Source organism: Mycetocola zhadangensis, from assembly GCF_003668565.1.
Lineage (GTDB): Bacteria > Actinomycetota > Actinomycetes > Actinomycetales > Microbacteriaceae > Mycetocola_A > Mycetocola_A zhadangensis.
This window is the reverse complement of the sequence record NZ_RCWJ01000001.1, coordinates 171,187-400,225: the sequence shown is the minus strand read 5'-3', so window position 1 is coordinate 400,225 and position 229,039 is coordinate 171,187. Positions and strand designations below refer to the sequence as shown.

216 protein-coding genes, 6 tRNA genes, 4 pseudogenes and 1 riboswitch (2 of these 227 running past the window's edge) are annotated in these 229,039 nt (G+C 63.2%); of the genes and pseudogenes, 92 read left to right on the top strand and 134 right to left on the bottom strand.

The features are described from left to right. Both D9V28_RS01930 and D9V28_RS01925 read right to left on the bottom strand, forming a co-directional pair. A protein-coding gene (locus D9V28_RS01930) for an aminotransferase class V-fold PLP-dependent enzyme (RefSeq protein WP_121658022.1) crosses the window boundary here: on the bottom strand, positions 1–1,032 show its 5' portion. It extends 90 nt beyond the left edge of the window; the window shows 1,032 of its 1,122 coding nt (coding positions 1–1,032); it begins with the start codon at positions 1,030–1,032; its stop codon lies off the left edge, out of view. 4 nt (positions 1,033–1,036) lie between these two features. Beyond that, the gene (locus D9V28_RS01925) at positions 1,037–1,822 is read right to left on the bottom strand and encodes an isoprenyl transferase (RefSeq protein ID WP_121658021.1); all 786 of its coding nucleotides are present in this window, start codon (positions 1,820–1,822) and stop codon (positions 1,037–1,039) included. 61 nt (positions 1,823–1,883) lie between these two features. Between D9V28_RS01925 and trhA the strand changes: the two genes are divergently transcribed. Continuing rightward, on the top strand, positions 1,884–2,690 hold the full coding sequence (gene trhA, locus D9V28_RS01920; protein ID WP_121658020.1) for a PAQR family membrane homeostasis protein TrhA: 807 nt from the start codon (positions 1,884–1,886) through the stop codon (positions 2,688–2,690). A gap of 17 nt (positions 2,691–2,707) precedes the next feature. On the opposite strand, the gene D9V28_RS01915 is transcribed toward trhA, so the two are convergent. Then, positions 2,708–3,160, bottom strand: a complete 453-nt coding sequence (locus D9V28_RS01915; protein WP_121658847.1) for a nitroreductase family deazaflavin-dependent oxidoreductase — start codon at positions 3,158–3,160, stop codon at positions 2,708–2,710. A 120-nt stretch (positions 3,161–3,280) separates the two neighbouring features. On the opposite strand from D9V28_RS01915, the gene D9V28_RS01910 reads away from it, so the two are divergent. Beyond that, positions 3,281–4,936 carry an FAD-dependent monooxygenase gene (locus D9V28_RS01910; protein WP_220700439.1) on the top strand — a complete coding sequence of 552 codons (1,656 nt, stop codon included), beginning with the start codon at positions 3,281–3,283 and terminating at the stop codon, positions 4,934–4,936. A gap of 211 nt (positions 4,937–5,147) precedes the next feature. On the opposite strand, the gene mca is transcribed toward D9V28_RS01910, so the two are convergent. Beyond that, the gene (mca, locus tag D9V28_RS01900; protein WP_183086398.1) at positions 5,148–6,014 is read right to left on the bottom strand and encodes a mycothiol conjugate amidase Mca; all 867 of its coding nucleotides are present in this window, start codon (positions 6,012–6,014) and stop codon (positions 5,148–5,150) included. A 110-nt stretch (positions 6,015–6,124) separates the two neighbouring features. Between mca and D9V28_RS01895 the strand changes: the two genes are divergently transcribed. Both D9V28_RS01895 and greA read left to right on the top strand, forming a co-directional pair. After that, complete coding sequence (locus D9V28_RS01895; protein ID WP_121658019.1) at positions 6,125–6,541, top strand: DUF4307 domain-containing protein; 417 nt, start codon at positions 6,125–6,127, stop codon at positions 6,539–6,541. An 81-nt stretch (positions 6,542–6,622) separates the two neighbouring features. Continuing rightward, on the top strand, positions 6,623–7,114 hold the full coding sequence (gene greA / locus D9V28_RS01890) for a transcription elongation factor GreA (RefSeq protein ID WP_121658018.1): 492 nt from the start codon (positions 6,623–6,625) through the stop codon (positions 7,112–7,114). A gap of 56 nt (positions 7,115–7,170) precedes the next feature. Here the strand turns inward: greA and ilvA are convergent, their stop codons facing one another. After that, complete coding sequence (gene ilvA / locus D9V28_RS01885; protein ID WP_121658017.1) at positions 7,171–8,412, bottom strand: threonine ammonia-lyase; 1,242 nt, start codon at positions 8,410–8,412, stop codon at positions 7,171–7,173. Further along, positions 8,405–9,688 (bottom strand): AI-2E family transporter, encoded by a 1,284-nt coding sequence (locus tag D9V28_RS01880; RefSeq protein ID WP_121658016.1) that lies wholly within the window; start codon positions 9,686–9,688, stop codon positions 8,405–8,407. The genes ilvA and D9V28_RS01880 overlap by 8 nt, the downstream gene beginning before the upstream one ends. Positions 9,689–9,763: 75 nt before the next feature. Between D9V28_RS01880 and D9V28_RS01875 the strand changes: the two genes are divergently transcribed. Then, positions 9,764–10,990: a winged helix-turn-helix domain-containing protein gene (locus tag D9V28_RS01875; RefSeq protein ID WP_121658015.1), complete on the top strand. Its 1,227-nt coding sequence runs from the start codon at positions 9,764–9,766 to the stop codon at positions 10,988–10,990. Positions 10,991–11,094: 104 nt separating this feature from the next. Next, entirely contained in the window at positions 11,095–12,573 is a 1,479-nt protein-coding gene (locus D9V28_RS01870; protein ID WP_121658014.1) for a zinc ribbon domain-containing protein, read from the top strand. Positions 12,574–12,636: 63 nt separating this feature from the next. Here D9V28_RS01870 and D9V28_RS01865 read toward each other — a convergent pair whose 3' ends face one another. The 4 genes from D9V28_RS01865 to D9V28_RS01850 all read right to left on the bottom strand — a co-directional run bounded on the left by D9V28_RS01865 (position 12,637) and on the right by D9V28_RS01850 (position 16,849). Continuing rightward, positions 12,637–13,521: a M48 family metallopeptidase gene (locus tag D9V28_RS01865; protein ID WP_121658013.1), complete on the bottom strand. Its 885-nt coding sequence runs from the start codon at positions 13,519–13,521 to the stop codon at positions 12,637–12,639. Positions 13,522–13,608: 87 nt separating this feature from the next. Continuing rightward, complete coding sequence (locus D9V28_RS01860; protein WP_121658012.1) at positions 13,609–14,175, bottom strand: LemA family protein; 567 nt, start codon at positions 14,173–14,175, stop codon at positions 13,609–13,611. A 116-nt stretch (positions 14,176–14,291) separates the two neighbouring features. Further along, on the bottom strand, positions 14,292–15,605 hold the full coding sequence (locus tag D9V28_RS01855) for a D-arabinono-1,4-lactone oxidase (RefSeq protein WP_121658011.1): 1,314 nt from the start codon (positions 15,603–15,605) through the stop codon (positions 14,292–14,294). Beyond that, the gene (locus D9V28_RS01850) at positions 15,602–16,849 is read right to left on the bottom strand and encodes an alanine racemase (protein ID WP_121658010.1); all 1,248 of its coding nucleotides are present in this window, start codon (positions 16,847–16,849) and stop codon (positions 15,602–15,604) included. The genes D9V28_RS01855 and D9V28_RS01850 overlap by 4 nt, the downstream gene beginning before the upstream one ends. Before the next feature lie 96 nt (positions 16,850–16,945). Between D9V28_RS01850 and D9V28_RS01845 the strand changes: the two genes are divergently transcribed. Together D9V28_RS01845 and D9V28_RS01840 are read left to right on the top strand one after the other, a co-directional pair. Next, positions 16,946–19,111, top strand: a complete 2,166-nt coding sequence (locus D9V28_RS01845) for a hypothetical protein (RefSeq protein WP_121658009.1) — start codon at positions 16,946–16,948, stop codon at positions 19,109–19,111. Positions 19,112–19,177: 66 nt separating this feature from the next. Beyond that, positions 19,178–20,878 carry a bifunctional 3'-5' exonuclease/DNA polymerase gene (locus D9V28_RS01840; RefSeq protein WP_121658008.1) on the top strand — a complete coding sequence of 567 codons (1,701 nt, stop codon included), beginning with the start codon at positions 19,178–19,180 and terminating at the stop codon, positions 20,876–20,878. Between the two features lie 6 nt (positions 20,879–20,884). Here the strand turns inward: D9V28_RS01840 and D9V28_RS01835 are convergent, their stop codons facing one another. After that, positions 20,885–21,724: a class I SAM-dependent methyltransferase gene (locus D9V28_RS01835; protein ID WP_121658007.1), complete on the bottom strand. Its 840-nt coding sequence runs from the start codon at positions 21,722–21,724 to the stop codon at positions 20,885–20,887. 286 nt (positions 21,725–22,010) lie between these two features. On the opposite strand from D9V28_RS01835, the gene D9V28_RS01830 reads away from it, so the two are divergent. Beyond that, positions 22,011–22,568 (top strand): dihydrofolate reductase family protein, encoded by a 558-nt coding sequence (locus tag D9V28_RS01830; protein ID WP_121658006.1) that lies wholly within the window; start codon positions 22,011–22,013, stop codon positions 22,566–22,568. Between the two features lie 46 nt (positions 22,569–22,614). Here the strand turns inward: D9V28_RS01830 and D9V28_RS16025 are convergent, their stop codons facing one another. Both D9V28_RS16025 and D9V28_RS01825 read right to left on the bottom strand, forming a co-directional pair. Continuing rightward, the gene (locus D9V28_RS16025; RefSeq protein WP_183086397.1) at positions 22,615–22,758 is read right to left on the bottom strand and encodes a hypothetical protein; all 144 of its coding nucleotides are present in this window, start codon (positions 22,756–22,758) and stop codon (positions 22,615–22,617) included. Between the two features lie 43 nt (positions 22,759–22,801). Beyond that, the gene (locus D9V28_RS01825) at positions 22,802–23,461 is read right to left on the bottom strand and encodes a hypothetical protein (RefSeq protein ID WP_121658005.1); all 660 of its coding nucleotides are present in this window, start codon (positions 23,459–23,461) and stop codon (positions 22,802–22,804) included. Positions 23,462–23,619: 158 nt separating this feature from the next. Between D9V28_RS01825 and D9V28_RS01820 the strand changes: the two genes are divergently transcribed. The 4 genes and pseudogenes from D9V28_RS01820 to D9V28_RS01810 all read left to right on the top strand — a co-directional run bounded on the left by D9V28_RS01820 (position 23,620) and on the right by D9V28_RS01810 (position 25,185). Continuing rightward, positions 23,620–24,264, top strand: coding sequence for an NUDIX hydrolase (locus D9V28_RS01820; protein WP_121658004.1), 645 nt, complete (start codon positions 23,620–23,622; stop codon positions 24,262–24,264). 424 nt (positions 24,265–24,688) lie between these two features. Further along, positions 24,689–24,787: pseudogene (locus tag D9V28_RS16495) on the top strand (hypothetical protein); the annotation flags it as partial. Next, positions 24,778–24,933: pseudogene (locus D9V28_RS16490) on the top strand (hypothetical protein); the annotation flags it as partial. The pseudogenes D9V28_RS16495 and D9V28_RS16490, both read left to right, overlap by 10 nt. A gap of 60 nt (positions 24,934–24,993) precedes the next feature. After that, positions 24,994–25,185, top strand: a complete 192-nt coding sequence (locus tag D9V28_RS01810) for an RCC1-like domain-containing protein (protein WP_121658002.1) — start codon at positions 24,994–24,996, stop codon at positions 25,183–25,185. Here D9V28_RS01810 and D9V28_RS01805 read toward each other — a convergent pair. From D9V28_RS01805 to uxaC, 19 genes are all read right to left on the bottom strand, one after another. Then, a tRNA-Leu gene (locus D9V28_RS01805) sits at positions 25,186–25,258 on the bottom strand. 99 nt (positions 25,259–25,357) lie between these two features. Beyond that, on the bottom strand, positions 25,358–26,785 hold the full coding sequence (locus tag D9V28_RS01800) for an NAD(P)/FAD-dependent oxidoreductase (RefSeq protein WP_121658001.1): 1,428 nt from the start codon (positions 26,783–26,785) through the stop codon (positions 25,358–25,360). A gap of 45 nt (positions 26,786–26,830) precedes the next feature. Then, a complete protein-coding gene (locus tag D9V28_RS01795) occupies positions 26,831–28,093 on the bottom strand; it encodes a S8 family serine peptidase (protein WP_121658000.1) in 1,263 nt (420 codons plus the stop codon). Between the two features lie 4 nt (positions 28,094–28,097). Further along, positions 28,098–28,628, bottom strand: a complete 531-nt coding sequence (locus D9V28_RS01790) for a DUF501 domain-containing protein (protein ID WP_121657999.1) — start codon at positions 28,626–28,628, stop codon at positions 28,098–28,100. A gap of 7 nt (positions 28,629–28,635) precedes the next feature. Beyond that, entirely contained in the window at positions 28,636–29,151 is a 516-nt protein-coding gene (locus tag D9V28_RS01785; protein ID WP_183086396.1) for an FtsB family cell division protein, read from the bottom strand. 92 nt (positions 29,152–29,243) lie between these two features. Then, positions 29,244–30,524: a phosphopyruvate hydratase gene (eno, locus tag D9V28_RS01780; RefSeq protein ID WP_121657997.1), complete on the bottom strand. Its 1,281-nt coding sequence runs from the start codon at positions 30,522–30,524 to the stop codon at positions 29,244–29,246. 137 nt (positions 30,525–30,661) lie between these two features. Next, positions 30,662–31,978 (bottom strand): histidine--tRNA ligase, encoded by a 1,317-nt coding sequence (gene hisS, locus D9V28_RS01775; protein WP_121657996.1) that lies wholly within the window; start codon positions 31,976–31,978, stop codon positions 30,662–30,664. 42 nt (positions 31,979–32,020) lie between these two features. Further along, positions 32,021–32,689: a nucleoside triphosphate pyrophosphohydrolase gene (locus D9V28_RS01770; protein WP_121657995.1), complete on the bottom strand. Its 669-nt coding sequence runs from the start codon at positions 32,687–32,689 to the stop codon at positions 32,021–32,023. Between the two features lie 17 nt (positions 32,690–32,706). Next, complete coding sequence (locus tag D9V28_RS01765) at positions 32,707–34,137, bottom strand: aldehyde dehydrogenase family protein (protein WP_308472393.1); 1,431 nt, start codon at positions 34,135–34,137, stop codon at positions 32,707–32,709. After that, positions 34,134–35,012, bottom strand: a complete 879-nt coding sequence (locus D9V28_RS01760) for an SDR family NAD(P)-dependent oxidoreductase (protein WP_121657994.1) — start codon at positions 35,010–35,012, stop codon at positions 34,134–34,136. Before D9V28_RS01760 ends, D9V28_RS01765 begins: the two co-directional genes overlap by 4 nt. Positions 35,013–35,087: 75 nt before the next feature. After that, positions 35,088–38,726, bottom strand: a complete 3,639-nt coding sequence (mfd, locus tag D9V28_RS01755; protein WP_121657993.1) for a transcription-repair coupling factor — start codon at positions 38,724–38,726, stop codon at positions 35,088–35,090. A gap of 48 nt (positions 38,727–38,774) precedes the next feature. Next, positions 38,775–39,389, bottom strand: coding sequence for an aminoacyl-tRNA hydrolase (gene pth / locus D9V28_RS01750; RefSeq protein ID WP_121657992.1), 615 nt, complete (start codon positions 39,387–39,389; stop codon positions 38,775–38,777). 88 nt (positions 39,390–39,477) lie between these two features. Further along, entirely contained in the window at positions 39,478–40,068 is a 591-nt protein-coding gene (locus tag D9V28_RS01745; protein WP_121657991.1) for a 50S ribosomal protein L25/general stress protein Ctc, read from the bottom strand. Between the two features lie 259 nt (positions 40,069–40,327). Then, complete coding sequence (locus D9V28_RS01740; protein ID WP_121657990.1) at positions 40,328–40,873, bottom strand: gluconokinase; 546 nt, start codon at positions 40,871–40,873, stop codon at positions 40,328–40,330. A 17-nt stretch (positions 40,874–40,890) separates the two neighbouring features. Beyond that, the gene (manD, locus tag D9V28_RS01735) at positions 40,891–42,129 is read right to left on the bottom strand and encodes a D-mannonate dehydratase ManD (RefSeq protein WP_121657989.1); all 1,239 of its coding nucleotides are present in this window, start codon (positions 42,127–42,129) and stop codon (positions 40,891–40,893) included. A gap of 58 nt (positions 42,130–42,187) precedes the next feature. Further along, on the bottom strand, positions 42,188–43,645 hold the full coding sequence (gene uidB, locus D9V28_RS01730; RefSeq protein ID WP_308472392.1) for a glucuronide transporter: 1,458 nt from the start codon (positions 43,643–43,645) through the stop codon (positions 42,188–42,190). 33 nt (positions 43,646–43,678) lie between these two features. After that, positions 43,679–43,882: a hypothetical protein gene (locus tag D9V28_RS01725; RefSeq protein ID WP_121657988.1), complete on the bottom strand. Its 204-nt coding sequence runs from the start codon at positions 43,880–43,882 to the stop codon at positions 43,679–43,681. Positions 43,883–44,051: 169 nt separating this feature from the next. Further along, positions 44,052–45,473 carry a mannitol dehydrogenase family protein gene (locus D9V28_RS01720; protein WP_229727680.1) on the bottom strand — a complete coding sequence of 474 codons (1,422 nt, stop codon included), beginning with the start codon at positions 45,471–45,473 and terminating at the stop codon, positions 44,052–44,054. Further along, positions 45,470–46,882, bottom strand: a complete 1,413-nt coding sequence (gene uxaC, locus D9V28_RS01715) for a glucuronate isomerase (protein WP_121657986.1) — start codon at positions 46,880–46,882, stop codon at positions 45,470–45,472. The genes D9V28_RS01720 and uxaC overlap by 4 nt, the downstream gene beginning before the upstream one ends. 172 nt (positions 46,883–47,054) lie before the next feature. Here uxaC and D9V28_RS01710 point away from each other — a divergent pair, with 172 nt between their 5' ends. Further along, on the top strand, positions 47,055–47,915 hold the full coding sequence (locus D9V28_RS01710) for a sugar phosphate isomerase/epimerase family protein (protein WP_229727679.1): 861 nt from the start codon (positions 47,055–47,057) through the stop codon (positions 47,913–47,915). Positions 47,916–48,039: 124 nt separating this feature from the next. Here D9V28_RS01710 and D9V28_RS01705 read toward each other — a convergent pair whose 3' ends face one another. The 5 genes from D9V28_RS01705 to D9V28_RS01685 all read right to left on the bottom strand — a co-directional run bounded on the left by D9V28_RS01705 (position 48,040) and on the right by D9V28_RS01685 (position 54,424). Then, positions 48,040–49,119, bottom strand: a complete 1,080-nt coding sequence (locus tag D9V28_RS01705) for a LacI family DNA-binding transcriptional regulator (RefSeq protein ID WP_229727678.1) — start codon at positions 49,117–49,119, stop codon at positions 48,040–48,042. An 81-nt stretch (positions 49,120–49,200) separates the two neighbouring features. Next, on the bottom strand, positions 49,201–50,076 hold the full coding sequence (locus D9V28_RS01700; protein WP_121657985.1) for an ATP-binding cassette domain-containing protein: 876 nt from the start codon (positions 50,074–50,076) through the stop codon (positions 49,201–49,203). Next, a complete protein-coding gene (locus tag D9V28_RS01695; protein ID WP_121657984.1) occupies positions 50,073–51,881 on the bottom strand; it encodes a dipeptide/oligopeptide/nickel ABC transporter permease/ATP-binding protein in 1,809 nt (602 codons plus the stop codon). Before D9V28_RS01695 ends, D9V28_RS01700 begins: the two co-directional genes overlap by 4 nt. Next, on the bottom strand, positions 51,878–52,819 hold the full coding sequence (locus tag D9V28_RS01690) for an ABC transporter permease (RefSeq protein WP_121657983.1): 942 nt from the start codon (positions 52,817–52,819) through the stop codon (positions 51,878–51,880). The genes D9V28_RS01695 and D9V28_RS01690 overlap by 4 nt, the downstream gene beginning before the upstream one ends. A 78-nt stretch (positions 52,820–52,897) precedes the next feature. Next, positions 52,898–54,424, bottom strand: a complete 1,527-nt coding sequence (locus tag D9V28_RS01685; protein WP_121657982.1) for an ABC transporter substrate-binding protein — start codon at positions 54,422–54,424, stop codon at positions 52,898–52,900. A 360-nt stretch (positions 54,425–54,784) separates the two neighbouring features. Between D9V28_RS01685 and D9V28_RS01680 the strand changes: the two genes are divergently transcribed. The 4 genes from D9V28_RS01680 to D9V28_RS01665 are packed head-to-tail and all read left to right on the top strand — an operon-like array spanning position 54,785 to position 57,122. Further along, positions 54,785–55,135, top strand: a complete 351-nt coding sequence (locus D9V28_RS01680; RefSeq protein WP_121657981.1) for a PadR family transcriptional regulator — start codon at positions 54,785–54,787, stop codon at positions 55,133–55,135. 2 nt (positions 55,136–55,137) lie between these two features. Next, positions 55,138–55,506: a DUF1048 domain-containing protein gene (locus D9V28_RS01675; RefSeq protein ID WP_121657980.1), complete on the top strand. Its 369-nt coding sequence runs from the start codon at positions 55,138–55,140 to the stop codon at positions 55,504–55,506. Positions 55,507–55,527: 21 nt separating this feature from the next. Next, positions 55,528–56,358 carry an ABC transporter ATP-binding protein gene (locus tag D9V28_RS01670; RefSeq protein WP_121657979.1) on the top strand — a complete coding sequence of 277 codons (831 nt, stop codon included), beginning with the start codon at positions 55,528–55,530 and terminating at the stop codon, positions 56,356–56,358. Beyond that, positions 56,358–57,122 carry an ABC transporter permease gene (locus tag D9V28_RS01665; protein WP_121657978.1) on the top strand — a complete coding sequence of 255 codons (765 nt, stop codon included), beginning with the start codon at positions 56,358–56,360 and terminating at the stop codon, positions 57,120–57,122. The genes D9V28_RS01670 and D9V28_RS01665 overlap by 1 nt, the downstream gene beginning before the upstream one ends. A gap of 89 nt (positions 57,123–57,211) precedes the next feature. Here D9V28_RS01665 and D9V28_RS01660 read toward each other — a convergent pair whose 3' ends face one another. The 3 genes from D9V28_RS01660 to D9V28_RS01650 are packed head-to-tail and all read right to left on the bottom strand — an operon-like array spanning position 57,212 to position 60,269. After that, entirely contained in the window at positions 57,212–58,378 is a 1,167-nt protein-coding gene (locus D9V28_RS01660) for a Gfo/Idh/MocA family protein (protein WP_121657977.1), read from the bottom strand. Continuing rightward, positions 58,375–59,418: a Gfo/Idh/MocA family protein gene (locus D9V28_RS01655; RefSeq protein ID WP_121657976.1), complete on the bottom strand. Its 1,044-nt coding sequence runs from the start codon at positions 59,416–59,418 to the stop codon at positions 58,375–58,377. Before D9V28_RS01655 ends, D9V28_RS01660 begins: the two co-directional genes overlap by 4 nt. Next, on the bottom strand, positions 59,415–60,269 hold the full coding sequence (locus D9V28_RS01650) for a sugar phosphate isomerase/epimerase family protein (protein WP_121657975.1): 855 nt from the start codon (positions 60,267–60,269) through the stop codon (positions 59,415–59,417). The genes D9V28_RS01655 and D9V28_RS01650 overlap by 4 nt, the downstream gene beginning before the upstream one ends. 191 nt (positions 60,270–60,460) lie before the next feature. Here D9V28_RS01650 and D9V28_RS01645 point away from each other — a divergent pair, with 191 nt between their 5' ends. Next, a complete protein-coding gene (locus D9V28_RS01645) occupies positions 60,461–62,197 on the top strand; it encodes a glycoside hydrolase family 3 protein (protein WP_121657974.1) in 1,737 nt (578 codons plus the stop codon). Between the two features lie 160 nt (positions 62,198–62,357). Further along, on the top strand, positions 62,358–63,806 hold the full coding sequence (gndA, locus tag D9V28_RS01640; RefSeq protein ID WP_121657973.1) for an NADP-dependent phosphogluconate dehydrogenase: 1,449 nt from the start codon (positions 62,358–62,360) through the stop codon (positions 63,804–63,806). On the opposite strand, the gene D9V28_RS16015 is transcribed toward gndA, so the two are convergent. Next, on the bottom strand, positions 63,803–63,970 hold the full coding sequence (locus D9V28_RS16015; protein ID WP_183086394.1) for a hypothetical protein: 168 nt from the start codon (positions 63,968–63,970) through the stop codon (positions 63,803–63,805). The two genes, gndA and D9V28_RS16015, sit on opposite strands and share 4 nt — an antisense overlap. On the opposite strand from D9V28_RS16015, the gene D9V28_RS01635 reads away from it, so the two are divergent. Next, positions 63,969–64,796, top strand: coding sequence for a CPBP family glutamic-type intramembrane protease (locus D9V28_RS01635; RefSeq protein WP_121657972.1), 828 nt, complete (start codon positions 63,969–63,971; stop codon positions 64,794–64,796). The genes D9V28_RS16015 and D9V28_RS01635 overlap by 2 nt on opposite strands. A 66-nt stretch (positions 64,797–64,862) precedes the next feature. After that, on the top strand, positions 64,863–65,117 hold the full coding sequence (locus tag D9V28_RS01630; protein WP_121657971.1) for a hypothetical protein: 255 nt from the start codon (positions 64,863–64,865) through the stop codon (positions 65,115–65,117). A 190-nt stretch (positions 65,118–65,307) separates the two neighbouring features. Here the strand turns inward: D9V28_RS01630 and D9V28_RS01625 are convergent, their stop codons facing one another. The 3 genes from D9V28_RS01625 to D9V28_RS01615 form a co-directional block, all read right to left on the bottom strand. Further along, positions 65,308–66,285: a ribose-phosphate diphosphokinase gene (locus tag D9V28_RS01625; protein ID WP_121657970.1), complete on the bottom strand. Its 978-nt coding sequence runs from the start codon at positions 66,283–66,285 to the stop codon at positions 65,308–65,310. 39 nt (positions 66,286–66,324) lie between these two features. Continuing rightward, positions 66,325–67,770, bottom strand: a complete 1,446-nt coding sequence (gene glmU / locus D9V28_RS01620) for a bifunctional UDP-N-acetylglucosamine diphosphorylase/glucosamine-1-phosphate N-acetyltransferase GlmU (RefSeq protein ID WP_121657969.1) — start codon at positions 67,768–67,770, stop codon at positions 66,325–66,327. A gap of 76 nt (positions 67,771–67,846) precedes the next feature. Next, positions 67,847–67,918, bottom strand: a tRNA-Gln gene (locus D9V28_RS01615). 85 nt (positions 67,919–68,003) lie between these two features. Here D9V28_RS01615 and D9V28_RS01610 point away from each other — a divergent pair. Next, positions 68,004–68,519 carry a MarR family winged helix-turn-helix transcriptional regulator gene (locus tag D9V28_RS01610; RefSeq protein ID WP_121657968.1) on the top strand — a complete coding sequence of 172 codons (516 nt, stop codon included), beginning with the start codon at positions 68,004–68,006 and terminating at the stop codon, positions 68,517–68,519. Here the strand turns inward: D9V28_RS01610 and D9V28_RS01605 are convergent. The 4 genes from D9V28_RS01605 to D9V28_RS01590 all read right to left on the bottom strand — a co-directional run bounded on the left by D9V28_RS01605 (position 68,516) and on the right by D9V28_RS01590 (position 72,678). Beyond that, a complete protein-coding gene (locus tag D9V28_RS01605) occupies positions 68,516–69,175 on the bottom strand; it encodes a methionine ABC transporter permease (protein ID WP_121657967.1) in 660 nt (219 codons plus the stop codon). The genes D9V28_RS01610 and D9V28_RS01605 overlap by 4 nt on opposite strands. A gap of 2 nt (positions 69,176–69,177) precedes the next feature. Next, positions 69,178–70,206, bottom strand: coding sequence for a methionine ABC transporter ATP-binding protein (locus D9V28_RS01600; RefSeq protein WP_183086393.1), 1,029 nt, complete (start codon positions 70,204–70,206; stop codon positions 69,178–69,180). An 83-nt stretch (positions 70,207–70,289) separates the two neighbouring features. Continuing rightward, positions 70,290–71,186 carry a MetQ/NlpA family ABC transporter substrate-binding protein gene (locus tag D9V28_RS01595; RefSeq protein WP_229727677.1) on the bottom strand — a complete coding sequence of 299 codons (897 nt, stop codon included), beginning with the start codon at positions 71,184–71,186 and terminating at the stop codon, positions 70,290–70,292. 397 nt (positions 71,187–71,583) lie between these two features. Further along, the gene (locus D9V28_RS01590; protein WP_121657966.1) at positions 71,584–72,678 is read right to left on the bottom strand and encodes a fatty acid desaturase family protein; all 1,095 of its coding nucleotides are present in this window, start codon (positions 72,676–72,678) and stop codon (positions 71,584–71,586) included. A 328-nt stretch (positions 72,679–73,006) separates the two neighbouring features. Here D9V28_RS01590 and D9V28_RS01585 point away from each other — a divergent pair, with 328 nt between their 5' ends. After that, positions 73,007–73,210 carry a cold-shock protein gene (locus D9V28_RS01585; protein WP_090712708.1) on the top strand — a complete coding sequence of 68 codons (204 nt, stop codon included), beginning with the start codon at positions 73,007–73,009 and terminating at the stop codon, positions 73,208–73,210. 222 nt (positions 73,211–73,432) lie between these two features. Here D9V28_RS01585 and D9V28_RS01580 read toward each other — a convergent pair whose 3' ends face one another. The 6 genes from D9V28_RS01580 to rsmI all read right to left on the bottom strand — a co-directional run bounded on the left by D9V28_RS01580 (position 73,433) and on the right by rsmI (position 80,617). Beyond that, positions 73,433–75,247 (bottom strand): ABC-F family ATP-binding cassette domain-containing protein, encoded by a 1,815-nt coding sequence (locus D9V28_RS01580; RefSeq protein WP_121657965.1) that lies wholly within the window; start codon positions 75,245–75,247, stop codon positions 73,433–73,435. 32 nt (positions 75,248–75,279) lie between these two features. Then, positions 75,280–76,218, bottom strand: a complete 939-nt coding sequence (locus tag D9V28_RS01575) for a 4-(cytidine 5'-diphospho)-2-C-methyl-D-erythritol kinase (protein WP_121657964.1) — start codon at positions 76,216–76,218, stop codon at positions 75,280–75,282. Between the two features lie 101 nt (positions 76,219–76,319). Further along, entirely contained in the window at positions 76,320–77,186 is an 867-nt protein-coding gene (gene rsmA, locus D9V28_RS01570; RefSeq protein ID WP_121657963.1) for a 16S rRNA (adenine(1518)-N(6)/adenine(1519)-N(6))-dimethyltransferase RsmA, read from the bottom strand. Then, entirely contained in the window at positions 77,183–78,109 is a 927-nt protein-coding gene (locus tag D9V28_RS01565; protein WP_121657962.1) for a TatD family hydrolase, read from the bottom strand. Before D9V28_RS01565 ends, rsmA begins: the two co-directional genes overlap by 4 nt. A 45-nt stretch (positions 78,110–78,154) precedes the next feature. Next, positions 78,155–79,735: a methionine--tRNA ligase gene (metG, locus tag D9V28_RS01560; RefSeq protein ID WP_121657961.1), complete on the bottom strand. Its 1,581-nt coding sequence runs from the start codon at positions 79,733–79,735 to the stop codon at positions 78,155–78,157. Between the two features lie 63 nt (positions 79,736–79,798). After that, complete coding sequence (gene rsmI / locus D9V28_RS01555; protein ID WP_121657960.1) at positions 79,799–80,617, bottom strand: 16S rRNA (cytidine(1402)-2'-O)-methyltransferase; 819 nt, start codon at positions 80,615–80,617, stop codon at positions 79,799–79,801. Positions 80,618–80,703: 86 nt separating this feature from the next. On the opposite strand from rsmI, the gene D9V28_RS01550 reads away from it, so the two are divergent. The 5 genes from D9V28_RS01550 (at position 80,704) to D9V28_RS01530 (ending at position 86,779) form a co-directional block, all read left to right on the top strand. Next, complete coding sequence (locus D9V28_RS01550) at positions 80,704–82,347, top strand: dolichyl-phosphate-mannose--protein mannosyltransferase (RefSeq protein WP_308472391.1); 1,644 nt, start codon at positions 80,704–80,706, stop codon at positions 82,345–82,347. After that, positions 82,338–83,342, top strand: coding sequence for a YeiH family protein (locus D9V28_RS01545; RefSeq protein WP_121657959.1), 1,005 nt, complete (start codon positions 82,338–82,340; stop codon positions 83,340–83,342). Before D9V28_RS01550 ends, D9V28_RS01545 begins: the two co-directional genes overlap by 10 nt. 71 nt (positions 83,343–83,413) lie before the next feature. After that, positions 83,414–84,703, top strand: a complete 1,290-nt coding sequence (locus tag D9V28_RS01540; RefSeq protein ID WP_121657958.1) for an O-acetylhomoserine aminocarboxypropyltransferase/cysteine synthase family protein — start codon at positions 83,414–83,416, stop codon at positions 84,701–84,703. Positions 84,704–84,706: 3 nt separating this feature from the next. Further along, positions 84,707–85,273: a CoA-binding protein gene (locus tag D9V28_RS01535; RefSeq protein ID WP_121657957.1), complete on the top strand. Its 567-nt coding sequence runs from the start codon at positions 84,707–84,709 to the stop codon at positions 85,271–85,273. Positions 85,274–85,408: 135 nt separating this feature from the next. Next, entirely contained in the window at positions 85,409–86,779 is a 1,371-nt protein-coding gene (locus D9V28_RS01530; RefSeq protein ID WP_121657956.1) for an L-serine ammonia-lyase, read from the top strand. A gap of 19 nt (positions 86,780–86,798) precedes the next feature. On the opposite strand, the gene D9V28_RS01525 is transcribed toward D9V28_RS01530, so the two are convergent. The 4 genes from D9V28_RS01525 to D9V28_RS01510 form a co-directional block, all read right to left on the bottom strand. After that, positions 86,799–88,625: a thioredoxin domain-containing protein gene (locus D9V28_RS01525; RefSeq protein WP_121657955.1), complete on the bottom strand. Its 1,827-nt coding sequence runs from the start codon at positions 88,623–88,625 to the stop codon at positions 86,799–86,801. Between the two features lie 28 nt (positions 88,626–88,653). After that, the gene (gene msuE, locus D9V28_RS01520) at positions 88,654–89,250 is read right to left on the bottom strand and encodes an FMN reductase (protein WP_121657954.1); all 597 of its coding nucleotides are present in this window, start codon (positions 89,248–89,250) and stop codon (positions 88,654–88,656) included. A gap of 68 nt (positions 89,251–89,318) precedes the next feature. Next, a complete protein-coding gene (locus D9V28_RS01515; RefSeq protein WP_183086392.1) occupies positions 89,319–90,131 on the bottom strand; it encodes a DUF1684 domain-containing protein in 813 nt (270 codons plus the stop codon). 15 nt (positions 90,132–90,146) lie between these two features. Next, positions 90,147–90,986, bottom strand: a complete 840-nt coding sequence (locus D9V28_RS01510; protein ID WP_121657952.1) for an aldo/keto reductase — start codon at positions 90,984–90,986, stop codon at positions 90,147–90,149. Positions 90,987–91,080: 94 nt separating this feature from the next. On the opposite strand from D9V28_RS01510, the gene hrpA reads away from it, so the two are divergent. Further along, the gene (gene hrpA, locus D9V28_RS01505; RefSeq protein ID WP_371869991.1) at positions 91,081–94,959 is read left to right on the top strand and encodes an ATP-dependent RNA helicase HrpA; all 3,879 of its coding nucleotides are present in this window, start codon (positions 91,081–91,083) and stop codon (positions 94,957–94,959) included. 35 nt (positions 94,960–94,994) lie between these two features. Here the strand turns inward: hrpA and D9V28_RS01500 are convergent, their stop codons facing one another. The 3 genes from D9V28_RS01500 to D9V28_RS01490 are packed head-to-tail and all read right to left on the bottom strand — an operon-like array spanning position 94,995 to position 97,605. Continuing rightward, entirely contained in the window at positions 94,995–95,762 is a 768-nt protein-coding gene (locus D9V28_RS01500; RefSeq protein WP_121657950.1) for an amino acid ABC transporter ATP-binding protein, read from the bottom strand. After that, positions 95,759–96,718, bottom strand: a complete 960-nt coding sequence (locus D9V28_RS01495; RefSeq protein WP_121657949.1) for an amino acid ABC transporter permease — start codon at positions 96,716–96,718, stop codon at positions 95,759–95,761. Before D9V28_RS01495 ends, D9V28_RS01500 begins: the two co-directional genes overlap by 4 nt. Before the next feature lie 5 nt (positions 96,719–96,723). Further along, positions 96,724–97,605: an ABC transporter substrate-binding protein gene (locus D9V28_RS01490; protein WP_121657948.1), complete on the bottom strand. Its 882-nt coding sequence runs from the start codon at positions 97,603–97,605 to the stop codon at positions 96,724–96,726. Between the two features lie 198 nt (positions 97,606–97,803). On the opposite strand from D9V28_RS01490, the gene D9V28_RS01485 reads away from it, so the two are divergent. The 7 genes from D9V28_RS01485 to D9V28_RS01455 all read left to right on the top strand — a co-directional run bounded on the left by D9V28_RS01485 (position 97,804) and on the right by D9V28_RS01455 (position 104,585). Further along, complete coding sequence (locus D9V28_RS01485; protein WP_121657947.1) at positions 97,804–98,184, top strand: DUF2255 family protein; 381 nt, start codon at positions 97,804–97,806, stop codon at positions 98,182–98,184. A 130-nt stretch (positions 98,185–98,314) separates the two neighbouring features. Further along, positions 98,315–100,132, top strand: a complete 1,818-nt coding sequence (locus D9V28_RS01480) for a GAF domain-containing protein (protein ID WP_183086391.1) — start codon at positions 98,315–98,317, stop codon at positions 100,130–100,132. 92 nt (positions 100,133–100,224) lie between these two features. After that, positions 100,225–101,085, top strand: a complete 861-nt coding sequence (locus tag D9V28_RS01475) for a class II fructose-bisphosphate aldolase (protein ID WP_121657945.1) — start codon at positions 100,225–100,227, stop codon at positions 101,083–101,085. A gap of 2 nt (positions 101,086–101,087) precedes the next feature. After that, positions 101,088–101,882: an HAD-IA family hydrolase gene (locus D9V28_RS01470; RefSeq protein ID WP_121657944.1), complete on the top strand. Its 795-nt coding sequence runs from the start codon at positions 101,088–101,090 to the stop codon at positions 101,880–101,882. Beyond that, a complete protein-coding gene (gene dhaL / locus D9V28_RS01465; RefSeq protein WP_121657943.1) occupies positions 101,879–102,523 on the top strand; it encodes a dihydroxyacetone kinase subunit DhaL in 645 nt (214 codons plus the stop codon). Before D9V28_RS01470 ends, dhaL begins: the two co-directional genes overlap by 4 nt. A gap of 34 nt (positions 102,524–102,557) precedes the next feature. Further along, positions 102,558–103,553, top strand: a complete 996-nt coding sequence (gene dhaK / locus D9V28_RS01460) for a dihydroxyacetone kinase subunit DhaK (protein WP_121657942.1) — start codon at positions 102,558–102,560, stop codon at positions 103,551–103,553. Positions 103,554–103,664: 111 nt separating this feature from the next. Further along, the gene (locus tag D9V28_RS01455) at positions 103,665–104,585 is read left to right on the top strand and encodes an HAD family hydrolase (RefSeq protein ID WP_121657941.1); all 921 of its coding nucleotides are present in this window, start codon (positions 103,665–103,667) and stop codon (positions 104,583–104,585) included. Between the two features lie 56 nt (positions 104,586–104,641). Here D9V28_RS01455 and D9V28_RS01450 read toward each other — a convergent pair whose 3' ends face one another. The 5 genes from D9V28_RS01450 to nrdH all read right to left on the bottom strand — a co-directional run bounded on the left by D9V28_RS01450 (position 104,642) and on the right by nrdH (position 109,838). Then, positions 104,642–105,487, bottom strand: a complete 846-nt coding sequence (locus tag D9V28_RS01450; protein WP_121657940.1) for a M23 family metallopeptidase — start codon at positions 105,485–105,487, stop codon at positions 104,642–104,644. A 526-nt stretch (positions 105,488–106,013) separates the two neighbouring features. Further along, the gene (gene nrdF / locus D9V28_RS01445; RefSeq protein ID WP_121657939.1) at positions 106,014–106,988 is read right to left on the bottom strand and encodes a class 1b ribonucleoside-diphosphate reductase subunit beta; all 975 of its coding nucleotides are present in this window, start codon (positions 106,986–106,988) and stop codon (positions 106,014–106,016) included. Positions 106,989–107,018: 30 nt separating this feature from the next. After that, on the bottom strand, positions 107,019–109,124 hold the full coding sequence (nrdE, locus tag D9V28_RS01440) for a class 1b ribonucleoside-diphosphate reductase subunit alpha (RefSeq protein WP_220700459.1): 2,106 nt from the start codon (positions 109,122–109,124) through the stop codon (positions 107,019–107,021). A 26-nt stretch (positions 109,125–109,150) separates the two neighbouring features. Then, a complete protein-coding gene (gene nrdI / locus D9V28_RS01435) occupies positions 109,151–109,552 on the bottom strand; it encodes a class Ib ribonucleoside-diphosphate reductase assembly flavoprotein NrdI (protein WP_121657938.1) in 402 nt (133 codons plus the stop codon). Positions 109,553–109,604: 52 nt separating this feature from the next. Then, positions 109,605–109,838: a glutaredoxin-like protein NrdH gene (gene nrdH, locus D9V28_RS01430; protein WP_121657937.1), complete on the bottom strand. Its 234-nt coding sequence runs from the start codon at positions 109,836–109,838 to the stop codon at positions 109,605–109,607. A gap of 389 nt (positions 109,839–110,227) precedes the next feature. Here nrdH and D9V28_RS01425 point away from each other — a divergent pair, with 389 nt between their 5' ends. Next, a complete protein-coding gene (locus tag D9V28_RS01425; protein WP_121657936.1) occupies positions 110,228–111,436 on the top strand; it encodes an MFS transporter in 1,209 nt (402 codons plus the stop codon). A gap of 13 nt (positions 111,437–111,449) precedes the next feature. Here D9V28_RS01425 and D9V28_RS01420 read toward each other — a convergent pair whose 3' ends face one another. Further along, complete coding sequence (locus D9V28_RS01420; RefSeq protein WP_121657935.1) at positions 111,450–112,067, bottom strand: NADPH-dependent FMN reductase; 618 nt, start codon at positions 112,065–112,067, stop codon at positions 111,450–111,452. Positions 112,068–112,382: 315 nt separating this feature from the next. Here D9V28_RS01420 and D9V28_RS01415 point away from each other — a divergent pair, with 315 nt between their 5' ends. The 3 genes from D9V28_RS01415 (at position 112,383) to D9V28_RS01405 (ending at position 115,194) form a co-directional block, all read left to right on the top strand. Continuing rightward, on the top strand, positions 112,383–113,402 hold the full coding sequence (locus D9V28_RS01415; protein WP_121657934.1) for a DUF4349 domain-containing protein: 1,020 nt from the start codon (positions 112,383–112,385) through the stop codon (positions 113,400–113,402). A 36-nt stretch (positions 113,403–113,438) separates the two neighbouring features. Beyond that, positions 113,439–114,704, top strand: coding sequence for a DUF445 domain-containing protein (locus D9V28_RS01410; RefSeq protein ID WP_121657933.1), 1,266 nt, complete (start codon positions 113,439–113,441; stop codon positions 114,702–114,704). Positions 114,705–114,768: 64 nt separating this feature from the next. Further along, positions 114,769–115,194, top strand: a complete 426-nt coding sequence (locus D9V28_RS01405; protein WP_121657932.1) for a DUF1801 domain-containing protein — start codon at positions 114,769–114,771, stop codon at positions 115,192–115,194. Between the two features lie 155 nt (positions 115,195–115,349). Here the strand turns inward: D9V28_RS01405 and D9V28_RS01400 are convergent, their stop codons facing one another. The 5 genes from D9V28_RS01400 to galU all read right to left on the bottom strand — a co-directional run bounded on the left by D9V28_RS01400 (position 115,350) and on the right by galU (position 118,586). Then, complete coding sequence (locus D9V28_RS01400) at positions 115,350–115,787, bottom strand: hypothetical protein (protein WP_121657931.1); 438 nt, start codon at positions 115,785–115,787, stop codon at positions 115,350–115,352. A gap of 57 nt (positions 115,788–115,844) precedes the next feature. Beyond that, positions 115,845–115,917, bottom strand: a tRNA-Ala gene (locus tag D9V28_RS01395). 41 nt (positions 115,918–115,958) lie between these two features. Further along, positions 115,959–116,918: a hypothetical protein gene (locus tag D9V28_RS01390; RefSeq protein ID WP_121657930.1), complete on the bottom strand. Its 960-nt coding sequence runs from the start codon at positions 116,916–116,918 to the stop codon at positions 115,959–115,961. A gap of 77 nt (positions 116,919–116,995) precedes the next feature. Then, positions 116,996–117,649: a GNAT family N-acetyltransferase gene (locus D9V28_RS01385; protein ID WP_121657929.1), complete on the bottom strand. Its 654-nt coding sequence runs from the start codon at positions 117,647–117,649 to the stop codon at positions 116,996–116,998. A 43-nt stretch (positions 117,650–117,692) separates the two neighbouring features. Then, positions 117,693–118,586 carry a UTP--glucose-1-phosphate uridylyltransferase GalU gene (galU, locus tag D9V28_RS01380; RefSeq protein WP_121658836.1) on the bottom strand — a complete coding sequence of 298 codons (894 nt, stop codon included), beginning with the start codon at positions 118,584–118,586 and terminating at the stop codon, positions 117,693–117,695. Between the two features lie 116 nt (positions 118,587–118,702). Between galU and D9V28_RS01375 the strand changes: the two genes are divergently transcribed. Then, entirely contained in the window at positions 118,703–119,281 is a 579-nt protein-coding gene (locus tag D9V28_RS01375) for a 5-formyltetrahydrofolate cyclo-ligase (protein ID WP_121657928.1), read from the top strand. 54 nt (positions 119,282–119,335) lie between these two features. Further along, positions 119,336–119,428, top strand: a pseudogene (locus tag D9V28_RS16465) (FmdB family zinc ribbon protein); the annotation flags it as partial. A gap of 62 nt (positions 119,429–119,490) precedes the next feature. On the opposite strand, the gene D9V28_RS16460 reads toward D9V28_RS16465, so the two are convergent. After that, positions 119,491–119,694, bottom strand: a complete 204-nt coding sequence (locus tag D9V28_RS16460) for a hypothetical protein (protein ID WP_308472444.1) — start codon at positions 119,692–119,694, stop codon at positions 119,491–119,493. Between D9V28_RS16460 and mscL the strand changes: the two genes are divergently transcribed. Next, positions 119,687–120,091 carry a large conductance mechanosensitive channel protein MscL gene (mscL, locus tag D9V28_RS01365; RefSeq protein ID WP_121657926.1) on the top strand — a complete coding sequence of 135 codons (405 nt, stop codon included), beginning with the start codon at positions 119,687–119,689 and terminating at the stop codon, positions 120,089–120,091. The genes D9V28_RS16460 and mscL overlap by 8 nt on opposite strands. A 66-nt stretch (positions 120,092–120,157) precedes the next feature. Here mscL and D9V28_RS01360 read toward each other — a convergent pair whose 3' ends face one another. Then, positions 120,158–120,433, bottom strand: coding sequence for a hypothetical protein (locus D9V28_RS01360; RefSeq protein ID WP_229727675.1), 276 nt, complete (start codon positions 120,431–120,433; stop codon positions 120,158–120,160). Positions 120,434–120,442: 9 nt separating this feature from the next. Next, the gene (locus D9V28_RS01355; RefSeq protein WP_229727674.1) at positions 120,443–124,237 is read right to left on the bottom strand and encodes an AAA family ATPase; all 3,795 of its coding nucleotides are present in this window, start codon (positions 124,235–124,237) and stop codon (positions 120,443–120,445) included. A gap of 574 nt (positions 124,238–124,811) precedes the next feature. On the opposite strand from D9V28_RS01355, the gene D9V28_RS15910 reads away from it, so the two are divergent. Then, a complete protein-coding gene (locus tag D9V28_RS15910; RefSeq protein WP_147440891.1) occupies positions 124,812–125,075 on the top strand; it encodes a hypothetical protein in 264 nt (87 codons plus the stop codon). Positions 125,076–125,232: 157 nt separating this feature from the next. Here the strand turns inward: D9V28_RS15910 and D9V28_RS01350 are convergent. Then, positions 125,233–125,304 (bottom strand) — tRNA-Arg (locus tag D9V28_RS01350). A 200-nt stretch (positions 125,305–125,504) separates the two neighbouring features. Here D9V28_RS01350 and D9V28_RS01345 point away from each other — a divergent pair. Then, complete coding sequence (locus tag D9V28_RS01345) at positions 125,505–125,885, top strand: VOC family protein (RefSeq protein ID WP_121657925.1); 381 nt, start codon at positions 125,505–125,507, stop codon at positions 125,883–125,885. 4 nt (positions 125,886–125,889) lie between these two features. On the opposite strand, the gene D9V28_RS01340 is transcribed toward D9V28_RS01345, so the two are convergent. The 3 genes from D9V28_RS01340 to D9V28_RS01325 form a co-directional block, all read right to left on the bottom strand. Beyond that, complete coding sequence (locus D9V28_RS01340; protein ID WP_121657924.1) at positions 125,890–126,390, bottom strand: HNH endonuclease; 501 nt, start codon at positions 126,388–126,390, stop codon at positions 125,890–125,892. A 342-nt stretch (positions 126,391–126,732) separates the two neighbouring features. Then, positions 126,733–127,602, bottom strand: coding sequence for a C40 family peptidase (locus D9V28_RS01335; RefSeq protein ID WP_220700436.1), 870 nt, complete (start codon positions 127,600–127,602; stop codon positions 126,733–126,735). A gap of 274 nt (positions 127,603–127,876) precedes the next feature. Further along, complete coding sequence (locus D9V28_RS01325; protein WP_121657921.1) at positions 127,877–128,572, bottom strand: iron-dependent transcriptional repressor DtxR; 696 nt, start codon at positions 128,570–128,572, stop codon at positions 127,877–127,879. A 117-nt stretch (positions 128,573–128,689) separates the two neighbouring features. Between D9V28_RS01325 and serC the strand changes: the two genes are divergently transcribed. After that, a complete protein-coding gene (gene serC, locus D9V28_RS01320; RefSeq protein ID WP_121657920.1) occupies positions 128,690–129,802 on the top strand; it encodes a phosphoserine transaminase in 1,113 nt (370 codons plus the stop codon). A 79-nt stretch (positions 129,803–129,881) separates the two neighbouring features. Here serC and D9V28_RS01315 read toward each other — a convergent pair whose 3' ends face one another. Together D9V28_RS01315 and D9V28_RS01310 are read right to left on the bottom strand one after the other, a co-directional pair. Beyond that, positions 129,882–130,904: a DUF3027 domain-containing protein gene (locus D9V28_RS01315; protein WP_229727673.1), complete on the bottom strand. Its 1,023-nt coding sequence runs from the start codon at positions 130,902–130,904 to the stop codon at positions 129,882–129,884. A gap of 47 nt (positions 130,905–130,951) precedes the next feature. Further along, on the bottom strand, positions 130,952–131,335 hold the full coding sequence (locus D9V28_RS01310; RefSeq protein ID WP_121657919.1) for a cold-shock protein: 384 nt from the start codon (positions 131,333–131,335) through the stop codon (positions 130,952–130,954). Positions 131,336–131,502: 167 nt separating this feature from the next. Between D9V28_RS01310 and D9V28_RS01305 the strand changes: the two genes are divergently transcribed. From D9V28_RS01305 to D9V28_RS01295, 3 genes are read left to right on the top strand one after another with little or no spacing between them, the layout of a single operon-like run. Next, the gene (locus D9V28_RS01305; RefSeq protein WP_121657918.1) at positions 131,503–131,781 is read left to right on the top strand and encodes a multidrug ABC transporter ATPase; all 279 of its coding nucleotides are present in this window, start codon (positions 131,503–131,505) and stop codon (positions 131,779–131,781) included. 14 nt (positions 131,782–131,795) lie between these two features. Beyond that, positions 131,796–133,649: a helicase-associated domain-containing protein gene (locus D9V28_RS01300; protein WP_121657917.1), complete on the top strand. Its 1,854-nt coding sequence runs from the start codon at positions 131,796–131,798 to the stop codon at positions 133,647–133,649. A 44-nt stretch (positions 133,650–133,693) separates the two neighbouring features. Beyond that, positions 133,694–135,334, top strand: coding sequence for a DNA repair helicase XPB (locus D9V28_RS01295; protein WP_121657916.1), 1,641 nt, complete (start codon positions 133,694–133,696; stop codon positions 135,332–135,334). Positions 135,335–135,342: 8 nt separating this feature from the next. Here D9V28_RS01295 and D9V28_RS01290 read toward each other — a convergent pair whose 3' ends face one another. Both D9V28_RS01290 and folP read right to left on the bottom strand, forming a co-directional pair. Beyond that, a complete protein-coding gene (locus D9V28_RS01290; RefSeq protein ID WP_121657915.1) occupies positions 135,343–136,107 on the bottom strand; it encodes a pyrimidine reductase family protein in 765 nt (254 codons plus the stop codon). Further along, entirely contained in the window at positions 136,100–137,023 is a 924-nt protein-coding gene (folP, locus tag D9V28_RS01285; protein WP_183086390.1) for a dihydropteroate synthase, read from the bottom strand. Before folP ends, D9V28_RS01290 begins: the two co-directional genes overlap by 8 nt. A gap of 220 nt (positions 137,024–137,243) precedes the next feature. On the opposite strand from folP, the gene D9V28_RS01280 reads away from it, so the two are divergent. The 3 genes from D9V28_RS01280 (at position 137,244) to D9V28_RS01270 (ending at position 140,134) form a co-directional block, all read left to right on the top strand. After that, positions 137,244–137,933 carry a response regulator transcription factor gene (locus tag D9V28_RS01280; RefSeq protein WP_108391630.1) on the top strand — a complete coding sequence of 230 codons (690 nt, stop codon included), beginning with the start codon at positions 137,244–137,246 and terminating at the stop codon, positions 137,931–137,933. 12 nt (positions 137,934–137,945) lie between these two features. After that, a complete protein-coding gene (locus D9V28_RS01275) occupies positions 137,946–139,697 on the top strand; it encodes a sensor histidine kinase (protein ID WP_121657913.1) in 1,752 nt (583 codons plus the stop codon). A gap of 143 nt (positions 139,698–139,840) precedes the next feature. Continuing rightward, positions 139,841–140,134, top strand: coding sequence for a WXG100 family type VII secretion target (locus D9V28_RS01270; protein WP_121657912.1), 294 nt, complete (start codon positions 139,841–139,843; stop codon positions 140,132–140,134). A 78-nt stretch (positions 140,135–140,212) separates the two neighbouring features. Here the strand turns inward: D9V28_RS01270 and groL are convergent, their stop codons facing one another. The 4 genes from groL to D9V28_RS01250 form a co-directional block, all read right to left on the bottom strand. Continuing rightward, complete coding sequence (groL, locus tag D9V28_RS01265; RefSeq protein ID WP_121657911.1) at positions 140,213–141,832, bottom strand: chaperonin GroEL; 1,620 nt, start codon at positions 141,830–141,832, stop codon at positions 140,213–140,215. 175 nt (positions 141,833–142,007) lie between these two features. After that, positions 142,008–142,211, bottom strand: a complete 204-nt coding sequence (locus D9V28_RS01260; protein WP_121657910.1) for a cold-shock protein — start codon at positions 142,209–142,211, stop codon at positions 142,008–142,010. 249 nt (positions 142,212–142,460) lie between these two features. Next, a complete protein-coding gene (locus tag D9V28_RS01255; RefSeq protein ID WP_121657909.1) occupies positions 142,461–143,036 on the bottom strand; it encodes a LytR C-terminal domain-containing protein in 576 nt (191 codons plus the stop codon). Between the two features lie 66 nt (positions 143,037–143,102). Continuing rightward, positions 143,103–143,411 (bottom strand): DUF3263 domain-containing protein, encoded by a 309-nt coding sequence (locus D9V28_RS01250; protein WP_121657908.1) that lies wholly within the window; start codon positions 143,409–143,411, stop codon positions 143,103–143,105. 197 nt (positions 143,412–143,608) lie between these two features. Between D9V28_RS01250 and msrB the strand changes: the two genes are divergently transcribed. Together msrB and D9V28_RS01240 are read left to right on the top strand one after the other, a co-directional pair. Further along, positions 143,609–144,010 (top strand): peptide-methionine (R)-S-oxide reductase MsrB, encoded by a 402-nt coding sequence (gene msrB / locus D9V28_RS01245; RefSeq protein WP_121657907.1) that lies wholly within the window; start codon positions 143,609–143,611, stop codon positions 144,008–144,010. Positions 144,011–144,012: 2 nt separating this feature from the next. After that, positions 144,013–144,549 (top strand): nitroreductase family protein, encoded by a 537-nt coding sequence (locus D9V28_RS01240; RefSeq protein WP_121657906.1) that lies wholly within the window; start codon positions 144,013–144,015, stop codon positions 144,547–144,549. Here the strand turns inward: D9V28_RS01240 and D9V28_RS01235 are convergent. Together D9V28_RS01235 and D9V28_RS01230 are read right to left on the bottom strand one after the other, a co-directional pair. Then, positions 144,546–145,499 carry a DMT family transporter gene (locus D9V28_RS01235; protein WP_229727672.1) on the bottom strand — a complete coding sequence of 318 codons (954 nt, stop codon included), beginning with the start codon at positions 145,497–145,499 and terminating at the stop codon, positions 144,546–144,548. The genes D9V28_RS01240 and D9V28_RS01235 overlap by 4 nt on opposite strands. Before the next feature lie 63 nt (positions 145,500–145,562). Beyond that, positions 145,563–145,636, bottom strand: a tRNA-Thr gene (locus D9V28_RS01230). 99 nt (positions 145,637–145,735) lie between these two features. On the opposite strand from D9V28_RS01230, the gene D9V28_RS01225 reads away from it, so the two are divergent. Beyond that, on the top strand, positions 145,736–147,076 hold the full coding sequence (locus D9V28_RS01225; protein ID WP_121657905.1) for a threonine/serine exporter family protein: 1,341 nt from the start codon (positions 145,736–145,738) through the stop codon (positions 147,074–147,076). Here the strand turns inward: D9V28_RS01225 and D9V28_RS01220 are convergent. Continuing rightward, positions 147,073–148,011, bottom strand: a complete 939-nt coding sequence (locus tag D9V28_RS01220) for a DsbA family protein (RefSeq protein ID WP_121657904.1) — start codon at positions 148,009–148,011, stop codon at positions 147,073–147,075. The genes D9V28_RS01225 and D9V28_RS01220 overlap by 4 nt on opposite strands. Positions 148,012–148,296: 285 nt before the next feature. Between D9V28_RS01220 and D9V28_RS01215 the strand changes: the two genes are divergently transcribed. Both D9V28_RS01215 and D9V28_RS01210 read left to right on the top strand, forming a co-directional pair. Continuing rightward, positions 148,297–149,400 (top strand): ABC transporter ATP-binding protein, encoded by a 1,104-nt coding sequence (locus D9V28_RS01215; RefSeq protein WP_121657903.1) that lies wholly within the window; start codon positions 148,297–148,299, stop codon positions 149,398–149,400. 60 nt (positions 149,401–149,460) lie between these two features. Beyond that, positions 149,461–150,753: a DUF4032 domain-containing protein gene (locus D9V28_RS01210; RefSeq protein WP_121657902.1), complete on the top strand. Its 1,293-nt coding sequence runs from the start codon at positions 149,461–149,463 to the stop codon at positions 150,751–150,753. A gap of 35 nt (positions 150,754–150,788) precedes the next feature. Here the strand turns inward: D9V28_RS01210 and rlmB are convergent, their stop codons facing one another. From rlmB to D9V28_RS01190, 4 genes are read right to left on the bottom strand one after another with little or no spacing between them, the layout of a single operon-like run. Further along, a complete protein-coding gene (rlmB, locus tag D9V28_RS01205; protein ID WP_121657901.1) occupies positions 150,789–151,814 on the bottom strand; it encodes a 23S rRNA (guanosine(2251)-2'-O)-methyltransferase RlmB in 1,026 nt (341 codons plus the stop codon). Beyond that, positions 151,801–153,222: a cysteine--tRNA ligase gene (gene cysS / locus D9V28_RS01200; protein WP_121657900.1), complete on the bottom strand. Its 1,422-nt coding sequence runs from the start codon at positions 153,220–153,222 to the stop codon at positions 151,801–151,803. Before cysS ends, rlmB begins: the two co-directional genes overlap by 14 nt. A gap of 3 nt (positions 153,223–153,225) precedes the next feature. Beyond that, complete coding sequence (gene ispD / locus D9V28_RS01195) at positions 153,226–154,455, bottom strand: 2-C-methyl-D-erythritol 4-phosphate cytidylyltransferase (RefSeq protein WP_121657899.1); 1,230 nt, start codon at positions 154,453–154,455, stop codon at positions 153,226–153,228. Positions 154,456–154,513: 58 nt separating this feature from the next. After that, on the bottom strand, positions 154,514–154,996 hold the full coding sequence (locus D9V28_RS01190) for a CarD family transcriptional regulator (RefSeq protein WP_121658832.1): 483 nt from the start codon (positions 154,994–154,996) through the stop codon (positions 154,514–154,516). 164 nt (positions 154,997–155,160) lie between these two features. On the opposite strand from D9V28_RS01190, the gene D9V28_RS01185 reads away from it, so the two are divergent. Further along, a complete protein-coding gene (locus tag D9V28_RS01185) occupies positions 155,161–155,637 on the top strand; it encodes a hypothetical protein (RefSeq protein WP_121657898.1) in 477 nt (158 codons plus the stop codon). Positions 155,638–155,770: 133 nt separating this feature from the next. On the opposite strand, the gene D9V28_RS01180 is transcribed toward D9V28_RS01185, so the two are convergent. Both D9V28_RS01180 and D9V28_RS01175 read right to left on the bottom strand, forming a co-directional pair. After that, the gene (locus tag D9V28_RS01180; protein WP_121657897.1) at positions 155,771–156,454 is read right to left on the bottom strand and encodes a response regulator transcription factor; all 684 of its coding nucleotides are present in this window, start codon (positions 156,452–156,454) and stop codon (positions 155,771–155,773) included. Beyond that, the gene (locus D9V28_RS01175) at positions 156,432–157,652 is read right to left on the bottom strand and encodes a sensor histidine kinase (RefSeq protein ID WP_121657896.1); all 1,221 of its coding nucleotides are present in this window, start codon (positions 157,650–157,652) and stop codon (positions 156,432–156,434) included. The genes D9V28_RS01180 and D9V28_RS01175 overlap by 23 nt, the downstream gene beginning before the upstream one ends. 181 nt (positions 157,653–157,833) lie before the next feature. Here D9V28_RS01175 and phoU point away from each other — a divergent pair, with 181 nt between their 5' ends. Then, complete coding sequence (gene phoU / locus D9V28_RS01170) at positions 157,834–158,493, top strand: phosphate signaling complex protein PhoU (RefSeq protein WP_121657895.1); 660 nt, start codon at positions 157,834–157,836, stop codon at positions 158,491–158,493. Positions 158,494–158,571: 78 nt separating this feature from the next. Here phoU and D9V28_RS01165 read toward each other — a convergent pair whose 3' ends face one another. Then, positions 158,572–159,321, bottom strand: a complete 750-nt coding sequence (locus tag D9V28_RS01165; RefSeq protein WP_121657894.1) for a phosphoglyceromutase — start codon at positions 159,319–159,321, stop codon at positions 158,572–158,574. Between the two features lie 69 nt (positions 159,322–159,390). On the opposite strand from D9V28_RS01165, the gene D9V28_RS01160 reads away from it, so the two are divergent. Next, positions 159,391–160,200, top strand: a complete 810-nt coding sequence (locus D9V28_RS01160) for a class I SAM-dependent methyltransferase (protein WP_121657893.1) — start codon at positions 159,391–159,393, stop codon at positions 160,198–160,200. Positions 160,201–160,220: 20 nt separating this feature from the next. On the opposite strand, the gene ygfZ is transcribed toward D9V28_RS01160, so the two are convergent. The 3 genes from ygfZ to D9V28_RS01145 all read right to left on the bottom strand — a co-directional run bounded on the left by ygfZ (position 160,221) and on the right by D9V28_RS01145 (position 162,364). Further along, positions 160,221–161,339: a CAF17-like 4Fe-4S cluster assembly/insertion protein YgfZ gene (ygfZ, locus tag D9V28_RS01155; RefSeq protein ID WP_121657892.1), complete on the bottom strand. Its 1,119-nt coding sequence runs from the start codon at positions 161,337–161,339 to the stop codon at positions 160,221–160,223. Beyond that, positions 161,339–161,935: a nitrobindin family protein gene (locus tag D9V28_RS01150; protein WP_121657891.1), complete on the bottom strand. Its 597-nt coding sequence runs from the start codon at positions 161,933–161,935 to the stop codon at positions 161,339–161,341. Before D9V28_RS01150 ends, ygfZ begins: the two co-directional genes overlap by 1 nt. A gap of 138 nt (positions 161,936–162,073) precedes the next feature. Further along, positions 162,074–162,364, bottom strand: a complete 291-nt coding sequence (locus tag D9V28_RS01145) for a hypothetical protein (protein WP_147440890.1) — start codon at positions 162,362–162,364, stop codon at positions 162,074–162,076. A gap of 109 nt (positions 162,365–162,473) precedes the next feature. Here D9V28_RS01145 and D9V28_RS01140 point away from each other — a divergent pair, with 109 nt between their 5' ends. From D9V28_RS01140 to pstB, 8 genes are all read left to right on the top strand, one after another. Then, the gene (locus D9V28_RS01140; protein WP_121657889.1) at positions 162,474–163,163 is read left to right on the top strand and encodes a winged helix-turn-helix domain-containing protein; all 690 of its coding nucleotides are present in this window, start codon (positions 162,474–162,476) and stop codon (positions 163,161–163,163) included. Continuing rightward, positions 163,135–164,001, top strand: a complete 867-nt coding sequence (gene mshD, locus D9V28_RS01135) for a mycothiol synthase (RefSeq protein ID WP_183086389.1) — start codon at positions 163,135–163,137, stop codon at positions 163,999–164,001. The genes D9V28_RS01140 and mshD overlap by 29 nt, the downstream gene beginning before the upstream one ends. Before the next feature lie 98 nt (positions 164,002–164,099). Next, positions 164,100–166,274 carry an RNA degradosome polyphosphate kinase gene (locus tag D9V28_RS01130; RefSeq protein WP_121657887.1) on the top strand — a complete coding sequence of 725 codons (2,175 nt, stop codon included), beginning with the start codon at positions 164,100–164,102 and terminating at the stop codon, positions 166,272–166,274. Continuing rightward, positions 166,271–167,206, top strand: coding sequence for an NUDIX hydrolase (locus D9V28_RS01125; protein ID WP_121657886.1), 936 nt, complete (start codon positions 166,271–166,273; stop codon positions 167,204–167,206). Before D9V28_RS01130 ends, D9V28_RS01125 begins: the two co-directional genes overlap by 4 nt. A 131-nt stretch (positions 167,207–167,337) precedes the next feature. Further along, on the top strand, positions 167,338–168,426 hold the full coding sequence (pstS, locus tag D9V28_RS01120) for a phosphate ABC transporter substrate-binding protein PstS (RefSeq protein ID WP_121658831.1): 1,089 nt from the start codon (positions 167,338–167,340) through the stop codon (positions 168,424–168,426). Between the two features lie 101 nt (positions 168,427–168,527). Then, positions 168,528–169,523 (top strand): phosphate ABC transporter permease subunit PstC, encoded by a 996-nt coding sequence (gene pstC, locus D9V28_RS01115; RefSeq protein WP_121657885.1) that lies wholly within the window; start codon positions 168,528–168,530, stop codon positions 169,521–169,523. Further along, positions 169,523–170,581, top strand: a complete 1,059-nt coding sequence (gene pstA / locus D9V28_RS01110) for a phosphate ABC transporter permease PstA (RefSeq protein WP_121657884.1) — start codon at positions 169,523–169,525, stop codon at positions 170,579–170,581. The genes pstC and pstA overlap by 1 nt, the downstream gene beginning before the upstream one ends. Before the next feature lie 23 nt (positions 170,582–170,604). After that, positions 170,605–171,384: a phosphate ABC transporter ATP-binding protein PstB gene (gene pstB, locus D9V28_RS01105; protein ID WP_121657883.1), complete on the top strand. Its 780-nt coding sequence runs from the start codon at positions 170,605–170,607 to the stop codon at positions 171,382–171,384. A gap of 69 nt (positions 171,385–171,453) precedes the next feature. Here the strand turns inward: pstB and D9V28_RS01100 are convergent, their stop codons facing one another. The 3 genes from D9V28_RS01100 to D9V28_RS01090 form a co-directional block, all read right to left on the bottom strand. Further along, positions 171,454–172,374 carry an anti-sigma factor gene (locus D9V28_RS01100; protein WP_121657882.1) on the bottom strand — a complete coding sequence of 307 codons (921 nt, stop codon included), beginning with the start codon at positions 172,372–172,374 and terminating at the stop codon, positions 171,454–171,456. Next, the gene (gene sigK, locus D9V28_RS01095; RefSeq protein WP_121657881.1) at positions 172,371–172,988 is read right to left on the bottom strand and encodes an ECF RNA polymerase sigma factor SigK; all 618 of its coding nucleotides are present in this window, start codon (positions 172,986–172,988) and stop codon (positions 172,371–172,373) included. Before sigK ends, D9V28_RS01100 begins: the two co-directional genes overlap by 4 nt. Positions 172,989–173,088: 100 nt before the next feature. Further along, positions 173,089–174,813 carry a cytochrome c biogenesis protein DipZ gene (locus D9V28_RS01090; protein ID WP_121657880.1) on the bottom strand — a complete coding sequence of 575 codons (1,725 nt, stop codon included), beginning with the start codon at positions 174,811–174,813 and terminating at the stop codon, positions 173,089–173,091. A gap of 197 nt (positions 174,814–175,010) precedes the next feature. Between D9V28_RS01090 and D9V28_RS01085 the strand changes: the two genes are divergently transcribed. After that, the gene (locus D9V28_RS01085) at positions 175,011–175,670 is read left to right on the top strand and encodes a fasciclin domain-containing protein (RefSeq protein WP_121657879.1); all 660 of its coding nucleotides are present in this window, start codon (positions 175,011–175,013) and stop codon (positions 175,668–175,670) included. Between the two features lie 130 nt (positions 175,671–175,800). On the opposite strand, the gene D9V28_RS01080 is transcribed toward D9V28_RS01085, so the two are convergent. Next, positions 175,801–176,430: a DNA-directed RNA polymerase subunit beta gene (locus D9V28_RS01080; protein WP_121657878.1), complete on the bottom strand. Its 630-nt coding sequence runs from the start codon at positions 176,428–176,430 to the stop codon at positions 175,801–175,803. Positions 176,431–176,530: 100 nt separating this feature from the next. Here D9V28_RS01080 and D9V28_RS01075 point away from each other — a divergent pair. Next, positions 176,531–176,603: transfer RNA gene (locus D9V28_RS01075), tRNA-Lys, on the top strand. A 129-nt stretch (positions 176,604–176,732) separates the two neighbouring features. Here D9V28_RS01075 and D9V28_RS01070 read toward each other — a convergent pair. The 5 genes from D9V28_RS01070 to D9V28_RS01055 form a co-directional block, all read right to left on the bottom strand. After that, positions 176,733–176,942 carry a helix-turn-helix transcriptional regulator gene (locus tag D9V28_RS01070; RefSeq protein ID WP_121658830.1) on the bottom strand — a complete coding sequence of 70 codons (210 nt, stop codon included), beginning with the start codon at positions 176,940–176,942 and terminating at the stop codon, positions 176,733–176,735. A gap of 49 nt (positions 176,943–176,991) precedes the next feature. Then, the gene (locus D9V28_RS01065) at positions 176,992–177,846 is read right to left on the bottom strand and encodes an ABC transporter permease (RefSeq protein ID WP_121657877.1); all 855 of its coding nucleotides are present in this window, start codon (positions 177,844–177,846) and stop codon (positions 176,992–176,994) included. Further along, positions 177,843–178,733 (bottom strand): ABC transporter ATP-binding protein, encoded by an 891-nt coding sequence (locus D9V28_RS01060; protein WP_121657876.1) that lies wholly within the window; start codon positions 178,731–178,733, stop codon positions 177,843–177,845. Before D9V28_RS01060 ends, D9V28_RS01065 begins: the two co-directional genes overlap by 4 nt. Before the next feature lie 559 nt (positions 178,734–179,292). Continuing rightward, complete coding sequence (locus tag D9V28_RS16010; RefSeq protein ID WP_183086387.1) at positions 179,293–179,451, bottom strand: hypothetical protein; 159 nt, start codon at positions 179,449–179,451, stop codon at positions 179,293–179,295. A 9-nt stretch (positions 179,452–179,460) separates the two neighbouring features. Further along, entirely contained in the window at positions 179,461–180,405 is a 945-nt protein-coding gene (locus tag D9V28_RS01055; RefSeq protein ID WP_121657875.1) for a LysR family transcriptional regulator, read from the bottom strand. Positions 180,406–180,478: 73 nt separating this feature from the next. On the opposite strand from D9V28_RS01055, the gene D9V28_RS01050 reads away from it, so the two are divergent. Beyond that, a complete protein-coding gene (locus D9V28_RS01050; RefSeq protein ID WP_183086386.1) occupies positions 180,479–181,429 on the top strand; it encodes an EamA family transporter in 951 nt (316 codons plus the stop codon). On the opposite strand, the gene D9V28_RS01045 is transcribed toward D9V28_RS01050, so the two are convergent. Genes D9V28_RS01045 through D9V28_RS01035 form a run of 3 tightly spaced genes read right to left on the bottom strand, consistent with a single transcriptional unit; the run spans position 181,343 to position 187,100 of the window. Continuing rightward, positions 181,343–184,756, bottom strand: coding sequence for an error-prone DNA polymerase (locus D9V28_RS01045; protein ID WP_121657873.1), 3,414 nt, complete (start codon positions 184,754–184,756; stop codon positions 181,343–181,345). The two genes, D9V28_RS01050 and D9V28_RS01045, sit on opposite strands and share 87 nt — an antisense overlap. Before the next feature lie 38 nt (positions 184,757–184,794). Continuing rightward, positions 184,795–186,363, bottom strand: a complete 1,569-nt coding sequence (locus D9V28_RS01040; RefSeq protein WP_121657872.1) for a DNA polymerase Y family protein — start codon at positions 186,361–186,363, stop codon at positions 184,795–184,797. After that, positions 186,360–187,100 (bottom strand): hypothetical protein, encoded by a 741-nt coding sequence (locus D9V28_RS01035; protein WP_229727671.1) that lies wholly within the window; start codon positions 187,098–187,100, stop codon positions 186,360–186,362. Before D9V28_RS01035 ends, D9V28_RS01040 begins: the two co-directional genes overlap by 4 nt. 184 nt (positions 187,101–187,284) lie before the next feature. On the opposite strand from D9V28_RS01035, the gene D9V28_RS01030 reads away from it, so the two are divergent. Next, positions 187,285–187,884 (top strand): uridine kinase family protein, encoded by a 600-nt coding sequence (locus D9V28_RS01030; RefSeq protein ID WP_229727670.1) that lies wholly within the window; start codon positions 187,285–187,287, stop codon positions 187,882–187,884. A 41-nt stretch (positions 187,885–187,925) separates the two neighbouring features. Next, positions 187,926–189,089, top strand: a complete 1,164-nt coding sequence (locus D9V28_RS01025) for a methyltransferase (protein WP_121657871.1) — start codon at positions 187,926–187,928, stop codon at positions 189,087–189,089. Between the two features lie 214 nt (positions 189,090–189,303). Here D9V28_RS01025 and D9V28_RS01020 read toward each other — a convergent pair whose 3' ends face one another. Both D9V28_RS01020 and D9V28_RS01015 read right to left on the bottom strand, forming a co-directional pair. Then, positions 189,304–190,236 (bottom strand): aldose 1-epimerase family protein, encoded by a 933-nt coding sequence (locus D9V28_RS01020; RefSeq protein ID WP_121657870.1) that lies wholly within the window; start codon positions 190,234–190,236, stop codon positions 189,304–189,306. A gap of 58 nt (positions 190,237–190,294) precedes the next feature. Continuing rightward, positions 190,295–191,110 (bottom strand): DeoR/GlpR family DNA-binding transcription regulator, encoded by an 816-nt coding sequence (locus tag D9V28_RS01015; protein ID WP_121657869.1) that lies wholly within the window; start codon positions 191,108–191,110, stop codon positions 190,295–190,297. Positions 191,111–191,208: 98 nt separating this feature from the next. Between D9V28_RS01015 and galT the strand changes: the two genes are divergently transcribed. Together galT and galK are read left to right on the top strand one after the other, a co-directional pair. Further along, positions 191,209–192,330 (top strand): galactose-1-phosphate uridylyltransferase, encoded by a 1,122-nt coding sequence (galT, locus tag D9V28_RS01010; protein WP_121657868.1) that lies wholly within the window; start codon positions 191,209–191,211, stop codon positions 192,328–192,330. A gap of 5 nt (positions 192,331–192,335) precedes the next feature. Then, positions 192,336–193,499 (top strand): galactokinase, encoded by a 1,164-nt coding sequence (galK, locus tag D9V28_RS01005; protein WP_229727746.1) that lies wholly within the window; start codon positions 192,336–192,338, stop codon positions 193,497–193,499. A gap of 63 nt (positions 193,500–193,562) precedes the next feature. On the opposite strand, the gene D9V28_RS01000 is transcribed toward galK, so the two are convergent. The 3 genes from D9V28_RS01000 to glyA form a co-directional block, all read right to left on the bottom strand. Beyond that, complete coding sequence (locus tag D9V28_RS01000) at positions 193,563–194,054, bottom strand: YbaK/EbsC family protein (protein ID WP_121658827.1); 492 nt, start codon at positions 194,052–194,054, stop codon at positions 193,563–193,565. 280 nt (positions 194,055–194,334) lie between these two features. Further along, positions 194,335–195,216 carry a bifunctional methylenetetrahydrofolate dehydrogenase/methenyltetrahydrofolate cyclohydrolase gene (locus D9V28_RS00995; RefSeq protein WP_121657866.1) on the bottom strand — a complete coding sequence of 294 codons (882 nt, stop codon included), beginning with the start codon at positions 195,214–195,216 and terminating at the stop codon, positions 194,335–194,337. Then, positions 195,216–196,487: a serine hydroxymethyltransferase gene (gene glyA / locus D9V28_RS00990; RefSeq protein WP_121657865.1), complete on the bottom strand. Its 1,272-nt coding sequence runs from the start codon at positions 196,485–196,487 to the stop codon at positions 195,216–195,218. The genes D9V28_RS00995 and glyA overlap by 1 nt, the downstream gene beginning before the upstream one ends. 39 nt (positions 196,488–196,526) lie before the next feature. Further along, positions 196,527–196,661: riboswitch (ZMP/ZTP riboswitch) on the bottom strand. A 170-nt stretch (positions 196,662–196,831) separates the two neighbouring features. Here glyA and D9V28_RS00985 point away from each other — a divergent pair. The 8 genes from D9V28_RS00985 (at position 196,832) to D9V28_RS16190 (ending at position 204,627) form a co-directional block, all read left to right on the top strand. Then, entirely contained in the window at positions 196,832–198,370 is a 1,539-nt protein-coding gene (locus D9V28_RS00985) for a family 20 glycosylhydrolase (protein WP_121657864.1), read from the top strand. Between the two features lie 110 nt (positions 198,371–198,480). After that, a complete protein-coding gene (locus D9V28_RS00980) occupies positions 198,481–199,377 on the top strand; it encodes an SIS domain-containing protein (RefSeq protein WP_229727669.1) in 897 nt (298 codons plus the stop codon). After that, a complete protein-coding gene (locus tag D9V28_RS00975; RefSeq protein WP_121657863.1) occupies positions 199,374–200,366 on the top strand; it encodes an ROK family protein in 993 nt (330 codons plus the stop codon). Before D9V28_RS00980 ends, D9V28_RS00975 begins: the two co-directional genes overlap by 4 nt. Next, positions 200,363–201,517 carry a 1-phosphofructokinase family hexose kinase gene (locus D9V28_RS00970; RefSeq protein WP_121657862.1) on the top strand — a complete coding sequence of 385 codons (1,155 nt, stop codon included), beginning with the start codon at positions 200,363–200,365 and terminating at the stop codon, positions 201,515–201,517. Before D9V28_RS00975 ends, D9V28_RS00970 begins: the two co-directional genes overlap by 4 nt. Then, positions 201,514–202,371 (top strand): class II fructose-bisphosphate aldolase, encoded by an 858-nt coding sequence (locus D9V28_RS00965; RefSeq protein ID WP_121657861.1) that lies wholly within the window; start codon positions 201,514–201,516, stop codon positions 202,369–202,371. The genes D9V28_RS00970 and D9V28_RS00965 overlap by 4 nt, the downstream gene beginning before the upstream one ends. Beyond that, positions 202,361–203,149 carry a DeoR/GlpR family DNA-binding transcription regulator gene (locus tag D9V28_RS00960; protein WP_121657860.1) on the top strand — a complete coding sequence of 263 codons (789 nt, stop codon included), beginning with the start codon at positions 202,361–202,363 and terminating at the stop codon, positions 203,147–203,149. The genes D9V28_RS00965 and D9V28_RS00960 overlap by 11 nt, the downstream gene beginning before the upstream one ends. Continuing rightward, a complete protein-coding gene (nagA, locus tag D9V28_RS00955; RefSeq protein WP_229727668.1) occupies positions 203,146–204,321 on the top strand; it encodes an N-acetylglucosamine-6-phosphate deacetylase in 1,176 nt (391 codons plus the stop codon). Before D9V28_RS00960 ends, nagA begins: the two co-directional genes overlap by 4 nt. A gap of 30 nt (positions 204,322–204,351) precedes the next feature. After that, complete coding sequence (locus D9V28_RS16190) at positions 204,352–204,627, top strand: hypothetical protein (RefSeq protein ID WP_229727770.1); 276 nt, start codon at positions 204,352–204,354, stop codon at positions 204,625–204,627. Between the two features lie 131 nt (positions 204,628–204,758). Here the strand turns inward: D9V28_RS16190 and D9V28_RS16485 are convergent. Then, positions 204,759–205,094: pseudogene (locus D9V28_RS16485) on the bottom strand (DUF222 domain-containing protein); the annotation flags it as partial. Next, positions 205,009–206,085: a DUF222 domain-containing protein gene (locus D9V28_RS00945; RefSeq protein WP_121657858.1), complete on the bottom strand. Its 1,077-nt coding sequence runs from the start codon at positions 206,083–206,085 to the stop codon at positions 205,009–205,011. The pseudogene D9V28_RS16485 and the gene D9V28_RS00945, both read right to left, overlap by 86 nt. Before the next feature lie 126 nt (positions 206,086–206,211). On the opposite strand from D9V28_RS00945, the gene D9V28_RS00940 reads away from it, so the two are divergent. Continuing rightward, on the top strand, positions 206,212–206,811 hold the full coding sequence (locus D9V28_RS00940) for a DinB family protein (protein WP_121657857.1): 600 nt from the start codon (positions 206,212–206,214) through the stop codon (positions 206,809–206,811). On the opposite strand, the gene D9V28_RS00935 is transcribed toward D9V28_RS00940, so the two are convergent. Next, entirely contained in the window at positions 206,808–207,053 is a 246-nt protein-coding gene (locus D9V28_RS00935; protein ID WP_121657856.1) for a hypothetical protein, read from the bottom strand. The two genes, D9V28_RS00940 and D9V28_RS00935, sit on opposite strands and share 4 nt — an antisense overlap. 150 nt (positions 207,054–207,203) lie before the next feature. On the opposite strand from D9V28_RS00935, the gene D9V28_RS00930 reads away from it, so the two are divergent. Further along, complete coding sequence (locus D9V28_RS00930) at positions 207,204–207,923, top strand: hypothetical protein (protein WP_147440889.1); 720 nt, start codon at positions 207,204–207,206, stop codon at positions 207,921–207,923. Between the two features lie 22 nt (positions 207,924–207,945). Here D9V28_RS00930 and mnhG read toward each other — a convergent pair whose 3' ends face one another. The 7 genes from mnhG to D9V28_RS00895 are packed head-to-tail and all read right to left on the bottom strand — an operon-like array spanning position 207,946 to position 215,413. Then, positions 207,946–208,332, bottom strand: coding sequence for a monovalent cation/H(+) antiporter subunit G (mnhG, locus tag D9V28_RS00925; protein ID WP_121657854.1), 387 nt, complete (start codon positions 208,330–208,332; stop codon positions 207,946–207,948). Further along, on the bottom strand, positions 208,329–208,592 hold the full coding sequence (locus D9V28_RS00920) for an MrpF/PhaF family protein (protein WP_121657853.1): 264 nt from the start codon (positions 208,590–208,592) through the stop codon (positions 208,329–208,331). Before D9V28_RS00920 ends, mnhG begins: the two co-directional genes overlap by 4 nt. Beyond that, complete coding sequence (locus D9V28_RS00915; protein WP_183086384.1) at positions 208,592–209,173, bottom strand: Na+/H+ antiporter subunit E; 582 nt, start codon at positions 209,171–209,173, stop codon at positions 208,592–208,594. The genes D9V28_RS00920 and D9V28_RS00915 overlap by 1 nt, the downstream gene beginning before the upstream one ends. Further along, positions 209,170–210,732, bottom strand: coding sequence for a Na+/H+ antiporter subunit D (locus tag D9V28_RS00910; RefSeq protein WP_121657851.1), 1,563 nt, complete (start codon positions 210,730–210,732; stop codon positions 209,170–209,172). Before D9V28_RS00910 ends, D9V28_RS00915 begins: the two co-directional genes overlap by 4 nt. Then, positions 210,729–211,199 carry an NADH-quinone oxidoreductase subunit K gene (locus D9V28_RS00905; protein ID WP_121657850.1) on the bottom strand — a complete coding sequence of 157 codons (471 nt, stop codon included), beginning with the start codon at positions 211,197–211,199 and terminating at the stop codon, positions 210,729–210,731. Before D9V28_RS00905 ends, D9V28_RS00910 begins: the two co-directional genes overlap by 4 nt. Then, positions 211,196–214,114 (bottom strand): Na+/H+ antiporter subunit A, encoded by a 2,919-nt coding sequence (locus D9V28_RS00900; RefSeq protein ID WP_121657849.1) that lies wholly within the window; start codon positions 214,112–214,114, stop codon positions 211,196–211,198. Before D9V28_RS00900 ends, D9V28_RS00905 begins: the two co-directional genes overlap by 4 nt. Before the next feature lie 57 nt (positions 214,115–214,171). Continuing rightward, the gene (locus D9V28_RS00895; protein WP_121657848.1) at positions 214,172–215,413 is read right to left on the bottom strand and encodes an MFS transporter; all 1,242 of its coding nucleotides are present in this window, start codon (positions 215,411–215,413) and stop codon (positions 214,172–214,174) included. A gap of 208 nt (positions 215,414–215,621) precedes the next feature. On the opposite strand from D9V28_RS00895, the gene purU reads away from it, so the two are divergent. From purU to D9V28_RS00880, 3 genes are all read left to right on the top strand, one after another. Then, positions 215,622–216,497 carry a formyltetrahydrofolate deformylase gene (gene purU / locus D9V28_RS00890; protein ID WP_121657847.1) on the top strand — a complete coding sequence of 292 codons (876 nt, stop codon included), beginning with the start codon at positions 215,622–215,624 and terminating at the stop codon, positions 216,495–216,497. A gap of 84 nt (positions 216,498–216,581) precedes the next feature. Then, positions 216,582–216,935: a YrdB family protein gene (locus D9V28_RS00885; RefSeq protein WP_121657846.1), complete on the top strand. Its 354-nt coding sequence runs from the start codon at positions 216,582–216,584 to the stop codon at positions 216,933–216,935. Beyond that, positions 216,932–218,284 (top strand): FAD-binding oxidoreductase, encoded by a 1,353-nt coding sequence (locus D9V28_RS00880; RefSeq protein ID WP_121657845.1) that lies wholly within the window; start codon positions 216,932–216,934, stop codon positions 218,282–218,284. The genes D9V28_RS00885 and D9V28_RS00880 overlap by 4 nt, the downstream gene beginning before the upstream one ends. Here the strand turns inward: D9V28_RS00880 and nagB are convergent. Beyond that, positions 218,281–219,060, bottom strand: coding sequence for a glucosamine-6-phosphate deaminase (gene nagB / locus D9V28_RS00875; protein WP_121657844.1), 780 nt, complete (start codon positions 219,058–219,060; stop codon positions 218,281–218,283). The two genes, D9V28_RS00880 and nagB, sit on opposite strands and share 4 nt — an antisense overlap. Before the next feature lie 175 nt (positions 219,061–219,235). On the opposite strand from nagB, the gene D9V28_RS00870 reads away from it, so the two are divergent. Next, positions 219,236–219,655, top strand: a complete 420-nt coding sequence (locus D9V28_RS00870; RefSeq protein ID WP_121657843.1) for a hypothetical protein — start codon at positions 219,236–219,238, stop codon at positions 219,653–219,655. An 83-nt stretch (positions 219,656–219,738) separates the two neighbouring features. On the opposite strand, the gene D9V28_RS00865 is transcribed toward D9V28_RS00870, so the two are convergent. Continuing rightward, the gene (locus tag D9V28_RS00865) at positions 219,739–220,953 is read right to left on the bottom strand and encodes an NADP-dependent isocitrate dehydrogenase (protein ID WP_121657842.1); all 1,215 of its coding nucleotides are present in this window, start codon (positions 220,951–220,953) and stop codon (positions 219,739–219,741) included. A 97-nt stretch (positions 220,954–221,050) separates the two neighbouring features. Next, complete coding sequence (locus D9V28_RS00860; protein ID WP_121657841.1) at positions 221,051–222,229, bottom strand: PucR family transcriptional regulator; 1,179 nt, start codon at positions 222,227–222,229, stop codon at positions 221,051–221,053. 115 nt (positions 222,230–222,344) lie between these two features. Between D9V28_RS00860 and D9V28_RS00855 the strand changes: the two genes are divergently transcribed. Together D9V28_RS00855 and D9V28_RS00850 are read left to right on the top strand one after the other, a co-directional pair. Continuing rightward, the gene (locus D9V28_RS00855; protein WP_121657840.1) at positions 222,345–222,794 is read left to right on the top strand and encodes a GNAT family N-acetyltransferase; all 450 of its coding nucleotides are present in this window, start codon (positions 222,345–222,347) and stop codon (positions 222,792–222,794) included. A gap of 8 nt (positions 222,795–222,802) precedes the next feature. After that, positions 222,803–223,123, top strand: a complete 321-nt coding sequence (locus D9V28_RS00850; RefSeq protein WP_121657839.1) for an MGMT family protein — start codon at positions 222,803–222,805, stop codon at positions 223,121–223,123. 77 nt (positions 223,124–223,200) lie between these two features. Here D9V28_RS00850 and D9V28_RS00845 read toward each other — a convergent pair whose 3' ends face one another. The 4 genes from D9V28_RS00845 to purH all read right to left on the bottom strand — a co-directional run. Continuing rightward, on the bottom strand, positions 223,201–225,018 hold the full coding sequence (locus D9V28_RS00845) for an ABC transporter ATP-binding protein (protein ID WP_121657838.1): 1,818 nt from the start codon (positions 225,016–225,018) through the stop codon (positions 223,201–223,203). Next, the gene (locus D9V28_RS00840) at positions 225,015–226,895 is read right to left on the bottom strand and encodes an ABC transporter ATP-binding protein (RefSeq protein ID WP_121657837.1); all 1,881 of its coding nucleotides are present in this window, start codon (positions 226,893–226,895) and stop codon (positions 225,015–225,017) included. The genes D9V28_RS00845 and D9V28_RS00840 overlap by 4 nt, the downstream gene beginning before the upstream one ends. Positions 226,896–227,185: 290 nt before the next feature. Next, positions 227,186–228,397, bottom strand: a complete 1,212-nt coding sequence (ddaH, locus tag D9V28_RS00835) for a dimethylargininase (protein ID WP_121657836.1) — start codon at positions 228,395–228,397, stop codon at positions 227,186–227,188. A 183-nt stretch (positions 228,398–228,580) separates the two neighbouring features. Beyond that, on the bottom strand, positions 228,581–229,039 hold the 3' end of the coding sequence (purH, locus tag D9V28_RS00830; protein WP_121657835.1) for a bifunctional phosphoribosylaminoimidazolecarboxamide formyltransferase/IMP cyclohydrolase. 1,134 nt of this gene lie beyond the right edge of the window; the window shows 459 of its 1,593 coding nt (coding positions 1,135–1,593); its start codon lies beyond the right edge, outside the window; the stop codon is at positions 228,581–228,583.

The following is a 229,039-nucleotide window of genomic DNA, read 5'->3' as shown; positions in this document are numbered from 1 at the left end:
AATCCTGTCCTGGCGGGCCGTCGCAGTGACGCCGTGGTTGTGCAGAGCGGCCACCAGAAGACTCGCCTGACCATCCGGTGGGTCGAGTACGACGATGCCGGCACGCTCGTTCTCCGCGCGCGACGATGCGAGAGCCACACCGAACTCGTCAACAAGCTCGATCACCTCGCCGACTCTCGAGTCCACCCGCTCCGATATCGCAGATACACCGACGGATGCCACGTGCTCGAGCGATGCGGCAAACCTCGCCTGCGCGGTCGGATCCGGGTTGGTGATCGAATAGGCCGCAGCACCGGAGGTTGGCGGTGGTACCGAATCCCACGGCAGGTCTTCGTCGGTGCCTGTATACCCGCTCATCACGGGCACGAGGTGCTCCAGCGCGCTGTCACTGAGCGCCATAAAGCCGGTTCCCCATCCGGAACGGGCCCATTTCTGACCGCCGGACACAACAACATCCGCAAGCTCGAATGGCGCGTCGACGACGGTGAAACCCTGAATCGCGTCGACGATCAGGAGACGATCACCGATCACCTGCCGAATGCCCTCGATGTCTGCGACATAACCGGTGCGCGAGTCGACCAGGCTCACCGCAACAGCGGTGATGCTCGGGGTCAGCTGTGCCTTGACCGAATGCGGGGTCACCCGGCCGCCATCGGTGTCAAGCCAGGTCGGGGTGAGGACGTGCATCGACTCCGCTGCGCGCACGGCCGCGAAGGTGACGCTCGGAAAGTCGGCCGGCGAAACGAGAACAGCGCCGGTCATTCCGAACATGGCGTGCATGAGGCCCATGCTGGTGTTCGGTTGCGAAACGATGTGCGACGGGTCGAATCCGGTCAGGGCGGCCACCGCGTTCCGCAGTCGTTCGTCCTGGGCGCGGAACGTATCGAGTACGCCGAACCTGGCCCGTCCAAGCAGCTCGAGCGACACCCGTTGTTCCGCCTGGGCAGCAACAGACAACGGGCCGACGCGTGCGTAGTCGAGGTAGCCCGGCTCGGAGTCGAAGTCAGCAAGAAACTCTGTGATGTCGACCATGGGGCTATCCGCCGAAGCGGCGTTGGCGTCGTGAATAATCGCGCACAGCGCGCAGGAAGTCCACCTCACGCAGGTCTGGCCCGAGAGCTTCCACGAAATAGAACTCGCTGTGTGCGCTCTGCCACAGCATGAAGTCGCTGAGCCGCTGTTCTCCTGACGTGCGGATCACGAGATCGGGGTCCGGCTGCCCGCCCGTGTAGAGGTGCTGCCCGATCAGGTCGGGAGTGAGCAACTCGGCGAGGGTCTCCAGGCTGCCGCCCTTGAGCGAGTGCGCCTCGACGATGCTGCGCATGGCGTCGACGATCTCCGTGCGACCGCCATAGCCGACAGCGAGGTTGATGTGAAGGCCGCTCTTGGAGGCCGTCCGCGACTCCGCAGCAGACAGAGTGGCAACGAGAGGCTCAGGGAGCCCCTCAGATGACCCCACGTGCTTGACACGCCAATCGCGGTAGTGGGACAGTTCCTCCGCGAGGTCCGCGATGATCTCAACCAGGTCGTGGAGCTCATCGGTGGACCGCGAGGTGAGGTTGTCGCTTGACAGCAGGTAGAGGGTGACAACCTGCACACCGAGGTCGTCGCACCACTCCAGGAACTCGCGCATCTTCGCGGCCCCAGCACGGTGCCCGTGTGCTGCTGTCTCGTAGCCAAGCTGTTTGGCCCAGCGACGGTTGCCGTCGATGATCATCGCCACGTGATGCGGCAGCGCTGCTCCGCTCAGTCCGCGGCGAATTTGCTTCTGGTACAGGTTGTAAAGAAAGCCGGAACCAGGCTTCGTCCCACTCTTCGTCACACAGTTACGTTAGTGCACTTTTCACACGGGACCCGTGTCGCCGACTTGTATCCTGAGTTCCATGTCCGAAAACCAGGCGACAGGTCAGAACCGTATCTCCGACACCGCGGACGAACTCCGGCATCCGCACACGGCAGCGGACGCCGCGGTGAGCGCCGATGATGCGCGGGGACCCGACCTCCCCCACATTCCGATCATCGACGCCTCGCTTTCCCACCCGGAAGAGATCAAACCGACCTGGCGCGGCTGGATTCACGCCGCAACAACACCCGTGGCGCTCCTGGCCGGGATCGTGCTCGTCGTCTCGGCACAGGGCACGCCAGCCAAGGTCAGCACAGCCGTGTTTGCCCTGACCTCTCTCCTGCTCTTCGGTATCAGCGCTCTCTACCACCGCTTCACCTGGTCACCGCGAGCACGGATCCTGCTCAAGCGCATGGACCACGCCAACATCTTCCTGCTCATCGCCGGCAGCTACACGCCGATCGCGACCCTGGCGCTTCCGCCGGAGAAGGGCACGCTCCTGCTCACCCTGGTCTGGGCGGGTGCGATCCTCGGGATCGGGTTCCGCGTGTTCTGGATTCACGCACCGCGCTGGCTTTACGTCCTGCTCTACATCGCGCTCGGGTGGGCCGCCGTCATGTACCTGGTCGATATCTTCCAGGCGAACCCGGTCACCATGACCCTGATCATCGTCGGCGGCCTGCTGTACACCGGAGGTGCCGTGGTCTACGCGTTGAAGAAGCCCAACCCGGTGCCAGGACACTTCGGGTTCCACGAGATCTTCCACGTCTGCACGGTCCTCGCGTTCCTGTGCCACTGGACCGGAATCTACCTGCTCGCCATTTCCCCCGTGTACAACGTCGGCTAGCCCTACAGGGGTTGCGGCTAGGAATCCGCGCCGTCAGGCATCCGTTTGAGAACAAAAACCGGGATCTCCCGGTCCGTTTTCTTCTGGTAATCCGCATACGGCGGGTACGCCGCGACGGCCCGTTCCCACCACTGCGCCTTTTCGCTCCCGGTGACTTCCCGCGCGAGGTAATCGTGTTTCTCCGGTCCGTCCTGCAGCTCGACGTGCGGGTGTTTGAGGAGGTTGAAGTACCAGACCGGGTGCTTCGGAGCTCCACCAAGCGAGGCAACTACCGCGTATGCGCCATCGTGTTCGACCCGCATGAGCGCCGTCTTGCGGAGTTTTCCCGACTTCGACCCAACGCTGGTCAGGACGATGACCGGCATTCCGCGAAGCGTGGTTCCCTCGGTGCCGCCTGAGCTTTCGTACAGTTCGACCTGCTTGCGAGCCCAGCCTGCTGTCGACGGTGCATATTCTCCGGTGAGCGGCACGATTCTTCCCATCGGTCTGTGCGCCAGCCCGCTGGCAGCGCTCTTCTCAGACTAGTAGCCGTCGCTCCAGTAGCAATCGCTCGAGTAGTCGCCGCGGGGGCAAATGCCTAGCATGGTGCTGTGGATGCGTTGTCGGACCCGGAGCAGGTCGACGTCCTCATCGTGGGCGCCGGTCCGACCGGTCTGATGCTCGCGAACTGGCTGCAACGGTGTGGCGTGCGGGCGATCACCGTGGATTCGAAGAGCGGTGCGACTCGAGAATCCCGCGCGCTCGTTGCGCAGGCGCGAACCATGGAGATTTACGACCAACTCGGCATCGCCGACCTCATCAGGGCCGAGTCGTTCCCCGCGGTTCGAGTGTCGCCCGGCTTCGAAGCTGAGTCATTCGGCTCCCTTCCCGTCGGGCAACTGGGCACAGGACTCACACCCTTTCCCGGGCTCTACGTTCTCGAGCAGTCCAAAACCGAGCGCATCCTGGGTGATCACCTCACCAACCTCGGCGGGGCAGTCCGCTGGCAGACGACTCTCGAGAACCTCGTCGAGAACCCGACAGGCGGCTGTGTCGCGACGGTATTGGGGCCGGATGGCCCCGCATGGATCCGCGCCAGGTTCGTCGTCGGGGCCGACGGCGGGTCGTCAGCTGTTCGCCGACTCCGCGGCGTTCCGTTCGAAGGCGTGACGAACGAGCACACCTTTTATGTCGCCGACGCCTCTCAGGTCTCGGGCCTCGAGGAGGGCGCCGTTGCTATCCGTTTCGGGGCGGATGCCTTCCTCATCGCTTTTCCGATGGCATCCGATGGGCATTTTCGGTTGTTGGGCACCGTGCGACTCTCGAATCGCTCGACCGAGGTGAGCGAGGAGAGCGCTCGCGCGAAGATGCGGGACGTCTTCGGCGTTCGCTACGGCGGGCTGAGCTGGTTCGCCACCTATCGTGTGCATCACCGGGTGGCTGCCAGGTTCCGCGACGGTGCCGTGTTCCTCGCCGGGGATGCCGGCCACGTGCACTCCCCCGTCGGCGCCCAGGGCATGAACACAGGCCTGCAGGACGCACACAATCTCGCGCTCAAACTGGTTGATCTGATCGCCGGCCGAGCGGACGAGCGTTACCTTGACCGGTACGACGCCGAGCGACGCCCTGTCGCTCGGCGACTGGTGTCCACAACGGATCGCGCGTTCGGGATCGTCACCTCAGGAACGGGAGCAATGCGAATGCTTCGCCGCATCGGTGCCAGGCTCATCATTCCCCTCGCGGTTCCCGGTGTTCCGCGACTTTCGGTAGCGTCGCGGCTGTTCGGCTACCTGTCGCAGACCCGGATCCACTACTGGATGAGCGATGCCGACCGGACAGCCAGGCGCGGTCGGCGTGGTGCGGTTGTCGGGAGGAGACTGCCGTGGACCGGGTCGAATTTCGATGCGCTCCGTTCGGCACGCTGGCAGGTGCACGTGTATGGACCTGTGAACACTCGAACCGCCGTGCGCTTCACCAGGCTGCTGCCGGTTGAGTTTCATGCATTCGGCTCGATCGGCGCCACAGCGCTGACTCCAGGAAGGTTTTACCTGGTGCGCCCTGACGGATTTGTTGCCGCCGAGGCGGACGCTTCGGGTGCGGCGGCGCACTTTCGCGCCGAGCTGTCCTCCTGGGGAATTGACCCGGACGCGCTGAGTCGGGGGCCCTACCTGGCCGAGGTCTGGCCCGGTCCGTCGCCGGTTTCGTCTGACGCGCGGGGCGGTTCAGCCGGTGAGTCCATGCGCTCGGACTCTGCGAGTTCCTCCTGAAGCCTTTCGTCGATATCCGCCTTGTAGCTCACCCGTCGAACACGCCGTTGCATGTCGATGATGAGTAAAATCGCGACGACCGCGATGAGGAAAATGATCGCGAATCCCCACGGGCCAGGAGTGACGTCATCGGCGTCGACCCCGGTCGGTGTCGGCACTGGTGTGGCGGCAAGGCGCCACATTGCATCAGTCACAGCGTTCACTCCGGCGATCATTCCATGTCCTCAATTCCGGCGAACAAGTCGCTCTCGGTGTCCTCGGTCGGCACGATACTGCGTGCGAGTTCGAAGTCTTCGAATGGCCAGGCACGTCTCTGCAGATCGTTGGGCCAGAAGAAGAAGCTTGAGTCTGCCGCGACCTGGCTGGCGTGCGCCCGAAGCGCTGCATCGCGAACTTCAAAGAATTCACCGGCAGGAACGTGCGTCGTCGCGCGCGCCGGCCGGTCTTTCATCCAGGTCAGCATCTCGGAGAGCTGTTCGGTGAGCGGTGAATCCGGCTGCTCAGCCAGAAGCGTGTCGGCGTTGGCCTTGATCCGCTGGTAGTTGAAGACGTTGTCGTAGTACAGCTTCGACACCTGCCAGGGTTCGCCGGCGTTCGGATAGACGCTGGTGTCGGACGCCGCATCGAACGCGGCGACCGCGATCTGGTGGCATCGAATGTGGTCGGGGTGCGGGTACCCGCCGTTTTCGTCATAGGTGACCATGACCTGTGGGCGAAACCGCCGCACGATGCGCACAAGCGCTTCGGCTGAGGTGGCCAGCGGAACGGAAGCAAAGGAATTCAGCGGAAAACTGCCGTCCTCGTTCGCCATCCCGGAATCGACATAACCAAGCCAACGGTGCTGGATGTCGAGGATGCGCGCGGCCTCGGCCATCTCGCGGCGGCGGAGGCCGGCGATGTCGCGCTCGGCGCGGGGGCGGTCGGGAAGGGCGTCGTTGAGGATGTCCCCTCGCTCACCGCCGGTGCAGCTAACAACGAGAACTTCGACGCCTCGCGACCGGTAGTAAGCACTGGTTGCTGCGCCCTTGCTGGATTCGTCATCCGGGTGGGCGTGGACCGACAGGAGCCGGAGAGTCACGATGTCGCCTGCTTCTTCCGTTGGTGTTCTTGCTGGTCGGCGTCCGGTTGAGAGGCCGGGAAACGATAACCTTGTACATACAGACTAAACGGTTGTACGGATGAGGATTGATGGTTTCGGAGAGTTCACCAGAGCCAGACGTCCTTGACGCCAGATACGGTCGTTCCGCACGCTCTCGGAAGCGAGAGAAGCGGATCGGTATCGTCGCTGCCGCCGCGTTTGCGGTCGTGCTTGTTGCTTGGGTCGTCTGGGCAGGTCTCGACGCGGTCGGATCGACCCTGGAAACCAGAGACATCGCTCACTCCATCACCTCGGACACCTCTGTTGATGTCACCTTCCAGCTTTCGGTGCCGGCCGGGACACCGACGTACTGTGCGGTGCAGGCCCTTAACGATCGCTTCGCGGTCGTCGGTTGGAGGATCATCGAGGTTCCGAAATCTGACTCGTTCAATCGCACATTTACGGAGTCCGTGAGAACGACAGAATTAGCCAGCACGGGTTTGATTTATCGCTGCTGGCTGGCCTAAGCTCTCCTGATACCCGCAACCCGGGTGGCTGCTACGCCCTGACGCAACCGTCAGGGCGTCCGTTTATGTAAGGAGTTCGCAATGGCTGTAGAGACGACGCAGGTCATGTTTCTGACGCAGGAAGCATACGATCGACTCGCTGCCGAGCTTGCAGAACTGTCGACCGTTGGTCGGGAAGAGATCGCCAAAAAGATCGAGTCAGCCCGCGAAGAGGGCGACCTCAAGGAAAACGGCGGATATCACGCCGCAAAAGACGAGCAGGGCAAGCAGGAAGCACGCATCCGCACGCTGACCCAGCTGCTGCGTGACGCCACAGTGTCTGAGGCACCGGAGAGCCACGGCGTCGTGGAGTCTGGCACGGTCATCACGGCAGACGTTGCCGGCGGTGAGGAAGTGTTCCTTCTCGGCAACCGCGAGATCGCTGCAGACTCTGACATCGATGTCTACAGCGAGCAAAGCCCGCTGGGCACCGCGATCCTCGGCCTGAAGATTGGCGAGTCAACAACCTACTCCGCGCCAAACGGCAAGGAAATTTCGGTCAAGATCCTCAAGGTTGAGACCTACCAGGGCTAACCGCTTCACATCGCGAGACGCATCGGACCGGGACTCCCGGCCCGATGCGTTTTTCGTTAGTCCTCGACGATTTGCGGGTGGTACCCGGCGGCGCGCAGCGTCTCGACAACCAAATCGCGGTGCTCAGGCCCGCGTGTCTCAACGCTGAGTTCGAGTTCGACCTCGCCAATCTTGAGTCCGTGCCCGTGCCGTGTGTGCAGCACCTCGATCACGTTCGCATTGGCCTGGGCGACAAGCTCGGACGTGCGCGCAAGCTGGCCCGGACGGTCAGGCAGCGGAATCCGCAGCGTGAGATAGCGATCGGATGCAGCGAGGCCGTGGCTGATCACCCTTTGCATGAGCAGTGGGTCGATGTTTCCCCCCGAGAGCACCACAACGGTCGGGCCACCTGGGGTCACCTTTCCGGCGAGAATGGCAGCCACCCCGGCGGCACCGGCCGGTTCAACGACCAGCTTTGCGCGTTCGAGAAGCACCAGGAGCGCCTTGGCCATGTCATCTTCGCTCACGGTGACGACCTCGTCGACAAGCTCACGGATGATGTCAAAGTTGAGGGTGCCCGGGCGGCCGACGGCAATTCCGTCTGCGATCGTCGGAGTGATTGCGACCTCGACCGGATACCCGGCGTCGATTGATGCGGGGTATGCCGACGCGTTCGCCGCCTGCACTCCGATCACCCGCACCGAACGGCCTTCGGCGGCCGCGCGCTGTTTGACCGCTGCGGCGACGCCAGCGATCAGTCCGCCACCGCCGATCGGCACGATCACTGTCTCGACGCCCGGGACCTCTTCGTACATCTCGAGCCCAAGCGTGCCCTGACCTGTGATGACGTCGATGTGGTCGTATGGCGGAATGAAGACGGCGCCGGTCTCTTCGGCGTACTCAGCAGCGGCGAGCAGCGGCTCGGCCACGGTGTGTCCGCGAAGGATCACGTGCGCGCCGTAGCTCTTTGTCGCCTGCAGTTTGGGCAGCGGAACTCCGACCGGCATGAAGATCGTCGCGGAAATGCCGAGCTCGCGCGCCGCGAACGCCACACCCTGCGCATGGTTGCCCGCGGAGGCCGCAACAACTCCGCGTGCCTTTTCCTCATCGCTGAGCTGCGCTATCCGGTTGTACGCGCCGCGGATCTTGTATGAGCCGGTGCGCTGCAGGTTTTCGCACTTGAGGTAGACAGGCGCTCCGAGCAGTTCGGCCAGGTAGCGCGAGCTCTCCATCGGGGTTCGTTCGGCGACGCGACTGACGAGGACGCGAGCCGCCTCCAGCTTCTCGAGCGTGGGACCAGCGAGGGAGGTTTCAGGCATCCGGGTCGACCTTGTCTTTCTTGGGTGGCACTACGGGCGTCAGGGTGACGCGTTCGGAGCGAGGCTTTCGAACCCGCCGCACAGACGGCACCGTCTGCCAGATCACGCTGTCGAGGATCAGCGGCGCTCCTGGAGTCGCAATTCTCCACGCGCCCGAGGAGATGTAGCGCGTCATCACGTTGATCATGGCCGCAACAGGAACAGCAAAGAGTGCGCCGGGGATTCCGGCGAGCATGCTGCCAGCGGCAACAACGAGGACAACGGCGAGAGGATGCACCTTCACGGCGGCGCCCATCAGCAGCGGCTGAAGAACGTGACCCTCAAGTTGCTGCACCAGCAGGACGACTCCGACCATGATGAGCGCGATCACCCAGCCGTTGTAGACGAGGGCGATGAACACGGCGATGGCGCCGGTGACAACGGCTCCGACGATCGGTACGAATGAACCGAGGAACACCAGCACCGCGATGGGGATCGCGAGCGGCACGCCGAGGAGGGCCGCGCCGAGGCCGATTCCGAAGGCGTCGATCGAAGCGACGAGGATCTGGGTTCGCGCGTAGTTCGTGAGCGTGGACCAGCCAGCTCGGCCTGCGCCGTCGATGGCTGGCCGCGCCTTCATCGGGCTCAGCCGTACGATCCAGCGCCAGATGCCCTCACCGTCGATGAGCACGAACAACAGGCAGAACAGCGCGAGAAAGATACCGGTGAGTCCGTGGCCGAGGGTGGTTCCGATCGAGAGCGCACCGCTCCAAAGAGCCGTGCTGTCCTCTTGAATGCTCCGCGTGACATCCGCGATGAAAGCGTTGATCTGCTCGTCGGTGATGTGAAATGGGGATTCGAGCAGCACGCTTCGAAGGTCACCGAACGACTCGACCGTGCGCGCGCGCACCTCGCTGAAGTCGCTCGTGATCTGCCAGATGGCGAGCCAGAGGAGCCCTCCGACCACCGCGATAGCGCTGAGAATTGCCGACGCGATGGCCAGGCCGCGCGGCCATCCGTGTCGAACCAGGGCTGTGATGAGCGGGGCGAGCAGAGCGGAAACCAGGACGGCGATGAACAACGGGATGACGATGAGCCGCAGCTGGATGACGATGAGAACGATGACGGCGATCGCCGCGATGATGACAAGCAGACGCCACGCCCATGCTGCGGCGATACGCACTCCACGTGGAACGTCGTTCTCGTCCACCTGGCTCGGAATCGCGGGCTCAGGCGACTCTGCGGTTGGCCGCGAGAACGCTCGCTCCCACCAGCTCTTGTCTGTCGACTTCGGCACCGCAACAGTCTATGCCGCTGCGGTTGCCGAGTGCGGAATGCGACGCCCGTCTGAGGCACCCGATAACCTTCACCGATGAACGACATCCTCTCCCCCGCGCTTGCACGGCGGGTTGCGTTGGCGGCCCAGGGGTTTGGTCGCCCACACCCGCCAGCAGTGGGGGCGCGACAACTGAACACTCTCATCGACCGACTCGAGGTGTTACAGATCGACTCGGTCAACGTGTTCGAGCGCAGTCATTATCTTCCGGTCTTCGCACGGCTGGGCGGGTTTGACAAGGCAATCCTCGACAGATTGACGTTTCGGCCGGGGCGATTCATCGAATACTGGGGGCACGAGGCGACACTTCTGCCGGTCGACACCTGGCCGCTGTTTCGCTGGCGCATGGACGCGTTCCGAGCTCGGAGCCTTTCCGACCCCGACAGCTGGGCCAGCGCCAATGGGCCGTTCCTGCAGTGGTTGCGTGACGAACTCGCCGAGAAAGGGCCGCTCGTTGCCAGCGAGGTCGAGCACGACGCCAACAGGCGCACGGGACCGTGGTGGGGCTGGTCGGATGTGAAGATCGGGCTCGAAACGTTGTTTCGGTGGGGCGAGATCGTGTCAGCGGGGCGAAACGGTTTCGAGCGGCGTTACGCACTGGCGTCGCAGGTCCTGCCCGCGAGCATCCTCGATCTGAACATCTCGCGAGCGGATGCCATCCGCGAGCTCATGAGGAGAGGTGCCGTTGCGCACGGGGTTGGCACGCTCGAGGACATCGCCGACTACTTTCGGCTGCCTGGTGCGGACTCGCGAACGGCAATCAAGGAACTGCAGGATGCCGGCGACGTGTTGCCCGTCACCGTGCCCGGCTGGATGCGCGGCACCCAGCCGCGACAGGCATGGCTGGCGAATGGCGCCCGAAAGCCACGGTCGCTCTCCGCCGATGCCTTACTTTCTCCGTTCGACCCTGTCGTGTGGGCACGCCCACGTGCCGAGCGCCTGTTCGACTTCCGGTACCGAATCGAGATCTACACGCCCAAACACAAGCGCGTCCACGGGTACTACGTCCTCCCCGTTCTGATCGACGACACGCTAGCCGCGCGTGTGGACCTCAAGAACGATCGACAGGCCGGAACGCTCAGGGTGCAGGCCGCCTGGCTTGAGCCGAGCGCACCTGCCGACACCCCGGAAAGGCTGGCGGCCCTGCTGCGCCGCACAGCCGAGTGGCAGGGGTGCGAACGGGTGGTTGTGGCGGATCGTGGGACCCTCTCGGCGAGGCTCGCTTCAGCACTCGGCGTCGCCCTCTCCACGAATGGGGACTAGTCCCCATAGATCCGCGTGTTTTCAGGGGTCTGGTGGCCCTGATTCGGGTGTCAGCACTGCTAGGTTGGCTGAGATCGCATTCAACGAAAGGCAGCACTTTCTCCATGGTCTCGGATGACAAGACACCAGAATTTCCCGGGGGCGACAGTTCGGTGCCCAACGGGAACCCCTCTCAGCCAGCAGAACCCCAGGCGGACAGCCCGGTAGCAGATTCGGCTCACCAGGCAGACGGCCCAGTAGCCGATCCGGCTCGCGAGGCTTACTCGCAGGGCTCGAACTATGCGCAGAACGCATACGGCCAGGCGCCTGAAGCTTCACAGCAGGCTCCGGGGGGCGATTCCGGCGCCCAGTCAGCCGCTCCCGTCGGGCCGGACTCCGGCGCTCAGGCTGCCGGCGCTTACACCCAGGGTGCATACACGCAGGGCGCGTACACGCAGGGCGCGTACACACAGGGCGCGCAGGCGGGTTACCCCCAGGGCACCCAGGCTGCTGGCTACCCTCAGGGCGCGCAACCTGCTGGCTACCCTCAGGCCGGTGGATACGGTGGCCCCGGAGGCCCCGGTTACCCGCAGAGCGCTCCACGGCCACCTGCTGACCCGGCTAAGAAGAAAAAGATCATCCTCTTCAGCTCCATCGCTGCCGGCCTCGTACTCCTCCTGGTCATCGGGATCGTTGTCATCAACGCGATCAATACCACCCAGTACGGCCCAGAGGCGACCGTCAACAAGTACCTGACGGCCATCAGCCAGGGCAAGGCATCCGCGGCCAACAAGCTCGTCGACCCGGGCGTCACCAAGGGTGCCGCGGCTCTTCTGTCCGATGACATCCTCAAGGAATCCAAGGCGCTGATGAAGAGCCCGAAGGTCACGGACGTCACCACTCGTGGCGACTCGGCAAACGTCGAGATCAGCTACAGCATCGACGGCACGGTGTATGACGGCGATCTCCAGCTCAGCAAAAATGGCAAACAGGGGCTGTTCTTCGACAAGTGGAAGATCGACAAGCCTCTCCTCTCTTCGGTTTACGTTTACGTGTCCAACAGCGACAACCCACTGGTATCCGTCAACGGCGCGGACGTCGACTTCGGCAAAAGCTCAAAACTCGCTGCCTACCCGGCCGCGTACGAGATTGGCGCTCCGGAGAACACCTTCTTCGAGGCTGAGGCGCAGTCGTTCGTCGCCGGAACTGGGTCAAAGGCGTCACTCTCCGAAGGGGTAACCCTGGAGATGGCCCCGACCCAGGACCTCACCGACGCCGTTCAGGAACAGGTCAATGCTCACCTCGACGCCTGTGCGGCGCAGTCAGTTCCCAACCCGGAGAACTGCGGCCTGCGCAGCCTCTACTACTTTGACTTCAGCGGAGACCCGACGTTCTCCTACAAGGTTGACAAGTACCCGGTTGTCACAGTGAACGAGTCAGGAGCCTACTTCGACGCCACCAAGGGCAAGGTCACCGGCACAGCGACCGGAGAACTCTCCTACCCGGGTGGACAGGGCACCATGGTCTACCCGTGGGATGACTGGACCATCAACGGTTCCATCGTCATCGACGGAGACAAAGTCACCATCGAGGACATCTACTAGACCGAACACACGAAAAAGCGGGGCGAGCCAATAGGCTCGCCCCGCTTTTTGTATGTGGGAAGGCTAGAAACCGCCTCCGATTTCGCGAAGCCGCGCGACACGATCGGCGATCGGCGGGTGCGTAGAAAAGAGACGCTCGACCTTGCCCGGTTTCGCCGGGTCAGCGATCCACAGGTGCGCCATGGACGAGTTCTGTCGCCGCATTGGCCGTCCGTATGCCTGAAGCTTCTCAAGCGCGCTGGCGAGCGCATCCGGGTATCGCGTCGTCATGGCCGCAGTCGCATCGGCCAGGTACTCCCGCTGCCGGGAGACGGCGAGCTGCACGAGGCTGGCGAGCAGCGGCGCGACGATCATGGCAACCAGACCGAAGACAAGGACGATCGGGTTGCCACCGTTGTTGTTGTTCCGGTTGCCGCCGCCGAACCACGCGAGCCGAACGAACATGTCCGCAATGAAGCCAACGGCAACGACAAGGCCGAAAACGATCATCGATACCCGGATGTCGTAGTTGCGGACGTGACCGAGCTCATGGGCCATGACACCCTCAAGTTCTGAGTCGGTCAGAATGTCGAGAAGCCCCGTCGTGGCTGCAACTGAAGCGTGCTGTGGATCACGCCCGGTCGCGAACGCATTCGGGGCTGGGTCGTCGATTAGGTAGACCTTCGGCATTGGTGAGCCCGTTGTGATGGCCAGATTCTCCACAATCCGATAGAGGCGAGGATTGTCACGCTTCTCGATCTGGCGACCGCCGCTCACTGCAAGGGTCTGACTTGCCGCGAAGAAGTACTGGAACGCGGCATAGATCGTGGCACCTACAAGCGTGAAGACCGCGATCGAGGGGCTGTTGTAGACATATCCGGCCAGGGCTCCCAGTCCGCCGATAATCAGCAGAAAGAACAGGATGATCAACACAGTGTTCACCTTGTTCTTACGGATGGCCCTATACATTCAGTGTCCTTTCAAGGAAATACGACAAAGGCCCGAGCGCGCATACTGTTGCGCCCGAGCCTTTGAAAGAAGTCTTTTTCGCTGTCGCTAGAACTGCACGCGCGGAGGCTCGGCGATCGCTGCGTTGTCGGTGACCTCGAAGAACTCGCGTTCGCTGAACCCGAGGTTCTTCGCGATGAGGTTGTTGGGGAACACCTTGATCTTGGTGTTGAGTTCACGCACTCCACCGTTGTAGAAGCGGCGTGAAGCCTGAATCTTGTCTTCGGTGTCGACCAGTTCGCCCTGGAGCTGCAGGTAGTTCTGGCTGGCCTGCAACTGCGGGTACGCCTCGGCGACCGCGAAGATCGACTTCAGCGCCTGCTGCATGTGGTTCTCAGCAGCGGATGCATCATGCGGGCTCTGTGCCGACAGCGTCTCGGCACGCGCACGGGTTACGTTCTCGAAGACCGCTCTCTCGTGAGCTGCGTAACCCTTCACCGACTCGATGAGGTTCGGGATCAGGTCAGCACGACGCTTCAGCTGGACTGTGATGTCGCTCCAGGCCTCATCGACGCGTACGTTCAGGGACACCAGTGAGTTGTAGGTGACCCAGAAGTAAATGCCGACGATGACCGCCAGCGCGACGATGATGAGTACAGGAATGAGCCATTCCATGCGTGTGCTCCTAAGGTTGCTTGCGGGTTCGAACTCTACGAGTCATTCTACTGTTCGGCGGACGGCGCAAACCGGGCGATCGAGCACTTTTCAGGGCAAACGCTCGGGGGAACCGGTCAGCGGCCGAGCACTCGCTCGAGGTATGGGTTGCCAAACAGTCGGCGCGGGTCGAGCTGGTCGCGAGCCGCAACGAAATCGCCAAAGCGTGGATACAGGCTTTCGAGGTCCGTGGCATCCTGCGTGTGCATCTTTCCCCAGTGCGGCCGCCCGCCATATCCGCGGAGAATCGCCTCGACAGCGGCGAAGTATGCGGTCGGCCGTTCGCGGTAGTACCTGTGGACGGCGATGTAGCCGGTTGCCCGACCGTGTGCCGTGGAGAGCCACAGGTCGTCTGCGGCCGCGAACCGGACCTCGATCGGGAAACTGATCTGCCACTTCTTGCGCTTGATAAGTTCGTCGATGTCGCGAACGGCCGCCGGAACATGTTCGGCCGGAATGCCGTATTCCATCTCGCGGAATCGCACGGTTCGTTTGGTGGTGAACACCCGGTGGGACAGGTCGGTGAAACTTCGATTGCCCATCAATTTGTCGGCGATGCGGTTGACCCGGGGAATCAACGGAGGCAGCACAACCCCAGCCGCGCAGGTGACCCGATAGAGCCCGTTTGCCACCACGGTGTCGTCGACGAACCGAGACACCGAATTCAGCGGTTTGCGCCGAGACCCGGCCGGCAGGCGGGTGTTGGTCTTGGTGAGCGCTGTTGTCGTGTGCGGGAACCAGTAGAACTCGAAGTGGTCGGCATCGGCTGCCCGTTCCAGCGCGGTGTCGAGGACCTCCTCGAGAGGTTCCGCTCTTTCCACCGCCTGCAGCAGGAAGCGCGGCACGCACTGCACTGTCACTTGGGCCAGAATGCCCAGCGCACCAAGCCCAAGCACCACAGCGGGCAGCAACTCGGCAGCCGACCCATCGTTGATCTCAAGCAGATCGCCGGTCGCGGTGACCATCACAACGCCGCGCACCTGAGCGGAAATCCCTGAGAACCGGGCACCGGTGCCGTGAGTACCCGTTGAAATCGCTCCGCTGATGCTTTGGGCGTCGATGTCACCCAGGTTCTCCATAGCGAGCCCAAACGGAGCGAGCAGCCGCGGAATCTCGTGCAACCGCGTACCCGCAAGCAAGGTGACTCGACCGTCGGCCGTCGGCTCCCCCACCAGCCCGCTCAAATCTTCAAGATCGAGCTGGATACCTGGCGCAACGGCTATACCGGTGAACGAATGCCCGGCACCGATGGCTTTGATCGGGATGCCAGATCCTGCAGCAGCACGGACGGCTCGCTGGAGCGCTGCCGTTGTTCGCGGGCGCTCCACCCGGAGTGGACGCACCTTCTCAGTGCGAGCCCAGTTGTGCCAGATGGCGCCGGTTGCCGTCACAGGAACGCCTTTCCTTCTCCGCGGTACGTAAGCACGGTGTCGACGACTCGTCCCTCGTCCACGACAGAAAATCCGTTGAGGTGCTCGCTCAGTTCGCCGGACTTTGTGTGCCGGAACCAGACCCGGTTTCCGGGACGGAGTTGAACCGCGGCGCGACCGACCACTGGAGTCTGCACCTCACCAGCCATCTCGCGCGGCGCCATCTCGAGCCCCTCTGGCCAGACGATCTGGGGCAGGCGGTCGCGGCCGGGAGGGCCAGACGCCGTCCATCCTCCGCCAAGCACCGTCGCGGTGTCCTCCCGCGGCTTCCTCACAACGGAAAGCGCAAACGCCGCAGCTGGCGCCGGCTGGAATTCGCGGTACCCGTCGAAGAGGTGCCCGCCGAAGAGGCCGGACCCGGCGGCTATCTCGGTGACCGAGTCGTCGGCGCTCGTGCTCTCGAGCGACCCTGTGCCTCCCCCGTTCACGAACTCGAGGTCGCTCACACGCCGAACGGCTGCGACGGCCGCCGTGCGGCGTTCGGAGAGTTCCAGGATCGACTGACGCTTGACCCACCTGGTCGCTGCCGAAACAGCTCGAGACTTCGAATTGTCGATGAGCCCAGCGATTTGCGCTTCATACGCCATCATCCCCACCAGCTCGAAACCAGGACGGGCGGCGATCGTGCGCGCGAACCGTTCAGCATTCTGTGGCGTGAAAATCGGCGAGCGCAGCACCCCGATGTTGCCGATGGGGGCTCCGGTCTGCCACGACACATCGAGCTCCAGACACAGACGGATGCTCGCGCGAGCGTTTGGGGGAACACACGCGTCGATGAGATCCAGCTGCTCCACCGAATCCACCATGAGGGTGACGCGGGATGCCAGCCGCTCGTCCGTCGCCAGCTGTGTGATCGCCGCGCGATCCGCTGTCGGATAGCCCAGGACGACATCGTCGATGTCTCCGGCCAGCCAGAGCGCTTCGGGGAGGGTGAAGGCGAGAACGCCCCGGTACCCGTCGGTCTTCAGGAGCGCGTCAATGACAGAACGCACCCGAATCGACTTGGTGGCCACCCGTATGGGTTTTCCAGCGGCTCGCCGAACCATATCGTGCGCATTGAATCGAAGTGCCCCGAGGTGTATGACACCGAGAGGAGTATCGAAAGCGGCCGTCGCCTCGTCGAGTTGCGGCCAGAAAGTTTCGGGGGTCAGCCATGGGGCTGGAGAACTTGCAGCTCGCCCCCGGGCCGAAAGTTCAAGTGCCATTCGTTTCCTCCGCGTCATAACCAGTATGACGATGCGGGACAGGTCGACGGGCATACGCCTGAGAAAGGCCCCCCAAACTGGGTGTGGCATCTTGACATGCCCGGAGCCGCAACGTGGAATGGACAGAAGGTGGGGAATTCAGCACAGCATTCGGGGGACTCGTCGGCGCTACCGACAGGTCTGCTCTCGCGCGCGCTTCAACTCCGGCGCGGACGACGCACGATTATCTCCGCAGTTCTGCTGTCGTTGCTCGCTCTCGCCAGCCCCGCTGCCGCAGTGGCCGCGCCGATCCCGACACCGTCTGCGCCGCCGGCAGGTATCGCTCCCAACGCCGTCACACTCACCACTCCCGGTTCCGGCGACTTCATCAACGCGGTTCCCCTCGTTGTCACGGGCACGAAGGCCGCTGGTGCGTCCGTGCAAGTGCACACCGGAGACAGCGGTAACCCGGTATGCCTCGTCGGCCCCGACTCCTCCACGAGCTTCGAGTGCTCCGTCGCCTCTCTCCCCCAGGGCCCGTCGGTGTCCCTGACCGCCGTGCAATTGCTCGAAGGGGTCGAGGCATCGACCGCGACGGCCACGCTCCGTGTTCTTCTGCCCCCCACTATCGCGTCCACAAGCGCCGGACTCTCGAGCGGATTCCTGCAGGGCACCGGGTACCCCGGCGCCAACCTCACAATCCGCAACGTGGACGGGCGCACCTGGCCGGTCACCGTTTCGGCTGCCGGGAGCTGGGTGTATGTCCTGCCCACTGACGTTCCTGGCGGCTCTCTGCAGCTCACCGCCTCGCAGAACACGCCATTCAGCGGCGGTCGCGAGTCCAGGCCAAGCGCTTCCGTGCAGCTCTCGCTCGATCGCGACTCGCCCGCTGCACCTTCCATCACCACCCCGGTTCCAGACGGAACCATGCCCGCAGGCGCTACGACGTACGCCGGTACAGGTGAAACGGGCGCGACCGTCACCGTGTTTGCGGTAACAACATCGGGAGTGGACATCCAGCTGTGCTCGGACGTGGCCGTGACCGCCGGGCGCTGGAGCTGTACTGGTGCCCCTGTGCCGGCAGGCGGGGCGTCGATCACGGCCTACCAGCGCGACGCCGCAGGTAATACCGGTCCGGGAAGTCCGGCGTTCTCCGTTCTCTTCACCGGTGCTCCCCTGGCGCCCACGAAGGCCCCAGCGCCTCGCCCGACGAACGAGCCTTCCACGGCTCCGGTTGCGCCCCCTGTGCAGTCTGCGCCGCCGACGGAGCAGGAAGACGGGCCAGGCGCTGCGCCTGCGCCGGAAGGACCGTGGGCTGATCGCACCCCATTCACCACCGCGGTGCAGGCAGCTGTCGGGCCGGGCGCCGACCTGACCTGGCTCCGCGCGGTGGTCATGGCCGTAGCCGTGATTGCGCTCCTGCTTGTGCCGGCGCGGATCATCGCGACGACGCTGGTTCGCCGACGTTCCGCGCCCGGCGTGACTCACACGGCGCTCACGGGGCGCAACCGCATTCCAACGCACGACGATCCGGCTCCGCTTCTCACCGGTCCCGGCACAGCGGCACGCGTGCTCATCGCGCTGTGTGTTGCGGGAGGTATCGTTCTATTCGCTCGACCTGTCGACGGCCAGCCAGCCTATCTTCGTGTTTTCGTGGCATCCGCTCTCGCTCTCGTTCTTGTGAATGCGGCGGCAACCTGGGTGCCGGCCATGTTTGCGCGCTGGCGCGGGTATGACCGGCCGGTTCAGCGACTGTCGATGGTTGCTTTCCCTGTGGTCCTCGCGGTTGCGCTGCTCTCCCGCGTTCTCGACCTGCAGCCGGCGTTCCTGTTCGGGGTTCTCTTCGTCATCGCGTTGCCGAACGGAAGCGTGAGTGACCGAGGCCAGGTGGGCCTGTCGCGCATCGGCGCAGTGTTCGCCCTCGGCCTCGTCGGGTGGTTCGCAACGACCGTTATCGGGACGCCCGTCGGTATCGTCGGATCATTCGCGGCTGAGCTGGTCAACATCATGGCGATGGCCGCGTTGGGGTCAGCGGCCATGATGATGGTCCCCCTCGGCAGCCTCAGCGGTCGCACAGTTCTCAATTGGTCCAAGCCGGCCTGGTTTGCCAGCGCGTTGCTCATTTTCACGGTGCTGTTCGCGTTCCTCAGCCCGACAGTGGACCTGTGGGAGGGGCAGGTAGCTGCAGTCGCGATGATGTTCGCCGCGGTTGCGTTCGGCGCTTTGGGCATCTCGCTCTGGATCTGGCGGCGCATGGTGTCACCGAATCTGACGGTTGGATGACGCAGCCTCGACCACAGGGCGACTGCCGCGGCACCGGGTGTCACAGGCGAGCGGCACAATGGGTACATGTTCATCGTGCTCGGCGGGTCACCCACCGGTCGAGTGACCCTGACCGAGGTCGATTCCGCCGGTGTTGTTCTCACGACGCTGCCGCTGTCGCACACCGAACTCCTCGCGGAGGTAGCTCGGCGCGAGCCCTCACGGCCGCGCTGGGTGTGGGACGACACCAGCCAGTGGTATCCGGCGTTACTAAGCGCCGATCTCACGGTCGAGCGATGCCACGACCTTCGCCTGTGCCACAACATCCTCCGGCTGTCCGAGGCCGCGCGCGGCACGGAACTTGCGCTCGGCGAACGCAACTCGTGGGACGACCAGCCCGTCGAGCTGGCGAGCTCGGGCACCGCCCTCTTTGACGACCTGGCTGATTTGGCCGAGCTGTCCGATGGCCCCGCCGATGACGAGGGAGCCCGAGACCCGATTGCCGAATACGTACTCCAGCGATCAACCCTCGACGCAATCGCGGCCACAGCTCCCGAGGCCGCGGCTCGACTGCAACTTCTACTCGCCGCCGAATCGAGCGGTGCGCTCATCGCGGAGGAGATGCGAACCAGAGGACTGCCGTGGAGCACCGCGGTTCACAACGCGGCGCTGACCGAATTACTCGGCCCGCGACCGATGTTCGGCGGCAGGCCGGAAAAGCTTGAAGCGCTCTCTGACACAATCCGCACCCTGCTGCAGTCCCCCGGGCTCAACCCCGACTCCCAGCAGGAACTTCTTCGAGCTCTCAAGCGGGCGGGTCTCACCGTGACAAGCACGAGCAAGTGGGAACTTCGCTCGCAGAAGCATCCGGTGGTCGAACCGCTGCTCGAGTACAAGAAGCTCTCCCGCCTCAACTCGGCCAACGGCTGGGCCTGGATGGACGCGTGGGTGCGCGACGGCCGTTTCCGGCCCGAGTACGTCGTCGGTGGAGTCGTCACTGGTCGGTGGGCGACACGGGGCGGCGGTGCGCTCCAGCTGCCGGCGCAAATTCGTGGTGCGGTTCGAGCCGATGACGGCTGGACACTCGTGGTCGCTGACGCCGCCCAACTTGAACCGCGGATCATCGCCGCCATGTCCCGCGACGAAAAGATGGCTGCGGCCGGACGACAGGGCGACCTGTACCAGGGCCTCGTTGACGCGGGCGTTGTCGATACCCGGGCGCATGCCAAGGTGGCCATGTTGGGCGCCCTCTATGGCGCAACCACGGGTGAGAGCGCCCGACTGATGCCCAAACTGGCGAAGGCCTATCCCGTCGCGATTGGACTCGTCGAAAACGCAGCCCGCACCGGTGAACGCGGCGATCAGGTGAGCACCTGGCTCGGGCGCAGCTCCCCGCGACCCGGTGAGGCGTGGCACGCCGCTCAACGTGCAGCAGCCGAGGCCGGGGCCTCTCCGGCGGACGAACGCCGTGCGCGTCAGCTGGCCAGGGACTGGGGCCGGTTCACACGCAATTTCGTGGCTCAGGGTACAGCTGCCGAATGGGCTCTCTGCTGGATGGCCGGCCTGCGCATCCGGCTTCGGGCACTCGCAGACGAGCGTGGCGAACCGCACCTTGCCTTCTTCCTGCACGACGAAGTGATGGTGCACAGTCCCGCGCATCTGGCCGATGCGGTGACGGATGCCATCACTTCCGCTGCTGAGGACGCTGGTCGGCTGCTTTTCGGCCGCTTCCCGGTCAATTTCGCCCTGACCGTCGTCGCCGTGTCGAGTTACGACCAGGCGAAGTAGCGTCGCTCAGGGCTTCCGGAACAGGATCTCGACCGGAGCCAGGATGCCGGCCTGAACGGCGGCAAGCAGGTTTCCCACGCGCCTGCCGCTGTCCGGACCAAGCACCAGGGGCAAACCCAGCCGTGGTGGCCCAGGCGCGTCAGCGCCTTGGGCGGCAGCCCGCTGCATCTTCGTCAGGAACTCGATGCCCAGCTCCCGCCGATCGCGTCGACCCTCCACGCTGAATCCGGCCGCCAGTCCTCGTGAGGAGTACTGCTCAGGCGTCTCCAGGAACGAAATGGCGGCATCCGCCGCCCATGGCACCGGGTACGTCACCTCACCTTCGCCCGTGCGCATGATGTCGAACACTGCGAAGACCCCGCCGGGCTTGAGAACTCGGAAAGCTTCGGAGAAGAGCGTGCCTTTGTCTTCGATGTTCATGCCGACGTGAAGAAGCGTCGCCCGGTCGAAATTGTTCTCATCGAAAGGCAGAGCGAGGGCGCTCGCGGTGACAAACGTGGCCAGCTCGGCGAGGCCACAACGCCGGGTGAAAGAGGTCGCCGTGTGCACGAACTCCTCGGTCACATCGACGCCGACAACCTCAGCACCGAACTGCGAAGCGAAAAGCCGCGCGGGGCCCCCGATGCCGCAACCCAGGTCCAGCACTCGATGCCCTTGCGAGATCCCGGCGGCCTCGGCAAGTTCGTGGGCCGCGACCGCTCCCCCGACGTGCAGTTCATCCGCCGGAAACAGGTCTCCAGGCTGCAGACTGTCCGGGTCAATCCCAGCGTCCCTGAGCGCGGACAGGAGAACGTCCTCCAACCGGCCCGAACTGTAATGTTCCGATACTGCGGTCTCGATTCCCACGGTCGCCTCCTTGCGATGTGCGTGATGCGCGCGAGTCTACGCCTGGGTGACCTCGTCGAACACACAAATGAAAGACCGGGTTCAGTCACCCATTACCGAATCGTCAGCAGGACCGTACTGAGACCGAACACCGGGGCCGTGAACTCGGCCCCGGGTGTTGTGTTTCGCGCAAGGGTGCGGATAGGGTCCAGAAACGCGAGGGATCAGGGAATCCCGGGCGTACGGACGAAGGCCACGTCGTCTGCGCACTTGTCAGCCGGAAGCGTTTGGAAGCCGAGGGACACGTATGGGAAAGCTGATTTACTCGATGATCACGTCACTCGACGGCTACGCCGCCGCAGCAGAGGGTGACCTGGGAACCGGGGCTGAAGACCAGGAGGTGCATACTTTCATCAACGATCTCTTCCGTCCCGTCGGCACCTACCTCTACGGCCGACGGATGTACGAGACCATGGTCTACTGGGAGACAGCGGACGAAGAGCCCGATCAACCACCGCACATCCTGCAGTACGCCAGGGATTGGCAAGCCGCAGAGAAGGTCGTGTACTCAACAACTTTGACGTCAGTCTCGAGCGGGAACACCAGAATCGAGCGGAACTTCGACCCAGAGGCAGTGCAGAAGCTCAAGTCCGAGGCAGAGCATGATTTCACCGTGGATGGCCCCAACCTTGCTGCCCAGGCGATCAGGGCTGGGCTGGTGGACGAATACCACCTGTTCATCACCACGACCGTCGTGGGCGGCGGCAAGCGGTTCTTCCCGGACGGCGTGCGCCTCGATCTCAAACTGGTCGAGGAGCGTGCCTTCGACAGCGGACTGATCTACGCGCGCTACAGGACGACTTGAGCCGGGTTGAGTACTGACGCGGCCCATGTATGCGATCTGCCTGCGGTCAGCGTGCGATGTCAACGTTGTCGCTGATTGCGTCGTTCTCTTCGCCGAGTCCGTCGCCGCGAACCGTGTAGGTTGCATTGCCTCCGACGAACTCAGGCAAGGCCGCAACGGGCGCGAGTGCGGGCGACCAGCTCGTCAGCAACTCCAGGATGGGCTAGAACGCCGCTCACCGAGGGACGAGGCGGTCATACTGCATCCGCGTTCGCTCGCGCCGGATCGCTGCGGATCGGGGCGCGATCGAACATCTGCCACTCGTAGTCGAAGAGGTAGTTGTGACTATTGCCGGCCAGATTCCACCGTTCGTTCGAAAACGACACTTTGATGAAAGAGCGGTTGCCTCCCGGGGCTGGGATTTCGGGCGCTGTGTGAATGACGGACGAGTCCAGGCGCATAAGAACCCGGTCACCGTAGGTCACCGTGCGTATGTCGTCGTTGCCGCTGACCTGCTCCTCAAACTGCTGGGTCGAGCGGAGGTGGTCGTTGCTGATCTGCTCGAATGGTCCCTCGGCGAACACGGTCGGGAAGCGGTCAGTCCAGACGTAGTTGATGTCGGGCTTGCCGAACGAGTCGGAGTGCCAACCGGGTCGGTTCAGCGGATTGCCCGGGGTGGCCCAACCGCGGCGCGCGGTGAGGTAAACGTAGTCCCACCGGTTGTTCCGCTGCTCCTCGATCGCGATCGCGCGTGCGATCATCTCCGATGCGAACCCCAGTCGGCGGGGAACGCGCACGTCCGAGACCCCGTTTCCTTCCGGTATACGGACAGGGAGATACATGTAGTGCATGTACTCCTCGAACTCCAGCTCGAATAGCCCCACGATTTCAGGGGGGTGACCGTAGACGTTCACAGGACACCCCCGCGCTTGAGCGCGAGCGCTCGAATTACTCGTGACGTCGTCTCGGCTCCGTTGCGATTGTTCATCACACCTCTTTGTTCGGGCGGTTAGCGCAATGACGCGCTAACTCATCTGCACCGACGTTAGCGCATTTCTGCTTTAATTGCGATATGAATGTTTCTGGTTCGCCGGATCTGACGGCGTATCCGCGACCCTCCGTCGCGGTGGACGCCGCCGTGCTGACAGTCCCGCCTGACAGACCGCTCTCGGTAGTCCTCATCGAGGACGGTCACGGACGCCGACTCCCAGGCACCTTCGTCCGTGAGCGTGAACGGTTGGACGATGCCGTTCGTCGAGGGCTGGCCGCGAAGACGGGCATCGAAACTGTCGAGCTGCAGCAGTTACACGTGTTCGACGCGCCCCACCGCGACGACCGCGGCTGGGTGCTGTCAGTGGCGTACCTCGCCGTCGCACCCTGGACGGCGATCCGCCCACCTGCCCTCGTCGTCCCCGCCGCGGAGACGGGCGCACTCGCCTTCGATCACGACCAAATCGTGGAGCGGGCATTGCTCACAATTAGGCAGGACTACCGGGCACGCCCTGATCCGTACCGCCTCATCGCCGAGCCGTTCACGATCCGTCAACTTCATGACCTGCACCAGCAGGTCGCCGGAGAAATTCTGATGCGGGACAGTTTCCGCCGCACAATGTCGCCCTTCCTCCGGGAAACAGGGGAACTCGCCACGGGGACCGTCGGGAAACCGGCACGCCGCTTCATCCATCGACGAGTTCAGGAGGATCAGGTCGTAAAGTGACCAGCTTCCTTCGGTTGCGACGCGCTCCTCAACGTGGCACGAGCTCTCGTTCGAGCAGAGGGTGGTGCTCCTCGCCACAAGCGAGGACGACAAGCATCATGGGTGAACAAGCCCGACACTTTATGGCCACAGACCAGCTCCCTTTTCATGCTCCCGAGAGGGTTGGCCACCGGGCACTGGCGTCGCCATTGGTGAGCCGCCGCCGCGTCATAGCTGGGATGCCCGTTTCCCCTGCCCGACTTAATCGCCCGCAGGCGTGCCTTATCTGTAACACGCTCAACGCTGAGTTCGCGCTTGGTACAAAGCTGTCGGAATCCTCTAACAAACGGAGTGCATTTGGAATCGATCGTTTTCGGGCAAGTCCGCTACATAGGCGCGGGCCACGTCGACGCGACAGGCTGTGGGTCGATCTTTTCGAATGTGATTGCTGGCACCATCGAAGGATGAGTACGAACAGACCCCAGAGCCAGCTCACGCTCTCATCGCCGCGGGCCGCCAACACTCTGCCGGCGTATTGGCAGATGGTTCAGTGCTCGCCGCTGGCCGCCCAAATTCGGAAGAGCGGCGAGTGGAAGGCTGGGCAGACGTTGTTGCCGTTGCCGTCGGTGGCGCGCACACCGCCTCGAACACGGTCGCGCCCATACGGTCGGGCTGCGCACGGACGGCACGGTACTCGCGACAGGTTGGAACAACGCGGGGCAGTGTGATGTCGGCGATTGGACTCAGGTCGTGAGCATTGCCGCCGGCTGGCTGACTCGAGACGGCAAGGTGATTGCGGCCGGGGATCGGATGGTCGGCGTTGATGAAGTCTCTGCTTGGCGCAGCATTACGGCAGTCTCGGCAGGGAGTTATCACACGGTCGCAGCCCTCGAAGATGGCAGAGTGCTGGCGGCCGGGCGGATCTGCCAAGGATCAAACTAGTACCCCCGGTGGGACTCGAACCCACACTGGAGCGATTTTAAGTCGCCTGTCTCTGCCATTGGACTACGGGGGCGTACCTCTCCAGCTTATGGGGATCACCATCCCGGAGAGAACACGGCTCACATGACGAAGAGCCCGACCCTATGGGCCGGGCTCTTCGAGTGCAACATTCTTACTTGGAGGCTGCGACAGCTTCCGGCTCAGCAGCGACAGCTGCAGTCGTGCGCTTACGCGCCGGAGCCTTCTTTACGGCAGGCGCTTCTTCGACAGGCGTCGCCGCCGGCTTGGGCCGTGAAGCGAACTGCTCGAACGCCGCACGCGGCGTCTGAACGGCCGAAATGCCGACAATGTCGCGGCCAAGGAAGAAGTTGGCAACCCAGCCTGCGACGACGCGAAGCTTGCGCTCCCAACTCGGCATCGCCATGCCGTGGTACCCACGGTGCGCAAGCCAGGCGAGAGAACCCTTGATCGCGATCTTGCCCGACTGGAAGACACCAACGCCGATTCCAAGGCCAGCAACTGCACCAAGGTTTTTGTGCATGTACTCCTTGGGCTCTTCGCCTCGCAGCACCGCAACGATGTTCTTTGCCATGAGCTTGCCCTGGCGAACAGCGTGCTGCGCGTTCGGAACACAGAATCCTCCGACGCCACCGCCGGACAGGTCACGGATAGCGCTGATGTCTCCGGCGCCCCATGCGTCGGGGATGATCTCGTCGTCGGTGCCGACGCGAAGGTCCGGGCGCACAACGAGTCGTCCACGCTCCTCAATGGGCAGGTCGGTGTTGCGAACGATCTGCGGGTTCGCCATGACACCGGCTGTCCACACGATCAGGTCAGACTCGAACTTCTCACCGGTGGAGAGCTCGATCTTGCCGTCGACCGCTGACTGCAGTTGCGTGTCGAGGTGCACAAGCGCGCCGCGTTCCGCCAGGTTCTTCAGGACCCAGTGGCTCGTCTTGAGGCTGACCTCGGGCATGATGCGTCCCATGGCCTCGATCAGGTGGAACTCCACGTCATCGAAAGACAGCTGCGGGTAGAACTTCAACAGTGAACTGGCGAACGAACGCAGCTCAGCGAACACCTCGATACCGGCGAACCCGCCGCCGACGACGACGAAGTTGAGCAGGCGTGAGCGCTCCGGTCCCGCCGGAAGACTTGCTGCTTTGTCGAAGTTTTCGAGGACACGGTCGCGAATAGCGACCGCTTCTTCAATGGTCTTGAGGCCGATGGCCTGGTCTGCGACGCCAGGGATCGGGAAGGTGCGAGAGACCGCACCGCCGGTGACGACGACGATGTCGTAGTCGAACTCCCACGATTCACCTGTGGCAGGCGTGATGGTCGCCTTCTTCTCGGCGTGGTTGATGTGTGTCACCTTCGCGGTGATGACCGTTGTCTTCTTGAGGTGACGACGCTGAGCCACAACGGCGTGCCGTGCCTCAATCGAACCGGCGGCAACCTCGGGAAGGAACGGCTGGTACGTCATGTACGGCAGCGGGTCTACAACGGTGACCTCTGCTTCGCCTCGACGGAGCCACTTTTCGAGCTTCCAGGCTGTGTAGAAACCGGCATAGCCGCCGCCTACGATAAGAATTTTTGGCACGGTGAGAATTCTCCTACTGAGGGTCGCAAGGACTCAAACAGGCTACTACCTGCGAGCCACCCGCTTGATTTGCCGGGTGGCGCCTATGGCACCGAGCACTACTAGGGTAGCAGTTCCTAGAAAGAGGGCGAGCGGGATGCTCACATACAGAAGCGATTCGGAGGTTGGCAGGAACGGATTGTGCGCCTGTGCCGAGGTCTCAAGCGGTGGCAGGGCCGGAACGCTTCCCGCGTCCGTCGGGATTTCCGGTGGAGCGGCATCCGCTTTTCTGTGCTGCGTGATCCAGGCGGCGAGGTCACCCATCGGGTTCGTTTCCACTGCAGGCACATCGGCATTCACCGCGCGAGCCGCGTTGACGTAGCCGTATCCGTAGATGGGGCTTGGCACGTCCGTCTGGTCAGCTGCAGGCGTCGCCGTCGCGATGATTCGGTTGATGACGTTGGCCGCATCCATGTCTGGATACTTCGCCCGCACCAGTGCGGCGATACCGGCAACAATGGGCGACGCTCCACTCGTTCCCGCCCAGGTCACGTAGGACCCGTCAGGCGAGACGCCGACGAGACCCTCACTCGGAGCGGCGACGCCCAGGGTGATTCCCTGACTCGAGGCATTCCAGCTGGCCGCACCCGACGGGTCGACTCCTGCGACAACGAGCACACCTGGGATCGTTGCGGGAGCACCAATCTGCTCGGTTCCGCTCCCCCGGTTACCCGCAGCTGCGACGATGACAACATTCTTCTCGTCGGCGTAGGAGAACGCTTCGTCCCAGCTCTCTGGCCAGTCAAGCGTGTTTGTCGTCAACGACATGTTGATCACGTCCGCACCGTTATCCACAGCGAAGTGAATGGCATCCGCTATCTGGTCCTCAAAAGGGACCGTGGATCCGCTTGTCTGGAATCCAACGGAAATCGAAATGAGGTTCGCTTCCGGAGCGGTACCGAGAACACCGTTACCTTCGCCGTTTCCTCGGCCTGCAGCCAGGGACGCGACCCAGCTCCCGTGCGGGTTCTCGTCTGAGCCGCCGACGGGGGTGCGACCGTCCGCACTTCCGACGCCCGACGCGTCGTGGCCCGCGACGACAGCCCCGTTGAACTCCGCTGGACCGTTGGCAATGCCCGTGTCGATCACGGCGATTGTGGTTCCGGCGCCGCGGGTGGTGTTCCATGCCTCGGCCACGCCGTAACTCGCGAGCCAGTACTGGGCGTCACGAACAGGGTCGGCGTGTGCCGCAGTCGCACCGGCACTGACAGTACCAAACACGAACAGTGCGGCCAGGGCGGCAGGCAGGATGCGACGTTTCGAGGTCACGGCGTTACCTCCCGGTCGCGGCCTCGGCCGAGTAGTCAGCGCACTGGCAGACCTCGGGACTCCACTGCGCTCGCTCAAGCGCAAGGTCGCCGATGGGGTTCACTCCAGGTCCCGCAGCGAGGGCGTGACCGACAAGAGCGTGAAGGCACTTGACCCGAACGGGCATTCCACCGGCCGAGATACCAGCGATTTCCTCAACGACGTCGATGCTCTCGCGGTCGGCGATGTACGCGTCGTGGGCGGCGGCGTAGCCCGCACGCACCTCGGCGTCCTCCTGCAGGAGGTCGTTGTACTCACCCATCACCAGTGTCGCTTCAAGCGTCGACACCGCTGCCGTTGCTGCGGGGTGGCAGAGGTAGTAGAAGGTGGGGAACGGGGTTCCGTCGCTCAGTCGCGGAGCTGTCGAAACCACGGTCGGCGCTCCGCACACGCACCGCGCCGCAATGCCAACGACGTTACGCGCCGGGCGGCCCAGTTGAGCGGAGACGATCTGGATGTCTTCGTCGGAGACGGACCCGAATGGCGGAGTAGTCATTCGTCCATTATCCCTGTCCGGCATCGGACACGACATCGGCGTACCCGGCGCTGACAAGCGAAGTGAGCATCGACTCGGCCCAGTTGATCTTCGTTTCGGTGAGATTGTCACTGACCGGCGCTTCATCCTCACCGAAAACTCCGGCGTCGACGTCGTCGATCACGATAAAGCTGATCTCGCCCGGGTTGACGTAGTAGAGGCGGTCGCGAGCCTGCGTCATCACATAGGTGCTGTCATTCCAGCGTTCCCGTTCGTCACGAACCTCGGCGATCTCGGCCGTACTCTGCTCCACCGATTCACGCAGGGCCGCGATCTGCTGCTGCTGGTCAATGTACGCCTTGAAGTTCGGCCCGACAACGATGACACCGAGAACGACGATGCCCATCATCAACAACGAAAATCCGGAGAAACGGATGCCACGGAGCCAGCTGCCAGCATCGCTTTCAGTGACAGGAACACCGGGCTGGGCCGTCCGGGTGCCGCGCCTCGCGGAACCGCGTGTGGGGTTTGGTCGTTTAGCCACGTAACCGGCCCCTCTCATTCGCTGTGTCGTGCCGCCTGGGGCAAAAAAGAACACTCCCGGCAGCGCAACGCGCCACCGGGAGTGCCCGGAAACTACGCCGTGAAGCGCGGGAAGGCGCTGCGGCCTGCGTATACGGCAGACTCACCCAGCTCTTCTTCGATCCTCAGCAACTGATTGTACTTAGCAACACGCTCTGAACGGGCAGGCGCACCGGTCTTGATCTGGCCGGCGTTGGTCGCGACAGCGAGGTCGGCGATGGTGGTGTCTTCCGTCTCACCCGAGCGGTGCGACAGGATCGCCGTGTAGCTCGAGCGCTGCGCCAGGGCGACGGCGTCGAGCGTCTCGGTGAGTGTACCGATCTGGTTGACCTTGACCAGGATCGAGTTACCGACCTTGAGGTCGATGCCCTTGCCCAGGCGCGTGGGGTTGGTGACGAAGAGGTCGTCTCCAACGATCTGGACCTTGTCGCCGAGCTCGGCGGTGAGGTGCTGGTAGCCTTCCCAGTCCTCCTCCTCGAGCGGGTCTTCGATCGACACGAGCGGGTACGCGGCAACAAGCTCGGCGTAGTACGCGCTGAGCTCCTGAGCCGAGAGCTGCTTGCCTTCGAACGTGTACGAGCCGTCCTTGAAGAACTCGGTCGCCGCGACGTCGAGCGCGAGGGCGATGTCCTTGCCAGGGGTGTAGCCGGCGTTGGTGATTGCTTCGACGATGAGGTCGAGAGCCGCACGGTTGCTCGGGAGGTTCGGTGCGAACCCGCCCTCGTCGCCGAGACCGGTTGCGAGGCCCTTCGACTTCAGCAGCGCCTTGAGCGCGTGGTAGGTCTCAACACCCCAGCGGAGTCCTTCGGAGAAGCTCTCGGCCCCAAGCGGAACGATCATGAATTCCTGGATGTCAACGTCGTTGTCGGCGTGCGATCCACCATTGATGATGTTGAGCAGCGGAACGGGAAGAACGTGCGCGTTCGGTCCGCCGAGGTAGCGGTAGAGCGGCAGGTCAGCGGCGTCGGCAGCGGCCTTCGCAACGGCGAGGCTCACACCGAGGATGGCGTTCGCGCCGATGCGCTCCTTGTTGTCTGTTCCATCGAGTTCGATGAGCACCTTGTCGAGCAGGCGCTGGTCGTCGGCCTCGAGGCCCTCGACCGCCGGGCTGATCTCGTCGAGGACGGCGTCAACAGCTTTGAGCACACCCTTGCCCTGGTAACGGTCGGTGTCACCGTCGCGGAGTTCGTATGCTTCGAACGCACCGGTGGATGCGCCGGACGGGACAGCTGCGCGCTGGACGGTGCCGTCGTCGAGAAGAACCTCGACCTCGACCGTCGGGTTTCCCCGTGAGTCCAATATTTCGCGAGCGCCTACAGCCTCAATGAGTGCCACAGTATTTCTCCTGTTCAAGGTGTTGCCAGTGGATTGTGTGGAGCGACGTTGACCCGCAGCCAGTCTAGCCATGAGCGTTTCTCCCGGCTCGGGCGTTACGTCGCAGAGTGACGCGAGCTGTCGTTCCCGTGTTCGAGTCAGTCGAGCAACTTGATGTCAAGATCCGAGACGGATGCCGTTTCTCCGGTCACGAAAGCAAAGGACCCGAATCCTGCACCCTGGACTCGAGCGAGCAGAGCCTTGAGGTTCTTCACTCGCGGCTCGAGCCGAACGCGCCGGCCCGTGGCGACGAGTTCCGCCTTCAGCGACACCAGTTTCGCCGGGGCCACTGCCTTGTCGTACACGAGCACCATGGCGTCGGAGACGGACGACTCGGGCAGCGTGACAAGGTCCACGATCCGTTCGAAACCGATGGAGAACCCTGTTGCGGGCACCTCAGAGCCGAGGAAGCGCCCGATCATGCCGTCGTACCGACCACCGCCGCCGAGCGAGTAGCCGAGTTCCGGGTGCTCGATCTCGAAGATCGGGCCTGTGTAGTAGCCCATCCCACGAACGAGGAACGGATCAAACACGACGAATGGTGCGTCGCCGACAGCGCGGCCCGTTGCGGCCGCATCGGCCTGCTCTGCGGCCATGCCGATCGAGGCCAGTTCGGCGATCACCGTGTCGTCGATGCCGTCCGGCAGCTGCGCGCGAATTTGGGCTTCTCCGAACGGGCCTGGGTTCTCCGGGGTGACGCGGGTGAGGAAGAGTTCCAGTGCGTCGACGGCGCTCGCGGTTGCTCCGCGTGAGCGCAGTTCTTCGAGCACTCCCCCGACGCCGACCTTGTCGAGTTTGTCGACGGTGATCAGCACCTGTGAGCGTTCGGACGCGTCGAAACCGAACACGTCGAGCATTCCGGTCAGCAGCCTGCGGTCGTTGATGCGCACGCGGCACCCGGTGAGCCCAAGTTCGCGGAGAGCCGCGGCGGTCGCTGTGAGAAGTTCGATCTCCGCGAGCGGACCCTGCTCGCCGATGATGTCGATGTCGCACTGCACGAACTGGCGGTAGCGACCCTTCTGCGGTCGCTCGGCACGCCAGACGGGCGCGATCTGGATCGACCGGAACACCGGAGGCAGGTCGGCGCGGTGAGTGGCGTAAAACCGGGCAAGCGGCACCGTGAGGTCGAACCGGAGTCCGAGGTCCGTGAGCGACGAGAGGTCGCCAGTCGAAGCGGGCTGCGCCAGGTTCTCGGGAGTCAGTCCACGCTTGAGCACGTTGAACGCAAGCTTCTCGTTGTCTCCACCGAGCCCCGAGTGCAGGCGGGCATAGTCCTCGACCACAGGGGTCTCGATCTCGTCGAAACCGAAGTTGGAGTACACCCGGCGGATGACACCGAGCGCGTGCTCCCGTCGCGCCTTCTCTGCCGGGAGGAAATCTCGCATGCCACGGGGAGGAGTTACGCCAGGAGCCATGCTCCAATTCTGTCATGCACGCGAGGAGCTCCCCGCCGAGGCTCAGTGAACCGAGGGCTCCTGCGTACCGGCTCCTGCGCCTGCTTCGTTTTCCGCGGCGCGGAGGGTTTCCTGAACGTCGCGGAGCGCTGACCGCAGCGCACGCTCGGCGTCGAGGCCCTGCTCGTTCGCGCTCGCGGCGATCGACAACAAGAGTGCCCCGAGCTGTGCCTCGTCCTCGAAAACCGGCGGCTTGACAGCATCCGTTTGGAAAATATCCAGTCCGGCCTGCGTTGCCCGCCCGAGAACCTTGTCGGCGAGCGCGAGGGCCGGCATTGCCTGCGGAATGCCCTCGAGGATGCTCGTTCGGGTGGCTTTCTCGCGGGCTTTCGCGGCCCGCCAGACGCGGTAGACATCGTCGACGGTGAGAGCGACGTCGTTGCCGAAGACGTGCGGATGCCGTCGGATCATTTTTTCGTTTGCCGCGCGTGCGACGTCGTCGAGGCTGAACTCTTCGCCGGAGGTGCGTCTGGCGATTTCAGAGTGGAACACCACCTGGAGCAGGACGTCGCCGAGCTCTTCGAGCAGGGCGTCGCGATCCCCTGCTTCGACGGCGTCGATGAGCTCGTAGCTCTCCTCGACGAGGTAGGTGATGAGGGACTCGTGCGTCATGGTTTTGCTCCACACGCAGGTGTCGAGCACTGTGCTCATCGATGTTGCGAGCGCGTCCATGTGAGGAAGTTCGGGGGTCACCGGCGTGAACGTCCCGTCCTGGACACCACGGTTCGGACGATCCGGTCGCGCAACTCCGTGAACGGAGGGTAGATCAGGCGCAGGGTGTCTGGCCGCGTCGGTTTCGACAGCACGGCCTTGGAGTGGCTGAACGTGTCGATCGTGTACTTGCCGTGGTACCGGCCGGTGCCGCTCGGGCCGACCCCACCGAAGGGGAGACGTGGAACGAGCAGGTGCGCGGCCGGAATGTTCAGGCCGACCGCGCCTGAGGAGGTCTCGCGGAGAAAACGTCGTTCGACGGATTTGCGTCCGCTGAAAACGTAGAGGGCCAGGGGTTTGTCGCGCTCGGTGATGAAGTCGATGGCGTCGCTGACGCCTGAGACGTGCACGATTGGGAGGATCGGGCCGAAAATCTCCTCGGTCATCAGCGGGTCGTCTGCTGCGACACCGTCGATCACCGTCGGTGCGATGTACCTGGTGGTCGCGTCGACCTGGCCGCCCAGGGCGGGCTTTCGGTTGTGAATCAGGGCGCTCAGCCGGTCGAAGTGCCGATCGTTGATGATCCGGCCGAAGTCGGCGCTTTCCTGGGGTTGGGACCCGTAGAACTCAGTGATCGCGCTTCCCAGGTGCGGCAGCAGCGCCGCAGCCGTTTTCTCGGTGGTGAGCAGGTAATCGGGTGCGACGCAGGTCTGGCCGGCGTTGACCAGTTTGGCGTAGACGATCCGTCGCGCCGCGGCCGTCAGGTCGGCGTCGTCGTCGACGAACACCGGTGACTTGCCTCCGAGCTCGAGAGTGACCGGCGTGAGGTGCTCGGCGGCCGCGCGCGCCACAATGCGCCCGACCTGCCCGTTTCCGGTGTAGAAGATGTGGTCGAACCGCTCGCGGAGCAGCGCAGTGGTCTCGTCCACTCCCCCTTCGACCACACGAACAGCTGACGGGTCGAGGTACTGCGGAATGAGCTCGGCGAGCAAAGCGGAACTGGCTGGCGCCAGTTCGCTCGGTTTCACGATCACGGCGTTTCCGGCCGCGAGGGCCCCGGCGAGCGGCACGAGCACCAATTGGATCGGGTAATTCCACGGGCCGATGACGAGCACAACACCGAGCGGCTCACGGATCACCTTCGCGGTCGCTGGCGCGAGCGAGAGCGGAACGGCAACGCGTGTCGGTCGCAGCCACCGTCGAAGGTGGCGAAGTGTGTGGTCGATCTCTCCGACTGCGAGAGCTAATTCAGCAAGCTGTGCCTCTGTCGGGTTCTTCGCCAGGTCGGCCGCGAGCGCGTTCTCCAGCTCAGGCCCGCGTTCCACCAGCATCCGGCGGAGCGCACGAAGCTGCCGCACCCGCCACGCCAGCGGCTTCGTTGTTCCCCTGGCGAATGTGCGGCGGAGGTCCCCCAGCGTCGCCTGCACAGATATTGATCCAGCGGATGCCTCGGTGTCAGTAATCGTCACGCCTTCGTTTCCTTTGCTGGCTCAGTCGTTCGAGGAAAAACGGTAGTGCTTCGCCCTGTGAATTCATCCATGCTCGAATACACCGAGAAGACCCGATCGGCGACCCGGTCCCAGACGGTCGTTGGCAACACACCTTTGAGACCACGTGCGAGGCCCACCGTCCACGGAGTCAGCCGGAAGGGCTTACCCGAGAGCATGGCCTGCCAGGCGCGCTGCACGGCAACGTCGGGAGCGAGCAGGGGTGTCATCAGTGGGCCACGGGCACCCTCGAACATGCCCGTTGTGACGTAGGACGGGCAGAACGTCGTGATCTTCACGTGGCCGTTCCCCGAGCGCTCAAGTTCGAGCCGCACCGAGTCGCTCCAGCCGATCAGTGCCCACTTGGATGCCGCGTAGACACTCATCCGCGGATTGGCCAGGGTTCCGGCAGCGGAGGCGACGTTGAGAATCCGCTTCTCGCGCGAGCCGTCGCCGATCATGGCAGGCAGGAACTCCCGCGTGACATGCATCGGCGCGATGGCGTTGATGCGCATGGTCGGTTCAGTGTCACGCTCGGAATCGGTGTCCCAGAAGTAATCGTTCCCGCGCACGATGCCTGCGTTGTTGATGAGCACATCGGGAACGCGAAAAGAATCGAGTTCGTGACGCGCGGCATCCCGAACATTATCGAGTTGGGAGACGTCCACCACGCGGGTGTGAACGATCGTGCCGTAGCCGGACAGGGCACTCGCCGTTGTGTCGAGTGCGAGCGGGTCGATATCCCAGAGCGTGACCGACCTGGCCTGTTCGCGGATCGCCCGCTCAGCGTAGAGCCTGCCCATTCCCGATGCTCCGCCGGTGATCAAAACACGAGCGTTCGCGACGGTGAATGCCATGAGGGACCTCCGTTGGTTGCGTGCAAGCCAGACTAATCCATGCGCGGCAGGGTGCCCTTGGACGCCGTCCGTCGATTAGGCCGACGCGGCCGCCCCCCTCGTCTCGATAGCCGTCTTCTCCTTTTCGGGCAGCGGGAACAGCGCATCGAGGAACTGTTTGACCCACGCGATCAGGTCGGCGTCGGTGAGTTTTTCGCCGTGCTTTTCGGGCATCGGCACGATCAGGGCATTGGCCTGGGCGAGATACTTGCCGCCCGGGTACATCCGCCGCAGGCGAGCCTGCAGTGAATCGGGCAGGTTCGCTGGTGCTGCACGCAGGTTGGAACCCATCGCAACCAGTTCGCTCAGGCCCACGCGCTGTGCACGCTGGCGCAACCGGGAGACCGCGATGAGGTTCTGCACCTGTGCGGGCGGTTCGCCGTACCGGTCGGTGAGCTCGTCAATAACGAGGCCGATCTGGTCGTCGTCTGCTGCAGGGGCGCTCGCCGCTGACAGCTTTTGGTACGCCTCAAGGCGCAGGCGCTCGCTGTCCACGTAGTCTTCGGGAATGTGGGCGTCGACAGGAAGTTCCAGCCGAAGTTCGGTCTGGCCCTCGGCGACATCCCCACGGAAATCGCTGACAGCCTCACCGATCATGCGCAGGTAGAGATCGAAGCCGACACCGGCGATGTGGCCCGCCTGCTCGCCACCGAGCAGGTTTCCCGCTCCGCGAATCTCAAGGTCCTTGAGCGCCACTTGGATTCCGCTTCCCAGTTCGTTGTTCGCCGCGATGGTCGACAGGCGGTCGAGTGCGGTCTCGGAGAGAGGCTTGTTCTCGTCGTACAGGAAGTAGGCATACGCCCGCTCTCGCCCGCGGCCGACCCGCCCGCGCAGCTGGTGCAGCTGGCTGAGACCGTACTTGTCTGCACGGTCGATGATGATGGTGTTGGCGTTCTGGATATCGAGTCCGGTCTCGATGATCGTTGTGCAGACGAGCACATCGAACTTGCGCTCCCAGAAGTCCACAACAACGCGCTCGAGGGTGCTCTCGGACAGCTGTCCGTGAGCAACGGCGATCCGGGCCTCCGGGACAATCTCCGCGAGCTGGGCGGCAATGCGGTTGATGCTCGACACCCGGTTGTGCACGAAGAAGATCTGGCCCTCGCGCAGCAGTTCGCGGCGGATAGCCGCGCCGACCTGCTTGTCGCTGTACGGGCCGACGAAGCTGAGGATCGGGTGACGTTCCTCCGGCGGCGTCGCGAGCGTCGACATTTCGCGGATGCCGGTGACCGCCATCTCGAGCGTGCGGGGAATCGGCGTCGCGCTCATGGCAAGGATGTCGACGTTCTTCTTGAGTTTCTTGAGGGCGTCCTTGTGCTCGACACCGAACCGCTGCTCCTCGTCGATGATCACCAGGCCGAGGTCCTTGAACTTCATGCCCTCGCTGAGCAGGCGGTGCGTTCCGATCACGACATCGATGGTTCCCCGCTCGAGCCCGTCTCGGGTGTCTTTGGCTTCTTTGGCGGTCTGGAATCGGCTAAGTGCTCGGAGGTGAACGGGGAAGCCGGCGAACCGTTCGGAGAATGTCTCGAAGTGCTGCTTGACCAGGAGGGTCGTCGGCACCAGCATCGCTACCTGCTTACCGTCCTGCACAGCTTTGAACGCCGCACGGATGGCAACCTCGGTCTTGCCGAAGCCAACGTCTCCCGAGAGCAAACGGTCCATCGGGATCGGCCGCTCCATATCGGCCTTGACCTCGTCGATGGTGGTCAGCTGGTCGGGGGTCTCCGCGAACGGAAATGCTTCCTCGAGTTCGCGCTGCCACGGTGTGTCCTTGCTGAACGCGAAGCCTTTGGACGCCATCCGGGCCGAGTACAGCTTGACCAGTTCGACGGCGATGTCGCGCACGGCCTTCCGGGCGCGACCCTTCGCCTGTGACCAGTCGCTTCCACCCATCTTCGACAGCTGGGGCGCCTCCCCGCCGACGTAGCGGCTGAGCAGGTCGAGCTGGTCAGTCGGTACGAGGAGTTTGTCGCCCGGATAGCCGCGCTTTGATGGCGCATACTCGAGGGTGAGGTATTCGCGGCGGGTTTTGGTGGCGTTGCGGCCGCCGCTGGATACTTCGCGCTGGGTCAGTTCAACGAACTTGCCGATGCCGTGGGTCTGGTGCACAACGTAGTCACCCGGTGTGAGCTGCAGCGGATCGACCACGTTCTTGCGGCGTGACGCAAGCTTCTTGACCTGTCGTGAGTCGTAACCGACGGTGCGGCCGTAGAACTCGTTCTCACCAAGCAGGGCGAGCTTGATTTCGGGCATCTCGAACCCAGACTCCGTCGTCGCCTGCACAAGGTAGGCGATGCCGGCTTCCGGTGTTTCGGGGAAAGTGTCGACGACCCGCGCGGCGACTTCGTGTTCGCCGAGCACATCGCGGGCGCGTTCGACCAGTCCGGCGCCGCGCGCCGTGATGGCGACACTCCAACCATCGCGAAGCCTCTCGGCCACGTGCGCGATGGCACCGTCGACGTTGCCCGAGAAACTGGGTACAGGCTCAGCCGCGACGCGCACGGCGAGCAGCTCATCCATTTCGAGCTCTTCAGGGAGAACGTCTCCTGGTCCTTGCTGGAAGGTGCTGAAAGTCCACCACGGGTGGTCGGACGCGGGCTGGCCCGGTCGAGTGAACCTGGTGGAGTCGCGCAAATCTCCGAGGGTGATGAACTCACCGCTTGCGAGGTCGATGGGTGCCTGCGCTCCGGCGGTTGCGGCGCTCCAGGCCGCTGCCAGGAACTCGCGGTTGGTCTCGGCGAGGCTGATCGCACGTGTGGCCACACGCTCGGGTGAGATCACGGCGACAGCCGTGCCGGCAGGAAAGTAGTGGCTCACAGGAACAAGTCGATCGAGGAGCGCTGGAGCCAGCGATTCCATTCCTTCGACTGGGATGCCATTGGCGATCTTTTCAAGCATCCCGGACATGCTTGGGAACTCGTCGCGCATTTCTCTGGCGCGCTGGCGCACGGAGTCGGAGAGCAGAAGTTCGCGGCTCGGCGGGAGCGAGACGCTGGGAATCGTCTCGGCTATCGATCGCTGATCGGCGACCGAGAACGCGCGAATCTGTTCCACCTCGTCGCCGAAGAATTCGACCCGGTACGGGTGTTCGGCCGTTGGAGGGAACACGTCGAGGATTCCACCTCTAACGGCGAACTCGCCACGCCTGGATACCATGTCCACGCGCGAATAGGCCAGTTCGACGAGCTGGACGGCGAGTTCTGCGAGATCGTGACCACGGGTGGATGCGATGAGTTCGATCGGGTCGGTCTCGGTCAGGTTGTCGGCGACCGGCTGGAGCGCGGCGCGGACGGCAGCGACCACAATGAGGGGCTTTTCTCCGGTCCACGTCTTCATGGTGCGAAGCGCCGCGAGCCGTTTGCCGACGATCTCGGCGCTCGGGCTCAGACGCTCGTGCGGAAGCGTCTCCCAGGCAGGAAAATCGATGATGTCCGCGTCGGGTGACACGTCGGCGAGAGCTGCGCGCAGCTGCTCTGAGTCACGTCCGGTTGGAGTCACGACGAAGAGGCATGCTGGCTTCTCCGAAGCGTTCCGCGCATTCAGGAGCCCGGCGAGGAGTGGAGCGCGGAGCCCGTCAGTGACGGAAAAATCAGCGTCTCTGCTTGAGTATGAGAGAGCGTTGTCGAAAGTGGAGGCGCGCGAAAGTGCTGCGATTAAGCCCGAAAGGATCACTGGTTCAGTTTACGCACGCCCACTGACACCACGGCGGGGGTTGCGCCCTCAGCTCCGGGAGTGCACCTTCAACTGGGCGGCGGCGAGTCCGTCCGTTGCGATGAGTTCAACGGCGTCCGCCGCCTCACTGAGGAGGGTCGGGAGCGCGGCGCGCTCGGTCGACCCGAAATCCTTGAGCACGAAATCGGCGGGGTCCTGCCGCCCGGGCGGGCGCCCGATACCCACTCGCACCCGGATGAAGTCCGGGGTATCGGCGGCCTTCGCGATGTCGCGAAGACCATTGTGGCCTCCGTGCCCTCCGCCCGATTTGAGCTTGAGGCTGTCGAACGGAATGTCGAGTTCGTCGTGAACGATGATGAGCTTCGACGGATCGAGCGAGTAAAAACGCAGCAGTGCGGCAACTGGGCCGCCCGACAGGTTCATAAAACTGTTTGGCTTGGCCAGGACCAGCTTGGGACCGCCTGGCGCGAGGAAACCTTCAGCGACGGACGCTGGTGTTTTGTGGCGAGTGAAGGTTGATCCGATTCGCCGCGCGAGCTCATCGAGGACCATTTGACCGACGTTGTGCCGGTTACCCGCATACCCGGGACCGGGGTTGCCGAGTCCGACGACCAGCCAGGTGTTCTCAGCCACGATCGGCTCCCTCTTCTTGCGCCACCACATCAGTTCCCCTTAAGCCGAAAACCTGCCGACCCGCGGTCGCGACGATGTCGCGACCGCGGGCTGGCAGGCCCAGTTCGATTCGGTCGAGTTACTCGGCTGCTTCAGTGGTGTCGTCGGCTGCCTCGTCGTCACCCTCGTCGCCTTCGGGCTCGGTGACCGCAACGACGAGAACGTCGGGGTCGCTGAGCAGGGTCGAACCCTGGGGCAGTTCGACGTCCTTGGCGAGGATGTGCGTGCCGGACTCGAGGCCCTCGATCGAGACAAAGAGACGCTCGGGGATGTGGGTTGCCTCTGCCTCGATCGACAGCGTGGTCGCGTCGAGGTTGTGGATGGTGCCGGGAGCAGACTCGCCCTCAACGTGAACGGGGATGTCGACGACAACCTTCTCACCCTTGATGACGACGATGAGGTCGAGGTGCTCGATGATGCGGAGAACGGGGTCCTTCTGAACATCCTTGACGAGGGCGAGGCTCTCGACGCCTTCGATGTCGAGCTCGAGGAGCGCGTTCGACTTGCGGATGATGAGGCTCACCTGGTGCGCCGGAAGCGCGAGGTGCTTGGGCTCGGTGCCACGACCGAACATGACGGCGGGGATCTTGCCAGAAGCGCGGAGCTTGCGGGCGGCGCCCTTACCGAACTTGGTGCGGACTTCTGCGACTACTTTGTTGTCGTCAGACATGGTGTTTCTCCTTTGGTGAGCCTTACAGCTCTTTCGCTTACCGGAGCGCAGCTCCGTGTGGTCTGGTGCGAGGCCGGCGGACCGGCTTCGGTTCAACTCGAACGCATGTCAGCGTGAGGAAAAGCCAGTTCTTGGGTAAGAAAAGTAGGTGCCTTGCCCACCGCGTCGATAACGGATGCCACTCAGTGCGTCTGCACGTGGCATCCCTCGCCGAAGTTCAATCGTTGAGTCTACAGCATCGATGCGGACCGAACGTTCGTCAGGCGTTCGGCACACCCGTCGTTGATCGAATCTTCGCGACGGTTTCGGAGACGATGTCGGCGACAGGCTGATCGATGTCGATCACCATCCCTGGTTCATCAGCGGCAAGCGGCTCAAGCGTTGCGAACTGGGAATCAAGAAGGCTCGGCGGCATGAAGTGACCACTTCGACCTTCGATTCGTGAGGAGAGAACGTCGCGGGTTCCGTCAAGGTGCACGAACCGAACTCCGGGGGCGCTGTCGAGGATGGCCTGTCGGTATGCACGACGAAGCGCCGAGCAGGCGATGACCATCCCGGTTCCGGTCGCTCCCGCCTCCGAGAGTGTTTGGCCGACGACGGTGAGCCATGGCCAGCGGTCGTCGTCGTTGAGCGGCTTCCCGCCAGCCATCTTCTCGATGTTCGACTGCGGGTGAAGTGCATCACCGTCAACGAACGGCACCCCGAGGGCACCGGCAATGAGCGCCCCTATTGTGCTCTTGCCAGATCCGGATACCCCCATCACGACAATTTGGGTGCCCTCGGGAGTTGTTGTGTTCTGTGACATGCGGCCGAATCTACCGTCTACCAGTCGTGGACTGTGCCGTCGGCGAGACGGTTGTACGGCAGGTATGCGGTTTCGTACGGGTACTTGCCCGCCTCATCGACGTTGAGCTCGACACCGAGGCCCGGCTTGTTACCCGGGTGCAGCATGCCGTCGCTCCAGGTGAATGACTGCTCGAAAACGCTGTCGGTCTTCTGTCCGTGCTGCATGTATTCCTGGATGCCGAAGTTGTGGATCGACATACCGAGGTGCATTGCGGCGGCCATGCCGACGGGGGAAATGTCGGTCGGCCCGTGCATGCCCGACTTGATCTGGTATTGCGATGCGTAGTCGAGCACCTTCTTGAGGTGCGAGATCCCGCCGGTGTGGGTGACGGCGCTGCGCACGTAGTCGATGAGCTGCTCACGGATGATCTGCTGGTAGTCCCAGACCGTGTTGAAAATCTCACCGATCGCGAGCGGCGTCGTGGTGTGCTGTCGCACGAGGCGGAGTGCCTCAGGGTTCTCGGCCGGTGTGCAGTCCTCGAGCCAGAACAGGTCGTACGGTTCGAGCGACTTGCCGAGCTTTGCCGCCTGAATCGGCGTCATGCGGTGGTGGCCGTCGTGGAGCAGCGGAATCTCGGGACCAAACTCGTTACGCACTGCCTCGAAGACCGTAGGAACGTGGCGCAGGTAGCTGCGAGTGTCCCAGTCCTCCTCATTCGGCAGAGCACCGCGCTGGGCGGGCTCGTGATCGTATCGAACACCCTTGTTCGCTTCGAACGTCGCGTTCGATGCGATGCCGTAGATCGACTTCAGGCCGGGAACCCCGGTCTGAATGCGGATGGACTTGTAGCCCTGTTCCTGGTGCTCGCGCACGCTGTCGAACAGTTCAGGCAGGCTCTTGCCCGACGCGTGTCCGTATGCCATCAGGCCTGTGCGTGAGGCACCGCCGAGCAGCTGGTACAGCGGCATCCCGGCGACCTTGGCCTTGATGTCCCAGAGGGCGACGTCGACAGCGGCGATCGCGGCCATGGTGACGGGGCCCCTGCGCCAGTACGCGCTGCGGTACAAAAACTGCCAGGTGTCTTCAATGTTGTGCGCTTCACGGCCGATGAGCAGGGGAACCACGTGCTCGGAGAGGTACGAGACAACCGCGAGTTCGCGACCGTTCAGCGTGGCGTCTCCAAGTCCGGTAACTCCGTCTTCCGTTGTCAGCTTGAGCGTGACGAAGTTGCGGTCAGGGCTCGTGACGATGACTTCAGCTTTTTCGATTTTCATGATTTTCCCTTGTGCGTGGCGACGGCGAACTGTCGGTGGCGAACGGTTGCGATACAGATTATTCGGTCGGCGGTGTGCTGTTCTGCCCCCGGTTCACCGTGAACGCGGCCGTCGACAACGACGGATCCATGGGCGCAGCGACTCCGCGGGTGAGGCGGCGCTCGGCGATCTCAGCGACGATCTCTTTGTGCTTCGCGTCGGTGAGCGGGTAGAAGAACATAATGGCGATGGCGATGATGCTGGCGGCGACGGGAACGAGTCCTGCGCCGGCTCGGATGCCCCACACAGCCTGCTCACTCTGAGCTGCCGCGTTTGCGACGTACCCGCCCCAGGCGAGTGCGTATGCGGCCAGTGCGCCGCCAACAGCCTGGCCCGCCTTCCGGGTGAAGGAGAACAGCGCGTAGACGATGCCCTCTGCCCGTACACCGGTCTTCCACTCGCCGTATTCGACGGTGTCGGCTTCGAGCGCCCAGACCAGCATGTTGACGAGCACAATGCCGAGCTGGCAGACAACCAGTCCGGAGAACCCGAGCCAGACCATGCTCGGCGGTGCGAGGAAAACGATGACTCCGCCGACACCCATGATTCCGCCTCCGGCCATGTAGGCCGTGCGCTTGCCAAAGATGCGAACGATCTTCGGGATGAAACCGGCCAGGCCGAACACCATCACGAGCTGAATGATAGAGAACAGCGCGTAGAGCGGAAGAGCGTTGAGCACATCGCGCAGGTAGTACAGCTGCACGGTGCTGAGCGCCAGCATTCCGGTGAGGAATACGAAAGAGCTGATGCACAGCAGAACGAGCGGCTTGTTGTTCTTGAGGATCGCGGCGCTCTGCTTCATGGTGACGTGCGGGACATCGCGCCTCACACGCTCCTTCGCGGTGAAGGCCGTGAAAAAGTAGAGCGCCGTCCCGACGACGACGAAGCCGAGAGTCATGAAGGTGAAGATCGACTGGAGGTCGTTCTCCGGAGTGATGAGGGGGGCGACAAAGATGCCGAGTCCAGATCCGACGATCATGGCGCCGATGGTGCGAGCGCTGGCAAGTTTCGCTCGTTCACTCGGATCTTGCGTCATGGCGCCTGCCAGCGAACCGTACGGAATGTTGACGAGGCTGTACGCAAGACCGAGAGCCGCGTAAGTGAGGTAGGCGTAAAGCAGCATGCCGGACTCGCCGATCTGCGGAACACTGAAAACAGCGACGCTGAGCAGCAACAACGGCACCGAGCCGAACATCAGGAACGGGCGGAACTTGCCGAACCGCTTGCTGTAGGTGCGGTCAACGATGCGGCCGGCGAAGAGATCCGCGAAAGCGTCGAAAACGCGCACAACCAACAGCAGCGTTCCGGCAGCTGCAGCCGAGATTCCCGCTACATCTGTGTAATAGATCAGCAGGAACATTGTCGCTGTTGTGAACGCGAGGTTGTTTGCCGCGTCGCCGGCACCGTAGCCGATGATGCTGATCTTCGGCAGCTTTCCCAGTGTCGCTGGCGGTGTGGGGCTGATGGTATTCGTCATGGGGGCTCCTTTACCCGAAGGGCAGCGCGTCGGCTACTGCTCTTCCGATGGTGCGAATGCGAGGAGGGCACTGGCTTTCACCGGAACTGCCCTGTCGTGAGTATCGGCAACTCCGCCGTTCCTGGTGCTCGCCATGAGAGCGGAGTTGCCGAAAAGTACGGCGTGGAATTCACGCCGGTTCAGGACTCGGCGGATGCCACGGGGCATCGGGGCCAGCTGTGCGGACTGTGCCGACATGTGAGCTCCCTCTGCGCTTCGTTGCGAACCGCGTCCTTGCGAAAAATATGGAGCAGGCGAGAAATCCTGCGAACCGTGATGACGTACAGTCAAGCACGATTTCAGCATTTTGGCAAACGGTTGCCAAGCCGATGCGGAGCGCTCGCGATTCGAGCGCTCCGCCCCGTGGTCAGGCGTGGGTCGGTAGAGCCTGTTTGGCAACAGAGCGGATGCCATCGAGCACCGCCGCATCCTCCGCGAGTCGCGGATCGATCAAGCGAATCAACTCGGTGACGATGTCCCCTTCTGACGCGAGGGCGGCTGCGATGCCCGCTGCCGCCGCGTCCGGGAGTTCGGTCCGCGAGATGACCAGGGCAGCCCACGCACCGATGGCGCGAATTGCCGCCTGGCCGCTGCGGCCGGCGGCACGTTCGGCGAGGATGATCGGCGCGGCGCGTACACGAAGCTTGGTGACGCCCTCCATGCCGATCTGGGCCAGGCGATGCTCGATACGCGCGTTCTCGAACCGCTCGAGGAGCGCTGCGCGGTAGTTCTCCAGGTCGAGCCCCTCACCCAGGTGGGCGGACGCTGCATCCCAGTACTCGGTGACCCAGGTGCGGCACTCCGGGTCAGCGATCGCCGACGCAACAGTTTCATGGCCACGCAACCGCCCGGCGTACGCCAGCAGGCTGTGCGCACCGTTGAGCAGCCACAGCTTTCGCCGCTCGAACGGCTCGATCTCGTCCACAAACCGCGCTCCAGCCTTCTCCCATTGCGGCCGGCCGGCGGGGAAGGCACCGGAGAGCACCCAGTCACGGAACGGTTCGGTGACGACGGGTGCCTGGTCGGCGAAGCCGGTCAGGGACACCGCTGTTTCGACGTCGGCCGGCGTGGTCTTCGGGGTGATCCGGTCAACCGAAGTCGACACGAATGACACCTCCTCGGCGATCCATGCGCCCGTCTCCGGGTTCACCAGTTGAGCGAGGGCAAGAATGCCCGATCGCACGAACGGTCCGTTGTCTGGCATGTTGTCACACGGCACGATGGCGAGAGGCCCCGCACCGGCGAGGCGCCGAGCATGCAGGCCGAGCAGCAGGCGGCCCAGAGTCGTGACGGGCCCGCCTGCAAATGATTCAGGAAGCTCACCGCCCAGCGCGGTGCTGAGCCAGTCGATGTCGTCGTTCACAGCCGCGTCGTCGCGGTTCGGCTGCCCGTTCGCCGTGAGGCGGTAGCCCGCCTCGGTCACCGTCAGGGTGACCAGGGCCGTCGATGGGGCGGCCAGCAGGTCGACGAAGCGATCGAGGTTCGCACCGTCGACGGCTTCAACGATGCTCGACACGATGGTCGCCGTGTCCCTGTCGGCCGACCGTTCGATCAGGGTGAAGAGGCCGTCCTGTGGGGCGAGCTCTTCAGCAGCTGTGGCGTTCCGCCCGGTGAATGCCGCGATGCCCCACTCCCCTGTTTCGTCTGCCACGTCGGTGTACCAGGCCTGGTGAGCGCGAGAGAACGCACCGAGACCCATGTGGACGATGCGAACGCTGCCCGAAGCCTCCCTGTTCGAAGCGCTGTGGCTGGAGCGGGTGAGTGTCGGTGCGGAGGCATTGTTCGTCACAGTTTGAAGACCTTTCGAGGAAGCGAGTCGACAAGGTCGACGATAATCCGGCCGGCAGTTCCCTCGTCGATTCGCCCTTCCCGGACGAGGCGAGCGAGAAATGCCGAGTCGAGCCGGCGGGCCATGTCGTGGCGAGCCGGGATAGAGAGGAAGGCGCGAGTGTCGTCGATGAAACCGGAGCTGCGATAGAAGCCGGCGGTTTCGGTGACGGCCGAGCGGAAACGCAGCACCGAGTCTGGCGCATCGAGGAACCACCACGGTGCACCGATGTAGACGCTCGGATAGAAGCCGGCGAGTGGTGCGACCTCGCGGGAGTAAACGGTCTCGTCGACGCTGAACAGCACGAGGTGGAAGTCCGCGTTATTGCCGTACTTCTCGAGCAGCGGCCGCATGTTCTCAACGTACGTGGTGGTCACGGGAATGTCGTGTCCGGTGTCTGGTCCGAACGCTGCGAACGTTTCGCTCGAGTGGTTGCGGTAGACGCCGGGGTGCACGGTCATGACGAGTCCGTCTTCGGTGCTCATCCGAGCGCTTTCGAGCAGCATGTGGCCGGCGAAAGCCCGGGATTCAGCGGCCGACAAGGTGCCGGAGAGTCCCTTCTCGAACAGGGCGCTCGCCTCGGCTGGAGAGAGGTCGACCGCGAGGGGCTCGAACACACCGTGGTCGGCCGAGACCGCGCCGTTTTCGACGAAGTACCGGCGTCGGCCCGCGAGAGCTTCAATGTAGCCGGTGTAGCTGCTGACGGCCGAGCCGTTCCATTCGGCGAGGGCCGCGACCTTGTCAGCCCACCCTGGCGTTGACGGGTTGAGGTACGCGTCTGGGCGGAAAGTGGGGAGCACACGTCCGGAGAACGACGGATCGGCCGCGAGCGCCCGGTGCGGCGCGAGTGAGTCCATCGGATCGTCCGTTGTGGCAAGAACCTCGATGTCAAAGCGCGAGAACAGGGCTCGGGGGCGGAAGTCATCGGTATCGAGAGCCGCCTGGATGACGTCGTAGACCGCATCGGCGTTCTCGGCGCTTGGCTGCACGTCGATACCGAAGACCTGGTTGAAGGTGGACTGCAGCCAGTAGCCCGAAGCGGTACCGGCGTACAGGTGCCAGTTCTCGCTGAAGGTCCGCCAGACTTCACGGGGCGACGCAACCGGCTCGCCGGACTGGCGGTTCGGAATGCCGAGCCTGCTGAGGTCGACCCCGGCGGAGTGCATCAGCCGAGTGACGTAGTGGTCGTACCGGATGAAGAGTTCGGCCGGGTTTGGAAACTGACGGTCGTCGACGAGGATCGCCGGGTCGACGTGACCGTGAGGCGAGAGGATCGGCAGGTTCTCCACCTGCTCGAAGAGCGCCCGAGCGACGGCCCGCGTGGCGGGGTCAGCGGGGAACAGTCGGTCTGGATCGAGTTGCAGCTTCATTGACACACCTTCATATGGATAATCTCGTCGGCTGCGTGAATGTTGTCAACCGGTTGCCAAACATCGTAACCCTCTGACAGACTGAGGGCAAGACAGCGGGTGCCCTTCGGGTTATCCGCGGCAACAAACGGCTTCCAAGGACGGAAGCTCCAGATCCAATGGAGGAACTCACGTGGCCACAATCGGCGTCCAGGCAATGATGCTCAAGAACAGCTTCGCGGAGGTCGGTCCGTTCGAGACGCTCCGGAAGATCAGCGACATCGGCTACCACGCCGTCGAGGTGTCGCAGATTCCGATGACGACGGAGAATGTTGCCGAACTCGCTCGCGCACGCGACGAACTCGGCATGAACATCGCCTCACTGTCAGCGTCGCTCCGCGTGGCACCGGGCATGCCCGGCGAGTCGCTGACGACGGACTTCGACAAGATCGTTGCCGACTGCCGCACGCTCGACACCACGATGCTGCGCATCGGGATGCTCCCGTTCGACGCCATGGGTTCGCTTGACAAGGTGCTCGAGTTCTGTGACGACACCAACGCCATCGCGCGCCGGCTGGCCGACGAGGGCATCAGCCTCTACTACCACAACCACCACATCGAGTTCGCGAAGTACGACGGCAAGCACCTGCTCGACATCATCGCTGACCGCGCCCCTGACATGGGACTTGAGATCGACGTGCACTGGGTGCAGCGCGGTGGGCTCGACCCGGTCGCCACCATTCGCAAGTACCGCGACCGCGTCGCCATGGTGCACCTCAAGGACTACCGCATCGGCAACATTCCCGATGAGGCATTTGCTGCCCTGGCTTCCGGGGACCACAAGACCTTCATGGCCGCGTTCACCGGTGTCGTGCAGTTCGCCGAGGTGGGCGAGGGCAACCTCGACTTCCGCGCGATCGTTGAGGAGAGCCTCGCCAGCGAGGTGCAGTACCTGCTTGTTGAGCAGGACGACCTCTACGGCAGGGACGTCTTCGACTGCCTGCAGACCTCCTACGACAACCTCGTGGCTCTCGGCTACAGCGACCTCTTCTAGACCTTTAGATTTCACGGAAAAGGCGCCCTCGTTTCGAGGGCGCCTCTTCGTATGCGTACTTCGCAATATAAGAAAACGGATGCTGTCTCGCCAGCGCGCGAGACAGCATCCGTTTTCAAAAGAATCAGTGTGCGGCAGGTCCCGTCGACTGGCGGATGACCAGTTCGGTCTCGATTTTCTCGTCGTCGTCTGTAGATGAAGCGACCTCGATGTTTCCACCGACCAGGGCAAGGGCTCGCCGAACCGCTCGCGCACCGGCTCGGGCGAGCGGCGTTCGGATGGTGGTCAGCGCCGGGGTGGTGAAGTCGGATCCGAAGATGTCGTCGAAGCCGACGAGGCTGAACCGCTCGGGCACCGAGATGCCCTCCTCAGCTGCGGCACGGAGGAGACCGATGGCCATGAGGTCGTTGTACGCGACAACGGCCGTCACGCCTGACGCGAGAACGCGAGTGAGCGCGGCCCGGCCGCCGTCGAGGGTCGGAATGTTCGGCCCGATTTCGACCACGTTCATGCCGCGGGCGACCGCCTGCTGCAAAACGCTTGCCCAGCGGGTGCCGCTCATCCAGGAGTTGGCCGGACCCGACAGGTAGGCGATGGACCGGTGACCGAGCGACTCGAGGTGAGCAAGCGCACCGTCGATGCCTGGCGTGACATCGGGGAGCACACTCGGAACCCCGTCGACGTCCCTGTTGATGAGAACGAGCGGCTTGTGAGCGGCCAGCTGCTGAATTTGGGTGTCGCTCAGGCGGGTCGTTCCGAGAATCAGGCCGTCGACAGAGGGCTGGATGCGTTCGGCGGTCGAGGCCTCACGCTCGCCGGACTCCTGCGACTCGGCGATCACCAGCGTGTAGCCCTGTTCGGCTGCCGCGTGTTCGGCTCCACGCACGATGCCGAAGATCATCGGGTTTGTGATGTCGGCAAGCAGCAGGCCAAGCGTGCTCGTACGCCCGGTTGGCAGGGCGCGCGCCATCGGGTTGAGCCGGTAGTTCAGCGTTTTGGCTGCGGCGTGGATGCGCTCTTCGGTCTTGATGTTGATTCGGCCGGGCTGACTGAGCGCACGGGAGACCGTTGACGGGTTCACTCCGGCGAGCTCCGCGACGTCGTAGATGGTCGGGGCCGACTTTGCTGGTCGACCGGCTCGCGCCGTTGCCCGCGCTCGAGGCGCGACGTCGGCGGCCTGGTCCCGCACGCTTTCACTCGACACGATTACTCCTTTGGGCGTGCACGAGGCACGCGGCCCGACGTCGGGCTCTGCGAAGTTCTACGGTAGCGCACGGCGGCGTGCCTAGCTTCCAGCCGCGGCGACAAGGTCGGGGTTCTTCTGCTCGTCGAGCAGACGGCGGCGGTTGGCCCGTCGGACCTCCTGGCGGTCGGGGTCGGGCACAGGGGACGCAAGCAACAACCGCTGGGTGTACGGGTGTTGAGGGGCGACGGTGACCTGCGACGCTGGCCCCTGCTCGACAATCTCGCCGTGGTACATGACCGCGACGCGGTGGCTGATGTGACGGACCACATCGAGGTCGTGCGACACGAAGAGATAGGAGACCCCGGTGTCCTGCTGGATCTGCAGGAACAGGTCGAGCACTCGAGCCTGGGTGGTGAGGTCGAGCGCCGAGACGGGCTCATCGCAGACGATGAGTTTCGGCGAGAGCGCCAGCGCCCGAGCGATCGCCACACGCTGCCGCTGTCCGCCCGAGAACTCGCGCGGCTGACGGTGCAGAGCGTCGGATGGCAGGTTCACATGGTCGAGAAGCTCCTTGATGCGAGCCTTGGACTCTGCCGGACCGATGCCCTGGATGGTGAGCGGTTCGGCGAGGATCTCGCCGATCTCCATCGCCGGGTTGAGCGAGGTGTACGGGTCCTGGAACACAACCTGCAGGTCGCGGCTGAGCTTCTGGCGTTGTTTGCGCGACGCGTGGCTGATGTCCTCGCCCTCAAAGGTGATGCGTCCGCCTGTGACGGGCGCCAAGCCGAGGACAGCGCGACCGAGTGTGGTCTTTCCTGACCCGGACTCCCCCACCAGGCCGAGCGTCTCGCCTTGCCCAATGCGAATGGAGACATCGGTCAGGGCGCGGAACGGTTTCGCGCGGAACCCCTTGCCCGGATACTCGACAATGAGGTCATCGACGACGAGCAGGTCGCCTCGTGCTGCATCGGTCATGATTTGGTTCCTCCCTGGCTGACGAGCATCGTCATGGGTGTCTTGTTCTCGAGCATCGAGTCGAGCAGCGTGATCGTGTACGGGTCCTGGGGCGTACCGAGGATTTCCCGCACCTCGCCACCCTCAACCAGTCGGCCGGCCTGCATGACCACGACGCGGTCGCAGAGGTCAGCAACCACTCCGAAGTTGTGTGTGACGAGGATGACCCCTACGCCGAGGCGTTTTTGCAGGTCACGGATGAGATCGAGCACTTCAGCCTGGACGGTCACGTCGAGAGCCGTGGTTGGCTCGTCGGCAATGATGAGGTCCGGCTCGCAGCTGATCGCCCCTGCGATGAGAACACGCTGGGCCATGCCTCCGGACACTTCGTGTGGATAGGCGCCGAAGGTGCGGGCGGGGTCGACGATGCCGACGTCTGAGAGCAGTTTGAGCGCCCTCTTCTTGGCTTCTGCCTTGGAAATGCCGAGCACCTTCACCATGGGAGCGACGAGCTGAGAGCCGATCGTGTACGCCGGGTCGAGGTTCGACATGGGTTCCTGCGGAATGTACGAAATCCGCTTTCCGCGGAGCTCGGAGAGCCGGGACTGGTTGACGATGTCCTCACCTGGCGCGACGGTGTATTCGCCGTCGAACTGGATGCTTCCCGAAATGATTCGAGCTTCCGGCGGGAGCAGGCCGAGGATCGAAAAGGCCGTCTGGGACTTGCCTGAGCCGGACTCTCCGACGATCCCGAGAACTTCGCCACGGTCCACGGTGAACGACACATCGTTCACGACCGGCTTGAGGGTGCCGTTGGCTTGCGGATAACCGATGGCGAGGTGCGACACCTTGACCAGGTGCTTCTCCGTGCCGACCTCGACACTTGCAGTCCTTTTCCGCGGGCCGCGCTGCATCTGCAGTGCCACAGTTGGCGGGTCGTTGCGCTTGGAGACCGTGACCTTCTCACGGTCCTCGAGAGCGTCGCGAACCGCGTTGCCGAGGAGGACGAGCGATCCGACCGCGAGGCCGATGGCGAGTGCTGGCCACAACAGGAGCGTTGGGGTGAGGTAAACGTTCTTGAAGCCCTCACTGAGCATGACACCCCACGTGGCGACCGTCGGATCGCCGAGGCCGAGGAACTCGAGCCCTGACTGGATGCTGATTGCCACACCACAGACGATGGCCGTCTGGATGATGATCGGTGCACGTACGACGGAGAAGATGTGCCGGGTAATGATGCGGGAGTCGCTCAGCCCCGAGACTCGAGCGGCGTCGACGTACAGTTCGTTTCGCACCGACTGCACGGCGGTTCGGGTGAGCCTGAAGTAACCGGGGCTGATCAGGATGCCGAACGCGATCATGGAGATCCAGACCGACGGCCCGAATGCAGCACGAATGGTCAGCAGGACGATGATGCCGGGGAGGGCCATGAGAACGTTGACGACCCAGTTGGCGGCCGAATCGAACGGGCCCGAGTAGTAGCCGGCAATGAGCCCGGCGGGGAGACCGATCGAGATGGCGACCGCGGCACAGAGCAGCGCTGAAAGCAGGGTTGTCTGCGCACCGAACACCAGGCGGCTGAACGTGTCGCGACCAGCGCTGTCCGTTCCGAGCAGGTTGACCGAGTCCGCACCGGCGAGGGTCTTACCTATGTTGGCGGTGTTTTCACCGAAGGGAGCGATCCAGCCGGCAAAAATCGCGACCAGAATCATGATCGACAGGACAGCGATGGCGAAAAGGCCCATGGGGTTCTTGAGGATGCGCTTGAAGACGCTCGTGCGGGCAAGTGTTGCTGTGCTCGCGTTGATTTGTACGGGTTCGGTCATGAGACACGCACCTTCGGGTTGAGCCAGCCGTTCGCAAGGTCTACGAGGAGGTTGACGAGAATGACGATGATGACCGTGTAGAGCACAACGCCCATCACGAGTGGGGTGTCGCCCAGCGTTGTTGACTGGACGGCGAGTGCGCCCATCCCCGGGAGGGCGAAGATCTGCTCGATGATGACAACACCGCCGAGCATGCCGATGAACTGGAGGCTGAGAACGGTGAGTCCGGCTGGCGCGGCACTGCGCAGGACGTGTTTGAAGAGAATGACGCCCTCGGAGATGCCGCGGCTGCGAAGAGTTCGGACGTAGTCCTTCTCGAGCTGCTTGATGACGGCGCTCCGCACTTGCTGCGCACCGCTCGTCAGGCCGCTGATCACCAAGGCGATGACGGGGAGGGTGAGGGACGCGACCCAGGCTCCTCCGTCGGCACCTGGCTGGATGCTGCTGGTTGCGGGAAAGAACCCGAGCTGGATGGCGAAGATGGTCACGAAAACGATGGCGAGCACGAAGTTCGGGATGGCGTCACCGATAACGGCAGCGATCTGCACCGCGCGGTCGATCCAACCGCGCTTCACCGCTGCGGCGACCCCGATAAGGGTCGAGAGGATGGCGATGATGACGATGGAGGTCACGACGAGCGCGAGCGTTACGGGGAGGCGGTTTGAGATGGCCTGCACAACGGATTCGTTCGTGAACCATGATGTTCCGAAGTTGCCGGTGAGAGCCTCAGCCACCCAGGCGAGGAAACGGCTGAAGATGGGCTGATCCAGGCCGAGCTCAGCCTGCTTCGCCGCGACCTGCTCCGGTGTGGCGTACTCACCGAGGATGTTGCGGGCGATATTCGTGCTGGAGAAGTAGAGAAGGAAGAACGTCAGGCAGGAGATAGCCGCAAGTACGACGAGTCCCGATCCGATCCGCTTCAGGATGAAGGTGACCATGGTCTCATTCCGGTTGTGATGCGATTCCGCGAGTGGAGATCCCGGGGAGAGCGTTCGACGCTCTCCCCGGGTGTGGCGTTAGGACGCCGGTGCGTAGTTGTAAATGCTGGGGATTGCCTGCTGCGCCTGTGGTTCGACTGCGATCTTTGTGCCGTCGACGTAGAACATCTGATCGATGCGGTACCAGGGGGCGAACCACGCCTCGTCGGTCACGTACTGGTTGACCTTCTTCGCGAGCTCACCGCTCTCGTCGCCACCGAACTGCACGGCGTCGATCGCTTCTTGAAGCTCAGGAGTCGTTGTCTTGAAAGGGTTGTACGCAGCCTGCGGCCCGATGGCCTGCTTGATGGCTACCCACGGCTCGCCCTGGAAGACCGAGAACCAGGCAGCGGAGTACTTGGCGGCCTGCAGGTCTGTGACGTAGTTCGCCTGCGGCACTGCTTCCTGCTTGACGGTGATTCCGACATCCGCCATCTGCTGCTGGACCATGGCCATGATGGCTTCCGTCCCAGGCAGAATAGGCAGCGTCAGTTCAAACCCGTCGGCGTAGCCAGCCTCGGCGAGAAGGGACTTGGCTTTCGCCGGGTCATACGCGTAGGCGTCATCGAGTTCCGGGATGTAGGCATCCGTTGTCTTGCCGAAAATCTGCGCGGTCACTTCGCCATGGCCGAGCGAAAGCTGCTCGAGCATGGTCTCTCTGTCGAACGCATAGTTGATTGCCTGACGAACGCGCACATCAGCGAGCGCTGGCGTGTTCTTTCCGTCGCGGTCGAAGAGGAAGAGCCCGTTCCAGTCAACCGGGTACGACACCTGCTCGAGACCAGCACCTTCGGCCTGTTTGCCGTTCTTGGCATCGAGCAGCACAGCGTCCACCTGGCCGGAGACCACGGCGTTCGTGCGAGCGGTGACGTCAGCCAGGATCTTGATGGTGACCTTGCTGAACTTCTGGAGGTCCTTGTTCCAGTAGTCCTTGTTCGCCGTGTAGACGAACTGTGAGCCGTTCACGGAGGCCTTGGCATCGAGGACGTAGGGCCCCGATCCAACCGGGACAGTCTTTACTTCCTCGGTCCCGAGTGCCTTCGGGCTGCCCATGAGGCCGGGAACCTGGCTGAGGTAGTACTCCATGGCGGGGTCAGCTGCCGAGAGGGTGATGTCGATGGTGTCCTCATCGACGACGTCCACCGACGAGATCGACCCGCCCTGGGCGGCGTCAGGCCCGTTCGCGCTCTTGAAGTGGTCGAGGTTGGCCTTAGCCGCCTCGGCGTCGAACTTCTCACCGTCGGTGAAGGTGACATCGTCACGAAGGTCAACGGTCAATACCGTGTTGTCTTCGTTGTACTTCCACTCGGTGGCGAGCATCGGCGCAAACGATCCGTCCGGCTTCCGCAGGATGAGTGTGTCGTATGCCGCCTGGTAGAGCGGCATCTGGTGTCCGAGGTGCGCTTGGGCGGGATCGAACGAGGTGATGTTCGACAACGAGCCGATGGTGAGGGTGTCTGTGGCAGCGCCGCTGGACGAGCCACCTGAGGACGACGCGCATCCGGAAAGAGCGACGGCTGCCGCGGCGAGAATGGCGACTGATGTCGCACGGGGACCAAACTTCATTGTTGTCTCCTTGGAGGGATGCTCGACTCTGAGTGCAACCGGTTGCCATGGCTATAGTGAAAGCCCGCAGCCGATCTGAGCACCACAGTAATCGGCTTTCCCTCATTTGGCAACCGATTGTCAAAATCGTTACCCCGCGGTGCCCTCCTCCCGCAGATTCCATTACGCAAGCGATTGCGGTTTCAGCCGGAAACCGACGGCCCGCCGAGGCCGTGCGCTTGTTCTCGCGGTCCGGATGCCCTCAGCGGAGCCCGCCGTCCGCGCTTGTTCACAGATCAAAAATTCCCTCTTGCGCGGGCACTATTCAGTGTTACTATCTAGTGGTAGTCAGCAACACTAGGTACGGAAAAGGTGGGTCCCGTGGGCAAACAAATGACCGAGATGCTTAAAGGCACTCTCGAAGGAATCGTTCTCGCGATCCTCGCCGAACGGCCCGCATATGGCTACGAGATCACCGCGCGACTGCGCGATCAGGGCTTCACCGACATCGTCGAGGGCACGGTCTATGCGCTGTTGGTGCGCATTGAGCAACGAGGCCTCGTCGACGTGGCGAAGGTCCCCTCAGAGAAGGGGCCGCCGCGCAAGGTCTACTCACTGAACACTTCCGGCGGCGAGTCGCTCGGAGAGTTCTGGAGCACCTGGAGCTTCCTCTCGGAGAGGATCGACCAGCTTCACCATCGCATCGACAACACGAAAACAGAAGGAGATTGATTATGACCAGCAAATGGATCGAAGCCCTCACCGGCACGCTCGAACAGAAGAAGCAGTACAAACAGGACAAAGCACGCATCGATGGGCTGCCCGCTCCATACGCCAGCGTGGCGCAAGCGCTCCACCGGTACCTCACTTACTACGGAGGCATGACTGAGGGCGACACGCTCGTGAGGATGTTCGGCGACCTCGCCGACCTCTGGGAACGCGCCGCGATCGACGGCGCGCCAGTTCGAGCGATCGTCGGTGACGACCCGGTCGAATTTGCCGAGACCTTCGCTCGGTCTTACTCCGGTAAGGAATGGATCGACAAGGAGCGCAAGCGACTCATCGACGCCATCGACAAGGCAGCCTCCGTCCAGACGCAGTAACCCAGGAAATGGAGAGAAGACATGACCACCACCCAGACCCTCGCCCCCGCCATCCGGGTGCAGGGCATCGAGAAGTCGTTCAAAGACCTGCAGGTTCTGCGGGGAGTCGACTTCGACGTTCAAGCTGGCAGCATCTTTGCGCTGCTCGGCTCGAACGGCGCAGGCAAGACAACAATGGTACGGATTCTGTCCACGCTGTTGAAGTCAGACGCCGGCACCGCTGCGGTCCACGGCTTCGACGTCTCAGCCAAGCCAGGTGACGTACGCGAGTCCATCAGCCTGACGGGCCAGTTCGCCGCCGTCGACGACGTGCTTACCGGTCGGGAGAATCTTGTACTGGTCGCGAAGCTGCGTCATCTGAAGAATCCGCGCGAGATCGCAGACGACCTCCTCAAGCGTTTCTCCCTCACAGAAGCGGGAGGACGCAGGGTGGCGACATACTCAGGTGGAATGCGACGTCGGCTCGACATCGCAATGAGCCTGATCGGGAACCCGCCGGTCATCTTCCTCGATGAGCCAACGACAGGGCTCGACCCCCAGGCGCGCACAGAGGTGTGGCAGACCATCAAACAGCTCGCCGGGCAGGGCACAACAGTCCTCCTCACGACGCAGTACCTTGACGAAGCCGAGTATCTCGCTGACCGCATCGCCATCCTGCACAAGGGCACCATCATTCAGAACGGAACCCTCAGCGAACTCAAACAACTCCTCCCCACCGCGAAGGTTGAGTACGTCGAAAAGCAACCATCGCTCGAGGATGTCTTCCTCGCCCTCGTCGGAGAAACCGGCGAGACCGACACCAGCCCTGACGGCCCATCCGACAGCGCTGTCCCGGCACGAAAGGAATTCTGATGACTACCAATGTTCTCGCCGATACCGGCGTTCTGACCGGGCGCTCGTTGCGACATATCCTCCGGAGCCCGGACACGATCATCACGACAGCGGTCACGCCGATCGCGCTGATGTTGTTGTTCGTGTACGTATTTGGGGGCGCGATCGACACTGGCTCCAAGGAGTCGTACGTGGACTACATGCTTCCAGGTATCCTCCTCATCACCATTGCATCCGGCGTCGCGTATACCGCCTATCGGTTGTTCCTTGACATGCAGGGCGGCATCTTCGAACGATTCCAGTCAATGCCGATCTCGAGGCCAAGCGTGCTCTGGGCACACGTGCTCACCTCTCTGGCGGCAAACCTGGCCTCGATCGCAATCATCATCGGCGTCGCGCTGATCATGGGGTTTCGAACGGGAGCGTCGGTGGCCGCCTGGCTCGCCGTTACCGGCATTCTGGTTCTGTTCACCCTCGCTTTGACGTGGATCGCCGTGATAGCGGGACTCTCCGCGAAAACTGTTGACGGTGCGAGTGCATTCAGTTACCCACTGATCTTCCTGCCGTTCATCAGCTCAGCGTTTGTCCCGACTGATTCGATGCCAGGGCCGGTGGCATGGTTCGCGGAGAACCAGCCAGTGACCTCGATTGTGAACACGATCCGAGCCCTGTTCGCCCAGGAGCCGGTTGGGAACGAGATCTGGGTCGCGCTGGGTTGGCTGATCGGCATCCTCGTGGTCGCATATGCGTTCGCGGTCGCCAGATATCGAAAGAAAGTCAGCTGAGGTTGCGCCCATTCACGGTTCGAGCCCATCCCGAAAACGCCGCCCGTTTCCCACAGGAGACGGGCGGCATTTTCAGATACGTGCCAGCGTCAGTTGCGAACGGGGAACTTACCCTCATCCGTGATGCGCTTGTTGAGCTCAACCAGGTATTCGCTCTCATCAAAGTCCAGCGATACTTCTTTGCCTGTCCAGCTGGAGAGGTGAATAGCGTTCGCAAGGCGCACACCCTTGATGCCGTCGGAGCCGGGTGCGAGCAGCGGGGTGCCGTCCAGAATGTTCGCCGCAAAATTCTCGAGCACGCCGGAGTGCTGGTCGCCCCACACTGACTCAAACTCAATGGTCTCGGTGCTGTAGAACTCGGTGGGATCGAGCTGGCCCATGAAAAGCTTGCCGACTTCCTGCATGCTCATCGTCTCGGAGAGCTCTCGCTCAGGCTTCTTCAGTCGCGTCACGGTTGCGGTCTTGCTGTTTTCAACCACGATTTTGCCCGAGTCACCGAGAATCTCGAACCGGTCGGTGCCCGCGAGGTCGTGCGTCGCCGTAACGAAGACCCCGGTTGCGCCGTTGCCGTAGTCGACGACGGCCGTGACCTCATCCTCCACCGCGATGTCCCGTCGGAACCCGTATGCCACCTTCGAGAACACTTTCTCGGGTACGCCACAGATCCACTGCCAGAGGTCAAGCTGGTGGGGCGCCTGGTTGACCAGGACACCGCCGCCTTCGCCGCCCCAGGTGGCGCGCCATTCGCTCTGGTCGTAATAGCCCTGCGGGCGCCACCAGGTCGTGATGATCCAGTTGGTACGACGAATGTCGCCAATCTCGCCGGCGTCAACGATCTCCTTCAGGCGGCGGTAGAGCGGGTTGTTGCGCTGGTTGAACATGATGCCAAAACTGAGCTCCGGGACGGTCTCGGCGAAAGCGAGGAGCTCGTTAACCTGTTTCGTGTACACACCGGCCGGCTTCTCGACCAGCGCGTGAATACCGCGCGACAGTGCGTCGATACCCATCTGGGGGTGAAGGAAGTGAGGCACGGTTGTGACGACAGCGTCGACATCACCGCTCTCGAGGAGCGCGATGTAGTCCTCGTAGAAGTTGGCGTCAGGGTAGGTCTCCCGGACCACATCCGCTTTCGCGGGGTCTGTATCTGCGATGGCCGTAACCACCATGTTTGGAACCAGTCCATCTGAAATGAACTTTGCGTACATCGAACCCTGGGTGCCCAGGCCGATGATGCCAAGTCGAACTTTGTTCGTCATGTGAGGGTTTTCCGTTCTGTTGTTGTCTCTGTCCGCCCGGCTCGTTCCGGGTAAGACTGGTCGTAAACGTCCTGAATGATGTCGAGCGATTTGCGAGCTTCTTCCGGGTCGATCCAGAACGCCCCGCCATCGTCGAGATGCGCGTAGAAGTCCGCGATCAATAGCTCGTGCGACACACCCCAGTAAGCGCGTTCACCGGTCGGAAGGGCCCGCTCGCTCACTGTTTCCCGTCGCCCGTCGGCCCACGCGATCGTCAGGTCCCCGCGAAGACTCAGTGTCGCCTTCTCCGCCACGATCTCCAACGACACCGGAGCGTTGGCGACGTGCGCGAGTGTTGTGTAGAACACGGATCGAGCACCACTCTCGTGCGTCAGAACCATCTCCGCTGTGTCCTCGACTTCGATCACGTCATCGAGCAGGCGGGTGCTCGCACTGCCACGCACTTTCACCACCGGCCCGACCAGCCACTGCACGAGGTCGAGGGTGTGGATGGCCTGGTTCATGAGCAGCCCTCCCCCGCCGGTCGACCAGCGACCGCGCCAGGGGCGGTCCTGGTAGTACTCGGGCGACCGGTGCCAAATCACGGTTGCGGCGGCTCCGGTCACTTGGCCTGCAGCGCCGGACGACAATATTTCGAACGCGGCCTGCACGGGAGCGTTGTAACGATTCTGAAAGCACACGGCGATCCTGGCGCTGCTCCGCGATGCCGCCTCCATCAACCTGGTTGCCTCATCCCGGGTGTGCGCGACAGGTTTTTCCAGGACGACAGAGATGCCTCGGTCGAGGGCGTCAATCGCGAGTGCGGCGTGCGTGTTGTGCGGCGTGCAGATGTGAACGACGTCGGGCCGGATCTCGTCGAGCAGCTGGAGATGGTCAGCGAAACCCGGGACCCCGTGCACGTCTGCAGCGACGGCCAGTCGGCCCGGGTCTATGTCGCTGAGTGCGACGAGCGACGCATTCTCGTGGCTCGAGATTGCCGCGAGATGCAGGGCGGAGATATCGCCACAGCCAATCACCGCGGCGCGAATGCCCTCGCTCATTTGGTGGCAACACCGATGCTGCGAAGCAGCCCGTCAAATGCACGCGCGGCCTGGCCGAACGCGGCGGGGCCCGAGAACCCTCCAAGGGTGTGTGCCTCGTCGAGATGCGGCTCGAGCGACGCGAAACCCGTGTAGCCGTCGTCACGAAGCGCCGTAACGGTCTCGAGCACCTGGCCGTCGCCCTGACCGGCAGGCACAACAGAGCCACTGGCCGCGTCTGCGTCCTTCACCTGCAGGTAGTCGAGGTAAGGGCGGAGCATGGCGTAGCCAGCGTCGTGCGGGTTTGTCACACCGACCTGAACGAAGTTGGCGCTATCCCAGGCGAGTCGAAGTGCGCTTGACCCCACCGACTCGACGAGGTCGAGTACACGCTCAGGCGTGTCACCGTAGATGTCCTTCTCATTCTCGTGAAGGAGAACGACGCCTTCACGTTCCGCCTCATCGGCCAGGAGGCGCAACCGTGTCATCACACCATCACGGATGTCTTCGACAGGAACGCCATCGGCTCGGAAGAACGAGAAGATCCGGATGTTTGGGGTTTCGAGTGCATGCGCAACACGAATGACGCGGCGAAGCCTGTCGACTTCCAGATCAGCGTCGAGGGTCACATCGACCTTGCCGATGGGTGAGGCGATCGCAGACGCCTTCATTCCCTCGTTCCTCAGAAGCGTGGCCAGGCTCGCCAACTGATCTTCGTCGAGGTCCACAACGTTGGTCCCCCAGGCGCTGCGAACCTCGATATGTTCACTTCCCAATGCCTTGAGGACTGCGACCTGGACGCGGGGATCTGTATCGATTTCGTCTCCGAAGCCCGAGAGGGTCCAGGTGACTGGGTCTGTTCCGGTCGTCATTGCTTCAGTGCCGCCTTACTGCGTTCGCATCGTTGGGAACCCTGCGGAACCGAATCCGCGGGCATACGGCCACTCTATGCGGCTTCCGAGCTTTTTGGCAACCGGTTGACAAAAACGGCGATTCCGGTGTCTCATAGATAAAGCGATCATTCATGAGTCGCGCCGATTTTCCCCGAGCACAAGGACGTCCCATGGTTGATCTGACAGCCCATCCGTTCCATCTGGACGCTGACGGCGTTGCATGGGTCGAAGACACGCTGGCATCCCTCTCCCTCGAAGAGAAGATTGGCCAGCTCTTCATCAACCTCAATACGTCGTTCGAACCGGCGTATCTCGACCACGTCATCGACAACTTCCACGTCGGCGGAATGCGATACATGGGTGCGGCGTCCGGCACCGTCCAGGACCACATTCGGTACGCCCAGTCCCGGTCAAAGGTTCCATTACTCGTGGCGTCGAACCCCGAAATGGGTGGGGCCGGAAGCATCAACGACGGGACCCTCGTCACAACACATCTCGGAGCAGGCAGTTATTCGGACGCCTCGATCGCTCGAGACCTGGGCTACGTTGGCGGACGCGAGACGGCAGCACTCGGCTGCAACTGGGCTTTCGCACCGATTGTTGACATCCACTACAACTGGCGAAACACGGTCATCGGCACCCGTTCGTTCGGCAACACCGCGGATGTCGTGATCGAGCGGGCCAAGGCCTATTTCGACGGCCTCAGCGAGTCGGGTTCCGCCGCAGCCATGAAGCACTTCCCCGGTGACGGCATGGATGAAAGAGACCAGCACGTCGTCACCACATACAACACCCTCGGGTATGACGAATGGAGCGCTACCTTCGGCCGGGTCTACCGTGAACTGATCGACCACGGCGTGCAGTCGATCATGGTCGGTCACATCGGCGCTCCGGAGTTGTCTCGTCACTTTCGTCCGGGCATCGCGGACGCCGACATTTTGCCTGCCACGCTTGCACCCGAACTCCTGCAGGACCTTTTGCGGAGTGAGCTCGGATTCAACGGACTCATCCTCACCGACGCGTCAGCCATGATCGGCATGACGCAGGCGATGAAGCGCAGGGACCTCGTCCCTGCCGCGATCGCCGCCGGATGTGACATGTTCCTGTTCTTCCGCAACGCCGATGAGGACTTCCGATACATGCTGGAGGGCTACCGTTCCGGCGTTATCACTGAGACTCGACTCCAGGACGCCCTTTTACGCATCCTTGGACTCAAAGCGTCGATCGGGTTGCACAAGGTTGCTCGAAACAAACTCGTGCCGGGGCGCGAGGCCCTTCAGGTCATCGGCAGCGACAAACACCGCGCGATAGCCGCGTCTGTCGCCGACAAGAATGTCACTCTGATCAAAGACACGCAGAACAATCTCCCGCTCTCTCCTCAGACCCATAAGCGCATTCGCTTGTACGGCATCAGCGGACAGGCCGACTTCACCGGTACTGACCCCAGCGGCTTCGTCGACATTGCCAGGCAGGAACTGGAGAACGCCGGTTTCGAAGTCCACGTGTTCCGCGATGCACTCCAGCGCAAGGCAGACGGAGAAGAAGGCGTGTACTTCCACACAGTGATGGCCGATGAAGCCAACGAGCAATACGCCGAGAAATATGACGCCGCGATCATCTTCGCGAACGTCACCGGCTTCGCCCAGGAGGCCACCGTCCGCATCCACTGGTCAACGCCGATGGCTGCCGAGATCCCGTGGTACGTCACCGAGATCCCAACCGTATTCGTCTCCCTCGCCCAGCCGAACCACCTCATCGACGTTCCCATGGTGAAGACGGTCATTCACTCCTATGCGCCCAGCCTGGAGGCCATCGCAGCGACCGTCGCCAAAATCACCGGCGAATCCGAATTCACCGGGACGTTCAATGAGAACGTCTGGTGCGACACTTTCGGCACTCGTCTCTGACCCGCACGCGCCCGTCATCTCACCGACCCGACATTCGGTCTTTGCTAGCGTTGACCTGAGGCGGCAGCTTTGCCTGCTTCAGCGATTCTCTTCGCAACGGCGACACCATTTCCCTCAGCTTTCTTCCCGAACCACTGCATGACATTTAGAGGAGACCTACATGGCCCAGGCACAGGCAAACATCGGCGTGATCGGGATGGCGGTGATGGGATCGAACCTCGCTCGGAACCTCGCCAGCCGCGAAGGCAACACGGTTGCCATTTACAACCGCTCCGCCGATAAGACTCGGACTGTTGTCAGTGAGTTCCCCGAGGCGGGCTTCGTCGCTTCCGAGACCATCGAGGAGTTCGCAGCTTCCCTGACCAAGCCCCGGACCGCGATCATTATGGTGAAGGCGGGTGCTGGCACCGACGCTGTCATCAACCAGCTCACCACCGTGTTCGAGCCGGGTGACATCATCGTCGACGGCGGAAATGCACTGTTCACAGACACCATTCGTCGCGAAAAGGCGGTTCGCGAGACCGGCATCAACTTCGTCGGCGCGGGTATCTCCGGTGGAGAAGAAGGCGCGCTGAAGGGCCCGAGCATCATGCCCGGTGGCTCCGCTGAAGCGTGGGCGACCCTCGGCCCGATCCTCAAAACGATCGCGGCGGTCGCCGAAGACGAGCCCTGCGTTACTCACGTTGGCACCGACGGCGCCGGTCACTTCGTCAAGATGATTCACAACGGCATCGAATACGCCGACATGCAGCTCATTGCAGAGGCGTACGACCTCATCCGCCGCGGAACGGGCAAATCGCCAGCAGAGATAGCCGACATCTTCACCGAGTGGAACAAGGGTGAGCTCGAAAGCTACCTCATCGAGATCACCGCGGAGGTACTCCGCCAGGTTGACGCAAAGACCGGCCAGCCGCTCGTCGACGTCATCGTCGACCAAGCCGGCGCGAAGGGCACCGGCGCGTGGACAGTACAAACGGCTCTTGATCTTGGCATCCCGGTTTCGGGGATTGCCGAAGCCGTATTCGCCCGTTCGCTCTCCTCGAAGCCCGCGCAGCGCGCGGCGGCGTCAAGCCTTCCTGGCCCGACGTCGAAATGGACCGTCGACGACGCAGACGCTTTCGTCGAGGACGTGCGCCAGGCGCTGTATGCATCGAAGATCATCGCGTACAGCCAGGGCTTTGACGAGATCGTCGCCGGTGCGGAGCAGTACGACTGGGACATCAAGAAGGGCGACATCGCGAAAATCTGGCGTGGTGGCTGCATCATTCGGGCTCAGTTCCTGAACCGTATTACCGAGGCGTACGACGAGAACCCCGGACTGGTCGCACTCGTGACGGCGCCATACTTCACCGACGCCGTGTCACAGACTCAGGACGCCTGGCGCCGCGTCGTCGTCGCAGCCGCACAGGCTGGTATCCCGTCGCCCGCGTTCTCCTCATCGCTCTCGTACTACGACGGCCTCCGTGCCGACCGTCTTCCGGCCGCGCTCGTCCAGGGGCAGCGTGACTTCTTCGGCGCACACACCTACCGCCGTGTTGACGCGGAGGGAACCTTCCACACCCTGTGGTCGGGCGACCGTTCCGAAATCGAAGCAACCGACACACACTAAACACCGTCGCGTCGAAGACGCACCGGCCGACGGGCTTCCCGCACCTCGCGGGAAGCCCGTTGGTGGTATGACCAGCCGAACCAGGCGCGAAGCGCGATACCCGCCACCGAAAGCCCTGTAATCTCGGAGATCACAGCCAGGACCAGCGAGGATTCCGACGTCATGACTCACACCACATCGCTCACAACGGCGCCGCCGCGGCCAACGACGAGCTGGAATTTGCTCCCAGGGGTCCTCCTGGCGCTGTCCGGTTTCCTGCTCTTCGGACTGGAGGCTCGCCCAGCCGGTTACCTCGTTCTCGCGGCGACTCTTCTTGCCGCTGTGGTCATCGACCGCGCGTTCGCCCGCGACCTTCTCCTCATCGCCATCGGCTTGGTCGCTCTGAGCCTGGTGCCGATCAACACGGACATCGAGTGGGGCCACATGCTCCTCATGGGCGCTGCCCTGGCAGCTGCGGTGCTGATCCCCTATCTGGTGTCCCGCTTCGTTTATCGGGACCACGCCATCCGATTCCCGGTCTGGACGGGCAAGCGCTGGACGCGCTTTGAATTCGGCTACCTGATCGCCGTCGTCATCCTCGGTTGGTTCCTTCTGCCTGTGTACATGATTCCGACGGGTGTTTACGAGAACTGGCCAGCAGCATCCGACCCCGCGAGCATTGCACGCCTGTTCCTCGGCACGAACGTTCTCGGCATCTGGGACGAGTTGTTCTTCATCTGCACGACGTTCACGTTGCTTCGCCGTCACCTCCCCGACTTGCAGGCGAACCTGCTGCAAGCCGTGCTGTTCACATCATTCCTCTGGGAACTCGGCTTCCACTCTTGGGGCCCGTTCCTCATTTACCCGTTCGCTTTGCTCCAGGGCTGGATCTTCCGCCAGACCAAGTCGCTGAGTTACATCGTGAGCGTGCACCTGCTCTTCGATTTCATTCTCTTCCTGGTTTTGCTGCACGCGCACAACCCGGAGTGGCTGACAATATTCCTCTACTAGGCTCGTTGTCCTGTCGCGCGGATTGCCGCGGCGTTCAGAATGGATGAAACGATTTGAGGAGGGCATATGTCGGACGCCGACAGCACAACAGCAAGGGACACCACAGCACCGGTGCAGGACCAGCACCCGCAACCACTCGATGACAAGGTTGCCGGAATCCTCGTTCAGGAGGAGGCAGACCTCGCCGGCCACGACGAGGCGGAGGTGCTTGACGCTCTTCGGCAGCGATTCGCCGACGCGGGAATTGCGATTTCGGAGGACGACCTGCTCGACCAGGCACGGCGCATTGCCGCGTCGGACAACGACGGCTATTCGGGCTGAGCGCACGGCAGCGTGAATGCGCGCCCACCCCTGTTCAGGCGCGCTAAAAGTACCTAGAATTGCACTCGAAGGCCCTCCCCGAGTGGGCTCGCTTAGGTGCTATTGAGAGCACCCGGACGTCGGGCTGTACCTGAGGGTCTTGGAGGACGGGATAATCGGGATATCCCGTCCTCCCTCAACGGCGTGAGACTTAGGCTGCGCCGTCAAACATGCTCGTGACGGAGCCGTCTTCGAAGACCTCGTGGATGGCACGGGCCAGCAGCGGGGCGATCGGCAGAACAGTGAGGCGCTCGAAGCGCTTCTCCTCGGGGATCGGCAGCGTGTCCGTGACGACAACCGAGTCGATGAAGTCGCTCTGCAGGATCTCGGTGGCCGGGTCGCTGAAGACGGCGTGAGTCGCCGCGACGACAACACCGATCGCACCCGCGGCTTTGAGTGCCTCTGCGGCGCGGACAATGGTGCGCCCCGTGTCGATGAGGTCGTCGACCAGGAGGCAAACGCGTCCTTCAACCTGGCCAACAATCTCGTGCACTGAAACCTGGTTCGGAACCAGCGGGTCGCGGCGCTTGTGAATGATCGCAAGCGGAACACCGAGCTTGTCGCTCCAGATGTCGGCCACGCGGACACGTCCCATGTCGGGAGAAACCACGGTGAGCGTTTCGGGATCCAGCTTCTCCCGGAAGTGGCCCAGCAGCACAGGCATGGCGAAGAGGTGATCGACTGGGCCGTCGAAGAAGCCCTGGATCTGCGCGGCGTGCAGGTCGACCGACATGATGCGGTCTGCGCCGGCGACCTTGAACAGGTCGGCAACCAGTCGGGCCGAGATGGGCTCGCGCCCGCGGCCCTTCTTGTCTTGGCGGGCGTACGGGTAGAACGGAGCAACAACCGTGATGCGTTTGGCGGACGCACGCTTGAGCGCGTCAACCATGATCAGCTGCTCCATCAGCCACTCATTGATCGGAGCCGTGTGCGACTGAATGACGAAGGCATCCGACCCACGAACGCTCTCGTCAAAGCGCGCGTACAGCTCACCGTTCGCGAAGGTGCGCGCGTCGGTGGGGACGAGCTCAGACCCCAGTTCAGCAGCAATGTCGATGGCCAGTTGTGGATGAGCACGACCCGATACGAGAACGAGTCGCTTTTCTCCGCTCATTTTGATGCCAGACACATGGCCCGCTTCCTGCCGGCCGAACCGGCGTTGTACTGCTTAGTTTTCTTGGTGGGGGTTGGTGGTCTGCGCTGCCGCTGCCGCTTCGGCTGCCGCGGATCCGGGTCGGTTCTTTTCAACCCAGCCCGGCATGTTGCGTTGCGGAGCGACGCTGATGGCGAGTGCCCCGGCAGGAATGTCCTTACGAACAACGGTCCCGGCGCCGGTGTACACGCCGTCACCAATTCTAACCGGCGCGACGAAGACGCCGTGCGAGCCGGTGCGAACGTGTGAACCAACGACCGATGAGTGCTTTTTCACGCCGTCGTAGTTCGCGAAGATGCTGCCGGCACCAATGTTCGAGCCCTCGCCGATTTCCGCATCGCCGACATAGGAGAGGTGCGGCACCTTGCTCCCGGCGCCGATTTTTGCGTTCTTCGTTTCGACGAATGTGCCAATTTTGCCGTCGGCGCCGAGCATAGTTCCGGGGCGGAGGTATGAGAACGGGCCAACGGATGCTCCGGCACCGATCACTGCGAGCGTTGCGTCTGTGCGCTTCACTTCGGCATTCTCACCGATCTCGCAGTCGACAAGGGTGGTGTCCGGCCCGACGACGGCACCGGTGGCGATCGCTGTGGCACCGAGGATCTGAGTGCCTGGCTTGACGGTCACGTCGGGTGCGAGGGTGGCCTTCACGTCGATCCACGTCGACGACGGGTCCTGCACCGTGACGCCGGCCATCTGCCAGCCCCTGATGATCATGCTGTTCAGGCGCGACGCCTGTGCGCTGAGCTGGGCGCGATCGTTGACGCCTTCGACAAGCCAGGGCTCAGAAACCGGGAGCGCCGAAACGTCGAGGCCGTCCGCGCGAAGCAGACCGACAACATCCGTCAAATATTTCTCACCCTGGGCGTTGTTGGTCGTCAGCCTGGCCAGCTGCTGGCGCAGCGAACCGAGGGCGAAGAGGTAGACGCCTGCGTTGATCTCGGCCACGGCGCGTTCGGCATCTGAGGCGTCCTTCTGCTCGACTATGTAGTCGACTGTGCCGTTGGCTGTGCGGATGACCCGGCCGTAACCTGTGGCGTCGTCGAGGATGGCCGACAACAGGGTGGCCGCAGCACCGTCGGCGCGGTGGCGGGCGACGAGCGTGGCCAGGGTGTCAGCGTCGAGGAGCGGGACGTCTCCGTTGATGACGAGCACGTCGCCGTCAAACCCGTCTGGGATCGCAGCAACGGCCTGCTCGACTGCGCGGCCTGTGCCCGGGATCTCGTCCTGGTCCACGATGATGCTCTCGGGAAGCTCGGCCGAGATGACCTCGACGAGCCTGTCGCGTTCGTGCCGCACAACGGCGACGACATGCTGGGCGTCGAGCGCACGCGCCGTGGCCAGGACGTGGCCGACCATCGGAACCCCGGCGAGCGGGTGGAGAAGCTTCGGCGTCGCGGACTTCATTCGTGTGCCCTGGCCTGCAGCCAGAACGACAATCGCAAGTTTGGTGTCTGCCACGGTTCCCCCGGAGATTGAGTCGAGCTCGGCTCGAAGTGCTTCGTGTTGTCACGCCGGCTCGACGCCGTCCGTTCCGCTCCGCCTCCAGGACTCGAACCTGGACCGAACAACTCCAAAGGTTGCCGTGCTGCCATTACACTAAGGCGGACCGCGCACGCCGAAGCCTACGCAAGAGTCAAGTCTGCCAGATAAAGGCTGCCGGGCAGTCCGCTCCCAGACGGGATAATAAGGAAATGCCCGAAAAGAGTGACGAAGTCGACCGGATCGTCGACGCGTGGGAACGGGAGCGCCCAGACCTCAACTTCGCCCCGTTGCAAGTGCTGTCACGGGTGGGCCGACTCACTCGGCACCTTGACCGCGCACGCAAAACGGCGTTCACCCGGTCAAAGCTCGAATCGTGGGAATTCGATGTGCTGAGCGCACTGCGCCGCGCAGGCAAGCCGTACACCCTCAGTCCCAAGCAGCTGTTGCAGCAAACCCTTGTGTCGAGCGGAACCATGACGAACCGCATCGACCGGCTTGTCGCAGCCGGCCTGGTCGAACGCAGGGCAGACCCGGGTGACGGCCGCGGCATCCTCGTTGTGATGACCGTGACCGGACTCACCCGCGTCGACGCCGCGATCACGAGGCTCGTTGACGCTGAGTCCGAGATCCTCGCGTCGCTCTCCCCCGCCGATCAGCACAGGCTCGCGTCACTTCTGCGCAAGCTGAGCCTCGGCTTCGATGCGGCGGGGTCAGCCGACTTTTAGCGACGCATGATTTTGCGCGCCAGCGAGTTCCCGAAGAACTGGATGAGCTGAACAAACACGATCACGACGAGCACGGCCGCCCAGGTGACCACCGGGTTGAACTGCCGGTAGCCGTACTGAATGGCGAAGTTTCCGATTCCACCGCCACCGATGTAGCCACCGACCGCCGTCATGTCGACAAGCACGATGAAGACAAAGGTGTACCCGAGGATCAGCGGACCAAGCGCCTCAGGCAGAAGCACCGTGCGAATGATGTAGAGCGGACTTGCTCCTGCGGCACGGGCCGCCTCAATCACACCGGGCGACACGGTGAGCAGGTTCTGTTCCACGATTCGACTGATGCCGAACGCCGCCCCGATGGAGATGGCGAAGATGAGCGCACCGTTGCCGATGCCGGTTCCGAGCACTAGGCGGGCGAGCGGCTGGATGGCCGCGATGAAAATGATGAACGGAATCGGACGGAAGATGTTCACGAGGATGTTGATCGTCGTGAAGGCCGCGCGGTTCTCGAGGATCGAGCCGGCGCGCGTGACGTACAGCCCGAGGCCGATGAACAGGCCGGCGACGCCACCGAAGAGCAGGCTGGCCGCAACGATGTAGAGCGTCTCCCAGGCGGCTTCGCCGAGCTGGGGCAAGAGGTCGATGAGTTTGTCCATGGTCAGTGCGCCTCCGTCACTTCAGAGTGGGCAGCGATTTTCGCCAGCGCGGCGGTGATTGCACTGTCGTCGCCCTGCAGCGCCAGGGTGAGGTGCCCGAAGGCGCGGCCCCGAATGTCATTGATTCCGCCGTAAACAATTTCGAAACGGATGCCTGCGGCCGCGAGATCGAGGAAGACCTGCGCTTGCGAGTCGCTCCCGTCCCGGAACGAGAACGTGACGATCCGCCCGTCGTGGCGTGCCCGGAGCGTCTGCACCTCGACCGGAGATGGAACACCCTGAACAACCGTCGAGACGAACCGTGCGGACGCCGCGTTCTGCGGGTGCGCGAACACATCGAAAACGTCGCCACGTTCGACGATTTGACCGCCGTCCATGACAGCGACCTTGGTGGCGAGGCTGCGGATCACATCCATCTCATGGGTGATCAGGATGATGGTGACACCGAGTTCGCGGTTCACCCGGTCGAGCAGCGCAAGCACCTCGCTCGTGGTCTCTGGGTCCAGCGCGCTCGTCGCTTCATCGGCGAGCAGGAGCGACGGCGACGTGGCGAGGGCGCGGGCGATTCCGACCCGCTGCTTTTGCCCACCGGAGAGCTGGTCCGGGTAGTTCTTCGCCTTGTCGCTCAGACCAACGAAGGCGAGCATCTCGGCGACCCGCGCGGCGATCTCTGCTGCCGGCCGACCGGCGACCTCGAGCGGGTACGCGACGTTCTTCGCCACCGTCTTCGAGTTGAAGAGGTTGAACTGTTGAAAGATCATGCCGATGTCGCCACGAACCGCTCGCATGGAGCGTTCCTTCAACGAGGTGATTTCGGTGCCGTTGACGACGATGCTGCCCGATGTGGCCTTCTCGAGCCCGTTCACAAGACGCACGAGTGTGGACTTCCCCGCCCCGGAGTAGCCGATGATGCCGTAAACGTCCCCCCGTTCAACGTCGACGCTGACGTTGTCGATGGCAACGACGGGAGCGCCGCCCTTTTCGGACGGCGGATAAGACTTGACGACATCGGTCATGCTGACGATGCTCACGGTGTTTCCTCTCGGTGACGCGAACAGGCGCCGGAGCAAATGCTCCGGCGCCGGTCGCTGTGATCGATATGCGACAGGGGAACCTAACCCTGTTCGGCGATCTGCTCCTGAACGGTCTTCAGCGAAGCTTCAAGGTCCTTCACCGGAGTCGTCAGCATGACTGCTGTTCCGCCCGAGTGCTCAATGACACCGTCGGTCACGGCCTTCGTGTCCTGGTAGATCTCAACGAGCTTCTTGAAGGTCTCATTGTCCTTATCCTCGGCGCGAGCGGCAAAGATGTTGACGTACGGAAGCGCATTGGGGTCGGAGGGGTCGTCCTGGGCAATGGCATCAGAAGCCTCGAGTCCCGAATCGACGATGAAGTCGTTGTTGATGATGGCCGCGGCCACGTCGGGAAGCGACGTAGCGGTCAGGGTCGGGTCAAGTTCGGTGACCTTCACCCGTGATTTTGCCTCGTCAACCTCTGACAGGGTTGAGTACGCGCTTCCGCCACCCTTCAGGGTGATGAGATCGGCGGACTGCAGCACCAGGAGTGCGCGCGCCAGGTTACTCGGGTCGTTGGGAACGGCAACGTTGGCGCCGTCAGGAATGTCTTCGACGGAGTCGTACTGGGATGAGTACAGCCCGAGCGGATAGATCGCGGTCGAACCGACAGGAACGAGGTCCTGTCCGTTTGCCTCGTTGTAGTCGGCCAGGTAGATGATGTGCTGGAACTGGTTGAGGTCAACCTCTCCCTCAGCGAGAGCCGGGTTAGGCTGGTTGTAGTCGGAGAAGTCGACCAGCTCCACCGTGATGCCCTCATCAGCGGCAGCGTCAACGTAGGTCTCCCAGTACGGGTCGCTCGCGCCGACAACGCCGATCTTGACCGTCTCGTCTTCGCTGCTCGAGGAGCCGGCGTTTCCGGCGCAGCCAGCCAGCAATGCGGCGACCGGCAGGATGGCGAGAGCGGCGATCGCGCTCTTCAGGGATGATTTTTTCACTGTGTTTCCTCTTCGCTGTTCGCGTGCCGACTCGGGAGGGCGCGGGGCACGGAAATCAGCGCTTCGCAGCGCGAAGCGTTTCAGGAAGGGGATCCGTGCTCCCAGCACCGGGGCACAGAGCTACGGTAGCTGTGTTTTCTGCTGTACGCGACACGAAGCGTCACCGTTCGTAACAGATCCTCCAACAGAAGATCATGTCGTGAAATTTCCTGCATTCAACGCCCGCCTGCGGGAAAGATCAGCGGTGCGAGCAACAGCCAGATCGACTTTGCGTGAATTTCTGCAGGTCATGCAGTCACCCCATCCAGTCACCCCATCGCCGAACGCGCCGGGACAGACAAATACCCCCGCGAACACCGTGTGGTGAATTCGCGGGGGTATCGCTAAGCGCCTGGAACTATGGACGACGGAACTGGTTGACCATTGGGCAGTCGAACGGGTCGCGTGCGGAGAGCCCAACACGGTTGAGGTAGTCGATCACGATCGCGTATGACTGCACGAGTGTGGTCTCCGTGTACGGGATGCCCAGGTTCTTGCAGTGTTCGACGACGATCTCACGAGCACGCTTGAGATGCGGCCGGGGCATGCTCGGGAACAGGTGGTGCTCAATCTGGTAGTTGAGTCCGCCCATGAAGTAGCTCATGCCGAATCCGCGGATGTTACGGCTCGTCAGGACCTGCTTGGAGAGGAAGTCGACCTTGGCACCCTCCTGGATGAGCGGCATGCCCTTGTGGTTGGGAGCGAATGATGCACCCATGTAGACACCGAAGACAGCCATCTGCACGCCGAGGAACGCGAACGCCATTCCGAGCGGGAGGAAGGTGAAGAGGATGGCCACGTAGATTCCGAGGCGGAGCCCGATCAGCGTGAGCTCGAGCCAACGCTTGTCGACCTTCTCGGTCGTGAATAGGGTGACGATGGAACGGAAGTGCAGGTTCACTCCCTCAAATGTGAGGAGAGGGAAGAAGAGGTATCCCTGGCGCCGGGTGATGAAGGCCAGGACGCCCTTCGCCTTCGCTGCGTCTTCCTCGATGAACGAAATCGTGTCGATCTCGATATCGGGGTCCTTACCCACCGTGTTCGGGTTGGCGTGGTGACGCGTGTGCTTCGTCATCCACCATGCGTAGCTGATACCGACGACTGCGTCAGCGAGGATGCGCCCGAGGCGGTCATTGGCCGGCCCCGACTCGAAAATCTGACGGTGCGATGCCTCATGGGCAACGAAGGCGAACTGGGTGAGGATGATGCCGAGGCCAGCCGCAATGAGCAGCTGGAACCACGAGTCTCCAAGCAGGACGAAGCCCGTTGCCAAGCCACCGAGGGCGATGGTGAGAACCGCGAGGTTCAGCATGTAGAAGCCGCGGCGGCGCTGAAGCAGTCCCGCTTCGCGGACCGTCTTCAGCAGCGACGAAAAAGTATTCGTCGGGTTTTCCAACCCGTCGATGCGTGCGGATGTCTTACGAATAGGGCCAAGGGTTGCAGTTGCTGTCATGGCACCTCCAAAAAGATGTAGAGCCCGACTTCCCAGCCGTGATATATGAAGTACGGGCGTATGCCCGGGATGCTCCGACCCTACGACAGGGTTCATGCCGCTAGCGGAAAATAAGGCGAGTTTCGGCATATACACAGTCAGGAGAAACTCCGTGTTGCGTTCCGTTCAGCACTCGGCTACGGTGGGAATCGCAGTAGTAGTGTTACGCAGTGATTGATTTACGGCGGTTCCTTCATCTGAAGAGCCGCCGTTTCTTGTAGGAGCGGACAGGTACGCCGCATTTGGGATGACGACAGTCGTCATCCACAAGACTCCTAAGGAGATCATCATGGCAACAGGAACCGTCAAGTGGTTTAACGCAGAAAAAGGCTTCGGATTCATCGCTCCCGATGACGGAAGCGCCGACGTTTTCGCTCACTTCTCGGCCATCGCTTCCAGCGGCTTCCGCTCGCTCGAAGAGAACCAGAAGGTTGAATTCGAAACCGCAACGGGCCCCAAGGGCCTGCAGGCTGAGAACATCCGCCCGCTGTAACTAAAACTATTACGCAGGCGCCCTAGGGTCGCCCACGTAATTCTTTGAACACCGGCTCCGCCGGACAAACCAGAAATGGTTCGTCCGGAGGGGCCGGTGTTTTTTTCTGCCCAAACGAACCGCGCGCGAAGACCTCGCGATCGCGCGCGACCGGCGCAAACGAGAGATGCCCCCGATTCTGACGCGTGGTCCGAATCGGGGGCACTGCTCGTTCGAAAACCTCTACTCGAGAAGCTCGGACAGTTCGAGCCAGCGGGTCTCCAGGTCGACGATGGTCGATTCGAGGTTGCTGACCGTCTCCGTTAGGTCGCCCAGACCGACGTAGTCACTCTGGTCGGCGTTCGCCAGCAGTTCATGAGTGTCGACGACCTTCTGGCGAGCTTTCTGGAGCTTGCGCTCGATCGAGGCAATCTCCTTCTGCGCGTTCCGAAGGTCGGCTCCCCCGAGTTTTGGCGAGTGGCCGGCGGTCGGCGGGGCGTCTCCCGCGAGCGGCGCAATGAGCGGAGCCGCGCCCTGGCCCGATCGGAGGGCGAGATACTCGTCAACCCCACCCGGCAGGTGGCGCAGGTGTCCGTTGAGCACCGCGTACTGCTGGTCAGTGACCCGCTCGAGCAGGTACCTGTCATGGGAGACGACGAGGAGGGTGCCCGGCCACGAGTCGAGGAGATCCTCAATGGCGGCGAGCATGTCGGTGTCGAGGTCGTTTGTCGGCTCATCGAGGATGAGAACATTCGGCTCGTCGAGCAGGATCAGCAGGAGCTGGAGCCGACGGCGCTGTCCACCGGACAAGTCCTTGACCGGCGTGGAGAGCTGGGCGCTGGTGAAGCCGAGCTTTTCGAGCAACTGTCCCGGCGTGAGCTCCTTGTCGCCCGAGACATATGCCGCTTTCTGCATACCTACGACGGTCGAGACGCGCTCGTGCTCAATTTCCTTCAACTCGTTGAGCTGCTGTGTGAGGCTTGCGATCCGCACAGTCTTCCCGCGCTTCACCGTGCCTGAGGTCGGTTTGACCTCGCCGGTGACGAGCCCGAGCAGCGTGGATTTGCCTGCGCCGTTCACGCCGAGGATGCCTGTGCGCTCACCGGGAGCGATGCGCCACTCGACGTCTTTGAGGACAGTCTTGGTGCCGGTTGCCGATTCCGGGTCGGGGTAGACGACACCGGTGTCGATCAGATCCACGACGTCCTTGCCGAGGCGGGAGGTCGCGAGCTGGGCAAGCGCAACAGTGTTGCGGGGCGGCGGTTCGTTGGCGATCAGCTCGGCGGCCGCGTCCATCCGGAACTTGGGCTTTGTGGTGCGTGCGGGGGCACCGCGGCGCAGCCAGGCCAATTCCTTGCGCATGAGGTTCTGCCGACGGGATTCCGACGCTGCGGCCATGCGGTCCCGCTCGACCCGCTGGAGGATGTAAGCGGCGTAGCCGCCCTCGAACGGTTCGATGATCTGGTCGTGCACCTCCCACGTCGCCGTACACACTTCGTCAAGGAACCAGCGATCGTGCGTGACAACGATGAGTCCGCCTGCGTTCGCCGCCCACCGGTTCTTCAGGTGCCGTGCAAGCCAGGCGATACCTTCAACGTCAAGGTGGTTCGTCGGTTCGTCCAGGAAGATGACATCCCAATCACCGACGAGGAGCGCAGCGAGGGCGACACGACGGCGTTGCCCTCCGGAGAGGGATCCGATCGTTGCATGCCAGGGGATGTCCTGGACCAGACCCGCGATGACGTCGCGGATCCGCGCCGATCCGGCCCACTCATGTTCCTCGGTGGTTCCGACGATGGCGGCGGAGACGGTGAGGTCGTCCGGCTGTTCGTCGCGCTGGTCGAGTACCCCGACGGTGATGCCGCGTCGGCGCGTTACGCGGCCGCCGTCTGGTTCGAGTCGCCCCGCGAGGAGGGACAGGAGCGTCGATTTGCCGTCGCCGTTGCGACCGACGACTCCGATCCTGTCGCCTTCGTTCACCCCGGCGGTGATGGAGTCAAAGATCACACGGGTCGGATATTCAAGGTGAAGCTGTTCAGCTCCGAGTAGGTGGGCCACTCTTCAAGACTATGCGCCAGACGGGCGGGTGCTCACCACTCCTGAACGAGCCGTGCCCCATGAACGGGCCCGGTGACGCGCAGGGCGTTCAGGCCGGACGCACCGAGCGCCACCTGCAGTTCCAGCGCGCTGTCAGCGTCGGGAACGAGAAACGCCAGTGTCGGGCCCGAGCCTGAGACGATTCCGGCGAGCGCACCGGACTGTTCGCCGAGTTCGAGAATTTCATGCAGCCCTGGAGCGAGACGCAGTGCCGGTGCCTGCAGGTCGTTGTGGAGCGCCTCCGCGAGCTGGCGGGCGTCGCCGGCGCGGAGCGCCTGGAGCACGTCGGTGTCGACAGCGGGTGTCATCAACGCCGGATAAATGTCCTGAGCGTGTTCCTCCCGGTGCCGGTCGAGCGCGGAGTACACCTCGGGCGTCGACATCCCGAACTCGGCGACGGCGAGCACCCAGTGGAACCGGCCCTTCGCGAGCGCGGGGCTCAACTGGTCACCTCGGCCGGTGCCGATAGCTGTACCGCCAGACAGCGCGAACGGGACGTCCGCCCCGAGTTTGGCCGCCAGTGCCGTCAATTCCTCGCGAGACGCGTCGGTTCCCCACAACGCATCGCAGGCCACGAGGGTTGCTGCCGCGTCTGCCGATCCGCCACCCATCCCTCCGGCGATCGGAACGTTCTTCTCGACCTCGAGTCGAACTCCGCCCCGATACCCGCTCTGCCTGGCCAGAAGCCGGGCCGCTTTGATGGCGAGGTTCGAACCGTCGGTGGACAGGCCGGTCGTGTCGATGCTGCCGGTGAACGACACTGAAAAGTCGTCAGCCGGGTAGGCGCGCACGTCTTCGTAGAGCGATACGGCCTGGAATGCCGTGGCGAGTTCGTGGTAGCCATCACCCTGCAGCTGGCCCACCTTGAGAAAGACATTGATCTTGCCCGGAGCCCTGGCGTGGGCGAAGTGCGGGGATACCGGATCCGTCATACCTCCAACCTAATCCCTTGAGCACCGTGTCCGGAGCGGTTTCGGTTCAGGGCTGGAGGCCGACGGGGATGGAGGAAGGCGCCCACCGTCCGGTGTGCTGCTCAGTGGCCGGCGGGGTCGGGGGTTTCTCTCGCTCCGGTCACGTTCCGCGCGATGGCCAGGAAGTCGTGAACCGTCAGTTCTTCGCCGCGCGCGGTCGGCGCGATGCCAGCGGCCACCATGGCGCCAGTTGCCGCCTGCGAACCACCGAGTACCTGCCCCAGCGACTGACGCAGCATCTTGCGTCGCTGCTGGAACGCCGCATCAACGAGCGAGAACGTCGTAAGTCGCTCTGCTTCCGTGCCGATGGCATCCGCTCTTCTCTCGAAAGCGACGAGTACCGAGTCGACGTTGGGAACCGGCCAGAACACCTGGCGCGACACGTTGCCCGCCGTTCGCCAGTGACCGTACCAGGATGCTTTGACGCTGGGGCTGCCGTAGATCTTGGATCCGGGTTCCGCCGCGAGGCGGTGACCGACCTCAGCCTGCACCATGACGACGCCAGCGCTGATGGACGCGAAGTTCTCGAGCAGGTGGAGAAGCACGGGGACCGAGATGTTGTACGGCAGGTTCGCGACGAGGCGGGTCGGGTCCCCAGGCAACTCGGTGACACGCATGGCGTCAGCGCTGACCACTGTGAGGTCGGCATCCGGCTGAAGGAGAGCGACGGTGCGCGGCAGCTGGTCGGCGAGCCGCGAGTCGATCTCGACGGCGACGACGCTCGCGCCGATCTCGAGGAGGCCGAGGGTCAGCGAGCCGAGGCCAGGGCCAACCTCAACGACGTGCTCCCCCGCGCTTACCTTCGCAACCTTGACGATGCGACGCACCGTGTTCGCGTCGACGACGAAGTTCTGGCCGAGCTTCTTGGTCGGCTGAACGTCGAGCAGTTCAGCCAGGTCGCGGATCTCGGCTGGGCCAAGAAGCGTCATACGTGTACATCCTCATAGGGGTTTGGCGGGGAGACGACGGGCTCGTCGTCCCAGTGGCCGTACACGTACTCCGTGTTCGACGAAATCTGTGCTGCCAGCATCGACGGATCCGTTCCGAGTGTCGCCGCGATCGAGCGGAGCGTGTGCGGAATCAAATAGGGCGCGTTGGGGCGGCCGCGGTATGGCATCGGTGTGAGATACGGGGCATCCGTCTCGATCAGGAGCAGGCTGCGAGGCGCGACGGCCAGGGCGTCGCGCAGGTTGGCAGCGTTTTTGAACGTCGCCGTTCCGGCGAACGACATGTGCCAACCGTTCTCCGTGCAGATCTCGGCCAGTTCGCGGTCGCCAGAGAAGCAGTGGAAAACTGTGCGCTCGGGGGCACCGACGCGCTTGAGGGTCGCGATCACTTCGGCGTGTGCGTCGCGGTCGTGGATCTGCAGGGCGAGGTTGTTTTCCTTCGCCATTTCGATGTGCGCCTCGAACGCGGCGTACTGGGCTGCGCGGCCATCCTCACCCGTGCGGAAGAAATCGAGACCGGTCTCGCCGATTGCCCGAACACGCGGTCGCGTCGCGAGCTCAGCAATGGTGGCCAGAGCGTCGTCGAGGGTGCCGGAGCCGTGAAGCACGGGAGCTTCGTTCGGGTGGATGGCGACTGCGGCGAGCATGCGCGGCTCGACAGCTGCGGTTTCCGCACTCCAGATCGACGTAGCGACGTCTGTACCGACCTGAACGACGCCGCGAACACCGACACTCGACGCGCGATCGAGGTGCTCGCGATAGTCGAGGGCGACATCGCCGTCTGCTATTTCGAGGTGGGTGTGATTGTCGTATACCGAAACGGCGAGGCGTTCGGGAAGCGGAGGGAAGCTGATGTCCTTACGGTCGCCTGCGTCGCGCGCGCGTACGTGAGCGGAATCAGTCATGTCTCGACGGTACCCCACGTCAAGCCCGAGTGCCTTCCCGTCCGCTTAGGCGATCGCTGGCTCAATGCGCGGGAAGAGGGCCTGGAGTGCGGAGACCGTGCTGCCTGCCGGCAACTGGCCAAACTGGCCGGCGTCCCGGATGCGTTGGTCGACGAGAGCGCCAAGGCCATCGGCTGCACCGAGCGACTCCCAGAGCTTCTCGGTGGCCTTCGGCAGCACAGGCGAGAGCAGCACGGCGAGAGCGCGCAAGCCGTCGACAGCTGTGTAGAGCACCGTGCCGAGCCGTGCGGCGTTCGCCGGGTCCTTGGCGAGGGCCCACGGCTCAGAGTCTGTGATGTAGCCGTTGAGCTCGTCGACGATGGTCCAAATTGACGCGAGTGCGTCGTGGATGGCCAGCGCGTCGATCGCCCGGTCGGCGTCCTCCGCCGCTTTCGCCACAACCGTGTGGATGGCCATGTCGATGTCGGTGTAGTCCGCTGGCGTCGGAACGACTCCGTCGAAGTACTTCGTGACCATGGCGACGACGCGTGATGCGAGGTTGCCGAAGCCGTTGGCGAGTTCCGCCTGGTAGCGGGCGGACAGGTCTTCCCAGCTGAACGAACCGTCCTGGCCGAAGGCGATAGCGCGGAGGAAGTAGTAGCGGAAAGCGTCAGAACCGAAGGTGTCGGTGATCTCCGTCGGCGCGATGCCGGTGAGCTTCGATTTCGACATTTTTTCACCGCCGACGAGCAACCAGCCGTGGCCGAAGACCTGCTTGGGCACCTCAAGGCCAGCGGCCATGAGCATGGCCGGCCAGATCACCGCGTGGAAACGAAGAATGTCCTTACCGACGATGTGGGTGGCCGGCCAGCGGCGCTCGAAGTCGGCGCCCTCCTGGCCGTAGCCGACGGCGGTGATGTAGTTGAGCAGCGCGTCAAACCACACGTAGACGACGTGGCTGTCGTCCCACGGCACCTTGACACCCCAGTCGAAGCTCGACCGGGAAATGGACAGGTCGCTCAAACCCTGTCGTACGAACTGGATGACCTCGTTGCGAGCCGATTCCGGCTGCACGAAGTCCGGGCGCTCCTCATACAGGGCGAGAAGGCGTTCGGTGAAGTCGCTCATTCGGAAGAAGTAGTTCTTCTCTTTGAGGAGTTCGAGGGGCTTCGAGTGGATGGCGCACACCTTCTGGCCCTCGAACTGACCTGTGCCGTTGACGATCTCCGACTGTGGCTTGAACTCTTCACAACCGACGCAGTACAGCGCCTCGTACTCGCCCGAGTAGATGTACCCGTCGTCGTACAGCCGCTGCAGGAACAACTGCACACTCGACTCGTGCCGCTCGTCGGTGGTGCGAATGAAGTCGTCGTTGGCAATGTCGATGGTCTCGAGCAGCGGCTTCCACGCTTCGGTGACGAGCTTGTCGGCCCACTTTTTCGGGGTGGTTCCGTTCGCCGTGGCCGTGCGCAGGATCTTTTCGCCGTGCTCGTCAGTTCCGGTAAGCGACCACGTGTCGTCACCTGACTGACGGTGCCAGCGTGCGACGACATCAGCGGCCACCTCCGTGTATGCATGCCCGATGTGGGGAGCATCGTTCACGTAGAAGATGGGCGTTGTGATGTAGAAAGAATTACCGCTGGCCATACTGTCAATCTTATGGCCGCGACGATGCCGCTTCCGTCCCGTTACAGCGCGTGCGAGACGCGGTCACTTCTTGACGGCGAGCGCCGCCTGATACAGCTCCCGCTTGCTCAACCCCGTCGCCTCAGAGACTGAACCGGCTGCGTCCTTCAACCGCTCCCCCGTTGCCACCCGCTCGAGCACCTCACTCACACCGTCGTGCAGGCTAAACTCTCGTTCCTCAGCTCCGGCGATGACGATGCAGATTTCTCCCCGCACACCGTCAGACGCCCATTCCGCGAGCTCCGCAGCTGTGCCCCGTTTGACCTCTTCGAACATCTTCGTCAGTTCACGGCAGACCACTGTGCGGCGGTCTTTTCCGAGAACGGATGCCACGTCCGCCAGAGAGGACGCCAACCGGTTGGGCGATTCGAAGAACACCATGGTGCGACGCTCATGCTCGAGCGACCGAAGTGTGGTCAGCCTGTCCCCCTGCTTTCTTGGCAGAAAGCCCTCGAAACTGAAGCGGTCCGTCGGGAGCCCCGAGACGGCGAGCGCCGTAATGACCGCGCTCGGCCCTGGAATCACCGTGACGGGCACTCCGGCGTCAACCGCGGCGACAACGAGGTGGTAGCCAGGGTCAGACACGGTCGGCATGCCCGCGTCGCTCAGGACGAGCAGATCTGAGTTCCGAGCGGACTCGACCAGCTCTGCGGACTTCTCACGCTCATTGTGCTCGTGCAGGCTGATCAGTTTGGGCTTATGGGCAATGCCGAGGCCCTTGAGGAGCTTGATGGTCGTGCGCGTGTCTTCGGCGGCGACGACCTCGGCCGAACCGAGGGCATCGACGAGTCGCGCCGAGGCATCCCCGAGGTTTCCGATGGGAGTGGCTGCGAGGATGATCATGTTCTCAGTCTCGCACTCCCCGGGCGCCGCCCCCGGCCCTTCCTCGCGGGGTCGGGAACGAAGGGTGGTGTCGCTAGCATTGCAAGGTGCCCGTGCCTCCCCGCGAATCCTTCTCTCACCTGGTGAGCGGCGCGACGACCTCCACCACCGGTCCGATCGACGTCGAACCGCGGGGGTCACGCCTCGACGACTGGTGGGGCCGGCTTCTGTCCACACCCGGTCGGCGCCGTCTCTGGTACTGGGGTGGACCGATCCTGGTCACCCTGCTCGCGGCCGTCCTGCGCCTCTGGAACCTGGGCACACCGCACGCGCTCGTCTTCGACGAGACGTTTTACGTGAAGGATGCCTGGACCCTGCTCCACCACGGCTACGAATCAGCGTGGCCGGCTGAGTCGGATCCCGACTTCAACGCCGGTCGGGTGAACGGGTTCCTCACTGACCCGGCATACGTCGTCCACCCGCCGCTCGGTAAGTGGCTGATCGCCCTGGGCCTCGGCGTGTTCGGCGCAACCGACAGCTTCGGGTGGCGCATCTCCACGGCAATCATCGGCACCCTGGCTGTCCTTATACTCACCCTGGTCGCCCGCAAACTGTTCGCCTCAACACTGCTCGCGGTGATCGCCGGTTTCCTGTTCGCCATCGACGGGCACGCGATAGTGATGTCGCGGGTGGCGATCCTCGACAACTCCCTGATGTTCTTCGCACTGCTCGGGTTCGCGATGATCCTCGCCGACCGGGACTGGCACGCGCGCCGCCTGGCCGTGCGCCTCGACGCGGCGCGCTCGAGCGGGGCATCGCCTGACTGGGGCCCAGTGATCTGGTGGCGCCCCTGGCTGATTGCCGCAGGGGTCGCGTTCGGCCTCGCTGCCGGAGTGAAGTGGTCGGGTTTCTACTTCCTGGCCGGCTTCGGGCTGTACCTTATCGTCGTCGACGCTCTCGCCAGGCGAAGGCTCGGCCTCGACGCGTGGTTCTCCGCTGCGGTACTCAAACAGGGACCGGCGACTTTCCTCCTCCTGGTTCCGGTCTCGCTCGTGGTCTACCTGGCCAGCTGGACGGGATGGTTTGTCACCGACAACGGCTACTACAGGAACTGGGCCGAACAGGCGGGCAACGCCTGGACCGGACTCTTCTCCTGGGTGCCATCGGTCTGGCAGAGCTTCTTCTTTTACCAGCAGTCCATCTACAACTTCCACGTCGGGCTCGCGGCCCCGCACCCGTACTCAGCCAACCCGCTCGGCTGGCTGGCCCTGATCCGCCCGACCAGCATGTGGTACGACTCCCCCGCAACCGGCGCGAGTGGCTGCGAGCTCGCCCCGTGTTCGCAGGCCATCACCTCCATCGCCAACCCGTTGATCTGGTGGGCCGCTGTCGCCGCATCCCTGTATCTCGTCTACCGGCTGATTCGCACGAGGCAATGGCAGGTCGGCCTCATCCTGATGGGCGTCGCGGCCGGATACCTGCCGTGGCTGATGTACACCGAGCGAACGGTGTTCCAGTTTTACACGATCGCATTTTTGCCCTACCTGCTCCTCGCGCTCACCTTCGTGATCGGGCTGATCCTCGGCAAACGAAGCGACAGCCAGTATGAACGCACCCGCGGGTTGAGCGTCACAGCCGTGTTCCTGGTGCTCGCCACGGTGCTCAGTGCGTTCTGGTACCCACTCTGGTCGGCGACGACAGTGCCGTTCTGGTTCTGGTCGCTGCACTCCTGGCTGTCTACATGGGTGTGACGCTGACGCGCGCGGCCTGGCTGCCTGGTGTCGCCGTCGCGGCTGGCGCGGCAGCAGTGGCGTTAGCGGTATCGGCTCTTTTCCCCGCAGTGCCGCTGCTGACCGCTGCTGTGGTGCTTGGCATTCTGGTTGCGCAACTCCCGGCGGCCCAATCGCACCTCCGCGGCTCGCTCGCTCCTGGCCTTGCCTTGTCGTCACGGCGATTCATGCGCATCGGCGTTGTGCTGCTCGGCTTCAAACTCAGCCTGGTCGACGTCGCTTCGCTCGGCTGGGGTGTCTTTCTCTCCACAGTAGCCATCGTGCTGATCACGTTCGGCGGAACCTGGCTTCTCGGACGGGTCTTCCGGCTGCCAGGCCACGAGCCTCTGCTGCTCGCGACAGGGTTCGCCATCTGCGGAGCGAGCGCCATCGGTGCGATGTCTGGCGTCGTTCGGGCCAAGAGTTCAGAACAGGCGCACCCTGTCGCCCTGGTGACCCTCTGCGGAACGCTGGCCATCGTCGTTTTGCCAGCCCTGTGGCATCCGCTCGCCCTCGACAACCTGCAGTTCGGTCACTGGGTCGGAGCGAGTGTTCACGATGTGGGGCAGGTCGTTGCCACTGCCCAGATCGCCGGGAGCAGCGCACTTGCCGTCGCTCTCGTCGTCAAACTCACCCGAGTGGTTCTGCTTGCGCCGATTGTCGCGGTCGCCGCTGTGGTCGAACGCAGACGGTTTCGCCCGAACCCCGACGCCGCGAAGCCGCCGCTGGTGCCGCTGTTCGTTGTCGGTTTCCTCGCTGCCATCCTTCTTCGCACGTTCCTGGTCATCCCTGAGCCGGTGCTGTCCACTATCGACGGCATCCAGACCGCGCTGCTCGCCATGGCGCTCTTCGGCCTCGGCGCCGCCGTGAACCTGCGGCGCCTTGTCACGACCGGGTGGCGCGCGCTCGCCGTCGGGCTGCTGTCGTGGGCGCTCATCGCGGTGCTCGCTCTCGCCGCTGTACACCTGTTCTCCTGAAAAGTGTCGCTCGTTGCGCCGTGTTACGCACCGCCGCTTCCCCGGGGTCGGCGCTCGGGTAGCGTGATGTCATGGCAGATCGCGAATACGGCTTCCGCACGCGTGCAATTCACGCGGGCAACATCCCTGACTCGGCAACCGGAGCGCGAGCGCTTCCGATTTACCAGTCGACAGCCTTTGTTTTTGATGACACATCGGATGCCGCTGCTCGCTTTGCGCTTCAGAAGTACGGCAACATTTATTCTCGGCTGGCGAACCCCACCGTCGCGAGCTTCGAGGAACGTGTTGCCAGCCTCGAGGGCGGGCTCGGCGCCGTCGCGACCGCATCTGGGCTCTCGGCCCAGTACATCACCTTCGCGAGCCTGGTCGGATCCGGTGACCACATTGTCGCGTCCGCGAACCTCTACGGCGGATCGATCACCCAACTTGATGTCACGCTGCGCCGCTTCGGTGTTGAGACAACGTTCGTGCAGTCGGCGAACGCCGAGGACTATGCCGCTGCCATCACTGACGAAACAAAACTGATCTTCGCTGAGACCATCGCGAACCCGTCTGGTGAGATCGCGGACATCGAGGCCCTGGCTGACGTTGCCCACGCGCACGGCATCCCGCTTGTGATCGACTCGACCATCGCGACGCCGTACCTCAACCGCCCGATCGAGTGGGGCGCAGACATCGTCACCCACTCCGCCACGAAGTTCCTCGGCGGACACGGCACAACGCTCGGCGGGGTTGTGGTCGAGAGCGGGCGCTTCGACTGGCACACCGACAAGTTTCCGCTGTTCGGCCAGAAGGTGCCGAGCTATGGCGGACTGGAGTGGACGGGCAACTTCGGCGAATACGCGTTCCTCACGCGACTCCGCGCTGAGCAGTTGCGGGACATTGGGCCGGCTCTCTCGGCAACCGCTGCGGCCACACTGGCCCAGGGTGTCGAAACACTCTCCTACCGGATGCAGGCGCACGTCGACAACGCGCGAATCGTCGCGACCTGGCTGCAGCAGGACCCGCGCATCGAAGCGGTCTACTGGGCCGGCCTCGACTCGCACCCGCACCACGCGCGGGCCGAGAAGTACCTGCCCAAGGGTGCAGGCAGCGTGTTCAGCTTCGTCGTCAAGGGCGGACGCGCGGTCGGGCAGAAACTGATTGAATCGGTCAACCTCGCCAGTCACGTCGCCAACATCGGTGATACCAAGACGCTTATCATCCACCCCGCCTCAACCACTCACGCCCAGCTGACCGAACAGCAGCTGCTCGACGCTGGTGTGCTTCCCGGCGTCGTGCGGCTCAGCGTCGGTATTGAAGACGCCGACGACATCATTTACGATCTCGACCAGGCGCTCGCACAGGCGGTGGAGGCATAAGCCATGTCAGAACTCGTTGCAACCCAGCTGCAGAACGGGCTCACCTGCTCGCTGCCGTCCGATTCGCCTCTCGCCAAGCTGCTCAAGTCACAGCGCACCTGGGTGGGTCCTGACGCGAAAACGCGACTGAACATCCTTCGGGCAGCGAAGTCGGTGGCGATCGTTGGTGCATCACCAAACCCCGCGCGGTCCAGCTACTTCGTCGGCACGTACCTGCTGCAGTCAAGCAACTACCGCGTGTACTTCGTGAACCCGAACGCCGATGAGATTCTCGGCCACAAGGCGTACCCCGATCTGGCATCACTGCCGGAGGTGCCCGACATCGTCGACGTGTTCCGCAAGGCGAGCGATATCCCTTCGGTCATCGACGACGTGCTTGCTTCCGGCGCTCGGACCGTCTGGGTGCAGCTCGGTATCTGGAACGAGGAGGCCGCTCGCTACGGCGAAGAGCAGGGCCTCACGGTCGTGATGGACCGGTGCATCAAGGTCGAGCATGCTCGCTTCCACGGAGGGCTCAACCTGTTCGGATTCGACACCGGCCAGATCTCGTCGAAGAAACAGCTCGTCTAAACGCCGCAGTTAACCTGCTGTAACTCAAACTTTCCGCAAGAACCTTGCGTCTGTGCCAGGCGATTCGCCTCCCACCGTTTCGTGCTGCGCTGGCCTGCCTATAGTGACAGGACGGCACTTCGCGCAAGGAGCATCATGACGGCGTACGTTTCGGCGTTCGATCTCTTCTCGATCGGTATCGGCCCGTCCAGTTCGCACACGGTCGGGCCCATGCGTGCCGCCCTTCTTTTCGGTTCACGACTCACGGATGCCGGTCTCCTCGGCGCTGTCGATCGGGTCACCTGCGTCCTCTTCGGATCACTCGGGTCGACCGGCATCGGTCACGGAACGCCGGACGCCATCGTCGCCGGCCTTCGCGGGCTGCGGCCGGAAACCTGCGAACCTGCAGAGGTGCGCGAGGCGTGGTCACGCCTCGAACCGGGCTCAACGCTCCTGCTCGCCGGGACGCGGAGCATCCTGTTCGAGAAAGCCGACATCACGTTCGAGCCGCGCACGAGGCTTCCCGGTCACCCCAACGCCCTGACCCTGGCCGCCTGGAGCGGGACGAGCGACGTCCCTCTGGTGACCGAAACCTACTATTCGGTCGGCGGAGGGTTCATCCGCCGCGACGGCGAGGACCCCGCCGGAAGGCCTTCCGTGGAGTACCCGCTCCCGTTCCCGACCGCCACCAAACTCCTCGACATCTGCGCAAGCCAGGGCCTGCGCATCGACGAGGTTGCACGACGCAACGAGGAAGCCGCCCGAAGCCCCGAAGAGGTTGACAGCGGCCTCGACACCATCTGGGCGGCCATGACTGAGTCAGTAACCAACGGCCTCGCCACGTCTGGCGTGCTCCCGGGCGGCCTCCGCGTGAAGCGACGCGCGGCTGCCGTTCGCGAGCACCTCGAGATCGCTGAGGCCGAAAGCGGTCGAGAGCTACCGACCGAGTGGCTGCACTCGTTCGCACTCGCGGTCAACGAGGAAAACGCGGCAGGCGGTCGCGTTGTGACCGCGCCGACCAACGGAGCAGCCGGCATTCTTCCCGCTGTCGCGTCGTATTACCTGCGTTTCGTCCCGGGGGCCAGCGCCGATGGCATCCGTCGTTTCCTTTTGACCGCAACGGCCATTGGATCGTTGTTCAAAGCGAACGCGTCCATCTCGGGAGCGGTCGGCGGCTGCCAGGCCGAGGTCGGATCGGCCTGCGCCATGGCCGCTGGCGCCCTGTGCGGAGTGCTCGGCGGATCGCCAGCGCAGGTCGAGAACGCTGCCGAGATCGCGATGGAGCACCACCTCGGCCTCACATGCGACCCCGTCGGCGGGCTTGTTCAGGTGCCGTGTATCGAACGGAACGCGATCGCCTCGTCAACAGCGGTGAGCGCGGCCCGCCTGGCGTTGCACGGCGACGGCAGCCATCTGGTTTCACTCGATGCTGTGATCGAGACGATGCGCCAGACCGGGGTCGACATGTCGAGCAAATACAAGGAGACAAGCGAGGGTGGACTCGCGGTGAACGTCATCGAGTGCTGACCCCGGTGAGAACCTCGTTCTAGACCGGTGTGGGAAGCTGACACGTGAATGCCTCGCAGGCGTAGGCAACGCGACGACCGTTCACGGCCAGCCTGGCATCAAACAGCTCAAAGCCGGCCGCCGAGAATTCGCGCGCCTGCTGCTCGGAGACGACGGTGACGATGTCGGCCGGACTGTGTCTCACGCCGTCGGGCACCGGCGAATTCTCACCATCCGGTGCGACGACGACGAGTTGCCTGGGCGAGCCAGACAGGGCAGCCATCAAGCGCAGCGACGCCCCGAACGACATGGGATTCGCCAACGCCAGCTCGCCGATCGGCGCCATCGCGGCCTCGGCGGCTGCGCTGTAATGCCGGTCACCAGTCACCAGGTAGAGCTGCCACGCGGCGGTCGCTGTCGCGCTGATGCCTGAGGGATACGCACCTTCGGAGGGATCCCCTGACAGCGCGATTCCCCGACCCGTGAGCACCGGATCACCTCCGCCAGGCTCGCCGAACACCGCAACGGTCGTGCCGGCAGCCAGCGTTTGGTCGAGAAGCGACCGAGCAGCTTGAGCGTAGGGCAACTCCCCGGTTGCCAGCGACAGCTCGAGCAGAGCCCCTGCGAGCATGCCGTAGTCCTCGAGGGTCGCGCGAGCCGATGACCGACGTTCAGCGACCGACGCTCGCACCAGGGTGTCGTTCGGGTTCCGGTGGTTCTCGAGGAGGTAGTCGGCCGCCCAGCGCGCAGACTCCAGATAGTCGGCGCGATCGAAGATCACACTCGCCCGCGCGAGCGCCTGAATGGCAAGTCCGTTCCACCCGGTGAGCACCTTCTCGTCGAGGGCCGGTGGCGCGAGCCCTTCCCGCTCCTGAGCATTCCGGGCGTAGTACCCGCCCTCGGACCGCTTGCCATCGATGACCGATTCGGAGTCCTGCGCACTGGCGAACCCACCGGTCGGCAGCTGAAGTGTTCCGGTGAGGAACCGGGCGATGCCGTGTGCTGACTCTGCAGCCCAGGTGCGTGAGGTGTCCTGGCGGTATGCCTCACTGTACGTATCAAGCAGAAGGGCGTTGTCGTAGAGCATCCGCTCGTAGTGCGGTTCGCTCCAGTCGCGCTGCGTCCCATACCGAAAGAAGCCGCCGTCCACCTGATCAACGAGGGGCGATCGCGCCAGCGCCTCGAGCGTGCGAACAGCAAGGGGCGCCCCGCTCGGGATGGACAGCAGGAAGCGGAGAATGGGAGCAACCGGAAACTTGGGCGCCCCACCGAAGCCGCCAAACTCCCGATCCTCGTGCGAGGCCAGCGCGGCGACAGCGGCATCGATCTGTTCCCTGGTCGGAACGGTCGCTGTCGCATTGTGCTCGGCGGCGGCCGTCACGGCGGCACCGATGGCTGCAGCGTTGGCGTTCACCGCTTCACGACGATGAGTCCAGGCATCCATCACTGCGTTGAGTACATCACGAAATGACGGATGTCCCGACACCGGCGCGGGCGGAAAGTAGGTTCCGGCGAAGAAAGCGGCACCTCCCGGGGTGGCGAAGACGCTCAGTGGCCAGCCCAGTTGCCCGGTGAACGCACTCGCCTGCGCCAGATAGCTGGCGTCAACGGCCGGATGTTCCTCGCGATCCACCTTGATGTTCACCATGTGCGCGTTGAGGAAGGCTGCGATGGACGGATCGCTGAATGACTCGCGGGCCATGACGTGACACCAGTGACATGTCGCGTAGCCGATGGAGATGAAGACTGGGACGTCGCGCGCGGCGGCTTCGTCGAAGGCGTCCTGTCCCCACTCCCTCCAGTCGACAGGGTTGTCCTGGTGGGCTCGGAGGTACGGGCTCATGGCTGAAGCGAGGCGGTTGACCATACTTCAGCCTACGTGTGGAGCCCTCCGGCTACCACGCCCCGACGTAGTCGGAGACTGAATCGGCATCGCGCACCCGGCTGCGCACGAAGGGTAATCCGCGAACGACGGCCAGGTCGATTCGTTGGCGAACGGCCTCGCTCGTCAGCGTGTATTCCGTGAAGTCGGTGTTCGACGCGTACACACCGATGGGCAGCGTGAGCGCCTGAAAGAAACCGAACAGAGGCCTGAACTGGTGCTCGAGGATGAGAGCATGGCGTTCGCCGCCTCCGGTTGCCGCGACAAGCACCGGCTTGTCGACGAGCGAATATTGACCGACGAAGTCGAACAGGTGCTTGAACAGCCCAGTGAACGACCCACGGTAGACCGGGCTGGCGACGATGAGCAGGTCGGCGTCCTCGATCCGGCGCAGCTCAGTCTCAACGCTTGGGGCGACCTGATCGCGGGTGAGGGCACCGGCGAATGCGGGTCCGATGTCGCTGAGTTCGATCACGTGCGCGGAAATCGGCTGTTCCTCCGCGATGCGAGAGAGAATCGCGCTCACGAGCGCACTTGTCTTGGACGGTGTGTGAAGACTCCCCGATACGGCGACGACACGGAGCGGTTGCTGTTCTGCGTTCTCGACCATGCTGCGACGCTACGCCGATTCGGCTTGCTCACGAGATTCCGATGCAACACGACGTAACGGTCACGCGGCTATGAGTCGAGCAGCACGTTCTTCTCACCGGCTCGAATGGCCCGCGACAACCGGTTCCCCGCCGGGGGCAACGGGCACACGTAGAAGTCGCTGAAGACGCACGGGGGCAGGTACGACCTGTTGAAGTCGACCACGACACTGCCGTCTGCATCGGGTGACGGCATGTCGATGAAGCGGAACCGATACGTCTCTGTGCCGCTGGTGCCGTCAGCGAAGACCGCGTGCAGGGCTCCGCGTTCGCGGACGACCGTGAGGGTCTCGAGGCCGTCTGGGAACGCGAGTGCGAGCGTGCCAGCGGGTGTGTCATCCGAAACATGCCCGTCGATCGCTGTGATTTCCATCCGCGAATCGGGTGCGGCCGGGCTGAAGCTTCCCTCGATCACCCACTGCGGATCGGGTTCGAAGACGTCGATTCCGCGGAGCCGTGCCCGAGTGGGCGCCTCAGGGTCCAGGATCCGAAGCGCGAGCGCCCCGTCTCGTTCGAAGTATCGCAACCTCCGGTCGCCCCACTCGATGTCCTGACCGCTTGTGAGGGTGACGGTGTTTCCACTGATTACTCGAACCGGACGGCCGCCTTGAAGGACCGTGAGGCCTTCGAGTTCCCGGCCTTCTCCGATAATGCCGTCAAGACCGGCGTGCCAGGTTCCGAACACCCCGTCGAGTTCTTCGCTCGCTCCGGTGAGCCAGTGGGTGGCCACAAGCGACGCGAGGCCGAACGGTGATGATGTTCCCCGCTCCCGGGCTTCGTGCCAAGCCGCCCAGTCGGAAGTGAACGTGTCGGTGCTTGAATCAAAAGCGTCAGGTAATGCCACGAAAGTCATCCTCGGTCAGTTCACTTCGCTCGGGTGCGACCCAACGCGACCGTCGCGCTCAAGCGCCGAGATGTCAGCGACCTCAGCCTCGGTCAATTCGAAGTCGAACAGGTTCAGGTTTTCGGCGATGCGTTCGCGGCTGTTTGACTTGGGGAAAACGATGTTGCCGTTTTGCAGGTGCCACCGGAGTACAACCTGCGCCGGAGTTTTCCCGTGGGCGGCGGCGGCTTCCACGACGCTTGCCTCGTCGAAGAGCGGGTACTTGCCCTGTCCGAGCGGACCCCACGACTCGATCGCAATGCCGTGGGCGCGGGAGAAATCAACAACTCCCCGCTGCTGGAGTGCGGGGTGCAGTTCGATCTGGTTGACAGCGGGAACGACTCCGCCGTCGGCGAGAATCGCTTCCAGGTGGTCGACGAGGAAATTTGATACGCCGATGGATGTCGCCTTGCCGTCCGACTGGATCTTTTGCAAAGCTTCCCAGCTCTCCCGGTAGGTGTTCCGTTCCGGTGCCGGCCAGTGGATGAGGTAGAGGTCGACGGATTCGAGGCCGAGCTTCTCAAGGCTCGAGTCGATGGCGTCGAACGCGGATTGTGTTCCCTGGTCTGAGTTCCACAGTTTCGTAGTGATGAAGAGGTCTTCACGAGGCACGCCGCTTCGTGCGATCGCACGCCCGACACCCTCCTCGTTGCCATAGATCGCGGCGGTGTCGATGTGCCGGTAGCCAAGCTCGAGCGCGTCCGTCACGATGCGTTCGGTTTCAGCCGGGTCGACCTTGAATACGCCGAAGCCGAGCTGCGGAATGGTCGCACCTGAGTTGAGGGAAAGAACCGGTCCTGTCCACGAAGTCGTCATTGTTCCAGCTAACCATCCCGTCGGAACGTCGATCAACTTTCACGTCCCGCTTCGCCGTCAGCGGAACTCGCACAATCCGGCACCCCTCTCGGTCATCTCACGGCGGGGTGTCCTACGATGGAGGGCTATGTCTTTTACGATCTCCTACCCTCCCGAGCTGCCCGTCAGCCAGATGAAGGACGAGATCAAAGAGGTGCTCCGCGAGCATCAGGTCGTCATTGTTGCCGGCGCGACGGGGTCAGGCAAGACCACCCAGCTGCCCAAAATTCTCCTTGAGCTCGGTCGTGAATCGATCGCGCACACCCAGCCCAGGCGACTCGCCGCCCGCACAATCGCCGAACGCATCGCCGAGGAGCTCGACGTCGAGCTCGGCGGAATCGTGGGTTATCAGGTTCGCTTCACCGATCAGGCCGGCAAAGACACCAAGGTCAAGTTGATGACCGACGGTATCCTCCTCAACGCAATGCATCGTGATCGCATGCTGCGAAACTACGACACGATCATCATCGATGAAGCACACGAGCGCAGCCTCAACATCGACTTCTTGCTGGGCTACCTCAAGCAGTTGCTGCCCAAGCGCCCCGACCTCAAGGTCGTCATCACGTCGGCCACCATCGATCCACAGAGCTTCTCCCGCCACTTCGATGACGCACCGATCGTGGAAGTCTCCGGCCGCACGTTCCCTGTCGAGGTGAGGTATCGGCCCCTCATCGCCGACAAGGCCGTCGAGGATTCAGATGCCGATGATGATGACGATCCCGTGCAGCCTGACCTTGACCCGATCGATGGGATCACCGCGGCGCTCGATGAACTCGCGAGGGAGTCGATGGGCGATGTCCTCGTCTTCCTCAGCGGTGAGACCGAGATTCGAGACACCGCCGATGCCCTGAATGCGCGGTACTCGCAGGGTGGTGCGGGGATCACGGAAGTGCTGCCCCTCTACGGCAGGCTCAGCTCAGCCGACCAGCACAAGGTCTTCCAGCCAAGCTCTCAGGCTGGGGTTCGTCGGCGCATCGTGCTCGCAACCAACGTCGCGGAGACGAGCCTCACCGTCCCAGGCATCAAGTACGTCATCGACGCTGGCACGGCTCGCATCTCTCGCTACAGCGTTCGGTCCAAGGTTCAGCGACTGCCGATCGAGGCCATTTCTCAGGCGTCAGCGAATCAGCGCTCCGGACGTTCGGGGCGAACGAGTGATGGCATCGCCATCCGGCTGTACTCCGAGGAGGACTTTCTCGCCCGGCCCGAGTTCACTGAACCGGAAATCTTGCGCACCAACCTCGCAGCCGTGATTCTCCAGATGGTCTCGCTCGGTCTTGGCGACATCGCCGCGTTCCCGTTCCTGCAGCCCCCGGACTCCCGCGGCATCAAGGACGGACTTGACCTGCTGCGCGAGCTCGGAGCGATCGATGCCAAGGACGCGGCGTCACCCCGCCTCACCCGGGTCGGTCGTGACCTCGCGCGACTGCCGATCGACCCGCGCTTCGCCCGGATGGTTATCGAGTCGAAGAAGCACAACGTCTCGCGCGAGGTGATGGCGATCGTGGCCGCACTCACCATTCAGGACCCTCGTGAGCGCCCCCTGGAGAAGCGCCAGCAAGCTGACGAGAAGCATGCACGCTTCACAGACCCGACAAGTGACTTCCTGTCGCTGCTCAATCTCTGGAACTACATCGAGGAGAAGCAGAAGGAACTCGGGTCGAGCGCATTCCGGCGACTGTGCAAAAACGAATTCCTCAACTACCTGCGCGTGCGTGAGTGGCAAGATGTCTTCCGCCAGCTTCGACAGCTGTCAAAGCCCCTCGGCCTGTCCCTGACGGAGCGCACAACCAATTCCGACGGCATCCACCGCTCACTTTTGGCCGGCCTGCTCTCACACATCGGAATCAAAGATGCCGCGCAGGCAGCCGCGAACTCGGCGCGCGGCGGCAAGCAGCCCAACCGGCCCGGACCGGCCCGCAAGGGCGACTACATCGGCGCGAGGCAGACCAGGTTCGTCATCTTCCCCGGTTCCGCACTCGCAAAGAAACAGCCGAACGCGCTGATGGCCGCTGAGCTCGTCGAGACGTCCCGATTGTTCGCACGCACGACGGCCTCGATCGACCCGGCGTGGGCCGAACAGATCGCCGGCGACCTCGTCAAGCGCAGCTACTCAGAACCGCACTGGGAAAAGCAGCAGGGCGCTGTCGTCGCCTGGGAAAAGGTCATGCTCTACGGGTTGGCGATCATCCCCCGCCGACGCGTCCAGTACTCGAAGATCGACCCCGAACTTTCGCGCGAACTGTTCATCCGGCACGCTCTCGTCGAGGGCGAGTGGGACTCGCCGCAGGCGTTCGACCGCGCGAACAAGAAGCTTCGCAAGGAACTGGCCGAGCTCGAGGAACGCACAAGGCGCCGGGACATCCTCTTCGACGACGAGGCCGTTTTCGACTTCTACAATTCGCGCATTCCTGCCGACGTCTTCTCCACAAGAACCTTTGAGGGCTGGTGGCGCACGGCGCAGGAAAAGACCCCCGACTTGCTCACCATGCGGCAGGAAGATCTCCTGCCCGACGACGCGCCTGAAGTGGATGAGGCGGAGTTTCCCCCTGTCTGGCGCCAGGGTGACCAGAAGCTGAGCCTGCGCTACCGATTCGAACCCGGTGCCGAAGACGATGGTGTCACAGTGCAGGTGCCGCTGGCTTTGCTCGCCCGGTTGTCCCCCGCCGGATTCGACTGGCAGGTGCCGGGGCTTCGCCACGACCTCGTCACCGCGCTCATCAAGTCACTGCCGAAGGCGATTCGTCGCAACATAGTGCCGGCAGCTGACTGGGCTCGCCGGCTCATGGCCGAGCTGCCAGCCGGCCCGCCCGAGCCGGAGGCGACCAACGCAGACACCCTCACCGCACACCTGGCGATGGCCATCAAACGCCTGTCGTACATGCAGATCGAGGCAAGCGACTTCGATCTCACTCGCGTCCCCGGGCATCTCAAGGTCACCTTCCGTGTGGTCGATGAGAAGGGCCGGCACGTCGCGAACGGCAAGGACCTGATCGAGCTGCAACAGCGGCTCAAGGCTCGCACTCGTCAGAGTGTCGCCCAGATCGCCGAAGCCACTCCGAACGCGCTCGAGCGGTCAGGACTCACACGCTGGGACTTCGACGAGTTGCCGCGCTACGTGGACACCCGCCAGGCCGGCAACATGATTCGCGGATACCCGGCGCTCGTCGACGAGGGAAACTCCGTGGCGATCCGCATCATGGCTACCGAACAGGATCAGAAGCAGGCGATGCCGGACGGCGTCCGCCGACTGCTCCTGCTCGCTCTGCCCTCCCCCGTCTCCTACGTGCAGCAGCACCTCACTTCCGCGGAGAAGCTCACCCTCGCGACGAGCCCGTATCCAACGACGCAGGCACTGTTCGATGACTGCCTGGCCGCGTGCATCGACGACATCCTGTACCGGGTGAAGCCAGACGGCGCGATTTTCATGCGTGCCGAATTCGAAACCGTTCGCGATCGCATCTCCGGCGCGATGATGAACACCATGTTCGACACGGTTTCGTTGGTTGCCAAGGTGCTGACAGCATCCCGAACCGCCGAGAAGTCCCTGAAGAAGGCGACGAGCCTCGCTCTGCTGCCTGCGTTGAGCGACGCCACCCAGCAGTTGTCTGCGCTCGTCTATCCGGGCTTTGTGTCGCGGACGGGAATGCTCAGACTCGCACAGGTTCCCCGCTACCTCAACGGCATCACGCACCGGGTTGAAAAACTCGCCGACAACCCGAACCGGGATCGAGTCTGGATGAACGAGGTCCAGACGGCCACGGCGCTGTACGAGGCCGCGGGAGGAACATTGCCGCCGGCGCGATTCGCACCGTCTCACATCGTCAAGGCCCGTTGGATGATCGAAGAACTTCGCCTCAGCCTGTTCGCGCAGAATATTGGCGCCATCGAGACTGTGTCGCTGCAGCGCATCCGCAAAGTACTGGCCGGATAGTTTCGGCCAATACCTTTTTCACGCGAAGCGGATGCCTACAGCACCTTCGAGAGGAACGATTGCGTTCGCGGGTGCTTCGGGTTGGTGAGCACCTCACGGGGGTCGCCTGATTCAACGATCACACCGCCGTCCATAAAGAACAGCGAATCTCCGACCTCACGGGCGAACCCGATCTCGTGGGTCACAACGATCATGGTCATGCCGGACTGCGCGAGGCCCTTCATCACGTCGAGCACTTCACCGACCAGTTCCGGGTCGAGCGCACTCGTCGGCTCGTCGAACAACATCAGCTTCGGGCTCATGGCCAGGGCTCGCGCGATTGCCACTCGCTGCTGCTGCCCGCCAGACAGGTGCGCCGGGTACGCCTTGGCTTTGTGCGCCAGACCAACGCGGTCGAGCAGCTCGAAAGCTGTCGCGACGGCCGTGGCCTTCTTGACTCCCTTGACGCGCGTGGGCGCCTCGATGATGTTCTCTAGCACCGTCATGTGCGGGAAGAGGTTGAAAGACTGGAACACCATTCCGATGTCGGCGCGCTGGCGTGACACTTCGGAGGGCGACATTTCGTACAGTTTGTCGCCGCGCTGACGGTATCCCATCAAGTCGCCGTCGACGGACAGTCGGCCACCGTTGATCGACTCGAGGTGGTTGATGCAGCGAAGGAACGTCGACTTACCTGAGCCACTTGGCCCGATCAGGCAGGCCACTTCTCCGCGGTTGACGGTGACCGAGATGTCCTTGAGCACCTCGTGTGAGCCGTACCGCTTGACGATGTGATCGGCGTGGACCATAGGGACGTCGGTCATTGGTGCTCCCTCTTCGGCGGTGGAACCGCCTCGGCGTTTCCACCGGCAATTCCTGTCGTTTCGGTGGCGGTTTCCGTCTCAGGAAGCTCGGGGTCATCCTCCGGTTCCCGCTGCGGGGCGACGCCGCGACCGTAGTACTTCTCGAGATAGTGCTGGCCGACCATGAGAATGCTCGTGACGAGCAGATACCAGATGCTCGCGACGATGAGCAGCGGCACCGTCGCATAGATCTGTGCCGAAATGGCCCGGGTCCGCGCATACAGTTCGAGCGAGAAGCCCAGCGCTGTGACGAGAGACGTCGTCTTGAGCATCGAGATCACTTCGTTGCCGGTCGGCGGGATGATCACTCGCATGGATTGCGGCACAACGACGCGCAGCATGGTCTGTCGCCAGCTCATGCCAAGCGCGCGGGCAGCTTCGTCCTGGCCGCGCGGAACGCTGAGGATGCCGCCTCGCACGATCTCAGCCATGTACGCGGCCTCGTTGAATGCAAGACCGAGCACTGCCAGCCAGAACAGGTCGATCGCGGAGAACGGCGAAATGGTGAAGAACTCGACGCTCGTGAACGGGATGCCGACGGTCACGGAACGGTAAATGGTTCCGAGCAATCCCCAGAACACCAGCTGGACGTACACGGGTGTGCCCCGGAAAATCCACAGGTATACCCACGAAACAACCTTGAGAACAGGGTTGTCGCTCAACCGCATCACAGCGAGAACGAGGCCCATCACGATGGCGAGGATCATCGAAAGGATGGTCAGGGCCAGCGTGACGACGGCGGCCTGGCTGATGCGGCGGTCGAACAGGTATTGCCCCACAAGCGGCCACTGGTAAGCGTCGCGGGTCGCGGCATCCCAGACGAACAGGACGACGAGCAGCAGGATCACGACGGCGAACGCCGTCCTCACCGGATGCCGAAGCTTGACCGCCTTGATGGGTTCGGTTGTGGGGTCCATTATCGTCAGCCTGCGTTGATTGTCGCTTCGTCGACGGCTCCGCCTTCGACGCCCCACTCCGAGAGGATGTCTTCGTAGGTGCCGTCGTCGATCAGCGACTGGAATGCTGCCTGGATCGGTTCGACCAGCTCGCCGTCCTTTTCGATCACGACTCCGTATGGCGCCGAGTCGAAAACGTCGCCGCTGAGAACGAGTGCATCGTCGGACTGCGCGACGCCGTACTGGACGATCGGGGAGTCTCCGAGCAGGTAGTCGGCACGACCGAGAACAGCGTTGTTGGTCGCCTCATCCTGATTGTCGGACTTCAGCATGTCAACGGCTTCCTTGCCCTCGGCAACACAGGCGTCGCTGGCGGCCTGCACGAACTGCTCAGACGTGGTTGACGCCTGGAATGCGACCGTGACACCACACCACTCGGTGCGGTCTTCCGCGTCCTTACCCTTGGCGAACTGCAGACCAGCGTTGTAGTAGTCGACGAAGTCGACCTGCGCCTGGCGCTCAGCGTTATCCGTGAAGCTCGACCAGCCGAGGTCAAGCGTTCCGCCGGCAACCTTCGGGAGGATTGCATCAAAAAGTGACTTCTCCCACTCGACCTTGAGGCCGAGTTTTGCGGCTACTGCTTCGGCAAGCTCGGCGTCCCAGCCGGTGACCGATCCGTCACCTGCTTCAAACTCGTTCGGTGCGTAGCTGGCGTCAACGCCGATCTTCAGGACTCCGGCCTTGGCGATGTCCTCAGGCACAAGCGCGGCGAGTTTTTCGTCAGCGCTCACTGAGCCGCCGGCAGATGATCCACCGGTGGGAGCTTCTTCGTTGTTCACACAACCGGTGAGAACGAACGCCGTGACTGCGGCGAGCGCCAGGGGTGCAATGAGAGCTTTTCTACGCATAGTTCTTTCCTTAGTTCTGGCGTCGTTCACCGAAAGGGTACAACGAGCTTAACTCACCGCCGGAAGCCGTCGCGCTCGCGGAATCAAGTTGAAACCGCGCCATCAGGCACGACATGGCCGAAACAGGCACCGCCGGTGCCTCCCGCGCGTCGGCCGCGCGGCGTAGCGTGAGGCCCTCCGGAAGAAAAGGTGGCACCGATGGACTCATGGACTGAGGACGAGTTGACGCAACTGGCGAACGCGGATGAACTGCAAATTTCGTCGCGACGCCCCGATGGAACACTGCGCCCCTACGTGACGATCTGGGTGGTCCGGTCCGGCGACGGCGTCTATGTGCGCTCTGCCTACGGCGCGACCAACCCCTGGTTCGTTCGCGCGAAGAGAAGTGGTTTCGGGCGAATCCGGGCTGGGTCGTTGGAGAAGAACGTCCGTTTCTCCGACGCCGAGGCATCCGCTTCACCTGAAATCGATGCGGCGTATCACGCTAAATACGACAGGTATGGGCCACGAATCGTGAACACGGTTGTTGGCCCGGAGGCTCCGCGAACGACGCTTCGGTTGGTGCCGTCGACCACCTGAATGGGCCGTGTTCCTCGCACTGAGCGACGAGGGGGGAGCCGATCAATGCGACTCTAGCGCGCCGCGGCGTGCTGGGCCATGATGGGCTGGCGAGGGGTTCAAGGCACTCAATCAATGGGGATCGATGCACATGACCGTCACATCTGGCCGTTCGTCGGCGACAGACGAGGGCGACCCGAGGCTGCGCTCGCTCGCCGCCCTCGCAACCGACCTGGCCGGGCAGTTCGCCCTCGCCCCTCTGCTCGAGCGCATCCTGCAACACACTCTCACGCTCCTTCAGTGCGCCAGCGGGTCGATCTGCACGGTCGACGAACTCGCCGGCACCTACCGCAAGGAGGTCGATATCGGAGTCGGCTGTCTCTCAGGCAGAACCTTCCCGCTCGATGAGGGTGTCACGGGCGAGGTTGTGCGGGCACGGCGCCCCGTGCTGTTCGACGAGTATGCGGATGTGCGAGGTGGGCACATCGGTGCAGAGGACCGCAGTCGGCTGCACGGGGTCGTTGGCGTGCCCATCCGGTGGGATGGCAGCATCATCGGCACCTGTGTTGTGTTCAGCGAGGAACCGGCGAGGCGGTTCACCGACGAAGATGTGATGCTGGTCGAACTGTTCGCGACGCACGCCGCGATCGCAATGGCGAACGCACGGATGTATGCCCGAGCAGCCGAGAAAGAGAGTGACGCGGCGATTCTGGCCGAACGCGAGCGGGTCGCGCGCGATCTCCATGACACAGTCGGGCGTGGCCTCGCGACCGTTCTGTTGCAACTGGACGCTGCCGAACGGGAGATTCGCCGGGCACACGAGCCCATCGATGCACTGGCGGCCGCTCGGGCGGCCGCTCGGGCGGCGCTCACTGAGGCGCAGCGCGCGGTGCTTGGATTCGGTCCATCGTTGCTCGACGGCCGTTCGCTTCATGAGGCTGTCGCGCTTGAGCTGGCCTGGGTGCAATCCACGTCGACCATCGACACCCGGTTTGTGGTCTCGGGCGAACCGGAGGCGCTCGCACCCGAAACAGCACGCCAGCTCTTTCGCATCGTTCAGGAAGCGTTGACCAACGTCGTCAAGCATTCCCGGGCCCGGTCGGTGCGCGTCGGACTGGTCTACGGCAGGTCGGAGGTCGCGGCGATGGTTGAGGACGACGGGATCGGTTTTGATGTTCCAAAGCTCTCGTCCGTCCGCACACGGACGGCGCGTGGCCTGGGGCTTCAAGGGCTCGCGGCGCGGGCACCGCTGCTCGGAGGCACGTTGTCGCTCGAGTCGACTCCGGGCTGGGGAACACGGATCAGCGCTGCCGTTCCGTATGCGACGAGCGCGGAGCCAGCAATCGCTCGGTCCCGCTGGCGGGTCTTAATCGTGCATGAGCGAGCGGTCGTGCGGGCTGGCCTGGTTCGAATGCTGGGCCAGGTTGAACCAGACATCCAGGTCGTGGGCGAGGTGTCGAACGCAATTGAGGCGGTAGAAGCGTTTCGGCTCGTTGCTCCACACGTCGTTCTTGGCAACCTTGCGCTCCCCCGGATCGACGGGCCGCAGCTCACGTCGTACCTCCGCGCTATCGATCCAAACGCAGCCGTCGTCCTCCTCATCGATTCATTCGCCGACGAGCGAGTACGCGCCGCGTCGCAAATCGGGGCCGTCGGATTCGTTCCCAATGATGTTGAACCGGACCCCCTGGCGCGGGCCCTCGTCGCTGCAGCACGAGGCGACGCGCTCATTCCGGCCGAGACTCTCCGTTCGTTCACCTCACCCGACCGGGCAACCACGGATTCCCTGACACCTCGCGAGCGAGAAGTGCGCGCATTCGTCGAGCGGGGACTTCCCGACAAGCGCATCGCCACCGAGCTTCGAATCTCCGTCAAAACCGTCGAAAAACACGTCGGTTCAATTCTCCGAAAGACCGGGGCTCGGAACAGAACTATGCTCGCCGGGCTCGCGACGAATTCGGGAAGGTAGTGGGATTCCCCACGGGGCGGTAGGGAAAGTCCGCATGTTCCTGGACTCCCTCCGATGCTTACGCTCGGGGAACCGGCGTCAAGGAGGTTGCCATGCCAGTCGTATCTCTCAAGGAGATCGTCGATCGGGCGTTCGCGGAGAAGTATGGTGTGCCGGCGATCAACATCGTCAATGACCTCACGCTTGAGGCCGTTCTGGCCGGAGCCGTCGATGCGCGCTCACCGCTCATCGTGCAGACCTCGGTGAAGACCGTGAAGGCCATCGGCGTTGAGGTTCTGTTCACGATGTGGGAATCCATGACCCGGAACATCGACGTTCCGGTCACCCTTCACCTCGACCACTGCCCGGATCGTCAGGTAATCAGCGACTGCCTCAAGCAGGGCTGGAACTCCGTGCTGTTTGACGCGTCCACCATGCCGGTAGACGAGAACAAGCGACAAACAGTCGAAGTGGTTGCTGAGGCACGAAGCTACGGCGCCCACGTCGAGGGTGAAATCGAAGCAATACAGGGTGTTGAAGACGGAATTGGTGTGGAGACTGCCACTCGACGGCAAAGCCTCGATGTCGCAGTGGACTTCATCGAGACGACAGGCGTCGACGTGTTCGCACCGTCCATCGGCAACGCTCACGGCGTGTACTCCGCAACTCCCGATCTCGACTTCGAACGCGTGACCGACCTCGTACAGGCAACGTCGACCCCGATTGCCCTGCATGGCGGCAGCGGCATGACGGATGACCAGTTCAGCGACCTGATCTCTCGGGGATGCGCCAAGGTCAACATTTCGACGGCTCTCAAGATTGAGTTCATGAAGTCGAGCCTCGCGTTTCTGAAGGACGCTGAACAACGCGACAAATGGGACCCGCCGTCGCTGTTTGCCAATGTTCGCCAGCACGTCGTCGATCTCACGACCGGGCTCGCGGGAACATTCGGCAGCGCCGGGAAGGCGTGGTAACCGTGCCCTTTCTCATTTTCGACTGCGACGGCGTTCTGGCCGACACCGAACGGAATGGACACTTGCCCGCGTTCAACCGGACCTTCGCCGAGTTCGGACTGCCCGTCACCTGGAGTGATGCGGACTATGCCGAGAAGGTCACCATTGGCGGCGGGAAAGAACGAATGGCGAGCCTGCTGACTCCCGAATTTGTCGCGGACAACGACTTACCGACGGATGAGGAACAACAACGCGAGGTACTCGCCCGCTGGCACCGCCGCAAGACAGAGATCTACACCGAACTTGTCGCAACCGGTGCGTTGCCCGCACGTCCGGGCATCGCCCGAATTTCCGCCGAGGCGGCATCCGCCGGGTGGGGGCTTGCCGTCGCGTCCACGTCCGCTGAACCATCGGTCAGAGCCGTGCTCGAGCACGCCGTCGGACCGAAAGAAGCGAGCCAGTTCCGCGTATTCGCTGGCGACATCGTTCGTCACAAGAAGCCAGCACCGGACATCTACCTGCTGGCACTCTCCGAACTCGGTGCCTCCCCCGACGAAACGGTTGTGGTCGAGGACAGCGCAAACGGGCTGCAGGCTTCACTCGCCGCCGGTCTGCGCACCGTCGTGACGGTGAGCGCATACACCGCGAACGAAGATTTCACCGGGGCCGCTCTCGTTGTCAGTTCGCTCGGCGATGCGGACGAAGCCGTTCGCGTTCTCGAAGATCCTCTCGGCCTTCAGCCGGGACCCGAGTTCACGCTCGGCGACCTCACAACAATCCTCGACAGTTCCCGCCCCTCAGCGCAGGAGGACCGATGACCAGCCTGGCCGATGTCGAATTTGTCGTGCGCACCATCGCGCAGACCGCGGTGGACAACGAGAAGTACTTCGGTGATCTGGACGCCGTCGTGGGCGACGGAGACCTCGGCTATTCCCTCGCTCGCGGCTTCGAAATCGTCTTGAGCGATTGGGATTCCTACGACCGGACAGACATCAGTACGTTCCTGTCGAAGGTCGCCATCGCGATCACGAGCCGCATCGGTGGGACGTCTGGTCCGATCTGGGGAACGGCCTTCCTCCGTGCAGCAGCGGTCGTTAGGGACAAGACCGACATCACCGGCAACGATGTGGTCGCCATGCTGCGCGCGGCCATCGCAGGCATCATGGCGCGAGGCAACGCGGAGCTCGGCGACAAGACCCTTCTCGATGTCCTTGCTCCCGTTGCCGACACCATCGAAGCGGAACTCGTTGGAGAAAGCGGCGCGAGCGAAATCGTCGCCGCTTCCGCCCAGACGGCGCGAGCGGCCGCTGATGCCACCACTCCGATGATCGCACGTCGTGGCAGGGCTGCGTACACCGGCGAACGCAGCATCGGCTCGCCAGACGCAGGCGCTGTTGCGGTGGCCGTCATCGTCGAAGCTCTCGCCGCGAACTGGGATCAGAGAGATCGCACCAGCTGACCCGTTGCACCACCCGAACACAGGAGATGAACGAATGAAGAAGATCGTCAACGATCCGCAGCGCTTCGTGCCCGAGATGCTCGAAGGCCTCGCTCTGGCAAACCCAGACACATTGCGTTACGTACCCGAATACAACCTGATTATGAGAGCGGATGCTCCGCGAGACGACAAGGTATCGATAGTTCAAGGATCCGGTTCCGGACACGAACCAGCCCACGTCATGGCTGTTGGTAAAGGCATGCTCGACGCTGCCTGCCCCGGCGATGTCTTCGCGGCACCGCCGATGGACTACGTCTACGAAACGACGAAGCTCGTGAACTCCTCCAAGGGAGTGCTCCTGCTCGTCAACAACTACACGGGCGACCGAATGGCGTTCGACATGGCCCAGGAAATGAGCCTCGCCGACGGTGTCAACGTGAAGACCCTGTTCATCGACGACGATGTCGCTGTGCAGGACTCGACCTGGACGGTCGGCCGACGCGGTGTCGCAGGCAACTTCTTCGTAATCAAAGCCGTCGGGGCGGCGTCCGAAGCTGGAGCCGACCTTGATGAGGTCGTGCGGATCGGCGAGAAGGTCAACTCGATGACACGCTCCATGGGGCTCGCGCTGACCGCGTGCACACCGCCGGCGAAAGGATCACCGCTGTTCGAACTCGGTGAAGACGAAATTGAGATCGGTGTCGGAATTCACGGAGAGCCGGGTCGCCGACGGGCCAAAATCGCTCCAGGGAACGAGCTCGTCGACACGCTCCTTGAGCCGGTCGTGAGCGACCTGCCCTTTGAGAGCGGAGACCGGGTCGCACTCATGATCAACGGCCTCGGCGGAACCCCGATCAGTGAGTTGTACATCGCTTACCGGCACGCTCACCAACAGCTCGCGGGGAAGGGCATCACCGCCGCAAAAAGCTACGTTGGCGAATACTGCACGTCACTTGATATGGCCGGGTTCTCTCTCACCCTGGTGAAGCTCGATGACGAAATCGAAGGCCTGCTGAACGCGCCCGCGGAGATCGGGGTACGTATCTTCTGATCCGCTCACCTCTCACGGATGATGCGGCCCATGCCGATTCGGTCCACGATGCGAGTGGTCCGCTCATGGGCCGGCGGATGTGGAACGAAGGATTGACATGGGAGGAACCGGATGAACACGCCTCTGGCTACGTGGAACGACCGACCAGCGAAGGCTGCCATTCTCGATTTTGTCGAGCGGTGCACGGCGGATTCCTCCGTGGTTCCGGTCGATCAGCGAGTGGCAGTGTTCGACAACGACGGGACGCTGTGGTGTGAAAAACCCATGCCGATCCAGCTGGATTTCATCCTGCGTCGGCTTGTTGCCATGGTCGAAGAAGATCCGGGATTGCGCTCGAAGGAGCCGTGGCGAGCGGCATACGAGCGCGATTACGCATGGTTGGCGTCGGTGCTCCACGACCACTATGCCGGCGACGACTCCAATCTGGCCAGCCTCGCGGCCGGGGTTCTTGCGGCACATGCAGACATCAGCGTGGAGAGGTTCGAGGAACTCGCTGCGGAATTCCTTCACACCGCGCGACACCCGACGCTGAACCGGAGCTACCTCCAGTGTGCGTACGCACCAATGGTTGAGCTCCTCGGGTATCTCCGCGAACACGGCTTCGTTACATACATCGCTTCCGGTGGTGGTCGGGACTTCATGAGGCCAGTGAGCGAGGAGCTCTACGGAGTCCCGCGGGACGGCGTGATCGGCAGTGCGGTCGCACTTGAGTACTCCGCTAACGAAAGCGGAGGGACGATCACGAGGCGAGCGACAGCGGACTACCTCGACGATGGACCCGAGAAGCCAATACGCATTTGGGACAGGGCCGGCCGGCGGCCGCTGCTCGCCGCAGGCAATTCCAATGGCGACATCGAAATGCTGGACTTCACACAGCACAGTGACAAGCCGTACCTACGACTGCTTGTTCTGCACGACGATCCCGACCGCGAGTTCGACTACACCTCGGGCTCCGAGCGCGCCCTGAAACGAGCGCAAGAAAAGGGTTGGACCGTGGTGAGCGTCAAGGACGACTGGAAGACCGTTTTCTGAACACTGTTCGGTTTGTTTGTCGTTCGGGCCTCACGCGTCAAGCGTAGCGGTGTCCTCTAAATGAGAACCCCGCGCTCAATCAGATATGGCACAGGCGACGTGTAGCTGCCGTTCTTCTGAATTTTGAGGTCGAGGTGGCAGCCAGAGACGACTCCCGTCGCTCCGACGTTCCCGACAACTGTTCCGGTCTCGATCAGGTCACCGACCTCAACCAGGTAAGACTCGTCCTGGAGATGCCCGTAGGTCGATTCGACGCCGCCGCCGTGGTCGACGATGACACGATTTCCGTACGCGCCCGCCGAGCCGACGAAAACGACGCGGCCAGCCGAAACGGCCTTCACAGGGGTTCCGCAAGCCGCTCCGAAGTCGACCCCTTCATGAAATTCGGTGGAGCACCCCACTGGGTTGCAAATGATGTTCCGGGGTCCATACGGCGAGGAGACCGGAGCATCGACCGGTCGCACCCAGTCCCCTGGCCTACCAATCAGAAATGCGGCCAGCTCGCTGTCATTCCGGTTGACGTAGCTCCGCGAGTAGCTTGGTCGCGCCTCTGACGAGTCCACATCCGTTTCGGACGTTTCATCCTCGAGGGCAGCGGCAGCTTCTGCCTCGGCCTTCGCCGCGGCAAGCAAAGCGGCTGCCGCAGCAGCCGCGGCCGCACGGATCTCGGCGAGCTCAGCCTCGCTGGTCGCCGCATACAAATCGCGGTCGAGCGCTGGCCGATTCCAATCAGCCGCGACGAGCGACTGTGCTCCTGTTGTGTTCGGAATGCCGCTTCCGCCTGCCGCGGCTGGCGGAATACCTTGATTCGGGAGGGCGAGGATTCCGAAGATGCCTGGCAACACCAGTAGTGCGACGAACGCCGCCCGGAGTCCACCCCAACGGAATTCGCGGACTTGCACGTGTCGTGCGCGCTCGCCCGGATGGGATTTGTGTGCGGCAGTGTCATGTCGCGTCGAACGATGGTCCTTCGAGCCCGCGTGCCTGTGCTTGAGGCGCCGCGGAGCGGGGAGCGGCTCGTGCGCTCCCGTTTTCGGGCCTTCTCCCCCGAGCTCTGCGAGGTCCGGGGCGACCCGACTACTCATCTCTGCGTCGTTTGCATCTTCGCTACCTTGACCCAAGGCGTTCGTGGGTCGGCACACTCGAGCTGCCTCGGGTGATGCCGGAGCGAGGACGACCCCTTCCGGGGCGCACTCGCATGCCCCGAGAATAGGGCAAGTCACTCGCGACGTCACCCCCTGCGCGAATGTCACCCCCATGCAATTGAGCGACGGCGGCGGTCGCAGATCGGCGGCCTCTGCGCGGCGCGCGAAACAACGCAAAGCTGTCTCGCGGACGCAAAAAAGCGGGCACATGGTGCCCGCTTTTTCACTCACGCCTTGAGAGCGCTGAACCTAATCCCACTCGGGTGAGAAACTCCTTTGGGGCTTAGAAGTCCCAATCCTCGTCTTCGGTGACAACGGCCTTGCCGATGACGTACGACGAACCCGAGCCAGAGAAGAAGTCGTGGTTCTCGTCAGCGTTCGGCGAGAGCGCGGACAGGATCGCGGGGTTCACGTCGGTGACCGTCTTGGGGAACATCGGCTCGTAACCGAGGTTCATGAGGGCCTTATTGGCGTTGTAGTGCAGGAACTTCTTGACATCCTCGGTCAGACCGACGCCGTCGTAAAGGTCCTGCGTGTACTGCACCTCGTTGTCGTAGAGCTCGAACAGAAGGTTGAACGTGTAGTCCTTGATCTCCTGGCGGCGCTCCTCGGTCTCGTTCTCGAGTCCCTTCTGGAACTTGTAGCCGATGTAGTAACCGTGCACTGCCTCGTCACGAATGATGAGGCGGATCAGGTCAGCCGTGTTGGTGAGCTTCGCGCGGGAAGACCAGTACATCGGCAGGTAGAAGCCGGAGTAGAACAGGAACGACTCAAGCAGTGTCGAGGCAACCTTGCGCTTCAGGGGGTCGTCACCGGTGTAGTAGTCCATGACGATCGCGGCCTTCTTCTGAAGGTTCTCGTTCTCAACCGACCACCGGAACGCCTCATCGATTTCCTTCGTAGAGCACAGGGTCGAGAAGATCGAGGAGTAGCTCTTGGCGTGCACTGATTCCATGAACGCGATGTTGGTGTACACCGCTTCTTCGTGGGGTGTGACAGCATCCGGGATCAAGGAGACCGCGCCGACGGTGCCCTGGATGGTGTCGAGAAGCGTCAGCCCCGTGAATACGCGCATCGTGAGCTGCTGCTCCTCAGGGGTGAGCGTGTTCCACGACTGGATGTCGTTCGACAGCGGCACCTTCTCGGGCAGCCAGAAGTTGTTGACGAGCCGGTTCCAGACTTCGACATCCTTCTCGTCTTCGATCTTGTTCCAGTTGATCGCCTGGACGTGGTCGACCAGCTTGAGCTTCTCAATCATTGTGTTCCTTAGTTGTCGAAGAGGCCGAGGTTAGAGCATGCAGCTGACGCAGCCGTCAACCTCGGTGCCCTCGAGCGCGAGCTGGCGCAGACGGATGTAGTAGATCGTCTTGATGCCCTTACGCCATGCGTAGATCTGCGCCTTGTTGATGTCGCGCGTGGTGGCGGTGTCCTTGAAGAACAGCGTCAGCGACAGGCCCTGGTCGACGTGCTGGGTCGCAGCGGCGTAGGTGTCGATGATCTTCTCTGCACCGATCTCGTACGCGTCCTGGTAGTAGTCCAGGTTGTCGTTCGTCATGAACGGTGCCGGGTAGTAGACGCGGCCGAGCTTGCCTTCCTTGCGGATCTCGATCTTCGACGCGATCGGGTGGATCGACGACGTCGAGTTGTTGATGTACGAGATCGAGCCGGTCGGCGGCACAGCCTGCAGGTTCTGGTTGTAGATGCCGAATTCCATAACGGATGCCTTCAGCGCAGCCCAGTCCGCCTGTGTCGGAATCGAGACGGCCGAGTTCGCAAACAGCTCAGCAACGCGTGCCGTCGCGGGCTCCCAGACCTGCTCGGTGTACTTGTCGAAGAACGCGCCTGACGCGTATGTCGACTTCGCGAATCCGTCGAACGCTGTTCCGCGCTCGATGGCGATCCGGTTGGATGCACGCAGTGCGTGGTACAGCACCGTGTAGAAGTAGATGTTCGTGAAGTCGATGCCTTCTTCGGAGCCGTAGTAGATGCGCTCACGAGCCAGGTAGCCGTGCAGGTTCATCTGGCCGAGGCCGATGGCGTGCGACTTGTCGTTACCGTCTTCGATCGAGCGAACCGACTGGATGTGGCTCTGGTCGGAGACCGAGCTGAGGCCACGAATGGCGGTCTCAACGGTCTTGCCGAAGTCGGGCGAGTCCATCGACAGCGCGATATTCATCGAGCCGAGGTTGCAGGAGATGTCCTTGCCGATGACGTCGTACGACAGGTCGGCGTTGTACGTGGTCGGCGTGTTGACCTGGAGGATCTCCGAGCACAGGTTCGACATGTTGACGCGGCCCTCGATCGGGTTCGCCTTGTTCACGGTGTCCTCGAACATGATGTACGGGTAGCCGGACTCGAACTGGATCTCGGCGAGCGTCTGGAAGAAGTCACGCGCCTTGATCTTGGTCTTCTTGATGCGCGAGTCGTCGACCATCTCGTAGTACTTCTCGGTGACCGAGATGTCTCCGAACGGAACTCCGTAGACCTTCTCCACGTCGTATGGGGAGAACAGGTACATGTCCTCGCCCTTCTTGGCGAGCTCGAAGGTGATGTCGGGAACCACGACACCGAGCGACAGCGTCTTGATGCGGATCTTCTCGTCGGCGTTCTCACGCTTGGTGTCGAGGAAACGCATGATGTCGGGGTGGTGCGCCTGCAGGTAGACGGCACCGGCACCCTGGCGGGCACCGAGCTGGTTCGCGTAGCTGAAGGAGTCTTCGAGAAGCTTCATCACGGGGATGATTCCGCTCGACTGGTTCTCGATCTGCTTGATCGGCGCGCCGGCCTCGCGAATGTTCGAGAGGAGAAGCGCAACTCCGCCGCCGCGCTTGGAGAGTTGCAGCGATGAGTTGATGCCGCGCGAGATCGACTCCATGTTGTCTTCGATACGCAGCAGGAAGCAGGAAACGAGCTCTCCGCGCTGTGCCTTGCCCGAGTTCAGGAACGTCGGCGTTGCCGGCTGGAACCGGCCGGCGATGATTTCCTCCACGAGGGCAACCGCGAGCTTCTCGTCACCCTGGGCGAGACCGAGGGCCGTCATCACGACGCGGTCTTCGAAACGCTCGAGGTAACGCTTTCCGTCGAACGTCTTCAGCGTGTACGAGGTGTAGTACTTGAAAGCACCGAGGAAGGTCTGGAAGCGGAACTTCTTCGAGTAGGCGAGGTCGTTGAGGCTCTGGACGAAGTCGAACGAGTAGGCGTCGATGACAGCCTTCTCGTAGTACTCCTTCTCAACGAGGTAGTCGAGACGCTCGCGCAGGGAGTGGAAGAAGACTGTGTTCTGGTTGACGTGCTGGAGGAAAAACTCCCGCGCCGCTTCACGGTCTTTGTCGAACTGGATTTCACCGTTCGGGCCGTACAGGTTGAGCATCGCGTTGAGCGAGTGATAGTCCATACCGGTGTCCATCGGCACCTCGGTCACTACTGTTCCAGCCAAAATGATTCCAATCCCTCATGGACGACGCGCACGTCATCCGGTGTTCCAAATACTTCAAATCGGTACAGGTTTGGCACCTTGCACTTCGCGGAAATAATGTCTCCCGCGAGCCCATAGGCCGCACCAAAGTTTGTGTTGCCTGCGGCAATGACTCCACGAAGCAGGCCACGGTTCTTCTCATCGTTGAGAAATCGGATGACCTGCTTGGGAACCGCACCCTTTCCGTCTCCCCCTCCATAGGTTGGGGTGACGAGAATGTACGGTTCGTGAACCGTGAGGTGCGGCTCCTTCGCCTGGAGCGGGATTCGATCAGCGGGAACCCCCAGCTTGCGAACAAATCGCTGGGTGTTGCCAGAGACGCTGGAGAAATACACCAGCTTGGCCATGTCACGCCCCACTAGATCGAAGGTCGTCACGCCGTAAGAACGGCGAGGGAGATCAGGAGAGGCGAGAAGCCAGTTCGTTGATCTTGTCTGGGCGGAAGCCGGACCAGTGGTCTTCGTCGGTGATCACAACGGGGGCCTGCAGGTAGCCGAGAGCCTTGACGGCCTCGAGTGCGTTCTCGTCTTCGGAAAGGTCGAGAACCTTGTATTCAATGCCCTTGTTGTCGAGGGCGCGGTACGTCGCAGTGCACTGCACGCATGAAGGCTTGGTGTAGACCGTGATAGTCATGTATCTAGGCCCCTTCCTGAAAAAGATTTCGATGTTTTCTCGGCAGTGCCTGCCGGTGGTCCAATACTACATATAGTTGGTCGCTTTGACGAGCACCCCAACCAGTAGTAGTTACACGCCTGTAGTTATCAACAAGCGATTCCACTGTTTTCTTCCCTTATCCACCGTTTCTCCACCCTTTTGTCCACACCCTCGGATGCCTCAAAAACAAGGGAATTCCGCCACCGCCGGTCGGGGCATCGAAGGTTGTCCACAGCCCCCACGCTAAACCGACCCTCTGACATTAATTTTGCGAGCGATATGCGCGGTGGGCGTGTCGTCCGACCGTGCCGCCCCGTGGCATCCGTTCATCGAACAGAGCCGCTCGCGCCGGTCAATAGAATTGAGGTATGAGTGCATATTCGAGCCTTTTGAGAACCACCGGAGTCGCTCGAATCATCGTCGCTCAGCTCGTCGCGCGTTTTCCGTTCGGGATGCTGTCGCTTGCGTTCCTCCTGCACGTCGAGCAGGTCACCGGCTCATACGCAGCCGCAGGACTGGTTCTAGCGGCGTCAAGCGTTGGCCAGGCGCTTGCCGGCCCGCTGACCAGCAGGTGGATGGGCGTCTGGGGAATGCGCCCGGTGCTGATCCTCACCGTCATTGTCTGCGCCATCTCGGTTACCACTGTCGCCCAGGTCGAGATGAGCGTGCCCTGGTACATGGGCTTCTCGTTCCTGGCCGGACTGTCGACGCCCCCGATCCAGCCCGCTGTTCGCACCATCTACCCGAAGATGGTCAACTCGAAGCAGCTGACCCCCCTGTTCTCGCTCGACGCGAGCGCCCAGGAAATCATCTGGGTTCTCGGCCCGGTCATCACCACCTTTATTTCAACCCAGGTCGGCACGCAGTGGGGCATCCTCACCGCAGTGGTGATCATGGCCATCGGTGGAACCTGGTTCATCGCCTCACCTGAGGTCGGGCGGGTTCGCATCCCGAGAAGCAAACGCAAGATCGGCCAGGTGCTCAAGCGTCCGCCCGTCCTGCTTGCCACAGTTGTCGGGTTCCTTCTCATTGGCGCGTGCTCGGCCCTCGAAGTCGGCGTCGTCGCCACCTTCGGCCACAGCGGCCTCGAGGCAGGAATCGTTCTCGGAATCCTGTCCCTGGGCAGCCTGGCTGGCGGCCTCGCCCTTGGCCACATCGGCATCGGTCCGTGGGCTCTGTCGCGGCGCATGTTCATCGTTTTTGCCGGAACGACAGTCGCCTGCTTCTTCGACGGCGCCGTGTCGCTGTCGATAGTGCTGTTCGTCGCCGGGATCGGTATCGCCCCAGCGCTCACCGTGCTCTTCGCCATGGTCTCGTCGAGCGTGAAATTCAGCGACACCGCTGAGGCGTACGGCTGGATGGGCACCGGTCAACTCATCGGCGCTGCGCTCGGCTCGGCCGTCGCCGGTGTTCTGATCGACAGCAACGGAGCGATCGGCGCGTTCTGGGCGGCCTCAGCACTCGCGTTTGTCGGCTTCCTCGTTCCGCTCCTGGGCAAGCGCTGGCACCCCGACCTTCGCGGCAGGGACGCCAGCCCCATTCCAGACACCGAGCCGATCCAGGTACTGACGTCCTGAAATCGGCCTGAGGCTACACGCCGACGAGGGCAGGACGCCTGGCGCCACTGATCGTCGGCGCCTTCCGACCCAGCTGGGTGAGCATCAGCGTCAGTTTCTCAACCTGCCGATCGGTCGGGTGGAAGAAACCGTCATCGATCTGCCGCGCAATGTACGGAATCTCGATGTTGGACTCGACGCCGGCCATGCCGAGCGCCGACAGCACCGGCCGAAGCGCCGCGAGCCCTCGTGTTCCGCCAGCGAGCCCGCCGTAGCTGACAAGCCCGACAGGTTTTCCCGACCACTCATAGTGCAGGTAGTCGAGCGCGTTCTTCAGCGCCGGCGAATAGCTGTAGTTGTACTCAGGGGTGACGAAGAGGAAGGCATCTGCCGCCTCGACGCGCTCAGCCCAGGCAATGGTGTGCCTGTGCCTGTACTCCTGAAACTTCGGGTGTTTGGGCTCATTCATGAACGGAAGGTTGAGTTCAGCGAGGTCAACGAAGTCGATATCGAATCCGCCGATCTGAGATGTGTGTTCGTGAACCCACAGCGCTACCGACAATCCGGCGCGACCTGGCCTCACACTTCCTACTACCACCATGAGCCTGATCGGGTTTGAGCTCGAGGGTTGTGCATCGGGTGTTTCGTGCATCGGGTTAACTCCTGCAACGGCGAACAACTGGGGGCAGCAGTCCTCGCGAGGGTCGGGGTCACAAGCGGTTGGGGCGGGCCGCCTGCGTTGGTACCAGCATGGCCCGGTCCCAAAAGATCACAACCCCCCCAAGGGGGTACCCCATACCTGAGGGTCACTCAAATACGGGCCGTTTCCGCATGGGACACTCCGGTTCGTCGTTCTGCTTCGGCGATGGCTCCGCTCACGGGAACCCTTTTCGACGTCGGTCAATCGTGATCGATCCGTGAGCATGGACACCGTCCAGGGAACGTCCAGCCCTCCTAGAGTTGCACCATGGAACGCACCCTGCCCCCGCATCCCATTTCCCACTCGAGTTCGCGTCGCCGGCGGTCGATAGTTTTCGCAACATTCTTCCTCGCGGCCGCGACGGCCCTCACTGGCTGCACGACGATGGGAACATCGAACTCAACCGAATCGTCGCCGGAGATCCGACGGGCCGATTCAGGAACCGGTGAATCCGGTGCGATGAGCAGTGGGACAGAAGCCGACCGCTCAGTGGTCAGCACCGCATACGTCACGCTCATCTCCCCGAATCCGGCAGACGTCACCGAACAGGTTGTCGTGATAACAACGGATGCTGGCGGTCGCGTCGATACTCGAACCGATTCGCCAGCAACAACAGACTCCCCCGCGTCCGGGTCGCTCATCGTGCGGATTCCCTCAGACCGCCTCGAAAAGGCCCTCGACGAAATCAAGTCAACGGGCGAGCTGCGCCACTCCTCGCTCAATGCCACGGACGTCACCGACCAGGTCACAGACCTCGACGCTCGTGTTACTGCCCTTCGCGCCTCTGTCGCTCGCCTCCTCGCCCTGATCGACGGCGCCTCGACCACGGCAGACCTGATCGAGCTTGAGACAGCGCTCAGCGAGAGGCAGGCAGAGCTCGACAGCCTCGAGGCGCAGCGCGACTCGTTGGGAGACGCCGTCGAGTACGCGACTGTCGATGTGGAGATCACGTCGCCCGGCGCGGTTGGCGGTGCGGCTCCCGGTGACTTCTGGGGCGGAATCGTTATCGGCTTCAGCGCGCTGGTCAGCTTCTTCTCCGGCCTGCTCGTCGTTCTCGGCATCCTCCTGCCGTGGCTGATTCTGCTCGGGCTGATCGCCGGAGGCGCACTCCTCATCCTTCGACGCCGCCGTCGCCGCACCGGGAATTCGCCAGCACTGAAGCAGCCATCCGACACCAATCTGTACAGCCCGGGCCAGGGCGCTGACACCGCCCCGCCGCGGCCATCGCTCCCGGTCGAGACGCCCCGTAGCACCAGTTCGGAGCAAAAACCAGACACCGCCGAGTGACGGCGGAAAAAGAAAGCCGCGCCGTACCATTGCCGAATGACGATCCCGCTGCTCACCCCCTCTGACATCGAACGACGCCAGGGCCTGGTCTCGATGAAGCGCACCGCAACGGCGCTGCTTGTCGCGATGGCTGTGGTCTTCTGCGTGTCATTTGCCTTTCAGGACGAGGTCCCGTGGCTCGCGTGGGTACGCGCGGCGAGCGAGGGCGGCATGGTTGGTGCGATCGCTGACTGGTTCGCTGTCACCGCACTGTTCCGGCATCCGCTTGGTCTAAAAATCCCGCACACCGCGATCATCCGCAGGCGGAAGGACGAGATCGGCGCGAGCCTCGGCGAGTTCGTGGAGTCCAACTTCCTCTCCGAGCCGGTCGTCCGCCAGAAGCTCGAGTCGGCCGGAATCGGGCATAAACTCGGCGGCTGGCTTGCACGACCCGAGAACGCGACCCGACTGGCCGAAGAGGCATCCGTCGGGGCGAAAGGGCTGCTCGCCCTTCTCTCAGACGCCGACGTCCAGGACGTTCTGGAGAAGCTCGCCCGCACACATCTCATTGAGCAACCGTGGAGCGAGTCGATCGGCGCTTGGGGTGAGAGCGTCGTCTCGGCAGGCGGCCACCACGCAGCCGTCGACCTGGTCCTCGACGGCATCGATGACTGGCTGAGCAACAACCCGGAGGCCTTTGCCCGGCTCGTGTCCTCGCGCCTGCCGTCCTGGGTCCCGTCGTTCCTGGACAGGCTTGTCGACGACAGGCTGTACCGCGAGGCGCTCGGTTTCATTCGCCGCATGAAGGACGACGAAACCGACCCGGCTCGGTTGGCCGTCGACAACTACCTCCTGACGATCACCACCAATCTGCAGAATGATCCGCTGATGATCGCGCGGTTCGAGAACGCGAAGGCTGACCTCTTCGACAGCCCACGTGTGCGGGAGCTGGCCGCGTCGACCTGGGACACCACGAAGGCTGCCCTGCTCGAATCGCTGGGAAACCCGGAGAGCGGATTACGCATTCAACTCGCGCGCACGATCGCCGACCTGGGTTCCCGCATCTCGACGGACGCTCGCCTCAGCGCCAAGCTTGATGCGTGGGTGACGGATGCTGCGGTGTACCTGGTCAACACCTATCGTCACGAGATTGCGAGCGTCATCACCGACACAGTTGAACGCTGGGATCCACAGGAGATGAGCGAAAAGATTGAACTCCAGGTCGGCCGTGACCTGCAGTTCATTCGCATCAACGGCACCGTCGTCGGCGCCCTCGCCGGACTGGCGATCTTCTCGGTGGCCACCCTCGTGTTCAGCGGCTGACAGCGGCCGAATACGCGCTGCCGGCATCGTTGACCGGCGACGGTCAGGGTGTCACGATGAGTGCATGGCTGAACTGAAAACGACGCAGAACGATAACGACCCTCAAGCGGTCATCGAGGCCATCGAAAGCGCAACCAAGCGGGCCGACGCTGCGCACCTGCTCCACCTGATGTCCGAGGCCACTGGCGACCACCCCAAGCTATGGGGTACATCGATGATCGGATTCGGTTCGTTCCACTATCGATACGCCTCTGGGCATGAAGGCGACAGCATGAGAGTCGGGTTCGCTCCGCGCAAGACCGCTCTCACCCTCTACGGCCTCCAGGGGCACCCGCGCAGCGAGGATCTGCTTGCGAGCCTCGGCAAGTTCACACTCGGCAAGGGCTGTGTCTACGTCAAACGACTCGAGGACGTCGACACGAATGTGCTGCGGCAACTCATCACCCACGCATACGAGGAGGCGGAAACCACGCTGGATTCGGCAACCTGAGATGGCAGACTCCGAAGCGGACGATTCACCCGGCGGTGAGCCCGTGTGCTGGCTCAACCGGGTCTGCGATGTGTGCGGTGCGCTCGTCGACGCCTCGGCGAACGCGTGCTGGCGCTGCGACACACCCGTCGCCTCCGGGTAGACCGACGGCAGGTTCAGAGAACGCGCGTGCCGTTCGCGTCGAGGAACGTGACGTCAGGCATTCGACGAGCGATGATCTGCAGGGCTGCGTACCCGTCCGGGGTTGTCGGTGGCCAGGTCCAGACGTCGACCTGAGGCGCAGATGGCAGAGCGGCCTCAAAGAGATCCACCTCCACGCCTTTGCGGCGGTGCTTCTGCGGAACGACAACTTCGACAACTCGCCCGCGGCTATGGAGCGTAACGAACTGCAGCCGGGAACCCGTCTGGTCGTCGCGAACGATGAACTCGCGGGTCTCGGGATCCAGCGGCGGAATCTCGGTCGTCTCGAACCGGTCGGTGCTCGACGTGGAGAACGCGCCCCCGAGCCGTCGACCAAACAGGGCGAGGACAACGATGATCGAGACCACAGCGAGGATGCCGAAAATCCAGCTGCCGGGGATGCTGTCAAACATGGGATTATCCTCCGGGCGGGAAGGCACGAGGGCCTCGAGCGGGGAACAGGGATGGTGTGGACCTAAGGAGATTCGAACTCCTGACCTCCTCGATGCGAACGAGGCGCGCTACCAACTGCGCCATAGGCCCTGATGGAAAAAGATTATCACGCCGGGAGGCGCTCGAGCGCATCAACCAGCTGCGCGGCGGCGCTGCAGCAGCGACGACAGGTTTGCCGGAGCGATCTCCGCCTCGTCGACAACACCCATTCCGGCGAACCGGCTGGTTTCCTGAGCGGTGCGACGCGGGGACGGCTCCTGCGCGGCTGGAGCTATGGGCGCAATTGTCGGCAGCTGCGGTTCGAGCTGTGCAGCACGCTCTGCCATGACCTGAGCGAGAGCGGCCCGGCGAAGAGCGGCGTGTGCGTCCGCCTGGGCGATGGTGCCCGCGGCCGCTGAGCCCTGCGACAGGTGAAGGGGCTTCGGCAGTGGAGTCGGAGTCCAGGTCGTCTCAACCTGCGTGACCTCATCGAACGCGACAGGCTCGAACACCTGCGACACCGGCGCGGCCTGCGCTGCCGGAGCGGCAACCCCGGTGCGTCCGGTGACCCGTGCCATCCGCACGAGCAGCGCGCCACTCAGGGTCGCGGTGCTGGCACCGATCGCGAGAAGCACCGCGGAACCGCCAGTGGCGAGCAGCCATCCGCCGAACGCCGAGGCCACGAGAGAGGCGGTGAGGACAAGGGTGGTGGCCAACCGGGCACGACGACGTGCGCGCTGAATCTTGAGACGCGCTTCACGGGCGATCGTGGCTCGGCGCACCTCCTCGGTCTGGCGGGCCTTCTCGGCGCGTTTCTGCGCTTCAACGAGCGCGAGCGCTTCGACCCGGGCGCGCTCCAGGGCTTCGGCCTCGTACTTCTTGAGAATCTTCTGCTGTTCCGCAACGCTGCGGGCCGTCGTTTCGACGTGCACCTCGCGCGGCGCTTCAGCGGTCTCGGCAAGGATTCGGAGCGTCTGCTGGAGTCGCACCGCGTTGCGTTCAGTGGCGAGGAACTCGTTCCTGCGCAGCCAGGTCGGCATGAGATAGATGATCCAGAGCGCGGCGGCGATCGCAAAGACGATCCCACCACTCAAGAGTCCGCTGCCAGCCATGGCTCAACGGTACGAGTTTGTCGGCATGACACGCCGCATTGCGGGGGGTGTGTCACCCGAAAGTTGAGGTTGAAGGTTTAAAACAGCGCAGGAGGAGGCACAAGCGGCAGTTCGGACGCTCGCCGGTCTGCGTCGGGGATCGAGGCGACTCCCGCCGGGACCCGGCCGTTCTTCCAGCGCCGCAGCACACCATCGGGCACTTCCTCGCGCACCAGCGCAAAACAAAAGTGATCCCGCCAGTCGCCGTTGATGTGGATGTACCGGCGTCGAAGGCCCTCGTAACGAAAACCGAGTTTCTCCACCACGCGCAGGCTCGGCCCGTTTTCGGGCCGGATGCAGATCTCCATCCGGTGCAGCCCGAGCTGGGAGAAACAGTGGTCGGTGGCGAGCGCGACGGACGTCGGTGTCACACCTTTCCCAGCGAATCGCTCAGACACCCAGTAGCCCAGGGTCGCTGACGACAGCGAGCCGTAGGTGATCCCGGACACGTTCAGTTGGCCGGCCAATTCGCCGTCGTATTCCATGACGAGAGGAAGCCCCCCGCCCGAGCGCGCATTAGACAGCAGAGAACGGATGCTTGCACGCATGTCGAAAGACCGGGGAGCGTATGGACTCGTCGCTTCCCATGGCCGCAACCAGTTCCGGTTCGCGAGCAGTTCCCGTTCCATTGCTCGTGCGTCGCGCAGTCGAACCTGGCGGACGGTGATGTGACCGTCCGTCAGCACGGGCATGGGTAAAGCCACCGCGATTTCCTCTCGATGAATTGCGGCGAGCCTAGTCGAGCTTTGCGGCGAATTCCTTGATCCACGGCTTGAGCTCGAGTCCCAGGTCCTCACGGTCTGACGCGAGCTGGATGATGGCCTTGATGTAGTCGAGGCGGTCACCCGTGTCGTAGCGACGACCACGGAAGACAACTCCGTACACGCCGCCTGCGATCGTGTCGTCCGCTGCCAGCACCTGCATGGCATCCGTCAACTGAATTTCGCCGCCCTTGCCTGGCTCTGTCTTCTCCAGGACGTCAAAGATTTCCGGGCGGAGGACGTATCGGCCGATGATGGCGAGGTTCGACGGAGCGTCTTCGGGGGCTGGCTTTTCGACCAGGTCGGTGACCTTGACGACGTCGGGGTTGTCTGTGGCCTCGACGGCCGCGCAGCCGTACATCGAGATGGTCGCGGGGTCGACCTCCATCAGGGCGATGATCGTGGCCTGGCGGCTCTCCTGCTCCTGGATCATGGTCGTCAGGAGCGGGTCGCGGGCGTCGATCAGGTCGTCACCGAGCAGAACGGCGAACGGTTCGTTGCCCACGTGGCGGCGCGCGCGAAGCACAGCGTGGCCGAGTCCCTTGGGGTCGCCCTGGCGCAGGAAGTGGATGTCAGCAAGTTCGCTCGACTCAACCACCCGGTGAAGCCGGTTCTCGTCGCCCTTCTCCTCAAGCGCGAGCTCAAGCTCGGTCACCCGGTCGAAGTGGTTGGCCAGGGCGTTCTTGTTTCGCCCGATGATCATCAAAACATCGTTGAGTCCGGCGCTCACGGCCTCTTCGACGACGTACTGGATTGCCGGCTTGTCGACGACGGGAAGCATCTCTTTTGGAAGTGCCTTTGTCGCCGGGAGGAACCGGGTACCAAGACCTGCGGCGGGAATAACGACTTTGCGTACGGGCTGAGACATGGATCCAGCGTAGCGGGAGGGCACGCCGAGCGGGTGGTGCGACATCGCCCTCAGCTCGACGATCCTCAAAAGCGCGCAATGTCGGCCTTCGCGCAACGCCCGCTTACAATGGGGTCATGCCCAGCCAGGTGGACCATCAAAAACGCGCGCTCCGAGCCGAGCTGCGCGAGCGGCGCCAGAACCTGACCGCCTCGGAACGCGAAAAAGCGACGATCGGCATCACGAACAACCTGGTCGCCCTCGTGACCGGCCTGAGCGCATCGAGCGTCGCCTGCTACCTTTCGTCTCCGAACGAACCGAACACACGGCCGTTTGTGAACTGGGCGCTGGCCGAGAACATCCGTGTTCTCTTTCCGATTAGTCGGGAAGACGGCCTGCTTGACTGGACAGTCGGAGAATCCGGCTCCGAGGTCGAAGGGCTCTTTGGAATGCCCGAGCCCGTCGGTGAGCCGCTCGGACCGATCGCCATCAACGAGGTGGATCTGATCCTCGTTCCGGCAGCGGCCGTCAGCCCCGATGGAATGCGCATGGGATGGGGCCGTGGGTTCTTCGATAAGACCCTCGGATCGATGGAGAAATGCCCTCCGGTTTACGCCATAGTCTTCGACACCGAGGTTCAGCCAGACGTGCCGCACGAAAAGCATGACCAACGGGTGAACGGTGTCGTCACCCCGTCTCAGATCCTCGAGTTTTAACTCCTCAACTCGACACCCCAGGCGGTAACGCCGCCAACACTTCAGGAATTTTGGATGCCCACGTACTCATACAAATGCACTATCTGCGCGACAGCTTTCGATATCCAGCAGTCGTTCACCGACGACTCGCTTACCGAGTGCCCCGAATGCAGCGGCAAACTCCGCAAGCTGTATAGCGCCGTTGGCGTTTCGTTCAACGGCTCAGGGTTCTACCGCAACGACTCTCGCGCCGCAGCGAACTCCTCTTCAGCTTCGACGAAGAAGGACTCGAAGCCATCCGGCGACAAAACGGCCTCGACGCCATCATCATCATCATCGTCATCGTCATCGTCATCATCGTCATCATCCAGCACGTCGACGGCCACGTCGACCGGCGCCGCTGCGTCATAGGCAAGGGGGAACCATATGCTCAAGGGATTCAAAGACTTCATCATGCGGGGCAACGTCATCGACCTTGCCGTCGCGGTGGTCGTTGGCGCCGCGTTCACCGCTGTCGTGAACTCGATCGTGGAGAACGTCTTCAACCCGTTGATCGGAGCGTTGTTCCAGGCGGACGACCTCAAGAATGCTCTCGACATTCCGGTCGGTGACGCTGAGATCAAGCTCGGGGCCGTGCTCGGGGCGGTCATCACGTTCCTCATCGTCGCCGCTGTCGTCTACTTCGTCTTCGTCCTTCCTATCAACACGATGAAGAAGCACGCAGAGGCGAAGCGCAAGGCAGGCATCGTCGAGGAGGAGGCTCCGGTCACCGAGATCGATGTGCTCACCGAGATCCGCGACCTGCTGGCGAGAAACAGCCTTAAGCAATAACCCGCGTCGCACGTCGGCCGCGTTCCACTTCAGTGGGATGCGGCCGTTGTGGTTAAGTGCGCGTTTTCAGCCCCAGTGGGGCGGAACATCCGCCAGCAGCTGCGCGTCGTTAGCGCCGACGGATTTCTGTGGGGTAGCCGGTCGACCGCCCCAGGATTGCTCGTTGTCTTCCGCAGCCAGGATCGGTTCGCGGCGAGCCTGCGGTGTCGGGTCGGTTCCTGGCACTGGGGTCAGGACCGCTCGGCGTGATCCGGGCACACGCCTCACCCGCTGAGCGTCGGGTCTTCGGCCGGAACCGGATTCCTCAGGCTCTGCGCCGTCGGGTAACGCGTTATTCACCACTGGATCAGTTTACGCGCGGGTGCTGGGATCGACCGGTTCCTCGATACCGGTGGAAATGGCATCCGTTTCATTCGCTGTGTCGGAATCCTCCGCGCTGACGACAGCGGGCACGCCCAACATCGTCAGGATCTTCCGAGCCACTCCGTCCGGGTCGCTGAACAGGTCGAAGCTGTGCACGCGGAGGTAGTGCCACCCGAGCCGGCGCAGAACGTCTGGGCGCAACCGCAGTGATTCGCGCAACGAGTCGCTGCTCACCTCGGGGTCTGACTCGACGGCGATCGCTTTGCCCTCGTGAGCCGCGACGAGCGCGAGTTTGCCCCGGTACCCCACTTCGACGGACAAGCCGTGCCGGTAGAGACGTTCGGCCAGGTCGATCAGCATTGGTTCTGCGCCGTCCGTAGCCGGCGGAGCGGGAACGTGCTGGACTGGCTGTTTGAGGATCTCGGCGAGGGCGCCGATTCCGTGCTGCATGCGGCCGGTGTCGATGTCCTCGGGGCGGATGCAGGAAACGATGACCATGGAGCGGCGGGCGCGGGTCATGCCGACAGCGAGCAGGCGGTCGCCGCCCGGTCGTGCTAGTGCGCCGAAGTTGGACAGCACCCGGCCGTGCGGCGTGACGCCGTAGCCGAGCGAGAAGATGACACGGTCGCGACTCTCGGCGACAGACTGCTCAAGGGTGAGCACCGTGAACGGCTCGGGGCGCTCCTTGAGGATGAAGTCGGAGAGGTCGCTGCGCATAGCGAAGGCGGAGATCACGGCCTGGTGAACCCGGGTGGCGTGCTTCTCGCTCGCTGTGACAACCATGAGCGACTCGCGCGGTCGGTTGATCGCGTGCTCGAGCACGAGGTTGACCACACGAGCCACCTCAGCGTCGACGCTTTCCACTCCCCCGGTGTCCGGGTCGGGCATGCCGTGTCCGTTCGGCACATAGTCGAGCGTGAGGCTGCCGTGGCCGAGGAACGATCCGGCCCAGGGCAGCGACTCGATCTCACCACCGTAGAACCGGTGATTGACCAGTTCGGCGAGGTCTTCTCCTCCGGCGCGGTAGCTGCGCGTGAGGGTGAGTGTCGGCAGGAGGCCGGAGAGCCTTGCGAGTGCGGAGTCCGCGTGGCGAGCATCGACGTCGTCTGCTTCTGCCGCGGGAGCGGGTGCTCCGATGGCAACGGTGAACGGGGTCGGGCTCTGGGTGACGGGGTCACCGACCGCGACGACCTGGCGGGCGCGTCGAATAGCGCCGGCATTCTCGGCCAGGGTGGTGGCTCCGGCATCAACCAGGAAGACCGTGTCGAATCGCACGCTCTCAGGAATGAGGTGCGCCTCGTATGCGGAGGTGAGCCACACCGGAGACAGCACGCGCGACAGGTGCGGCGCTGCGCTCTCAAGTTTCGCTGGGCTCGTACTCTCGGTGCGCAGCAGCTTCTTGAGCGCGGACGCTTCGTCTGGGAAGTCGACGAGACCGATCTTCCAGTTCTCTGCGAGAAGGGCGCCGAGGAGGGCGCCGGATGCCGAGGCGTGAGCCTCGTCGACGAGGCGGAAGTCTGCTTCGAGCCGATCGATCACGCTCGTGTTTGCACCAAGCAGCGCCTTGTCTGTCGTGAGCATGTGCTCAAGCACGGACTGCCACCAGGCGAGTTCGAGTTCGTTGGCAACGCGTGCCTCGGGCACGTGGCGTACCGACAGGTCGGTGATGAGGGGCGCCAGTCCCTTTTCGCGGAGTTCCGCGATGAGGGTTGTGCGCTCCTGAAGGTTTTCCATAACTGCCGAGTCAGCAGCCAGACCAGACATCAGCCTGACCAGTTCCTTGACGGGCATTCCGACGAGCGACTGCGCTTTGGCCGTGCGGCTGAGCGGCTTGTCGAGCGACGCGAGGTCTTCAACGACACGCTGGTAGGCAACCTGAACGTCGGCGATGCCGAGCGGCACCTCAGGGTTCACGCCTGCGGCGACGTAGCGCTGCCAGAGAGTCCGCTGCTGCTGGATCCGACGCAGGGCTGCGTTGATGTCTGTGACGTGCACGCCAGGGCGCACGTATTCGCGAGCGAGCTTCTTGAGTCGCCGACGGTTCGCACTGGTCATGCTTGGCGCGTCGCGGCGTGCGCTCGTCGCGGCGATGAGTTCACCAAGGGAGCGGTCGAACACGCTCGGCTGGAACTTGTCGAGCGTCTCACGGATGTCGAGCAGCAGACGGAGGTAGATGCCGAGCTCTTCGATGGACTCGAAAGCACGCATCCGGGTCTGGCCGATGAGCTCGTATCCACGTTCAAGCAGGCGAGGCAGCTCTGTGCGGTGCAGCTTCTTCGCCAGGTCGTGCGTCGCTTTGGCCTGCTTCGTGCTGGCGAACTGTGCGCCGTACCACGGCGAGTCGTCCGGACCGTACTGGAACTCACCGAGCGCCGCAGCCGTTGCCAGCTTGCGCGCGATGATTTCGCGGTTGCCTGCGAGCTTCTCGAGCGAGGGCAAATCGAGTCTCGCGGTCGTGGTCGGCTGGTCCTGCAGGTTGCCGAGGCGCGTCAGCGCCTGGAGTGCGTCAATGACACTGACGCCGAGGCCGCTGTCGACACGGCTGAGCGATCCGCGGTAGTCAAGCAACACCTTGCGCAGTCGCACGAGCGCGTCGTCAACGTCGGCGACCTTAGGGGCGACGGCCTTTTCGTTGCGGGAGATGGCCTGTATGAGGTCGCGGCGAATCGTCGCTGGCGAAACGGTGAAGCCGGGCAGCCCGACCTTGGAAAAACGGTGACGGATGCCATCAAGCGACGATCGACGAGCGCTCACGACGAGAACGCGCTTGTGTTGGGAGACAAGACTGCCGATGGCGTTGACCACGGTTTGTGTTCCGCCTGTGCCAGGAAGTGTGGTGACAACTATGGAGTGCCCCGCAGCGATCTGCGCGATGACGTTCTCCTGCTCGGTGTCCGCATCGAGCAGGAGCGTGTCTGTTGTCGGCGGTCTGTCGTCCTGGCCGACAGCATCCACCGGGCTGAAAAGTCCTTCGACGAGTCGTCGAGCCCCGGGGTTGCCTGCGAGGGCGTTGAGAACGGGGTGATCGAGGTCGCGAGCGTCGCGGGCGAGCGATGTGCCAATGTCAGCGAACGAGGAGACGACAAGTCGCGGCTGGACGCTGAACCATTCGAGGTGCTGGGTCAGACCGCGCAGTCTGTCGATGACCGGCTGCGGCTTGAACGCACCGTTGGTTACGGCGAGTGCCTCAAAAGACTCGGCGTCGAGGGTGATCTTGAACTGCTCATGCAATGCGCGTGCGAGTTCAGGGTTGAGGAAGGGAGTGCCCTTGAGCTTCAGCTCAAAGTCGCGACCATAACGGCGAATAGCGACGGGGCGAAGCAGAACCGGAGCCGAGAACTCTTCCTCGCCGTAACGCCACTGGGCCAACCCGATCGCGAGGTGCACGGCCTCGATTCCGCGTACCGTGCGCAATTCGACACCCTTGACGGTGATCTGGTCTGCGGCAGCCTTGGCTCCGCGAAGCGCCAGCTCATCACGAATGAGGTTCGACAGCAGGGTCGAGTGCCCGGTGATGAACTGCGGCAGACCGCCCGGGTGAGTGGAACTTAACTCGATGCGGTTGCGTGGTTCATCCACAAAGTGCAGCAGAGGCGACCGTCCACCGACGGTCGCGAGTTGCTCGCGCCACCGCTTTCGGGTTTCGTCAGCCACGTTGCCCACCGTGTAATTGGGGTCGCCAACGCTCAAACCAGTGGGACTGGTGACTGAACGCGCAAGCGAAGTATCGACGTCAGCGATGTCTGAATCGCGCGTCTCTGGTTTCTTGTCTAGCCGCCACACATCCACACCCTAAGCTCTGTGACGCCCAATCGCCGGTAGCATCACCGGTTTTTCGCCGAGTCGGTCATGATCTTGCCCTTCCGGCATGGCAAAGGCACCGCTGCGGGTGGAGGAGGAGACCTGCCTCTGGCTGGAAGGGTTCGCGTCGACGGTGCCGACCCCGACTCCGCGACTAACCTGTCGATTCGTTTCTGCCCTGCGTGGGTGCTCCCGAAAAAAAGTTGTTGCGCATTTCCACGTCGCTCCACTACGTTGTTGCCAACGCCACAAATGACGAAAGGAGTCCAGCGTGTTTATTTCAAACTGTGCAATCGCATCACGAACCGCAGGCTTCGTCGGCGTCGTCTCCATCTGAATCGGTAGGTAGCTCCCACCGCTCCAGACGGTGGTGACGCTCTCGAAGTCAGGTTCGGCAGTAGCCGCAGGTTTCTGCGCACAGCTTCCGGCCAATCACACCGTGAGTGAGGGCATCCGCTCTCACTCCCCCGTCGCATCGTGCGGCAATCATCTCTTCGGCGACCCCGAACGCGTTCTCGACGTGCCCGGTCGCACCCAGCTAAGGACATAACCAACCATGAAAACGACACTGGCGACGACTCCCGTTCGCCAAGACCACCCACCACAACCCACGCCCGATCTTCAGCCCAACCCCGTGCGACGCGTCGGCCCTCTCGACCGTGCGGCGCTGCGCCTTGGCCTTGCCCTGGTCAAATGGGGGCGTCGTCCCGTCAAAGCTGACCCTCGCGAGCTACGCCGGCGCACGGCGGTAGCGGACGAAGCCCAACGAGAAAAGGAAGAACTGCGCGACCAGTTTCTGGGCCTGCCGTTTTTCCGTTAGAGCAACAGCGCACGCTCGGGCTGGCGTCGAAGTAAGCCTTCGATGCCAGCCCTCAGGTGCGTGCGTTCGTCTGAACGAATGAGCACTGCATGGCATCGTGTCGACGGCGCGTGAGCGAGAGCAATGCTGACAGGGATCGCGCACCGCGAACCGAAAGTGCCCCTGGAGGGATTCGAACCCCCAACCAACTCCTTAGGACGGAGGTGCTCTTCCGTTGAGCTACAGAGGCTGACCAGAGAAGTTTAGCGGAATCCCTTCACCCCCTGTGCGACACATCCGGGCACGCGTAGCATGCGGAGTAAACAGAACAGCGCTTCCAGCCGCACCTACTCGCGGTGGCATCCCCATTCCTGAGCGCCAGGTCGAACCCACCCTTCGCCCCCAGACTCAGAGACCTCACATCGTTCTCATCCTTCTGGAGTTGACATCATGGTCACCTCTTCTTCTTCATTCACTGTCCTTCCCGCGGCCGATATCGCCCGGGCGCGGGAGTTCTACCTCGACAAGCTGGGTCTCGAGCCCTTTCTCGACTCCACAGATAACCTGATGTACGGATCGGAAGCGTCACCCGACCTGCTCATCTACCAAACGACGAATGCCGGTACCGCGCAAAACACGCAGATGTGTTTTGCGGTGCCTGACATTCAAGCCGCTCGGGACGAGCTTCGTGGCAAAGGCGTCACCTTCGAGGACTATGACTTCGGCGACACGCGCACAGTCGACGGGATTGCGGACTTCGCGACCGAGTACAGCGCCTGGTTCAAGGACAGCGAAGGCAACTACATCTGCCTTACCCAGGCCAAGAAGTAGCCCCTCACGCCGCGGCAGGCGTGAGATACGGGTCCCAGGCGGGGAGTGCCTTCTCCGCTCCGCGGACCGCCCAGGTCGGGCCGTGCGGCATCCGGGGCTTGGTGCGCAGCGACCACCCCATCTCGGCAGGGGTCCTATTGCTTTTCGCGTTGTTACAGCGAAGGCAGCAGGCCACGAGATTCTCCCACGAGTCCTCGCCTCCGCGCGACCGCGGAATCACATGGTCGATGGTCGCAGCTGCCTTTCCGCAATATCCGCAACGATTCGCATCGCGCCGCAGAACACCCCGGCGAGTGACCGGCACGCGTCTCGAATTCGGAATCCGCACATACCGATTGAGCACGATGACCGCTGGCCTCTCGTGCGCACCATCCGTTCCCCACACGGGGTGGCCGGCGTCGACCTCGATGATGGCCGCCTTGTCGTTCATGACCAGAACAAGCGCCCGGCGGAACGAAACAATGGCGAGGGGTTCATACCCGGCATTCAACACAAGTGTGCGCATGTGCGTTTCCTCTCAAACGGCCGCGACGGCTTCGCGGTTATTCGGCGTTCTGACCGGAGGCAGAAAAGAGGATCCGGAGAAACAAAAAAGGCGCAGTCTGTGCAGACTGCGCCTATTCCCAACCACCATCGCGGCTGAGACAGAGTGAACCGAAATGCCCGCGTCCCGGGCAAGCGCACGCATCCGTGGTGTGGATACCGGCTTGTCGAGTCATGAGCTTCCCGCTACTTCTTCCTGAGGTCAGGGCTTTAATGTAACGCACAAATGGCGCACTTCCGCAGGGAAGCGCGCCATTCGCAGGTGAATGTCACTCACTGGACATCAGCGGGACAGATCCGAACCTTAGATTCCGATTCGGACGATCCACCAGTTGTCCGCGTAGATGGGGCCGATTCGAAGCGGGGTCCCAGGCCGTGAAGCGTGCAGGATCATGCCATTGCCCGCGTAAAAACCGATGTGACCGGCGCTGACAACGAGGTCGCCTGGCACGGCGTCTTCGACCGCGATGCGAGTGCCCATGTTGCCCTGCGCCGTTGAGGAGTGCGGCATGTCAATACCGAACTGGGCGTAGACATACTTAACGAAACCGGAGCAGTCGAACCCGGCAGGCGTCGCGCCGCCATAGACGTACGGGACACCCTGGTACTGCAACGCGACGTTGAAGACCTGGTCGAGGCTGAAGTTCGGGTAAGGCGGGTTGGCAAGAAGATCGGATGCGCTCGGTCCCGAGAACGAGGTCTGCTGGGTAGCGAAGGTGGCGCGTCTCGCCGTTGCCTCGGCTGCCTCGGCGACCGCGCGGGCGTTGGCCAGCTCTGCGGCCGTCGTCGCCGAGTATCCGTCACGGACCACGGGTGCTGCCGTCGCGCTTTCGTCGACGGAAAGCGACTGCGCGCCGGACTCCTTGAGGGTCTGCAGTGCTGAGGACGAGGATGCTGTGTCCTCAGCGGTGGGCGAGAACGCGTACGCCGGCAGAGCAACCGTGCCGAAGAGACCGGGCACGACGAGCGCCATTATGGCCGTCGACCGGAACTTGCGCCAGACGCTCTCCTTTGGAACGGGCTTCGCTGAGCGCGTCAGGGGTGTTCCCGCTGCAACCGGTCTCTGGAACGAACGAACGGAGCGCGACGGGGAGACAGCCACCTGGTGCAACGTCAGCGGGTCGATGTTCTCCGACGCGCCGTCGAACGGCTCCGGGTTACTGTTTACGGCCAAAGTGTGAACCTCCGGCGCCTCGACACCACGCTAGGGATGGGTCTCGTCTACAACAAAAATTCGGGTTTCACGACCGAGGAGACGAGCGGGAGAGGCGCCTCGGACCGGGTTCCTGCGGTCAGTTCTGACCTTTGGACGTGTCCGAGCGTACGTGACCGTTACCAATTTGTCACCTTTTGAGAGCCGTTTTTAACGAATTGGTAACGGGAGGACCGGCGAATGACCCAGCGGCACGAGGAATCTGTCTTCGCGGAAAGGCCGTGCTTCGGCGTGATTACGGGGTTTCGACGAAGATGTGACCAGCTACCTCGTTCGGAAGCTCAAGACCTGCTCCGAATCCTTCGACCTGAACCAAAACATACGAACCAGCCGGTGAGAACACGCCGACAGCACCGGGCATGATGCCGCCCTGCTTGAGCTGGAGAAGCAACTCTGGGTCCACCTGCGCCGGCTCTCCGAGGCGCCGGATGGTGGCGGTGACCGCGTCGCCCTTGCCGCGAACCAATTCCACAAGATTTGTGACGCCGTGGGCGAATGTACCCGCAGGCGTGTCGCCGAGCTCTTCGAGCCCGGGGATCGGGTTGCCATAGGGCGATTCGGTCGGGTGGTTGAGCATGGCGAGGAGTTTGCGCTCCACCTGCTCGCTCATGACGTGTTCCCAGCGACAGGCTTCCTCGTGAACGTACTCCCACTCGAGTCCGATGACGTCGCTGAGGAGACGCTCTGCCAGCCGGTGCTTTCGCATGACGTGCACAGCCTTGCTTCGGCCGGTCGGGGTCAGCTCAAGGTGACGATCGTCGGAGACGACGACCAGCCCGTCCCGCTCCATACGGCCGACGGTCTGAGACACTGTCGGACCCGAGTGGCTCAACCGCTCGGAGATCCGGGCACGGAGAGGCACGATGTTCTCTTCCTCGAGTTCGAGGATGGTACGAAGGTACATCTCGGTGGTGTCAATCAGATCAGTCATTGACGTCTCCCATGGTTCAGCGCGATAGACCCAAGCCTACTGTGCGATCGAAGACGGTCCGGCGTCTTCGAGCGTCACGAAACGGTGCGCCCGCCGACGCAGTTCTAGAATCGGATCATGCCTGACATTGTGATCCCCGATGACCTCAAGCCCGCCGATGGACGATTTGGCTGCGGCCCGTCCAAGATCCGTCCGGAACAGGTGTCAGCTCTCGCAGAGGCGGGCGCCGCGCTTCTCGGGACGTCACACCGCCAGGCCCCGGTGAAGAACCTGGTCGGGAGCGTGCGCGATGGACTTGGCGACCTGTTTTCGATTCCGGACGGCTACGAGGTCGTTCTGGGCAACGGCGGGTCGACGGCGTTCTGGGATGCCGCCTCGTTTGGCCTGATTGAGCGCCGGAGTCAGAACCTCACGTTCGGTGAGTTCGGGTCGAAGTTTGCGAAAGCCGCGTCCGCGCCGTGGCTCGAGGCCCCTGACGTGCGGAACGCCCCCGCCGGCACGCGCTCCACTGCCGAGCCTGTCGATGGAGTCGACGTATACGCCTGGACCCACAACGAGACGTCAACGGGAGTCATGGCGCCTGTGACGCGCGTTGTTGGAGATGCCGGGGCTCTGACGGTGATCGACGCGACAAGCGCCGCGGGTGGCGTCCAGGTCGACGCCAGCCAGGCCGACGTCTACTACTTCGCGCCTCAAAAGAACTTCGCGTCAGACGGCGGACTCTGGTTCGCGCTCTTCTCCCCCGCCGCCCTCGAGCGGGTGGAGCGGGTCGCAGCATCCGACAGGTACATACCTGAGTTCCTCAGCCTCAAGAACGCTGTAGACAACTCGCGCCTTAACCAGACGCTCAACACCCCCGCTCTTTCGACGCTTCTGCTTCTGGACAGCCAGATTTCGTGGATCGCACAAAACGGAGGTCTCGCCTGGGCTGATGCACGCACACGCGAGTCGTCATCACACCTGTACGAGTGGGCTGAGTCGACGTCGTACGCGACACCGTTTGTCTCGGACCCCGCTGACCGCTCGCAGGTTGTCGTCACTATCGACTTCGATGACGCCATCGACGCGAGCGCCGTCGCCAAGGGGCTTCGCGCGAACGGCATTGTGGACACGGAGCCGTACCGCAAGCTCGGACGTAATCAATTGCGCGTTGCCACATTCACGGCGATCGACCCGGCGGACATCCGCCAGCTCACTCGCAGCATCGAGTTCGTCGTCGACGCGCTGTAGCTCGTGCGCCGGTTTCCGGCTTAACCACAACGACCGCCACTGTGAAAAGTGGCGGTCGTTGTGTTTAGGGGAAGCGAGGTCAGTAGCTGCGCTCGGCTTCTTCGTCGTCGTCGTCGTCGTCGGACTCATCGTCATCATCGTCGTCGTCGTCGTCGTCGGACTCATCGTCATCATCGTCGTCGTCGTCGTCGTCGTCAGACTCATCGTCGTCGTCGGACTCATCGTCATCATCATCGTGGTCGTCGTCGTCGTCGTCGTCGTCGTCGTCGTCAGACTCATCGTCGTTGTCGGACTCATCATCATCATCATCGTCGTCATCAGACTCGTCATCGTCATCAGACTCGTCATCGTCGTCGGACTCGTCGATCTCGTCGACGTCCACACCGTCAAGGTCACCGGCATGAAGAATGCTGTAACCCTCGTCTTCGTCATCTTCTTCGTCGTCGAGCTCGGCTGCCGCTTCGGCGAGCGCACGCGACTCCGCTTCGGCGGCTTCCTGGCTGGCTCGGTAGTCAGCGAGTCGCTCCGACCACGGAACCCACTCCGGCGCTAGCAGGGCGTTCTCGCCCGGCATCAGCTCGGTCTCGAGGACCATGGGAGCGCCACCGTCGACGCGAGCAAGTGTTACGGTCCAGTTCCAACCTGGGTAACCGGGGAGGGTGGTCTCAAACAGCAGCGACAGGACGTGGTCGTCCTCGACGATGTGTCCGGCAGGCTCCCCAATGGAGGATGCCGGCGTGACCTGGAGGAGCGCGTCCCGTGCAACCTCAACTGCGGCCAACAGGACGTCGTCGGCGACGGGCGCGGGCTTCGGTACCTCGGGTTCTGGCACGTCAGCCTGAACGGCGTCGTGTTCCGGCGCTACAGCTATATCGCTCGGAACGGAACCGGTGGCATCCGCCGACACAACAGCATCCGTTGTCGTCGTGTTCGAAAAGGACGGGACCTGCTCAGCCTCAGCAACCTGCGGTGCCTCGCGCTGTGTCGCGTCGACGGCCGGGGCGGCGGTCATGGCTTCGGGCGCAGCAACGGGAGCGACGGCGTCCGGCGTGGACACCTCAACTGCTGACGGGTCCGTCGTGGAGTTCTCGGCGGTATTCATCGGAGTGCTCCTTGTGAAAAGACGGCGGGCCCAACGTGGCGCGGCGATCACGCGTCCAGTTCGTCGGCCACCCGGCGCAGCAGCTGTGCGACCTTCCGGCTGTGTGCGTTGTCGGGGTAGCGACCCTTGCGGAGATCTCCGCCGAGGCCGTCGAGCAGTTTCACGAGGTCCTCGATGATGATCGCCATGTCGTCAGCGGGCTTGCGCTTCATCTTGACCAGGCTCGGGGGCGCATCGAGCACGCGCACGGACAGTGCCTGAACGCCGCGCTTGCCATCGGCAACGCCGAATTCGAGTCGTGTGCCGGCTTTGACCGAGGTCACACCGGCGGGCAGAGCCGACGCGTGCAGGAAAACTTCCTGGCCGTCATCGCTCGAGATAAAGCCGAAGCCTTTCTCGTCGTCGTAGAACTTAACCTTGCCGGTGGGCATGGACTCAACCTCGCAGTGAACTCGACGCCGGCGAACCGGCGAGTGGTGCAATCGTCGCGGCAGGAGCCGAACGAGAAGCGGGCATCCGGCCCGCTCCCCTCAAGCTTAGAGCGTCGGGCATGAGGCCAGTTCTGCCGGATTCAGCTCGGAGAGATATCCTGAGGAGCGTGACCGCCAATAACACCGCAAACGTGAGCCGTTTTGAACGCATCCTCGCGTTCATGCTGCTCGGCCTCGTCCTCCTGTCTGTCGGCACCTTCGTGGCGATCATCGTCGGCACCTGGCAGGGAATGAGCTCGAGCGACTTCGCCGGTGGCATCTGGCCGGGCGTGGTCATGGTGCCGTACATCGGCCTCCCCCTGGCCTTTGTGCTCCTCATCACCCTGATGATCACGAGCGCCGTCAAGCGGTCCCGCGAAAACCAGCGCACCACGACCCAGCGCTGATACCCGGGCTGCTCATGACGGACATAATGACCCTCGCAAGCAGCCTTCGCGCGCGGGACGACGCAGCACTCGAACTTCTCCTCACCCGTCGCCCGCTCACCACACGCGGTCGGGTCAAAGACTTCTTCGACCTCGCAGAGGCGCTGCTCGACCCGGTCAGCATCCGCGCAATACTCACCCACCTCGATCGGCACACCCTCGCAGTGCTGGCGGCGTCGACACACGAGCCGCTCAGCGCTGAACAACTCGCTGACCGGCTCGAGACCCTCGGCGCCGACCATGTCGCTGAACGCGCAGACTACGCCGTCGATGTCGCTCTGCTCACCCGCACCGCGAACGGTTACGCGGCTCTGAGCGCAGTCACAGGGGTGCTCGATGGTTGGCCCAAGGCTGGGCTGCCCGGCCTCGTCGAGCTGTCCACAGAACGACCGCCAGCCGTTGCACATCCGCACCCCGTGGCATCCGCTTCATCGATCGACCCGAGTGCAGCGGAGCATGCGTTCGCCACGACGACGGCCACCGCCGAGCTCATCGTCGAGTTGCTTGCTCACCCCGCTCGCGAACTCGGCAAAGGCGGACCGGCGCTTCCCGAACGTCGCCGCCTCGCACACGCCATGCAGGTCAACGAGCCAACCGTCGACCGGTATCTCGATCTGGCCGTTCGCAGTGGGCTTGCCTCGCACGAACCTGGCGGCTGGCATCCGACGGCCACCGGCGAGGCGTGGTTGCGCGAGACGACGGCTGACCGCTGGGCGGCGCTCGCGACCGCGTGGCTCGAGGCGATCCCGGTTGAGGTGCGTTCGGTGCTCAGCGAGCGCACCAGCTGGGGTGATGCTCTGCACGCGTACGCGCACTGGCTCTATCCGGCCGGCGGTGAGTGGATTCGTGAGGCTGTCGATCGAGTGGCCACGCACGCGTCGCTTCTCGGAATCACGAGCGGACCGTCGCCTGCCGAGCAGCTGCTGAGCACTCCCGGCTCTCTTCTTCTGACATCGGATGCCACGGCAGCGGCGAGCGCGATGGCCCACTTCTTCCCTTCCCACGTTCGGCAGGTTTACCTGCAGCATGACCTGTCGATCATCGCGCCTGGCCCACTGCACCCCGAACTCGACCTGAAGCTCAGGGCCTTCGCTGAACTTGAAACCCGGGCACAGGCGTACAGTTACCGGCTCTCGCCGGAGAGCGTGAATCGTGCACTGTCTGCCGGTGGGTCGGCTGAGGAGATGCTCGCTTTCCTCGAGAAGCTGTCACTGACCGGCATCCCCCAGCCGGTGCACTATCTCATCTCGCAGGCCGCTGCGCGGTTCGGAACCGTCCGGGTGGGGCTGATTCCCGCCGGTACCGCCGACGTCGGTGACGCGCAGAGCTATGTGCGATCGACGGACAGCTCGATGATCGGGCTGCTCGAGGTGGATCAGGCCATCGGCCCGATCGGATTGCGCCCGCACAGTTCGCTTCGGCTGGTGAGCCGGTTCGAGTTTGAGGTGGTGTTCTGGGCGCTCAGTGATGCCCGGTATCCGGTTGCCGCCGAGAACCCGGACGGGTCGCTTCTCAGCGTGCGTCGGCAACGCGTTACCTCGGTGCCGGTGCACAGCACCGCGCCGGACCACTCCGAATTGCTCAAGGAGCTCCGCGCCGCGGAGGCGGAGTCCGCAGGGGATTCCGGGCAGGCGTGGGTTGCGCGCCAACTCGACGCAGCCATCCGTGCGAAGCAGACCGTGACCGTGACGGTGCAGGTGCCCGGTTCGGGGCCGCTCGAGTTCGTTCTTGAGCCGACCGGAGTGTCTGGTGGGCGCCTGCGGGCCCGTGACAAGCGAGCGGATATCGAACGCACGCTTCCGCTTTCGAGCATCCTCGAACTCAAGTAGCGAACAGACTCCGTTCCCAGCCAGCGGCGATAGGGTTTCTAGTTATGTCTGATGGCCCACTGATCGTCCAGAGTGACCGCACCGTCCTGCTCGAAGTTGCCCATCCCCTCGCAGAGGATGCCCGACACGACCTTGCAGTCTTCGCCGAACTCGAGCGCGCCCCCGAACACATTCACACCTACCGGATCACCCGGCTTGGCCTGTGGAACGCGCGAGCCGCCGGCCACAACTCGGACGACATGCTCGCGACCCTCGAGAAATACTCCAAGTTCGCGATCCCGACAACTGTCTCACTCGACATCGCTGAGACCGTGTCGCGCTATGGCCGCCTGGTGATCGAGCGCGACGCAGACAACCAGCTCGTTCTTCGTTCCACTGACGAAGCAGTGCTGACCGAGATCGCCGGTGCGAAAAAGATCGCCCCGCTTCTCATCGGCCACCCGACGCCAGACACCTATCTCGTCGACACGTGGGCGCGTGGCCAGCTCAAGCAGGAACTCGTCAAGCTGGGCTGGCCTGCCGAAGACCTGGCCGGCTACACCCCGGGAACGCCACACACCATCGACCTTCAGTCGGAAGGCTGGCAGCTCCGCGGTTATCAGCAAAAGGCCATCGACAACTTCTTCGAAGGCGGTTCGGGCGTCGTGGTTCTCCCCTGCGGTGCCGGCAAAACCCTCGTTGGCGCCGGCGCAATGGCGACGGCCAAAACGAACACCCTCATTCTCGTCACGAACACGGTGTCGGCCCGCCAGTGGCGAGACGAACTCCTTCGACGGACAACGCTCACCGAGGAAGAGATCGGCGAATACTCAGGCCAGGTGAAGGAAGTGAAGCCCGTCACCATCGCCACGTACCAGATCCTCACGGCCAAACGTAAGGGTGAGTACGCTCACCTCGCCCTGCTGGACGCCATGGACTGGGGTCTTGTCGTGTACGACGAAGTGCACCTGCTGCCAGCACCGGTGTTCAAGCTCACGGCCGAGCTGCAGGCTCGCCGCCGACTCGGCCTGACCGCCACCCTGGTGCGCGAGGACGGCAGGGAAAGCGACGTGTTCAGTCTCATCGGGCCCAAACGGTTCGACGCCCCGTGGAAGGAGATCGAAGCTCAGGGCTACATCTCCCCCGCCACGTGCTATGAGGTCCGGATCGACCTGCCGCAGTCCGAGCGTTTGACCTACGCGGCAGCAGCTGACGACGAAAGGTACCGCCTGGCGGCGACAGCGCCCGCGAAGCTGGATGTCGTGCGCAGCCTGGTCGCACGGCACGAGGGTGAACGCATTCTGGTGATCGGCCAGTACCTCGACCAGATCGATGAACTCGCTGAGGAGCTCGGCGCGCCCAAGCTCACCGGCTCAACCCCGGTCGACGAGAGGGAGCGGCTGTTTCAGGCGTTCCGGCTCGGCGAAATCACGGTCCTTGTGGTCTCAAAGGTCGCCAACTTCTCCGTCGACCTTCCTGAAGCCACGGTCGCCATCCAGGTCTCGGGGTCGTTTGGCTCCCGTCAGGAAGAGGCACAGCGACTCGGCCGACTCCTCCGACCGAAGGAATCCGGGCTCAGCGCGAACTTCTACACGCTTGTGGCTCGTGACACCGTCGACCAGGACTTTGCACAGAACCGGCAGCGGTTCCTCGCGGAGCAGGGGTACAGCTACACGATCCTCGATGCCGCGGCTATCGCCGCCTGACTTCGGCCTCAGCTGATCGCGGCGTCCTTGCGCAGGTAACGAAGAAGCAGGGTGTCCTCGGCCGTCAAGGCGTGGGCGACCTCGAATGCGCGATGAACGTCAATCGGCTGTCCGGCGACGATTCGGGGTGCTCCTGGTCCCTCGAGCACAGAAGCGACGGTCAGGCAGAGTTCGTCGACGGCATCGTTTCGGATCAGGTCGGCGAGGAGCCTCGGACCACCCTCGCTGTGCATCTGGAGCAACCCGCGCTGCGCGAGCAGTCGCCGCATGAGCCCGGTGTCGACCTCGGACTGGCCGGCGACGAGAACGTCCGCAACACGAGCGATTTCCTTCAGCCTGTCCGCCGGAGCATCGTCCACAGTGATCACCAGCGGTCGAGCAGGGGCCTCGGCGAAGATTGCGGACCCGGGGTCCAGATCGAGGGACGCAGAAACGATGGCGAAGACGGGATGCGGAGCCAGCCCCTCGGACCTCCGCCACTCAGCCGCATCATCGTCGAGGCGCATTGGGCCGTATCCCTCTGCGCGCACGGTTCCGGCGCCAACAATGACGACGTCGCAGTGCCGACGCAGCAGGTCGAACACCCGTCGATCTGCTGCCGAGCCAAGCCCGCCGCTCAGCCCTTCGGACGTAGCGGCCCCGTCGATACTCGAGACGAAGTTCACCCTGAGCCAGGGTGACGATCGGTCCGGAACCGCGTAGAGGCCGAGGATGTCCTCATCGGTGAGGGCATCGGCGGATGGTTGCAGGAGAGCGATCCGAGGCTCAGTCATTGCGCTCACCCATGTTGTGGCGAAGGTATGCGGGATCCCGGAAGCCCAGGATGGCTTCGGTCATACGGGCAGCGTCCACAGCGGGACGTACGTTGTGCATCCGAATGATCCGGGCGCCGTTCATGATGGCGACCACGGCTGCCGCGAGCGAACCGGCCACGCGATCGTCGCGCTTCCGATCCAAAGTTTCACCAACGAAGTCCTTGTTGGAGACCGCGGCAAGCACGGGGTAACCCAGCGCGGCGATTTCGGAGAATCGACGAGTCAGTTCCAGCGAGTGCATGGTGTTTTTGTTGAGGTCGTGACCGGGATCGAGAATGATGCGTTCCGGCGGGATTCCCGCGTCGATGGCCATGTTCGCCTGTCTGCGGAGGAACTCGATGACCTCGCCCACGACGTCGCGGTAACTCGGTTTCGCGTAGACCGTGCGGGGCGCGGCCAGACTGTGGGTGATCACAATCCCAGCGGAACTGTCCGCGATGACGGTCGCCATCTCGGGGTTCCGCAGCCCGGTCGTGTCATTGATGAGGTCGGCTCCCGCTTCGATGCTTCGACGGGCGACCTCCGGTTGGAAGGTGTCCACCGAGATGACGACATCGCTCGACTCGCGGATCGCAGCGATGACCGGAACTACCCGGTCGACCTCGTCTGCGACGGGTAACTCGGGTCCGGGCGCGAACGGGGCTCCTCCGATATCGATGATGTCTGCGCCATCGGCCACCGCAGCGAGCGCGGCGGCAACGGCGGAGTCGAAACCGAAGGTGCTGCCGCGGTCGTAAAAGGAGTCAGGGGTACGATTCACGACCGCCATGACGGCGACGCGCTTCGAGAAATCGAAGGCGTGCGCGCCGAGCGTTCGGATCGGTGTGTTCTCGGGCAGCGAGCCGGTGGGCCGGGTCGGCCGGGATGCAGTCATGTAGACCATCGTGCCGCACGGGGTTAGAGATCTGTGATCGGCACGCTCGTTGGGCGAGGCTTACAGGATCAGCGAACCGAGCTCGAGACCCTAGGTTCCCGGTGTCGTCGTTGACATTCCGGATGCCGCCACCCCGGGCCGCTGCAGCTCTTTCGGGCGCCAATGAAGCCACACCGGCGACACTCAGGAACATTTCAGCCAACACGCAGATACTGGGGCCATGACTGGACCACGCATTCTCATCGTCGATGACGAACCGAACATCCGCGACCTGCTCACCACGAGCCTCCGCTTCGCTGGCTTCGCCGTGCGAGCCGTTGGAAACGGTGCCCAGGCCATCTCCGCCGTTCTGGAAGAAGAGCCTGACCTCATCATCCTTGACGTCATGCTGCCCGACATGAACGGATTCGGCGTCACCAAGCGCCTCCGCTCCGCCGGATACACAGCCCCGATTCTGTTCCTCACGGCAAAAGACGACACAGAAGACAAGATCATGGGCCTGACCGTCGGAGGTGACGACTACGTCACCAAGCCGTTCAGCCTCGACGAAATAGTCGCCCGCATCAAGGCAATCCTCAGGCGCACAATGCATGCTGATGAGGATGCTGTCATTCGTGCCGGCGAGCTCACCATGGATCAGGACACCCATGAGGTACTCGTTGGTGAGACTCCGATTGAACTCAGCCCGACCGAATTCAAGTTGCTCCGCTACCTCATGCTCAACCCCAACCGGGTCCTGAGCAAGGCGCAGATCCTTGATCACGTGTGGGAGTACGACTTCAACGGTGACGCCGGCATCGTCGAGAGCTATATTTCCTACCTCCGCAGGAAGCTCGACCAGTTCTCGACAGAACCTCTCATTCAGACCAAGCGCGGGTTCGGCTACATGCTGAAAACAGCGAAGGCATAAACGAACGGTGTAATGCACGATTCAGTAGCCGAGTGGTGGAACGCGATTTCACTGCGGACGAAGATCACCGGCGTCACGGTTCTCGTGCTTGCCTTCGGACTCGTTGTTGCCGGAGTCGGCACCATGACCATGCTTCGCCCTGCGCTTGAGGGAAAGGTCAACGCTGACCTCGTTGCTGCGGCCCAGGCTCCGACGCCGCCCGGATTCCTCGACCTCGACTCAAGCGCAGACAATGACGCGGGCGAGATGGTGCAGGACGCTGTCTCCTCCGACTACTTCACCGCCGTTTACGATGCAGACGGGAAGCTCCGGGCCGCAACCTGGCAGAACCGCGACAAATCCGACCTGCCGACCATCCCGTCGACGGTCATGGTGTCCGATGCGCTGCGCCAGGGCGAGAACGTGTTCGAACTCCGCACCGCGGACAAGAAAGAACTGTTCCACGCAGTCATCGTCCCCTACCAGTGGGATCACGAAGGCGCGATGGGAGTTGTGCTCGTCGCCGTCTCCATGCGCGAGACCGACACCATCATCGCCACCCTTTTCACGATCTTCTTCGGCTTCGGGCTCGGCGTGATCATCCTCGGCGCCCTCCTCACTCGGGTGCTGGTCACCAGCACCTTCCATCCCCTGCGAGAGGTGGAGTACACAGCCGCGGCCATCGCCGACGGTGACTTTAGCCAACGTCTCGCAGTCTCAACCCCCAACACGGAAGTGGGCCGACTCAACCGGTCCCTCAACACAATGCTCGCCCGCATCGACCGCGCATTCTCGGATCGCGCCCGCACCATCGAGCAGATGCGCCGCTTTGTCGGCGACGCCAGCCACGAACTACGGACGCCCCTCGTGAGCGTTCGGGGTTACGCCGAGTTGTACCGGATGGGCGCTCTTCAGACACCCGAAGACGTCGCAAAGGCGATGGACAGGATCGAGAAGGAAGCCATCCGGATGGGCGGCCTCGTCGAGGACCTCCTCGAACTCGCTCGACTCGACGAAACCAAGCCCATGGTCATGGCCCCCGTCGACCTCTCCCCCATTGCCAGGGACGCGGCCCTCGACGCGAGCGCTTCCGCCCCGGACCGGATCGTCCGCGCGGTCGTCGATTGCCCGCCGGTCGCCCCTCTTCCCGCGACCGACTCGGAGAAGACCGACCCGTCCAAACCTGTGACCAGGGCTCCGTCCGCCGAGGAATCCGCGGCAACAGGCCCCATCGCTTTCGCTGGCGCCACTCTGGCGCGCCTTCGCCGCCGCCCGCGCAAACAAGGCGCAGACGGCGTGCTGCTGACCGGTGACCTGCCAGCCATCCAACCGTCACCCCTGCCAGAGGTGCCCGCGGTCGTCCTGGGCGAGGAGAACAAGCTTCGCCAGGTTGTCACCAACCTCATCGGCAACGCCATGCGCTTCACCCCGGCAGGCAGCCCGCTCGAAATCGGCGTGTCAGCGAACCCGCTCACTCGCACGGCAACCATCTCCGTCATCGACCACGGTGAGGGAGTCCCGCCCCAGATCCGCGAGAAGATCTTCCAGCGGTTCTGGCGAGCCGACTCGTCCCGGGCGCGTGAAACCGGCGGATCCGGCCTCGGCCTCGCCATCGTTTCATCCATCGTCGCTGCGCACAACGGCACGGTCAGCGTCACGGACACTCCAGGGGGCGGCGCCACATTCCGCGTGAGCCTCCCGTTGTACTCGCCACCACGTCCGTCACCTGAAGATGCCAGCGCTTCGCACATAACCACCGCTGCCGAGTCAGCCGTCGGGGCATAGCGGACGCACTCCCTCACAGCGCAGATGCTCATGGGGTGGTTCCCCAGTCGAGGGGATGCCACGTGGCTTGGAGTCTGAACCATTTACTGTCGAATTTTCTCCCGCCGCTTCCCGGCGGGAGTCGAAAGATCGAGGAGGGCACGATGACCAGGTATCAGGTAGACAGTGACATCGTCATGGGGACGACAGCGAGGGTGCGCGGCACCATTGACACCATCCAGAGCGACGTGGCTGGGCTGATGCGTCAGCTGACGGAGCTCCAGAGCACGTGGACCGGCGAAGCGTCTGTGGCGTTCCAGGGCGTCGTCGCCGACTGGCGCGCGACGCAGCAGCGGGTCGAGGAGAGCATCCACACCATCAATCAGGCGCTGGCGCGGGCCGGTACGCAGTACCAGGAGGTCGAACGCGGGAATGCAGACCTGTTCCGAATGGGATGAACGCCTCCGCCAGCACCCGGTTAAAGCACACTGGGCGCCTCCCGAAGGAGACGCCCAGTGTGATGCAGCTGTGTGGACTTAGAAGTCCATGCCACCGGTCGGGTCGCCGACGGGTGCCGGGTTCTTCTCCGGCTTGTCAGCGACAACGGCCTCGGTGGTGAGGAACAGACCGGCGATCGACGCTGCGTTGAGCAGAGCCGAGCGGGTGACCTTCACCGGGTCGTTGATGCCAGCAGCGAGCATGTCAACGTACTCACCGGTCGCGGCGTTGAGGCCGTGTCCGACGGGCAGGTTGCGCACCTTGTCCGCGACAACGCCCGGCTCGAGGCCAGCGTTGAGTGCGATCTGCTTGAGCGGCGCGTCGATAGCAACACGAACGATGTTCGCTCCGGTTGCCTCGTCGCCCGTCAGCGAGAGCTTCTCGAAGGCGGTCTTGCCTGCCTGGATCAGCGCAACGCCACCACCGGCGACGATGCCCTCTTCAACAGCAGCCTTCGCGTTGCGAACGGCGTCCTCGATGCGGTGCTTGCGCTCCTTGAGCTCGACCTCGGTCGCTGCGCCGGCCTTGATGACTGCAACGCCGCCGGCCAGCTTGGCCAGGCGCTCCTGCAGCTTCTCGCGGTCGTAGTCGCTGTCCGTGTTGTCGATCTCCTTGCGGATCTGGGCAACGCGGCCCGCGATCTGCTCAGCGTCGCCTGCACCATCGACGATTGTGGTCTCGTCCTTGGTGATGACAACCTTGCGTGCGCGACCGAGGAGGTCGAGCGTTGCGTTCTCCAGCTTGAGGCCGACCTCTTCGGAGATGACCTGACCACCGGTGAGGATGGCGATGTCCTGCAGCTGAGCCTTGCGGCGGTCACCGAAGCCAGGAGCCTTGACGGCTACGGACTTGAAGATGCCACGGATCTTGTTCACAACGAGGGTTGCGAGTGCTTCTCCGTCGACGTCCTCAGCGATGATCAGGAGCTGTTTGCCCGACTGGATGACCTGGTCAACAACGGGGAGCAGGTCCTTGATGTTGGAGATCTTCGAGTTGGCGATGAGGATGTACGGGTCTTCGAACACCGTCTCCTGGCGGTCCGGGTCGGTGACGAAGTATGCCGACAGGAATCCCTTGTCAAAACGCATACCCTCGGTGAGCTCAAGTTCGGTGCCGAACGTGTTCGACTCCTCAACGGTGACAACACCTTCCTTGCCGACCTTGTCGATCGCCTCAGCGATGATCGCACCCAGTTCGGGGTCACCGGCAGAGATGGACGCGGTTGCCGCGATCTCTTCCTTCGACTCGACCTCTTTGGCGTTTTCAACCAGCTCCGCGATGACAGCGGCGGTGGCCTTCTCGATGCCGCGTTTCAGCGAGATCGGGTCTGCGCCGGCTGCAACGTTGCGCAGGCCCTCGCGGACGAGCGCCTGAGCGAGCACGGTTGCCGTGGTGGTTCCGTCGCCGGCGACGTCGTCAGTCTTCTTGGCGACCTCCTTGACGAGCTCCGCACCGATCTTCTCGTACGGGTCGTCGAGTTCAATCTCCTTGGCGATGGACACACCATCGTTGGTGATCGTGGGGGCGCCCCACTTCTTCTCCAGGACAACGTTGCGACCGCGTGGGCCGAGCGTGACCTTCACGGTGTCGGCCAGAATGTTCAGACCGCGCTCGAGGCCGCGGCGGGCTTCCTCGTCAAAAGCAATGATTTTTGCCATGTGGTTTTTCGTCCCTCCCGGACGTGATGAACGTAGTTAGCACTCAATGATTGCGAGTGCTAATCCGATTCTGGCACTCTCCACCTGCGAGTGCAAGCCAGTGCGCGCGGACATCACAATGCCGCCCGCGCCAGCGGACGGCATTGTTGGATAGCGTTGGGATTGCCCGGCGAGATCAGACCGGGCGTACCGCCTCCGCCTGTGGGCCTTTGGCCCCGGTGCCGACCTCGAACTCGACCTTCTGGCCTTCCTCGAGGACCTTGTAGCCTCCCATGTCGATAGCGGAGTAGTGGACGAAAACGTCCTGCCCTGCCCCGTCATCGGTAATGAAGCCGTAACCTTTTTCAGCGTTGAACCACTTCACGGTTCCACTCGCCATTGTCACTCCCAGTTGCTGTGTTCCACTCCACCCAGGCCTGTGCTGGCTGGGGTCATGCCACCGCGTGGCCATCGTGCCGACCCCTGGCCACACCGATAAAGGCGAGGGCCGCGGAGCAAAATGTTCGACCAGTTCCAGATACTAATGAACAGACGACCCCGCGCAACAGGTTTTTCTGGCAAATCATCGGATGTTACCGAGCGTGAATAGACGCGTAACACCTCGGAAACATGACGCGGCCGCGAAGGATTACTCCTGCGGCACAAAGTCCGCGCCGAGCACGACGGTAAGTTGGAGGATCGGCTCCTCGCCCTCAGCGACGGGGATCTGGAATTGAGTGGAGAGCTGCACATCGGCCACTCCGAGAGCCTCTGCGAGCCCACGGGCTGCGCCTTCCTGGGAGGCGTCCTCATAATAAACGGCGGTGCTCTCCACATCTTTGGCGCTGGCGTTGCCCGGCGTGATGTTCTGAGTCCAGCCTGCCGCGTTCAACTGCTGGATAGCGCGGGTGGCGAGCCCCTTCGTTGCTGTGCCGTTGAGAACGGTCACCATCGACTCAGGGTCGATCGTCGGCTCGGCTGTCGGCGTTTCGGTCGGTTCGGGCACCGCGGTCGCAGGCGTCGTTGAGGTATCCGCGAAGTTCACATTGTCACTGAGAGCGAACAGCCCGAGAATTCCGATGGCGACGAGGACAATTGTCGTCAGCGCCGCCCAGAGGAAGATGATCCATCTCCTGCCAGGCTTCGGCGGTGCACGGTGGGCACCAACGCGTTTCAGGTCTTCCGGAATATCGTCGAACCTGTCCTTGGCGTAGCGATCGGCCATGTGGTCTTGTCTGGTCCTCTGTGTCGTGTTGGCGGCTACGTGACCCCGGTTATCGGGCGTAGCTCGTCAGTCGGCGGCGCCCCGAGCGCGTGCGCGGCGGGTGGCCTGCCTGGCATCTCGCATCCGGTGAAGACGCTTCACAAGCATTGGGTCATGCCGGAGAGCGGCCGGAGTGTCAATCACCGCACCCAGCAACTGATAGTAGCGGGTGGGTGAAAGCGCAAAGGCGTCCCGGATGGCCTCTTCCTTTTGCCCCGCGTGCTGCCACCACCGGTTCTCGAACTCGAGGATCGCAAGGTCGCGTTCCGAAAGGTCGCCCTGTTCATGGTGGGACTCAATGTCGGCCGCGGGAGAAGGAATACCGTTCTCGGTCACGTGTCCTCCTCCAATCCGCGCGGGCAAGCCCGCTGTTCGCTGGCAATCCTAACGTTGCAGGACTGTGCGTCCGGCGAGGCCACACGGAATCCTGGCAACTGAATGCTCAGCCTTTCCCGAGCATTCCGTCACAAGGGAACATCCGGAACGCATCGCGGGTTAAATGGGAGACGAATACTTTTGCTGAGGAGAGAAACATGACAGAGCAGGTCCAGAAGAGCGACGAGCAGTGGCGCGACGAACTCAACCCTGAGCAGTATGCGGTGCTTCGCGAGGCCGCGACGGAACGACCGTGGACAGGTGAACTGCTCGACGAGAGCCGGGCGGGCGTCTACACCTGTGGCGCATGCGGGGCTGAGCTGTTTCAGAGCGGTACCAAATTCGATTCCGGCTGCGGATGGCCGAGTTTTTACGAGTCCGTTCGACCGGAAGCGGTCAAGCTCATCGAGGACAAAACACTCGGAATGGTTCGCACCGAGGTTCGCTGCGCAAACTGTGACTCCCACCTCGGCCACGTGTTTGACGACGGATTCGGAACACCAACCGGTGATCGTTACTGCATGAACTCCATTGCTTTGAACTTTCAGGCGCAAGACTAGGCGTGCCGGACGTACTCGCTGCCGTCGAGGGCAGACGGTCGTACTCGCGCGTCACGGAGAAAGCCCCAACGCACGAGGACCTGCTGCCGCTCGTCGCAGCATCCGCTCGCGTCGCTGATCATGGAGCACTCCATCCATGGCGTTTGATCGAGCTGAGGGGCGACGACAGGGTTCGCCTGGGCGAGGCGATCGCGCGGGCAGAACACGACGACAAGCCGTCACAGAAGCCTCTTCGCGCCTCGCTTCTGATCGCCATTGTCTTCTGTAAACAGAAGAGCGGAAAAGTACCCGGCTGGGAGCAGGAAGCTGTGGCGTCCGGCGTGGCGCACACCCTCAGCCTCCTCCTGGCCGACGCGGGCTGGGGCGTGATCTGGCGCACGGGGCACTACACCCGATCAAAGCCCGTTCGCAAACTTCACGGCCTTTCGAAGAAGGAGCAGCTTCTGGGCTGGCTCTACGTCGGCGGAATTCCGGAGAACAGCAAAGCAGGCCACCGCAAACCGATTGACGCCGAGCAGTTCCTCAGCGTGCTCCCCTAGAGCCGCTTGGGGCGCACCCGCAGTGTCGCGATCGCCACAGCGACAAGCGCGAGCAGCGCCCCAACGACGGTCGTCGCAGCAAGCGGGTTATCGCCAGGCGCGAATGCATCGATGGCGACCGAGGTGAGCAATTGGCCGGTCACTGTGCCAAGTCCGAGTACAAGAACCCCGGTGTGGCTGACGAGGAAGGCGTTGACTCCGATGAAGACGCAGCCGATCGCACCGCCGAGGTAAAGCAACGGCTCCGCAGGAAGACTCGTCGGCCAGCCCGCGAACGCGTTGCGAACCACTGCGACGAGAACCAGGGCCGTCGTTCCGATGAGGAAGTTGAGGAACGTCGCTGTCAGCGCGCTGCCGGCCCGAGCGCGCACACGCCCGTTGACGGCGCTTTGCCACCCGCTGCCGAAGCCGGCGATGAGCGGCATGAGCAGCATCCAGACCGGAAAATCAGAGCGCAGCTGCGTCGACATGGAGATCGCAACCGCCACGACGGTGAGCGCGGCGCCGGTGAGCCTCGGCCAGGTGAACCCCACGTGCGCCTGCGAGCCAAAGCCCCTGCGATCAAGCACGAGGCCCGAGATCGTTTGCCCGGCGACTAGCGCAACGCTGAAGAGGGCCACACCAATGACCGCTCCGGTGACGCCCTGCGACAGGACGAAGAACGCTCCGGCGACACCACCGAGAACGCTCCACACCGGCACGCTGCGGTCGCGAAGGCCCGCAACGACGACGCCGAGCCCCCTCCGTCCTTTCGGGACGATCGCCATGACCACCAGCAGGATAAGAAGACCGGAACCGAACGAAATCACACCAGCGGTGAAGCCGTCGCCGAGGGCCAAACCGAGCGCCCCATTGATCCGGGTCTGCGCGGCGATCCCAGCGCCGCACACAGCGGCGAGCACGAGCGACAACCAAACCGGGAGCCGGCGCGATGGGGAAGAATCCAGCACTGCAGGGTCTCATCTCTGCACGGAACGCACATCACGGGGAGAGTGCCGAGCATCTCTCCTGAGAGCCGCCTGTCGGATTCGAACCGACGACCTGCGCATTACAAGTGCGCTGCTCTGGCCAACTGAGCTAAGGCGGCGTGGACCTGTCAATCATAACGAACCGACGGGGCGTTTCGTGCCACCGGGAGAGACCTCAAACGCGTGGCATCCTTGAAGTAACAAACTTGAAGGATTTCATGGCACTCGCGTTCCCCGCGCCCGCCGGCGGAACAAACGCCAGCCGCTCCATTCTCGACCTCGCTATTCGCTGTGGCGAGGTGATCTTCGCATCCGGCGCCAGCGCCGAAGACGCGACAGCGTCCATGCTCGCTGTGACCCGCGCGTACGGTCTTCGCGGTTGCGAAGCGGATGTCACGCACACGGTGATCACATTGACTTACGACGACGCCGACTCGGGCGACACAATCACAAAGAGTCGCAACGTCAAGTACCGCACTCTCGATTACACCCGCCTCACCAACACGTCTACCCTGATCGGCGACCTGCTGCACACCCCGGTTTCTGTCGTCGAGGCCCGCTCTCGCGTGGATGCGATCATCCGCGCCAAGCCGATCTACCCAACCGTCGTCCGGCGGGTGGGCTGGAGCCTTGTTGGTGCCGGTGCCGCTCTCCTGCTCGGCGGCGGCCTGCTCGTTATTTGCGCGGCATTTTTTGCCACATTCGTTGTCGACCTGGTGACCAGCACGCTTGCGCGCACCCGCATCTCGGTGTTTTACCAAACCCTTGCCGGTGGAGCGATCGGTCCACTGGTCGCCGCGCTCGTCCACGTTCTTGATCCCGACGCGAGCTCGTCTCTCGTCGTCGTGGCCACGATCATCATGCTGCTCGCCGGGGTCACCTCGTTCGGCGCGGTTCAGGACGTGCTTTCCGGGTTCTACGTCACCGGAACCGCACGGGTACTCGAAGCTCTGCTCATCACGGGCGGGCTCGTCGCCGGAGTCGCTGGTACCAGCATGCTGCTCGCGCGGTTTGGAATCCTGCTCAATATCGAACCCTATGTGCCGCCAACCCTCGAGGGGATCACCCTGGCGCTCGTCGGCAGCGTCGTCATCGTCGTCGGCTTCGCGCTGGGTGTCGAAGTGCCTCCGCGGGCTTTCTGGGCGGTCTGCGTGCTCGGGGTGCTCGGTTACCTGGTGTTCACGGCAGCACTCACCTCTGACTTCGGTATGGCGTGGAGTGGTGGGATCGCCGCGTTTGTTGTCGGCGTGCTCGCTGCGTTCGCATCCCGAGCCGCGCGGGTGCCCCCGCTCCCCCTCGTCGTTTCGGCGCTGGTGCCCCTGGTGCCAGGCGCGATCCTGTTCCGAGGTCTTCTCGAACTCAGCGCCGGGTCCATCGACGGACTTCTCAGCATGCTCGAAGCCGCATCAGTCGCGGTCGCCCTGGCGGCTGGAACCCTGCTCGGACAGTATGTCGTCCAGAGCCTGCTCGGCCCAGCCCGCCGCATTCAGCGCCGGTTCGTTGGACCACTCATGGGAGTTCAGGTGCGGCTGAGCCGCAAGCAGGACGAAACGATCTAGCCTGCTGGAATCTCGGTCGGCGTGGGCGTGGCTGTCGAGGACGACTGGGCGTATGTCTCACTGGCAACCGAGAGCACGAACGCCTGGAACTCCTTCGGGTCAGTGATGGAGCCGGTGTACTGCTTGTCGTTCACGAGGACCGTGGGCGTTCCCTTGACCTTCTCGAGATTGGAGTTGGGGACGGGCTGGGTTGTCGCCCGATCTGTGGATTCCTGCACCCAGGTCTTGTAGGTGCCGTCATCGATGCATTTGGAGATCGAGCTGAGCGTCGAACCGCCCGGCGACTCTTCCCCTGACCCGAGTGCCGTCTTGGCGATCGCGCTGAGCTCGTCATCGCTGTGACCTTCTGTGCCTTCCTCAGGCTGATCGTCGAAGAGCAGCGTGCTGAACACGAAGAACGAATCCGGCGCGTAGTTCGCAACACACGCTGCGGCATTTGCGGCGCGCAGCGAATACTGGGTGCCTGCGGACCGGCCGGTCAGAATAGCGATGGGGTGGTACTCAACGGTGGCCGTGCCGTTTTCAGCCCAGGTTGCCAGCTGCTCCGAGTTGGCCTTTTCGAACTCGCCGCAAATCGGGCAGAGGTAGTCAACGTAGATCCGAATGTTGGGAACGTTCGGGTCGATCTGCGTGGGCTTTGGGTCGGAACCGGCCGGAATCGCAGACGTCTGTGCCGCCTTGAGCTGTTGACCGACGACGATTCCGTCAGACGCCATGTTGCTCGGCCCAGCGGTCGGCGGTCGGATCGCGCTCGTGATCACAAAGGTGATTCCGACGACGACGGCGACGATAGCGAGGACGAGTCCACCCTGAAGGAAGATCTTGTTGCGAAGGTCCCGTTTGCGCTGAGCATCGCGAAGTTCTTTCGCCTTCTCACGGGTTGCTTCACGTCGCTGGTTCTTCGTCGGACTGGACTCAGGTCCGCCGTTCGTCATGGATCCTCGCTTCGTGTATGTCGGGTTGCGGGCACGTTTCAGGCGCCAAACACGAATCGATCGTAGTTGCCCTGACTGTGAAATTCCCAAACGGATGCTGGATGGCACCTCGGCGCGCCCGGTGCGAAATCGCACCATTGAAGGACGAGCCTCGCGGGAATCTGTCATACTGATGATCTCTCGTATGCCTGACCGGCACCCGGGAGCATGCAATGCAGCATGCGGCGCATGAATCCATTCACTCGGATCGTCCGGCACGTACCTGCCGGTGAAGGAGAAGTACCCATGTCATCAGTAACCTTTGACAACGCCACACGCCTGTACCCCGGTGGTACACGCGCCGCCGTTGACAAGCTCAGCCTCGAGGTCGCCGATGGCGAATTCCTCGTCCTGGTCGGGCCGTCCGGTTGTGGTAAGTCAACCTCGCTGCGCATGCTCGCCGGCCTCGAAGAGGTCAACGATGGTCGCATCCTCATCGGCGACCGGGACGTCACCGACGTTCCGCCGAAAGACCGCGACATCGCCATGGTGTTCCAGAACTACGCTCTGTACCCGCACATGACCGTCGCTGAGAACATGGGCTTCGCCCTGAAGATCGCCGGCGTCAACAAGGACGAGCGCGCCGCTCGCGTTCTTGAGGCCGCCAAGCTCCTCGACCTCGAGGAGTACCTGACTCGCAAGCCGAAGGCTCTCTCCGGTGGTCAGCGTCAGCGCGTCGCCATGGGCCGCGCCATCGTTCGTCAGCCTCAGGTCTTCCTTATGGACGAGCCACTGTCGAACCTCGACGCCAAGCTCCGCGTTCAGACCCGCACGCAGATCGCTTCGCTCCAGCGTCGACTCGGCGTCACCACGGTCTACGTCACGCACGACCAGACAGAGGCACTGACCATGGGTGACCGCATCGCGGTCCTCAAGGACGGAATCCTGCAGCAGGTTGGCACCCCGCGCGACCTGTACGAGAAGCCACAGAACGTCTTCGTCGCCGGATTCATTGGCTCACCCGCCATGAACCTGCTCACCGCTGACCTCGCTGACGGCGGCATCCAGTTCGGCGCTCGCGTCGTTCCGGTTGACCGCGACACCCTGAGCGAGACCAGCGCTCGTCAGGTCACCGTTGGTGTTCGCCCCGAGGACATCGAGGTTTCCACTGAGCCAGGCAACGGTCTCGAGGTCCAGGTCGACCTGGTCGAGGAACTCGGTGCTGACGGATACCTTTACGGTCACGCAGACGTCAACGGCAAGCGCACAGACATCGTCGCTCGTGTCGATGGACGCACACACGCCCACGCAGGCGAGAAGGTCTTCCTGATCCCGACGCCGCGCCACGTGCACGTCTTCGACGTCGAGTCGGGCCTGCGCCTCGGCAACAAGGCTGTCGTCGCCGACTAACAGCATCGCGCCGGCTGACGGGGTATCGCCCCGTCAGCCGGCGCTACTGTTTAACCCACCATGAGCGCATCACTCAACATCACGGCCGCAACGGTCGACCCCGCCCTCCTCGACCTCCCGTGGGAGCTCCCCCTGGAGGCCTGGCCAAGCGACACCATCGCCTCGCTACCCAAGGGCATCTCCCGCCACCTCGTTCGCTTCGCTAACCTCTCCGGTTACGTCGTCGCGGTCAAAGAGACCACCACGGAGATGGCCCGCGGCGAATACGACATGCTGCGCAACCTGCAGAAGCTGGACATACCGTGCGTCGACCCCGTCGCGGTCATCACCGGGCGTGCAGAAGAGTCCGGCGCTCCGCTCCCCAGCGTGCTGGTCACGAGGCACCTCAAGTTCTCGCTCCCCTACCGCGCTCTGTTCTCACAGACCCTGCGCCCTGACACGGCGAACCGTCTCGTCGACGCTCTCGCCGTTCTTCTTGTGCGTTTGCACATTGCCGGCTTCTTCTGGGGTGACGTTTCGCTCTCGAACACCCTCTTCCGTCGCGACGCCGGCGCGTTCGCCGCGTACCTCGTCGATGCTGAGACTGGCCAGCTGTACGACGGTGGTTTGTCGAACGGGCAGCGCGAAAACGATCTCGAGATCGCTCGGGTCAACATTGCCGGCGAGCTGATGGACCTGGAGGCGGGTGGGCGCGTCGATGACGAGCTTGACCCGATCAGCGTGTCTGACGGCATCGTCGCCGCATACCGCTCGCTCTGGAAAGAACTCACCGGTTCCGAGTCGTTTGCCTCGAACGAACGCTGGCGCATCAGTGAACGCGTTCAACGCCTCAACAGCCTCGGCTTCGACATTGAAGAACTGGCGATCCGCACCGATGAGAGCGGAACAACCGTCCGCATCCAGCCCAAGGTCGTTGACGCCGGGCACCACCAGCGTCGGCTCCTCCGACTCACCGGGCTCGACGCGGGCGAGAACCAGGCGCGCCGACTGCTCAACGACCTCGACTCGTATGCCGCGACACACGGCAAGAGTGACCTCGATGAGGAGATGGTGGCTCACGAGTGGGTCAGTCGGGTCTTCGAACCGGTCATCAAATCGATCCCCCGCGACCTCAAGGGCAAGCTCGAACCTGCCGAGATGTTCCACCAACTGCTCGAGCACCGCTGGTTCATGTCGCAGAACGAAGCGCGGAGCATCCCGCTCGCTGAGGCCCTCACCTCATACATCAACTCCGTGCTTCGCCACCGCCGTGATGAAGCAACGGTGATCGCGCCGCTCACCGGGACGATCACCCTGCCCAACCGGGTTATCGACGCGGACGAGGCACAAACGAATTGGCGCGACCGGGTCTAGACCCGATCGCGCCAATCGTGCGACAACCGCCGCGGTTACTTCTTCTTCTTCGCGGCCTTCGCTGCCTCACGAAGCTTTGACACTTCGTAGAGGGTCACCGACGCGGCGATGCCAGCGTTGAGCGATTCAGTCGCTGAACTGATCGGGATGGAGACGATCGCGTCGCAGGTGTCGGTGACGAGGCGGGACAGGCCCTTGCCTTCGCTGCCGACGACGATGACGACGGGGCGGTCAGCCAGTTCGAGACCCGGCAGATCAGTGTCGCCTCCTCCGTCGAGCCCGATCACGAAAACACCGGCGGCCTTGAACGCTTTGAGTGTCTGGGTGAGGTTCGGGGCCATGGCGACTGGGGTGCGCGCTGCGGCGCCGGCGCTCGTCTTCCACGCGGATGCGGTGAGGCCGACCGATCGACGCTGGGGAACAATGACGCCCTGTCCACCGAATGCAGCGGTCGAACGAATGATGGCGCCGAGGTTGCGCGGGTCGGTGATGCCGTCAAGTGCAACGAAGAGCGGCTTCTGGCCACGCGAGATAACCGTCTCGAGCAGGTCGTTGGGGTGCGCGTACTCATACGGAGGCACCTTGAGCGCGAGGCCCTGGTGCACAGAGTCGAAACCGGCCAGACGGTCGAGCTCCGGGCGCATGACCTCGAGAATCGGGATTCCGCGGGCTGTTGCCAGCGCGAGGACTTCCTTCACCCGGTCATCGAACTCGATGCGGGTAGCCATGTAGAGCGCGGTCGCTGGGATTTTGGCGCGAAGCGCTTCCACGACTGAGTTGCGGCCGGTGACCACTTCGAAGTCGTCCGACTGCTTCTGCTTGGGCTTGCGGATCGCAGGACCGGTCGATGCGGGGCGACCGCCGCCGGTCTTCGCCTGGGTCGCCGCGAGGCGGTCCTTGGCGATCTTGCGCTTTCCGGCCGCGTGGTAGGTACGGTCCTCAGCCTTCGGCGTCGGACCCTTTCCCTCGAGCGAGCGTCGTCCCAGTCCGCCTGTGCCCTTGGCTGGGCCCTTTTTGGTCTTCCGAACCGCGCCTGAGCGATTCTGTTTACTGGCTGCCATCAATACTCCAATGTGCACCCTGTTGGGTGTCTTCAATTGTGATGCCCGCGGAAGCGAGATCGTCACGGATCTGGTCGGCTCCGGCGAAATCACGCGAAGCCCTCATCTGCTGGCGGCGGTCGAGCAGCTGGTCGACGAGTGTTGTCAGTGCTGCGTGCACCGACATGTCCTGGGTTTTGGACCATTCCGGGGAGAGCGGATTGATTCCGAGGACCTCTGTCATGGCCATAACCTGGCCTTGAGCAGTCGCCGCGAGCGCGAGGTCTTCCCCGTCCAGCCAGGAGTTCCCCTGCCTTATTGTGTCATGTAATACCGCGAGGGCCTGCGGGACGGACAAATCGTCGTCCATGGCAGCCGCGAAAGCGTCGGGAATCTCGACGGTACCCGTCCCGGCGAATCGGGTTCCCGACAGTCGGCGGGCGACGCGGTCGAGGAAGCTCTCAATGCGATCGAGGGCCGCTTCGGCCTCGGTCAACGCGCCATCGTGGAAGTCGATGGTCGATCGATAGTGCGCCTGCCCCAGGTAGTAGCGGACGACGATCGGCCGCGCCGCGCTGAGGAGCTCGGCAGCGAAAATCGAATTGCCAAGTGACTTGGACATCTTCTGTCCGTTCACGTGGACGAGGCCATTGTGCACCCAGTAGTTCGCGAACCCCTGGCCCGCTGCTGTGGATTGAGCCAATTCGTTCTCGTGGTGCGGGAAGCGCAGGTCGAGGCCTCCGCCGTGGATGTCGAAGTGGTCGCCGAGGTAGCGTGACGCCATCGCCGAGCACTCAATGTGCCAGCCGGGCCGACCGTCGCCCCATGGGCTCTGCCAGGTCGCGGACTTTGGCTCGTCGGCCTTGTGGCCCTTCCACAGTGCGAAATCGCGAGCGTCCCGCTTGGCGCGCGGGTCAGCATCCGTCGCCGCTTCCATGTTGTCGATCGCCTGGCGGGTCAGTTCGCCATAGTTCGACCAGTTTCGAACGTCGAAATAGACATCTCCTGAGCCGTCATTTGCCTGGTAAGCGTGCCCGTTCTCGATCAGCGTCGCGATGATGCTGTGCATCTGCTGGATGCTCGCGGTGGCGCGGGGCTCGTATGTGGGTGCGAGAATCCCGAGGGCACGGTAGCCGGCCGTGAATTCGAGTTCCATGCGGTAGGCAAGCGCCCACCAGTTCTCGGACTCCGAAGCGTTGGCCAACACCTTGTCGTCGATGTCTGTGACGTTGCGGACGAGGGTCACGTCGTAGCCCGAGTAGTTGAACCAGCGACGCAGCTGGTCGTAGACGAGGGCTGAACGCAGGTGCCCGATGTGCGGCGAGGACTGGACGGTCGGTCCGCAGACGTAGATTCCCACTTTGCCTGGATCCAAGGGGACGAAGTCGCGGAGGGCCTGTGCCCGGGAGTCGTAGAGTTGAATTGCCACGGCTTAAGCGTACTGGCGCGAAACGATCGCCGTTGCGATCGCGCAGATGCCCTCACCGCGACCTGGAAAACCCAGTCCGTCTGTTGTGGTCGCCGAGACACTGACCGGGGCGTCCAGAATGCCGCTGAGAAGACCCTCGGCCTCCATTCGCCTCGGCGAGAACCGGGGGCTGTTGCCGATGATCTGCACCGACACGTTGTTGACGGTGAAACCGGCCGCTGTCAGGCGTTCGAGGGTTGCCCGCAGGAAGACGTCGCCGTGCGCACCGTCGAATTGCGGGTCAGCAGTGCCGAAGACAGAGCCGATGTCGCCGAGGCCAGCGGCCGAGAGCAGGGCGTCAGTGATGGCATGGCAGACCGGGTCGCCGTCGCTATGCCCGGAGAGCCCCCGCTCACCCGGCCAGTGCAGACCGGCGAGCCAGAGTTCCGAGCTGTCGTCGAACGCGTGAACGTCTGTGCCGATGCCGGTGCGAAGTCCCTCGGTGGGGGCGGCGGTGTCGCGGAGCAGTCCTTCGGCGCGGCGGAGGTCCCAGGGTGTGGTGATCTTGAATGCTCGATCGTCGCCGTCGATGATCGACACTGTGTTGCCTGCGGCCGCGAACAGGGCAGCATCGTCGGTGTGCTCACGCTCGGCTTCGGCGTATGCGGCGTCGAGGGCGGCGCGAGGGAACGCCTGCGGGGTTTGAACCGCGCGCAGTTCGGCGCGATCGACGGTTTCGACGACGCTTTCGTCGTCGTCGACCCGTTTGATGGTGTCGGTCACCGCGACGCCAGGAACGATTCCCGAGGCCGTCTGTGCGACGCCAGTGACGACCGCGTCGAACACACTCGAAGGCGTGAGTGCGCGCGCGGCGTCGTGCACGAGAACTATACGAACCGACGCGTCAAGCTCCGCAAGTCCGAGTGCAACGGATTGCTGGCGTGTCGCACCGCCCGCCACAACGCGAACGTATTTGTGTGCCGCACCGGCGGCATCCGTCACCATCGATGCGGCCTCGTCGACGAGAGCCGACGGAACGACAACGACGACCTGCGACTCACGCTGCATACCGAAAACGGAATCCAGCGAGTGCTCAAGGATGGTGCGGCCGGCAAGGGGCGCGAACGCTTTCGGGCGGGCGGCTCCGAGCCGCGTGCCACTTCCGGCGGCAACAACGATGACTCCGACAATCGGCGCACGCCCTCCGGCTGCCGTCGCACTCGAAACCTTCGGACCTGGCGCGTTCGGACTCATAGTTCTCGAGCGTAGAGCACGAACACGACCGCTGGCCGGAGCCGAGCGGGTGGTGCACTCAGGAGGCGAGGACCTCGTCGAGAACTATCGAGGCGCTCTCTTCATCGGTCTTCTCTGCCAGCGCGAGCTCGGAGACGAGGATCTGGCGCGCCTTGGCGAGCATACGTTTCTCGCCGGCGCTGAGGCCTCGATCCTGGTCGCGACGCCACAGGTCGCGAACAACCTCGCTCACTTTGATGATGTCGCCAGACGCCAGTTTCTCGAGGTTGGCCTTGTACCGGCGCGACCAGTTGGTCGGCTCTTCGGTGAACGGAGCGCGCAGCACGTCAAAAACATGTTCGAGTCCGTCTTCACCGATGACGTCGCGAACCCCGACCAGGTCGACGTTCTCGGCCGGCACCTCGATGACCAGGTCGCCCTGGGTGACCCGCAGCTTCAGGTAAAGCTTCTCCTCGCCCTTGATTAGCCGAGTTTTCACTTCGGCAATCGTTGCCGCTCCGTGATGGGGATAAACGACTGTCTCGCCGACCTCAAAAAGCATGAAACGCATCCTTTCAGCGTCTGTCAGTTTACCACAGCGGTATGCACTATGCTGTGGCCGGCCACCGTGCCCGGAGCCGCTGGCTGGCTAGGCTAAACTCAAGTCGTATCCCCGCACGCGAGCGCTCTCGCCCGCCTGCGTCCGAAGTTTTTCTTGGAGGACCTGTGAAGGCGCGATTGATCGCATCCGTAGCGTTGGCGGCAACAGTCGTGTTTGGTGCAACCGGGTGCAACCTGGTCTCTCCGCAGGCAACGACCAAGGAGTACGACCCCAGCGATGGAGTCAGCGCCAACCTCGGCGACATTCGACTGCGCAACCTGATCGTCGTCACCGAAGACGGCACAGACGGAAACCTCATTTTCACCGCGGTGAACACCGGAAGCGCTCACTCGCTCTCGATCCAGTTCGGTGAAGACGACACAACAGTGAACACGGTCATCGACGGCAACTCGAGCACGGTGTTCGGCGGAGAAGACGCTGACCCGATCGCACTCACCGGCATCGACGCCACACCGGGTTCGATGACCACCATCTTCGTGCAGTACGGCAACGAGACCGGCAAGGAAGTCCTCGTTCCTGTTCTCGACGGCAGCATCGAGCCTTACAACGAGTTCATCCCCGAGGCAGCGACAGCCGAATAGCGCGGCCCGCCCGGTGGTATCGGTGCGACCGATTTTTTGAAAACAGGCGAGCGGATGCCATCGGTCGACAGGCGACCCACCTCAACTCGACGCCGAATCGACCCGCGGCGGACCTACGCCTCGAACCGGTTGCCTAGGCCTCGAACCGGTAACCGAGGCCTCGAACGGTCACGAGCATCTTCGGTTCAGACGGGCTCTCCTCGATGCGCGAGCGAATCCGCTTGATGTGCACGTCGAGGGTCTTGGTGTCACCGAAGTAGTCGCTCCCCCACACCCGATCGATGAGCTGGCCACGCGTCAGCACACGGCCAGCGTTGCGCAGCAGCAGCTCGAGCAGCTCGAATTCCTTGAGCGGCATGGCTGTTTCTGTTCCGCGCACCTCGACGGTGTGCCTCTCGATGTCCATCCGTACCGAGCCGGCTTCGAGCACCGCATCGGTCTCGTCGGTCTCGTCTGTCTGGCGGCGGCGCATCACGGCCCGTATTCGAGCGAGCAGCTCGCGGCTGGAGTAGGGCTTCGTGACATAGTCGTCGGCGCCGAGCTCGAGCCCGACGACGATGTCCACTTCTGAATCCTTCGCGGTCAGCATGATGATCGGCGTCTGGGCGACGGCGCGGATCTGGCGGCACACCTCGGTTCCAGGGATGCCTGGCAGCATCAGGTCGAGCAGGACCAGGTCCGGCTCGGATGCCGTGTATGCGGCGACAGCGGTCGGCCCGTCAGCGGCCACCTCGACCTCGTAGCCCTCACGTTCGAGCAGGTAGGCCAGCGGCTCGCTGAGCGCCGCTTCGTCTTCAACGAGCAGGATGCGTGTCATGTGGCGTGTCCTCACTGTGGGATCCGGCGGGCTCTGCAGCTCGCGGAAGGGCAATCTGTTCTGTCGATGGCGGTGGAGTGGCGGCCTCGGGCAGGCGGATGGTGAACGTCGATCCGTGCCCGACCTTGGACCACACCTTCACTTCGCCGCCGTGGTTCTGCACCGTGTGCTTCACGATCGAGAGGCCGAGCCCCGTTCCGCCCGTGTGGCGCGAACGGGCCTGATCGACGCGGAAGAACCGTTCGAAGACGCGGTCGCGATCTTCCTCTGGGATTCCGACGCCCTGATCGGTGACGGCGATGGAAATCAGACCGCCCGAGCGGCTCACGCCGACTCCGACGCGACCACCAGGTGGAGAGTAGGTGATGGCGTTCGCGATGAGGTTGTGCACAGCGACGACCAAAAGCGCTTCGTCTCCGTACACCTGGGCACGCTTGCTTCCGCCCGCGGTGAGGGTCACCCCTGTCGCTTCAGCAGCGACGCGGTTCTGGTCAACGGCCTGTGCGATGATGCGATCGACGTCGAGCAGTTCAGGCGCCGTGAGCGCATCTGCCGCCTGCAGCCGGGAGAGGTCAATGATCTCGCGGGTGATGCGGGCGAGCCGAGCTGCTTCGGCGCTGAGGCGATTCGCGAACTTGCGCACCTGGACCGGATCGTCTGCGGCGGGCTCCAGGGCCTCAGCCAACAGACCGACGGCGCCGATCGGCGTTTTGAGTTCGTGCGAGATGTTCGCGATGAAGTCACGACGAACTTCGTCGAGTCGTCGTGATTCTGTGTGGTCTTGGGCGAGGAGCAGAACGTACCGGGTGCCGAGCCTCGCGCACCGGACGTCGAGGTGCATGCTGACATCACCGAACCGCCCGCGGCTGAGGTCAAACTCGCGGGTGATCGGTTCGCCGTTGTCCCTCACCTCATTGGCCAGGAGCCGGAGTTCCTCGTTCACGAGGACGCCGTCACGCACGAGCCCGAGAGCCAGTGCCCCCGGCGACACCTTGATCACGTTTCCTGATGGGTCGACGACGATCCCGGCGCTTTCCAGCGCGTCGAGCACCTGCGACACACCGTCGGGCACCCGGGGTGTCACGACGTTCGCGACGCGTTGACCTCTCTTTGCGGCTACATAGAGCAGAGTGGTGAATCCGGCACCGACGAGAAGGCCGAGTGCCAGAGACGCAAGCACCAACCAGGCGGAGTCCATACGACTAGATTAGATGCACCACAGGAGCCGGTGAGGCGCCGCAGTCGCGTGATCAGGGGATTTTGAGTGGTGTTCAACTACTCGCCCCCAAACGTTAACCTGCGACGTGCATGGTTGCAGCTGGTCCTGTGGGACGCCGGTGCCGTGCCCAACGCACCCAGAAAACAGAAACGGAGAGCACATGCGCGATGTATTCCAGCAGGAACTGGCTGAAGTCCAGGAACGACTGATCGCCATCTCGGAACTCGTAGCCATTTCGATCGAGAACGCCGTTCGTGCCTTCAACGAGTCAGACGTCAGCGTCGCCGAAGAGGTCATCGAGAACGACGTTCGAATCGATGAGCTCACCGTGGCACTCGACGAGTTGGCCATCAACATCCTCGCCCGTCAGCAGCCCGTCGCCCGTGACCTGCGCATCGTTGTGAGCGCACTGCGGATCAGCTCATCGCTCGAACGGATGGGTGACATGGCTGAGCACATCGCCCAGCTCGCTCGCTACCGGTTCCCCGAGCGCGCCGTGCCCAAGGGGCTCCGCTCCACCTTCGCCGAGATGGGCCGGCTCGATGTTGAGATTGCCAAGAAGCTCACGCAACTCCTCCGCACGCAGGATGTACGCCTCGCAGAGGAGATCCGCAACGAGGACGACAAGATCGACGAGCTGCACGTCAGTGTCTTCGACAAGGTTCTCGGCGAGACCTGGAAGGGAAAGCCGCTGGCGACAGTCGACGCCACGCTGGCCTCTCGCTACCACGAGCGCTTCGCCGACCACGCTGTGTCGATCGCCAAGAAGGTTCAGTACCTCGCGACGGGCGAATGGATCCCTGAAACGGATCTGCCGTAACCCTCGCTCACACAAAAAGCTGCCCGCCCCGACCGGAAGGTCGAGGCGGGCAGCTTTTGTGTGGAGCGGAAGTTGGTGTTACTTCTTGCCCTGAGCCGCAACAGCAGCAGCACCGGCTGCAGCAGCCTCGGGGTCGAGGTATTCAGCCGGCTGGGTCGGACGGAAGTTCTCGTCGAGGCGGTAAACCAGAGGGACACCGGTCGGGATGTTCAGCTCGGCGATGTCGTCGTCCGAAATGTCGTCGAGGTGCTTCACGAGGGCGCGCAGCGAGTTGCCGTGGGCGGTGACGAGTACTGTCTTGCCAGCCGCAAGGTCACCGGTGATGTCTGATTCCCAGTAGGGAAGCATCCGATCGATAACGTCCTTGAGGCATTCGGTGCGCGGGATTTCGCCGTCGATACCGACGTACCGTGGGTCTTTGGCCTGCGAATACTCGTTCTCGTCGTCAATCTCGGGCGGCGGAACGTCGAACGAACGACGCCAGGTCTGGAACTGCTCGGGGCCGTACTCGGCGAGCGTCTGTGCCTTGTCCTTGCCCTGCAGCGCACCATAGTGACGCTCGTTGAGGCGCCAGCTGCGCTTGACGGGAATCCAGGCGCGGTCGGCGACGTCGAGGGCGATGTTCGCGGTCTGGATGGCACGTGTGAGAACCGAGGTGTACTGCACGTCAGGGGTCAAACCCGACTCGGTGAGCAGTTCGCCGGCCCGAGTGGCTTCGGCGACGCCCTGGTCGCTCAGTCGGACGTCGACCCAGCCTGTGAACAGGTTCTTTTGGTTCCAGTCGCTGTTTCCGTGGCGCAGGAGGATGAGAGTGTATGGCGAAGACATGGTTCCACTCTATCGAGCGGGCGGGCGCGGTCAGCAAATGGTCAGCCGCACTGCTGAAAGAATGAACCAATGCCCATTGGAACCATCACCCGCGGGACGACAAACACCAATCGCCTGCGGCGGGTCGATCGTTTCATGCAGACGCTTCCCGTGCTGCGCTCGAGCGCAGACCCGCTCGTCGTCGATCTGGGCTACGGGGCGAGCGCCGTCACGAGTCTTGAGCTTCACGCACGCCTCAGCAAGGTCCGGCCGGGCGTCGAGGTGCTCGGGCTCGAGATCGACAAGGAGCGCGTGCGTTCGGCGACCGAGCAGCTCGACGCCGTTCGCTCCGGCAAGACCGGGTTCGCGGCGGACGCGCTCGTGAGTTTCGCTCGGGGCGGGTTCGAGGTTCCTGTGCACGACGGGCGCCGTCCCGCCGCGATCCGCGCGTTCAACGTGCTGCGTCAGTATGACGAAAGTGCGGTGACGGATGCCTGGGGCCTGATGGTCTCACGGCTCCAGTCGCGAGGTGTGCTGGTTGAGGGAACCTGCGACGAGATCGGCCGCGTCTCCAGTTGGGTGACCGTCTCGGCGGACGGTCCGATGTCGCTCACCCTGTCGCTGCGGCTGGCAGAACTGGAATGGCCGTCGATCGTCGCTGAGCGACTGCCCAAAGCCCTGATTCACCGCAACGTTCCCGGGGAGCGGATCGCGGACCTCATGGTCGAACTCGACCGGCAGTGGCAGTACAGCGCGCCGCTCGCCGCGTACGGCCCGGTTCAGCGTTGGCTGGCGACGGTCGCGGGGCTTCGCACGGCTGGTTGGCCCGTACAGGGCGACCGGTCACGGTGGCGGCTCGGCGAACTTACCGTTCCGTGGGATTCTGTCGCACCGAACTGATCAGGTTCGGCAGCGCCATGTCAGGGACGGCGAACAGCGCCGAGCCGCGGCAGGCGCGGAACGTCGGCGACGGCGCCAGCGTCGGCGGGCACGATAACCTGCTGCGCTGCAGCGATCAGCTGGCCGTCCTCGTTCACTGTCAGGACAGCATCCGCTTTCACCGATCGTTTGATGACGGCGAGGGCGATAGGTCCAAGCTCGTGGTGAATGACCGCCGTTGTGATTCTGCCGACGTCGACCTGCTCGCCCGCGCGTTCGCCCTGAACGGGGGCACCGGTTGCCGGCAGCACCGAGTCGGATCCGTCGAGGTGCAGCATCACGAGGCGACGCGGCGGGTGGCCGAGGTTGTGCACCTTCGCCACGGTCTCCTGCCCGCGGTAGCAGCCCTTCGACAGGTGAACGGCACTGCGTAGCCAGTCGAGCTCGTGCGGGATCGTCTTCTCGTCGACCTCGGTGGCAAAGCGCGGTCGCCACGCGGCGACACGCAGCGCCTCGGCGGCGAGGGAGCCCGCTGGCTGGCGGGTTGCGCTCAGCGTTGCGAGTGCGTCCCGCGGCACGAGCGCCTCGTGCCAGTTCCAGGACGCGCCCGGGTGCTCACCGGCAGCGTACTGGTGGCCGCCGGCGCCGACGGTTCGCCACGGGTCGCTCCAGACCAGCGGAATATTCTGAGCGGATGCCACGGGGAGGTCAGCGGGGACCGTCTCGGCGAGAAAGCCGATTCGGGCGAATTCGGGCGTGCGATCGGTGATCTCGACCCGAAGCATGAACTTCATCCGGTTCAGCCAGGCGGCAAGCGGTTCGACAGAGGCCTGCTCAACGAACAGCCAGGCGGTGTCGCCGTCGTCCAACAGCCCGGCTGCATGCTCGACGTGCCCGTGCGGGTCGAGGAACAGGGTTTCGCTCGATTCGCCTGGCTGCACAAAGCGCAGTTCGGCCGACGTGATCGAGTTGAGCCAGGTCAGCCGGTCAGGCCCGGCAACCGAGAGCACACCGCGGTTGGAGAGGTCAACGATCGCCGAGCCAGCAACCAGGTGACGCTGCTCAATGTTCGGACTGCCGTAGTGCGACGGAACACCCGCGTCGACGGCGTCTGGCAACTGGACGGCACCGTCGACGGAGAAGAACGGTGACGAAGTCATCAGTCGACCTTGCCAAGCCGAGCGGATGCGTGGGTGCGGAGGTCCTGCCCGAGCGCGGCGATGTCCCAGGCCCAGAGCAGGTGGTTGTCAACGAGTCCGTACATGCGTGTCGCGGCGGCGTAATCCTTGGCGCCGGCCGCGCGCATGACGGCGTCAGTTCCGAGGTCGATGCGTGGGCCTTTGACCTGGCCGAGGTACAGCTCGCTCACTCCACCCGGGTGAACGAGCGCTGCTTCGAGATCGAACCCGCCGTCGGCGTTTCGGAGCGCTTCGACGCTTTCGGCGTCAGGGAACGGTCGCTCGCCCACACCGGGGAGCATGGCCGGGCCAGGGTCTCCCGCCTGCTGCACCCTGTGCAGTCGCCAGTAACCGGACTCCGCGACGAGTGGCGTGTGCTCGTCGTCGAGCAGCCAGGTGTACGAACTGTAGTTGAGGTACGGCAGACCATCGTGGCTGAAGCTCACGCGCTGGCCGAATTCGTAACTGATCGGCTCATCGTTCACCGTGTAGTCGATGACGCCCGAACCCTCCCAGACGCCGAGCAGCCACGACAGCGGAACGAGCTCAGCCGGAAGGTCGAGAGGCAGTTCGATCATGATCGACCCGAAAGACTAGCGCTGGCCGCGGAACAGGTTCCAGAGCACCACGACGGAGATGAACCCGATGGCCAGGCTCGCTGCGGCGAGCAATCCGACAAAGAAGAGTTCAAGCGCTACGAGATCCATGCGAACAGTCTATCCCCCGAAAAGGGCGACAATGCTGAGGTAAAGGCCGGTGCCCCCGAGAATCACCAGAGCGCCGACGATGCTTGCACCGACCCGGTCGATGAATCCGACCTTTCGGGTGGTGGCCAGCTGAATCACGAATGTGACCAGGCAGCACGCGGCGAGCGCGAGCGCCAGCAGGGAAAAGCGAAGATCACCGGTCGAAGAAACGGAGACGAGAACAGCGCCAACAACGGCGAGGGCCCACACGGAGGCGATACCGCCCCAGGTGCGTCCGGCGGTCATGGGTGCATCGGTCACCTCTCCATTGTGCCCGATTCGTCGCACGTGCACTCCACCCGGTTCGCATGAGGTAAGGGCGGCGCAGTGCTGTGGCTAGTATTGACGCAGATATCACTGGAGGTCATACGTGGCGCAACTGTTGATTCTGACCTCACGGGTCGACAATGACGTGCTCCCCTCCCTCGGTTTACTCAGTCACCGTGTGCGTCAGATACCGGCCCAGCCGGCTCAACTCGTCAACGCGCCCTCGAGTGATTTGATCCTGATCGACGCTCGGACCGACCTGGCAGGCGCCAAGTCGCTGTGCAAGATCCTCCGGACGACCGGGCTCACCGTCCCGCTTCTCATCGTCCTCACCGAGGGCGGACTCTCCGCTGTCAGCGCTGACTGGGGTGTTGACGATGTCATCGTCGAGAACGCCGGCCCTGCCGAGATCGACGCACGCGTTCGACTTGCTATCGGCAAACAGGCGCTCGAGCAGACGACGACCAAAATCCAGACGTCCGGTGTTGTCATCGACGAGGCCAGCTATTCGGCCAAGGTGCAGGGCAAACCGCTCGACCTCACCTACAAGGAGTTCGAGCTCCTGCGCTTCCTCGCCACTCACCCGTCCCGCGTGTTCACCCGGGAACAACTGCTCAGCGAGGTCTGGGGATACGACTACTTCGGTGGCACCCGAACCGTCGACGTTCACGTCCGACGCCTTCGCGCCAAACTCGGTGACCTCGAACAGCTCATCGGCACCGTCCGCAACGTCGGCTACCGTTTCAACGTCTACGAGGAGGACAGTGCGCCCACCGACTCTACGCACGCGTAGCCTTCAAGACCCGGCGTCCAGGAGTGCCTTCACCCGCCTCGTGCGGATGGCCATCACCGTCGACGGGCAGGGGCCGTTCAACGACCAGGCGCTCCTCGACGCTGAGAGCGGCGCACGGCGGCTCGACTTCATTGTTGAGCTGCAGGAATCACCGAGCGCCGCGGAACACCTCGTCGGCGCCGCCATTCTCGGAACCGACGAACTTGAACTCGTCATCGACCCGGAATGGCGGGGCTCCGGCTACGGCCGCGCCGCCGTCGCTGAGCTGATCGCTGACGCGTCGCCCGGGCTCAAGGCGTGGTCACACGGCGATCACCCCGCGGCTCGGGCACTGGCCAGCCGATTCGGCTTCACCCCGATCCGCACCCTTCTTCAATTGCGGATGCCACTGGCCGGCTCCCCGAATTCAGCACCCGTCTTCGATAGCTTCCGTCCTGGAACAGATGACGTTGAATGGGTCGCGCTCAACGCACGGATCTTCGCCTCTCACCCCGAGCAGGGCAGCATCACCGTCGATGATCTGCACCGGCGCCGAGCAGAACCGTGGTTCCAGAACGACGATTTCCTGATCGCACGCGACGAAGAGGGCCGAATGGTCGGCTACAACTGGCTCAAGATTGAAGGAGACCTCGGCGAGATCTACGTCATCGGTGTGGAAGCACCCGGCAGGGGCCTCGGTAAATCGCTCATGCTCGCGGGGCTCGAACGAATGCGCGCCAGGGGATGCTCAACGGCAGCACTGTTCGTTGAGGCCGACAACGAGCCGGCAGTTCACCTGTACCGCTCACTCGGATTCTCCGACCACACGATCGACGTGCAGTACCAGCTCGGAGCGTGACGGCGGGCGCCGTTGTCGCTGAATCGGACGCCATAGACCGCCCCGATTGTTTACCGGCAAAGCACGCAGTCGTTTGCTCAAGGTGACAAGATATTGCAATGGCACCAGACAGCATGGCCCAGGACTCCGGACTCGGATGGGACGACGACGACTTCGATCCCGCGTTCGAGCGCGATGACCCTGCGCTCCCAGAGGGCAGGTATCTCGACCGCGAAGTGAGCTGGCTGGCATTCAACCAGCGGGTGCTCGAACTCGCGGAGGACCCAACGGTTCCCGCCCTCGAGCGAGCCAACTTCCTGGCTATTTTCGCCTCCAACCTCGACGAATTCTTCATGGTGCGGGTGGCAGGGCTCAAACGCCGTGTTCTCACCGGACTCGCGGTGCCGACCAACGTTGGCAGGGCCCCCGGCGATGTTCTGGACGACATCTCCCTGAAGGCGCACGAACTGCAGCTGCGCCACGCCCGTGTGTGGAGCGACGCCGTGAAGCCGGCCCTCACCGAAGCCGGCGTCAGCGTCGTAACCTGGGACTCGCTTGCCGAGGACGATAAGTCCCGCCTGACCGAGTACTTCTCACGACAGATCTTCCCTGTGCTCATGCCACTCGCCGTTGACCCGGTACACCCCTTCCCCTACATCTCAGGGCTCTCCCTCAACCTCGCCGTGCGTGTGAGGAACACGAAGACCGGGCGCCAGGAGTTCGCGAGGCTCAAGGTCCCGCAGATGCTGCCCCGGTTTGTGCGGGTCGACCCGTCAACAACCCTCGACAACGTTCAGTACCTGCCGCTTGAGGATCTCATCGCCAACCACCTCGGTGACCTGTTCCCCGGAATGGAGATCGTGGAGCACCACGTCTTCCGGGTGACCCGCAACGAAGACGTGGAGATCGAAGAAGACGAAACCGAGAACCTCATCCAGGCGCTCGAGAAGGAACTGCTTCGCCGACGCTTCGGTCCGCCCATTCGCCTCGAGATCACCGAGGACATGGATGACGTCACGCTCGACCTCCTCGTTCGCGAACTCGATGTCACCGAGCAGGAGGTTTACCGCCTTCCTGCACCGCTCGACCTCGGCGGGCTCTTCGGCCTCTCAGGTATTGACCGGCCGGACCTGCGGTACCCACCTCGAGTGCCAACGACCGTTCTCGAATTTCAGCCGGCCGAACCGAACGGCAAAGCCGATGTCTTCGGCGCCATCTCCCGCGGTGATGTTCTCGTGCACCACCCGTACGAGTCGTTCGCAACGAGTGTCCAGGCGTTCCTCGAGCAGGCTGCAGCCGACCCGCACGTGCTCGCCATCAAGCAGACCCTGTACCGCACCTCAGGCGACTCCCCCATCGTCGAGGCGCTCATCGACGCGGCAGAGGCCGGCAAACAGGTGCTCGCTCTCGTCGAGATCAAAGCCCGCTTCGACGAGCAGAACAACATCTCGTGGGCGCGGAAGCTCGAGAAGGCAGGCGTTCACGTCGTCTACGGCCTCGTTGGACTCAAGACCCACTGCAAGCTGGCCCTCGTCATCCGTGAGGAAAAGGGAACACTCAAGCACTACAGCCACATCGGCACGGGAAACTACAATCCCAAGACCAGCCGGACCTATGAAGACCTCGGCCTGTTCACCGCAGACGCGCAGGTGGGCAAGGACCTCACCCGCCTGTTCAACGAGCTGTCCGGTTATGCCATCGAGAAGAAGTTCAAGAGGCTTCTTGTCGCTCCGCTTCACCTGCGCAAAGGCCTGCTCAAACACATTGACCAGGAACGTCGGAACGCCGAGGCAGGTAAGCCGAGTGGCATCCGGATCAAAGTGAATTCGATAGTCGATGAGGCAATCATCGATGGTCTCTACCGTGCAAGCCAGGCGGGAGTGCCCGTCGACATCTGGGTGCGTGGCATCTGCAGCCTGCGGCCAAGCCAGGAGGGCATGAGCGAGACGATTCGGGTGCGCTCCATCCTCGGACGTTTCCTTGAGCACTCGCGCATCTTCTCGTTCGTCAACGACGGCGACCCGCACGTCTTCATCGGCAGCGCTGACATGATGCACCGCAACCTTGATCGCCGGGTCGAAGCGCTCGTGCGGCTCTCTTCGCCCGCTCACCTCGCCGAGATCTCGGGCCTGTTCGATGTCGCCATGGATGACAAAACCTCTTCATGGCACCTCGAAACCGACGGGCGCTGGGAACGCCACAGCCTCGACTCGAACGGAGAGCCGCTCGTTGATCTTCAGGACCGACTGATGCTGAAGACGAGTCTGCGACGGCGACCGAGGAGCCGCCGGTGACGACGGCCGTCTATGCGGCCGGCGCCGTTTGCTGGCGACTGATCGACGGAAAAATACACGTACTCGTCATCCATCGCACGAAATATGCAGACGTGACGTTACCCAAGGGCAAGGTGGACCCTGGCGAATCCCTGCCACAGACCGCTGTGCGGGAAGTGCACGAGGAGACGGGCCTCGCCGTGTCGCTTGGGGTTCCGCTCGGCGTTTCTGCGTACACCCTGTCGAGCGGTCGGGAAAAAGTCGTGCACTACTGGGCGAGCGAGGTGACGGATGCTGCGGTGCGTGCGTCGACTTTCGTGCCAAACGGCGAAGTGGCCGCCCTCGAGTGGGTCACTTTGAAACGCGCGCGGAGCTACCTGAGCTACGAACACGACGTCGAGATTCTTGAGACGTTCTCAACGCTCGTGAACGAAGGCGTGACATCGACGTTCGCGCTCATCGCGCTCCGTCACGGCAAAGCGGTTTCCCCCTCCTCGTGGAAGGGCGATGACGCGTCTCGGCCGCTCACCTCGCGCGGTGTCGAGCAGGCCAACGAGATTGTCGGAACGCTCCAAGCGTTCGGTGTTCGACGGATCGTGACGAGCACCGCGGTGCGCTGTGCCACAACTGTCGCCCCGCTGGCCGCGGCCGCTGGGATCGATGTGCGCCGCACCGACCTGATCAGCCAGGACGCATACGAGTCCGGAACGTCTGACGTGCGAAAGGTCGTCGGGAAGCGCGTTCGATCGGGCAAGACCGCGGTGCTCTGCAGTCACGGCCCCGTGCTTCCCGACATCCTCCGTGAGATCGCCCTCGCGACGGGAAGCATCACGGGCTCGTATCTCTCGAGTGCTGCGGGATTGACCACGGGCGCATTCAGCGTGGTGCACCTCTCGGCGACCAACCCGAGCTCCGGAATTATCTCTATCGAAACGCACGAGCCCCGCGCCTGAGCGCCCGGGGTTTCAGGAGTCGTTAACCTTCCGTTTACCACGATGAGGGAGTCTCGTAAGGCCACGTGCCTAACGTTTCTCGTGGGCCTGCACCGGCCCGTCCCGAAATCACAATGAATGGAAACAATTCCGTGAAGTTCTCGAAAGTCGGCCGCGTTGCGGTCATCGCAGCTGTGGCAGCCCTCTCTTTGACCTCCTGTGCGGCAAACGAAAGCGGCGCTAGCGAAGGCAGCTCGGACAGCACACTCTCCGGCGAACTCGTCGGCATCGGCGCATCGAGCCAGGGCAGCGCGCAGGAAGCATGGATTGCCGGCTTCCAGACCGCCCACCAGGACGTCACCGTCAACTATGACCCGCAGGGCTCAGGGGCCGGGCGCGAAAGCTTCATCTCCGGTGCCGCAGCGTTCGCCGGTTCGGACTCGCTGCTCAGCGACGACGAACTGGCCGGCGACTTCGCCAGCTGCGCCCCAGACACCAAAGCCATCGATCTTCCGGTCTACATCTCTCCCATCGCCGTGATCTTCAACGTCGATGGTGTGGACGAACTCAACGTTGACTCCGCGACCCTCGCGAAAATCTTCTCCGGCGAGATCACCAGCTGGGATGACCCCGCACTGGTGGCGTTGAACCCCGACGCGTCGCTTCCGTCCGCTGCGATCACGGCTGTGCACCGTTCAGATGACTCAGGTACCACCAAGAACTTCGCCGACTACCTCAACAAGACGGCGCCTGACGCCTGGGCCGAGGAACCGAGCGACACCTTCCCGTTCCAGAGTGGTGAGGGTGCGCAGGGGACCTCCGGTGTGGTGAGCGCTGTCAGCAACGGCTCGAACACCATCGGCTACGCAGACGCATCCAAGGCGGGCGACCTCAGCACCGCAAAGATCAAGGTCGGTGAGGAGTTCGTCGGATACACCGCCGAAGCCGCAGCGGCAGTCGTCGAAGAGTCCCCGATGGCCGAGGGGCGCGAGGCGAACGACATTGCAATCCAGCTCGACCGGATGACGACGGACCCGAGCCACTACCCACTCGTTCTCGTGAGCTACGCAATTGCCTGCCAGGAGTACGCTGACGCTGAGGACGCCGAACTCGTCAAGGAGTACCTCACCTACATCGCCAGCGAGGAAGGCCAGACGGTCGCGGTCGATGCTGCGGGAGCAGCACCGCTCTCGAGCGAACTGAGCGCAAAGGTCGCAACGGCCATCGAGTCCATCAAGTAACTCATTCCATTTCAGCTCGCCCGGTGGATGCATGCATCCGCCGGGCGAGCAACTGGGTTCATTCGAATCCATAAACCACACAAGGGTAAAGACAAGGGCACATGACCACAACAGCGCAGCCGCCGGCAACGCCGGTGCAGCCCGTAAGCCCCGGCAAGCCCGAGGTGCCCGCGGTGCCGCCAAAGGTCGTTCAGCGGCCCGGTGACCGCATCTTCAGCGGATCAACGCTCGCCGCCGGAATCCTGATTCTTGTCACCCTCGCCGCTGTCGCCATCTTCTTGGTCGCACAGAGCCTTCCTGCCTTCACGGCGGACGAAAGCGACATCAAGGGCGACGCCACAAACTTCCTGTCCTACGTCTGGCCGCTTGTCTTCGGTACGGTCTGGGCGGCCTTCATCGCGCTAGTCATCGCGGTGCCGCTCGCCATCATGGTTGCACTTTTCATCACCCATTACGCACCTCGACGGCTCGCGCAAAGCCTCGGCTACGTGATCGACCTGCTCGCTGCAGTCCCCAGTGTCGTCTATGGCCTCTGGGGTATCGGTGTTCTTGCCCCTGCAGTCCAGCCGGTCTACAGCTGGCTCGTCGAGAACATGGGCTGGTTTCCGCTCTTCGCCGGTCCGGTGTCCGGAACCGGCCGCACCATCCTCACGGTGGGAATCGTCCTCGCCGTCATGATCCTCCCGATCATCACCTCACTTTCCCGTGAGATCTTCCTCCAGACGCCAAAACTGCACGAGGAAGCCGCACTCGCTCTTGGAGCCACACGGTGGGAAATGATCACCATTGCCGTCCTCCCGTTCGGGCGACCGGGAATTGTCTCAGCGTCGATGCTTGGCCTCGGTCGGGCCCTGGGCGAGACCATGGCCGTTGCCATGGTGCTCTCACCGAGCCTGATCGTGAGTCTGGTCCTGCTGCAGTCGCAGAACCCGAACACGATCGCCGCGAACATCGCTCTGAACTTCCCTGAAGCTCACGGGGTCGGCGTCAACATTCTCATCGCAAGCGGCTTGATCCTCTTTGTGATCACGTTCGTGGTCAACTTCATCTCGCGAGCGATTGTCGACCGCCGCAAAGCATTCTCCGGAGCGAACTGATGGCTATCACCCAGGCGCCGATAACGAGCGCTCTCAAGGCGGGCAAGCTCCACAGGTTCACGCCCCTCTACATCATCCTCGGCACGCTCGCGGTGGCAACGGCTGTCTTCGCCATACTCGGCGCCGTCAACGTCGCCGGGATCCTCATCGTTACAGCAGTGCTGTTCGTCGTGACGTACTGGCTGCTCTCGCTGTTCGTCGAAGGTTCCCGCAAGGCCAAGGACCGCCTGATGACGAGCCTCGTGGTGATCGCGTTCCTCATCGCGCTCGTCCCCCTAATCTCGGTGGCGATCACGACCCTCACGAACGGCGCTGCCCGTTTCGACGTCGACTTCTTCACCATGTCGATGCGCAACATCGTTGGCGAAGGCGGCGGAGCGCTGCACGCGATCACGGGCACGCTGCTCATCACGCTGGCCACGAGCATCATCTCGGTACCGATCGGCATCCTCACCGCCATCTACCTTGTCGAGTATGGGCGAGGGAAACTCGCCCGATGGATCACTTTCCTGGTCGACGTGATGACCGGCATTCCGTCGATCGTCGCCGGCCTGTTCGCCTATGCCCTTCTTGTCATCTTCTTCGGTGAAGGAGTGCGCCTGGGTATCGGTGGTGCGATCGCGCTGAGCGTTTTGATGATCCCGGTCATCGTCAGGTCGACCGAGGAAATGCTGAAGCTCGTCCCCAATGAACTCCGTGAGGCTTCCTATGCGCTCGGTGTCCCCAAGTACCTGACCATCCTCAAAGTGGTGCTCCCGACATCGCTCGCCGGAATCGTCACCGGTGTGATGCTTTCGGTCGCCCGCGTGATCGGAGAGACGGCGCCACTGCTCATCATCGCCGGTTACACCCAGAGTATGAACTACAACCTCTTCGACGGCCGCATGATGGCGCTGCCAACATTTGTCTACAACTCGTATGCCCAGCAGGGAAGCGACGCCCAGGCATACATCGACCGAGCCTGGACTGGCGCCCTTTCGCTCATCCTTATCGTGATGGCGCTCAACCTCATTGCGCGGCTCATCGCCAACATCTTCTCGCCCAAACTGGGCCGCTAACCTCAACCCGAAGGAACGCATTCGTGTCCAAACGCATCGAGGTCAAAGACCTCAAGGTTTACTACTCCAGCTTCCTGGCTGTCGAAGACATCAACCTCACCATCGAGCCGCGAACGGTCACCGCGTTCATCGGGCCGAGCGGTTGCGGCAAGTCCACCTTCCTCCGCACCCTCAACCGGATGCACGAAGTGATCCCGGGCGCCCGTGTCGAGGGTGAAGTGCTCATTGACGGTGACAACCTCTACGCACAGGGAGTGGACCCCGTGCTGGTGCGTCGTCAGGTGGGTATGGTCTTCCAGCGCCCCAACCCGTTCCCGACCATGTCGATCCGCGACAACGTGCTCGCAGGCGTGAAACTGAACAACCGCAAGATCACCAAAACGGATGCCGACGATCTCGTCGAAAAGTCGCTTCGGGGTGCGAACCTCTGGAACGAGGTCAAGGATCGGCTCGAGAAGCCGGGATCCAGCATCTCCGGTGGTCAGCAGCAGCGTCTCTGCATCGCGCGGGCCATCGCCGTCTCCCCCGATGTCCTCCTGATGGACGAGCCGTGCTCAGCGCTCGATCCGATCTCGACACTCGCTATCGAGGACCTCATCGAGGAACTCAAGAACGAGTACACGATCGTCATCGTCACGCACAACATGCAGCAGGCATCACGGGTGTCTGACCGCACCGCGTTCTTCAACATCGCTGGCACCGGAAAGCCAGGCAAGCTCATCGAATACGACGACACCAACACGATCTTCACGCAGCCGAGCGTGCAGGCGACGGAAGACTACGTCTCGGGTCGGTTCGGCTAGACCGCACCACAAATACGACAGCCCGCTCGAGTTTCGAGCGGGCTGTCGTATTTTGTGAGGTCGATCGGGTCAGCTCGTGTGAATGACAATAAGCGGATCGGTTGTCGGCTGCTCAGAGCCGCCAGCAGGTTCGACGGTCACACCGACAGCGTCGCCGGCACTCATGGCTCCCTCAAGCACGCGCCAGCTCTCCCCGACCCGGTCAGTGTTGAAGACACCGGCCGAAATGGGTCCGTCCTCGCCGATGTACCAGAGCTCGTAGGTCTTCTCGTTGGGCAGTTTCGCAAGACCGTCAACGATCATGACCGACTCGGCGAGCGCACCGGACCAGACAAGCGTCGCCGTGACCTGCTTCTCGTCGTTGATGTTCGTGAGACGAATGGTTTCGCGCATCGCGTCAGGCTGGGCATTGATGTGAGCCAGCCGTAGCGCTTCTTGCAGTCCGTTGCCGTTGTTCAACACACCCGTGAGAACGTTGGCTCCCAGCAGAACGGCGACAAGAGCGACGGCTGCAACCAGGGCTGATGCTGGCCCCGAATACCAGCGACTCTTCGCCTTCTGTTGTGCCTTCGAGGTGCGAGCAGTCTGGGCGGCGTTCGAGGCCTTCGTGGTGGGCGACGATGGGGCGAGTGTGGACGGTGCAGCGGCAGCGACCGGGGCCACCGGCGCGGACGAGGCAGCTGTCGGCGCTTCCGAGCTCGCCGGTGCTGTGGCAGCGTCAGCCGGCAACTGCGGAGTCGTGGCGATCATCGACATGATGCTCGCTTTGAGCGATGCCGGTGGTTCGATGTCACTGGCCAGCAGGTCTGCGGTTGCAGCGAAACTCCGAGCATCTGCTTTCGTCTCGTCTGAAGATGCGAGGTAGCGTTCGAATTCGGCTACTTCGCCGTCGTCGAGAGCGCCGAGAGCGGAAAGCGCAGCGAGTGTGGCTGGTGCGTCGTCGTGAGGCTCGCCGACGGTCAGGTCGTCGTCACGGTTCGTGTCATTCACAGGGCCACCCCCAATTCCTCTCTCAGTTTGATCATTCCATCCCGTATTCGGGTTTTCACAGTCCCAAGCGGGATTCCAAGTCGTTCAGCGACCTCGCTCTGCGAGAGACCGCCGTGGTACGCCAGGCTGATCGCCTGACGCTGGATGTCGCTGAGCGTACGGAGCGCCCGATCGACCCGTTCCGACTCAAGTTTGAGTTCAACATCCTCTGAGACGCTGTCGTATTCCACCTTCCGGTCGCGAATCCCGATGCGCACGTCCCGGTCTCGACCGGCCTGCGACGCACGTACACGGTCAACGGCCCTTCGGTGAGCCATTGTGAGAATCCAACCGCGTGCTCCACCCTTATTCGGAGCGAAGCGCGTAGCGGTTTGCCAAACCTCGAGGAATACTTCCTGAGCGACTTCCTCAGCCTGGGCACGGTCGACCAGAATGCGCTGGATCAAACCGAACACCCGCGGAGCGAGCAGGTCATACAGTTCAGAGAACGCTTCCTGGCTTCCGTCAGCGACAGAGCTGAGCAAGGCGGTCGCGCGATCGTCGTCGGAGACTTCCGTCGTCGCGATCGCTTCAGCTTCTTCTGGCACGTGTCCAAGCCTCTCACATGCACCCATACATGAAAGTGACCGGGCCGCAGAACGCCTCTCGGCGTGAGGCCGCTCAGAGCGGCGAATATTGGAGCCCGGGGTTACTGCGGCCCGGCCGTCCACCAGTCTACCCAAAGGTGAACGAGAAAGCGTCGACACCTGTCCCCACCTTGACATCGAGCGAGCCCGACTCTATAGACCCGGTCTCAACCAGCTGGTACGAGGTCGGGGTGCCGGTGACAGTGATTTCCCGGGTCTTCCCGTTCACTGTGAGCGTGACTGTGCCCTCCCCCGCGAGCACTATCCGCACTTCACTCGCCGTGTAGTTCAGGCGAGCGGATGCTTCGGTGCCGGTCGGCGTGATGCTTTGCGTTCCGATATCCCACCCTCCCGACAGCGCGAATGAGTTTGCGGGAAGTTGTTTGGGAAGCCGGAAGTCCGCCTGTCCCTTCGTGTATTTTTCGGCGCCGACGAAGTTGACCTCTTTCGTGGAACCGAGGTAGGTCTCCCGAGTCGTCGCACCGCTCTCGGGGGTGTCGTCCGCGACGTCCGTTGCTGCCGGCAGCGTGGCATCCGGATTCGCATCTTTCAGAAGTGCGCGGATGTGCTTCTCTGTGGTGTCGTATCCACCCTCACCAAGCTTGATGTGGCGCACAGTGCCGTCGGCGTCGATGAGGTAGGAGGCCGGCCAGTAGCGGTTGCGGTAATTGGTCCAGGTGGAGAGGCTGTTGTCGATTGCCACCGGGTAATCAATACCGAAGTTCTCCGCTCCGGCTTTGACGTTGTTGACCTCCTTTTCAAAGGCGTACTCGGGTGCATGTACACCGATCACTTCGAGGCCGGCGTCTTCATAGGCGTCGTACCAGGCGGTGACGTGCGGGAGTGAGCGCTGGCAGTTGATGCAGGAGTAAGCCCAGAAATCGATCAGGACGACTTTGCCTCTCAGCTCGTCGAGAGAGACTGCGGCGTTGTCCTTGGTGTTGAACCACTCGGTGATGCCGGTGATCTCAGGAGCGGTGCCGCAGCTCTCAAGCTCGATTCCGCCGTTCGAGCACTTGTCGAGGTCGCGGTTCTCGTCCGTCACGATGCCGCCGAGGTTGAGGGCCTTTTGTACCTCGTCCGACTCGTTAATCTGGTTCTGAATGGCGCTGGTGTAGTCGGGAACGAGGCGCTGGAGCAGCTGCGGAACGTTGAAGACGAGGCCAATGGCGAGTGCGATCATGACGATGCCGCCGGTGAGCCGAATGGCCGACTGGTGCTTGCGGAACGTTTTGACTCGCTCACCGACGCGGCGTCCGGCCAGCGCGAACACCAGAAGCGGGATGGCGGCGCCGAGAGCGAATGACAGCGTGAGAACGACGGTGTCCACACCGATACGGCCCGTCGACCCAGCGACGGTGATCGCGGCAAGAACGGGTCCGGCACAGGGGACGTAGACAGCGCCAAGGGCGATTCCGAGACCGAATCCTGAGCGGTCGGTTCCGACGTTTCTCTGTGGAATCTTCGAGAACGGCTTCTCCAGGATGTGCTGGAACTGCGGGACGATCAGGCCGATTCCGATGAGCACGAGAACGACGATGCCAGCCCAGCGCAGGAAGTCCTGCGGCAGGTTGAGCAGGGCGAGCAGCAGGGATCCGAGCAGCGTGAAGAGGCTGAAGCTGACGACAAGCCCGGCAATCACCAGATAGGGCCGCAGGGACTGGCCGCGGGCCAGAACTTTGCCCTTCTCGTCGGTGTCTCGAGCCCCCTGAACACCCCCGGAAAGAAAGATGACGGGCAGAACGGGAAGGATGCAGGGCGAAATACCCGTGATCAATCCGCCGAGCAAGCCGATGAGAGCGAGCGTGAACATGGAGCCTCCGTAAATGGTTGAAGGCTGTTCGGAGCGATGAGCGAAAGGGATGGGAAAGTGCTCGGAATCCGGAGCCGAAAAGTTTTTTGAGAAAGTTCCAAACCATTTCGCACCCCGCTCCGAAGAGCTTTTCACAGCCGCACAGCACGTGGCATTGGGGGTCGGGTCACCGGCCACAACTGAAGGAGAACCAGCTCATGAAAACCAAGCGCAACACACTTGCAGCACTGTCGCTTCTGGCAGTCACGGCCTTCGGCCTCACTGCTTGTTCCTCGACCATGGAGCAGAATCCTGCCTCGGGTTCCGGGTCGAACAAGTCCTCAGAGTCTTCGTCACCGTCCATGGAGGAAATGGACCCGGCAGCTGACCTCGTCGGCGCTGGCTGCGCAGGCTACGCCGAAATGGTTCCGGACGGAGCCGGTTCGGTCGTCGGCATGAGCCAGGACCCTGTCGCGGTCGCCGCGTCGAACAACCCACTGCTCACCACGCTGACCGCTGCGGTCTCCGGTCAGCTGAACCCGGACGTCAACCTCGTAGACACGCTGAACGGCGATGAGTTCACGGTCTTTGCACCGGTTGACGACGCGTTCGCGAAGATCGACGCTGCCACGATCGAGACGCTTAAGACTGATTCAGCTCTGCTCACCTCGATCCTGACTTACCACGTCGTCCCAGGCCAGGTTGCTCCTGACGCAATCCCCGGAATGCACGAGACCGTGCAGGGCGGAACGGTTGAGGTCACTGGCGAGGGCGATGACCTCATGGTCAACGGCGCTTCGGTGATCTGCGGTGGCGTTCAGACAGCTAACGCGACCGTGTACCTGGTCGACACGGTACTGATGCCGCCTGCTGAGTAAGCAGTAAATCTCGCCGGTTTCTGAACCGCGATTTCACGAAAGACCCGCCGCTTCCCGATAGCGGCGGGTCTTTCTCGGTAACTCCGGCGTCATGCACTGTTCGATGCACCACTCCGCGGGGCAACCCTCGTCAGTCGAGCGATTCCTGACGCCACAACCGGGCGCAGCCGGTGAGGTCGTGGGCGAGCGTTGAGAGTCGAAGAGCTCGCGTGGTGAGGTCGAGTGACCTGACCGGCTCGGCGGCGTCTGCATCGTCCGCGACGCTGGCAGCGCCTGACGCCGAGACCCGACAGAATGCAGCCGCCCGTTCCAGAGCAACAGCAAAGTCACCCTCGAAAAGCCCGCGGAGAATCTGGTCGGCGAGCGTGACGATCTCGTTAGGTCCGGCCGGGATGGGTGCGCCAGCGACGACGGGGTCGATGGTGTGCATCACTTCGGTGCCCCGGGTGAACAGGTAGCTGGCCGAGTGCGGATCTTCCTTGATCATCAGTTGAAGTAGATAGATGCGCCAGAGTGCGCCTGGCAGGCTTCGCGGAGTCGCCCGCGACCACAGCTCAGCAATGGCGTCGATGCCGTGTTCCTCTGTATAGGCCACGAGCCTGTCTATGACGCCGGGGTCTGGGTCGTTGCGAACCCTCGCAAGAAGGGCCAGAGCCGTCTCGTGGGCGATCCGGCTCGTTTCGGCTGGATCGATGCCGCCCTGGAACGATTCGAAGACGCGCCCGGGAAACTTCGTTGGCTTGTGGAAATCTTCTGCCATCTGAATCCGCCTCTCTAATCGCCAGGGTTAACGGTACTCGCCGCTCTGTGAGCGTAAGTGGTCAAATCACTCAGCGGGAACCGGTAGATTAAAAGGGTTGGGGCCTCTAGCTCAGTTGGTAGAGCATCGGACTTTTAATCCGCGGGTCGCCGGTTCGAGCCCGGCGGGGCCCACCCTCCGCAGCCATCGTTCGCGATAAGCGCTCTTCGGGTTCAGTTCTCGAGAGTGGTGTTCCGGCTGAATTCGTGCGCAGCTCGTCCTGAAAGGTATCGAGCACCTTGCGGGAGCGATCGGCCGCCGGGTCACCGATCTTGTGAATCTGGACCGATTCGTGGGAATGGTTCGATTGAGAACACAAACTCAAGCGGCACATCGAAAAACCTCGCGATTCTGAGCGCCAGGTGCAGGCTCGGGTTGTACTCGCCTCGTTCCAGATAGCCGACCGTCTGGTAGTGAACCCCGAGCGCGTCCGCCAATTCTCGGCGAGACACTCGGCGCTCCGCCCGCAGCATGGCGAGCCGGTTATAGACCGCATCGATCTGACCGCCGGGTCCCGTCGGCTCAGACACGTTGGAGGGCCCGCTGTCGACCTTGCTCAACGCTGGCGACGGTCTCACGCCGTGCCATCCGCGACAGCAGCGCCGGCGCCAGAATGAGCCCTGCAACGGCCCACCCGATCAGTACGAGGAACACCAAGCCGAGCCGCCACTCGTCGCCAATCTCGATGACTACGAACTCGTCGGGCAGTAAGGACGAGCGAATTCCCAATCCCATCCAGTAAAGAGGGGATGCTTGCCCGAGAATCTGTACCCATGGAGCCATGGTACTGAGCGGCTGAATGAGGCCAGAAACCCACACAAGGGCGCCGGCAACGACAAGGCCCCATCCGCCAACCGCCCGCGGACTGCGGAAGAGCGATCCGATTACGAAGCCGAACGCAGTTAGCGCCACGATTCCAAGGCTCAGTACGCCGAGCAGAATCAGGACGTCCACCGCTGAGAGAGCGAAGCCCGGCCACAGGATGACAGCAGCGAGCAGGATCGTTATGGCCGCGGTCGCCGCGAACTCGAGGAGCGATCGAACTATCAGGCCTGTTGTGTATGCACGCAGTCCGCATGGCAGGGACTTCATTCGCAGCAGGGTACCGTCCTCGCGTTCGGTCGAGAGAACGGTGGCCAATGCGTAGGCCGACGTGAATACCACCTGCACCGCGAGGATGCTCGCCAGAACATAGACGGCCATGGGTGTTGCCACGCCGGGCAGAGGCGTGTCGTCGCGATACAGGTAGACCACCACGATCCCAACCACGATTCCCAGGATCGTGTACGTCACGTCACCAGGATTCCGCAGGGAAATGAGCCATTCACGCCAGCCACGCCTGATCCCGATCTTTGTTGCATTCCATTGCGGGTTCATCGGACCGCCTCCTGTTCGGCAGATTCATGTCGTGCGACCATCGCCAGGTAAGTGTCCTCGAGCGTCTGTTCCTTCACCCGGAGCTCGGACACTGCTCTCCCATGGCGTGCCATGAGATCTCGAACGAAAGCGGTTCCATCGCTCGTGCTGTGTACATGGCGTGTGCCATCGAGAACCCAACTCACCTCGGTGGCCCCCGCGACGGAGCGTGCCAGTTCCTCCGCAGTTCCGGATGCCAGGATGCGGCCGCCGTCGAGGATTGCGATGCGATCGGCGAGTATTTCCGCTTCGGCGAGGTCATGTGTGGTCAGCAGCACGGTCGTCGCGTCAAAATCGACCAGTTGATGGATGAGCTCGTGGAAGTCGCGCCGCGCCTGCGGGTCGAAGCCGGCAGTGGGCTCGTCAAGGAAAAGAACCTTCGGTCTTCCGATGATTCCCATCGCCACGTCCAAACGGCGCCGCTGACCTCCCGACAAGGAGCGGACCTGAGCATTCGCCCTGTCTCGCAGGCCGACCATCTCGATGACGTCGCCTGTTGCGATGCGCCGCGTTTCTGTGGCCGAGTATGCGATGTAAAACTGGCCGATATGGTCGAGCAACTGTCGGACCGTCCATCGAGAGTGATCGCGCCACGACTGTAGGACGACGCCGATTTGGGCTCGCCAGCGGTCGTCGCTCATCGCAGGATCCACATTGAGCACACGCAACGTGCCCTCGTCGCGCTTCCGGAAGCCCTCGAGCAGTTCGATGGTTGTTGTCTTGCCCGCGCCGTTGGGCCCGAGCATCACCACCAGCTCGCCTCGCTCAACTGTCAGGTCGATCCCATTCAGAACGACCCGGTTGCCGTAACTCATTCGCAGGCCTTTGGCCTCGATTACAGCCGACATATCGCCTCCGTAGAACTGATACGGACGATAGTAGGACTGCTACATCCGTGAGCACAAGTGTTAGAGCGAAATACGGATGAGCCCAGATACGCCGGATCCATCGGGCTGGGTCATCGCCTTCCCACTCGGGTCTGAACGACGAGCAATCTGAAAAGCAGTCGCTGGGCGACTTCTGCCGATGACTCGGACGCTGAACGTTGTGAAGCGTGGCGCTCGAAGGGTGTGCCAGGTGCTGTGTCAGCATGAATCGAGTTTCGCAGCGAGGTAACATCGGCGATCGACACAGGTCCGCCCTGCAACTCATCGTGGATGAGCCGGGGCGTCTACGGTCCGTCCGTCGTCGTTCGTTCGGGACGACAGCGACTGGTTCTCTCAACGAAACCCACGACGTGAGCCCGTTGCCGCACGCCGTCCGATTTCGGTTTCTGCGGGCTGGACGCCCCCTGTAGGACGCTACCCCGCGGCACCAGGGCGGACACGTGCGACGCTTCTGTCTAGTCAGACCATTCCGGCGCGACAAAAGAGCGCCGATCTACGGCGCTCTCCGGTGTGGGTTGTCTCAGCGCTTGGCGAGAACGTGCGCTGGGATGGCGACAGCGAGCGAAACGGCGATGATACCGACGAAGAAAATGATGGCCTGGAAGCTCGTCACCGTGAACGCGAGACCGAAGAGGTAAATGCCGACGATGAACAGCACGAGTGAGAACGCGAAAGCCATGTGCTCAGTCTAGCCAAGTTCCCTCCCGACTCGGGCACCTTCCCGGCCGTCGTAGCTTTCGGCTACGAGTGACTCAATCTGCCTACGCACGAGTTGCAGGCCAGGGTTCGCCGTGGTCGACCGGCGCCAGGCAAGTTCCACCTGTCGGTAAGGGATTGGATCCACGACCGGAACTGCAACGACTGACGACGGCAGCAAGTCCCGTCCGAGCCTAGGCAGGAGCGCGATAGCCGCCTGATGTTCGACGACGGCGACGTGGGTGGAGAAGTCGCCGTCGTAGTACGCGATCCTCGCACGGTGCCCTGCCCCGGCGAATAATTGCGTGAGCCCTTCGTGGCAAATTGTGCCGACGGGCGTGCTCACCCAGGTCTCACCTGCGAGGTCGGCCGGGCTGATCTCCTTCCGGGAGGCGAGCGGGTGATCCCGATGCACGAGAACATCGACCCGATCCTCGCAGAGCGCCGTTGAGGTGAGCGACGCAGGGACGTCGAGTGAGACGGTACTCCAGTTATGAACAACAGCAAGTTCGGCACCGCCCCGCTCGACAAGCGCCAGGCTGTCCCACGGGTCGAGCTCGATCAGCGTGAGGGTGAGATCCGGCGCGACCTTGCCAAGTCGAGCGAGAAGCGGTGCGATGAGCCCCCGGTTCGCCGTCGAGAAGGAGGCGATGCGCAGGGTCCCATGAATTGGCGCATCCGGAAGCTGGGCCAGACTCTCGAGCTCTTCAAGGTTTCCGAGGAGCGCCACTCCTTTCTCAGCGAGCAGTCGCCCGTGTTCAGTGAGGAGAACACGTCGTCCGACCCGCTCAAGAAGTTTTGCATTGATCTGACGCTCCAGCCGTTTCACCTGTTGCGAGACAGCAGACGGTGTGAAACCGAGCGATTCTGATGCCGCGATAACTGTGCCGTGGTCGCGCACGGCGATGAGTGCGCGGAGATTGTCGAGATCGATCATAAACGGATGCTACGTGATTGCGCGAAGAAAGCATCGCTTGTCCTACATGATGGCCACCGCCACGATGGAAGACGTGACCCTCAAACACAGCGCGCTCGCGCTCCTCGTTGCCCTGCTCTGGGGACTAAACTTCGTCGTCATCGATGAAGGTCTTGACGGGGTGCCACCCCTGTTATTCGTCGCCCTCCGATTCATTCTGGTCGCGGTCCCCGCCATTTTCTTTGTGAAGCCGCCGCAAATCGGCTGGCGCAACGTCGTGGCCATTGGCTTCTTTATGAGTTTCGGGCAGTTTGCTCTGCTGTACCTGGCGCTTCACCTCGGTATGCCAGCCGGACTCGCCTCCCTCGTTCTTCAGACCCAGGTGATCCTCACGGTCATGGTCGCCGCTGGACTCCTAGGCGAGCGGCCCAGCGGCAGGCAGCTGATCGGCGTGATCGTCGGCACGCTGGGGCTCGGTGTTGTCATCGTCGGACACAGCATTGTCGCTCCGTGGGTTCCATTGGTCATCACAGTGGGTGCCGCCCTGTCCTGGGCGATCGGCAATGTCCTCAGTCGACGCGCGAAGGCCGCGTCCGGGCTATCTCTCGTGGTGTGGTCCGCGCTCGTTGTCCCGCTCCCGAGCGCCGCGCTGGCGGTTCTTCTCGACGGCCCTGATGTCGTCTGGCTCGCACTGACGCACCTGTCGGGATTCGCTATCCTAAGCACCCTCTACACAGCGGTCGCAGCGTCGTTGATCGGGTACGGAATCTGGAACTCGCTGATGGCGCGGTACCCAACAAGCGCTGTCGTTCCGTTCACCCTTCTCGTCCCTGTCATCGGAATCGCAGCGGCGTGGCTGGTACAGGGAGAAGTCCCGACCGTGACCGAAATCCTCGGCGGCGCCGTGATGCTCACCGGGCTGGCGACCGCCGTGATCAGTACGGGAAACCGGCGCCGGTTATTGGAAGTCCCGCGATCGGGTGCGGGCGCTGAGCCTCAACGGCTCGATCCGGTCGGCGACAAGGTTGACGATTCCCTCCGGTGATCGTTCGAGGATGCCACGCACAATCATCGCTGGCGCCTCACGTGCCGCACGCCGGTAGCGACCCCAGACGCCGACACTGCAGATCACGTTGACGAGTCCGGTTTCGTCTTCGAGGTTCACAAAGGTGATGCCGCTTGCCGTCGCAGGACGTTGCCGATGGGTGACAACACCTCCCGCCTCGACTCGACGACCCGATTCAGCCGTCCTGAGCTGGGCCGCACTCAGCACCCCGCGCTCGGCAAGCTCAGAGCGGACATGGCGAATCGGGTGGTCGTCCGGTGTGACCCCGGTCGACCAAAGGTCGTTGATGACCTGCTCTTCGTCGGTCAGCATGGCGAAAAGGGGTGGCTGCACGGCGATGTGGCTTCCGTCCAGCTGATCGGGGCGTTCCTGGGACGCCTGGGCGGCATCCCACAGCGCCCCACGTCGTGACAGTCCCATGCTGTCGAACGCGCCGGCTGCCGAAAGCGCCTCGAGCTGACCCGAGTTGAGTCCCACCCGACGGGCGAGGTCACGCATGTCGCGGAACGGTCCCCCGCTCTCGCGCTCCGCAACTATCTGCTTCGCCTTGCGTTTACCGATCGAGGCAACCTCGGCGAGCCCCAATCGCACGGCATACGCGCCGTCACGACGGTGATCGTCCGAATCGAACGGTGCGTCACGATCGAAAGGCTGCACAGCCGGTTGCTCACGCTCGATGCACGCGTCGTTTCCGGTCGTGTGTATTCCGGCGGCGACGCCGTCGAGCGGTTCGAGCCCCGCTTCGACACCGGAAAGCTGGATATCAGGCCGAAGCGTCTCGACCCCGTGCCTCCGAGCATCCGCCACCAAAGACTGCGGTGAATAAAACCCCATCGGCTGGGCACGGAGCAGAGCGGCCAGGAACGCTGCCGGATAGTGCAGGCGCATCCACGCGCTCGCGTAGACGAGCAGGCCGAAACTGATCGAGTGGCTCTCGGCAAAGCCGAAGTTCGCGAAGGCCTGAATCTTTGCGTAGATCGTGTCTGCGTCTTCCCCGGTGATGTTGTTTTCCGCCATTCCTGCGTACAGCTTCCCCTTGAGCGAGCCAATCTTTTCCTGGCCACGTTTGGACCCCATTGCCCGGCGAAGCAGGTCGGCGTCTTCACCGGTGCAGCCTCCGACGACCATAGCCATCTGCATCAGCTGCTCCTGAAACAGCGGAACGCCGAGGGTGCGTTCGAGCACCGGCTCCAGGTCGGGGTGGAGGTAGGTGACAGGCTCTTCACCCGTTCGTCTCCGGATGTAGGGGTGCACAGCGCCACCCTGGATCGGGCCTGGCCGCACCATGGCGATCTGAACCACCAGGTCGTAAAAGCATCTCGGTTTGAGCCGCGGCAGCATGCCCATCTGTGCCCGGCTCTCCACCTGGAACACACCGACGCTGTCTGCGCGGCAGAGTTGGTCGTAGACGCCCTGCTCTTCCTTCGGCATCGACTGCAGATCCCACCGTTCACCGCAGTGCTCGTCGGCGATGTCGAAGGAGTACTGCAGGGCGGCGAGCATGCCGAGACCGAGCAGGTCGAACTTGACGAGTCCCATCCAGGCGCAGTCGTCTTTGTCCCACTGCAGCACGGTCCGGCCGCCCATCCGTCCGTGTTCGATCGGGCACACTTCTCCGACAGGCCGATCGGTGAGCACCATTCCACCGGAGTGGATGCCGAGGTGCCGCGGAAATTTGAGCACTTGCTGTGCAAGGTCGATGACCGGCTCTGGGATGTCGTGGTCGTCGTCTGAGTTCAGCGTTCCCCAACGTTCCACCTGTTTCGACCAAGCGTCCTGTTGTCCCGGGCTGTGTCCGAGCGCTTTGGCCATGTCTCGAACCGCGAACTTCGGCCGGTAGGTGATGACGTTCGCGACCTGGGCAGCGTTGAACCTGCCGTACTTCTCGTAGACGTGCTGGATCACTTCTTCACGCCGGTCGGAGTCGAAGTCGACATCGATGTCGGGTTCTTCCTCGCGCATGCTCGACAGAAACCGCTCGAACGGCAGCCCGTACATGATCGAATCGACGGCCGTGATGTCGAGCAGGTAACAGACCGCCGAGTTCGCGGCGGATCCCCGGCCCTGGCACAGGATGCCGCGACTGCGAGCGAACTGCACGATCTCGTGGACGATGAGGAAGTAGCCAGGAAAGTCCTTTTGCTCGATGACGTCGAGTTCACGGGCGATGCGATCGGTCACAGACGCGTCGGCGTTCGGGTAGCGGCGAGCGGCACCTTCCCAGGCCAGCTGGCGCAGCCAGCTCATCGGAGTGTGACCCTCAGGCACTTCCTGAAGCGGAAGCCCGGGCTTAACACTGCGCAGCCGAAACGCGAGCTCATCGGCAATCTCAACGGTGCGTGATACGGCACCCGGGTACCGTGCGAACCGTCGGGCCATCTCCGCTCCGCTTCGAAGATGGGCAGATCCGGATGCCGGTAGCCAGCCATCCAGATCGTCGAGGCTTCGACGCGCACGCACGGCGGCGAGCGCCGAAGCGAGCGGGTGCTGCGCAGGGGTGGCATAGTGCGCTGACATGGTTGCAACCACTCGAAGGTCGAGTTCAGCGGCGAGCGCAGCAAGGGTGTCGTTGTGCGCTGTGTCGAGTGGGTTGCCATGGTCAAAAAGTTCGACGACGACGTTGCGAGCACCGAACAGGCGGACCAGTTCACTGAGTTCGCGACGGGCGCCCGCTTCGCCCTCGGAAACGAGGGCCTGTCGAACGGCGCCCTTGCGGCATCCGCTCAGAATTAGCCAGGTTTCGTTCGCGGCCGACGCGAGGTCCTTAATGTTGTAACTCGGTTTGCCCTTCTCCGCTCCGGCAGCGAGCTGCGCCCTGGTGATCGCGCCGGCCAGCCGGTGATAGCCCTCCTCCTTACGGGCGAGCACCAGAAGGTGGGTGCCCTCGGGGTCTGGTTCGCCGTTTTGTGGTTTGCTCAGGCCGAGCGAGAGCTCAGCACCGAAGATGGTCTGGAGTTGCGGATGCGCCTCGGCAGCTTCGGCCAGGTGAACGATGCCGTAGAGACCGTCGTGGTCGGTGAGGGCGAGTCCGGTGAGTCCGAGCCGCACGGCTTCCTCCACCAGTTGCTCTGGTGAGGAGGCACCGTCGAGGAAGCTGAAGTTGGAGTGCGCGTGCAACTCGGCGTACGGGACAACCGTGTCGACGGGCGGCGCTTCGACGGGAGTCGGAACGTACGGCGAGCGCTTGCGTGACCAGGCCGGACTGTCACCTCCGTCGGCACCCGCCGGTTGTTGCTCCGGTCGGGACAGGTCGGTCAGGGTGCGCTCGAACTCAGACCAGGAAACCGGGGGGTTATGCCAGCCCATGTGCGCCGCCCTCCTTCCGTTGTTCGTCCCTCATTCGTTCAGTCATAACGAGCCTCCGCCCACCAGCCCGAGTCGTCGAGCACGAGCAGCCATGCAGCCCCGCTGTCGTCGACGAGCTGGAAACGGTGAAGTCGCGTGCCACCGGCGTCCCACCAGCGTTCGGTGACCGGCCACGGCCCGGCCCAGGCGCTGACCGGGACCGTTGCCTTCCCAGGGGCGGCAAATTCAACGGGCGCGTCGGTGAGTTCGCCGCGGTCGTCAACGAGAACATCACGACCGTGCGCAGCAAGCACGGTGACAGACTGCCTTTCGGGGAAAACCGTCGCTGGCGGCGGGCCAGGCAGCTTGCCCGGCCAGGGCAGTGCTGATGAGGCCTGGACAGCAGCCTCTCCCCCGGGCGGCAGGTCTCCCCACGGAACGAGGACTCGACGTTCGGACGGCTGCCTGCCACCAGCGATGCGAGCGGTGAGCACGCCTGCGTGCCCGACCATGCCCTGCACACGGGACAGACCGGAGTGGATGCGCTCATCTGTTGCACCGCCGTAGAGCCCGGCTTCGTGGTTTCCGGCCGGGTCAACGCTTTCGGGTTCGACGCGGAGGGAGGAAATGGCGCTGCTCAGGCCACTTTCGGCCTGACCGGCACCCTGCAATTGCCAGCGCACGCGGTCGAGCACGTCGCCGGCGGTAAACCAGCGTGGGTGCAACCAGGTGCGTGACCGGGAGTCTCCGCTCTCTGTTTTCACCTCAATGCGAATGGCCGTCGCGACCAGGGAGGAAGACTGCAGCCGCGCAACGAACTCATCGGCGGCGGTGCGGAACGCAAACGCCACCTGGTCGACACGGTCGAGCGGCGGTTCGAATTCGAGAGCGCTGGAGTGATCAGCCGGAGGCACTCGTGCGTCGACGTCACTCGGGTCGAATCCGGAGGCGAGCCGATGCGCGAGCACACCGTCCGGGCCGAAGCGATCACGCACCTGCAGGAGGTCGAGCGCGGCGAACTCACCGAGGGTACGAATGCCGAGCCGCTGCAGCAGGACGGCCAGTTCGGGTCGATTCAGAAGATCGACGCCAAACGGGGCAAGGAACTCAGGTGAGCTTTCTGCGGGAACTATGCGAATGGCATCCGCTTCTCGAACCGACTGGAGCTTCGCTGCTTGTTCTGCAGCAAACGGGCCGTCGGCGATACCCACTCGGGCATCGCGAACGCCCACTCCGGCCAGGGTGTCGAGCAGTGCCTGGGCTGCCTGCCGTTCACCGCCGTAATACCGGCTCGGGCCGCGTGCTCGCATGACACAGGTACCCGGTCGCGAGAGTTGAACCCCTGGGACGATTTCTTCGACGGCGGCAATCACCGGCTCGAATGCCCGGTGATCGAGCACCGGGTCGTAAGGCAGGGCAATCAGGTCGGTGCAGCGCGACTGCGCCTCGCGCACGCGAAGTCCGCGGCGAACACCGTCTCGTCGAGCCGTCGGCGAGCAGGCAAACACCTCGCCTCGTTCGATCAGGGCGAGCGGGGTATCGATGCCGAAGTTCTGTTCGATTGCGACAGCGTTCGTCGGCCAGTCGGGGCACCAGAGCAGGAGGGTGCGGACGGGACCGGTGGTCATGATGCTGCCGCCTCGTCGTGTCGCGTGGGGTGCACGGTCGGCACCCCGGCAAGACCGGCAGAACGGATGGCCTGCTCAGAATCGGGCAGCCACATTTGTTTGCGTCGCGGCTTTCCCGAGAGCGTGCGACCGGTCACAGCGACGGTCACCCGACGCGCGGCCAGGTAGCCGTGGCCGTCACCGAGACCCATCCAACGGTCGTCTGTCACTCGCAGCGTTGCCTCGCTCTGCGGCCAGTCGCCGAGCGTGACGAGCGTTGAGCCGCGCTGGCGCAATCGTGAACTCAGGCGTGACACTTCTGCGGGAGAGACGGATGCCGGTGGCCGCGTCAGCACAACGGTTACGACGTCTGCCAATGCGGCGGTGACCTGCAACCACTGATCACCCGGTTCAGGAACGAGAACCAGTCGGTCAAGATCAATGCCTGCCGCCGCAGCCGCTTCGACACCGAGCGATGGCACACCGACGACGCCGCACCATGCTCCAGCTGCACTTGGACCGGCGAGGAGCGCGAGGGCGAGAGTTGTCGACTCGAGTACTGCGTATGCCGTGCCAGCGCGAAGCACTCCACCAGGCAGGAGTTCGGCAACACCGGGCGATGTCGGTAGTCCGTGTGAATCTATCCGAGTGGTTTGCATTCCTCGGATGCGGGCCTGCAGTTCAGCAACCTGGCTCGCCACAGCAGCCGAACCAGCGGCAAATGCCGGAGGTCGGGAGGGTGCGATAGCCAGGGACATGGGTTAATAGTCGAACACATCTTCGATAAAGTCAATCGGGAGAAGCACCCCGGGAGAGTCGGAAATTCTTAGCTCGCACCGCACGCATTGCGTCACAAATGTGCACGAATATGGTTCGCTCAGCACGCCGCAAGCAAAAGGACGTCAAGCCCCTGAGAGTGTCACGGCCACCTAGTGTTAACGGATGATGACGACTCATGATCTCCGGTTGAGCATTAGCGAGTGCTCGCTCCAGCTCGATCGCCCGATCACCGTCGGCATCTCGGGATACTGCGGTTCGGGCAAGTCGACGATTACTCGGCAGCTCCTCAACGATCTGCCCGGCAGCATCCGCATGCGGGGCGACGACTTTCTCGATCCGGCCCGATCGCATGTCCGCTCCAACGACTGGGACGGTGTCGATCGCGAGCGACTCGCCCGCGATGTCCTCAAACCCTTCAGATCCTCGCAGGCGACGCAGTTTCGCCGATATGACTGGGCTCGCCGCGAACTCGGCGATCTTGAGCCGCTCCCTCAGGCCAACGTGCTGGTCGTTGATGCAATTGGACTGTTTCACCCGGACACCCTGCCCGCTCTCGACCTCACGGTGTGGGTCGATGTTGAGTTGGACATCGCGGCCGAGCGCGGTAAACGTCGAGATCGGTCCCTCGGCAGGAATCACGACTCGCTCTGGGACGATGTGTGGATTCCCAACGAGCGCGCGTTTGATAAGTACTACCGGCCCAGATCAGAGGCCCGGTTCTTTGTCACGCCCGAGCTCCCAGAACTGTCCCTGTCATACTGAACGGCGATCCCCACCCGACGGAGTTTTGCGAAACGAGAACCATGCCCGACCCGACGAACGACAGCCCCGGCACGACGGCCGTCGACCTCGCACGGGTCGTGTGGACCGATGAAGACACTCCCCGATCCGATGTGTGGCGCTCAGAAAGCGGTTGGCCCGCGCCGACATCGGTGGTGACCGGTGACGAGTCGATGACCGCCGAGACAGCACTGCGCCTGGCGTCCGAGAGAACGGCCATCATGTGGACCGGCGACTTCCACAACGCGAAACAACTCCTTGCCGCCATGGGCAAACGCCTGGGCCCGTCTGCGCGGCCGAGAAACGACGACATCACCGCTGCGTTTGCTCGCTCCCGGAACGAAGCGCTGCGCCGGTCGACTTTCCTCGGGATGCTGCTGGTGCCGATTTCGGCGGACGGCACTATCCCGTTGCGCCGCTCCCCGAACGTCCGGCTCGCGACCGCACATGCCTGGGGTACGTCCGCCGAAGCATCCGTCGTTTCCCTCCGTGAACTGCTCGGCATCATCGGCGCAGAGGAATGGCGTGCCCGCGGGGTCGACGTTCCAGCGCTCGGGGCGAAGATCCACCCGCACTACGGTGTGTTTTCGCCGGTCCGCGGCGAGTACCTCGATCTGGTGGCGACCGCTCCGCTTCCGGCTGGCGCCGACACCGCCTTCGATATCGGGACAGGGACCGGCGTTCTGTCCGCGCTTCTCGCCCACCGTGGCATCCGTTCGATTGTTGCCACCGACCAGGATCCGCGCGCTCTGGCCTGCGCGACGGAGAACCTGGATCGACTCGGCTTCGCGGGCGCCGTGACCGTCGAGCGAACCGACCTGTTTCCGGACGGGCGCGCCGACATTGTCGTTTGCAACCCGCCGTGGATTCCGGCCACCCCAAAGGTCGCAACGGATTACGCCGTCTATGACGAGGGCGGGCGGATGCTCGCGGGGTTCTTGTCCGGTCTCGCCGACCACCTGGCACCGGGTGGCGAGGGATGGCTAGTAATATCGGACATCGCCGAACGACTCGGCCTGCGCTCACGCGGAGAGCTCCTCGATGCCATCGACGACGCTGGCCTCGTTGTGATTGCGCGGATGGACACTCGGCCGACGCACTCTCGGGCCACGGACACGAGGGACCCGCTGCACGCGGCCCGCGCGGCCGAGGTCACCTCACTCTGGCGGCTTGGAGCGGCCAGCTAGGTCGCGCGAGACCCGGCTCGGTCGGAAACGGTCGACCCAATGCTTGCTCGGTCGATGACGGTCGAAGTTTCGCGAAAAGTCCAGCCATCTTCGACCGAGCAACGAAGCGCGTCGAACGCGACGAGGTAAGGCGCAACGTGCGAACGCGACGAGGTAAAAGGCGGCAACGTGCGAACGCGACGAGGCAAAACCGGAACGGTCGACCGCGCGCGAGCTAGACCGGCGCGAATCCGTCGGCGCGCACACCCCAGCTTGCTTCCCAGGTTTCACCCGGCTTGAGCCAGCGCAGATCCTGACCCGAGTTGAAGGCATCGGCGGGCGCCGTCATCGGTTCGATGGCAACGACCTTGGACTGGCCGGGGTAGACCTCGTTCGTGAACACCTGCCAGTACCGAAAATTCTCGTCACCCCACACCGTGACCGAGCGACCATCCGGCGCGGTCACGAAGTGCTCCGACACGCCGTCGACGATCCGGGCACCACTGAAACCAGCGTCGATGTCGAGGTCGCCGAGGCGAACGCCCTTCCGCAGGTCAAAGGGGGTCTGCTCGATCGGGGTCTTCTCGCCGGTCGGCAGTGACCGATCATCAATCTCGATGCGCGTCGTGACGTGAACCGTGACGGTCAGGTCCTCGGGCTCGACGTCGCCGATGGTGAAGTACGGGTGGGCTCCGATCGCAACCGGCGCGGAGGCATCCGACAGGTTGGTAATCGAGTGGGTGACCTCGACACCGGCATCAACGAGCCGATAGGTGACCGCCGTGTCGAGCAGGAACGGATACCCCGACTGCGGGAAAACGCGGGCCTCAAGCTTGAGCGTCGATTCGGTGCGGGCCGCAACGGAGTACGGGGCGAAACGCAGCAGGCCATGGGACGCGTTGTTCTTCTTGGGCTCGGTGAGAGCGAGCTGTTGCTCCTGCCCGTTCAGCATCCACTTGCCGTCGCGAATCCGGTTCGGCCAGGGCACGAGCACCATTCCGCTGCCGTACGGGCGTTGCACATTCGCGTCGTATGGCGGAACGATGTCGATTCCGTGAACGCTCAGTCGACGGATGCCTGCGGCCACCTGTGTGATCGTGGCCTCGACGATCCCGCCCGATGAGGTTTCCAGGCTCAGGTCGAACTGTTCACCGGTGACTGCGGTCATGCGTTTCACGCTCCTCGTTGTGGTGTGCAGAAAAGCGTAGCGTTCGGCCCGGGAGGCGTCACGCGGTGACCACCTCGACGCCGGCGGCCGCAAGATCGGCCAGCACCGAGGCATCCGCACCGTCACTGGTAATAAGGACGTCCACGGCGCCGATCGGAGCGACAGCGCCGAGGCTGACCTGGCCGAGTTTCGACGCGTCGGCCACAACGACGACGCGGTCCGCTGAAGACACCATCAGTTGCTTGACCTCGGCCTCGGGCAGGTTGACGTTGGTCACACCGGCGACCGGGTCGACACCGTTGCAGCCGATGAACGCGATGTCGGCGTGCACCTGGTCGAGAACGGTTCGGGCGAGCGGGTGCACGAGGGAGTGCTGGAGCGGCCGAAGCGCTCCCCCGGTAACGATGACCGTGAACCGGGGAATCTGCGCTTCGAGCTCGAGCGCGATGTTGAGCCCGTTGGTGATGATGACGAGGTCCTCGAGGTCCTCGCGGGCGGCGAGCGCCTGGGCGACGGCGAGCGCGGTCGTACCAACGTCGAGAAGAATGCTCTGTCCGCTGCTGACGAGGACGGCGGCGTTGGTGCCGATATTTCGCTTCGCGAGAGCGGATGCCTCGAGCGATTTTTCGAAACTGGCTTCGCGAACGCGCTGGCCGCGTGGCACAGCGCCTCCGTGCACCCGGCGGATCGCGTGGCCGTCATCAAGGGCGGCGAGGTCACTGCGGACGGTGACTTCGCTGACACCGAACGTCTCGCTCAGGTCGGAGACTCGGAGGAATCCGCGGGACGCGATGAGGTCGGCCATTCGTTCGCGCCGTACAACGGCCGGAACGGTGTCACCCTTTGCGCCGCTGCCCGCACTCGAATCACCCATGCGCTCATCTTCAGTTAGTTTCGTTTTCTTGTCAATACATCAAGCGAAGCCTAGAATTACTTGCACTTGTGAAAGTCGGGCATGCGGAAGGCACACCTATGAACTCCATCACCTCGCAGTCCCACGTCCTCGCGGACGGGCGCGAAATCATCTACTTCGACGACGCTGACTCGACGCTCGGGCCCGAGCGGTCGGCGGATGCGCGGGACCTGCCCGACCGACCGGCAACGGCAAGCATGCGCCAGGACCCGCTCACCGGGGAGTGGATCTCGATCGCGGCCGCACGCCAGAGCCGGGTTTTCCTGCCGCCGGCTCACCTCGACCCGCTCGCGCCTCAGACGGAGACCAACCCGTCAGAGGTGCCGAGCAACTATGACGTCGCCGTCTTCGAAAACCGGTCGCCGTCGTTCGGCCCGCTGCTTGAAGACGAGAACGCTCCGCGTGGGCTCGACGACCTGACCGAGATCGGTATCGGACGCACCCGCACCTCTGTCGGGCGGTGTGAGGTCGTCTGCTTCAGCCCCGAGCACGAGGGATCCTTCGGATCGCTCACCCGCTCGCGTGCGCGCACAGTGATTGAAGCGTGGGCATCACGCACGGCGGCGCTCAGTGCGATGCCCGGCATCGAGCAGGTGTTCCCGTTTGAGAACAGGGGAATCGAGATCGGTGTGACACTGCGTCACCCGCACGGACAGATCTACTCGTACCCATACGTGACCCCGCGCACGCAGCGGCTGATGGCATCCGTCGAGAATTACGGTCCGAACCTGTTCGCTGACATTCTCGCAAGCGAACAGGCCGGTGACCGTGTCGTTCTTCAGGGTGAGCATTGGACGGCGTTCGTGCCATTCGCGGCGCGCTGGCCTGTCGAGGTGCACATGCTTCCGCACCGCCACGTGCCGGACTTTGCCGGCACCACCGACGAGGAGCGGGACGAGCTCGCGGTGCTCTACCTGCGCCTGCTGCGCGGAGTCGATCGGCTGTACGACACGCAGACGCCCTACATTGCCGCGTGGCACCAGGCGCCGGTGAACGTCGGGCGCGATGACATCCGCCTGATGTTGCAGCTGACCTCGCCTCGCCGGGCGTCAGACAAGCTCAAGTACCTTGCCGGTTCTGAAGCGGCCATGGGAGCCTGGATCGGCGACATTCCGCCGGAGCAGACAGCACAACGAGTACGTGAGGCGATCGCTCTCGCCGACAAGGAGACCCCCGTATGACGAACATCACCGCGCTGTCCGAACGCGCTCGCACCGGATTTGCCGCACGTTTCGATGGCGCAAGCGCCACCGGTGTCTGGCAGGCGCCCGGCCGGGTGAACCTCATCGGCGAGCACACCGACTACAACGACGGATTCGTTTTCCCGTTCGCGATCGACAGGTCGACAGTGGTGGCGCTTGCCCCGCGCGCCGACCGTACTGTGCGCGTCACCTCGGCGTTCAGCGACGAAATCGTCACGGTCGAGCTCGATGCGATCTCCCCTGACTCCCTGTCCGACTGGTCGGCATACCCGCTTGGGGTCGTTTGGGCGCTCGGTGAATTCGGTGCGAACCTCGCGACAGCCACCGGGTTCGACGCGTTTATCGACTCGGATGTGCCGATCGGCGCTGGCCTGTCGTCATCCGCAGCAATCGAGTGCGCTGTCGCGGTCGCCCTCAACGACATCTGGGCCCTCGAGTTTTCCCGCGAGACCCTGGCCAAGGTGGGCCAGCTCGCCGAGAACAAGGCCGTCGGTGCGCCGACAGGCATCATGGACCAGTCGGCATCGCTCCTCGGCAAGAAGGATGCCGCGGTGTTCCTCGACTGCCGCAGCCTCGACGCCGAAGTGATCGACCTGGGCTTCGAAGCGGCAGGCCTCGTCCTTCTCGTCATGAACACCCGGGTGTCGCACGCGCACGCCACAGGTGGTTACGCAGCTCGCCGTGCCTCCTGCGAGCGCGGGGCCGCCGAAATGGGTGCCTCCTCGCTGCGCGACCTCGACGTCGACGACCTGCCCCGGGCGACCGAGCTGCTCGATGACGAAACGCTGCGCCGGGTGCGGCACATCCTTACCGAGAACCGTCGCGTGCTCGACACAGTGCGCACCCTCCGCCTCGAGGGACCGACGGCGATCGGCGATCTGCTTGTGGCATCGCACGTCTCCATGCGTGACGACTTCGAGATTTCGGTTCCCGAACTCGACCTCGCCGTCGACACGGCCCTGGCTTCCGGCGCAATCGGTGCCCGAATGACCGGTGGCGGCTTCGGTGGAGCGGCGATCGCGCTCGTTCGTTCAGCTGATCTCCAAACGGTGTCGGATGCTGTCACTCGCGCATTCGCGGATGCCGCGTTCACAGAACCCGAACTTTTTACCGTCACTGCAGCTGACGGAGCGAGCCGGGTCGAGTAGGAGTCGTACAAGACAGGCCAGACGGGCCAGACGTTACCGTGTAACGGCTGGCCCGTTTGCCGTTCAACCCTCGGTCGGTTCGACGGCGGTTGGCGTGCCACCCGTGAGGCGCACAAGTTCCTCGAACGACGTTGGGAACACGGTGTTCGGGTGCCCGGCCGCGGCCCACACCTCCGGGTACTGTCCGAGCGCGGTGTCGACGAAGGTTCGCACGGGCTGCGGGTGACCGACAGGGGCGACTCCGCCGATGACCTGCCCGGTTGCCGACCGCACAGTTGCGGCATCAGCCCGTTTCAGTTTTCCTCCCAGCTGCTCGCCGAGCCACGCTGTGTCCACGCGGTGAGCGCCGGAGGTCAGTACGAGAACGGGTTCACCGTCGAGGGTGAAGATGAGCGAGTTCGCGATCGCGCCGACGTCGACACCGAGCGCCTCAGCGGCGTGAACGGCGGTCGGGGTGGCGTCGTCGAACCAGCGAACGTCGCCACCAGCTCCGCCGGCGCGAAGTTTCCCGAGCACTTGGTCGACCGCGGGGTGGCCGGCAGGATTCTCCGTCATGCCCGAGATCCTAGCGAAAGGGTTCGCGGTTTGATCGGTCGCGCTGAGAATCGCTCCGGGCATCGGTCGCGCTGAGATCCGCTCCGGGAGTCGATCGCGCCCAGGGACGTTCGGCCAATCGATTGGGCTCAAAGGGTCGTTCGCGAAATTGAGTCGGCCGATAGGGCTGTTCAGATTCACTCTGAACAGCCCTATCGGACGAATCGCTGCCGAACACACGCCTGGACGCCGACATCGAGAACAAGCCCGTGCGACGATCCGGGCTGAGGCCTGCGCGGCGCTACGGGTTGAGGCGCTCCGCGGTGTCGACGACGTTCGTGAGCAGCTGCACCCGCGTCATCGGCCCGATTCCACCCGGGTTCGGTGAGATCCACGACGCAACATCGGCAGCGGCCGGATCGACATCCCCGACGACACGGCTCTTGCCTGTCTCCGGGTCGGTCTCTCGGCTCACACCAACGTCGAGGACGATGGCGCCGGGCTTCACGGCCGAGGCCTTCACGATTCCGGGAACACCCGCGGCCGCGACGATCACGTCAGCGGTGCGAAGCAGATCGTCAAGACCGACGGTTCCGGTGTGCGTGAGCGTCACTGTCGCGTTGAACTCGCGACGGGTGAGCAGCGGGCCGATGGCGCGACCGACGGTGACACCTCGCCCGACAACAACCACGTGCTTGCCTGCCAGTTCGATACCGTGCCGCTGCATGAGCTCGATCGCGCCGCGCGGGGTGCACGGAAGCGGGGTCGAGATCGGCCGGTTCACATTGAGGACGAGGCGACCGAGGTTCGTCGGGTGCAATCCGTCAGCGTCCTTTTCCGGGTCGACCCGCTCGAGAATCGCGTCGGTGTCCAGGTGGGCGGGCAACGGCAGCTGCACGATGTAACCGGTGCAGGCCGGGTCTGCGTTGAGTTCGTCGAGCACGGCCTCAAGCTCTTCCTGGGTGATCGATTCGGGCAGGTCGCGACGAATCGACTCGATACCGACCTCCGCGCAGTCGCGGTGTTTGCCAGCAACGTACCACTGCGAACCGGGGTCGGATCCGACGAGAACGGTGCCAAGTCCCGGCACGATGCCTCGCTCACGGAGGGCGGTGACGCGCTCCTTGAGCTCAGCCTTGATGGTCGACGAGACGGCCTTGCCGTCGAGGATCTGCGCCGTCATTACTGGGTGAGGCCCGGGTACAGCGGGAACGCCTCGGTCAGCGTCGCGACGCGGGTCCGAAGAGCCTCAATGTCGGCTCCAGGCTGAAGAGCCGTGGCGATGACGTCGGCAACCTCGGTGAACTCGGCGTCGCCGAAGCCACGCGTCGCGAGCGCCGGGGTGCCGATACGCAGGCCGGAGGTGACCATCGGTGGGCGAGGGTCGAACGGTACCGAGTTGCGGTTCACCGTGATTCCGACCTCGTGCAGAGCGTCTTCGGCCTGCTGGCCGTTGATCTCGGAGTTGCGGAGGTCTGCGAGCACGAGGTGAACGTCGGTGCCACCGGTGAGTACGTCGACGCCAGCGGCGCGGGAGTCGTCGGCGGTGAGGCGCTCGGCGAGGATGTGTGCTCCACGGAGGGTGCGTTCCTGGCGGTCCTTGAATTCGGGCTGTGCCGCGAGGAGGAACGCGGTGGCCTTTGCGGCGATGACGTGCATGAGCGGTCCGCCCTGCTGGCCGGGGAAGACGTTCGAGTTGAGCTTCTTGGCGAGCTGCATGTCGCGGCTGAGGATGAAGCCAGAGCGCGGGCCAGCGAGCGTCTTGTGCACGGTCGACGACACGACGTCGGCGAATGGCACCGGTGACGGGTGCAGTCCGGCGGCGACGAGTCCGGCGAAGTGAGCCATGTCGACCCAGAGCTTCGCGCCGACCTCATCCGCGATGGCACGGAAGGCTGCGAAGTCGAGCTGGCGCGGGTACGCAGACCAGCCGGCGATGATGACCTGCGGCTTGTGCTCGAGCGCCTTGTCACGAACGACGTTCATGTCGACCAAGAAGGTCTCGGGGTCCACGCCGTAGGACACGGCGTTGTAAAGCTTGCCGGAGAAGTTGAGCTTCATGCCGTGGGTGAGGTGTCCACCGTGGGCGAGCTCGAGGCCGAGGATCGTGTCACCGGGTGTCGCGATCGCAGAGAGCACTGCGGCGTTGGCGCTCGCACCTGAGTGCGGCTGGACATTGGCGAACTCAGCACCGAACAGGCTCTTGGCACGCTCGATGGCGAGTGACTCGGCGACGTCAACATACTCGCAGCCGCCGTAGTAGCGGCGTCCCGGGTAACCCTCGGCGTACTTATTGGTGAGAACGCTGCCCTGGGACTGCAGAACGGAGACCGGCACGAAGTTCTCGCTCGCGATCATCTCGAGGTAGTTACGCTGGCGGCCGAGCTCGTTGTCGAGGACGGCGGCGATTTCGGGGTCGACCTCAGAGAGAGGCGCATTGAACGTGGAAGACAAACTGGCTCCTTAAGACAGCGGCGGACAGAAGAGGTAATCCGTATCGACCCAGGCGTTCGGCCGAATCCGTGTCAGTCGCTCCCTGATGGTGACCATCCAAGCCCGACCCTCAACCCGCTGATCGAAGTCAGTTGGTTCGAGCCGGAAACCTTTACGCCAGTTGCGACACGGCAATGGTATCAGGGACCCGCCACATCGCTCTCGTCGCCTGTAACCCGCCAGCGACGCTGACCGATGACGCAGCGAGACACGGAAACCGCATCGACGTTGCTGCTGAATGACGCTTCGGGCGAGTAGTGTCGCGAACAAAACACGCTCAAAAGTCCGACGAAACGGAACACATAATGAGACACCCGACGGGCAGCATTCTCCCCCTGCCGACCGAACAGCACGTGCCCGCGGGTGCGCCACCGTTCATCCTGACCAGCGCTTCGCGAATTTACGCGACGGATGCCGTGGCATCCGTTTCAACGTATCTCGCCACCATTTTGCGCAAGTCGACCGGCTTTTCGGTTCCGGTTGTGACCGCTGAGGGCGTGGGTTCAGCCGCCGGCACTGGCAACAACGACCAGAGCGGGCATGACATCACCCTGCTGCTCGATTCCGACGATAAAGCCGAGGTGGGCGACGAAGGCTATGTCCTCGAAACGTCTGCCAACGGCGCGCTGATCACGGCGCCGACGGCGGCAGGGCTGTTTTACGGTGTGCAGTCGCTGCGACAACTGTTCCCTGCCGAGCTGGAGGAGCATTCGGTGCAGTCCAGGGCCTGGGAAGCGATCGCAACGTCGATCGTCGATCGGCCGCGTTTTCGGTACCGCGGTGCGATGCTCGACGTTGCACGGCATTTCTTCGATGCGACAGAGGTGTGCGCGTTCCTTGACGACCTGGCGCTGTTCAAGATCAATGTTCTTCACCTACACCTGACCGACGACCAGGGCTGGCGTCTGGCGATCGAGAGCCGGCCGGAACTGGCGGAGGTCGGCGGTGCTAATGAGGTTGACGGTGGCCCCGGGGGGTTCTACAGCCGGGACGATTTCGCGCGGATTGTGGAGCACGCGGCGGCACGGTTCATCACGATAGTTCCTGAGATCGATGTGCCCGGCCACACCAACGCGGCACTTTCCGCACTGCCGGAGCTGAACCCGAGCGGGAAGGCCGCAGCACCATACACGGGCACCGAGGTCGGTTTCTCGAGCCTTGACACATCGAGCGAGACGACCTGGGCCTTCCTCGACGATGTGATTCGCGAGGTTGCTGAGCAGACGCCGGGGCCGTGGCTGCACTTCGGCGGCGACGAGTCACACGCCACAGACCCTGCGGACTACCGCGAGTTCGTCGCTCGGGCGAGTCGGCTCGTTGCGTCACACGGCAAGATCCCTGTTGCCTGGCACGAGGCAGGGATCAGCACCGACCTGGCCCCTGGCACCGTCGGGCAGTACTGGAGCTTCCTCATCCCGGAGAACGACTCTGCCGAGCGGGCACTCTCGTTCGTTCGGCAGGGCGGGTCGCTCATCCTCTCCCCCGCCGATGTTGCGTACCTCGACATGACCTACGACGAATCGAGCCCGATCGGGCTCTCGTGGGCGGCAGGGTCGACGTCGGTTCAGGAGGCGTACGAGTGGGAACCGACGAACATCCTCCCCGACGCGGCGAGCGCGATACTGGGCATCGAGGCGCCGCTCTGGACCGAGACCGTGCGCTCGAGGGCCGACATCGACTACCTCGTCTTTCCTCGGCTTCTCGCAGTCGCCGAGATTGCCTGGTCCGTGGCGCCGTCGGAATCAACGCGCCGCGCCTGGTCGGACTTCGCTGCCCGGCTCGAGGCATTTGGCCCGCGATTCGACGCACTGGGGATTCGGCCGGGAGGAACTGTCTCCACCTAACGCGTCCACCGGGCGACGACCGGAGCCTTGCAATGAGCCCGAGTCATGATCGATAATGATTGCACGAGCTTTTTCCAATCAATATTGATCACTCAGAACATCGGAGATCCGTGACCAGTCAGACCGCCGGCGCATACATGGCCGAAGAACTCCAAAGCCAACCCGACGTCTGGGCGCGGGCCGTCGATCTTGTCAACGAGCGGAAGCTCCTGCCGGGCGCCGGAGCCAAGGTAGCCGTCGTTGGTTGCGGCACCTCCTGGTTCATGGCCCAGTCGTATGCAGTACTGCGCGAGAAGGCGGGGCTCGGAGTCACTGACGCGTTCGCCGCGTCTGAGGCGTTCGTCGATCGTGACTATGACGCGGTGATCGCCATCACGCGCTCGGGCACGACGTCAGAGGTCCTCGAGTTGCTGTCGACCGTGAAGGGGCGGATCCGCACAATCGGAATCGTCGGAGACACCTCGAGCCCGCTCGTCGACGCCGCGGACGACGTTGTTGCCCTGCCGTTTGCCGACGAGAAGAGCGTCGTGCAGACCCGGTTTGCAACGACGGCGCTGACCTTCCTGCGTGCGTCGACCGGAGCTGACGTTTCCCAGTCGATCGCCGATGCCGAGACCGCACTGGCCGAGGACCTGCCGGAGGAGCTCGTCGCCGCCGAGCAGATCACATACCTGGGGCGCGGCTGGACCGTGGGACTCGCACACGAGGCCGCACTCAAGATGCGCGAGTCATCGCAGGCATGGACAGAGTCCTACCCGGCCATGGAGTACCGACACGGGCCGCTGGCCATCGCAGCACCGGGTCGTGCTGTGTGGCTGTTCGGCGAACTGCCGTCCGGTCTCGATCGAGACGTCGCAGCAACCGGAGCCCACTTCGAGCACTCATCACTCGACCCGATGGCCGACCTGGTTCGGGCACACCGCGTCGCGCTCGAGCGTTCGCTGCGTGCCGGCCTCAACCCTGACCTGCCGCGCAACCTCACCCGTTCGGTCATCCTCGACGCATGATCGCACCTCTCTCGCCGGTCCACCTCGGGCCGGGAGCAGCAGTCCTCGCCTTCGACGTCGGCGGAACAGACACCAAAGCCACGCTCGTCGACACCTCAGGGGCGCTGCTCGACACGGTTCGGGTTCCTACCCCGCTCTCTGTCGACGGAACGGGCGATGCCGTCCTCGCGCAGGTCGAGGCGCTGGCCGCACGCTTTCGTGCGGCGCACCCGACCATCGATATCCGCGCGGCAGGCCTGATAGTTCCTGGCCTCGTCGATGACGAATCCGGGATCGGAGTGTTCTCCGAGAACATCGGCTGGAAGAACGTGCCATTTCGTGACCTCGCCTCCGAGCGGCTCGGCGTTCCGGTGTATTTCACTCACGACGTCCGAGCGGCGGGTGCCGCTGAGTACACCCTCGGCAGCGCCGGGCAGTATTCGAACGTGCTCGTTGTCGTCATCGGCACGGGAATCGCGAGCGCGATCTTCGTCGACGGTCGCCCGTACTCCGCTCACGGATATGCCGGCGAGATCGGCCACGCAGTCGTCGACCCCGGCGGGGTTCTGTGCGCATGCGGCGGCCACGGTTGTCTGGAGGCCATCGGATCTGCTGGCGCCATCAGTCGCCTCTACCGTGCCGGGCTCGGCACTGCTGATCCGGTAGACAACGCAATCGGAGCCCGTGAGGTTCTTGAACGGGCGCAGGCGGGTGACCTTCGAGCGCAGAAAGTCTGGTCAGATGCGACGGATGCCATCGGGCTGGCTCTCGCACAGAGCGTCGCCTTGCTCGCTCCAGAAGCCATAGTGATCGGCGGTGGACTCGCCCAGGCGGGCGACGCACTGTTCGGGCCTGTGGAGAAGCGAATGAACTCCTTTCTCACCTTCCACAGGCGACCTGTGCTTCTTCCGGCCACCGTCGGTGAGAACGCCGGTCTCGTCGGAGCAGCGCTCGGTGCGCGCCGCATCCTGACGGCCGAACCGACGACCGAACCGACGACCGCGTCATGATCGTCACGGTCACCCCGAATCCCGCGATCGACGTCACCGTCACCGTGGATCGTCTGAATCCGGGAGAGACGCACCGGGTCCCCGCGGGCATCCGTCGTGCTGGTGGCAAGGGAATCAATGTTGCTCGTGTCCTGAAAACCATGGGGGCGGATGCTGTCGCGATCGCTCCGGTCGGATCTTCTGATCGCGAGTGGTTCGCTGATGACCTCGGAGCTGTGCCGTCGACTCTCCTCGAGGTTTCGGGACACGTGCGGCAGTCGACAGCGCTGGTGGAGCCGAGTCAAACGACAATCTTCAATGAGACCGGTATTGAGTTGGCGGAATGGGTGTGGCCAGCCCTCCTCGATGCGGTGGGAGCACAGCTCGTCGACGCCGGGTGCCTGGTGATCTCGGGGAGCATTCCGCCGGGCTGTCCGCCGTCGTTGTACGGTCAGCTCGTTGCGCTCGGACGTGCCCGTGGCATCCCGGTGATCGCGGATGCGACGGGGAACGCGCTTCGTTCGGCGGCTGAAGCCGGAGCGACGGTCGTAAAACCCAATGCTCGTGAGCTCGCTGACACGACGGGCAAAGCAGATCCGGTCGCCGGGGCCCGCGAGCTCCAGGCGCTCGGCGCCGGCCTCGTTCTTGTTTCGCTCGGGGAGGACGGCATGATCGCTGTTCCCCGGAATATCGACGAGCCGGTCCTTCACGCGCGGCTCGGCCGCGTGCTCACCGGCAACCCGACGGGTGCTGGGGATGCGGGGGTGGCTGGTGTGGCTTCGCTGATCGACAGGGGCCAGGTGCCGGTTCCTGCGAGCAGCTCCTCTCCCGACCAGACCATCGACATCGACATCGACACCAAGCTCGCCATCGCCGCCGACACCAACACCAAGCTCGGCATCGACGCTAACCCCAACCTCAAGCCCGACTCCGACTCCGACTCCGACTCCGACTCCGACTCCGACTCCGACTCCGACTTCAGTCTCTACCTCACCCTCGACACCAGGGCCATCCTTTTGCGGGCGACGGCCTGGTCGGCTGCAGCGGTCCTCGAGCCACTCGCCGGAAGCATCAATCCGGAGCGGGCGGCCGAGATCGAGGCGGAGCTTTCCACCACGACATTCCCCAGCGATCCGCCTGCACCCGTCCGACCCGTTGAAAGAAGATCATGACCCTCACCGCAACTCGCACGCTCATTGACGAGGCCTATAGCTCGGGGACGGGCATCGGTGCTTTCAACGTCGTCTCGCTCGAGACCGCTGAGGGGCTCGTCTCTGCGAGCGAACGGGCAGGGCTCGGGGTAATCCTGCAGATTTCCGAGAACTGTGCCCGCTATCACGGCTCGCTCGCGCCGCTGGCGAAAGCAGTGCTCGCTATGGCGACATCTGCCGCCACACCGGTGTCTGTGCACCTGGACCACGCGGAGGATGAGGCATTGGCGCTCGAAGCAATCGACCTCGGGTTCAGTTCGGTGATGTACGACGGCGCCAAACTGCCATTCGCAGAGAACGTTGCGGCAACCCAGCGAATCGTGGCGGCGGCCCACGCGGCCGGTGTCTTTGTTGAGGCTGAGCTCGGCAAGATCGGCGGGAAGGATGGCGCACACGCACCAGGAGTGCGCACCGACCCTGTCGAAGCGCGGGCCTTCGTGGCCGATACCGGAGTGGATGCCCTCGCCGTCGCCGTTGGTTCGTCGCATGCGATGACCGATCGAGTGGCGACGCTTGACCTTGACCTCATCACGTCGTTGCGCGCGGCGCTCGATGTTCCGCTTGTGCTGCACGGCTCCTCGGGGGTGGCTGACGACACGCTCGTGGCTGCCGTTCGGTCCGGTATGACAAAGATCAATGTGTCGACTCACCTCAACGGGTTCTACACTCGGGCTGCCCGCGAAGTTCTTGACGGTGATCGGGCGATCGTTGATCCTCGTAAGTACCTCACTCCGGCGCGGGAAGCGCTGAGCCTCGAGGCAGAGAGGCTGCTGGTGCTCTTTGCCCGCGGTACAGGTGGGTCGAATGAATCGTGATGAACGACTGACGGCTGTACTTGACCTGCTCGCCGAAAACGGACAGGTCGAGGTCGAGGACCTCATGACGACACTCGGCGTGTCACCGGCGACAGCTCGCCGCGACCTTGACACGCTGGCACGGCAACAGTTGCTCACGCGCACACGGGGTGGAGCGGTGGGTAATTCCGTGGCCTATGACCTGCCCATCCGATATCGAAACGAGTCGAACGCCGACGCGAAGCAGCGCATTGCGCAGGCGGCGAGCGCGCTAGTTCACCGTGGAAGTGTCGTTGGGCTCTGTGGTGGGACGACGGCAACGGCGATCGCCTCGGTACTGTCCACCCGGTCGGATCTGATGGAGCCGTCACCCGAGCCCAGCCTGACGGTCGTCACGAATGCAGTGAATATTGCGGCGCAGTTGGCGGTGAGACCACAGTTCAAGGTGGTTGTGACCGGTGGCGTTGTTCACCAGCGGTCCTATGAGCTGGTCGGGCCGTACAGTGACATGGTTCTGCAGGGAATCGCTCTTGACCTTGCATTCATCGGAGTGAATGGAATCGATCCGGTGCACGGTGCGTCGGTGAATGACGAGTCTGAGGCCCAGGTCAACCGGCTGATGGCCACCCGCGCGACGCGCGCGATTGTCGTTGCGGACTCCGCAAAAATCGGTGTGCGAACGTTCGCCAGCGTCGGGGGTGCTGACATCTTTGCCAGCTTCATCACCGATGCGGGGATTTCTGATGAACAGAAACATGCGTTCATCGATCACGGCATCGACGTTATCGTTGCTTCGTGACAGTAAATCTGACGGCAAATCGGCCCGCTCCCATCGACATCGTCATCCACTCCGCTCGACTCGTGTCAGGAGGAATCGAAACTCCAGACGCTTTCGTCGCGTTTGCTGGCGACACGATTGCTGTCGTCGGCACGGGGAATGACTGGGCACAGCTTGATCCGAGCGAGGTCGTGAACGCGCAGGGCCTCACTCTTGTTCCGGGGTTTATCGACATCCATGGGCACGGCGGAAACGCGAGCTCCTTCGATGACGGGGCTGACAGCATCCGTTCGGCTCTGAAGGTGCATCGCAGGCATGGCACGACTCGGTCGGTGCTTTCGCTCGTCACAGCGTCGGTCGACGATCTCGAGAAGCGTGTTGGTGTGATTGCCGATCTGGCTGCGAGTGACCCGACGATTCTCGGTTCGCACCTTGAGGGACCTTTTCTCGATGTGGGCCATAAGGGTGCTCACGATCCGGAGCTCCTGCATTCCCCCGCGGTGGGCAGCGTTAACCGCCTCATCAGCGCCGCACGAGGAACGCTGCGCCAGGTGACGCTTGCACCAGAGCTTCCCGGTGGTCTGGATGCCATCCGTCAGTTTGTGAATGCTGGTGTCGTCGTTGCGGTTGGCCACACTGACACAGACTTCGATGGTGCGCTGGAAGCATTCGACGCTGGTGCGAGCATTCTCACGCACGCGTTCAACGCTATGAATGGAATTCACCACCGGGCGCCGGGTCCGGTCCTGGCTGCTGCCGCATCGCCGTCCGTGACGTTGGAGATCATCAACGATGGTGTTCACGTGCACCCGGAGGTGGTGCGTCTGGCGTTCGCTGCCGCTCCCGGACGAATTGCTTTGATCACGGATGCCATGGCTGCCGCGGGTTCGGACGACGGCGTCTACCAGCTCGGTTCACTGTCTGTCACCGTGACGGACGGTGTCGCTCGACTTACCGAAGGTAACTCGATTGCCGGGTCGACGCTGACGCTTGATGAGGCGTTGCGTCGTGCGGTGGTTGAGGTTGGAATTGATCTGACGGATGCCATCACAGCGCTCACATCCACGCCGGCGCGAGCGATCGGTCGGGCCGGTGACCTCGGGCAGCTTGCTGCGGGATTCGCTGCCGATGCCGTGCTCCTCGACGAGGAGTTTGGTGTGGTCTCGGTGTGGGCGGCAGGCGTGCGGGTTTAGAACGGAGGGACGTCGTCCACGGACGGTGGCGTGCTCGGTGGCTCTGATGCCGGCGGTGCCGTTGGGCTCGAGGGCGTCGTCGGACTCGAAGGTGTCATCGGACTCGTAGACGTCATCGGACTCGAGGACCTTGTCGGACTCGAGGACGTCGTCGAACTCGATGACCTCGTCGGACTCGAGGACGCCGTCGGGAAGAACGTCTCTGGCGCCGTGACGTACCTCCGGCCCAGCGGCGACGTCCATTCCATGAACCCGTCACCCATTTGTCGTACCTCCCACGTCGTCTGGTGTTTCAAACGATGGTGATGTCGGCACTGATAGGCAAGGTTGTCGAAGTGAGTGGGGCCATCGAACTGCCAAGCGACCGTGTGATCAATGTCGCATGTCGCCGCTGACCGATTGCAGCCGTACCCGCGACAGGTGCCGTCACGAATACTAAGCGCGAGTTGCAGGTCTTTCGGAACCGCATATCGGTCTCGACTGAGCGAGAGAGGCACACCGGTCTCGGGGTGAACAAGCAACCGGATGAATGAGGTGGCCTCACCGGCAAGTTCCCTTGCGGTTTCGGGGTCAATCGGGCCGTACCCGTCCAACTGCGCCGGCTCATCACCCTTCCCCATCAGGGTCAGAACAGGAACCGTAACGATGACCGTGGGTCTGATGCCGCGCAGACGACGCCGGCGCTTTTTACTCTTTTGCGCCGAATCGGAAAGGGGCGCGCCCGACCCGACCGGAGACTCCCCCGCTTTCTGGTTGTTCTCCGGGGCATCCACATTCCAGCGGGGCAACGCTACCCAGGGACGTGCTCGCCTGAACGCCCTCAAGCATGGCGTCTACAGCGACGTCGAGACTGAGTTGCGTAAGGGTGCGTGGTTCATCCTTACGTTGCAACCGCATCGCCTGCTGGCGAACCGCGTTGTAGAACGCCATTGCGGTCTCGGCTGGCTGGTACAGACTGACCCAGGCCATGCCGTCAAGGTCCGGCTGGAACTCGATGCGCCGACGCTCGAACGCTTCCGTGCGACGCACGGAAATCGATTCCGGGTGGAGTCGCTCGCGCAGTTTGCGAGCCTTGTTGCTGAACTTTGATGGCGTCAGTGTCTTCGCCGACTCAAGCACAGCGTCTTCAAAGTCGCTTCGCGATTCGGGACCCAGAGTCAGCGCCTGATCGATCATGAGTTGCGCGTGCCGATAGGAAATCTCACCGTCGGCGAGCGCTTGAAAGGTGCCACCGAGCTCGTGAATCAGCATCTCGCTGTCATTGATCAGAGCCCTCGCCGTCGATTCCGGAATTCGCAGTGCGCAGGCAATCTCGGAGACGAAAGAGCGGAAGGCAAGTTGTTGCACCTCAAACTCGCTGCGAGGCTCGCCCGGGATGACGACGGAGTGCGCGGTCAGCTCGTTCCATTCACGAGCCTGGTCGATCAGTTGGGCCATGCTCGCTTGCGCGTGGGATATCAGTGCGGCCAACGCCACGACGCCATCAACGATCGCTGACTGCGCGTCAGCGTTGAGAGCCATCTGGGTGGGCTCGGCTTCGATCGGTTCTTCATCGCCGACATCAACTCCAGCACCAGCACTTCCTTCAGCCTCGTCTTCGTGGTCGGCATCAGCACCAGCACTTCCCTCAGCCTCAGCCTCGTTCTCAGCATCAGCATCAGCATCAGCATCAGCGGATCCGGCAGGTTGGACCGGGTGGTCGGTGGCCTCATCGGGCGAGCCACCCGACGGAGGTGGTTCAGCGTTGTGGTCTTCTTCGTCCATGCATTTATTCAATACCCGACCACTGACATCCGTTCTATTGAACTCTCACCAGCTCCCCTGAACATCCGAAGATCTTTCTGTCTTTGAGCTAGTGCGTTGGCCGCTCACGTATGCAAAGCTGGGCGCATGCCAGCCAGCGATCCCAAAGACGATCTCCACAGCTATCTGCAGCGAGCACGAGAAGCACTGCTGTGGAAGCTCGAGGGGGTCTCTGAATACGATGTCCGCCGACCGCTCGTTCCGACCGGAACCAACCTGCTCGGGCTCGTCAAACACGTGGCAATCGTCGAAGCCGGATACCTCGGCGCAACCTTCGGACGCCCATTCCCTGAACCACTGCCATGGCTCGACGACGACGCTGAGCCCAACGCAGACATGTGGGCGACGGTCGACGAGTCACGTCAGTCGATTATCGATTTCTACCGACGCGTCTGGGCACACTCTGACGCCACTATCGAGAACCTCGATTTGAGTGCCCTCGGCTCCGTCGCCTGGTGGGCCGAGGACCGACGCGAGACGACCCTGCACCGCATCCTCGTGCACATGATCGAGGAAACGAATCGTCACACCGGCCACGCCGATATCGTTCGCGAGCTCATTGACGGCGCTGCCGGCCTGCGAGCGAACGTGTCGAACCTGCCCGACGAAGACGAGATCTGGTGGGCCGAGTACGTGGCGCGACTCGAAGAAACTGCCCAGGCGGCGGCCGCCTCGTCGCTCGACTAGCGCAGCAGTCCGCCTGGGCCGAACAACACGTCGGTAAACCACACAAGCGCAACGACGATCAATGCCACAACGGCGAAGAAGCCGAGCGCCCGATTGATGCGGCGTCTACTCACCGTGCCCGGACGGAACGACTCTCGAGAGACCCTGTCGAGGTTGGGAAACAACACCTGGAACGGCGGATCCGCAGACTTTACGACTGGCTCGTTGTCGTGCTCCCCCTTGATGCCTTTTGGATCGACCATACGGCGACCCTACCCGTGATCCGAACACTCGAAAAGGCCAGCGCGCGGGCACGCCGATCAGGGACAGATGTCCGTGCATTCCGCGCGCGCAGGCGCGGTTACCTCCGCGACCGCCGATGGCTTGGTAGCGTACCGAGAACGGAGGTGACGATGCTGAGCCCTGAACCGAACATCACGGCGAACGACATCCCCGACGAGCCCGTTCTCGTTCTGATGGCGAGCGCCGCACTCGGGCCCGCCGCCTGGGGGCCCGTCGAGAGTGAACTCCGCTCCCGTGGCTGGGACGTCGTGATCGCACCGTCCGCGGATGAAGTCGACCCTCGAACACCAGCAGACGCCGCCCTCGCTTACGCGACAGCAACACCTGCCGACCGACCGGTCATTCTCATTCCACATTCCAGTGCCGGAAACTTCGTGCCCACCCTGATCGAAATACGCAACGTTCTTCGCGTCGTCTTTGTCGACGCAACCATCCCTGTGGCATCCGGAAAACAGCCGCTCGCTCCGCCGAAACTGCTCAAGACGCTTGAGCCACTCGCCGATGAGGATGGACTACTCCCACCGTGGACCGAATGGTTCGACGAGCAACAGATCGCCACACTGTTCCCCAGCCCCGCAATGCGCTTCCACATAGAGGCGCAGCAGCCGCAGCTACCGTTGAAGTTTTTGCGCGGAGTGCTGCGTATCGACGCGGACTGGGACCGAACACCGTCAAGCTACCTGGCGTTCGGCGACACCTATGCCGCCGAGACCGCTCGCGCACAGGCCCTGGGTTGGCCGGTCACTCAACTTGGCGGCCGCCACCTGCACATGATCGTTGACCCGGTGGGGGTCACGGACGCGATCCTTGACCTGATCCCTCATATGTGACCCGCATGCTGGCGAATGACGCCTAAGACTGCTTCGGCGACGTCGACGATTCTTCGCTGCGCTCGATGCGCTCGACCCGATCCGCCAATTCATCGCGAATGAGAAGATCGCGCCGCAGATGGTTGGAACGGTACGCAGCACGTGCCACCATGTGCGCGGTGATCGGAGCCGTCAGCCCCTGAAAAATGATGATCGCAGTCATCAGCAGGAACGTCGCAACACGGGGCGTGTTGACGGCCACCGCTGCGCATGCACACATCAGGCCGAGGATCTGCGGCTTTGTCGCCGCGTGCAGGCGTGACAGCACATCAGGGAAGCGGAACAAACCGATCCCAGCCGCACAACTCATCAAAGCGGCCACCATCACGAGGGTGATGGTGATGATCTCGCGAATTCCGTCGCCCGTCATGTCTCATCCTGCTTCGCCATAAATCGTGCAAAACTCACTGACCCGAGGAACGCGAATGCGGCGAGGACCAAAAGGACGGGAAGTGTCTCGGTGTGCTTGTTGAACGCCATCTCACTTCCAAGTACGCACATCACCGTCGCAACGAAGACGTCGGAGGCGATAACCCGGTCGAGAAGGCTCGGCCCACGAATGACCCGATAGAGGGCCGCAACGGCGCCGACGCTGAAAAGCACCCCCGCGATGATGATCGCAATCTGCATCAGGCGGCCCCTCCTGTGTTCGATCGGGTCAGATGGTTGGGTTGGCGTACCCGCCAGACATCGTCTTTTGAGCCGATCGCCATGACCAGTCGCTTCTCTGTGGCGAAGACCTCCTCGCGGAACTCAGCAAGATCCTGGTCATCGTGCACGTTGATGACGTGCACGTAGAGCACGGATTCCTGCCGGTCAACATCCACCACAATCGAGCCCGGCACGAGTGAGATTGCCTCAGCCGTCAACATCATGATCAGGTCACTTCGGGTATCGAGGGGAATAGCAATCACCGCACTTGACGGCTTGTACCTCGGGTCGATGACCAGCCACGCCACCTCGATCGACGCACGGGCAATGTCAACGATGAGTCGCACAAAAAAGACGAGCACGTACCACGGGTTGACCCGGCCGCTGAGGTCAATGGCAGGCAGGTAGAACAGCGTCGAGATCACAACAGCGAGCACGACACCGGTGAGTACGCTCAGCGGAGTGACCTGCCCCCACACCAGGCACCACAGAATGACCAGGCCCGCCAGAAGCACCAGTTGGCTCCGCGCACTGATGCGGTGTCCGGATTCGGGACTCACTGGACACCCCCAGGGAACACGGCGTCCACGTAGGTGGACGACACTTCGAAATCGGATGCTGTGCGTGCGGCCAGGTCAAACAGCGGGCCTGCGAAGATGGTCAGGCAGACCGTCAGCGCGACCATACCCGTCGAGGCGGTGAGCATGAGCGCAGGAACCCGCTTCGCCTTCACGGTGAGCCCCTGATCCTCAGGATCTTCGGCGAGCGAGTTGAGCAGAGGAGACGAGTAGCCCTCGACCTCGCTCTCAGACCGCCAGAATGCCATGTTCCAGACTCTCACGAGCGCATACAGGGTGAGCAGCGATGTGAGCGCTCCTGCGCCGATCAGCACGTATGCAAGCGGCGTCCCGAGATCAACACCTGCTTCGAAGAGGCCGACCTTGCCGAGGAATCCGGAGAATGGTGGGATACCACCCAGGTTCATAGCTCCAATGAAGAACAGTACGGAGACAAATGGCGCAACCTTGAGGATGCCGCCGAGCCGGTTAATCGACGTCGTCCCGCCGATGCGTTCCACCAGCCCGGTCGCGAGGAACAAGGTCGTCTGCACCGAGATGTGGTGGATGATGTAAAAAATCGTTGCGGCGAGCGCTGCCTGGCTGCCGATCGCTATGCCGAAGATCATGTACCCGATGTGGCTCACCAGGGTAAACGACAGCAGTCGCTTGATATCCGCCTGCGCCAACGCACCGAGCACACCAATCAGCAGCGTGAGCAGCGCTATCACCATCAGCGGCACATCGATGTTCACGTCGGTGAACATCACGGTGTCGGTGCGGATGATCGCGTATACGCCGACCTTGGTGAGCAAACCGGCGAACACTGCCGTGACCGGCGCCGGCGCTGTCGGGTACGAGTCCGGCAACCAGAACGACATCGGGAAGACGGCTGCCTTCACACAGAACGCGACAAGCAGCGAGATGCAGAGAATCAGCTGCACGTCGGCCGGCAGGTCGCGAACGCGCTCAGCAATCAGCGCGATGGTCACCGTCCCAGTCGCCGCGTAGATGAATGCGATCGACGCCAGGAAGATGATCGACGACGTCAGGCTGATGATGATGTACGTCACACCGGCTCGGATGCGAGCACCTGTGCCTGCGAGCGTCAGCAACACATAGCTCGCTGACAACAGCATCTCGAAGCCGACGTACATGTTGAAGAGGTCACCGGCGACGAAGGCATCAAAAAGTCCGGCCGCCAGCACCAGGTACGTCGGGTGGAAGATCGACACCGGTGTGTCCCGGTCACCGTCCGCGATACCCTGACCGGCCGCGAACAGGAGAACGCCGAGGAGCATGAGCGCCGAAATCAGCACCATGATGATGGCCAGCCGGTCGGCCACGAGCACAATACCGAACGGAGCGTCCCACGCTCCGACGTCAACAACTACGGTGCCGTGCCTGTCGACATGAACCAAGAGAATCGCGGCGAGAACCGAAACCGATGTCAGGGCGAGGGCACTCACGGTGACCTGCGCCCGCCGGTAGGCGCCGAGGACCAGGGCGAGCGCCGCCGCGAACAGGGGAATCAGGACGATGAGGGGCAGGATCGCGGTCATGAGCGCTTCTCCTTCTCATCGTCGTCGGGGTGTTCGTCGCTGTCAGCGAGCGCCTGTTGGAGGGCCTCACCGTCGAGGTCGACAGAATCGAAGATGGCTTCCGTCTGTGCGTGGGTGTCCTCGGTGTGCTGGTCTGGCACACTGTCTCCCTGGTCACCCAGCTGGGCCAGCCACCAGGACCGATAGATCAGGGCGAGCACAAACGCTGTGATGCCGAAGTTGATGACGATGGCCGTCAGCATGAGCACCTGGGGTACCGGATCAGCCATCGACTCGTCCGACGCCGTTCCCGTCACGATAGGCGCGCTTCCGCTCGGACCGCTGACGATCAGAATCAGAAGGTTTGTGGCATTGCCGACGAGCATGAAGCCGATGAGCACCCGTGTCAGCGAGCGCTCGAGCATGACGGTGATTCCGACGGCGTAGAGCACCGCCATGAGAATCACCAGGGTCGCTGAGACGGTCATCGCGCTGCCTCACTTTCGGAGAAGTCGTCCTGAGCTTCCTCCGACAGGTCGGCCTGCTCCTGCTGACGGTCAATTTCAGCACCGAGACTGCGAAGGATGTCGAGGGTGAGCCCGACAACGACGAGGTACACCCCGAAGTCGAAGATCGTCGATGTGCCGAAGGACAAGTGACCGAGGATCGGAACGTCGGCCTCAAGGTACGCCGACTGGAGCGCTACTCCGCCGAAGAACATCGCCCCGATCGCCGTGCCGACGGCGAGAATGAGACCTGTACCGAGGATCTTGCCCGCATCAACGGGGATCGCCTCAGCAAGCTCGTACCGCCCACCCGCGAGGTACCGCGCCACGAGGGCCAGACCGGCAAGCAATCCACCCGCGAACCCACCGCCTGGCGCGTTGTGTCCGGCGAACAGCAGGTACACCGAGACCAGGATTGCGGGGTGGAACAGCAGTCGCACCAACACCTCGAGCAGCACCGAACGGTGTCCGCGAGCCAGGGTGCGGCCTGCGAGCAGCCAGCTCATCCGGTTGGAGCTCGCTTCGGCGCCCGGTGCAAGCGGGTCGACGATGACACGACGGCGATTGCGCCCGCGCCGCTGCTGCTTGGACCCCTGCAGTCGCGGAATTGCTCCGGCCCGCCCCGTGACGAAAAGCAGGCTGGCGATCCCAGTCGCAACAACAACGAGCACCGAAATCTCACCCATGGTGTCCCACGCGCGAATGTCGACGAGCACAACGTTCACAATGTTCATGCCGTGCGCGCCCTCAACAGCCAGTCGAGGCCACTCGGTTCCGATGCTCTCCTCCTGGCGCGCACCCAGAGCGATCACGGCGACGACAGCCATAATCACACCCACGGCCACGCCGATGCTCGCACGAACCAGTCGCTTCACCGGCTTGTTTCGCTGCGCAATCCGCGTCGGCAGTCGACGCAGCACGAGCACGAACACAACAAGGGTGATCATCTCGACGAGCGCCTGAGTCAACGCAAGGTCCGGCGCGCCGTGCAATGCGAAGAGCGCAACCATTCCGAAGCCGGTGGTTCCCACAAGCAGCACAGCACTCATCCGCTGCTTCGCCTGTCCAGCCATCACAGCAGCAATACCGATAGCGGCGGCGATGAGCACCTGTTCCGGATAATCCCAGGGACGGATGCTGTCGGGCCAGGTGCGATTCATCGATGACGCGACGCCCAGAGTGAGCACGTACACCACGAGAATTGTTCCGAGGTACTGGGGCAGTCCCCCGCGTTGGGCGAAGATCGTCGTGCGCGCCGAGAGCCTGTCGATGAGCTGCACGATGAACCAGTAGCCGCGGGAACTGTCCATCATTGGGGAAACGGCGTCCTGGAGCCTGGCCACCCATTTGCGCCGAATGAAAAGGATCACTCCGAGCAAAACGACAACGGCTGAGATGCCGAGCGCCGGCTCAAACCCGTGCCACAGCGCCAGGTGGTAGTCACCCGTACCCGGCATCGTTTCGGCATATGGCACGAGGAAGCGGTCGATCACCGACGCACCGAACCCGAAGATCACGGTGACAGCCGCCAGGATTCCTGGCGCAATGAGAATAGCCCAGCCGTCGGAGTGCAGCTTGGTCGGCTCAGTATTCGGTCGGGTCCAGAAAGCACCCCAGAAGAAACGGATGCTGTACGCCACAGTAAGAACGGAACCAACAGCGGTACCGATCAGCGCCACCCAACCCCAAACATCTCCGTCCTCTGCAGCGTGCAGGAACGCGGAGAACACCGCTTCCTTGGCGACGAATCCGAACAGGGGCGGAATCCCGGCCATCGAAGCGACGGCGATGAGGGTGATTCCCGCGAGCACCCTGTTCTGACGACCGATGCCCGAGAGCTTGCGCCAGTCACGGGTTCCAGCGCGGTGGTCAACGATACCGACCACGAGGAAGAGGGCTGCCTTGTAGCAGGCGTGGGCGAGGAGCAGCGCTGCACCGGCGAGCGCAGCGTCGTAACCGCCGAACCCCACGATGACCATGAGGAAGCCGAGCTGGCTCACCGTGCCGTAGGCGAGGACAAGCTTCAGATCGTACTGGCGCAGCGATCGCCACGCACCGACGAGCATGGCCCAGACGCCGAGAACAACGAGAACTTCCCTCCAACCGGGGGTTTCCGCGTAGCCGGGAGCGAGCCGTCCGACCAGGTAAATGCCGGCCTTCACCATGGCGGCGGCGTGCAGGTATGCACTCACCGGCGTCGGTGCGGCCATCGCCGCAGGCAACCAGAAGTGGAATGGAACGATCGCGGACTTCGACAGCGCGCCGACGAGGATGAGCATGATGGCCGCGGTCGTGGCAGGCGAGCTGAGCTCCTGGTCGACGATCGACGCGAGCGACGTCGTTCCGGCCTGCACGCTGATCATGACAACGCCGACGAGCATCGCCAAGCCACCGAACGTCGTGACGAGCAACGCCTGGAGCGCAGCTCCACGACTTTCCTTGCGATCTACGTAGTGGCCGATGAGCAGGTAGCTCAACACACTGGTGATCTCCCAAAACATGAACATCACGATGATGTCGTCTGCGGTGACCAGTCCGTACATGGTTCCGGCGAACGCGAGGAGCAGGCCGGCAAAGCGGCCGAGGCCGGGTTCGTCCCTCGAGAAGTAGCGAGCGCAATACACCAAAACGAGCCCGCCGATGCCCGTGACGATGAGCGCAAGGAGCCAGGCGAGAGTGTCCACTCTGAAGGAGAGCGCGACTCCGAGCTGGGGAATCCACGGGATCGACTCGGTGATCGTTTCACCTGCGAGCACCGTCGGTGTCTGGGTGAGCGTGTACGCGAACGCACTGAACGGCAGCACCGAGATCACGTAGAAAACCCGGGTCGACAGCCAACGTGTCAGAAACGGCGTGGCGCACGAAACAACGAGGAAGGCCAGCAGGAAAAGCGCCATGAGGTCTCTCGGGTTATCGATCGATTGGGTTCCAGTTTAACCGACCCACACGTCGGCTCAGACTCGAACGGACTCCGAACGACTTCGTGACCGCTTCGAAAGCCGAATGGTTGCGACAATGATGACGAGCCCGAGCAGCGTCAGAGCGACATCGGCGACCGGCAGGACGTTCACACCTTTCCAGTCGAGAAGGAGTGAACCGACGAGCGCTCCCCCGCCGATCCCCGCGTTGAATGCGGTCGTGTAGAACGCGCTGGCCGTGTCACGGATCCGCGGGCTCGCCGTGTGCAGCATGCGTGTCTGCAGCAGAGGGGCGATCAAGCCGAAGGCGAGACCCCAGACAACGAGGGCAAGGCCTGATAGCCACAGCGTCGACGTAAACAGTGCCATCACCGTCACAGAAACCGCTGTGGTCGCGAGCGCCAGGATCAGCCCAAGTGATGTCCTCTTCGCGAATACGGTTCCGGTGAGGATCAGCCCAACCGCGCCGGCTCCGCCATAGATGAACAGGGCAGCGCTCAGGTACTCGGGCGCGATCCGCATGCTGTCAGTCACGAATGGGGCGATGAAGGTGTAGAGCGCGTAGTGGCCGATCATGACGATGGCCGTTGTCACGCAGATGGCTACAACCGGCAGGACCGTCGGATCGCGACGTGGCTCAGATTCGGAGCGGGCCGCGTGGGTGACCCTGTCCACCTTCGGCAGCCAGCGCAGGACAGCGAGCGCACCGAGGCCGAACGCGATGGCGATCGCCGCGAAGGCCCAGCGCCAGCCGATCGACTGGCCGAGCACTGTGCCGAGTGGAACACCGAGCACAAACGCGAGGGTCCCACCACCGAGGGTGATCGACACGGCTCGAGCGATCTGCTCCTTCGGCACGAGGTGCGCGGCGTACGCAGGAACAAGCGCCCAGAACAGTCCGTGTGCGAGCCCGCCGAGCACTCGAGACGCGACAACGAGTTCATAGGTCGGCGACAGCGCGGTGAGCAGGTTGCTCAGCCCGAGCACGAGCAGAATCCCAACCATGAGCGCGTGCCGAGGAAGCTTGACCGTCGCCGCCGTCAGCGGTGCGCTCGAGATCACGACGGTGAACGCGAAGAAGGTGACGAGCAGCCCGACCTGCGACGGGGTGACGTCGAGCGACGCACTCATCTCGGGCAGGAGCCCTGTCGGAATCATCTCGCTCGAGACGGAGAGGAAGACCGTCGCGGCGAGCGCGATCAGACCGACCCACGGAAACGGGGTGGGTCGTGGTGTGGACGCGGCTTCCCGCGCGGGAAAAACAGAAGATGTGGTCATCGGGGATATCCAATGATGGCGTTCACTCGATCGGCCGCGTGAGCAGGATCAGAGTTCGTCTACGCGCTGATGTGCGCGCCCAGGGCCGCACGGAACGCGTCCGACCATTCGTCAGTGTACCCGACCACCCCGACAGTAAACCGGGGAAAAAACGTGAGGCGTTCGCCATACGCACGGCGAAGCATCCGTCACCGGTTAACCTTGGAGGGTGAACACAGCTCCCGCACAGTCCGAGCCCCGAAACCACTGGGTTCTCACTTTCGTCTGCAGCGACCAGCCAGGCATCGTGCACGCGATCAGTGGCGCCGTCGTCGCCGCGAGAGGCAACATCACCGAGAGCCAGCAGTTCTCCAGCTCAGACACCGGACGCTTCTTTATGCGCCTCCAGGTCGAGTCACCCGCGAACCGCCAGGACTTCGAGGCGGCCATCGCGCCCGTCACTGAGACCTACGGCATGACCTGGCAGCTCGACGTCGTCGGTCGCCCCCTGCGCACCCTCGTACTCGCGTCCACAGCAGCGCACTGCGTCAACGACCTGCTGTTCCGCCAGCGCGCAGGACAGCTTCCCGTTGAGATTCCCCTTGTTCTCTCGAACCACGGCACGCTTCGCGACCTCGCCTCGTTCTACGGTGTTCCGTTCGAGTCAATTCCGGTGACGGATGCTTCGGGCAAAGCCGATTTCGAACGTCGCGTTCTCGAGGCGGTCGAGGAGTTCGACATCGAACTGGTTGTGCTCGCCCGTTACATGCAGATCCTCTCCCCCGAACTCTGCGAACGCCTCGCCGGCCGCGCCATCAACATTCACCACTCCTTCCTGCCCGGTTTCAAAGGGGCGAACCCGTACCGCCAGGCCCACGCCCGCGGTGTGAAGCTCATCGGAGCGACCGCGCACTTCGTCACGAGCGACCTGGACGAGGGACCGATCATCGAACAGAACGTTGTTCGGGTCGACCACTCACGCAGCGCAAGCGAACTCGTCGCCATCGGTCAGGATGAGGAAAGCCGCACCCTCACCCAGGCCGTGAAGTGGTTCGCCGAAGACCGGGTGCTGCTCGACGGCGCCCGCACCATCATCTTCAAATAGACTCCGCTCAAAAGAGTCCACCGAAATCACCCACTCGCCGGTTTGCCGCCGAGTGCCGCAGACACGCCGCTCTAAGCTGGTGTTGTGTCAGATTCCTCGCAGCCCTCAGTAACCCCCAACGACATCCTCCGGCTCTTTCTCGAACTCTTCGCGATCGTGTCCCTCGGCATCTGGGGCTTTTTGAGCTGGTCGATGCCGTGGAACTTTGTGATCGGCATCGGCGCACCGGCCATCGGCATCCTGCTCTGGGCGCTGTTTCGCTCCCCCAAGGCCGTCTTCCACGTTGACCCGTACGCCAAGGCCCTGATCGAACTGCTCGTCATGGGTGCTGCCGCCCTCGCGTGGTGGGACCTCGGGGTTCCCTACGTCGCCCTCGTGTTCGCGATCGTCGCCGTGATCAGCGGAGTCCTGAACGGACGGCGCGAGTTCAGCAGATGAGTGTCGTCGACGAGCTGATCGCGGCCCTCGGGCCCGCCGTCGTCACCGACGCAACGGCTCTCGCGCTCACGCAAGCCGACAAATCGGGGCACGTGTCGACATCCGCCCCGCTCGCCGTCGTGAATGCCACGTCGATCGCCGACATCTCGACGACCCTGCGCATCGCCAGCGCCACACAAACCCCCGTCGTTCCGCGCGGTGCAGGCACCGGGCTCGCCGGAGGGGCCATCGCGGCCGGCGGTGAGATAGTTCTCTCGACCCTGGCCATGAACCGGGTCCTGGAGATCAACCCGGCTGACCAGCTCGCGGTGATCGAACCGGGCATCCTCAACGGCAGGTTCAACGAGATCCTCGCCGAGCACGGCTTCTGGTTCGCTCCTGACCCGGCATCGAAGGCCATCTCAACTGTCGGAGGCAACATCGCCACCAACGCCGGCGGGCTGCTCTGCGCGAAGTACGGTGTCACCCGCGACGCCGTCCTCGGGCTCACGGTCGTCCTGGCGAGCGGCGAGGTGCTCGAACTCGGCCACCGCAGCGTGAAAGGTGTCACAGGTCTCGACCTGACCGCACTGTTCGTCGGCTCGGAAGGCCTCCTCGGTGTGATCGCCGGAGCCACAGTGCGCATCCGGCCCCGCGTCGCCGGAACCGTCGCGACCATCGCCGCTTTCTTTCCGACGGTGACGGATGCCGCCGCAGCGTCGGCAGGAATCACGGCCGCCGGAATCCAACCCGCCGTGATGGAGATCATGGACGCCGCCTCACTCGAGGCAGCGGCAACGCTGTTGCAAGTGCCGGGCGTCTCGACGGGTGAGGCTCACCTGGTTGTTCAAACCGACGGACCAGCCGCAGCGACTGAGGCCGAACAGGCCCTCGCCGTGATCCAGTCGTTCGGCGGTCGGGCCGAACTGTCTACGGACCCGGTCGAAGGTGAGCGGCTGCTCGCGGTCCGCCGTGCCATGCATCCCGCGATGGAACGCCTCGGAACCACACTGATCGAAGACGTCTCAGTTCCGCGCAGCGCACTTCCGGCCATGTTCGCCGAGATCGTCCGGATCGAGCAGGCATACGGCATCCGGATCCCAACGGTCGCTCACGCCGGGGACGGAAACCTGCACCCCAACTTCGTTTTTGAGGGCACAGAGGTTCCCGACCTGATCTGGCGAGCGGCCGATGAGCTGTTTGAAACGGCGCTGAAGCTCGGCGGCACCCTCACAGGGGAGCACGGCATCGGCATCCTCAAAAAACGCTGGCTCGGCGACGAGCTGGGCGAAACCCAGCTCGACCTTCAGCGCCGCATCAAAACCGTCTTCGACCCGGCTGGGATCCTCAACCCGGGCAAGGTGTTCTAGATCCCCTGCCAGGCCGGCTTGTTGTCGTAGGTGTATCGGTAGTAGTCGGCGAGCTTGAGCTTCGACGCTGCGGCTTCATCGAGCACGATGGTCGCGTGCGGGTGCAGCTGCACTGCGGAGCCGGGGAGGATCGAGGCGAGAGGTCCCTCGATAGCTGCGGCGACAGCATCCGCCTTGCCCTCACCGAAAGCGAGGAGAACGAGGTGCCGTGCCCGGAGGATGGTGCCGAGGCCCTGCGTGATGCAGTGCATGGGAACGTCGTCTGGCGAGTCGAAGAATCGCGCGTTGTCGGCGCGGGTGCGTTCGGTGAGGGTTTTCACTCGGGTCAGTGACGCGAACGATGAGCCGGGCTCGTTGAACCCGATGTGACCGTCCGTTCCGATGCCGAGGATCTGCAGGTCGACACCGCCAGCCTCTTCGATCGCTCTTTCGTAGTCGGCGCCAGCCGTCTCGATGGTCTCCGTCGCTCCGTTTGGGACGCGAATGCGCTCTGGCACCAGACCGACCGGCTCGACAACCTCGCGGGTGATGACCGAGCGGTAGCTCTCAGGGTGCGACGCCGGGAGGCCGACGTATTCGTCAAGAGCGAAACCCGAGACCTGGCTGAAGTCGGTGCCAACGGCTCGCTCGGCGAGCGCCTGGTACACCGGAAGCGGTGTCGAGCCCGTTGCCAGCCCAAGCACTGCGTTCTTCTTCGAGGCGACGAGCGACAGGATGGCGTCAGCCACCAGCTCGCCTGCTGCACGGGAATTCTTGACGATTACAACTTCAGCCATGGGCTCACATTTCGGTACGGGGTCAGCATTAGCGAGTCCAGTCTGCCACGCCGCTGCACCGCCGAAGTGGCTGTGAAGCTCGCCATGACACCCCTCCTTCGAGGGGTGCCACTGATAAAGTCGAGAAACAATTCACTCATCGCTCTCACCGAGCCCACTCTCCCAGGGGGAACCTGTGTCAAGGAACCGAACCGCACGCGCATCAGCGATCGGCATTCTCGCCGTCGCTGGCCTCCTCCTCACCGGATGCTCGGGTGGACAGTCCCGAGCTGAGGCCTGCACCATCGTGCAGGACACCCTCGAGAAGGCGCAGACCGAACTTACCGAGAGTGTCTCGTCGTTCGGTGATGACCCGGTGGCCGGCTCAGAGGCCGTGAACAAGCTCGCGCAGAGCTTCTCAGACGCCAACGGCGAGATCAGCAACGGTGACGTCAAACCCGAGAGCACCAAGGCGACAGAGGCGCTCGACGCCTTCGCGGCCGAGATGGAGAAGGCGTCCTCCGACCCGGCGAGCGCTGACCCCACAGCGCTGAGCGACGCCGTCGCCGATGTCCAGTCGACATTCACCGACCTGCAGGAAGCCTGCAAGGGCTAACCGGTTCGTTGTAGCCAACCCAGACACGAAAAAAACGCTCCCCGACCCGAAAGGCCAGGGAGCGTTTTCTCGTTTGTTCGGGTTTAGCCGAGGCGAGCCTTGAGGTTCGCCGTGATCTCAGCGAGGAATTCCTCGGTGGTCTGGTACGGCTGCTCTGGGCCGACCAGGAGCGCGAGGTCCTTGGTCATCTTGCCGGACTCGACGGTCTTGATGACGACGTCCTCGAGGGTCGCCGCGAACTCGATCAGAGCGTCGTTGCCGTCCAGCTTTCCGCGGTGCGACAGCCCACGGGTCCAGGCGAAGATCGACGCGATCGGGTTCGTCGACGTCGGCTTGCCCTGCTGGTGCATACGGTAGTGACGGGTCACCGTTCCGTGGGCAGCCTCAGCCTCGACAACCTTTCCGTCCGGCGTTGCCAGGACAGAGGTCATCAGTCCGAGCGAGCCGAAGCCCTGCGCGACGGTGTCTGACTGCACGTCTCCGTCGTAGTTCTTGCAGGCCCAGACGTATCCGCCCTCCCACTTCATGGCTGATGCAACCATGTCGTCGATGAGGCGGTGCTCGTAGGTCAGGCCAGCAGCGTCGAACTGCTCCTTGAACTCGGCCTCGAAGATCTCCTGGAAGATGTCCTTGAACCGGCCGTCGTATGCCTTGAGGATGGTGTTCTTCGTGGAGAGGTACACCGGGTAGTTGCGCGTGAGGCCGTAGTTGAGGCTCGCACGGGCGAAATCGCGGATGGACGCGTCGAGGTTGTACTGAACCTGCGCGATACCGTCACCCGGGGACTGGTAGACCTCGAACTTCTGAGGCTCGGATCCGTCGTCCGGCGTGAACTCAACGGTGAGCTTTCCCTCACCCTTGAACAGGAAGTCGGTGGCGCGGTACTGGTCACCGAACGCGTGACGACCGATGATGATCGGCTTGTTCCAGCCGGGAACCAGACGCGGGATGTTCGAGATGATGATCGGCTCGCGGAAGATGACGCCACCGAGGATGTTGCGGATCGTGCCGTTCGGGCTCTTCCACATCTTCTTGAGGCCGAACTCTTCAACGCGTGCCTCGTCAGGCGTGATCGTTGCGCACTTGACGCCAACGCCGTGCTTCTGAATGGCGTGAGCAGCATCGATGGTGATCTGGTCATCGGTCTCGTCACGCTTCTGGATGCCGAGGTCGTAGTACTCGAGGTTCACGTCGAGGTACGGGTGGATCAGCGTGTCCTTGATGGACTGCCAGATAATGCGGGTCATCTCGTCGCCATCGAGCTCGACGACTGTGCCTTCAACCTTAATTTTTGACAATAGAAAGCTCCTAGCTTGTGGGGCCTTACGGGCCGCGGTCCAGCTTACCCGAGGAGGGCAACTCTCTTGATATCGAGAGAAATACGGATGCAACGGGTCAGCTTGTGAGCCTCAGCGCGCACTGCACAACGAACGCGTTTCGCGGCACCGTGATATCGAAACCGAGCGTTTCCGAGACCCGCGCGAGCCGATACCGAATCGTGTTGGCGTGCACATCGAGCGCTCGCGCACAGCCCTCGATCGATCGCCCGTTGTCGAGGTAGATGGCCACGGTTTCGAGCCAGTCGGACGCGCCGTCCTCAAGCGGAACCACGATGCGCTGCACCAGAGTCGCGCGTGCGTCGGCGTCACCGTTGAGTGCCCGCTCTGGCAGCAGCTCGTTCGCGCGAACCATCGTCGGCGCCTGCAGCCACGTGTGCACAACACGGGCGCCGAACATCGAGGCGCGGGCGCTTGCGGCGGCGTCACCGAGCTCCGATACGACGTCGCCGAACACGGCAGTTCTCGTCAGGACCTCTGAAACGACGTCGCGAGCGAGAGAGGCCAGGCGATCCGCGGCATCCGTCCCTCCCTCTGGCAGGTCTCCGTTTCTTGGGAGCGCATCGCCCGCCATCGAGAGCACGAGCACGACGGAGCCCTGGCGAACTCCGGCGAGCGCGTCCGCACCGGCGTTCCACACGAGCCGTCGAAGCTTGTCTTCGTCGACCTCGTCGCCAGGGGCACCCACGACGACGATTGTTTGACCGCCGCCACGCCAGCCGACGGCGCGCAGCCGGTCGGCCATCTCAGCAAGTCCCCTGCCAGACAGCACGGCATCGATCGCCAGTTGCTCGAGCCGCGAATCCCAGAGGCCAGACGACGCTCTCGACATCGCGTAGAGCTCGGCAGCTTCAAAGGCCAGCTGGCGGGAGAAATCCAGGCTCGCTTCGCGGTAGGCAGCCGCCTCTGGACCAACGAGACTGTCTTCGACGGCCGCGACGGAGGACCGGATCAGCTGAAGTGTCTGCTCGAGACTGATCGAACGCACAAGCTCGGCCGGCGCTTCGCTGAACACCCGCGGAACCGCCGACGGGTCGGGGTGGGAGCAGTATGAGACGAATGCGTCAATCAGGGACGAGATGATCGACTCGAGGGCGGTTCGCCGAGCGATCGGAACAACCCGGAACCACGGCAGCTCGCTGTCCATCCGACCGAGCACTCGTGTCAGAAGTTCCTTCCCGGTGAGCTGGGTTCCGCTGCTCGCGACGAGCCGTGAATTTGACGGTGCTGACGACATGTTCAAACCTCCGCTCCCGATGGTACGGGCCAACTCCGAGCAAACGGCGCATGAATTTAACGCTCGGTGACGGGCGCGCTACCCGAGTTCCCCCCGTTCGGGCTAGCCTTGCACCATGCCAGAACTGAAGCTCGTCGAACTGTCCGGATCCACGATCGTTGCTGTCAATGCGCTTACTCTGAAGCCGGGACAGGAACAGTTCGTCGCTCCCGTTTCCTACTCGGTCGCCGCAACTGTGCTTGACCCGTCCACCACCTGGCAGCGCGTCGTCGTCGACGGCGACGAGGTCGTCGGTTTCGTGCAGGCCAACTTCGACGAGGACGGCCAGGACGAGTTCCGGTCGATTCTGTGGCGCATCAACGTTGATGCAGAGGACCAGGGACGCGGAGTCGGAACGTTCGCTGTCGAGGCCCTCAGCGAAGAGGCCGCGAAGCGCGGATTCGACCACGTCAACGTGATCTATGAGCCCGGCGAGTCCGGCCCCGAGGCGTTTTTCCTCCGCGTCGGCTTTGAGCCCGTCGGTGAGACGCCGTACGGCGAGACCATCGGCATCCGCAAGCTCTAAAGCCCGCGATGGCTGAGGAAGACTCGCCTGATCGCGGCCCTGACGACGTCGTTGGGATAGTTCTCGACATCGTTGAGTCGATTCCGCCCGGTCGGGTGATGAGCTACGGCCAGGTCGCCGCGACGTTCGGCTCGCGGTCCGCGCGCGGCGTCGGCCGCATCATGGCGTTGCACGGAAGCGAGGTTCCGTGGTGGCGGGTGGTTCGAGCGGGCGGGCTGCCGCCACACGGTCATGACCACGAAGCACGGCAGCACTACGACGCAGAAGGCACTGCCCTCGTGACGCGAGCCGATGGCGGATACCGCGTCGCGGCATCCGCTTTTCTCTGATAACCGCACATACAGGCGATCGCACGATTTCCAGGCCCCTCACGAGCACAACGACCTGAAAATCGTGCGATGTCCTGTTAAACCAGCGAATCTCTCCACGCCGCGTGCAACTGGGCGAAGCGGCCTGTGCCCGAAATGAGATCTGCAGGGGTGCCGTCCTCGACGATGATGCCGTGCTCCATCACGAGGACCCGATCGGCGATCGCGACCGTCGACAGGCGGTGCGCGATGATCACGGCTGTACGGTCGGCCAGCAGGGTCTGCAGTGCCTCCTGCACGAGCCGCTCACTCGGGATGTCGAGGGAGGCGGTCGCCTCGTCGAGGATGAGCACAGCCGGGTCGGCGAGGAACGCGCGCGCGAAGGAGATGAGCTGACGCTGCCCCGCTGATACACGTCCACCGCGCTTGTTCACGTCGGTGTCGTAGCCGTTCGGAAGGGACTCGATGAAGGTGTGGGCACCGACGGCGCGAGCGGCCGCCTGAATCTCATCGAGGCTCGCCTCGGGCTTACCGATCGCGATGTTGTCTGCGACCGAACCCGAGAACAGGTAAGCCTCCTGCGTCACCATGACGATCGCGCGACGCAAATCCTTCGGGTGCAGGTCTCGAAGATCGACGTCGTCGAGCGTCACAGTTCCCGCCGTCGGATCGTAGAACCGGGAGATCAACTTTGCCAGCGTCGACTTGCCAGCACCGGTCGACCCGACGAGGGCGATGGTCTGTCCGGCCGGGATGTCGAGGCTGAAGTCGGGAAGCACGACCGTGTCACCCTTGTAGGCGAAGCGCACGTTGTCGAAACGGACATGGCCGCGCGCTGCCCACAGGTCGATGGGCTGGACGGGGTCGGGAACCGTGGGTTTCTCCTCGAGTACACCCGAGATCTTCTCCAGCGCCGCGGCCGCCGACTGGTAGGAGTTGTAGAACATCGCCATCTCCTCCATCGGGTCGTAGAAACGGCGGGTGTACAGCACGACGGCGAGCAGCGCACCGATCGCCAGTGAACCGTCGACGACACGGAATCCGCCGACAAGCAGCACGATAGCCACTGTGACGTTGCCGATGAAGACGAGCCCCGGGTCAAAGACGCCGAAGAGCTGGATCACCTTCGCGTTGACTCCGCGGTAGTCCTCGACGAGGCCACCGAAGTGTTCCTCGTTCCGCTTCTCTTTGCGGAACGCCTTCACGGCGCGGATGCCGGTCATCGTCTCGACGAAGTGGACGATGACCTTGGCGGATGCCACGCGGGATTGCCTGAACAGTGATTGCGACCGTTTTTGGAACCAGCGGGTGAGGAAGTACAGCGGAAGAAGCGAACCGAGCAAAACGAGCCCGCTGATGCCGTCGAGCAGGAACAGCGCAATGCCGGTGAACAGCATGTAGAGGAAGCCGGAGACGAGCTGGTTGATACCGGAGTCGAGGAGTTCCCGAATGGCATCGAGGTCGCTGGTCTGCCTCGAGATGATGCGACCGGAGGTGTAGTTCTCGTGGAACTCGAGACTGAGTTTCTGGGTCTGCAGGAACACGCGTTTGCGCAGGTCGATCAGGATGGCCTGGCTGATCCGCGCGCTCAGCACGGTGTACCAGGCGATGAGGACTGCGCCGACGATGCCGGTGAACAGGTAGAGACCGACGATCAGGAATGCGGGCATCCAGTCATTGGAGTCGAGCACAGCCGGGAGCCCGCGGTCGATTCCGAACGCAATGAGGGCAGGCCCAGCAACCTGAGCAGCCGTCGAGATCACAACGACGAGCATCGTGAGCACAACCCGCAGCTTGAGCGGCGCAAGCAACGACCCGAGAAGGGTCAGCGACCGTCGACGGATCTGCGCGCTCTCCTGTTTGGTGAAGTCGTCGCGCTCTTCACCCTCGACGCCTGTCACGGTTGCCGAGCTCATTTGCTCACCTCTTCCTGCTCGCGAGTGTCATCGGCGAGGGCTCGATCGATCTGCTCAGCCGCTTCGCGCTTCTCTTCATCCTCGAGACTCGAAATGACGAATTTGTAGTGTTCGCTGCTCGCAAGCAGTTCGCTGTGTCGCCCGACAGCCGTGATCCTGCCATTTTCGAGCAGCGCGACACGGTCGGCGAGCATCACGGTCGACGGGCGGTGAGCCACGATCAGCGCGGTCGTCGAGGCGAGCACGCGCCGAAGCGCCGCCTCAACGAGCGCTTCGGTGTCGACATCGAGCGCAGACAGCGGGTCGTCGAGCACGAGCACCGCAGGTTTCGCAGCGACAGCCCGAGCCAGGGCCAGGCGCTGGCGCTGACCGCCGGACAGGCTCAGCCCTTCCTCGCCAACCGTGGTGCCGACGCCGTCTGGCAGATCACGCACGAAGCCCGCCTGCGCGATGTCCAGGGCTTCGTTCAATGTGGCATCCGCTTCGGGACTTGTCGGATCGAGGTCGTCCCTGCCGAGAAGCACGTTGTCGCGAACCGACGCAGAGAAGAGCGTCGCGTCTTCGAACGCCATGGCGATGTGCCGGCGAAGTTCCTCGCGGCTGAGGTTGCGAACGTCGACACCGTCGAGCGTCACTCGCCCTCCCGTCACGTCGTACAGGCGCGTGGGCAACGCAGTCAGTGTCGACTTGCCCGACCCGGTGAGCCCGACGAGCGCCATGGTCTCCCCCGGTTCAAGGGTGAGGTCGACACCGTCGAGCAGGTCGGGAACCCCCTCGGGTGAATCCGCGTAGCGGAAGCGCACGTCCTCGAACCGCAGCCGCCCTTTCGGAGCCGGAATCGTCGCCGGGTTCTCGGGATCTGTGATGGTGTTGGTCGTGTCGAGCACCTCGAAGAACCGGTCGGTTGCCGTGCGTGTATCGAATGTCATCGACAGCAGGAAGCCGATCGACTCGATCGGAAACCGCAGAACGGTCGCGGTTGCGAAGAACGCGAACAGCTGACCGACGGTGATTTCGCCAGCGGACGCGAGCCACACCCCCGTGAACAGGCAGAGGGCGAACGCCACATCTGGAAGCAGGAGCAACCACAGCCAGATCCCCGCGATGGCCTTCGCCTTCTCGATCTCTGTGCCGCGCAGGCTCTCGGCCTGCGATTCGAAGTTGCGAAGCGCGTATTTGCCACGGCCGAATGCCTTGAGAACACGGATGCCATGAACTGACTCTTCGACGGCCGTCGCGAGATCTCCCGCCTGGTCCTGGCTCCGCCTTGCGATGATCGAGTATTTCTTCTCGAAGACGAAGCCGTACACCCAGATTGGAACGGCCAGCACGAGGAAGATCGTGCCGAGGAGCCAGTGCCAGTAGAACAACACGGCAGCCCCGATGACGATGGTCACCGTGTTGACCACGAGCAGCACGAGTCCGAATGACAGCCAGCGCCTGATCAGGTGGAGGTCGCTCACCGCGCGCGACAGCAACTGGCCGGACTGCCAGCGGTCATGGAACGCCACCGGAAGGTCCTGCAGCCTGCTGTAGAGCGAGTTACGCATCGCTGCCTCAACGTGGGTGCCTGGGGTCAACACAAACCAACGCCGAAGCGCGATGAAGACGGCCTCGAGCACTCCGAGCCCGAGCACCGCTCCGACGGCCCACCAGATCTGCGAGGAGTCCCCTGTCGAGAGCGGTCCGTCAACGAGCGCCTCGAGCACCAGCGGAATGCTGAGCGCGACCAGACCGGCGCCGAGCGCAGCTCCCATCCCGAGGTAGATGCGCGGCAGCGCGGACTTGGCGTAGGGGTATATACGCAGTAGCGAGCGGAATGTACCGAGCGTCGACGTGTGGTTCGACACTGGGGTGTCGTTGGACTGGCGCGCCATAGCGGGGACTTCTCTTTCAAACGGAACTGGCCCGTGAACCGGGCAGACAGGCGACGGACGTCGCTACTGTCACTAAACGATGGTGGGTGGCAGCGGATTCCCCGAACCAGGAAGCCGTGCTGAAACAGCGGCCTGCCGGGCGATCCAGGGCAGGGCGATCAGTGCGTGGAGACCCGGGTTCCGGCCTGCGTGATGCGTGATCCGATCATGTTGCCCCCTCCCGCCAATGCAGCCCTTCAGCCTAGGGCTGAAGGGCTGCGGGATGCAAGGAAATTCTTGAGCGGTGCGCCTCAGGAAACGCGCACGGAGAGGCAGGTCAGGGAGCCCTCGAGCTTCTCAAACTCGCTGATGTCGAGAGACACCACCGTGTACCCCAAATCCGAGATGAGCTCAGCTGTCGCCGGCGCCGCTTTCGAAACCAGGATGGTGTGGTCGTCGAGCGCTACGACGTTGGTGCCCAGCTTCTCGGGCACTGCAACGAAGTGCGGGAAGAACCCTGGGTTGTCAAGGAGGTCGGGGTGGCCGAGGAGGGTTCCGTCAGGAAGGGCTGTCATCGCTGTCTTCAGGTGAAGCGCCTTGCTGACCGGAACCACGGTGACACGGTAGCCCTGAGCGGCCGCGATCACACGAAGCTGGCGAATTCCTTCGGCGTTGGAGCGTCCACCGCGGCCAACGTAAACCTGCTTGCCGATCACGAGCACGTCGCCACCGTCGAGCGTTCCCGGATCCATGATCCGTTCGATCGTCAGCCCGAGCGAGAGTGCCGCTTCTTCGGCTGCTTCGGCTTCGTCGCGACGGCTGTTCACACTTGAGCGGGTGACGACAGCGACGGAGCCGAGGACGACGAGAGCGTCTTCGATGAAGACGGAATCAGCGAGCTTGTCGGCGAACGCCACTTCGCGTGTGGTCCAGCCGTGCTCTTCGAACGCCTTGGTGTACGAGTCCCACTGCTTGTCGGCCAGTTCGGAGTCGACGGCGGTGCGTCCGATGTGCGTGACGACACCGTCCGAGAGGTTGGAGGCCGGCATGCGCACGAGGGCTACCCGGGATCCAGCTCGGGCCGAGGACGCTTTCCAGTTCATTGCCCTGGCGTACACCGCGCGTCCGATGGTGGCCGTGATGATCGTCGCGACGACAACGTAGACACCGTTGATGCTGACGAGTGTGCCGAGAAGGAAGCGAATGACGTCGCCGTCGAGGGCGAATCCGCCGGCGATTGTGGCGATGCCTGTTCCGACGAGCACCGCAATAATACCGGCGGCCAAACCGGAGATCAGCGCGGTCCACCAGAACCGCAGTCCTCCGACAAGAGCCAGAACAAACACAAGAACGAAAGCGAAGAGGCTACCGAGGAAGTAGTACTCACTGACCTGCGCGAGCACCTCGAACCGGTACTGCTGTGCGACGAAAAAGAGGAAGACGCTCGCTGCGTGGGTGACGACAACTGTCGACAGCGCGGCCAGGAACGACGAAACGAGCCTGCGGCCCCACGAAACACTCATGACTTGAGCCTAGTGTCTGAGCGAACCGCGTCCTGTCGCCCTGTCCGCTCTGTGCAACTCCCCCGCTGTGCAACTCCCCCGCCGGTACAGAGAGCACGGAAAGGAAGCCAGCCGATGGCATCCGTTCTCATCAAAGAACGCCCGGAGCCGTTTCCGGGTCCGGGCGTTCTCGATGGCGGACTGTTAGTGGAAGAAGTGACGTTCGCCAGTGAAGTACATGGTGACGCCGGCGGCCTGCGCAGCGGCGATGACTTCTTCGTCGCGGACAGAACCACCCGGTTGGACAATGGCGCGCACTCCGCCGTCGAGCAGGACCTGCAGTCCGTCTGCGAACGGGAAGAACGCGTCGGATGCCGCAACGGAACCGGCCGCACGGTCACCTGCACGGGTCACGGCGAGGTGGCACGAGTCAACGCGGTTGACCTGACCCATTCCGACTCCGACCGACGCGCCGTTCTTGGCAAGAAGGATCGCGTTGGACTTCACCGAACGGCAGGCGGTCCAGGCGAAGGCGAGGTCGGCGAGCGTCTCCGGGTCTGCTGCTTCTCCGGCTGCGAGGCTCCAGGTGCTTGTGACACCGCCGTGGGGCGCGAACCGGTCGGCCTGCTGGACGAGGATGCCGCCGGAGATCTGCTTCGCCTC

Coding starts and splice junctions, on each gene's coding strand:
- D9V28_RS01675 (WP_121657980.1), top strand. CDS start 55,138: ATGACCAGCAAATGGATCGAAGCCCTCACCGGCACGCTCGAACAGAAG.
- D9V28_RS01020 (WP_121657870.1), bottom strand. CDS start 190,236: ATGACCGCAGTCACCGGTGAACAGTTCGACCTGAGCCTGGAAACCTCA.
- D9V28_RS01500 (WP_121657950.1), bottom strand. CDS start 95,762: ATGACCGACGTCCCTATGGTCCACGCCGATCACATCGTCAAGCGGTAC.
- D9V28_RS01080 (WP_121657878.1), bottom strand. CDS start 176,430: ATGGCAGAAGATTTCCACAAGCCAACGAAGTTTCCCGGGCGCGTCTTC.
- trhA (WP_121658020.1), top strand. CDS start 1,884: ATGTCCGAAAACCAGGCGACAGGTCAGAACCGTATCTCCGACACCGCG.
- rsmI (WP_121657960.1), bottom strand. CDS start 80,617: ATGATCATCCTCGCAGCCACTCCCATCGGAAACCTCGGGGATGCCTCG.
- uidB (WP_308472392.1), bottom strand. CDS start 43,645: ATGACGAATACCATCAGCCCCACACCGCCAGCGACACTGGGAAAGCTG.
- D9V28_RS00850 (WP_121657839.1), top strand. CDS start 222,803: ATGGCTGAGGAAGACTCGCCTGATCGCGGCCCTGACGACGTCGTTGGG.
- mscL (WP_121657926.1), top strand. CDS start 119,687: ATGCTCAAGGGATTCAAAGACTTCATCATGCGGGGCAACGTCATCGAC.
- D9V28_RS01275 (WP_121657913.1), top strand. CDS start 137,946: ATGCACGATTCAGTAGCCGAGTGGTGGAACGCGATTTCACTGCGGACG.
- D9V28_RS01295 (WP_121657916.1), top strand. CDS start 133,694: ATGTCTGATGGCCCACTGATCGTCCAGAGTGACCGCACCGTCCTGCTC.
- D9V28_RS00965 (WP_121657861.1), top strand. CDS start 201,514: ATGACCCTCACCGCAACTCGCACGCTCATTGACGAGGCCTATAGCTCG.
- D9V28_RS01485 (WP_121657947.1), top strand. CDS start 97,804: ATGGACTCATGGACTGAGGACGAGTTGACGCAACTGGCGAACGCGGAT.
- D9V28_RS01210 (WP_121657902.1), top strand. CDS start 149,461: ATGAGCGCATCACTCAACATCACGGCCGCAACGGTCGACCCCGCCCTC.
- sigK (WP_121657881.1), bottom strand. CDS start 172,988: ATGGGTGCATGTGAGAGGCTTGGACACGTGCCAGAAGAAGCTGAAGCG.
- D9V28_RS01425 (WP_121657936.1), top strand. CDS start 110,228: ATGAGTGCATATTCGAGCCTTTTGAGAACCACCGGAGTCGCTCGAATC.
- D9V28_RS01895 (WP_121658019.1), top strand. CDS start 6,125: ATGGTTTCGGAGAGTTCACCAGAGCCAGACGTCCTTGACGCCAGATAC.
- D9V28_RS01015 (WP_121657869.1), bottom strand. CDS start 191,110: ATGGGTGATTCGAGTGCGGGCAGCGGCGCAAAGGGTGACACCGTTCCG.
- D9V28_RS00935 (WP_121657856.1), bottom strand. CDS start 207,053: ATGGTCGATCCAAAAGGCATCAAGGGGGAGCACGACAACGAGCCAGTC.
- D9V28_RS01495 (WP_121657949.1), bottom strand. CDS start 96,718: ATGGACCCCACAACCGAACCCATCAAGGCGGTCAAGCTTCGGCATCCG.
- D9V28_RS01040 (WP_121657872.1), bottom strand. CDS start 186,363: ATGACCACCGGTCCCGTCCGCACCCTCCTGCTCTGGTGCCCCGACTGG.
- D9V28_RS01655 (WP_121657976.1), bottom strand. CDS start 59,418: ATGAGCGAGGGCATTCGCGCCGCGGTGATTGGCTGTGGCGATATCTCC.
- D9V28_RS00840 (WP_121657837.1), bottom strand. CDS start 226,895: ATGGCGCGCCAGTCCAACGACACCCCAGTGTCGAACCACACGTCGACG.
- D9V28_RS01760 (WP_121657994.1), bottom strand. CDS start 35,012: ATGGCATTCACCGTCGCGAACGCTCGTGTTTTGATCACCGGCGGAGCA.
- D9V28_RS01740 (WP_121657990.1), bottom strand. CDS start 40,873: ATGTCACAGAACACAACAACTCCCGAGGGCACCCAAATTGTCGTGATG.
- D9V28_RS01635 (WP_121657972.1), top strand. CDS start 63,969: ATGACTCACACCACATCGCTCACAACGGCGCCGCCGCGGCCAACGACG.
- D9V28_RS01215 (WP_121657903.1), top strand. CDS start 148,297: ATGTCATCAGTAACCTTTGACAACGCCACACGCCTGTACCCCGGTGGT.
- D9V28_RS00845 (WP_121657838.1), bottom strand. CDS start 225,018: ATGAGCTCGGCAACCGTGACAGGCGTCGAGGGTGAAGAGCGCGACGAC.
- nrdF (WP_121657939.1), bottom strand. CDS start 106,988: ATGATTGAGAAGCTCAAGCTGGTCGACCACGTCCAGGCGATCAACTGG.
- D9V28_RS01845 (WP_121658009.1), top strand. CDS start 16,946: ATGCCCGGAGCCGCAACGTGGAATGGACAGAAGGTGGGGAATTCAGCA.
- D9V28_RS01310 (WP_121657919.1), bottom strand. CDS start 131,335: ATGCCCACCGGCAAGGTTAAGTTCTACGACGACGAGAAAGGCTTCGGC.
- D9V28_RS00975 (WP_121657863.1), top strand. CDS start 199,374: ATGATCGCACCTCTCTCGCCGGTCCACCTCGGGCCGGGAGCAGCAGTC.
- D9V28_RS01695 (WP_121657984.1), bottom strand. CDS start 51,881: ATGACCGAACCCGTACAAATCAACGCGAGCACAGCAACACTTGCCCGC.
- msrB (WP_121657907.1), top strand. CDS start 143,609: ATGACAGAGCAGGTCCAGAAGAGCGACGAGCAGTGGCGCGACGAACTC.
- D9V28_RS01480 (WP_183086391.1), top strand. CDS start 98,315: ATGACCGTCACATCTGGCCGTTCGTCGGCGACAGACGAGGGCGACCCG.
- D9V28_RS01420 (WP_121657935.1), bottom strand. CDS start 112,067: ATGCACGAAACACCCGATGCACAACCCTCGAGCTCAAACCCGATCAGG.
- D9V28_RS01490 (WP_121657948.1), bottom strand. CDS start 97,605: ATGCGTAGAAAAGCTCTCATTGCACCCCTGGCGCTCGCCGCAGTCACG.
- D9V28_RS00910 (WP_121657851.1), bottom strand. CDS start 210,732: ATGACCGCGATCCTGCCCCTCATCGTCCTGATTCCCCTGTTCGCGGCG.
- D9V28_RS01865 (WP_121658013.1), bottom strand. CDS start 13,521: ATGTATAGGGCCATCCGTAAGAACAAGGTGAACACTGTGTTGATCATC.
- rlmB (WP_121657901.1), bottom strand. CDS start 151,814: ATGGCAGCCAGTAAACAGAATCGCTCAGGCGCGGTTCGGAAGACCAAA.
- ilvA (WP_121658017.1), bottom strand. CDS start 8,412: ATGCCTGAAACCTCCCTCGCTGGTCCCACGCTCGAGAAGCTGGAGGCG.
- galU (WP_121658836.1), bottom strand. CDS start 118,586: ATGTCTCAGCCCGTACGCAAAGTCGTTATTCCCGCCGCAGGTCTTGGT.
- D9V28_RS01585 (WP_090712708.1), top strand. CDS start 73,007: ATGGCAACAGGAACCGTCAAGTGGTTTAACGCAGAAAAAGGCTTCGGA.
- D9V28_RS01150 (WP_121657891.1), bottom strand. CDS start 161,935: ATGATCGAACTGCCTCTCGACCTTCCGGCTGAGCTCGTTCCGCTGTCG.
- D9V28_RS01690 (WP_121657983.1), bottom strand. CDS start 52,819: ATGGTCACCTTCATCCTGAAGCGGATCGGATCGGGACTCGTCGTACTT.
- phoU (WP_121657895.1), top strand. CDS start 157,834: ATGCGCGATGTATTCCAGCAGGAACTGGCTGAAGTCCAGGAACGACTG.
- D9V28_RS01670 (WP_121657979.1), top strand. CDS start 55,528: ATGACCACCACCCAGACCCTCGCCCCCGCCATCCGGGTGCAGGGCATC.
- nrdH (WP_121657937.1), bottom strand. CDS start 109,838: ATGACTATCACGGTCTACACCAAGCCTTCATGCGTGCAGTGCACTGCG.
- D9V28_RS01745 (WP_121657991.1), bottom strand. CDS start 40,068: ATGTCTGACGACAACAAAGTAGTCGCAGAAGTCCGCACCAAGTTCGGT.
- D9V28_RS16015 (WP_183086394.1), bottom strand. CDS start 63,970: ATGACGTCGGAATCCTCGCTGGTCCTGGCTGTGATCTCCGAGATTACA.
- D9V28_RS00895 (WP_121657848.1), bottom strand. CDS start 215,413: ATGACCACATCTTCTGTTTTTCCCGCGCGGGAAGCCGCGTCCACACCA.
- gndA (WP_121657973.1), top strand. CDS start 62,358: ATGGCCCAGGCACAGGCAAACATCGGCGTGATCGGGATGGCGGTGATG.
- D9V28_RS01455 (WP_121657941.1), top strand. CDS start 103,665: ATGAACACGCCTCTGGCTACGTGGAACGACCGACCAGCGAAGGCTGCC.
- D9V28_RS01840 (WP_121658008.1), top strand. CDS start 19,178: ATGTTCATCGTGCTCGGCGGGTCACCCACCGGTCGAGTGACCCTGACC.
- D9V28_RS16010 (WP_183086387.1), bottom strand. CDS start 179,451: ATGGCTTTCGCGTTCTCACTCGTGCTGTTCATCGTCGGCATTTACCTC.
- D9V28_RS00920 (WP_121657853.1), bottom strand. CDS start 208,592: ATGCAGATTGCGATCATCATCGCGGGGGTGCTTTTCAGCGTCGGCGCC.
- D9V28_RS01790 (WP_121657999.1), bottom strand. CDS start 28,628: ATGACTACTCCGCCATTCGGGTCCGTCTCCGACGAAGACATCCAGATC.
- D9V28_RS01525 (WP_121657955.1), bottom strand. CDS start 88,625: ATGGTCAACCGCCTCGCTTCAGCCATGAGCCCGTACCTCCGAGCCCAC.
- D9V28_RS01385 (WP_121657929.1), bottom strand. CDS start 117,649: ATGCCCGTGCTGACGGACGGTCACATCACCGTCCGCCAGGTTCGACTG.
- D9V28_RS01770 (WP_121657995.1), bottom strand. CDS start 32,689: ATGGACGCGCTCGCAACATCGATGAGCACAGTGCTCGACACCTGCGTG.
- D9V28_RS01700 (WP_121657985.1), bottom strand. CDS start 50,076: ATGACCGATGCAGCACGAGGCGACCTGCTCGTCGTCGATGACCTCATT.
- D9V28_RS01410 (WP_121657933.1), top strand. CDS start 113,439: ATGACGATCCCGCTGCTCACCCCCTCTGACATCGAACGACGCCAGGGC.
- dhaK (WP_121657942.1), top strand. CDS start 102,558: ATGAAGAAGATCGTCAACGATCCGCAGCGCTTCGTGCCCGAGATGCTC.
- greA (WP_121658018.1), top strand. CDS start 6,623: ATGGCTGTAGAGACGACGCAGGTCATGTTTCTGACGCAGGAAGCATAC.
- mnhG (WP_121657854.1), bottom strand. CDS start 208,332: ATGACGGGCGACGGAATTCGCGAGATCATCACCATCACCCTCGTGATG.
- D9V28_RS01300 (WP_121657917.1), top strand. CDS start 131,796: ATGACGGACATAATGACCCTCGCAAGCAGCCTTCGCGCGCGGGACGAC.
- D9V28_RS01065 (WP_121657877.1), bottom strand. CDS start 177,846: ATGAACCCGCAATGGAATGCAACAAAGATCGGGATCAGGCGTGGCTGG.
- D9V28_RS00960 (WP_121657860.1), top strand. CDS start 202,361: ATGAATCGTGATGAACGACTGACGGCTGTACTTGACCTGCTCGCCGAA.
- D9V28_RS01190 (WP_121658832.1), bottom strand. CDS start 154,996: ATGCTTTTTGAGGTCGGCGAGACAGTCGTTTATCCCCATCACGGAGCG.
- D9V28_RS01345 (WP_121657925.1), top strand. CDS start 125,505: ATGGTCACCTCTTCTTCTTCATTCACTGTCCTTCCCGCGGCCGATATC.
- D9V28_RS01290 (WP_121657915.1), bottom strand. CDS start 136,107: ATGACTGAGCCTCGGATCGCTCTCCTGCAACCATCCGCCGATGCCCTC.
- D9V28_RS01415 (WP_121657934.1), top strand. CDS start 112,383: ATGGAACGCACCCTGCCCCCGCATCCCATTTCCCACTCGAGTTCGCGT.
- D9V28_RS01090 (WP_121657880.1), bottom strand. CDS start 174,813: ATGTTCACGCTCGCTCTCATCGGCTTGCTCGGCGGATTGATCACGGGT.
- D9V28_RS01270 (WP_121657912.1), top strand. CDS start 139,841: ATGACCAGGTATCAGGTAGACAGTGACATCGTCATGGGGACGACAGCG.
- D9V28_RS01565 (WP_121657962.1), bottom strand. CDS start 78,109: ATGACTGATTCCGCTCACGTACGCGCGCGCGACGCAGGCGACCGTAAG.
- D9V28_RS01575 (WP_121657964.1), bottom strand. CDS start 76,218: ATGACGGATCCGGTATCCCCGCACTTCGCCCACGCCAGGGCTCCGGGC.
- pstA (WP_121657884.1), top strand. CDS start 169,523: ATGGCTATCACCCAGGCGCCGATAACGAGCGCTCTCAAGGCGGGCAAG.
- D9V28_RS00880 (WP_121657845.1), top strand. CDS start 216,932: ATGAGTGTCGTCGACGAGCTGATCGCGGCCCTCGGGCCCGCCGTCGTC.
- D9V28_RS01820 (WP_121658004.1), top strand. CDS start 23,620: ATGAATGTTTCTGGTTCGCCGGATCTGACGGCGTATCCGCGACCCTCC.
- D9V28_RS00985 (WP_121657864.1), top strand. CDS start 196,832: ATGAGACACCCGACGGGCAGCATTCTCCCCCTGCCGACCGAACAGCAC.
- D9V28_RS01875 (WP_121658015.1), top strand. CDS start 9,764: ATGAACGACATCCTCTCCCCCGCGCTTGCACGGCGGGTTGCGTTGGCG.
- D9V28_RS01590 (WP_121657966.1), bottom strand. CDS start 72,678: ATGACAGCAACTGCAACCCTTGGCCCTATTCGTAAGACATCCGCACGC.
- hisS (WP_121657996.1), bottom strand. CDS start 31,978: ATGGCTCCTGGCGTAACTCCTCCCCGTGGCATGCGAGATTTCCTCCCG.
- D9V28_RS01085 (WP_121657879.1), top strand. CDS start 175,011: ATGAAAACCAAGCGCAACACACTTGCAGCACTGTCGCTTCTGGCAGTC.
- D9V28_RS01630 (WP_121657971.1), top strand. CDS start 64,863: ATGTCGGACGCCGACAGCACAACAGCAAGGGACACCACAGCACCGGTG.
- groL (WP_121657911.1), bottom strand. CDS start 141,832: ATGGCAAAAATCATTGCTTTTGACGAGGAAGCCCGCCGCGGCCTCGAG.
- D9V28_RS01725 (WP_121657988.1), bottom strand. CDS start 43,882: ATGTCGGCACAGTCCGCACAGCTGGCCCCGATGCCCCGTGGCATCCGC.
- D9V28_RS01060 (WP_121657876.1), bottom strand. CDS start 178,733: ATGTCGGCTGTAATCGAGGCCAAAGGCCTGCGAATGAGTTACGGCAAC.
- pth (WP_121657992.1), bottom strand. CDS start 39,389: ATGTGGTGGCGCAAGAAGAGGGAGCCGATCGTGGCTGAGAACACCTGG.
- folP (WP_183086390.1), bottom strand. CDS start 137,023: ATGACTGCATCCCGGCCGACCCGGCCCACCGGCTCGCTGCCCGAGAAC.
- D9V28_RS01645 (WP_121657974.1), top strand. CDS start 60,461: ATGGTTGATCTGACAGCCCATCCGTTCCATCTGGACGCTGACGGCGTT.
- D9V28_RS01660 (WP_121657977.1), bottom strand. CDS start 58,378: ATGACGAACAAAGTTCGACTTGGCATCATCGGCCTGGGCACCCAGGGT.
- uxaC (WP_121657986.1), bottom strand. CDS start 46,882: ATGAAGCTGCAACTCGATCCAGACCGACTGTTCCCCGCTGACCCCGCC.
- D9V28_RS00995 (WP_121657866.1), bottom strand. CDS start 195,216: ATGACGGCGCAGATCCTCGACGGCAAGGCCGTCTCGTCGACCATCAAG.
- D9V28_RS01180 (WP_121657897.1), bottom strand. CDS start 156,454: ATGACACGCATCCTGCTCGTTGAAGACGAAGCGGCGCTCAGCGAGCCG.
- ispD (WP_121657899.1), bottom strand. CDS start 154,455: ATGAGTCCGAACGCGCCAGGTCCGAAGGTTTCGAGTGCGACGGCAGCC.
- manD (WP_121657989.1), bottom strand. CDS start 42,129: ATGAAAATCGAAAAAGCTGAAGTCATCGTCACGAGCCCTGACCGCAAC.
- D9V28_RS00855 (WP_121657840.1), top strand. CDS start 222,345: ATGCCAGAACTGAAGCTCGTCGAACTGTCCGGATCCACGATCGTTGCT.
- D9V28_RS00860 (WP_121657841.1), bottom strand. CDS start 222,229: ATGTCGTCAGCACCGTCAAATTCACGGCTCGTCGCGAGCAGCGGAACC.
- D9V28_RS01400 (WP_121657931.1), bottom strand. CDS start 115,787: ATGTTTGACAGCATCCCCGGCAGCTGGATTTTCGGCATCCTCGCTGTG.
- D9V28_RS00900 (WP_121657849.1), bottom strand. CDS start 214,114: ATGGCGCTTTTCCTGCTGGCCTTCCTCGTTGTTTCGTGCGCCACGCCG.
- galT (WP_121657868.1), top strand. CDS start 191,209: ATGAACTCCATCACCTCGCAGTCCCACGTCCTCGCGGACGGGCGCGAA.
- D9V28_RS01540 (WP_121657958.1), top strand. CDS start 83,414: ATGGCAGATCGCGAATACGGCTTCCGCACGCGTGCAATTCACGCGGGC.
- D9V28_RS01255 (WP_121657909.1), bottom strand. CDS start 143,036: ATGGCCGATCGCTACGCCAAGGACAGGTTCGACGATATTCCGGAAGAC.
- D9V28_RS00970 (WP_121657862.1), top strand. CDS start 200,363: ATGATCGTCACGGTCACCCCGAATCCCGCGATCGACGTCACCGTCACC.
- D9V28_RS01390 (WP_121657930.1), bottom strand. CDS start 116,918: ATGGCTGGCAGCGGACTCTTGAGTGGTGGGATCGTCTTTGCGATCGCC.
- D9V28_RS01055 (WP_121657875.1), bottom strand. CDS start 180,405: ATGATCGATCTCGACAATCTCCGCGCACTCATCGCCGTGCGCGACCAC.
- D9V28_RS01315 (WP_229727673.1), bottom strand. CDS start 130,904: ATGAATACCGCCGAGAACTCCACGACGGACCCGTCAGCAGTTGAGGTG.
- ddaH (WP_121657836.1), bottom strand. CDS start 228,397: ATGAGTGTTTCGTGGGGCCGCAGGCTCGTTTCGTCGTTCCTGGCCGCG.
- D9V28_RS01650 (WP_121657975.1), bottom strand. CDS start 60,269: ATGACGACCGGAACAGACCCAGTCACCTGGACCCTCTCGGGCTTCGGA.
- D9V28_RS01165 (WP_121657894.1), bottom strand. CDS start 159,321: ATGTCTTCGCCATACACTCTCATCCTCCTGCGCCACGGAAACAGCGAC.
- D9V28_RS01830 (WP_121658006.1), top strand. CDS start 22,011: ATGGGAAAGCTGATTTACTCGATGATCACGTCACTCGACGGCTACGCC.
- D9V28_RS00930 (WP_147440889.1), top strand. CDS start 207,204: ATGCTGAGCCCTGAACCGAACATCACGGCGAACGACATCCCCGACGAG.
- serC (WP_121657920.1), top strand. CDS start 128,690: ATGCCTGACATTGTGATCCCCGATGACCTCAAGCCCGCCGATGGACGA.
- D9V28_RS01870 (WP_121658014.1), top strand. CDS start 11,095: ATGGTCTCGGATGACAAGACACCAGAATTTCCCGGGGGCGACAGTTCG.
- D9V28_RS01850 (WP_121658010.1), bottom strand. CDS start 16,849: ATGGCACTTGAACTTTCGGCCCGGGGGCGAGCTGCAAGTTCTCCAGCC.
- pstC (WP_121657885.1), top strand. CDS start 168,528: ATGACCACAACAGCGCAGCCGCCGGCAACGCCGGTGCAGCCCGTAAGC.
- D9V28_RS01325 (WP_121657921.1), bottom strand. CDS start 128,572: ATGACTGATCTGATTGACACCACCGAGATGTACCTTCGTACCATCCTC.
- D9V28_RS01175 (WP_121657896.1), bottom strand. CDS start 157,652: ATGGACTCCGCCTGGTTGGTGCTTGCGTCTCTGGCACTCGGCCTTCTC.
- D9V28_RS01510 (WP_121657952.1), bottom strand. CDS start 90,986: ATGACGACTTCGTGGACAGGACCGGTTCTTTCCCTCAACTCAGGTGCG.
- D9V28_RS01000 (WP_121658827.1), bottom strand. CDS start 194,054: ATGACGGAGAATCCTGCCGGCCACCCCGCGGTCGACCAAGTGCTCGGG.
- D9V28_RS00905 (WP_121657850.1), bottom strand. CDS start 211,199: ATGACCGTCTCAGCGACCCTGGTGATTCTCATGGCGGTGCTCTACGCC.
- D9V28_RS01405 (WP_121657932.1), top strand. CDS start 114,769: ATGGCTGAACTGAAAACGACGCAGAACGATAACGACCCTCAAGCGGTC.
- D9V28_RS00940 (WP_121657857.1), top strand. CDS start 206,212: ATGCCAGCCAGCGATCCCAAAGACGATCTCCACAGCTATCTGCAGCGA.
- D9V28_RS01025 (WP_121657871.1), top strand. CDS start 187,926: ATGCCCGACCCGACGAACGACAGCCCCGGCACGACGGCCGTCGACCTC.
- D9V28_RS01340 (WP_121657924.1), bottom strand. CDS start 126,390: ATGCGCACACTTGTGTTGAATGCCGGGTATGAACCCCTCGCCATTGTT.
- D9V28_RS01685 (WP_121657982.1), bottom strand. CDS start 54,424: ATGAAGTTTGGTCCCCGTGCGACATCAGTCGCCATTCTCGCCGCGGCA.
- D9V28_RS00945 (WP_121657858.1), bottom strand. CDS start 206,085: ATGGACGAAGAAGACCACAACGCTGAACCACCTCCGTCGGGTGGCTCG.
- nagB (WP_121657844.1), bottom strand. CDS start 219,060: ATGGCTGAAGTTGTAATCGTCAAGAATTCCCGTGCAGCAGGCGAGCTG.
- D9V28_RS01375 (WP_121657928.1), top strand. CDS start 118,703: ATGCCCAGCCAGGTGGACCATCAAAAACGCGCGCTCCGAGCCGAGCTG.
- D9V28_RS01605 (WP_121657967.1), bottom strand. CDS start 69,175: ATGGACAAACTCATCGACCTCTTGCCCCAGCTCGGCGAAGCCGCCTGG.
- D9V28_RS01030 (WP_229727670.1), top strand. CDS start 187,285: ATGATGACGACTCATGATCTCCGGTTGAGCATTAGCGAGTGCTCGCTC.
- D9V28_RS01045 (WP_121657873.1), bottom strand. CDS start 184,756: ATGGGCTGGCATAACCCCCCGGTTTCCTGGTCTGAGTTCGAGCGCACC.
- D9V28_RS01260 (WP_121657910.1), bottom strand. CDS start 142,211: ATGGCGAGTGGAACCGTGAAGTGGTTCAACGCTGAAAAAGGTTACGGC.
- D9V28_RS01280 (WP_108391630.1), top strand. CDS start 137,244: ATGACTGGACCACGCATTCTCATCGTCGATGACGAACCGAACATCCGC.
- D9V28_RS01035 (WP_229727671.1), bottom strand. CDS start 187,100: ATGTCCCTGGCTATCGCACCCTCCCGACCTCCGGCATTTGCCGCTGGT.
- D9V28_RS01220 (WP_121657904.1), bottom strand. CDS start 148,011: ATGACGAACGGCGGACCTGAGTCCAGTCCGACGAAGAACCAGCGACGT.
- D9V28_RS01860 (WP_121658012.1), bottom strand. CDS start 14,175: ATGGAATGGCTCATTCCTGTACTCATCATCGTCGCGCTGGCGGTCATC.
- D9V28_RS01225 (WP_121657905.1), top strand. CDS start 145,736: ATGGCACTCGCGTTCCCCGCGCCCGCCGGCGGAACAAACGCCAGCCGC.
- D9V28_RS01665 (WP_121657978.1), top strand. CDS start 56,358: ATGACTACCAATGTTCTCGCCGATACCGGCGTTCTGACCGGGCGCTCG.
- D9V28_RS01070 (WP_121658830.1), bottom strand. CDS start 176,942: ATGCTGCGGGCGGAGCGCCGAGTGTCTCGCCGAGAATTGGCGGACGCG.
- D9V28_RS01610 (WP_121657968.1), top strand. CDS start 68,004: ATGCCCGAAAAGAGTGACGAAGTCGACCGGATCGTCGACGCGTGGGAA.
- metG (WP_121657961.1), bottom strand. CDS start 79,735: ATGGCCAGCGGTAATTCTTTCTACATCACAACGCCCATCTTCTACGTG.
- ygfZ (WP_121657892.1), bottom strand. CDS start 161,339: ATGACTTCGTCACCGTTCTTCTCCGTCGACGGTGCCGTCCAGTTGCCA.
- msuE (WP_121657954.1), bottom strand. CDS start 89,250: ATGGTCGAGAACGCAGAACAGCAACCGCTCCGTGTCGTCGCCGTATCG.
- D9V28_RS01545 (WP_121657959.1), top strand. CDS start 82,338: ATGGGTGTGACGCTGACGCGCGCGGCCTGGCTGCCTGGTGTCGCCGTC.
- nrdE (WP_220700459.1), bottom strand. CDS start 109,124: ATGGACTATCACTCGCTCAACGCGATGCTCAACCTGTACGGCCCGAAC.
- D9V28_RS01130 (WP_121657887.1), top strand. CDS start 164,100: ATGGCACCAGACAGCATGGCCCAGGACTCCGGACTCGGATGGGACGAC.
- nrdI (WP_121657938.1), bottom strand. CDS start 109,552: ATGGCCAAGCTGGTGTATTTCTCCAGCGTCTCTGGCAACACCCAGCGA.
- rsmA (WP_121657963.1), bottom strand. CDS start 77,186: ATGACGCTTCTTGGCCCAGCCGAGATCCGCGACCTGGCTGAACTGCTC.
- D9V28_RS01530 (WP_121657956.1), top strand. CDS start 85,409: ATGACGGCGTACGTTTCGGCGTTCGATCTCTTCTCGATCGGTATCGGC.
- D9V28_RS01535 (WP_121657957.1), top strand. CDS start 84,707: ATGTCAGAACTCGTTGCAACCCAGCTGCAGAACGGGCTCACCTGCTCG.
- D9V28_RS15910 (WP_147440891.1), top strand. CDS start 124,812: ATGAAAACGACACTGGCGACGACTCCCGTTCGCCAAGACCACCCACCA.
- dhaL (WP_121657943.1), top strand. CDS start 101,879: ATGACCAGCCTGGCCGATGTCGAATTTGTCGTGCGCACCATCGCGCAG.
- D9V28_RS01475 (WP_121657945.1), top strand. CDS start 100,225: ATGCCAGTCGTATCTCTCAAGGAGATCGTCGATCGGGCGTTCGCGGAG.
- D9V28_RS01160 (WP_121657893.1), top strand. CDS start 159,391: ATGCCCATTGGAACCATCACCCGCGGGACGACAAACACCAATCGCCTG.